This is a genomic window from Providencia sp. PROV236, assembly GCF_033676985.1.
Classification (GTDB): Bacteria; Pseudomonadota; Gammaproteobacteria; order Enterobacterales; family Enterobacteriaceae; genus Providencia; species Providencia manganoxydans.
In genome coordinates this window covers 1,959,621-2,190,306 of the sequence record NZ_CP096297.1, presented here as the reverse complement: position 1 = coordinate 2,190,306, position 230,686 = coordinate 1,959,621, and the positions used below count along the sequence as shown (strand labels likewise).

Genomic DNA, 230,686 nt, shown 5'->3' with positions numbered 1-230,686 from the left:
GATCATAAGAAGTTGTTTGCCCGCAGTTGTTTTCGCAACCACTCCCCATGAATAAATATCTTCTCTTGTTTGATACATCTCGACTGGATCGGTAGATTTTTCAGGTAATGCAACAATTGTGTCATCCTTAGCTAAAGCAACCAGCTCAAACGAAACATAATCCGCATTACGTCCTAATGGGAATTCTTTATCAACAAATAAACGTAGATCAAATACCTCAGTTTCTGGCGTTTGCATCACAATGGAATACAAATTAGGAATATGCTCAAGAATATCTCTGATTTCCTCTTTATAGCGATGGCTTGAAGAAGTGCTAACTAAAATATCTGCTGCCCATAGTGCACCTTTATAAAAATCAGTTGCGTTAATATCTGCCATGTATTCATCCTTTACGTTGCCTAGCGACTTTAAAATACCCCTAAGTACTATTCTCTACTGCTATAAAAAGTTAAACACAACTCTTTCCGGTAACGAAATTTTTAAGCTAAATTTTCCATAAAAAAATCAAAATATTTTCATTTTTATGATGTATTCCCAATTTAACTTATTAATCTTTCTTTACGTAACAATCATAACTTGAATTAAATAACCTAATATTGCGAAATAACAATAAAAAACGCCCATAGGGCAAACACATATGGGCGTTTTAGTTTGATTGATTAAAATTAATGCAGCATTTGACGGATCACATAGTGCAAGATACCACCATGACGGTAATATTCCATTTCCGTCGCTGTATCAATACGACAACGTGTCGCAATTTCTTGAACATGACCATCACCATAAGTGATTTTCACCACAATATGTTGTCCAGGTTCAATGGATTGTAGGTATTCAACGTCAATGCGTTCATCCCCTTTTAACTCTAGAGTTTTACGCGTGGTTCCCTGAGGGAACTCAAGAGGGATCACCCCCATACCGATTAAGTTTGAACGATGAATTCGCTCGTAAGACTCCGCAATAACGACACGGACGCCTAGCAAGTTAGTTCCTTTAGCAGCCCAGTCACGGCTGGAGCCAGAACCATATTCCTTACCTGCGATAATGGCTAAGGGACGTTTTTCCTCTTGATACAACATGGCTGCATCATAAATCGCCATTTGTTTACCACTTGGAATATGTTTTGTATAACCACCTTCAACACCCGGTACCATTTCGTTACGAATGCGAATATTAGCAAATGTTCCTCGCATCATAACCTCATGGTTACCACGGCGTGAACCATATGAGTTAAAGTCAGCCGCGGCAACACCATGCTCTTGTAAATAACGCCCAGCAGGACTATCCGCTTTGATATTACCAGCTGGAGAGATATGGTCAGTAGTCACTGAGTCGCCTAAAATCGCTAATATATTAGCGCCATGAATATCTTTAACCGCTTCTGGTGTAGCTTTCATACCTTCAAAGAAAGGTGGATGGCGAATATAGGTCGAATCCTCCTGCCAGTTATACGTTGCTGAACTTTCAACTGCTAAGGCCTGCCATGCTTCATCACCATCAAAAACCGCACTGTATTCTTTGCGGAACATATCCGTTTTAACTTTTTCAACAGCTTGAGCAATTTCAGCACTTGATGGCCAAATATCTTTCAGATAAACATCATTGCCTTGTGTATCCTTACCTAAAGGATCCGTTTTGACATTAATATTCATGTTACCTGCTAATGCATAAGCAACCACCAGCGGTGGTGAAGCCAGCCAGTTAGTTTTCACTAATGGATGGATACGGCCTTCAAAGTTACGGTTGCCTGATAATACTGCACCCACCGTTAAATCAGCTTGTTTGATCGCTTGTTCAATCGGTTCAGGCAAAGGACCTGAGTTACCAATACAGGTTGTACAGCCATAGCCGACTAGGTTAAATCCAAGCTGATCTAAATAAGGCGTAAGCCCTGCTAATGCTAAATAATCGGTAACAACCTTTGACCCCGGTGCTAATGATGATTTCACCCAAGGCTGGCGAGTGAGCCCCTTCTCTACAGCTTTTTTCGCTAATAGCCCTGCAGCCATAAGAACACTTGGGTTAGAGGTATTAGTACAAGACGTGATAGCGGCAATGACCACTGCGCCATCTTTCATTTCAAAGTTTTGCCCTTGATACTCAACAGCTAAATGAGCGGCTTTATCTTTTTTGTTCAGCTCTAACTCAATTGCTGCTTGGAATGCTTTTGGAACTTGGCTCAGTTCAACACGATCTTGTGGACGTTTAGGACCCGCCAAACTGGATTCAACTGTCGACATATCCAGTTCTAGTGTGCTGGTAAAGATAGGCTCATCACCTTTATGACGCCATAACCCCTGCTCTTTGCTATACGCTTCTACTAGGGCAATTTCTTGATCGCTACGCCCAGTTAATTTCATATAGCTCAGTGTCACTTCATCTACTGGGAAGAAACCACAGGTTGCCCCATATTCAGGGGACATATTAGCTATAGTTGCTCTGTCCGCGAGTGGTAAATCAGCGAGACCATCACCATAAAATTCAACAAACTTCCCAACCACACCATGCTTACGTAGCATTTGAGTTACGGTTAAAACTAAATCCGTCGCTGTGATACCTTCCGCTAATTTGCCTGTCAATTTAAAACCGACCACATCAGGGATCAACATAGAGATAGGCTGACCTAACATAGCAGCTTCAGCTTCAATGCCCCCAACACCCCAACCTAATACACCAAGACCATTAATCATGGTGGTGTGGGAGTCAGTACCTACTAAAGTGTCTGGATAAGCAAATAATTTGCCATCTATTTCTTCATACCATACGGCTTTACCAAGGTACTCTAAATTGACTTGGTGACAAATACCGGTTCCAGGTGGCACAACTCTAAAACGATTGAATGCTTTTTGCCCCCAACGTAGAAATAGGTAACGCTCATGGTTACGCTTCATTTCAATTTCGACGTTATCATCGAAGGCATTATTTGTTGCGAACTCGTCCACCATCACCGAGTGGTCGATAACCAAATCAACAGGTGATAATGGGTTAACTTGCTCAACATTACCCCCTAACGATTTAACCGCTTCTCGCATCGCTGCAAGGTCAACCACAGCGGGTACGCCAGTAAAATCCTGCATTAATACACGTGCTGGTCGATAAGCTATTTCTCTATTAGCATGCCCAGTTTTTTGCCAATCAATAATCGCTTGTAGATCGGCTTCGACCACTGATTTGCCATCGATATTTCGCAATAGATTTTCGAGCAGAACTTTAAGGGATTTGGGTAGTTTTGTAGGATCACCGAGTTGCTTAGTCGCAATCGGTAAACTGAAGTAATTATAGAGCTTGCTTCCCACACTGAGTGTTGCTGCACTCTGCGTTTTTAGACTCAACGACATAACTCCTCCTTGGTTTTTTATGATGATTATCGGTCATCTTATTTACCTAGCAAATGACATAAGATTTGTTAAGTACTTGTAATTATAGTTGCTATAATTATTTACTTTATGGATTTTGTGTCAAATCCATAAATTTATTGTACTTACTATCATAAAAAGAAGAGATATAAAGCGAAATGGTTAGTAATAAAGGTAGGTTTGATGGATCCTACTACGGATCCACCATTCAATGAAAAGGATCACTCAATTACACGATCGGTAATTTAATGTCCTTAAACATCTCTTCAATATCTTCATTATTACGAAGTGCAATCGCTTTATCGACAACATCTCGGGTTAAATGAGGCGCAAAACGCCAAATAAAATCATACATATAGCTACGTAAGAAGCTGGTTCGTTTAAAACCAATTTTCGTGGTGCTATAACTAAACTTATCGCGCATATCGATAACGACCAAATCGTTATCCAATTCAGGATTCACAGCCATACTGGCAATGATACCGATACCCAGCCCTAACCTAACATAAGTTTTAATCACATCGGCATCTGTTGCTGTAAAAATGATTTTGGGTTCAAGATCTGCTTTTTGGAATGCCACATCCAATTCAGAACGACCAGTAAAACCATGGGTATATGTTACGATTTGATACTGAGCGACATCTTCAATAGTCACATTTTTCTTTTCTGCTAATGGATGCCCTTTTTGCACCACTACACATCGATTCCAATGGTAGCAAGGCAGCATAATCAAATCGCTGTATAAATGTAATGCTTCAGTGGCTATCGCAAAATCACTATTTCCTTTGCACACTTCTTCCGCTATTTGGGTTGGTGATCCCTGTTGCATATGTAATGAAACGTGTGGGTAGCGCTCGATAAAGCCTTTGATCACCGGAGGTAATGCATAGCGAGCCTGTGTATGAGTCGTCGCAATATGTAATGTGCCTTTATCAGGATAAGTATGTTCGCCTGCTACAGAGCGGATGGCTTCAATTTTTGAGAGGACTTCTCGGGAAATACGGATCACTTCTTCACCAGCAGGCGTAACATGTGTTAGATGTTTACCACTACGGGCAAAAATTTGAATACCTAACTCATCTTCAAGCATTCTCACTTGTTTACTGATACCAGGCTGTGAGGTAAATAACCCTTCAGCGGTTGAAGAGACATTCAAGTCATGATTAACCACTTCAACAATATAACGTAATTGCTGTAATTTCATATTGCGATCCACCTCTACAGAGCAGCAAGAAATTTGCTATAGCTAAAAATTATTACTTATAATTAAAAGCTATATATAGTCGATTTGATATAACCAATATATCATCATTCCGTACAGAATGAATAGCCAGATGATAAAATTTCACCTAAGTTAATTTATTTTGAAATAATTTATACTTGGGATCAGTAAGAAAATGAAAAGATACAATTCACGTTTCACGATCTATGATTGAATAAGTGCAAGACGATTTGGCTAAAATGGAAATATAAAAGAGGATATTACATGCAGAAAAAAATATTGGCGCTGTTAATTAGCATGTCAACTATTGCTATGGTGCCTTCCCTCCATGCGAAAGAAATTTCTTACGGCGATCAAAAAATTGTATTGTCTGACAATATCGTTTCTGGAGATGATTTCTATCGCTATGTTAATCAGGATTGGATTAGTAAAGCCAAAATTCCAACGGGTATGCCACGGATCAACTCATTTGTTGAGCTATACCTGAATACAGAAAAACAACTACAAACCATTATCGATGAATTACAGAGCACACCAGAAAGCGCTCTCAATCATAACCAACGAAATATTCGCAATTTATATACTAGTTATTTAAATGAAGAGGCGATAGAAAAAACAGGTATCACACCGCTCAAAAGCGACCTTGACGCTATCAGTAGTGCAAAAAATCACAATGATATAAATAAGTTAATGGCTCAGCCTGCTTATACACCTTTTATCTCGTATTGGGTTGACCTTGATGCCAAACAACCTGATACCTACGTTTTATACCTAGGACAAGGAGGCCTCGGTTTACCAAATCGTAATTATTACCTCGACCAAACACCACAAATGGAAGAGATCCGCAAAAACTATATCGCCTATATAGCGACAATCTTAAAACTGTCAGGTGAAAAAGACGTAGAGAAAAAAGCACAACAAATTTTTGACTTAGAAAAATCAATGGCTGAAGTGCATTGGAGTCCAGAAGAACGCCGTGACACCATAAAGAACTATCACCCAATGACCTTAGATGAAATGAAAAAATTCACTAAAGGGTTTGAATGGGAGAGCTTTATTAATCAATGGCAACTTTCAAACAAACAGTTGAATAAAATTATTGTCGAAAATGATAGTGCGGTTGAACAACTGGCTAAAATTTATGCTGACACGCCTGTCTCAACGCTACAAGACTACTTACGTTTTCATTATTTGAGTAACCAAGCCGCTTATTTAAATCGTGACTATTCTGACGCTCGGTTTGATTTTTATTCACGTAAACTAAACGGCGTGGAAAAACAAAGAACCCGCAAAGAACGCGCTCTTGAAACCGTTAATCGTTTACAAGGCGAACCTATGGGGCAAATTTATGTTGAAAAATACTTTAATCCTGAATCCAAAGCAAAAATTACTGATTTGGTCAGTTACGTCAGAGGCACATTTAAGTCACGTTTAACCCAAAATGACTGGATGGATGAACCAACCCGTCAAGAGGCACTTAAAAAACTCGACCAATTTACAGTTAAGGTTGGTTATCCGGATAAATGGCATGATTTTAGCGATATTAATTTAACTTCAGATAATTTACTTGATAACTATAAGCAGGTGCTCAATTGGTTCTATCACGATGATATGAGCAAAATCGGCCAGCCAGTACGTCAATGGGAATGGGGAATGACCCCACAAACCATCAATGCTTATTTCAATCCAGTGCAAAATGAAATTGTATTCCCTGCGGCAATACTACAAGCGCCATTCTTTGATCCTAATGTTGACCCTGCCTACAACTATGGCGCAATTGGTGCCGTTATAGGCCACGAAATGGGTCATGGCTTTGATGACCAAGGCAGCCTATACGATGGTACCGGTCAATTACGAAATTGGTGGAGCGATACCGCTAAAGAACATTTTAAGCAAAAGACGGATAAGTTAGTCGCACAATACGATAGTTTCACTGTTGGTGACCAAAAAGTGAATGGTCAATTAACATTAGGTGAAAATATTGGCGATTTAGGCGGTCTAAATATCGCCCTAAGTGCTTATAAGCAATTTGTTAAAGAGAACTATCCAAATGGAGAAGCTCCCATTATTGATGGAACCACTGGGTTACAACGCTTCTTTATCTCTTGGGCAAGAACATGGCAAGAACTTGCAAATAAAGAATCTGAGCGTAATAAGATCCTCACAGATCCACACAGTCCGAATCAATTCCGCGCAAATGGTGTCGTCCGTAATATGGATGAGTGGTATCAATCCTTTGGTGTTGATAAAGACAATAAATTATACCTAGAACCAGAACAGCGTATTCGTATTTGGTAAACAAGCAACTATACTGTATATTTATACAGCCACCAGTAAAATCGATACCTAAATATTCTCACAAAATACATTATCGTTAGTTTTCAATAAATTAAAGGCTCCGAGTGATTGGAGCCTTTTGAGTATTCCATTCTTAAAAATGGGATACCATAGTTTCAATATTTCATTTGCTAAAAAAATTGTTAGTGCGTAACACTGATTTTAATATCATTTGCTGTCTTGAACCCGTAGCGACTCAGTGGTGATATCATCACGTCAGCAACATTGCCTGACACATCAATGATTTTTTTCTCGCCCAGTGTAATATAAAACTGTCCAATTGAATAAGATTACAACTATCTTTATTAACAATATTTTTTACTTAAGAGAAAGGCACTACGAATACTCTTATATTGATAAAACTGAGAGTTTCAATCTGCGCTTATACTATTTTCATTGTTTTTTAAAAAATATATTTTGAGATTTGTAAACTTTTGCTTTGGTTTTTTCTATTATTTATCAATAAATTACATGGGTTTACTTTCATAAAAAACAGGTATGATGACACATCGAGCCAAATTGGATAATCCAATATTAATGTTATTGATTGATTTTTTATAACTATAAAGAATTAATACACATCAGGTGAGCAAAAAATAAAACCTTTCAAGCTAAGAATTAAGAATAATGAATACAGTTAAATACGACATACAATATTTGAGTCTTCCCATTGTTAGGAAAGACCCATATATGCAACTAGTCAATAACACCACATGCCATTCGAGCACCGCCACCACCTAATGCCTCTGGGTGGTCTGAATAGTTATCACCCCCTACATGTACCATAATGGCATGCTTTTCTACTGCTTTAAGCTCCTTTAAACGTGGTGCCAGAACGGCATAATCTGCATTTCCTTTAGTATCCACAACTAAACCAGGCAGATCGCCTAAGTGGCCTGTTTTATCATAAGGCCCTTTATGTACACCTGTTTTTTCAGGATCTAAATGCCCACCAGCCTTTAATGCAGGAACCATTTTGCCCTCTTTTTCACCTGCATCACAGCTTGGGTTTTCATGAATATGGAATCCATGTATACCTGGTGCTAAACCTGTTAGTTTTGGCGTAAACAATAATCCATAGTCCGTTTCAGAGATCACAACTTCACCAATTGTTTTTCCTTCTCCTTGTGCTGTTGCTTCTTTCAATTCTACCGTTTTTTCTGCGCCATTGGCTGCAAATGCAGTTAGTAAGCCTGCTAGTAAACATATTTTGAGTTTCATTCAACCTCCGGTTGTGATGGTGTTATAGCTCTTACGTTTAATAATATGACAATACTGAATATCACTTATCAATGATAACTATAAATAGAATAGCAACTCCATTTTGGATTGCTTTGCGGTTTGCCACATAAAATAAAACTTAACTCAAATAATACGGTTTTTAAGATAGATCCATATGGCGAGATAAAACGAAAAACTGAGGCCAAAATTGAAATGAAAAACTGAGGCCAAAATTGAAATGAAAAAGGCGATAGAAAAACTATCGCCTTTATATTTGAAGAGACATTAAAAACACTTATTTGTCTTTAACTTCCCATTTACCATCAACGTAAAACGCACTCCAGCCGGTTGCTTTGCCATTTTTATCTGAAGAAACATATTGCTGTTTCGTTTTACGGCTAAAGCGAACCACCGTTGGGTTTCCTTCAGGATCTTTAGCAGGAGCATCAGCCAAATATGCTAATTTCTCTGGTAATCTCTCTCTGAAGCGCTGTAATTCTTCAACCAATGGCGCACGTGTTTCACGTGATTTCGGGAACGTATTGGCTGCAAGGAATACGCCAGCAGCACCATCACGCAAAACGAAATAAGCATCTGATTTTTCACATGGCAGTTCAGGCAATGGAACTGGATCTTCTTTTGGTGGGGCAACTTCACCATTTTTTAAGATCTTACGTGTGTTCTTACACTCTTCGTTGGTGCACCCCATATATGGACCAAAACGACCTGTTTTTAGGTGCATTTCAGAACCACATTTATCACACTCAACTACTGGGCCATCATACCCTTTAATGCGGAACTCACCCTCTTCGATTTCATAGCCTTCACAAGCGGGGTTGTTACCGCATACATGCAGTTTACGTTGGTTATCGACCACATAGCTATCCATCGCAGTGCCGCATTTTGGACAACGACGTTTCGCACGTAACGCATTGGTTTCTGCATCATCACCTTCAAGAATATTCAGAACTTCGTGTTCAGGAATAAGGTTGATGGTTTTCTTACAACGCTCTTTTGGTGGTAATGCATAACCTTCACAACCAAGGAATACCCCTGTCGATGCTGTGCGGATCCCCATATGACGTTCACAATCAGGACAAATGATGGATGTGATCACCATTGGGTTAGTACGCATGCCACCTTCTTCAGGCTCTTTTTCTGCAATATTAAGTTGCTTACTAAAGTCTGAGAAAAACTCATCCAGTACCGCTTTCCATTCAGCCTCATGGTTAGCAACATGGTCGAGCTGATTTTCCATGCGAGCAGTAAAATCGTAGTTCATTAGGTCATTGAAGTTCTCTTCCAGCCTATCAGTAACGATTTCACCCATTTTTTCAGCGTAGAAACGACGATTCTCAACTTTAACATAACCACGGTCTTGAATAGTCGAGATAATGGCCGCGTAAGTTGATGGGCGTCCAATACCCCGCTTTTCTAGCTCTTTAACCAGTGATGCTTCACTAAAACGCGCTGGCGGCTTAGTGAAATGTTGGCTTGGCAGCAATTCGACTAATGATAATTCAGAACCCACCTGAATTGGTGGTAATGTTTTGTCTTCGTCGTTTTTGCGTAATGCAGGCATGACACGCGTCCAACCATCAAAGCGTAAGGTACGGCCTTTGGCTTTAAGCTCGAAATCACCTGCTTTCACAGTCAATGTTGTTGAATCGTATTTTGCCGGCGTCATTTGGCAAGCAACAAATTGATTCCAAATCAACTGATACAATTTCTTCGCATCAGCTTCCATATCTTTCAGCGAGTCAGTTAATACATCAACACTTGAAGGACGGATGGCTTCGTGCGCTTCTTGCGAATTCTCTTTACTGCTATAGACAATGACATCTTTTGGTAGATATTTATTACCAAAATTGTCACTGATATAACCACGAACCATATTTAATGCATCTTGGCTCAAATTGGTTGAGTCTGTACGCATATAGGTGATATAACCCGCTTCATAAAGACGCTGAGCCATCATCATGGTTTTTTTCACACCAAAGCCAAGCCGAGTACTTGCCGCTTGTTGCAATGTTGATGTGATAAACGGTGCGCTAGGTTTGCTTGACGTTGGTCGGTCTTCACGGTCGACAACTTGAAAACGCGCTTTTTCTAACAGGCCTACCGCCGCTTCAGTTTCTGCTTTGGTAACGGGTTTAAAAGGCTTACCTAATCGATGAGTAACTTCCATTCGCAATGCCGCGATATCTTTATCAGCGAGATCGGCATGGAGCTCCCAATACTCTTCAGGCACAAACGCTTTAATTTCACGTTCACGCTCAACAATCAGACGCACAGCGACTGATTGCACACGACCCGCAGATAGACCACGAGCCACTTTTTTCCATAATAAAGGCGATACCATATAACCAACCACGCGATCCATAAAACGGCGTGCTTGTTGCGCATTAACCCGGTCAATATTTAGTTCACCTGGGCTTTCAAACGCTTGTTTAATCGCATTTTTAGTAATTTCATTAAACACGACACGACTAAAGCGGGAGTCATCCCCTCCAATCACTTCGCGTAAATGCCATGCAATAGCTTCCCCTTCGCGGTCAAGGTCCGTCGCAAGATAGACATGGTCTGCATCTGCCGCTAACGCTTGTAATTCAGAAACTACTTTTTCCTTACCGGGCAAAATTTGATAATTCGCCTTCCAACCATGGTAAGGATCAATCCCCATACGTTTTACTAACGCAGCTTGAGGATCTTTTTTAACCTTTTTGGTTTTGTCGGTAGATGAGCCTGTACTCTTTTGTGAGCCGGACCCGCTTTTCGGCAGATCACGAATGTGGCCAACGCTGCTTTTGACAACGTAGCCACTGCCAAGATACTTATTGATCGTTTTGGCTTTTGCCGGGGACTCCACGATAACAAGAGCTTTACCCATATTTACCTTTACCTAAATTTCTACGATGGCGCATTTCTACATTAAAATGCGCAAAATGAAAATCTCTTTTTTATATTGCGGCACAATTGCAATATATCAATATAATTTCTTTAAATTGTTTGCGTTTAAGCAAAAACTACAAAGCAAATCACGCTATGCTAAAAAGAACATAAAGTGTTCTAGCTGACTGATTTTAGCCGTATAATAACTAATTCATATCAACGAAAAGCACACACTCTACCTGATAAAATACGAGACGCAACCAATTATTTTCTTAAGGGAGCTAACTAATGCACGATGATATCCAATCTATAACACAAAACGAACTTCTTGAAAAAGCTAATGAGATCATAAAGAAACATGAAGACTACATTCATGGTATGTTTGTTGATACTGTAGAGCAACATCGCGGCACTTTAGTTTTTAAAGGTGAATTCTTTTTAGATGAAAATGGTATCCCAACCGCAAAAAGTACCGCAGCTTTCAATATGTACAAACATTTATCCCATTTGTTTTCAGAAAAATATCACCTTAAGTAATGGTACGTAATCAAAAAATTACCGGCAATCAGCCGGTAATTAATAATAGATATGAAATAGATAATTTGCGAGCAAACCAAGTCTCAATTTATTTACATAAACGGTTTTTGACCTCGCTGCCACCAACGCAATAGTAGTTTGTCTACATTTTCGGACACACTACTTGTAAAACGCTCTAGCATTTTTTTACTCTGCGTATAGCGAATACCGACAATTTCCTTTGTATCAATTGAAGCAATAATAATATCATCACTCACCCCAAGCTCATCAATTAAACCTTTATCTAATGCTTGAGTACCGTACCAATATTCACCTGTAGCAACTGAATCGATATCCAATGATGGACGATTTTGATGAACAAATTGCTTAAATAGATCATGGGTTTCATTGAGGTTTTCAACAAATTTTTTACGACCTTGTTCAGTATTTTCACCTAACATAGTTAATGTTCGTTTATATTCACCAGCAGTATGAAGCTCGACATCAACATCATGTTTTTTCAGTAAACGATGGATATTAGGTACCTGTGCTACCACACCAATTGATCCCAATATAGCAAACGGCGCTGCAACAATTTTTGTCGCAATACATGCCATCATGTACCCACCACTCGCAGCCACTTTATCAACAGCCACGGTTAATGGAATATTTTTCTCTTTTAAACGAGATAGCTGAGATGCCGCTAAACCATAACCATGTACCACACCACCTGGGCTTTCAAGGCGTAATAATACTTCGTCCTGCTGATCTGCAACGGCAAGTACAGCACTGATCTCTTCTCTTAAAGAGCTCACTTCACGTGCATCCATGCTCCCCTTAAAATCGAGGACATATAAACAAGGCTTTTTTACCGCCGTCTGGCCTGTTTTCGCCCCTGCTTTTTCATTTTTTTCTTTTGTTTTCTGCTGTTTTTTAAACGCTTTTAACCACGCTTTATGTTCAGCATCATTCATTTTAACTTGTTGCATTTGACGTTGACGTTCACGGTAGTTTTCACCTAAATCGGTGATTTTTAGTTCACCTCGGCTACCTTGACGACGCATTCCAACACCAAATACAAAAACGGCAAGCACAACAATCGCCACGACAATTGTGACAACTTTGGCTAAAAATAGTCCATACAGAGAGAAATACTCCACAAAATCATCCTTCTGATATTAAGCTTAATAAAAAATAATCTCATGATTGCCGCGAAACAACCAGTAAAATAACTCTGCTTTATCGTCATGTTACTTGAATTTTTACGTCAAATTGGCTAATCATCGTAATCATGCGATGATATCTCAACATGTTAACAAAAAAGATAGGAAAATTACCATGCTCCACTATCAACCCAAACAGGATCTCTTAAGTGGCAAAACCCTTCTCGTAACAGGAGCCGGTGATGGCATTGGCCGTGAAGCTGCATTAACCTATGCCCGATTTGGCGCATCGTTGATCCTCATCGGTAGAACGTTGCATAAACTTCAATCAGTCAGTCAAGAAATTGAACAGCTGACAGGTAAATCCGCAGATATCTATGTATTAGATTTGTTGACAGCTACCCATCAAGAGTACACCGAACTGGCACAAAGCATTGCCCAAAAACATGCTTACCTTGACGGTGTTTTACACAGCGCAGGTTTATTAGGTGTAGTTAGCCCTATTATTGAGCAGCCTGTAGTTGAATGGCATGAGGTTATGCAGGTCAACGTAAATGGCGCCTTTATGCTAACGCAAGTTTTGCTACCTCTATTACTCAAAGCCCCGAATGCCTCTTTAGTTTTCACCAGTTCAAGCGTAGGTAAACAAGGCCGTGCAGAATGGGGAGCTTATTCGGTTTCAAAATTTGCTACAGAAGGCTTAATGCAAATTCTATCTGAAGAGTATAAAAATAGTAGCTTGCGCGTTAACTGTATTAACCCAGGACGCACTCGTACTAGCATGCGAGCCAGCGCGGCTCCAAATGAAGATCCAATGACTATTAAAACTCCTGCCGATATTATGCCAATATATTTATATGTTATGAGTGATGATAGTCTACGAAAAACAGGGATCAGTTTTGATGCCCAACCTGCTCGTAACGTCAATATAACGGAGTAACCGTATGTCTCAAAGCCGACACGAACAACGCCAACAGCGCCTGAAAGAAAAAGTTGATGCTCGTATTGAATCCGCCCAAATAGAACGTGGTATTTTGCTGGTTTTTACAGGGAATGGAAAAGGTAAAACAACAGCAGCTTTCGGTACCGTTTGCCGAGCGGTCGGCCATGGGAAGAAAGCGGCGGTAGTTCAATTTATTAAAGGAAGTTGGGATAATGGTGAACGTGAGTTACTCGAACCCAATGGCGTCCCTTTTTATGTGATGGCAACAGGTTTCACATGGGAAACCCAAGACAAGGAGGCGGATACTTTAGCTTGCCTTGAAACATGGCAACATGCACGTCAACTATTGTCTGACCCATTAATCGATTTAGTGGTGCTCGATGAAATGACTTATATGGTCAGTTATAACTATCTACCATTAAGCGAAGTCATTGATGCCCTAGAACATCGCCCTGAAAACCAATCAGTTATTATTACAGGCCGAGGATGCCATCGTGACTTGCTAAGTTTAGCGGATACAGTGACAGAAATGCGCCCTGTAAAACATGCCTTTGATGCAGGAATTAAAGCACAGAAAGGTATTGATTGGTGAGTCTACTGGCTGGTGTACATATATACTCAAAATAATTCGAGAGGTAGATAGATGACGCGTAGCCGTAATCACTATGCCTTTAATGAAAAGCCCTGCAATGTGAATTATCGTGAGTATAAGTACATCAGCAATATTAATTAAGCATCAACGTACCCGCCCCAAAAATCGCCTGAGTCTGCTGCATAAACTCAGCATACTTGCGTTTTTCAAGCAATGAACGTTTATCACTCCCCATACGGCTATAAATCACCGCCATATTTGAAATATTATCGTGGTATTTATTGTAGTAAAATGCTTTTCTCTGTGGATCTAAAGAACGACGAAAGTTATTAATTAGACATACGACATCTAAAGCATACATTTGCAGTGTTTCATCAGAAAAATGAGGTGGAGAAAGCGGGTAATTGAAATCTACAGTGACCGATTGCACCTCATCATTAATCAGTTTCTTAATTATTAGTTGTGAAAGTAAAACATCTTCATTACGAATTAAATCGACCAACTCTTTATTAGTTAAACATTTAGTTTTTACTTTACTCACTGTCGTCGAGCCGGCGAGTATTTCGGAAACATATTCTCCTACTGCGATATCACAATTAAATACATTATTATCAATTATATAATCATTACTACTATTGATCCTACCCACCAACTCATAGCCATCAATAACTAAAGATTGTTTATTTAAATGATAAACAGCAGGGATCCCCTCAGTGCCATAAATAAAATCATACGCATAATAAAATTGTTGGGTAGGATTTAGAATACCGCCTTTATTACCTGGATAAACAATAAACTGAACCACTTTACCCGTCGCGGTCGTCATCGAGTGAAAACCCGGACTGAGAGAAATACTGCCAACCCCATTTTTGGGGATCACAATAGGCTGATAATCGATTAAAAATATGAAACTATCCGATGAGTCATTAGTAAAATAAAAACGCCCACTTTCAGGAGTTACTGTTTGGTTACTATCACAACCACTTAAACTTAATCCTAAACCCAATACCATGACAGCCGACATTAACCGAAATCCATTCATATAAAATAACACCCTGTTCTACTGCTACTAACAAATAAAATATCGTAAATACAGAATATTCTCAATTATGTATTTGTACTTTTGTGACAAATACATTATCAAAATTAATAAAAAAGGCTATGGATCACTCCATGGCCTTTCCAAAAAATAATGATAAATGATTTGTTAGATGCGGGTACGACGCTTAGCCGTTGGTCTTGATGACTGGCGTTTTGATGCAGGTCTAGCGGCAACTTGTGAGTGACGTTTAACCGCACGACGGATTTGATTGGCTTTAATACGTCGTTGATCGCGTTCAACCGCCACTTTAGATTCGGTTTCGGCCTCAAGTTCAACTAATTCTCTTAAATAGTTAGTTTGTTCAAGCCCTAATTCAGTCCAACCACCGCGAGGTAAACCTTTTGGTAAGTCAATATCACCGTATCTAACACGGATCAGGCGGCTAACTTGAACACCCACAGCTTCCCAGAGTCGACGAACTTCACGGTTACGGCCTTCAGTTAAGGTTACGTTATACCATTGATTCATTCCCTCACCGCCACGATATGAAACCGTTTTAAATGCCGCAGGGCCATCTTCTAGTTGAACACCTTGAGTTAACTGACGAATTTTTGCATCTGTGATTTCACCAAATACACGCACAGCATATTCACGTTCTACTTCACGGCTTGGATGCATCAAACGATTAGCTAATTCACCATCGGTAGTAAACAGTAACAATCCGCTAGTATTCACATCTAAGCGACCTACAGCAATCCAGCGTGCACCAACTAGCTTAGGTAAGCGAGTAAATACGGTTGGACGCCCTTCGGGATCATGACGAGTACATAGCTCTCCCTCAGGCTTGTAATATGCCATTACACGGCAAATCTCTTTTTCTGGCTCTTTAATGGTCAGAATACGGCCATCCATACGGATTTTAGTCGCAGATTTTACTTCAATGCGATCACCTAACGTCGCCATTTTACCATCAACACTGATGCGACCTTCTTTCAAAAAGGCTTCAATTTCACGACGGGAGCCATGCCCAGAGCGGGCAAGAATTTTTTGTAACTTCTCAGTTTTTTGCGGTTTAGCGCTCATATAACCCTCGAATGTCGCCTTCACAGGCGTCAATAATTTTTCGTGACCTATCACAAAAAATAATGAATAAGAAAACCTGCGCATTATACACAGGTTTTCAAGGATCCCCTATTAATAATCCTTTGGCTAAAAAAGCTTATTCAAACGGTGATGGATCACCTGTACCTACACGAACCACCACGGGTGCATCATTAGTTAAATCAATAACCGTGGTCGGCTTTTGGCCAATGTAGCCACCATGGATCACCAAATCGACCTGCTTACCCAGTAAATCACGAATTTCCTCAGGATCAGATTGAGTAAAATCATCCCCAGGCATAATTAGGCTGGTTGACATCAGAGGTTCCCCCACGGCTTCCAATAAATCACGTGCAATCGGGTTTGCAGGAACTCTTAAGCCTATCGTTTTACGTTTTTCATTCATTAAACGGCGTGGTACTTCTTTAGTCGCCTGAAGGATAAATGTATAGTTACCTGGTGTATTATTTTTGATTAAACGAAATGCACTATTATCAACATGTGCATAATTTGATAGCTCTGATAGATCACGGCACATCAACGTAAAATTGTGATTCGCATCCAGTTGACGAATACGACAAATGCGTTGTAATGCATCTTTATCTTCTAATCGGCAACCAATTGCATACCCAGAATCGGTTGGATAAACGATCACACCACCTTGATTTAAGATTTCAACGCTTTGGCTGATTAAGCGCGGTTGTGGATTATCCGGATGGATATAAAAAAACTGGCTCATACAGACCTCGGTTCTTTATTCTTGACAGCATCATCCGGTAAAAAACCTGAAAATGGCACTATCTACTCGCAAATAACAACGCATCAATAAAACTGACGCAGCTTCTTTCATTGGATGTATTCTACACCGCATTTACGATATATACTCTAAATAATTCAAGGTGCAACTAAGCGGCAAGTGAACGAGTCGCTGAGAACTCAGAGAATTATGTGGCAGCCATGAGTGAAGCTAAGCACCATAAATCAACCAAACGCATTCCAACTTGCAGCATGATGAATATCACCATGTGTTATCGCGTTTTTACCTCATCCCACAGCCCCCAAACTGCTTGTTCATCGTCAGGAAGCCATAAGTTACGGCCCAATTCAATCCAAGAGCATGGCCGATGAAAATCGGAACCCACAGAAGTCTTCAAATCGCTCACTCGTGCGAGTTCAGCGAGATATTGTTTTTCATTCGGTGCTTGTTGGCAATGAGAAACCTCCATCGCGTCCCCCTGACAATCTTTAAAATAAGCCACCAAACGTTTAAGCCATTTATTGGACAGTTGATATTTAGAGGGGTGTGCTAAAACCGCAATACCTCCAGAGCGATGGATAGCATCAACGGCATCTTCAATAGAGCACCACTTTGCAGGGACATACCCCATTTTACCTTTCGATAAATAACGCTTGAAAACATTATTGATATTTTTCTCTTTGCCAATTTTAACTAAATATTGCGCAAAGTGTGCTCGGGTTACTTGTCCACCAGCGGAAATTTGTGATGCATTCTCCCAAGCATCGGGAATACCAACTTTTTCTAGCCGACGCCCTATTTCAATTCCACGTTCTAAACGTAACGCAGATTGTTTTTCTAATAATTGCCTCATCACAGATGATGTTGTAGAAAAATTTAACCCAACAATATGAATTTCCATGTTTTCCCACATAGTGGAAATTTCAACACCATTAATCAATTCCAATGGACGTTGAGTTTGCAAAAGGTACTCACGAGCTTTGATAACGCCGTCACAGGTATCATGGTCAGTAATGGCAAGCACATTTACGCCCATTTCGATAGCCCTTTCAATCACTTCCGCAGGTGTCAGTTCACCATCTGAAGCATTGGTATGACAATGCAAATCATATCGTGTCATCAATGGGCTCGAAATTTGTGACATAAGGTAATCATCTCCTTTTCCAATTACGGAATATTTTTCCTGAATATAAATAACAAACTACTTGACACAATCAATGTGATCCAGTTTACTAGTACGCAAGACGGCAGCAATGCCGATATTAATTTGATTATCCAGAGAGGCACTGTATGGCTGTTATCAATCTATCAAATCGTTGGTGGCGTAACTTCCCAAATTGGGCGGAAGACGCACACGCATAGATTCGATATGCCTCAGCGCCAAACCCGCCCTAGTCTGCGGGTTTTTTTATGTCTAAAAATCGTTAAAAGGCAACAAAATGAATAAGCAAAACACAACATTAGCACATTTTAGTTTTCTGGATAGCCCAATTAACTATCAGCAAGACCCAACATTGCTGTTTAACCACCTTTGCCAAGAGGTTCCTGCGACCATGTTATTAGAATCCGCAGAAATCAATAGTAAAGCGAATTTACAGAGTTTGTTAATTGTCGCAAGTGCCCTACGTATTCGCGCGTTTGGTCAGCGTGTTGAAATTGAAGCATTAACCCCAAATGGTGAAAACTTACTGCCTATCATGGCTGAGCAATTAGCAGATAAAGCACTACGGTGTGAACTATCAGCTCAGCACCTGACAATTAACTTCGGTCAACCAAGTCATGAACTCGATGAAGATAGTCGTTTAAAAAGTGCTTCTTGCTTAGATGTTCTAAGGTTACTACCAACACTCGCACAAGCCAGTACTCAACAGCCCGAAAATTTATTTATTGGTGGATTATTTGCTTATGATTTAATCGCTAGTTTTGAATCTTTACCGGCGACAAAAACGATCAATCAGTGTCCTGACTACTGCTTCTTCGTAGCGGAACACTATTTAGTGATCGACCATCAAAATCAGGCTGCACGTCTGAAAAGCTGTTTTTTTACTGATAATGTGGAACAACAACAAACGATTAAACAACGACATGATGAAATCATTTCAGCATGTCGTCCTTTTTTATCGCCTCTAGCATTAGGGACCACTGAGACATTTGCCGTTCACACCAATAAAAGTGATGAGCAATATTGTGCGGTGGTTAACTCAATGAAAGAAGCCATCTATCGTGGTGATATTTTTCAAGTGGTTCCATCACGTAAATTTTCGGTGCCTTGTCCTTATCCACTTATTGCCTATCAAAAGCTCAAAGCACAAAACCCAAGCCCTTACATGTTTTTTATGCAAGATAATGATTTTTCACTGTTTGGTGCGTCACCAGAAAGTGCACTGAAATACAGCTCAAGCACTCGGAAAGTCGAAATATACCCAATTGCAGGTACACGTCCTCGCGGTCGTGATGCTTCAGGCGCTATCGATTTAGATCTTGATAGCCGCATAGAACTCTCCATGCGTACTGATCATAAAGAGCTGGCAGAGCATTTTATGTTAGTTGATTTAGCGCGTAACGATTTAGCGCGTATTTGTGAAGCAGGTAGCCGTTACGTTGCCAACTTAACTAAGGTTGACCGTTATTCATTTGTAATGCACTTGGTCTCACATGTTGTAGGGACTCTGCGCGCTGATTTGGATATTTTTCATGCTTATCAAGCTTGTATGAATATGGGAACCCTCACAGGTGCGCCGAAAGTGCGTGCCATGCAATTGATTGCAGAATATGAACAAGAGCGTCGAGGCTCCTATGGTGGCGCGGTTGGTTATTTCACAGGCAAAGGCGACTTCGATACTTGTATCGTGATCCGTTCCGCTTATGTCGAGAATGGCGTGGCTACCGTCCAAGCCGGTGGGGGCGTCGTACTTGATTCTTCACCTCAAGGAGAAGCCGATGAAACACGTAACAAAGCTCGCGCAGTGATCCGCGCAATTGCCCAAGCCCACCAAGCAGAGGAGTTATTCTAATGGCGAACATCTTATTACTCGACAATGTTGACTCTTTTACTTACAACCTCGTAGATCAATTACGCTCTGGTGGTCATCACGTGGTGATTTATCGTAATACCGTTAGTGCGGAGCATATTTTATCAGTTTTAAATCAAATGGAATCGCCGCTACTCGTGCTCTCACCGGGCCCTGGAAAACCAAGTGATGCAGGCTGTATGCCAGAAGTTTTACAACAAGTGATTGGTAAAATTCCTGTGATCGGTATCTGTTTAGGGCATCAAGCCATTATTGAGGCTTATGGGGGTCATGTTTCTGCCGCAGGCGAAATTCTTCATGGTAAATCATCCATGGCAACTCATGATCAACAAGCCATGTTTAGTGGTTTAGATAACCCAATACCTGTTGCTCGTTACCACTCTTTAGTCGGCAGCCAAGTTCCCGAGCAACTCACTATCTGTGCACAATCAAATGGTATGGTCATGGCGGTACGTAATGATCACGACCGTATTTGCGGTTTTCAATTCCACCCTGAGTCTATCTTAACCACTCAAGGGGCAGTGTTACTTGAAAAAACCGTAGCATGGGCGCTTTCGACCCCAATTAGCACAACAACATCATCGCGTTAACAGGGAAGAGAGAACCTAATTATGCAAACTATATTCGATAAATTATTTCGCGCTCAAACATTAACACAGCAAGAAAGCCAACAGTTATTCAATGCCATAATTCGTGGCGAATTAACAGAGGCACAATTAGCTGGTGTATTAGTCAGTATGAAAATGCGAGGTGAACAGCCGGAAGAAATTGCCGGTGCAGCATTAGCTTGCCTTGAAAATGCGCAGCCGTTCCCACGCCCTGAGTATCAATTCAGTGATATTGTCGGTACCGGTGGTGATGGTGCAAATAGCATTAATATTTCAACGGCAAGTGCTTTTGTTGCTGCACAAGCTGGGATCAAGGTTGCCAAACATGGTAACCGCAGCGTTTCTAGCCGTTCAGGCTCATCTGATTTATTAGCCTCTTTTGGTATTTCACTTGATTTAAGTGCTCAAAGTGCTCGTGATGCTCTTGATGAATTGGGGGTCTGCTTCTTATTTGCGCCACAGTATCACAGCGGTTTTCGTCATGCAGCCCCCGTACGTACTCAGTTAAAAACACGTACATTATTCAATGTGTTAGGTCCATTAATCAATCCGGCACGCCCACCAATTGCGTTGATTGGGGTGTATCAAGAATCGTTAGTAGAGCCCGTAGCAAAAACACTACAAATGCTTGGTTTTACTCGCGCTGCTGTGGTACACAGTGGAGGTATGGATGAAGTTTCTCTTCATGCTACAACACAGGTTGCTGAGTTAAACCAAGGTGTTCTTTCCTTCTATCAACTAAACGCAACTGATTTTGGTTTACAGACTTATCAGTTATCTGATTTAGAAGGTGGTACTCCTGATGAAAACCGAATTTTACTCACCAATTTGTTACAGGGTCACGGAAAGCCTGCACATGAAGCTGCGGTCGCAGCAAATGTTGCCATGCTAATGCGTATTAATGGCCATGAAGATTTAAAACAAAATAGCGAACACGCTCTGAATATTATTCGTAGTGGTAGCGCGTTTGACCGAGTCACTGCACTAGCTTCAAGGAACCAATAAAATGAAAGCGACTGTATTACAAAAAATTGTTGATGATAAACGCGCCTACCTTGTTGAGCGTAAAATCAAACAGCCACTAGAGAGCTTTATCGATACAATAACGCCATCAAGCCGCAGTTTTTATGAAGCACTGTCAGCAAAGCGCCCTGTTTTTATACTTGAATGTAAAAAAGCGTCACCTTCCAAAGGACTGATTAGAGCTGATTTTGATCCTGCTGTGATTGCAAGTATTTATGCGCCTTATGCATCCGCTATCTCAGTGTTAACCGATGAAAAATATTTCCAAGGCAATATGGAATACCTGACCATTGTCAGTAATACCGTTAAACAGCCCGTGTTATGCAAAGATTTTATTGTTGATGCGTACCAAATTTACCTAGCAAGACACTATCAAGCTGATGCAATTTTATTAATGCTATCAGTACTCGATGACCAAGAATATGTCGCCCTTGCTGAGGTTGCCCATCAATTAAATATGGGTGTATTGACTGAAGTCAGTAATGAAGAAGAGCTTGAACGTGCGATTCAACTTAAAGCACAAGTGGTAGGCATTAATAATCGTGATTTACGCGATCTGTCTATCGATTTAAATCGTACTCGCCAGCTCGCACCAAGGCTACCAACAGGCACTATCGTGATCAGTGAATCAGGCATTCACCGCCATCAACATATTCAATCATTGAGTGAATTTGCTAATGGATTTTTGATTGGTAGTGCATTAATGGAACAAGCTGACATCGGCAAAGCCTTACGTAACCTCGTAACTGGTGAGCACAAAGTGTGTGGATTAACCCGCGGACAAGATGCTAAAGCGGCACTGGCCGCAGGGGCAACTTATGGTGGGTTAATTTTTGCAGAAAGCTCCCCACGAAAAGTGACACTGTCACAAGCAAGGCAAATTATCCACGCCGTTCCACTTAAATATGTCGGTGTGTTTCGCGATCAATCTGCCGATTTTGTGGCTCATATGGTAGAGCAGCTTGCTTTATCAGCAGTACAGCTGCATGGCAATGAAGATGCAAACTACGTGCAAAAATTACGTGAAACTTTGCCTACGCATTGTGAAATTTGGAAAGCCGTTAATATGTCACACCCCGATTTTAGCCAATTCGATGAACAACCTATAGATCTTTTATTACTCGATAATGGCCGCGGTGGTAGTGGTAAAACTTTTGATTGGAACATGATCCCCACAAACAGTAAGTTTCGATTTATGGTCGCAGGTGGACTAAATGCAGAAAATTGTCGTCAAGCTGCCAAATTATTGTGTAATGGACTTGATTTCAATTCAGGCGTTGAAATCGAACCGGGTATTAAAAGCGAACAAAAAATTAATCAAGTATTCAGTTCACTCGCTTAATCGACAAGCACATTTAAAACTGAACATAATACGCATATAGAATAGAGATTAAGAGACAAATAAAATGAGTAAACTAGACCCCTACTTTGGTGAATTTGGCGGGCAATATGTCCCAGAAATTTTAATTCCAGCCCTGAATCAACTGGAAGAAGCGTTTATTGATGCACAGAATGACCCGACATTTCTAGCCGAATTTCATGATTTATTAAAAAACTATGCAGGTCGCCCTACCGCGTTAACCTTATGTCGTAACCTCACTGAGGGAACCAAAACTAAACTATATTTAAAACGCGAAGATCTGCTACACGGTGGCGCCCATAAAACCAACCAAGTATTAGGCCAAGCACTGTTAGCAAAACGCATGGGGAAAAATGAGATCATCGCTGAAACAGGCGCAGGACAACATGGTGTTGCAACCGCACTGGCATGTGCATTACTGAATATGAAATGCCGCATCTATATGGGGGCGAAAGATGTTGAACGCCAATCTCCTAACGTTTTCCGTATGAAGTTAATGGGTGCAGAAGTGATCCCTGTGCACAGTGGTTCTGCAACGCTAAAAGATGCTTGTAATGAAGCACTTAGGGACTGGTCTGGTAGCTATGAAAAAGCACACTACCTACTTGGCACTGCGGCGGGTCCTCATCCGTATCCAACCATTGTACGTGATTTCCAACGTATGATTGGTGATGAAGCCAAACAACAAATCTTAGAAAAAGAAGGCCGTTTACCTGATGCTGTAATCGCATGTATCGGCGGTGGCTCCAATGCCATTGGTCTGTTTGCTTCTTTTATCCCTGAAGAAGATGTCCGTCTTATTGGTGTTGAGCCAGCAGGCTTAGGAATTGAAAGCGGACAACATGGCGCACCATTGAAACATGGTCGCGTTGGTATCTATTTCGGCATGAAATCGCCAATGATGCAAACCCATGAAGGGCAAATCGAAGAGTCTTACTCCATCTCCGCAGGCCTTGATTTCCCATCCGTCGGGCCACAACATGCTCACTTAAATAGCATAGGTCGCGCTGATTATGTTTCTATTACTGATGATGAAGCATTGACTGCATTTAAGCTCTTATCACGCAAAGAGGGAATTATTCCTGCCCTTGAATCATCCCATGCCCTCGCCTATGCACTAAAAATGGCCGAGCAAGAGCCTAATAAAGAGCAATTGTTAATTGTTAACCTATCAGGTCGTGGTGATAAAGATATTTTTACCGTGCACGATATATTGAAAAGTAAGGGAGAGATCTAATGGAACGTTATACTAAGCTTTTTGAACGTTTAAATAGTGTTAATCAAGGTGCTTTCGTTCCATTCGTCACACTTGGTGATCCTGATGCTGAACTTTCACTAAAAATTATTGATGCATTAATCGCTGGTGGTGCTGATGCCTTAGAAATTGGCATTCCCTTCTCTGATCCTCTCGCTGATGGTCCAACGATCCAAAATGCTAATCTAAGAGCATTTAAAAGTGATATCACGCCAACACTATGCTTTGAATTACTAGCACGAGTGCGTCAAAAACACCCCAATATACCCATTGGGCTGCTGGTCTACGCAAATCTAGTTTTCAGTAATGGCATTGATAAATTTTATTCACGTTGCCAACAAGCTGGCGTCGATTCAGTTTTAGTTGCTGATGTGCCTATGCGTGAATCTAAGCCATTCCGTGAATCTGCTATGGCGCATGGTATTGCGCCAATATTTATCTGCCCGCCAAATGGTGATGATAAACTACTTAAAGAGATCGGTGAATATAGCCAAGGCTACACCTATTTGTTATCACGCGCGGGTGTGACAGGCACTGAGCAACGAGCGCAAATGCCTCTTACTAACCTCATCAACAAATTAAACCATTATCAAGCGGCTCCCGCACTGCAAGGCTTTGGAATTTCAGAACCAGCTCAAGTTGCTGAAGCCATTGCTAATGGTGCAGCGGGTGCAATCTCAGGCTCTGCGGTGGTTAAAATTATCGAAAACAACCTGCAACGTCCTGATACTATGCTGGCTGAGCTCACCCAGTTTGTGGCTAATATGAAGGTCGCCACTGTAAGATAATCTCAAACATAGCATTCTATTCGCCATACCTTTGTATGGCGAATTTACCCTCTCTCATCTCAATTAGACCATTTTAGTTGTATCTTTAAGTTGAATTTTCCCCTATTTCTACTGATACTAAAATTATCAGTGACAATCATTTACTTTATAGTGATTACTCGCTGAAAACTAAATAGCAGCTCTTGCTGAATAACATAACAACCAATAGTTTGTAGTTCGACACGTTAGGAGAGAAAGGATGAAATTATTAAAGTCTGTTGGCACACTACTTGTTGCCACTTTTATGGCATTCGCACTCGCTGCTTGTGCACCTACGTCTAAATCAGAAGGCACTGGTGGCTATATCGATGATACGGTCATTACAACTAAGGTTAAATCTGCTTTGCTTGCGGAGAAAGATTTAAAATCGACACAAATTAGTGTTGAGACATTTAAAGGTCGAGTGCAATTAAGTGGCTTCGTTGATTCTAAAGCCAGCGCAAATAAAGCAATCGAAGCGGCTCGAAATGTAAAAGGTGTTCAATCTGTTATTGACTCGATGAAAATACGTTAATATTTTCAATCCAAACTTAAAATATCAGTCCTATTCGGGCTGATATTTTATCACTCTTGTTAATAGTATTTTTTGTTTTATAAAATAAGATTTGTTATGAATATGTTTCCATATCGTTACGGTAATATTTTTAATTTATATTGAAAACTAATAAGATTAGAAATTAAATTCTTAACTGATTATACATTTTTATCGACTATTTCCATTATAACAAAAAACCCGAGAATACTTATTCCCGGGTTTCCTACTACCTAACATCCATTTAATATCAGATTGCGTCCTGCTAAATTCAATTAGAAGCGGTAACCGACACCAAACATAAATACGAATGGGTCAAGACGAGTATCCACTTTTTGTTGTTCACCGTTAAATTTAAATTTAACGTCTGTATCAATATCCATCCACCACAGAGAGGCGTTTAACATCCAGTTTTCAGTCAGCATATAGTCCATACCAGCTTGTGCTGCGAAGCCCCAAGAACTAGATAAATCAAGGTCACTCAAGCCTAGCTGTTTAGCACCTGAATTGAATTTTTCGTCAAAGAAGAACGTGTAGTTAATACCTGCGCCTAAATAAGGACGTAATTTGTCTTCTTTGCTACCAAAATAATATTGTGCCATTAATGTTGGTGGTAAATGATGAACTGTCGCAATATTACCTAGTTCACCTAAACTAACTTTATGCTCAAATGGCGTTGCAGCTAATAATTCCACACCGATATTATCGGTCACCATATAGCTGAATGTCAGACCTAATTGAGTATTATTATTCGCATTAAAATGGCCAAGCCCGCCTAATACATCGTCAGAGCCTGCATTAGGACGAACAGTTGCAGTACCTGCACGGAAAATAAAGTCGCCTTCTTGATGAGCAATTGAAGCAACTGGAGCTAATGTTGCAGCAGCTAAGACAAGCGCAGTGAGTTTTTTCATTATCAATCCCATTCCTGTGTTTTTTTATTTGGGTGAAATATACCCTTTAATTTTATTTAATGTTCAAATCAAGATCACATCTTTTAATAAAAGAAGCATAATCTGACTAGAGTGAATTTATTATTTCATTTGTAATTTTTTTAATTTTGATTTAAATCAATTTTTATTAGATATATATAAAAATAAAAAAATACTATCGTTATTTTTATATTATTCAGCCAATAAAGTTATATTTAAAATACACCTTTAGCCTGATTAAGAATTATTACTTAATTATTATTTGAGAAAATTTTGTGTTTTTCGCTTACTATTTACGACTAACACTAGGTCTTTTCTGAACTTTCTCTACCTATGAGGTTGATACTCAGTTACAATCAGCTAAAAATTTTACCCTTTGTAGATAGGAGCAGTTACATGTCCATTTCGGCCAACTCACTCATTAGTGATAGTATTAACTTTTTTAAGAATCAGTTGGGTGGCCTATCCACAATTGTATTGCTAGCAACCGTCGTCAGTGTCATCATTTATTCGATGATGATCCCAAGCGCTCAGATGATTTCAGTCTTAGTAGATGCACAAGCTCAATTTATTAAAGCAGGAAACTCAGGGCTACAAGATTGGGTTCAAGGGCTTTCTGAAGAAGAGAAAAGTAGCATCTTACGTGTCTCTTTTGGTCTGATCCTGTCGGTGACTTTCGGTAGCTTGATATTAATTTGCGGGGTTTTAGCCTATATTGCAGGGCTATCACGCGGGGAAGATATGACTGGCACCCAAGCTTTATTAGCCTCACTCCCTAAAGCACCCTCTATGTTTTTACTGTTAGTCGTATGCTCATTGCTAGTTCAACTAGGTACCACCATCATGGTGTTTCCCGGCATTGTATTAGCAATCGGTTTTTCTTTAGCACCTGCGATTTTGATCAGTGAAAATGTCAATCCATTCAATGCAATGGGTAAAAGCTGGAAAATGGCGTATGCAAATTGGCGGTTAGCCCTTCCTATGGTACTGATTTGGATGGCCTCACAAATGCTAGTTAGCCTACTAATGAGTAGTATGCAGATGAATCACATCGTCAGCAATGGCGTTTCATTCCTAATAAATAATATTATTGCAGCATTTGCTCTGATTTACTTCTATCGCCTTTATATGCTGATCACTCAAAAATAGTTGCAACATAAATCACCACTAAAAACTGCACCGTTTAGGTGCAGTTTTTCTACTCATCAACTCAAGATTCATCTGGCTCTACCTGAACACGCGTAGTCGGCACTTCTCGCTCGTCAATTTCCTTTTGCTGTATTTGCTGTTTACTTTGAATCAAGCGAATTGCAAAATAAATATCAGGTACTACCAATAGATCATCATCTGAACGATTAATCTTATTTTTTTCTAACCAGCGATTTATTGATGTTCGACGCCCTGCCAAAACTAATGTCACTCCTTTAGCTTTCAGTGCCGTAACAATATCATTCAATGCAGAAAAGACACTGACATCATTATGTGTAAAGCTAACCGCAGCATCCACAATGACCCATGCAGGCCTCTTGGGTTGATTATCAATATGTTTATTCAATCGCTCTTTAAAATAATTCACATTAAAATAAGTTAATGGCGAATTGAATCGATAAATTAGTACCCCTTCAACAGGCTGGATATCATTATCTTTTGACATTGAATGCAGCATACCTTGGTCGTCAACACCTAATAGTTGATCTGTCGGACGAAAAATCACTCTAATAAATTGCAATAAGCCTAACAAAACTGCTAAACCAACACCATTTATCAAACCTGAAATCAGCACCGCACCGAGTGTAAAAATACATAGCGTAAACGCTTCTTTGTTACGTTTACGCATTGAAAAAATACTACGAACACTGAGTAATGACCAGGTTGATACAATCAACACCATCCCTAAAGCAGGCATTGGAATATAACCAAGTAAATCAATTGAAAACAACAGAACCGCGAGAATAGCTAACGCAGCAACAATCGAGACTAATTGAGTTTTCCCTCCCATCATGTCGTTCACCGCAGTACGGCTACTGGCTGCACTCACGGCAAATCCTTGTGAAAATGCAGAGGCAATATTCGCCATGCCTAATGCTCGCAACTCTTGATCGGCATCGACGTTATAACCATTTTTGCTCGCAAAACTACGTGCCGTCATCATAAAACTCACAAAACTGATAACAGCTAAGTTTAAGGAAGGCGTGATCAAATCACGCATCAAAGCAGGGTCAAACTGCGGCATAGGGATAAAAGGAAGGCCACCACCTAAATCACCAACAATACTAATACCATACTTTTCAACATCAAAGACATAACTGACCAAGGTTGCAAAGAGCATCGCTATCAGTAATGATGGCCACATATTTCTCACTCTTTTGATCACAATGATGATAGCTAACGTACCAAGAGACATTAGTAAAGTAGGAATATGGGTATCTAATAGTGAGGTAGGAAAAGCGATCAATAGTTCAATAAAACCACTAGGTAGCGAAGTAATACCAAATATTTTACCTAACTGACCTAAAATAATGGTTAACGCGACCCCATTCAACAGGCCTTGTAAAATCGGTCGAGAAAGAAAATCAGCAAACGTTCCTAGCCTAAATCTCGCGGCAATTAAACACCACAACCCCGTCATAAAACTCATTACGATGATTAACTGCCAACGAATTGAATCATCGCCCAGAGCTAATGGGCTCACAGCGGCAGCGATAACGGCACAAGTTGCCGCATCAGGACCAATAATTAATTGCCTTGATGTACCAAATAATGCATAAATGATCATCGGTAAAATACAGGCATATAAGCCGATAATGGCATTAATTCCCATTAGTTCGGCGTAAGCAATAGCAACAGGCAATGCAACTGCTGCAACAGATAAACCCGCTTTAACATCAGGGCCAAAGTCCGCCATACGGTAGTTAAGTAACGACGCTAAACCGGGCATCCAGACAAACAGTCTTGCCTTTATCATTGTTGGAAAATTCTCTAGAAATTAATATGTTAAACTATCTCAGACATTATATATATCTGAAGTATCAAAGATTATCTATCTCTTAACTCAAATAAAAGTAAAATAGTGCAAATATGATTGGTAACAAGACGTGTTTATTGGTAAAAAGAAGCAAATTTTTAACAATTAGCGCGAAAATCGGTTAAACTATCCTATTATTTTTATGCGAGGCCGTGTATCCACCGTTATGAAACAACTTATTGATTTTATCCCTCTGGTGATTTTTTTCATTGTCTATAAAACTTATGACATTTTCTATGCCAGCGGCGCTTTACTTGTCACTACACCACTGGCTTTGCTCGCAACTTACTTGATTTATAAAAAGGTTGAAAAGGTTGCTAAAATTACCTGTTTAATTGTGATGGTTTTTGCTTCTTTAACCCTCATTTTTCACAGTGATGCCTTCATTAAATGGAAAGTCACCATTATTTATGCGCTCTTTGCTTTAGCACTGCTTATCAGCCAGTGGTTTACCAAAAAACCGTTGATTCAAAGAATGCTCGGTAGCAATCAAGAAATTAAGCTTCCAGATAGCCACTGGGCTAAGCTAAATAGCGCATGGGCCATTTTCTTTATTGTCTGTGCAGCACTTAACGTCTATATCGCTTTTTGGTTATCTCTAGATACGTGGATGAACTTTAAAGTATTCGGCTTAACAGCTGGAACGTTGATCTTTACTGTTTTAAGTGTGGTGTATATTTATAAAAATATGGCTAAAGAACACCCTCCTGAAGAAAATCAATAGCCACTCTTTTATCATCTTTCATAAAAAAACCTGCATTAGCAGGTTTTTTTATATCAGCGCCCTCTTCCCAACGCCTGATCAATTTTTTTATCCGTATTGTACTGTGATAATGCATATACCGACCAAATTGCAGCGGGAAGCCAACCAATCAAGGTAATTTGTAAAACAAGGCAGATAATCCCTGCGAATGGACGACCAATGGTAAAAAATTGCAGCCAAGGTAATAATATCGCGAGTATTAGTCTCATTTAATCTCCCAACTTCAGTGTTAGAAAACCTACAAACATTATAAATAGTTAACCAACAATATATACTCTCAATAATTCGAAGTGCAGCTAAGCAACCAATAAACACGTAGCCAAGTGCATGGAAAATAATCTAGATAGTACAAGTTAACACCGTCACTATATCGTAATAAAAAACGCTGTAACTTGAAGTACATGAGTATAGAGCGCAAGAAAAGCTTTTTATAGCACCTTTGAATATCTTTAGTCTATTTACCAATACTTTACTCTTCAGTTTACCATTATCACCATATTGAATTGGTGCTTTTCGCAGCGATAGAGCTAACCAATAATGATTCATCGTGACTGCCAGTGTCATTCTAGTTTATGATTAGCCCGAATTTGATAATGACTATTTAAAGAGCTTGTTATGCAATTACCTAATGGGGAATTAGTTTTACGTACTTTAGCCATGCCAGCTGACACTAACGCAAATGGTGATATTTTTGGTGGCTGGTTAATGTCTCAAATGGATATTGGCGGTGCAATTTTAGCAAAAGAAATTGCACTTGGCCGTGTTGTTACGGTTGCAGTAAATGGGATCAAATTTCAAAAGCCCGTTGCTGTTGGTGACGTGGTTTGCTGTTATGCACGTTGCTTAAAAACAGGGAAAAGCTCCATCACTATCAATATCGAAGTATGGGTCAAAAAAGTGGCTACAGAACCTGTCGGTCAACGCTATCGTGCAACTGATGCCGTATTTACGTATGTTGCAGTCACAGATGACAATACGGCGCGGGAGTTACCAAAAGATAAGCAACACTTTCAATTAGAAAGCACAGAATAATCATTACGTTAATAAAAATGCCCTGAAAGGGCATTTTTATTTATCATATCAAATAACTAATTAAATTAAACTTGACTGACAGTTCCATCAATTTTGAAATAAATTTCAGTGACATAACCTTTAGCTGGCAACTTTTCAAATGCCCAACGGTTCATGGCTCGTTTGACATCTCGTTCAAATAGCCCTTTAGGTGAAGCTTCAACAAACTCTATATTTGTCACTCGCCCATCTTCATCAATATCATAACGAACCTTAACATAACCATCTTTCCCTAAACGACGTGCACGTTCAGGATAGGCTGGCGCTTGTTTACGAAGTGCCTGAGGCCCTCGTTTGCTGGTTGATTGATTATTAGTCACACCTGTATTTTTTGCTGTCGTATTTGCTGTTGATTTTGGCGCTGCTGTCTTAAGATCAGATAATGGTTTTAAATCACTTTTCGCTAACTGTTTATTTACAGGCTTAGGATCGTGCTTGATTTCACGTTTTTCTTCTTTCTTAGGTTTAGGCTTTTTCTTAACTTCAGGCTTTTTCTCAAGCACAATCGCGGGTTTTACGACTGGCTCAGGTTCAACAATAGGTTCAGGCTCTGGTTCCGGTTCCGGCTCAACAACCGGTTCAGGTTCTGCTGAAACAGGCTCTACCGCAGGTTCATCTGCTTCAAAGGCTATCATGGCAACTGTCATAGGCTCTACAACAGGCGCCATTTTGGGCTGATTAAAAATCCATGCCATAGCCAATCCAGCATGAATAGCCAATGAAATGATGATGATAAGAGGCCAACGGATCCAACGCATAAGAATTTTCTACCCTAAGACAGTATACAAACCTAAAGAATATAGATGATAGTTTAAATGCAAATAGCAATCATATTCAATAAGGTTTGTCACTCAAAGTGAAAATTGTGAAATCAGACCTCAATGTCCCCACTCATTCCATTGTGTAAATAACAAAGAACGTCGCCTTTTATAGATATCAATTTTTCTTAATGAGTAGATGTGCATATTACGTCTCGAATGCCCTTCCAGCCAGCGACGGCGACGACGCAATGACTGTCTTAACATCCGCCAGCGACCCACTTCATGCCTACTGCGTTTCATTTTTTTATCCTTCTTTTACTCTGTTTAACCACCCACTAAATTTGGCAAAATATTATAGACCTTTACGAGTCAGAACCAAACAATATGGTGAGTTAATACTAAAATGCCCAATTGCTCTGATAGTGACTAAATAAAACTATCAGTAGAAGTAATTGTTTTTTCGTCATTAATCTATATGATTTAACGAAGCTTTTTATATGAAATTTTGCTAAATTCTATAAAGTTTAGTACCAATTTTAATTTGATATGGTCTATTTCTTTTTTTGACTGATTTTACACTCTCCTATTTGTGAGGCATGTAATCGATTATGGCAACAGTATATACGCTATTAAGCTGGTTATTGTTTTTCTTCTATTGGCTAATTATTGCTGCAATTACCGTTAGGATTTTGGTTAAACGGCGCCCTGTAACATCAGCAATGACATGGTTATTAATTATTTATATCCTGCCATTAGTAGGTATTATCGCCTACATCGCCTTTGGTGAGCTCCATCTCGGTAAGCGACGCGTCGATAAAGCCCAACAAATGTGGCCTTCTGTTGCCACTTGGTTAGAGAATTTGCGTCACTCTAAACATATTTTTACTTCAGAAAATAGCCCCGTCGCTGAGCCCTTGTTCCAATTATGTGAAAAACGCCAAGGCATTGCAGGGGTTAAAGGCAATCGCATCCAATTAATGACGACCTGTGAAGAGTCACTAAAATCCATTGTCAATGATATCAATAATGCCCAACACTCGATTGAGATGGTATTTTATATTTGGCAGCCAGGAGGGTTGGTCGATGGAGTGACTGAAGCACTATTCAATGCAGCGAAACGGGGTGTTAAATGCCGTATTATGGTCGATTCCGCTGGTAGCTGGCACTTCTTCCGTAGTGACTACCCAGATAAAATGCGTGCTGCGGGGATTGAGTTTGTCGAATCCTTAAAAGTTAATTTAATGCGCTTTTTCTTACGCCGTATGGATCTACGCCAACACCGTAAAATTATTGTTATTGATAACTATATTTCATATACCGGCAGTATGAACATGGTTGATCCACGCTACTTTAAACAAGATGCAGGTGTGGGTGAATGGGTTGATATCCTTGTACGTATGGAAGGCCCAGTAAGTACCACATTAGGGATTGTGTACGCATTTGACTGGGAAATGGAAACTGGCCAACGCATTTTACCACCACCACCAGATACCAACATAATGCCTTTTGAACAAGCAAACGGCCATACCACCCAAATGATCGCATCGGGTCCCGGCTTTCCCGATGAATTAATCCAACAGTCATTAATGACAGCGATTTTTTCTGCACGTAAACAGTTAATCATGACCACACCTTACTTCGTGCCGAGTGATGATTTATTACATGCAATCTGCACCGCTGCAATGCGTGGCGTTGATGTCAGTATTGTGATGCCTAGGCAAAATGACTCGTTCCTTGTTCGCTGGGCAAGTCGTTCATTCTATACTGAACTACTCGAAGCCGGCGTCAAAATTTATCAATTTGAAGATGGCTTACTCCATACCAAAAGTGTCCTAGTTGATGGCGAACTAAGCTTAGTTGGCTCGGTAAACTTAGATATGCGTAGCTTATGGCTGAACTTTGAAATCACTGTGGTGATTGATGATAAAAATTTTGGTAGTGACTTAACACTTGTGCAGTATGATTATATTGCACGTTCAACACGTCTTGAAATTGAAGAATGGGAACAACGCCCATTTTGGAATCGAGTGGTTGAACGTTTATGCTATTTCTTTAGCCCATTATTGTAATTTTAAATTTTAGGAACAGTCATGACTCAGCCACAATCTCTTAAACTTATCGATGAAGACGAAATCATTGAAATAGCCTATGACTTGTTCCTAGAAGGCGCTATGGAAAATTTAGAACCTGCTGATCAAGTGATTTTTGCTCTGCAATTTGAAGAGTGTGGCGCTGCTGAAATTGTGCCTCTGAGTCATCATTGGCAAGGTATTATTCAGCCTGAATTTAATTTAGAAAATTTTAGTGAAGTCGTTATTGGTCTAGCACAATCCGATGAGGATGACATTAATGACATTTTTGCTCGTGTTTTGATTAGCCGAGATACAATTCGCCCTTTTAACCATATTTTGTGGAAACGTTAAGTCGTTTTGGCCTCCCCTTAGCCTCGACAATAACTCACCATCATCGTGTTCTATATTCATCACAATGATATCAAAAAGGGCCTTACGGCCCTTGAGGTTGCTGACGAAGCGGGATAAAAGCGTGTTTTTTCCCGCTCCGTGTTATCAGCCGAAAATCAATGAATTGATTTTCCTCGTTTATTTCAGAACCCCTAACGACTGCCGCCAAACATGATATGTTTGTCAACAGTCTGAAGGGCCTTACGGCCCTTATCTCAATTTAAAGGGGATCAACTTTTAAACAAGACACCGCATGTTTAAAGCTACCTTCAAGTAATGGTTTAGTTTTAGCGCACCCTTCATCAGCCAGTGGACAACGAGTTCTGAATACACAACCTGACGGTGGATTAATGGGTGATGGTAATTCCCCTTCTAATAATTCAATAGTCTTGGTTTTTTCTTTATCAGGATCAGGGACTGGAACTGCTGACATCAGTGCCTTAGTATAAGGATGAAGTGGATTATTATAGACTTCATCATAAGTTCCTAATTCAACAGCATTTCCTAAATACATGACGAGTACACGATCTGAAATATGCTTTACGACTGCCAAATCATGAGCGATAAAAATCAGTGATAGCCCCATTTCTCTTTGCAGTTCTTGCAATAAGTTAACCACCTGCGCTTGGATTGACACATCCAATGCAGAGACGGGTTCATCGCAAATCACTAATTTAGGCTCAAGTATCAAGGCCCTTGCAATGCCAATTCGCTGACATTGTCCCCCTGAGAATTCATGGGGATAGCGATTGATTAAATTAGGCAATAAACCAACTCGCATCATCATTTTTTTAACTTTGTCAGTCACTTCTGACTGAGGCATTTTTGAATGATATGTTTTTAATGGCTCAGCAATAATATCGCCTATGGTCATTCTTGGATTCAGTGATGCCAAAGGATCTTGGAATATCATTTGAATATCACTACGAACATCTCGCCACTGTTTTTCAGTCTGTCCAAGTAAATCATGCCCTAGCCAACTGACTGTACCACCCGTTGATTTCACGAGGCCAATAATGGCGCGTGCAAATGTCGATTTACCACATCCCGATTCACCAACAACACCTAACGTTTCACCTTCATAAAGGCGCAGTGTTACCCCATCAACGGCTTTCAAACTCTTATCTGGCTGCCAAAACCATTGATTTTTATCTCGGATCGCAAAATGCACTTTTAATTCGTTAACTTCCAGTAAAACAGGACGATTTTCATGTTGTGTCATAGCAACTCCTCCACTGGTTTAAAGCAAGCTCTTAAACGGTTTGCTGAAAATGCGCTCAGTGCAGGCTCTTGTTCAACACATTGTGCGTTTGCATATTGGCAGCGCGGTGAAAATGGGCAACCTTTTGGTAAACGTAACAGGTTTGGTGGGTTTCCGGGGATCGTTGCTAGGCTTTCATCGTCACCATCTAAACGGGGAACCGCAGCAAGCAAACCTAATGAATATGGATGAGATGGTTGATAAAAAATATCACGTGCCGTGCCATATTCCATAGTCCGGCCTGCATACATCACCAAAACTTTATCACAGACCCCAGCGACAACACCAAGGTCATGCGTGATCAAAATAATTGCAGTGTTAAATTCTTGCTTCAGTTCATTCAGTAATGTCATGATCTGTGCTTGAACTGTGACATCCAATGCTGTGGTAGGTTCATCGGCGATCAGTAGTTTAGGTTGACACAAAAGTGCCATCGCAATCATGACTCGTTGGCGCATCCCCCCTGAAAATTCATGCGGATACATATTCATGCGTTTACGTGATTCGGGCATTTTAACTGCATCAAGCATCCGAACAGACTCTTCATACGCTTGTTGTTTTCCCATTCCTTTGTGAAGCATAAGCACTTCAGATAATTGCGTACCAATTTTTAAGTAAGGATTGAGTGAAGTCATTGGGTCTTGAAAAATGATTGAGATCTCTTCCGCCCGCATCTTATTTAATGCTTTCTCTTTTAAATTTAAAATTTCGCGACCATTAAAAATGGCTGAACCACCAATTTTACCATTACGAGCCAAAAGCCCCATTAATGCGAAAGCGGTTTGTGACTTACCGGAACCTGATTCACCTACAATGCCAAGTGTTTCACCTGCCCGTAATTCAAAGTTTAGCTTATTAACTGCCGTCACATTGCCATCAGGGGTGGTAAAAGTCACATCCAAATCTTTTACGCTCAATAGAGGGTTTGCTGATTTAATTTCTGACATAATAACTCCCTCTAGCGGTCTTTCGGATCGAGGGCATCACGTAAGCCATCACCGATAAAGTTAAAACAAAACAGTGTCACAACTAAAAATCCAGCTGGGATCAACAATAACCATGGCGTAACTTCCATAGAATTTGCACCATCACTTAATAAAGCCCCCCAACTACTCAAAGGCTCTTGCGTACCTAACCCTAAGAAACTCAAAAATGATTCAAACAAAATCATACTTGGTACTAACAACGAGGCATAGACCACCACAACCCCTAATACGTTTGGTACGATATGACGTAAAATAATATGACGAGTACTTACACCACACACTAACGCAGCTTCAATAAACTCTTTACGCTTTAAGCCAAGGGTTTGACCACGAACGATACGAGCCATATCTAACCAAGACACCATACCAATCGCAACAAAGATCAAGAGAATATTAGTACCAAAGAGAGTGACTAATAAAATAACGAAAAACATAAACGGAAATGAATTTAATATTTCCAGCAAACGCATCATGATGGAATCGACCTTCCCACCCACATATCCTGCAAGAGAGCCATATAACGTCCCAACAATTACAGCGACTAAGGCCGCAGCCACTCCAACCATTAGCGAGATCCGCCCACCAATCGCAACCCGAACGAGTAAATCACGTCCTGATGCGTCAGTTCCAAAATAGTGACCACTCGCCATATCTGGTGGCATTGACATCATTTCCCAATCAGTATCGTCGTATAAAAAAGGCGATAACATGGGGGCAAATATCACAAATAACGTAATTAAAAACAGAATACATAAGCTAAAAATTGCAGCTCGGTTATGCATAAATCGACGACGTGCATCTTGCCACAAGCTACGCCCTTCAATATCTAATTGCTCAGAAAGCTTTTCCAGAGCTTCACTATTCTTTTGGTTCAATAACATAGTGTCTTCTCCAGATTAATAGCGAATTTTAGGGTCGATAACGGCATATAACACATCAACAATCGCATTAAAGGCAATGGTTAATACCCCCACTAAAATGGTCAAGCTCAATACTAATGAATAATCACGATTCAGAGCCCCATTAACGAAGAGTTGCCCTATTCCTGGTAAACCAAATATTGTTTCAATCACCATTGACCCCGTAATGATCCCAACAAAAGCGGGCCCCATATAAGAGAGCACGGGGAGTAACGCAGGTTTCAACGCATGACGTAAAATAATGGTTTTTAATGGTAATCCCTTAGCCCGAGCTGTTCGAATAAAGTTCGAATGCATAATTTCAATCATTGAACCACGGGTAATACGTGAGATGCTCGCAATATAAGCAAGCGACAGGGCAACCATAGGTAAAATCATATGTTTGATGTTTCCACCATCCCAGCCACCACCGGGGAGCCACTTCAAATGAATAGCAAAAATTAGCACTAATAGCGGTGCCACTACAAAGCTTGGGATGACAACCCCCGTCATGGCGAATCCCATGACTGTAAAATCCCATTTACTATTTTGATTTAGGGCTGCAATAACCCCTGCTGATACACCAAAAAATACTGCCACAATGAATGCCGTTGCACCTAGTTTTGCCGATACTGGAAAGGCTTTCGCGACAAGGTCGTTAACGCTGTAATCTTTATATTTAAATGAAGGGCCAAAGTCGCCTTTTGATAACTGCACTAGGTAACTAAAATATTGTTTATACATTGGGTCATTTAAGTGGTATTTGGCTTCAATATTTGCCATTACCTCCGGTGGTAGTTTACGCTCCCCAGTAAATGGACTTCCTGGTGCTAACCGCATCATAAAAAATGAAATAGTAATAAGAATAAAAAGTGTCGGAATCGCTTCAAGTAAACGACGTAAAATAAATTTTAACATTGCCCTTTCCTACTTTGTTGCTTAGTCGGACCAATAATCATATTAGTGTCCGGCTCCGTAGAGCCGGACTGAGGTTGCTGACGAAGCGGGATAAAAGCGTGATTTTTCCCGCTTCGTGTTATCAGCCGAAAATCAATAAATTGATTTTCCTCGTTTATTTCAGAACCCCCTAACGACTGCCGCCAAACATGATAGTTTGTCAGTAGTCGTTATCCGGCTCCGTAGAGCCGGACTGTTATTAGTGCTTGATAATATAAAGGTCTTTAGTGTGTAGGTTATCTAATGGGTCTTTTCCGGTATAGCCACCTACATACGGTTTAACTAAACGTGTATTCACATAGTAGTAAAGTGGTACAACCGCTGAATCCTTATCAAGAATTTTCTCTGCTTGGCCATATAACTCAGCACGCTCTTCATCTGTCTGCACTTTTAGCGTCTGCTTCATCGCCGCATCAAAATCTTTATTTTTATAGTGAACAGTATTATTACTGCTGTTAGAAAGTAACATATTGAGGAAAGAAGAAGGTTCATTATAGTCAGCACACCAGCCTGCACGAGCAACATCATAAGCGCCTTGATGACGACTATCTAAAAATGTTTTCCACTCTTGGTTTTCTAATTTAACTTCTGCACCAATATTTTTCTTCCACATAGAAGATGCCGCAATAGCAATACGTTTATGCAGGTCAGATGTGTTATATAACAAATTAAACTTCAATGGATTAGATTTATTATAGCCAGCCTCTTCAAGCAACTGTTTAGCTTTTTCGTTACGTTGCTCTTGTGTCATATTTGCATACCAATCTGGCTTTTCAGTTTTCATGCCACTAGTAAATGGTGGTGTAAAACCGTAGGCAGGAATATCACCTTGCGCTTTCACCTTATAGGTGATCACATCTCTATCCATTGATAATTTTAGTGCTTCTCTGACACGTGGATCATTGAATGGTGGTTTTTCGTTATTTATTTCATAGTAATAAATACATAAATATGGGTTAACACGCAGCTCATTTGGCATATTTTGCTGCAACGTTTTAAACTGTTCGATAGGTAAGTTACTATAAGTCATATCGATTTCGCCGCTACGATAGCGATTAACATCGGTAACTTCAGATGAAATAGGTAAGAACGTAACCTGATCAATAATTGTATTTTGGTTATCCCAATAAGTAGGACTGCGCTCTAATACAATACGTTCGTTAACAGTCCAGTCTTTTAGTTTATAAGCACCATTACCAACAAAGTTTTGTGGTTGTGTCCACTTAGCACCATATTTTTCAATCACTTTTTTATTTACTGGCGACATTGAGGAGTGGATTAATAATTTAGGGATATAAGGAACGGCCTCGCTAAGTTCAAGCACTAGCGTATGGTCGTCTAATGCTTTAACTCCCAGCTCCGAAGGTTTTTTCTTACCGGTAATAATGTCATCAACATTATTGATATGTGCATATTGGAGGTAACTTGCATATGGAGAGGCAGTATCTGGATCAACTATACGTTGGAAACTATAGACAAAATCATGAGCGGTGACCGGATCACCATTTGACCACTTAGCATCATCACGAATTTTAAATGTCCACTCTTTGAAGTCTTTATTATCCCAACTCACTGCCGAGCCCGGTAAAATTTCTCCATTTGGCCCAACAATGGTTAACCCTTCAAACAGATCACGTGCCAGCGCAGATTCAGGAACCCCTTCGATTTTATGAGGGTCAAGAGATTGTGGCTCTGAGCCATTATTGCGCACCATGACTTGCTTTTCTGCAAGCTCAACACCTGCTGGAACGGTTGCTGCAAAACTGCTAGTGATCCCTGTTGCCATTAAGCCAGTAGCAACGCCTAATGCAACCATGGTTTTATGAATTTGTTTACTCATCTTATCCGTTACTCCCATACCATACTTAATTGTTATGTTGTTGATTGTGATGCTTACCAACTCGGTAAACTGTTTTTGTAATTATTTAATAAATATTAATTAGATTGATTTATATATAACCGCTTAACATCCATATAATCAAGAGGGTCTTTTCCTTTAAATCCTCCAACTGATGGATTAACTAAGCGAACACTGACTCGGTAATAAACAGGAATAATCGTTGAATCATGATCAAGCAGTGCTTCCGCTTGCTGATAAATTTGTTTCCGTGACTCATCATTCGGTGCAATCAATGCTTTCTCTAACAGGGAATCAAATTGTGCGCTTTTATAGAATGTGGTGTTATTACTACTATCTGAAAGCATCATATTTAAAAATGCAGAAGGTTCATTGTAATCCGCGCACCACGTCGCACGTGCCACATCATAATTTCCATCGTGGCGGCTTTGTAATGAGGTTTTCCACTCTTGATTTTGCAGTTCTACTTCTGCTCCAATGTTTTTCTTCCACATTGAAGCGGCTACGATCGCTTGCTGTTTATTTTGATCAGATGTGTTGTAAAGCAGTGAGAATTTAAGAGGATTAGCTTGGCTATAGCCTGCATCCGCAAGAAGCTCTTTAGCCTTCTGATAACGTTTTTCATCACTCCATGTCGCCCACTCTGGTGGCGAAAAATCTCCATTGTTAATAAATGTTGGAGTGAATCCATATGCGACGATTTGACCTTGCGCCATGATTTTATCGGTAATGGTTTTTCTATCTAACCCAAGTTTAAGTGCCTCACGTACCCTTGGATCAGTAAATGGTGGCTTGTTGTTATTAATTTCATAATAAAAAGTGCATAGATAAGGACGAACGTATAATTCATTTGGCCGTTCAGTTTGCATTTTTTTATAAATTACTGGTGGAATGGCTGAGTTACTAATATTGATTTCACCACTGCGATATCGATTAACATCACTGACTTCCGATGAAATGGCTAAAAAAATTGCTTCATCAATTTGAGTGTTTTGATTATCCCAATACTGTGGGTTACGCTTCAGAACAATGCGTTCATTAACTATCCATTTATCTAATAAATATGCACCGTTACCAATAAAATTATTAGGCTGAGTCCATTTATCACCATATTTCTCAATCGCTTTTTTATTGACCGGTTTCATTGGTGTATGGCTGAGCATATCAATAAAATAAGGAACTGGATGACTCAATGTGACTTGTAGATGTTTATCATCAAGTGCTTTGACACCAAGTGTCTCAATGGGCTTTTCGCCTTTTAAAATTTCTGCTGCATTTTCAATATAGGCACTTTGCAAGTAACTCGTATAGGGTGACCCCGTTTTAGGATCTGCTAATCGCTGCCAACTATAAACAAAATCTTGAGCTGTTACTGGTGTGCCATCACTCCATTTGACACCATCACGAAGTGTGAATATCCATGTTTTATAGTGATCATTTGACCAACTCTCAGCAACGCCAGGGGTTACTTTTCCATCAACATCCGTGTAAACCAACCCTTCAAGCAAATTCATAATAATGCTCGACTCTGGAGAGCCTTCGACTTTATGAGGATCCAGTGACGCCACCTCAGAGCCATTATTAATTGTAATAACTTGTTTAGTTTCTGATGCTACCGGTTTGCTGTAAGCCTGCATTGCAATAAAAAAAATAGGCAGTGAACACAAACTCTTTTTAAGAAAATTCATTATCACCCTCGACATTTATTGGTGTTGTTACAGCAAAATTCAACATCCGATTTATTATTTTACATTGTGGTAGGCGCCTAACTTAGGAGCATACCTTCCTCTTTTAAGATTAGTTTTGATAATTCAAAATTAGGGGTCATAATACGTTACAAGCCATTAACATCACATACGGACTTTAGCTCAATTAAAGCAAACAAAAAGTCTCACACCTCGTCAAGTAGTGGATTTATCTGTTATGGGCCAATTTAGTAAGCTAGTGTCTGTTTAAACATATCATTAACATTGCGTAAATTAAATAGCGTAAAAATTTACTCAGCTCACATTTCCTTACTTTTTATGCCTTCTTTGACAAAAAATGCGGCATATTATTATAATCAACCGCGATCATTAGCAGTACAAAATAACAGCATATTAATGCGCGCAACCTATTTTATTTTTGTGACTATTATCGGTTAAAACTATATTGCTAGTTTATTGATTTAATTTATAAGAAAAGAAATAAACTGATTTTTTTTAGTAGGTCGTGTTTAGTCGGAATACTATTACTAATATAGAATAGTTCTAATTAACCATCACCTAGGCGATAGTTAATTAGATTAAATTATTCATATTATGATGAGAGATGTTATAGCAGGCCGGGAAATATCGCTTTAACGCCTGTGACAATAAACTCAATTCCCAAGGACATCAAAAGTAATCCCATAATACGTGTCACAACGTTAATCCCTGTTTGCCCTAAATAACGGACGAGCAAAGATGCCGAACGGAACAATAGCCAACAACAAAATGCAAACACAATACTGGTTAGCGCTAATCCGACAAAATTCTGCCAACCATTCCAGCGTGATGACCAAACAATACAAGAACTGATAGCCCCTGGGCCCGCCATCAAAGGCAGTGCTAAAGGAACAACACCAATACTGTCTCGTACTGCTGTTTCTGTTTTTTCTTGTTTATTCTGTTTATCTTCACCAATTTTTCCACTGATCATTGACATGGCAATAGTCACAATCAATATCCCCCCAGCGATACGAAAGGAATCAATGGAAATGCCAAATAATTGGAGAATTGAGTCACCGATCAATAAAGATGTACATAAAATGATAGCCACTGAGGTATTTGCTATCGTATTTGTTTTATTACGCCCTGCACTGCTTTGGTAATTAGTCATACTAATAAACACAGGCAAGATCCCGACTGGGTTTACTAACGCAAATAAACCGATAAAAAACTTTATATAGCCTGATAAATCAAGTAATCCTGCACCCACACACTCACACCTTAATCAAGGATCTCATTTGAGAAGCAAAATACACACTCGCCATTCTTCAAAACACCACTTGGCGATGAATGACAACACTATCTATTCACGCTAATCGCCATATTTTAATAGCCATAAAGCTCTAGCACTAACCATTTAGTTGTGCCTCGAATTATTTTTAGTGCGACTATTATAGTTTATCATTAAATACAGGAAATACATTTCACTAGACACTATTTTACTTATTAAATCTGTTCACTTAAGCCAAATTTACTTTAAAAGTGTTTTTTATCTAAACGATTAATAAAATAGTTTAGTGTTAGGTCAATTTTAGATAATCAGGAATAAAAGCCAAATTTGGCTTGCTGAAAGGAGTCAGCTTTGGGTTTTTGTGATTTAGATCACATCAATAAACCTAAATAATGTTAATCTATTCTTAACTGATAGAGAGAGTTGATTTAAGGGAAATAAGTTTTTCGCATTGATTTTAAAGCTTTTTAAGCCAATAAGCGGATAAACAGAATAGAATAATAAATATAAACTATAATTATCTACTAAATTTTGTTGTGTTGTTTCGGATGCACTGCTCATTGGCTTAAAAAGTTTAACATTTATCAGGAGTAATCTCTATGTCAGTAACTAATGTTACCGAACTCAATGACCTCGTTGCTCGTGTCAAAAAAGCTCAGCGTGAATTTGCTAACTTCTCTCAGGAGCAAGTTGACCGTATTTTCCGCGCCGCAGCGCTTGCCGCAGCAGATGCTCGTATCCCTCTAGCCAAGCTTGCCGTTGAAGAATCAGGAATGGGTATTGTGGAAGATAAAGTGATTAAAAACCACTTTGCTTCAGAATATATCTACAATGCCTATAAAGATGAAAAAACCTGTGGTGTGCTTTCTGAAGACCCAACGTTTGGCACAATTACTATCGCTGAACCTATCGGTATTATCTGTGGTATTGTGCCAACAACCAACCCAACTTCAACCGCTATTTTTAAATCACTAATTAGTTTAAAAACGCGTAATGCGATCATTTTTTCCCCACACCCTCGCGCAAAAAATGCAACCAACAAAGCCGCTGAGATTGTATTAAAAGCAGCGATTGAAGCGGGTGCACCAAAAGATATTATTGGCTGGATTGATGCCCCTTCCGTTGAGTTATCCAATGCTCTTATGCATCACGATGACATTAATTTGATCTTGGCAACAGGTGGGCCTGGCATGGTAAAAGCTGCCTACAGTTCAGGTAAACCAGCAATTGGTGTTGGTGCAGGTAATACACCGGTTGTTATTGATGAAACGGCTGACATCAAACGTGCTGTCGCTTCAATTCTAATGTCAAAAACATTCGACAACGGTGTGATCTGTGCTTCTGAACAATCGGTCGTTGTGGTAGATGAAATTTATAACCAAGTACGCGAGCGTTTTTCTAGCCATGGTGGCTATATTCTGCAAGGCAAAGAGTTAAAAGCAGTTCAAGAAGTTATTTTGAAAAATGGCAGTCTCAATGCTGCTATTGTTGGGCAACCGGCATATAAAATTGCTGAAATGGCCGGAATTTCTGTACCTGAAACGACTAAGATCCTGATCGGTGAAGTCAAAGTTATCGACGACTCTGAGCCATTTGCTCATGAAAAACTGTCCCCGTTACTGGCGATGTATCGCGCTAAAAACTTTGAAGAAGCCGTAGAAAAAGCTGAACTGCTGGTTGAAATGGGTGGTATTGGTCATACCTCTTGTTTATATACAGATCAAGATAATCAGACAGCTCGCGTTAACTACTTCGGCGTGAAAATGAAAACAGCACGTATCTTAATCAATACCCCAGCTTCACAAGGTGGTATCGGTGATTTATATAACTTTAAATTAGCGCCTTCTCTCACATTAGGTTGTGGTTCTTGGGGTGGTAACTCAATCTCAGAAAACGTAGGACCAAAACATTTAATCAATACTAAGACTGTGGCGAAAAGAGCTGAAAATATGTTATGGCATAAACTTCCTAACTCCATTTATTTCCGCCGTGGTTGTCTTCCAATTGCACTTGAAGAAATTGCGACTGACGGTGCAAAACGTGCATTTATTGTCACGGATGGCTATTTATTCAATAATGGCTATGTTGATGAAGTCATCAACGTTCTAAAACAACACCATATAGAAACGGATGTGTTCTTTGAAGTTGAAGCAGATCCAACACTCAGCGTAGTGCGTAAAGGTGCCGCACAAATGAATGCCTTCAAACCTGATGTTATTATTGCATTAGGTGGTGGTTCACCTATGGACGCAGCAAAAATCATGTGGGTGATGTATGAGCACCCTGAAACCCACTTTGAAGAACTTGCACTCCGCTTTATGGATATTCGTAAACGTATCCATCGTTTCCCTAAAATGGGTGTGAAGGCTAAATTAGTCGCTATTACTACAACATCGGGTACGGGTTCTGAAGTGACGCCATTTGCTGTTGTGACAGATGATAAAACGGGCCAAAAATACCCATTAGCTGACTACGCACTAACCCCAAATATGGCGATTGTCGATGCTAACTTGGTGATGCATATGCCTAAATCATTGACTGCTTTTGGTGGTTTGGATGCGGTTACCCACGCTTTAGAAGCTTATGTTTCTGTTCTTGCAAACGAATATTCCGATGGGCAAGCATTGCAAGCACTCAATCTATTAAAAGAGTACTTACCAGCAAGTTACCATGAAGGCGCTAAAAACCCAGTAGCAAGGGAACGAGTTCATAACGCGGCAACAATTGCAGGTATTGCATTTGCTAACGCATTTTTAGGTGTATGCCACTCAATGGCGCATAAACTTGGTTCTGAGTTCCATATTCCACATGGTTTAGCAAACGCCCTATTGATTAGTAATGTTATCCGTTATAACGCTAACGATAATCCAACTAAACAAACAGCCTTTAGCCAATATGATCGCCCACAAGCTCGTCGTCGCTATGCAGAAGTTGCTGACCACCTAGGTTTGACTAAAGCCGGTGATCGCACTGATGTAAAAATTGAAAAATTATTAGCTTGGCTTGAAGAAATAAAAGCAGATTTAGGTATTCCTAAATCAATACGTGAAACGGGTGTACCTGAAGCGGATTTCTTAGCTCATGTCGATAAGCTTTCTGAAGACGCATTTGATGACCAATGTACTGGTGCTAACCCTCGCTACCCATTAATATCAGAGCTCAAACAACTGTTGTTAGATTCTTATTATGGCCGCGAGTTTAGCGAACAAACTATAGCAGCACTGGCTACAGCAAAAGCCGAGAAAAAAAGCACAAAGAAATAATTAAGTATGACTAGTCCTGATATAGGTTGACAACTTTTCAGGTATAAAATGCTCGATGAACCTCATCGGGCGTTTTATAGTTTAATGATAAATGAGGTCGCCTTTCATTATAAATCTGTATTGATTCTTCAACCAACCTCCTAGCCTGTTCTAAATTTCTCGGCTTTATTAACAAATATTCCATTTTTAATATCCCATTGACTCGCTCTGCTAATGCATTTTGATAACAGTCATAGCCATCCGTCATAGAACATTGAATATTATGTTTTTTATGGATTTCCTGATATTCCGACGAACAGTATTGTAAGCCTCGATCTGAATGATGGATCAAGGTCGTGGTTGAACTTCGTTTTTTTAATGCTTGTACAAATGATTTCTTGACGGCTTTTGTTTTCATATTGTCATCAAGATGATAACCCACTATTTTTCGCGAATAAGCATCGGTGATCAGACTTAAATAAGTATCTCCTTCGTGTGTGGATAAATACGTAATATCAGCAACCCACAGTTGCTCCGGTTGTGAAGGGATAAACCCTGATTTAATTAAATTTGGATGTCGATGAAATCGATGATGACTCAATGTTGTTCGATGATATGACCGCTTATTAGGCACTAATAAGCGATGTTCTCTCAACAAAGAAAATAATCGGTCACGACCAATAATTAATTGTTTTTGTTTCAAAAGAAAGTGTAATTTTCTCACCCCAAGCCTAGGGTGAACTGTTCGCTCAGATTTCACAGCACAAACAATAATTGCATCTAATTTTTTCCGCTTATCAGACGTATCTTGACGTTTGTAATAGGCTTGCCGAGTGATTTTCATAAAACGACAAGCTTTGGTTACGGTGAGTTTTTCAACCGTTTTTTCCTTAATAACTCGGCTTTGCGCTTTTTTGAGAGGCGAACTCCAAAATCCCTATCCATCACTTTGACAACCGCCTCAAAAAAATCAGCTTTGAGCTGCATCTCCTCAAGCTCTTTTTCAAGGGCTTTAATGCGTTGTTCAGGTGTTTGTTGCTCCGAGGTTTGGTTCATAGCAGCACCTTTATAAAGAGTATTGGGCGTACCTTCCGACCAATCTAATCTACCATGCTTACGTAACCAAACCAAAACAGTTGAACGCCCCTGTATGCCATATCGATATTGAGCTTGTTTATAGGTGAGCTCGCCTTTTTCTACTTGGTCAACAACCGCCAGTTTAAAGGCAAGAGAATAATCACGTTGAGTTCGTTTACCTATTGGTTTCATTACACTCTCCAATTTTAGATTGGAAAAGTGTCAACTTTATTTAGGACCGGTCAGTAATAATATAAAAGGCACTGATTAGCTCAGTGCCTTTTATTTTGGTTTAAAAAACACTTAATCCCATACGAATAATTGTTAAATAATTTAAGATTAATCATTCAACTCAATTAGTTAAAGTTAATTGGTTTTTTAGGTATCACACCCTCATTCATGAGTTTTGCTTGTTCAATTGCTTCTGTATGATGCTTACGGCAAACAGAGATATATTTTTCATTACCCCCTATATCAACCTGTGCACCTTCATACATAGGAATACCATCACTCCCAACTCTTAACACTTTATTTGCCTTACGGCCGCAATAACATACCGTTTTTAATTCAACTAATTTATCAGCCCAAGCTAATAAATATTGGCTACCAATAAACAATTCGCCCAAAAAGTCAGTTCTTAACCCATAACATAAAACCGGTATATCCAAGTTATCCACAATATCGCAGAGTTGCTCAACTTGCTGTTTCGTTAAAAATTGACACTCATCAATTAAAACACAATGTACTTTTTGTGTGCAATTCTCACTTTTAATGATCTCTGCCATATTTGTTATAGGCGAAAATAAAAGCGCTTCCGCAGATAAACCAATTCGCGATGAAACCTTACCCAGCGCAAAGCGATTATCGATTTCCGCCGTAAAGATCAACGTACGCATACCACGCTCATTATAGTTATAAGAAGATTGTAGCAAAGACGTCGATTTTCCTGCATTCATTGCTGAATAGTAAAAATATAGCTGAGCCATCAGCCTAGTTCCTCTAAATTAATAAACAGGATAATTTTACCATAAAACATGTTATTAGATTAACAATCATCATCAGTTGACACTTAAAATGATGAAAGTAATAACGCTGACCACTATAGAACAATAAGATTTTATACCGATACTCTGCTGCTTTCGCTCCTATAACGGGTGAAATAACCGATTATCTTTTACAAAATATAGCTTTATTACTTCAAACATATAGCTAATTAGCTGTATCAAAAAAAGAAAATTTACGTTTAGACTCTCTTATTTGATACTTTTCTGCTAATAACACCCTACTGTTTACCACTAGGCATACCGAATTAAACCCGTAAAATTGATGCTAATTGAATCTGTTTTTTTCATTAGTTTGGATATTGATAATACTGGTATATATATATCAGTTAAAAGTTAATATTTCTTTTGTAAAAAAATTGCTTTTGGTAAAGATAACTTTTAAACTAATAGTGTAAATTAGCTATTGCAGAAAATAAAATAGCATTCTATTATTAGTGTACACAGGCCAACAATTAAATTTGAGACCAGGAAAATGAGCGAATCTTTAAAAGCATTAAATAACATCCGTACTCTTCGAGCTCAAGCAAGAGAAATTGCTTTAGAATCACTAGAAGAAATGCTGGAAAAATTAACTGTCGTTGTTGAAGAACGTCGTGAAGAAGAAAGCCTAGTTCGTGCAGAACAAGAAGAACGTACCCGTAAACTGGAAAAAGTTCGTGAAATGATTCTGGAACAAGGCGTTGATCTAAACGAGCTGCTACAAACTATGGATTCAGGTAAAGGCACTGGCACTCGTGCTAAACGTGCTGCACGTCCTGCTAAATATAAATATGTTGATGAAAATGGCGAAACTAAAACTTGGACTGGTCAGGGTCGTACCCCAGCAGTTATCAAATTGGCCATTGAAGAACAAGGTAAATCTTTAGACGATTTCTTAATCTAAGAACCTTATACTTATTCATAAAACACCCTTATATAGGGTGTTTTTTTTATCCACCATTTTAGCCTAGCTATTACTCATTGAATAATTAATATTTCACTCATTAAATAGGTCTATGACCAAATATTTCATACTCGTCAACACGCGAAGATATTACTTTAGATGCCAATTCATCTATCATAATTTGTTTTTAATCTAATTAAAAAAAGTAAAGTTATGTAATTTCACATTAGGTTCTCAAGTGCCTGATTGCATAATTAATGTATGTTTTAGCTATAAAAAAACAACCTATTTCATAGATAAATATGTAAATAATATCAAGCTATAATTTACATTAGTCACTAAACAACATTTAAAGACACCCAAATGTTAAAAAAAAAGCCAACTTCAAAAGTCAGCTTTTATTAACTACCACAAGAAAAAATCACTTTACTTGGAATTAGTAGGCTTACTTAATTTTGTCGATAAATTAGCAATCCATTCAGAAAAATCCTTACCTAATGTATCGTGCTGTAAACCATATTCGACAAATGCTTTCATGTAGCCTAATTTGTTACCACAATCATGGCTCTTACCACGTAGGTGATAGGCTTCTACTGACTCATTATTTTCCATCATAATGGCAATAGCGTCTGTTAATTGAATTTCATCGCCAGCACCTGGTGCTGTTTTTGCTAATGCATCCCAAATTTTTTCAGATAATACATAACGACCAACAATAGAAAGATTTGATGGCGCTTCTTCTTTTTTAGGCTTTTCAACCATACGTAAGATAGGTTTACTCTCACCAGGTAATAATGTATCACCATTACAGTCAACAATACCGTAATTTGAAACGTCATCTTCTGGAACAGGTTCTACAAGTATTTGACTCGCCCCAGTCTCTTCAAAATGCTCAAGCATTTCACTCAAATTAAATTTTGTTAAATCGGTACTATAACGATCTAAAATAACATCAGGTAAAATTACCGCAAATGGCTCATTACCAACCAGAGGCTTTGCGCATAAAATAGCATGCCCTAACCCTTTAGCAATCCCTTGACGTGTTTGCATGATTGTTACATGGCTTGGACAAATAGATTGCACCTCATCCAGTAATTGACGTTTAACACGAGCTTCTAAGATTGCTTCGAGTTCAAAACTGGTATCAAAGTGGTTCTCAATTGAGTTTTTTGATGAGTGGGTCACTAAGACGATTTCATTAATCCCAGCCGCAATACACTCATTAACGACATACTGTATTAGTGGCTTATCCACCAGTGGTAGCATTTCTTTCGGAATAGCTTTAGTTGCAGGAAGCATACGCGTTCCTAAACCTGCAACAGGAATAACCGCTTTGCGTACCTTTTTATTTGCCATTTTAGTCATAACTCCAGAATTCTCCTAGGCACCTAATCCGTATATAGAGTAAACATTAATAAAGGTGCGTTTTTAGTGCGGGGAAGTATAGCAGGAATAATTTATCGATAAATAGTACAATGGCTTAATTAAGGCTATTAATGCAATTTAATGGGGTAAATTTAAACAAAACTTAAGTTTCAGGATTAAACATTAACTTAATGTTTTGATGTCCATTCCAAATACGGCATTGCCAAAAATTGCCTCGAACATCCAGATGATTTGAAGGCTGATGTTTCAATGTTCCAAGCGGTACACTACGGGATAAACTATATTGTGCATTTTCGGTCGCAACCTCCGCTTCCAAGCCTGCACTCGCTAATATAATCGCTTTATTCCGTGTATTAAAGTAGCCAAGCAAAATGGGAAATTGGCCACTAAAACCAGAATCTTCTAATAAATAATTTATCTGGTTAATAATTCTATCAATATTGGGTAATTTTTTATCTGGAAAATTAACGGCATTTTTTAGCAAATCATTAAACACGACACGGATCAAAAAAGCCGCCATAATCCCTTCTTGTGGTGAACGCTCTATATCAAGACAATAAAACCCAATCTGTGTCTCTGATATTGGTGCTAAATCAAGAAGTAAGCCGAAACGATTAACTTCATTCAACTGACGATAGTTGATTCGATAACCATTGATCACCTGATTAACTGGAGGTTGCAATTGTTTTAATACCGGTGTGATATCGTGATTATCTTCACCAACAAAAGATGAAATATCTTTGTTCTGGATATGACTCACAATGTCCGCATTGTGCTGTTCAGGGTAAAGATTAGCGTAGATAGTTCCCTTTAACTCATCTAAATTTTTAATAGGTTTAAGTAAGGCATCTTTTGCCCCCAACCTCAACATACGATCTAACTGTGTAAAGTCGGTAGTTGCAGAAATAACAATAACTGGGATCTCAATGTTTCTTGCCACCAATTCAGCCATAAAGGATTCACCATTCATAACGGGCATGTTGAGATCACACAAAATGACATCAGGTGTTAAGTGTTCTGTAATGAGTCGGTCTAACGCATTTTCACCATTATCCGCCACATAAACTTGCATTCCCTGTGCCTCTAAGTACCCTTCTAAGATTGAACGAAAAATTTTTTCATCTTCAACTATGAGTATCTTTTTATTTTTCATAAGTAACCTACTTCTTGCTGTAATCGGTTATTTGCTACCAATACTATTATTCATATGACAAAATCATTGTACTTTCATTTTTAAAGTATAGTTATTTTTATACCTTATATTTATTTTTATAGAGAAAAAGATGGATCATCATCAAGAAACCCCCTGTTTTTGTGGTAATCAAGTACCTTTCAGCCACTGCTGTCAACCTTATCTCGACAATCAAGCTATTCCTGAAACGCCTGAGCAGCTAATGCGTTCCCGTTATACCGCCTATGTAGTACATGATGCCGATTACCTTATTGCCACATGGCACCCTGAGTGTCACGCAAATGAATGGCGAAATGATATTCTACAAAGTTTTACTCAAACCAAATGGTTACCACTTCGTGTTATTAGTTCTTCTTATGCTAAAAATCCCGATGAAGGCTATGTGCAATTTTCAACTTGCTTTATTGATGAAAAAGCCGATCATAAGCAGCTTATTCATGAGCGTTCCCGTTTTCTTCGCATAGAAAAACGTTGGTATTACATAGATGGCATTACCCCTAAAACAAGCCGTAATGATCTATGTCCATGTGGTTCCGGCAATAAATTTAAAAAATGCTGTAACAATGATTAATGGTTATGTTTTACCCATGATAACGGAAATGCACAGTATATTGATTACCTATACATTGATATCATTCAAATCACTGTTTGATGCGCGCTATACTCTATAATTCAAGGTGTAACTACGCAGCCTGTGAATAAGCGTAGTCACCATACCTCAATGAAAAGTGCTGCAACTTGAAGTGTGACGAGTATCAGTATAGGCATTGTCAGTTAAGGATTAGACAGCCCCATGCAACAAAAAAATGTACAAAAAAAGATCCTTCGCACTATTTGCCCTGATGCGAAAGGACTTATCGCAAAAATCACCAATATTTGTTACAAACACCAATTGAATATCGTGCAAAATAATGAATTTGTTGATCATCGTACGGGTCGTTTTTTTATGAGAACCGAACTCGAAGGAATATTTAACGATGAAACTTTGCTTGCAGATCTTGATGATGCACTCCCAGCAGGCTCTAAACGTGAATTAAATTCATCAGGCCGCCGCCGTATCGTGATAATGGTAACCAAAGAAGCACATTGCTTAGGTGACCTTCTAATGAAAAGTACTTATGATGGCTTAGATGTCGAAATCGCTGCCGTTATCGGTAATCATGATACCCTCAAACATTTAGTCGAACAATTTGGCATTCCTTTTCATCATATTAGCCATGAAGGCCTGACACGCGAGCAGCATGATGAAAAAATGACAGCACAAATCGACCAGTATCAACCTGATTATGTTGTTCTTGCTAAATATATGCGTGTATTAACGCCTGCGTTTGTACAGCATTATCCAAACCAAATTATTAATATCCATCATTCATTTTTACCTGCTTTCATTGGTGCCCGTCCATACCACCAAGCATATGAACGGGGCGTTAAAATTATTGGTGCAACAGCGCACTTTGTTAATGACAATCTTGATGAAGGCCCAATTATTACGCAAAACGTCATTAATGTTGACCATACCTTTACTGCTGACGACATGATGCGAGCAGGCCGAGATGTAGAAAAAAATGTACTCAGTCATGCACTTTATTGGGTATTAGCTCAACGCGTTTTTGTTTACGGAAACCGGACTATTATCCTGTAACACAAATATCTGCTGTTTAACTATGCACTGAGCGCAAAAAAACAGCATTCAAACAAATTTTAAAAATTAATACTTTACAGGGGCGCCTCATTTGATATGATGCCGCCCGCTGTCAACGAACACAGCAATTCAAAATCTGGTGGGATACCCAAGCGGCCAAAGGGAGCAGACTGTAAATCTGCCGTCACAGACTTCGAAGGTTCGAATCCTTCTCCCACCACCATTCAAGATTGATTTCCTCCTAATGTATCAATAATATCCGTAAAACGATTCAACACACTTGAGTGCGATTTCGACTTATAGACAAAACAACAACTCTCATCGATGATCGAATTCAAGGGTATATAATTAAGTGATTTATCATTAAGATCATTTTCTGGGTAGTAGTCAATAATCCCAATAAAATCACCAATTTGTAGAAAATTTTGGCAGCTACCAATATTATCCATTTGCCTTATACTGGCTTTATTACCTTCCAATTCTGTCTTAGCAAGTAATTCACTCATTAAACTACTCTTATAAAATGCAGGATCGCACAACCATGTACAGTTTCTTAATAGTTCCATAATATTATTTTGGTACTTATCATATAATTCGCTACGACAATAAACACCTAATGATGCATTTTCTATTTTTCTTTGCAGTGAAAACCTTTCACTAATAACGGGTTGAGAACTTAATATTACCGTATTACCATCATAGTCGACTATTTCATCGACTTCCTCATAATTAAATCTCAATATATTAATTTGAACATTATTTTTATTAGCAGCCTGATAAAGATTAACTAAAAAGTTTTCCTTACCCCAGTCATAATAAATGTTAGCTTCATTGACAATATATCCTGTAAAATGTTTTTTAGTTATTTCCTTCTCCTGCAAGTAAAGATCGCGCAAATCATTATATAACTCTTGGCCATCTTTAGTTAAAGTCATGCCAAATTTTTCTCTTTTAAATAATCGCTTACCTAGGCTTGTTTCGAAGTCTTTAATCGACTTGGCAATGGGTGGCGTAGTGCGGTTCATCACCCTAGCAGCCTTACTCAATGAGCCATTTTCAACCACCGCCATAAATGCCTCTAATTTTCTTGAAAAGAACATATCTATGACCCCATTCTGTTTATTAAACATGCAGGATTCAACATTATTAACCATTAAAAACAATACGTTGAATAGCCCATTATTTGACATATCGATGAAAAATTTAATTTAACTTTTCATTGAATGAGTAACAATATTTCATAAAAGTATTTTTATATTTTCCAACATGGCAAAGCAATATATTATACTGTTTCATTTCATTATTTTTTATGGCTCGACTATTAAATCACATTAAATATAAATCACCAATTGGAAATCGATGAACATATTTTTCATTAATTGTATAACTAATAATCTTATTTAAATTTCGGAATAAAACATTAATATTATAATTAGAAATGTAAATATTCAGTTATGATAATTCAATCGCTGGTTAAATAGTTATTAAATAGTTACAGTCTAGCTATCATCTGTTAGAATCAACGAGTTCAGAAAAATCTATTAGGTGATAAAACATGAAATTTATCTCGTTCAATATTAATGGCCTACGTGCTCGTCCACATCAGTTGGCTGCTATCATTGATAAACATCAGCCAGAAGTGATTGGTCTTCAGGAAACCAAGGTTCATGATGACATGTTTCCTTACGATGAGGTGAGTAAACTCGGCTATCATGTCTTTTATCACGGTCAAAAAGCACACTATGGGGTTGCACTATTAACTAAAAATCAACCCGTTGCAGTTCGTAAAGGTTTTCCTACTGATGAAGAAGATGCCCAACGTCGAATTATTATGGCTGATATCGAAACCAGTAATGGTTTACTCACCGTCGTCAATGGCTACTTCCCTCAAGGTGAAAGCCGTGACCATCCAATAAAATTTCCAGCTAAACAAAAGTTTTATCAAGATCTACAAAACTACATAACCTCAACTCAAACACCTGATTCGCAACTACTGATCATGGGCGATATGAATATTAGCCCAAGTGATCTTGATATCGGTATTGGTGAGGTTAACCGTAAACGCTGGTTAAAAACGGGGAAATGTTCGTTTTTACCTGAGGAACGCGAGTGGATGGATAGGCTACTCAACTGGGGATTAGTCGATACCTATCGCACGATGAATCCAGAGGTTGATGATTGCTATTCATGGTTTGATTATCGTTCTAAAGGGTTTGATGATAACCGTGGCCTACGCATAGACTTGCTATTAGCCTCAGCGGCACTGTCGCAACATTGCATTGGCACAGGTATAGATTATGACATTCGTGGAATGGAAAAACCTTCAGATCACGCCCCTGTCTGGGCTGAATTTGATTTAACCAAAACTGCTCCCTAAATAAGTCGCAGGAACTCGATAGGAGGTTGCTTTCCTCCTATCATTTAAAATGTGACTATTGATTATTACTTGGCTGAGCCTTTTTCTTTGATTTGGCAGACTTTTTGTCGCCTTTGCTTTTCGTCACAGGGGGGAGTTCTCTAAAAGCACGCAGGTTAGTAAACTGGCGAGCTTGATGGATCAATTGAGTTAATGTCGCACTAAGTGGGTTCATAAAATCATCATAACGAGTTTGTTTTTCACTAATTTGCGTCAAAATCGATTCCCAATGTGCCGTCATATCCGGTAATGTTGCCATATCTGGTAGCACATGAATTAGTGCTCTACCGGCTGGTGATGAGTGAATATAACGTCCTTTTTTGAATAAAAACTGACGCTTAAACAATAAATCAATAATCCCTGCACGTGTCGCCTCAGTGCCTAATCCATCTGTTTCACGGAGTACTTTTTTTAAAGCTTTATCTTGAACAAATCTCGCGATACCCGTCATTGCTGATAACAATGTTGCATCTGTAAAAGGCCTTGGTGGCTGAGTTTGCTTTTCAATCACTTCACCTTTTTCACAAAGTAACTCATCACCTTTTGCAACAATAGGGAGCGGTGTACCATCATTTTCGGCATCACGTTCTTTATTGCCTAATACGACCCTCCAACCAGCTTCAGCTAAAAAACGTGCTTTAGCAATAAATTTACCCTTCTCGATTTCCAATTCAATAGTACATTTACGATAAACGGCATCCGACATAAATTGAATAATGTATTGACGAGCAACTAATTGATAAATATTCGCTTCATTTTCAGTAAGCTTTACTGAAACCGCTTTTGCCGTTGGAATTATCGCATGGTGTGCATCCACTTTTTTGTCATCCCAACAACGGTTCTTTTTATCTAATTCAGGTAGTTCAAATTGCGTTAAATCAGGTTGATGAACTGAAATCGCATTCAAAACAGAATGACGCCCAGCAAAATGTTCATCAGGTAAATAGCGGCTATCTGAACGCGGGTAAGTAATCAATTTATGGGTTTCATATAAACGCTGACAAATATCCAGCACTTCTTGAGCGCTTAAGCCATATTTTTTTGCCGCTTCAATTTGTAATGCTGAAAGAGAAAACGGCAAAGGTGCGATTTCAGATTCGCGTTTATCTTGATATTGCGTAACAAATGCAGGTTTCCCTGTAATACGTGATACCACATGTTCAGCCAGAGGGCGATGAAACAAACGCCCTTCTTCATCTTGATAATCAATACAGGAATCACTCGGCTGCCAAATCGCTACAAAACGCTCTTCTTGTGGCGTGATGATATGCGCTCGTACTTCAAAATAATCTTTTGGTACAAAATTTTCGATATCTTCATCACGGCGAACAACCAAACCTAATACTGGCGTTTGTACCCGACCAACTGAAAGAACGCCTTGGTAACCGCCTCGTTGTCCTAATAAGGTATAGGCACGAGTCATATTAATGCCATACAACCAATCGGCTCGCGCTCGCGCTAATGCTGAAACGCATAATGGGATAAATTCGCGGTTTTCACGTAAACGTTCGATCGCTCTTTCAACAGCTTGAGGGTTGAGATCATTAATTAAACAACGTTTAACTTGCTTTCTTTTTTCACCTTCAAGGTTTAAAAAATCGAGAACTTCATCTACCAATAATTGCCCTTCTCTATCAGGGTCCCCAGCGTGTACGATCTCTGTTGCCTGTTTGAGAAGGGTATCAATGGTTTTAAGTTGTTTAGTTACTGCGGAACGTGGTTTTAACAACCATTTTTCAGGGATAATAGGAAGATCCTGTAAATTCCAGCGTGCATATCGAGGTTCATAAGCATCAGGCTCCGCTTGCTCAAGCAAGTGCCCGATACACCATGTGACCATTTGGTCAGCACCACATTGGATAAAGCCATCCCCCCTTTTGTGAGGTTTAGGCAGCACATCCGCAATTGCCCGCGCAAGGCTAGGCTTTTCCGCAATAAACAAACGCATGAATTAATCTATCACTTCAATTAAAGGTACATTGTCCCGATGGGGTAATAATTTACCGATAGACTGTAACAAAACACCTTGCTGATGTGCAATGTCTTTAATTTTAGCTACTTCAGAAGGTTCTACTGCGATCAATAGCCCACCCGATGTCTGAGGATCACATAATAGCTTACGCTGAGCATCACTCATTGGCCCAATCAGGTGCCCATAACTATCAAAATTACGCTGAGTGCCGCCAGGAACACAACCAGTCTCGATATAGTGTTCTACATTCGCCAGTTTAGGAACTTGATTGAAATAGATTTCAGCGCGTACTTGAGAACCTTCGCAAATTTCACTCAAATGTCCCAATAAACCAAATCCAGTGACATCAGTCATCGCTGTCACACCCGCTAATGGTGCAATCACCGCACCTAATTTATTCAGCTGGCACATAGTTTCAGCGGCTAAATTCTGATGCTCTTGCGCCAATACACCTTTTTTCTCTGCGGTTGTGAGTACACCAATACCTAGCGGTTTAGTTAAAAATAATTCACAACCTGCTGTTGCTGCACTATTTTTTTTCACATATTCAGTATTAACAACACCCGTCACCGCTAGTCCAAAAATAGGTTCTGGCGCATCAATCGAGTGTCCACCTGCCAATGATATTCCAGCATCCGCACACGCTGCTCGTCCACCTTCTATCACCTCTCTGGCAACCTCAGGGGGTAATTTAGCAATTGGCCATCCTAAAATGGCGATAGCCATAATCGGTTTACCGCCCATCGCAAAAATATCACTGATCGCATTTGTTGCGGCAATACGCCCAAACTCATACGGTGAATCAACGATTGGCATAAAGAAATCTGTGGTACTAATGATACCGATACCGTTCCCTAGATCATAAACAGCAGCATCATCTTTAGTTTCATTGCCAACTAACAAATGTGGATCATGAAATTTAGCTTGTTCTGAATGCAAAATTTGCTCTAACACTTTTGGCGCAATTTTACAGCCACAACCAGCACCGTGACTGTATTGTGTTAATCTAATTTTTTCCATAACAATTGGCCTTATTAAAAGTGAGAAACGAAGTTTTGCATGTCTGGCATTTGCACTTTCGTTGGCGCTTTTAGTTCTGGAGTTCCTAAATAAAGGAAGCCCACAATATGATCGTTTGGTTCACATCCTAAACCCTCACGGACAATTTCATCTTCTGTCCATGAGCCTGAGCGCCAAATTCCACCAAACCCTTGTGCGACTGCTGCCATTTGCATGGCTTGTACAGTACAACCTGCCGCTACAATTTGCTCCCACTCTGGAACTTTAGGATGATTTTGTGTTTTTGCGATAACCGTTATAATTAGCGGCGCTCTAAACGGTGCATTACGTGCTTTTTCTTCAACTTCAGCCCCTAACTTGCCTTCCTTTGCTGCCTTCTCAAGTAACTGACTAAAGCGATTTAACCCTTCACCTTGCATAACCACAAAGTGCCAAGGACGCAATGCGCCATGATCAGGTGCACGCATACCCGCAGCCAAAATATTCTGCAATTCATCACCTTGTGGTGCGGGAGTTGTTAGCCGTGAAGCTGAACGACGGTTCAATAAAAGGGTTAAAGCATCCATATTCATCTCCGATTCAGAGTAAACTGATATGATAGTCATTCAAACAAGCAATCATTATCACTCTAATTTAATGATCACGTGCTAATAAAGTTTGCAGCGGAACCCAGTTTGTCATTCAGCTACCGGCCAACATCATGGGCTCTACTTGATTAATTGATTGAATTATATCATCTATATGTTTTGAAAAATATCATCACGATATTGTACAACGCTCTAAATCGCTTTGTTATGCATAAAAATATCATTCAATTGCAGACAACTGTTTTTATTTCATTAAGATATCAGTGCAAATTCGTGTGTTGGAGAAAATATGCGTCAAATATGGGAGATCATCGCCACTGTCTTTAAATTTAGCTGGCGAATACTAAATTTTATTCGGGAACTGGTATTCAATACCATTTTCTTAGTACTGTGCTTTTTAGTCATTGGTTCGATAGCATTATATCAATCCGAATCAAAACCTGATCCAAATTACTTTGGTGCACTTTATGTTGATTTACAAGGTGTTGTCGTTGATCAAGTTTCAACACCAGATCCCTTTGGTCGTATGAGCCGTGAACTGTTAGGCACGCCAAACAGTCGTATGCAAGAAAACGCCTTGTTCGATATTGTGGATACCATCCGCAACGCAGCAACCGATGATCGCATCACAGGTATGGTACTCCGCTTAGATAATCTTGTCGGCGCAGATCAACCTTCTCTTAATTTTATTGGTAAGGCAATTGCTGATTTCAAGAGCTCGGGAAAACCAATTTACGCCGTTGGTGATGGTTATACCCAGTCTCAATATTACTTAGCAAGCTATGCTGATCAGATTTTTATGGCGCCACAAGGAATGGTCGGTATCCAAGGTTTTTCTACTAATACACTTTATTACAAATCACTGTTAGAAAAACTGAAAGTAAGTAGCCATATTTTCCGTGTTGGTACCTACAAATCAGCGGTAGAACCACTGATGCGTGACAACATGTCCCCAGAAGCTCGAGAGGCAACCAAACAATGGCTAAACGCACTATGGGATAACTACCTTAATACACTCGCGCAAAATCGTAAAACTAATGTTCAAGGGATCTTCCCCGGTTCTGATACATTAATCAGTAAGCTTCGGGCCGCAGGTGGAGATAGCGCACAATACGCTTTAAACCAAAAATTGGTTGATAAAATTTATACCCGTGAACAAGCTGAAAATGTGCTTAAAAAGCAATTTGGTTGGAATAAAGATGATAAACATTTCAACTATATCAGCATTTATGATTACTCTGGAAAACTAACCAATATTGGCACAGAAACACCGGCAGGTAATATCGCTGTCATCGTTGTGCAAGGTGCGATAATGGATGGCCCTCAAGCACCGGGGATCGCAAGTGGCGATCTTATCAGCACACAAATTCGTGATGCTCGCCTTGATCCGAATATCAAAGCCATTATTTTACGCGTCAATAGCCCTGGTGGTAGCGTAACCGCTTCGGAATTAATTCGTAGTGAACTTGCTTCAGCTAAAGCGGCGGGTAAACCCGTTGTCGTTTCTATGGGAGGTATGGCTGCCTCTGGCGGTTATTGGGTTTCAACCCCTGCCGATTACATTATTGCTAGCCCAAGTACGATAACGGGTTCGATCGGTATTTTTGGTGTGATCAATACGTTTGAAAATGCCTTGGACTCTGTCGGTGTATACACTGATGGCGTTTCGACAACCTCTCTTGCAGATATTTCTGTGACAAAAGGAATTAGCTCTGAGTTTTCCGATATGATGCAAGTCACCATTGAAAATGGTTATAAAAACTTTATTAATTTAGTGGCTAAATCACGACATAAAACCCCCGAAGAGATTGATGCTATCGCTCAAGGCCGTGTTTGGATAGGCAGTGATGCGAAAAAAATTGGTTTAGTTGATCAGTTAGGCGATTTTGATGATGCGGTAAATAAAGCAGCTGAACTCGCTAAACTCGATTCTGTTGAGCTAGATTGGATGCAGCCTGAGTTGACCTTTATGGATCAACTAATTTTAGAGATTAGTAATAATGCACAGGCCGTTATGCCTGATATGTTACAAGTTTTTCTGCCGCCATCGGTTGCAACCGATATCCGCCAGCAAGCTCAGTTTTTCTTAAAAATGAATGATCCACAAAATCGATATGCGTTTTGTTTAAACTGCGCTGAAATTAACTAACCTTTCAACCCCTTTAGTTTAACTAAAGGGGTTCCAACGTTTTATCATCAGTCAATGCCACTTAAACAGTAGATAACCACAATTAAATCGTTCAAAATTGTTATAACATCAAATGAAGTCAGCATTAACAATCATCCATATGATTATTAACTGCTAATCCAGTACCGACTAAGCTAGGTAATGAAATGCAGAAGAAATCGATTTACGTTGTGTATACCGGAGGAACTATCGGTATGCGCCACTCCCCCCAAGGCTACATTCCTGTTTCAGGACACTTGCAAGCACAGCTAGCTAAAATGCCTGAATTCCACAGACCAGAAATGCCTGCATTTACGATTAGGGAACACCAGCCTTTAATTGACTCTTCTGATATTACCCCAGAAGATTGGCAAATTATCGCTGACGATATTAGTGCTAATTATGATAGCTATGATGGTTTTGTTATTTTGCATGGCACCGATACCATGGCTTATACCGCCTCAGCATTATCATTTATGTTAGAAAACTTACGTAAACCCGTTATTGTGACAGGGTCACAAATACCCTTAGAAGCATTACGTTCAGATGGGCAAACCAACTTACTAAATGCCTTATATTTAGCCGCTAATTATCCGATTAATGAAGTTGGCTTATTTTTTAATAATAAATTGTATCGGGGCAATCGTACTGTCAAAGCGCATGCAGATGGCTTCGATGCATTTACATCGCCTAACTGCTCTCCTTTAATGGAAGCTGGGATCCATATACGTACTTTTAATACATGCCCTGCACCTATTGGTATTGGTTCTTTGATCACTCATCGCATCACACCGCAACCCATTGGTGTTGTCATGCTTTACCCAGGCTTATCCATTGAGATTGTGCGTAATATTCTTCAACAACCTGTTAAAGCACTAATTTTACGTTCATATGGTGTAGGAAATGCGCCTCAGCAGCCTGAATTACTAAAAATCCTCCACGATGCAACAAACCGAGGTATTATTGTGGTAAATCTGACTCAGTGCATTTCGGGTCGTGTAAATATGGAAGGTTATGCGACAGGTCATGCCCTCGCTGAGGCAGGTGTCATTAGTGGGTTTGATATGACATTTGAAGCAGCATTGAGCAAATTACATTATTTACTTAGTCAAAATTATACACCGGCACATGTTCGGGAATTAATGCAAAATAATCTAAGAGGCGAACTCAGCTATGCCGATGAATAAGCAAAGCGAGGATTTGGTTAAATCCGCGTTACTTTTAGTAGACTTACAAAATGATTTCTGTACTGGTGGTGCACTTGCCGTTGCAGATAGTGACATTGTAATACAGACAGCAAACAAAGCCATAGAGCTTTGCCAAAAGCAAAATATTCCCATTATTGCCAGTCAAGATTGGCACCCTGCGAACCACCTCAGCTTTGCCAGTAATTCAGGCACTCAAGTGGGGGATATTGGTAAATTAAATGGAATTGCGCAAGTTTGGTGGCCAGATCACTGTGTACAAGGAGAGTATGGCGCTGAATTTCATCCTGAATTAAATCGAGACGCGATTGTTGAGGTATTTACGAAAGGTGAGAACCCACAAGTTGATAGCTATAGTGCGTTTTTTGATAATGATAAAATTAGCCAAACTCGGTTACATACTTGGCTACAACAGCAACAAATTACCCAGTTATTTATTATGGGAATAGCCACCGACTATTGCGTCAAATTTACAGTCATGGATGCACTAAAGTTAGGCTACAACGTCGATGTCCTGATTGATGGTTGCCGTGGTGTCAATCTATCAGCCATGGACAGTGAACTCGCTTTAGCTGAAATGTCACAAAAAGGCGCTACTTTACTGACGACGGATTCTTTGCAATAAATAAAACCACCCAAATACACATTGGGTGGTTAGCTTTATATACAAAGTTAACCTACTTTAAAACCTGGTTTCCCTTGCTGCGCTCGCCATTCTTTCACTTCTTGAACAACCCCTTCAGGGGTATCTGGCCTATTTTTATTTGGGTAATAAATCAAATCGGAGCCAGAGGGATGTTCACTAAGCCTTTTAAATTCAAGAAGAGTAGCGATATCCTCTTCTTCCGTTGTATTCTCAACATTAAATAATTTTCGGACAAAAATAATAAACTCTGCTTCTGTATAATCACTAATACTATTTTTCATTACCTTTATTATCCTTTTTTATGAATTCCAATATGTCTTTTTGGCGTTACAACCCGTAAATTATCTATACCATATACTTCTCCTCCCTGAGCTATCGGCTCTTCATGGTGTAACTCAAATTTGACTCGCCCGCCAACCTGTTCCTCTTCAACAGGAACTGGAGCTTTACCTTTTTTTATATTGCCCTTATTCGCATCACAAAACTGATCAAATAACTCAGGATCTTTCGACACCTCTTCCCAAAATGCTTTTCTAAACTTATCAAAGGTTTTAAATTTTTTCCCGCGTAGTTTTTCAGCGATCTGTTCTGGGATTGGAACACCATTACCTTTATTTGCATCTTCTAGCCACTGTTCGCCAACCGCCTCTCCATTTCCAGTAACTGTTCCTTCTTCTCTGCGCTTATTTTCCTTAGCAACTTTATCTTCTGCTGCCGCGGTTTTATCTTCCGCGTCTTTGACTTCAGCTTCCGCAAGCGCCAATATTTTTTCAGCATCATCAATAAGTTTTATTGAACGCAGAAAACGTTGGTGCAGCTCATCATACAGCTCAATCAGCTTATCACGTACAGCTAGCGCTACACGTCGTCCCCCTTCCGTGGGAGCTTCAATATTATTAACCTCTAAAACGTCTGCAACATAACGAGTAGCACCATGCTGCATTAAAAAAGCTAAATTTGTCGGCGAATCAATAATCGCATTGAGATGCAACAACACGCTGCCTCACGATAACTTGAACCTAATCCACTGATCCAATCATCAAAACGAATTTCTAACGGATGTCGCTGTGGATCGGTAAAAGCTAACGCTTCGGAGGTATTCTGTAATGCCTGTAATTGTCGTTGACGTAACCCTAAATTAGCTCTTGCCGAAGAGAGCTGGCTTTGTGCTGCTGCCAGCTCTCGTTCTGCGGCTTCGATGGGATGAGTGTCTAAAAACTCCTCATCGCGCCTTTTGGCTTCTTCAACTTCGAGCGCTAGTTGCTGAGATGTATTTTGTTTAGAGATGGAAAGATAAATTGGCGCATGCTCATCACCAAAATCAACGATATGGTGGGTCGTTTGCGCTACAGGGCTAGGTAATAGTGAAACAGGCAACGCACTTTCAATAATAGCAGGGGAGCTGGCTAATCCTCTAGGTTCCCTCATATCAACATAGACTTGCAATGGTGGTTGATTAGGAACAGCAGCAACAGAATAAACGCTCGTACGGCGAGTTCTTGTCGCTTTAACGACAGAAACTTTACGGTCGGTTTTAGTCAATGCAGTGACTTTCTGTTCTGTTACTGGATCAATAACAGGCTCAGCAATGACCTTTGCTGTAACTTCCTGTAATTGAGCTATTGAACTAATTGGAGTATCCGTCACAAGGCTTGCAGGAAGCGCTGTCACACTATAGGTTTTGTCCTGCAAATTTTGTCTAGCAACAATATCGGCTAACTGTCGCTGATGTTCTGCAAAATAAGGGTCAATATTGTCTGGCGCAACGGGGGTGGGATAAATTGCAGAAATCGTAAATCCTACAGCTCGAGCAGCTATTGGTGCTGAATTAATCACCTTTGCAACCAATTGAGCTAATGGTGTAGGTGTAGAACGAACGGCACTTACTGTGACACCCCATGTTCCTTCCACTACAGCAATGGTGACAGGGAGTAGAATAAGTGGGTTAATAATGGCTTGTTTTTCAGGTGTTTGGCTAAAATTTACAGAACGTGAGTGAGAGCTGCCACGACTCCCCCCCGAATCCCCTCGCCCTTCTGGACCTGTTCCTCTTCCATTGTTGTCATCACTATCGGGGCTTGCTGATACGCTCATGCTGTCATGAGAATCATTATTTGCCATAAAATATCCTTATTTATTAGCAAGATTAAAAGGACTGTTTATCGAAACAGCCCTTTTATGCTATCTTCATGGCAAAACCTGATAAATAATATTAATTATCAATAACTAAGGAGTTTTATTAGATTAAATTACAGGTGAAATGAATATAAATTAAGCCAAACACAGAACTTAAAAATGCGTTTAGTACCCTATATTCTATTGGTGATTAAAAACCATTGGGGAAGCTATTTGTAAGAAAGGAAATAAATTAAACAAGCTAAAAATCGGTTATTTAAACCGAAGTATTAGAATGAAAGCAGGTTCTCGTTATGGAGTATTATTGATATGGCTCGCCTCTTATTAGCTTTAAGAGGCGAGCCAATGAAATTAATCTTGATTTTGCGGTTTCAATGTCGCCAATATATCACCTTGAAACATGGATTTGAGCTCCTGCTTACTTTTCATCGTAATTTGCCCATCCGTACCAATTGTCATATGTTCTGGTGAATGATTATTCCTTGATTGCCACAGCATCACCATTTGTAGGCTATGCTCTTTCTGCTCAGGCGTTAATGCGACCCCATCGGGCCATTTACCCAACTCAACAGCGGTCACTAAGCGCTGATAAATTTCAGGGGTCATTACAGATAACAATTGTTCTAATTGCTCAGGCGCTAATTCAACGCTCACATCATACTCCTTCAATTGATACAGCTAGCGATATCCAGAAAGCTGAATCGATATTGCTATTGTTATTTTAAACTGTCAGCTAGCGTCAGCACCCTATCCACGGGTCTTTTCACCCGTTTGCTCATCGATGAAGCTTAACGATGCTGAATTAATGCAGTAACGCTGCCCTGTAGGTTGCGGACCATCTGGAAAAACATGCCCTAAATGCGCATTACAGTTTTGACAGCGCACTTCAATCCGATGCATACCATGAGAAAAATCTTCGATATATTTAATCGCTTCTTCGCTGACTGGCTGATAAAAGCTTGGCCAGCCACATCCTGCATCAAATTTTGTCTCAGAAAGAAATAATGGCGTGCCACAACATAGGCATTCATACACACCATCTTTACGGTTATGCAATAACGTTCCTGTAAAAGGTCGTTCAGTGCCCGCTTGTTGAGTCACATATTGCTGAATATCATTTAGCTCCGATAAATCAATCGGTTGCTTATCTTTATCTGTCATATAAAACCCAAATACTGAAAGATTAAGTGGTATTAAACTAATAATACACCAATTTAACGCAACAAAAAATTAACAACGAAATCAGTAAATCTATTCTAAACTAATTAACAGCGTGCTTTGTATATGGATTTGTGACCGGTTTCACATATATCACTGATAGCAGGTTCCTTTATCTGTGCACAATCCCGATAATACGTGCGGATGTATTTGCCTCTAAAGTGGCTGACAAGTAAGCAATTAGTGCGACTAGATTTGATTTTTTTCAATAATTGACACGATTCCGCTTGACGGCTGGCAAGGTTTTGGTAACTTTAACTACAACTTAATTCACGAATAAATAGCTGGTGGAAATACTATGACTATCAAAGTAGGTATTAATGGTTTTGGTCGTATTGGCCGTATCGTTTTCCGTGCTGCACAAGAGCGTTCTGATATCGAAATCGTTGCTATCAACGACCTGCTCGATGCAGACTATATGGCTTACATGCTGAAATATGACTCTACTCACGGTCGTTTCAACGGTACTGTTGAAGTTAAAGATGGTCACCTAGTTGTAAATGGCAAAAAAATTCGCGTTACTGCAGAAAAAGATCCTGCAAACCTGAAGTGGAACGAAGTTGGTGTTGACGTTGTTGCTGAAGCAACCGGTATCTTCTTAACTGATGAGACTGCACGTAAACACATTCAAGCAGGTGCGAAGAAAGTTGTTCTTACTGGCCCATCTAAAGACGACACTCCAATGTTCGTTATGGGTGTTAACCATAAGAGCTATGCAGGTCAAGAAATCGTTTCTAACGCTTCTTGTACAACTAACTGCTTGGCACCTCTGGCTAAAGTTATCAATGACAAGTTTGGTATCGTTGAAGGTCTGATGACGACTGTTCACGCAACAACTGCAACACAAAAAACAGTTGATGGTCCTTCTCACAAAGACTGGCGTGGTGGTCGTGGTGCTGCTCAAAACATCATCCCATCATCAACTGGTGCTGCTAAAGCAGTAGGTAAAGTTATTCCTGAACTGAATGGCAAACTGACTGGTATGTCTTTCCGTGTTCCGACTCCTAACGTTTCAGTCGTTGACTTAACTGTTCGTATGGAAAAACCAGCAACTTACGCACAAATCTGTGATGCTATCAAAGAAGCAGCAGCAGGCGAGCTAAAAGGCGTTCTGGGTTACACTGAAGATGACGTTGTATCTACTGATTTCAACGGTGAAAAACTGACTTCAGTATTCGATGCTAAAGCAGGTATCGCACTGAACGACAACTTTGTAAAACTGGTTTCTTGGTATGACAACGAAACTGGCTACTCAAACAAAGTTCTTGACCTGATCGCTCACATCTCTAAATAAGAGCTGTTAACGTTTTAGGGTAACTAGAGCCGCCAAAATTGGCGGCTCTTTTGTTTATTTTCTCTTAAAATTTATCATTATACAGTTATGTATCATGACTGTTCCTACAACTTCTGCTAACCTATTTGTACCCACAGTTCCTTTATCACAGGCAAATCATTATGCATGATAAACTCTTTGCTCTACCGGTTATTAAGCAGCTTTCAGCCTATATCAGTCAACGCCAATTAGGTGAACTTCCTTTAATTCTCATATCCCATCCTAAAGTACGTGGGGCCGTGAGTCTTCAAGGAGCACAATTAATTGACTGGCAGCCTCATGGGCAAAAACCCTGCCTTTGGCTAAGTAGCGAAAGCGCCTTCAAAACAGGTACAGCAATTCGTGGGGGCATTCCCATTTGTTGGCCTTGGTTTGGTCCTGTCGCGAGCCCTAGCCATGGTTTTGCACGTATTTTGCCATGGCAATTTACTGCACATAATGAGCATGAAGATGGTGTGATCCTTACCTTTACCCTCACCGATACGGAATATACGCGCAAACTTTGGCCACATGAATTCACGCTAATATTACGCATGAAACTCGGAGAGACCTGTGAAATTGAATTAGAAAGCTATGGTGATTTTGAAACAACCGCAGCAATGCATACTTACCTTAATATTGGTGATATTCAAAAAACAACAGTATATGGCTTAGGTGGCCATTACTTCGACAAAGTCGCTGATCGTGAAGTTTATGAGGACAAACCACTAAAAATTAATGCTCAAACTGATCGAATTTATTCAGAGCCAGAAGAATACAGCTTGATCCGCGATGATAGCTGGTCACGAACCATAGAAATTCATCACTATCATAATTCAGATGTCGTGTGCTGGAATCCATGGGCTGAGTTAACATGCAGTATGCAAGATATGCCAAATAATGGTTATAGGCAGATGATATGCGTGGAAACTGCTCGGATCAATAAACCCATGAAAAGCGAGAATCAAAACCCAGCACGACTTTCGCTAGTCATGATGTCACGAGACAATAAACCTCAAGAGTAATACCTAAAGAAAACCCCAAAAGCAGTTCCACTTTTGGGGTTTTTTATCTATCTCTATTTAGCAATTAGAATGTATACGTTATACCACTCCACACAATCGCAGAAACAGATTTATTAACCATTGGGCTATCTTTAACTTCGCTTGGTAAACGGTCAACACGACCCATAGCGAACGCACTCCAATTATCAGTAAATCGATAATTACCTGATAATTCTACATATGGTGTCCAGCTATCCCCCGGACGATAACGCTCTAAACCGCTATTACGAGATTCTTTTGAAGAAACACCATACTCATAACGATTTTGATTTTTACTATCCCACTTGATACCTACCCCTGGTACTAATGACCACTTGTCACCATGGAAACCATATAGGTATGCAACTTCAGCACGTAAACCATTACTGATGCCTAAGATATCGCCAGAAGCAACGGTTCTGATAGTACCCCAGTCAGCCTTATGCTTATAAGTAAAACCGCCCATCACAGTATCACGACGGCGATCCAATTGACGCATGTCACGATCGTCATTATCTTTAGGTTTAAAAAATTGCGGATAATAATAAGCGTCAATTGACAACTGATCAGCTTGGTCATTCCATAAGTAATAGCCAGCTGCTAACGTATGAAAGTAAAAATTCTCACTGTCATAGTTAACAATCGGAACTGGCGTGACATAATCTTTCGATTTAATACCTTTATATGGCGTCGACTGTGCCAAAACAGAACCACCAACTGACCATGTGCCAGCAACCGCAGCGGAAGATATTAAACCTAGAGCAACAGCAAGTGATGTTAATTTAATTGTCTTAGACATATAAAACCTGAAATATTAAGAAATTGATCATTAAAGTGCATCATACATTGATGCGGACCTTAGCCAAAATACTAGCACAGCCGATCACATTTTTAGCTAAATTTATAGCCGTGTCTAATAATTGTTTAATGAATTATTCACTCTTCATATAAGACAGGTACTCTTTTCGCTAAAGCACACATCAATTCATAGCCAATCGTTCCTGCGGCTTGGGCAACATCATCAATAGGTAAATTTTTCCCCCATAATTCAACTTCATCACCAATACTGACCTCTTGGCATTCACTCACATCAATAGTTAACATATCCATTGAAACCGCACCTAATAATGCACATCGCTGGCCATTCAACCAAACAGGAGTACCCGTTGGGGCATGACGAGGGTAACCATCTGCATAACCACAAGCCACTGTCGCTATTTTCATTGGTTGTGACGCGGTAAATTTGCTGCCATATCCAATCGATTCTCCCGCTGCAATATAATGCATACCAATAATTTGCGATCTGAGTGTCATGGTTGCCCGTAAATCTTTATCTGCGATATCTTGCCATTTGCCACTCGGTGATGCGCCATACAATATCACCCCTGAGCGTACCCAATCATAATGGGTTTTAGGATGCCACAATGTTGCACCTGAATTTGCAATACATACGGGATAATTATGATCAATAAACGGCTTAATCCGTTGATGTGGCAGGTCTGTACCTGTTGTCAGATCGGAATTGGCAAAATGGGTCATTAAAGTGACGCTGCTTACATTAGACATTGATGAGAGTCTTTTAACTGCATCAGCATACTTATCAGGTGAAAAACCTAAGCGATTCATTCCACTGTTTAATTTAGCGTACACTGAAATAGGTGCTGTAAACGTCGCATTTTCAATCGCATCCAATTGCCAATCACTATGAACCGAGGTGGTTAACTGGTATTGATCAACAACTTTTAGATCATCTTGCTGAAAAAATCCTTCTAACAACAGGATAGGCCCTGTCCACCCTTCTTCACGTAATAATATAGCTTCATGCAAATCAAGAATGGCAAACCCATCTGTTGACGATAATGCTTTCCATACATGTTTAATGCTGTGCCCATAAGCATCTGCTTTCATTACTGACCATATTTTAGACGCGCCTGCATGCCGACGGGTAACAGACAAATTATGCGTAAAATTTTGCAGGTGGATCACCGCACTAATTGGGCGTGGCATGTTTATTCCTTATTCTTCGTTATTTTAATTGCTCAACGTGCTGGTGATAACTGGCTACGAGGTGTTAATTTGGTATTAAAACCATCAATATATCTATGTACTGATAGGTCATCTGAAGATATGTCTGGAGTATTACCAGAGATCAGATCAGCCAATAACTTGCCAGAACCACATGCCATCGTCCAGCCTAATGTGCCATGCCCTGTGTTTAAATATAAATTTGTATATGCGGTAGACCCAACAATCGGGGGGCCATCAGGAGTCATAGGACGTAAACCGGTCCAAAATGTGGCTTGATCGATATCACCACCACCCTGATAAAGATCTTGCACGACCATTTTAAGGGTCTCACAGCGCTTTTTCAGTATATTTAGATTAAAGCCAACCACTTCAGCCATTCCACCAACTCGGATCCTATCATCAAACCGCGTCACTGCGATTTTATAAGTTTCATCAAGTATGGTTGAAGTTGGAGCCCTCTGAGCATCAATAATCGGCATAGTTAAAGAGTAACCTTTCAATGGGTAGACTGGGATCTTCACTAAATTAGCCAATAGCTCAGTCGAATATGACCCCATAGCAACCACATAGCGATCGGCTTGCATTATAACGCCATCACAACGAACACCACTGACCTTATTACCCTCAGTTAAAATTTGTTCAATATGGCTGCCGAATTGAAATTTAACCCCTGCGTTTTGCGCCAATTTTGCCAGTTTTTTAGTAAATTGTTGGCAATCCCCTGTTTCATCATTAGGCAAACGTAAGCCACCGGTTAATTTGTGCTTAACATACTCAAGTGCGGGTTCAGCCTTTGATAACTCATTCGCGGTTAATAATTCATAAGGAACACCTTCTTGCTTTAAAACAGCAATATCATTCGCTGCACTTTCAAACTGTTTTTCCGTTCTAAACAGTTGTAAGGTACCACCTTGGCGTCCTTCATAGCTGATACCGGTATCAGCACGCAGCTGCCTGATGCAATCACGGCTATATTCAGCAATACGTACCATACGACTTTTATTCATCGCATAATGTTGAATATCGCAGTTTTTGAGCATTTGCCACATCCAACGTAATTGGAATAAAGTCCCATCGGGCTTAATCGCTAAAGGTGCGTGCTTTTCGAACATCCATTTAACCGCTTTGAGGGGAATACCCGGTGCTCCCCATGGTGTTGCATAGCCAGGAGATATTTGCCCTGCATTACCGGCGCTGGTTTCTTCTGCAACATCCATTTGTCTGTCTAAAACGACCACTTCATGCCCTTCCTGAGCCAAATACCAAGCCGTAGTCACTCCAATAACACCTGCACCTAATACTAAAACTTTCATAATTCCCCCTGCTGCTTTAGCACGACCATTTTCACTTAGAATAATATTCTAGGATTTATTTTCCAATATGGTTAATTAACACTTTTAACATTTTAGATAATTACTTCAAAATTCATTACATTTACTTTACATGTTAGTTTTTTATTCCAAACAACCTAAACACCCTAAAAATAACAATGCATTGTAAAACAATTAGTTGAATGAAAATCAAATATAAAAACACTATAACACCATAAAAAAATAAGTTTTTTATCCTGTTTTACTAGTTTTTTATTTTATGAAAGTTTTATTAGTAGTATAAATTAGAAAAATAACACACTAGAATTTAACGCCACTAAAATGCAAAAATTAAGATTATATGTTCATTGGAGTTGCTATTAAGGAATAATCTATAAATAATTATTCACTTAAGCTACTCATTTAACCATAGGTACGTGCTGGCTTAGGAAGCATTGCTCTAGTTAAATATATTATTAGATAGAAAATCATTATTTATGATAAATATATTTTAAAAATTAGAATATAAATAACGGTTAGCTTTCATTATATTGATAAGAAAATAGCGAATTAAAGATAAATGAAGATGAAACAAAAAATAAAAAATACCCTCTCTCAAATTGTATTAGTCATAGCGACCTGTTTAGTTATACCGAATGGTTTTGCAGAACTTAATTGTAATTTATTTACAAATAAAACTGTAATAAAAGACGATAAGGTATGTATTAGTCAAAAAAAGTTACTCCAATGTCGCCTTGGGTGTATTCCCATTGATACTATAACTCGAATAGAAGCATTTAAGTGCTTTAAAACGCTTGATCTAGCTGCCATCAATGTAACAACGCCTACTGAATCTATCGATGTCATGTTAGAGGTCGCTATCCCAGTAGACTGTACTCTTAATATCAATAACTAAAATTTTTATTAACCTATAACGAATACAAGCTTAACTAAGAAATTAATATTCAAATAGCTTGGTATAATTAATTATAGAAAAGATAAGAACCAGATTTAATTATAACTACTGGTTCCTATTGTATAATACTAATTAACGAACGTGAGCAAGATCATTAGGCATATTGCCTTGCATGCTATGCCAAATAGTGCCACTTTCTTTACCGTAGTTTCTCACGCATTCCATAATACGGTCATAGGCTTGCTCTCGACATAAGTTAGCAAGTTGCTGATAGAAGTTTAGCGCCAAACGCCTCGCTTCTGGATTAGAGAAATAATAGCGGCCTACCCTCGTGTATAGCCCTTTAAGGCCATTAATGATTAACCCATAAATTGGATTACCAGAAGCGAAGGCTAACCCTCTAAAGATATTGTAATCTAAAGCGCTAAATGCATCGGCGTTATCATCAACTTTTTCACGCTCCGCCAATACCTCTAACGATTTTTCTGGATTTTGACGAAATGCAGTACGAATAAAGATCGCTGCAATGTTGGTACGAACGGCGAGTAAATTATCGATTAACTGTGGTACACGGTCATGATCCAACCTTGCTAAGGTCTCTAATATATTCAGACCGGATGTTTCCCAATAGTTATTAACCTTAGTAGGTTTACCATGCTGGATAGTTAACCACCCGTCACGCGCCAAACGCTGTAAAACCTCACGTAGCGTAGTACGAGTCACGCCAATTAGCTCCGAAAGTTCCCGTTCAGCAGGTAAAATCGACCCTGGAGGAAAGCGATTGTTCCAGATACTTTCAATAATATACTCTTCCGCAAAACCTGCCGGACTTTGAGCTTTTATAACCATATTTTTATTATTCCAAACGTTTTCAGACGGATTATAGGAGAAATCATACCAGATTGTCGTAAATTGAGATAGTTTGGTGCCGCATAAACAGTGAAATGAATCATAAAACCCTCATATAATTAACGTATTATCTATTAGTGATGAGACTTAATTTATGCGTCAGATAAGAGTAGTATGTGAATTTACTGTACAATACATCCAATAAGAGGATAACAACCCATAATGGATTTTAGTTTAAAAAGAGCTTTTCTGAGAAATTTTTTAGGGAACTCACCCGATTGGTATAAGCTTGCAATAATCACATTTCTAATCGTTAACCCGCTAATATTTTATTTTGTTAGCCCCTTTATCGCAGGGTGGTTACTGGTTATAGAATTTATTTTCACACTTGCCATGGCGCTCAAATGCTATCCACTGCAACCCGGCGGGTTGCTGGCGATTGAAGCCGTTATTATTGGCATGACAACACCAAAACAAATCTCTCATGAGATCAGTAACAATTTGGAAGTCATACTACTACTGATATTTATGGTAGCCGGTATCTATTTTATGAAGCAGCTCTTGCTGTTTGCCTTCACCAAACTGTTACTGAATATCCGTTCAAAACGTACACTCTCATTAGCCTTTTGCCTTGCTAGTGCATTTCTATCTGCTTTTTTAGATGCACTAACGGTCATTGCCGTCGTGATTAGTGTCTCTGTAGGGTTCTACTCAATTTATCATCAATATGCATCCAGCCAGCACAATAACACAGATTTATTAAATGATAGCTTTATTGATACGACTGAAAAAAAACAAACGCTAGAACAGTTCCGTGCCTTCCTACGTAGTTTAATGATGCACGCAGGGATCGGTACTGCTTTAGGTGGTGTGATGACCATGGTCGGTGAGCCACAAAACCTGATCATCGCTAAACACGTTGATTGGGATTTTATTACCTTCTTTGTTCGTATGGCACCTGTGACATTACCCGTATTTATCTGTGGTTTACTGGTCTGTTTTTCTGTCGAGAAGTTTAAGCTTTTTGGCTACGGAACTGAATTGCCACCAACGGTAAGACAGGTACTGACGGAGCATGACAGAAAAAATAGCGCCAAAAGGACACAAAAAGAAAAAGCACAACTGATTATTCAAGGACTCATCGGTCTTTGGCTCATCGTAGCCCTTGCCTTCCACCTTGCCGAAGTCGGAATTATCGGTTTATCTGTCATTATATTAGCGACTGCTTTTTGTGGTATTACAGAAGAGCATGCTCTAGGTAAGGCGTTTGAAGAGGCATTACCTTTCACTGCACTACTTACTGTATTTTTCTCTGTAGTGGCTGTGATTATTGATCAGCAGTTATTTACCCCCTTTATTCAGTTTGTTTTGCAGTCTTCTGAGTCTTCACAACTATCGCTTTTCTATTTATTTAATGGGCTACTTTCTGCCGTCTCGGATAATGTTTTCGTTGGTACGGTTTATATTACCGAAGCCATGAAAGCGGCTAGCGAAGGTTTGATCTCCCATAATCAATATGAGTTATTAGCGGTAGCAATAAATACTGGGACTAACCTTCCTTCTGTTGCAACACCAAATGGGCAAGCGGCTTTCCTCTTCTTGCTGACTTCTGCACTGTCACCACTCATACGTCTTTCCTATGGTCGCATGGTCTGGATGGCGTTGCCTTACACTATTGTGATGACAATTGTTGGGCTACTTGGTGTTGAGTTTTGGTTAGTTCCAACGACTCACTGGCTGGAAAGCCTAGGCTGGATCAGTTTACCTTAATCAATCCCTTTCTACAGAGCCGTTTTAAAAGGAAATTTGAACGGCTCTTTTACTTTCAAGCCACTAGTCGAATTTGTAATGTTAAGTAAAGCCTTATCTAAAATCACATAAATCTCTACTCACACCTTTTTTTGTTTCGCGGATGAGGGCAAAATGTGCTCACCATTAATTTAGGGAAGTAAAGTATGTTCAGATTCTTTAACTACTGTTCACAAGGACGAGGCGCATGGCTGTTAATGGCCCTTATTGCCTTTATGCTCGAATGTGCCGCTCTCTATTTTCAGCACATTATGAAACTGCAACCTTGTGTCATGTGTATTTATGAAAGGGTTGCACTGTTTGGAATTATGATAGCAGGTTTAGTCGGAGCAATTGCGCCGCGAAATGTTATTTTACGTTGGGTTGCTATCATTATTTGGATTTATGCCGCATGGCGAGGCTTAGAGCTTGCTTGGGAGCATACAATGTTGCAACTCTATCCATCACCTTTTGCCTCGTGTGACTTCTTTGTGAACTTTCCTGAGTGGCTGCCACTAAATGAATGGGCACCCGCGGTGTTTGAAGCAACGGGTGACTGTGCCGTTAAGCAGTGGGACTTTTTAGGACTTGATATGCCACAATGGTTAATTGGTGTATACGCTGTCTACCTTTTGGTCGCAATCGTGGTTGCAATAAGCCAGTTCTTCCCAGCTCGCTCCAAAATATAAGTTTAATATTGCAATACGCTAGATTATTTTAAATCTAGCTAGGTGATTACACTATCACTTAAAATATGACGAACATATAACAGAAAGCCCATCAATGATGGGCTTTCAGACTGTCGACAAACATATCATGTTTGGCGGCTGTCGTTAGGGGTTCTGAAATAAACGAGGAAAATCAATTCATTGATTTTCGGCTAATAACACGGAGCGGGAAAAACCACGTTTTTATCCCGCTTCGTCAGTAACCTCAATGATGGGCTTTTTAACTCGATTCAATAGTGACCAATTAAATACAGGCGCCACTGAGGATCACATCAGCTGCACAACGCTTACCGTTTGCGAATTGACAAACCGCAGTTTTTCCTCCATTTAATTCTAAATTTAACGCAGGAAGTCCACCAGCAGAAACACAAGCTTCTTGTGCTCCAGGCCCTAAATTAACCACTTGTTGAGCATATTCAGCAGCTGAATGATCGACCTGTGCCACTCGCGTTGATTCAGAACTACCGCAGCCAGCTAAAATAAGCGCCGCACCACCGATTAGCCCGCCGATAAATGTAGACTTAAGCAGACCACTGATTTTTTGACTCATCCTAATCTCCACTCATATTGGCTTCTGTTCCCTGAATCAGTGAGCACTGCTTTTCGAAAACAGATTGATGACTAAAACACCAATTATAATTAATAGCATACCAATAATTGCAGGTAAATCGACTTTCTGTTGATAAATAAATATTGCCGCGACTGAAACTAGCACAATACCTAATCCAGACCAGATCGCATAAGCAATGCCTAAAGGCATGACTTTAACCACCTGAGATAGTCCCCAAAAAGAAACCGCATAACCAATAATCACAATTAAGGAGGGCCAAAAACGACTAAAACCATCGGATGCCTTTAATGTGGTTGTCGCAATAACTTCTGCAATAATTGACATCAATAAAAAAGCTAGCCCTTTCATTGCCTACCCTTACTATTTGAAATAATTAAAATATTAGGAAATTTAGCACAGTTATTGTTAGCTGTAACGCATTCGCAATAAAAAACCCTGTGATAAAAATTTCTATCACAGGGTTCTCAAATCCAAAATATTACAGCTAATGGGTCACTGGTGATCCCTGTAATTTATCGCTAAATGAAACACTGTAGCGTTTAAAAATAAAGGCACACCATATTAGCGAGATCGCCCCAAATGCCGCGCCAACATAGCCAATATTGGTCATTCCCATATGAACAATGACTTGATTACCAAGTAAAGCACCACCACCGATACCAATATTAAAGATCCCTGAATAAATAGCCATGGCTAGGTCTGTTGCATCCGGAGCTAAATCAATGACTTTTACCTGCATCCCCAAGCCAACGCACATAATCGCTATTCCCCAAAAAATACTTAAAATAATTAATGGGCCAACATGGCTACTAATTGGCATCAGCAACAACAAACAAATCATCAAAATCGCTATTGCCATTGGTAAAAATGACAATGCATATTTACCACTATAACGGCTAAATATGACGCTTCCTACGATACCTGCCGCACCAAAAATAAGTAATAGTAACGTAGCAAAATTTTGACTCTGCAATGCAACTTCGCGCACAAATGGCTCAATATAGCTGTATGCAGCAAAATGAGCAGTCACAACCATTACCGTTAAGACAAACAGTCCTACCAGTGCTGGACGTTTAAATATCATTGGTAAGCTTTTCAACGATCCAGAATGTTCGCTTGGTAATTTAGGCAAAAAGCGAATTAATGCGATCATTGTGAGCAACGCAATAACGCCAATACATAAAAAAGTCACCCGCCAGCCAAGTAGTTGACCAATAACACGCCCTATAGGTAAACCTAAAACTGTCGCCAATGCGGTTCCTGTTGCTAATAAACCAAGTGCTTGCGCCTTCTTACCTGCGGGCGCGACACGGATCGCCAATGATGCCGTTATTGACCAAAAAACAGCATGGGAAAGTGCGATCCCAATCCTTGCGATGATCAATACATCAAAATTCCAAGCAAAACCTGACAGAATATGGCTAAGCACAAAGACAACAAATAATAATGTTAATAATTTGCGGCGCTCAATTTTTCCCGTTAATAACATTAAGGGAAGCGACATAATAGCAACAACCCAAGCATAGATAGTGATCATCAACCCAGTATGAGCCACCGTCATGTCAAAACTCGCTGCAATATCACTGAGTAATGCAACAGGAACAAACTCAGTTGTATTGAAAACAAATGCGGCAACGGCAAGTGCCACAACTCGCATCCAAGCTGTTTTTCTAGAAACCTGTGTCATTGCTTAAGCCTTTATTGATGTCAGCACAAAATCACCGCTTATCAGGAATGATCCACGTGAAAAATAAGTGTCAGATTTGTGCTGAATTAGACATTGCTTCGCTATAAGAAAAAATGAAGCAACCAAATTATGTGAATTGTATCACAATTTTTTCAGTCCTTTAAAGTCATTCAATATAAGATCATCAGCAAACCACGATTAAGTTTCTAATCATTCTGACTTTATCAATAATTTCATGAGCCGTTAAACCAATAGGGCCGATGCCTTGCTCAACTAAGCAATCAGCGGCTTTACCATGCATCCAAACCCCGCTACGGGCGGCTTCTTCAATCGGTATTCCCTGAGCTAGCAAGCTGCCCACAATACCTGATAAAACATCCCCACTACCCGCGGTGGCTAAACCACTATTCCCCGTCTGGTTGCACCATATTTGTTGTTCAGGACTTGAGATCACTGTATCGTGCCCTTTTAACACGATCCAACAACCATAGCGCTGACTCAATTGCTGTGCTGCAACACAGCGATCAGCTTGAATTTCTGCTACTGTTGTTTGTAATAATTTAGATGCTTCTTTAGGGTGAGGTGTTAAAACAACGTTTGGGGTCAATTTTTTTACTTGCGGCCATTGTGAAAGAATATTTAAACCATCAGCATCAATTAACACCGATTTATTTTGTTCAATTAATAGCAATACTTTACGCATTAATGATTGCGCATCTTCTGAAATACCTAATCCACAACCAATGACCCACGCAGTAGCAAGAGTATCATTAATTAAAGAGTTAGCATCCCGCAGCATTAATTCAGGGGCCATTTCTATCAAATGTAAATTAAGTGGGGATTGATTACACCCAATGATCACTTTGCCACAACCACTTTTTAATGCGGCTACTCCTGCAAGCACACCAGCACCAGTCATGCCTACACTACTACCAATAATGTTTAACGTTCCAAAAGTTCCTTTATGACTCAGTTCAGGCCTAGGTTGGACTAATGATGGAAATTGTTGAGCTAACCACTGTTTTTCTTGTGTCGTTAACATTATCGCCTCCTTCATTAAAATTTTTGCTCTCAATTGAGGATAAAGTAATACGGCATTCAATAATTTTTCTATGCTATACTCGTGAAACTTCAAGTTACAGCGTGTTGAACCACATTCATTCGCTATTTATCATATACTTATGTATGCTACCAGTGAGTCATTCACTTGTCGCCTAGCTACACTTCTAATTATTTAGAGTATATAATTCTGACAAGTCTATAAATTTTTAAAGGATATATTTAATGAAAACCCATTTTCCTACTCAGCCAGATGTTAATGAACTCGCCGCAGAAGTAACTTGTATAAAAAATTTACTTGCTCATATGCTAAAAGCAATCGGTCAAGCAGATGCAGGTAAAATTATCATTAAAATGGAACGTGAAATTGCATCGATGGAAGATGAAAAACAAGCAGAAACCTATCGTAATACCCTTGAGCAAATCAAAGCAGGTTATCGCCAATAGTTTATTTTAACGATAAGTGCTACTTAAGAGGCTTCGTTGCCCAATTACACTTAAAACTGCACAAATAACTAAATATCTTTTTTCGAAATAATCTATCTTAGATCTCGAGTTAAACCATTCTTTATTCATTTAGCTCCCCCTTCAGATCCCTATGAAGGGGGCTTTTTTTCTAAACTAGGCTTTCACTTTACCATCATAAATATCTTGGCAATGCTGAATATAGCTTTCTAATGTCTCACCTGATTGATTATTTTGCATTCTTTGTTCTTCAAAAGCCCAGACTTTAAAGTTCTGACCTAAATTCGCGCCTGACATCCCGACTTCTTTATACATGCGATGATATAGGCCCGTTGGTGACTGATAAATTTCAAATTTAAACGGCACTAAACGCGCTGGGTTCTCAACGGTTGCAAATTCATTACCAAAAACCAACGTTTTTATCAGTATATCCATGTCAAATCCTTATTGTTTATATAATTTAAATAGCTCGAGATATATCTAGGTGACTAATGCAAATATACATTGTTACTTTACCTTAACGAAAGGCCTGCGACTTGAAATATAATCAGCAGAAAAGCCTACGTTAGTTACGATATTCTACTTAGAGAATACACTATACTCTAAATAATTCGAGATGCAGATAGGCGATAAGTGAAGATAGTCAGGGAGTATAGATAAACACAGTGACTCGGTGAGCGTCGCGTAGTCCTCCCAGCATCTTGCAGTATAACGAGTAGATTTAATTTTATATTTAATTCATCTTAGCCATCAATTTTAAAATTTGAATTAAAAAACCCATGATGAAAACCAATTCATCATGGGCCTATTTTAAAATGCCTTATCAAGGGTTATTTTAAATACTCACCTGAGCGTAATGCTTCAATACGCTTATCCAGTGGAGGGTGAGATAAAAATAACTCATTAAATGCTTTACCACGGCCATTAATGCAAAATGCCATTAAACGCCCTTCTTCTTGCGGCTCATAGCTTGTCTTCAAACGTTGTAGAGCAGCTATCATTTTTTCTCTACCAACTAATTTAGCTGATCCTGCATCTGCATGGAATTCTCGATAGCGTGAGAACCACATAGTAATAATGCTCGCTAAAATGCCAAAGACAATTTCTAATACCATCGAGACAGCGAAGTAAACCATTGGGTTACCATTACTGCTTTCACTTTCATCGTCATTGCTAGACATAAAGCCTGACACAAATTGTGCAATGATACGTGAGATAAAGATCACGAAGGTGTTAACAACGCCTTGTAATAACGTCATAGTCACCATATCACCATTAGCAATATGGCTGATCTCATGAGCGATAACCGCTTCGGCTTCATCACGGCTCATGTTTTCCAATAAACCTGTACTCACCGCCACTAATGATGCGTCACGACGAGCACCTGTTGCAAACGCATTAATATCAGGTGCATGGTAGATAGCAACTTGTGGCATTTGAATACCAACTTGTTGTGCTTGACGGCTCACTGTGTCCACCAACCATTGCTCTGCTTGGTTACGTGGTGTTTCAATAACTTCACCACCCACTGATTTCAATGCCATCCATTTTGACATCAACAATGAGATGAAAGCACCACCAAAACCAAACAAGCCAGCCATGATCATCAGACCTTGGACACTATTCCCTTTAACACCGACTATGCTTAAAATTATCCCAAACACAAACATAACCGCTAAGTTTGTGAGTAAGAATAAGGCTATTCGCATCATATTTTTTGTTCCCTAGGTAAAAATAATTATCACGAAAAATTTACTGTTATAAATAAGGTTTTTTCATACTTTTTCAAGCTAATTAACACGAAAAAACCAAAAATTAACATAACTTTACACAGACTATGAAAAAGGCCAGCTTTTGCTGGCCCTTATCTTAATTTATTGTTTAAACAAATTATTTTTTATTAGACAATAAACTTGTTTCAGGATGTGCAAGATCAATTGCAATTTTAACTGTTTCGTCTAAATATGGATCTGGCCCTTCGTAATCTTTAGGTAAATCATCGATAGATTTCAATAATGGTTTACCTTCTTTTGCATTACGCTCATTTATACGTTTCAGCTTAGTTGCTTCCAGCTCATTGTCTTCTTTTAGACGCTGCGCATAATTTAGAGAAATAAGGTTTTTACTTGCCTTATTCGCTTTATAATGTGCGATGTCTTCATCAATATACTTAAATTCAGTATCTTGACTAATACGCGATAAGTGCTTAGTTTTCAGGTCAGACAAGTCTGCTGTCACATCACCATCTTTGTTGTAATTCGCAGGTGGAATACTATCCCATGGCAATGCATTATCTTCAAAGCTTTCTCCCGTTTCAGCAGGATCTTGCCCTGTTGGCATAACAATATCTGGCGTAACACCTTTACGTTGCGTACTACCACCATTGACACGATAGAATTTTTGGATCGTGTATTGCACAGAACCAAGCGCTGGCCAGTCAGGCTTTAACATTTGGTCATACACACGACTTAAGCTTCTATGTTGCTGAACGGTACCTTTACCAAAGGTAGGTTCGCCAACGATCAGCGCTCGACCATAATCCTGCATGGCAGCGGCAAAAATTTCAGATGCAGAAGCACTGAAGCGATCAACCAGAACCACTAATGGCCCTTTATAGTAAACCACATCATCATCATCAATATCTTGACGTACCTGACCATTATTATCGCGAACCTGAACAACTGGGCCTTTAGGGATAAATAGACCCGATAGAGATACAGCCTCAGTTAATGCTCCACCACCATTACCACGCAGATCAATAACTAGCGCAGAAACATTATCTTTTGCTATTTTTTGCAGCTGGGTCTTCACATCATTGGTCAAACCTACATAGAAACCAGGAATATCCAATACTGCAACTTTCTCTTTGCCGATTTCCTTAATCGTTAACTTAACGGCTCTATCTTCTAAGCGAATTTGTTCACGGACAATAGTCACGATGTGTGGCTTAGCCCCTTTAGTATCCGATAGGACTTCTAAGCGCACTTTACTGCCTTTTGGCCCTTTAATCAGTGCAACCACATCATCTAAGCGCCAGCCGACAACATCCACCATTGGTTTGCCTGTTTGGCCAACACCAATGATTTTATCACCAACTTTTAATTCTTTACTTTTTGCCGCAGGACCACCAGCAACTAATGAATTGATCACTGTATTTTCATCATCTTGCTGTAAAACGGCGCCAATTCCCTCTAATGACAAACTCATTTCAGAGTTAAACTGCTCTGTATTACGAGGTGAAAGGTAGCTAGTATGAGGATCAATTTCACGAGCAAATGAGTTCATGATCAACTGAAATACGTCTTCACTTTGCCCTTGCGTTAAACGTCTCAACGCAAAATTGTAGCGCTTAGTCAGTTTTTCCTTGATTTCTTTGTCATCTTTGCCCGATAGCTTTAAATTCAACCAATCATATCTGACTTTTTGATCCCAAAGCTTATCTAATTCTTGCTTATCTTTTGGCCAAGGCATTTTACTGCGATCGACCTCAATTGAGTCAGTCGCATCAAAATTCATTGGCTGATCTAAGCGCGCTAACGCATATTCAAAACGCTCAAAACGTCTTTTCTGCGACAGGTTATACAGGTCATAGAACTTATCGAGTTTACCTTCCTCTAACCATTCGCCAGCATTTGCTTTATCTTTCGCATAAGCATCAACGTCAGATTGAAGTAAAACATTATGGCCGTAATCCAACATATTGAGATAACGATCAAAAATTTTACCTGAAAAATCTTTATCCAAATCAAACTGACGATAGTGAGAGCGGGTAAACCTTGAAGTTACCCTTTCACTCACCGTACCATGCTGAGTATCCTGATTGAGTACAGGTAACTGAGCAGCAGTGACCGGAGCCACTGCTTGAGGATCCGCAATTGCACTACCAAAAGTGGCAACACTAACAACGAATGCAATTTTTAAAAGTTTGTTCATGCCCTGATTGACCTCCGTATCAGAACTTTAAATGTTCCGCGCGCACAATCATTGCCATTCCTGTTGGCAATTGAACTCTGACACCATCTTTCGCTATTTCCAGCACAGACGCGTCCATCAGGCTAGTACCAACTTTCACTTTCAACATCTGGCCGACTTGAAGTGCGTTAATATCAGTGACTGATTTCAGTTTTTGTTCTGGAGCAGCGGCACCGTTACGGCGCTGAGGCTTAGTCGAGGAGTTCTGCGGGCGTTCTTTATTTTCTGACTGGCGATGGCGTGGCGCATTTTCTTTTGCGGCTGCCGGATTGCGAGTAGGTTTATCACCTGCTTTCTTGGCTGCTGGGCGTTTTTGCGCTTTTTGCTCTGCACGTTGCGCTTGAACCCGAGCTTTTGCCTCAGTCAATTGTTGACGCGCATGGGTGATATGCTCCGCCTCTAATTCACCACAATCATTTCCATCTAAGTCAACGCGTTTTGCGCCTTCTTTAACACCGTAAAGATAGCGCCAGCTAGAGGTATACATGCGTAATGCAGAACGCAATTGCGTTTTACTAATGCCATCCTCTTCGGTTAAACGCCCTACGATATCTTGAAAAATTCCGACTTTTAACGGACGTGCTTCGCCTTCAGCGATAAAACAGCGTGGAAAACGCTCAGCTAAAAATGCGATAACTTCTTTACTACTATTCAACTTAGGTTGATTTTCCATGAAATTTCCTGATAACAACGATTTTGCCAACCAGCACGGGCATGAACAAGCCGACATTATAATAGCGTTGCAGACAATTGCCACGTTCCTATTAAGTTAACATACCAATATTTAGTGATAATTTGGCATCGAACACATTGCCAGATGTTGACACAACTGGTTTACAAGGTGTTTTAACCCTTTTTCATCATTTTCATCGAATTGATTGAAGTTTGGGCTATCGATATCCAGTACGCCTAAAACCTGACCATTTACTTCCAAAGGAAGCACAATTTCAGCGTTACTTGCCGTATCACAAGCGATATGACCAGGGAAAGCATGCACATCACCCACACGCTGTATTCTATTTTGGCTATATGCGGTACCGCAAACACCTTTGCCAAAAGGTATTCTGACACAAGCTATCTTTCCTTGAAAAGGACCAAGAACTAATTCTTGCCCATTTTTTAGGTAAAAACCAACCCAGTTAACACCCTCTAAACGCTCGTACAACAATGCGCTCGCGTTTGCCAAACTTGCGATTAAATCATACTCACCAGCAAGAAGTGCAGATAAATTATCTGAAAGTTCGTGGTAATACTTGTTTTTATCCATAAAATTTTCTTGTAATAATCAAATAACGCAATAAATTAAACATTTCGTGCAATATGTAGGTTAGCAAGTTGTCACTAAGTCGTAAATTTTTTTACACTAGATTACAAGCATGGCTAACAAATCAATGAGCAAATAATGGATCACATTAATCATAGTCAGATAATTTCGCAACACTGTTGCCATTGCAATCTTAAATTATCTATCCCACCTCACGATACGCAACAGGTCGTTATCTGCCCACGTTGCAATAGTCAACTTGATGATGGGCGTTCGTGGTCATTAAATCGCTTATTTATTCTCTCAATCACTTTACTTATGTTAGCACCGATTGCATTTTGGCAACCGCTAATTTCTATTCACTTACTTGGTACACAAATTAACGCTAATGTCATTGAAGGTATACAATTAATCAATCAACAAGGTGATCCTCTTACAGCAAGTATTGTCGCTTTTTGCGCGATTGTCGCCCCACTATTTTTACCTATTTTTATTATCTATTTGTATTTAGGGAAGCGCCTGCGGCTCAATTTACGCCCCATTCTCTTAGTACTAAGTCGTTTAAAAGAATGGGTAATGTTAGATGTTTATCTCATTGGTCTTGGCATTGCTGCTATCAAAATGCAGGACTATGCCACTGTTTTCTTAGGTCATGGATTCATTGCATTTATTACAATGACCTTTATTAGCCTACTCATACTTATTCATCTTAATGTTGAACAACTTTGGCGTCTATTTTACCCAAAACAGCCGCAATCTAACGGCCCAGAAGCGCTAACTTGCCAAGCATGCCATTACACCGGCTCGCCAAATTCACGTGGAGTGTGTCGGCGCTGTCACCGTCCATTACACTACCGAGAGCCTTATAGTTTACAAAAAACATGGGCAGCACTAATTGCGGCCATGATTTTACTTTTTCCTGCTAATTTAATGCCAATTTCGGTGGTTTACCTAAATGGTCAACGCATGGAAGATACTATTTATTCAGGCGTAGTATCATTAATTGACTCAGGTAATTGGCCAATTGCTATCATTGTATTTATTGCCAGTATATTAGTGCCATTTATTAAAATTGTTATCATGATCTTGCTACTGCTTTCTATCCAACGCCATAGCAAAACAGACCCCGTTCTGAGGATGAAGTTACTTAAGTTTGTCACTTGGATTGGTCGATGGTCGATGTTGGATCTCTTTGTCATTGCCTTGATGATGACACTTATCAATCGCGATCAACTGATGTCATTTACGATGGGCCCTGCCGCATTATTCTTCGGTGTCGCTGTTATTTTAACCATACTCGCTGTCGAGTGGCTTGATAGCCGTTTAATTTGGGATTCTTATGGAAAATCACAATCAACAAAATGAATCTGCTGAACAGGAACAAGAGGCGATATTACGTCAACGCGCACGTATTTCCCCTTTTTGGCTGTTACCACTTGTCGCAGTGTTTATTGCCGGTTGGTTACTATTCCAACACTGGCTAGAGCAAGGCACTGAAGTCACTATTGAATTTTCTTCAGCGCCTGGCGTTGTTGCAGGAAGGACCCCTATCCGCTATCAAGGAGTGGAAGTTGGTTTAGTTCAATCAGTCACGATTAGCCAAGACATGAAAAAAATTATTGTCAAGGCAAGTATTAATAAAGATATGCAACCCGCGCTGACTTCAGGAACAAAATTTTGGCTTGTCACACCAAAAGCAACGCTTGCTGGAGTTTCAGGTTTAGATGCCTTAGTCGGCGGTAACTATATTGGAATGCAGCCTAGTACTGGTGAGGAACAACACGACTTCATCGCTCAAGACTCTCCCCCTCAGCTACAGACCGAAGCTGGGGAATTATTAGTCTATCTCAATGCGAAAGATCTCGGTTCATTACACGAAAACTCACCAATTTATTATCGTAAAGTACCTGTGGGTTATATTTCTGACTATTCCATTTTACCAGATGATAAAGGAGTTTCGATTGCAGCAGTGGTCGAGAAACGCTATGCCAATTTAGTTCGTGAAAATAGTCAATTTTGGAATGTGTCTGGCTTTCAAGGTGGCTTTGACCTGAACTCAGGTGTCAATGTTAAAATGGAAAGCCTTTCTGCTGTTATTAATGGTGCGGTCGCATTTGATTCCCCACCTAATAGCCCTCCAGCACAAGAAGGCCAGCAGTTTGATTTAAAAGCCAATAAGCACGATGTTGAGGACTACGAACAACAAAACAGAGAAAACTTAAAAGTTTCTTTATGGTCACCAGAGACCTATGGTGTTAATGCTGGACAGCCCGTGATGTACCGAGGTATCAAGATCGGCGAAGTGTTACAGCGTCACCTACTTGATGATAAAGTGACCTTTGATGTGGCAATTTTGGATGAATATCGCCATTTGATCCGTGAAGACAGTAAATTTGTGGCTAATAGCCGAGTGGATGTACAACTTGGACTAACTGGCATTCAATTCCAAGGTGCCACACCACAAGAATGGCTAGATGGTGGGATCCACCTATTAGCGGGTAAAGGCAAAGAGGAATTACCTGAAAACTTCCCATTATATCGCAGTGATGATAACGCTAAAGCGGGTGTCACCGGCTCATCACCAACAACGACAATTACATTAAATACCAATACATTACCGGATATTCAAACTGGCTCTGTCGTACTTTACCGTCAATTTACTGTTGGTGAAATTGTCTCAATTAAACCAACCAAGGAAGGCTTTGCCGTTAATATTCATATTTCTAGCCAATACCGCCATTTATTAACTAAACAAAGTGTGTTCTGGGCTGAAGGTGGCGCCAAAGTACAACTTAATGGCAATGGTTTGACAGTTCAAGCTGCGCCACTCACCCGCGCAATTAGAGGCGCGATCAGTTTTGATAACCTCCAAACCTCAAATTTAGACAGCACAAGACAACATACCCTCTACCCTAATGAAACGGCAGCAAAAGCCATTGGGAGCGTAGTGACTTTAACTACCTACGATGCATCTAAGCTTTCTGAAGGTATGCCTATTCGTTATTTAGGTATTGATATTGGTCAAATTGATTCATTGAAGCTATCGCCGGATAATCGAGAAGTTAATGCACGAGCAATCCTTTACCCTGAATATGTTCACGCCTTTACCAAAAGTGGTAGCCGTTTTGCTGTTGTCACCCCTGAACTGTCCCCATCAGGATTTAATAATTTAGACTCCTTAATTCAACCTTATATTAATGCAGAGCCAGGACGAGGAAATAAAAGCCGTTACCAATTTGAATTACAAGCTGCCAATATCACTGATTCACGTTATTTAGATGGCTTAACTATCATTTTAGACGCCAGTGAAGTCGGTTCTATTCAAGTTGGCACACCGTTGCTATTCAGAGGTATGGAAATTGGCACTGTAACAGGTTTGTATTTGGGAGAGCTTTCCGATCGAGTTTATGTTGCCACTCGAATTGGCAAAGAATATCAATATCTCATTCGTGACAACACTCAATTTTGGTTATCGTCTGGCTATAATTTATCCTTTGGCCTTACTGGTGGCATGATTAAAAGTGGTACATTTAAACAGTTTGTACGCGGTGGCATATCACTTGCAACCCCACCAAGCGTGCCTCTTTCGCCAAAAGCTAAACCTGAACAGCATTTCATTCTAAAATTAGAGCCACCAAAAGACTGGTTGGATTGGGGTACATCTATCCCGAAACAATAATCACTAGAAAGGTGCGTATTTAAACAATATTGCACCTTCTATCTTTTTTCTTGAAAAAAAATTTTTGGAAATGAATTCCATTTATACTATGCTTAGTTTTGTTGAGTCGATAATACCTACTCCAAAACTACATTAGAGGTAACATTATGAGCATAGTTAATTTGAAAATATCTTCCTATGAAATCAATGATGCAATTATGGCTGATCATAAAAGCGATACCGTCAGTATTCCATGCGATTCTGATACAGAGTTCTGCATGCAATTGGATGGCTGGGATGAAAACACCAGTATCCCTGCGTTAATCAATGAGAAACCCGTTTTGTTATATCGCCAGCGCTATGACAAAGATAATCATCATTGGATAATGCGAGTGGCTTAATTGATGAAGCCGCTAAGTAATCAGCAGCATATAATAGGCAAAAAAAGAGGCCTGGTAGATTCCGATTACCGGGCCTTGGGAAATGGCTCTGGCAGAGCCGTGCGCTAAAAATTGCCATTGAGACGTAACAAAGTACAATTTAATACTAGCTTGCTAAACGTACTCTTACCATACTAATTATCAATTTTTTCACATATTATTAACACAATTTATTGCTTAATTTTCGAATATCGAGCTATTTGATTGATAGTTAAATTCTATTTCAACAATAAGTATAACCTTTCAAATTTAATCAATATAAAAATACAAAAAACTATAATTTATCGTTATTTTTACTGAGCTTCGAAATAATAAAAGGTGTCGCTAATCAGTCAGTAAATGAGTCGCTAGATGTATAGGAAATACGATGATTAGCATGAATGGATGAATAAATGAATGGGATATATTTAGACATAATCACCATACCTTAACAAAAACACTGTAATTTGAAGTATGGTGAGTATATGAGCTATGAATTTAGTGTATTGATATAAAAATAGCTATTAGGCTTTATCACAAAGCTTCTCAGCCGCTAATTTAATTGGTAATACCCGCTGTTCTACTGTTTTTTGCGTTTCTATTGGCGCAAGTAGAACATCAATTGGCTGCGCTTTGATCTCTTTTCTTTCCATCTGTTCCTGCGCAACTTGGTTTAATGGATATTGCATCAAAGTTGCAGGGTTAATCACAACTAAAGCACCATTATTGCGACACTCTAGCATGACTTCTTCTCGAGTAAATGGCCAATCATCACCAAACTGTTTTTTACTCACAGTTTCTAAAGGAGCAGCCACAGCACTAAAAGCTGAACTGGCCAATAACACAGAGCACAGAATTAATTTCAGTTTCATCCTTATACCTTGTTCAAAATCTTAAATGGGCTGATAGGTTGCAAAAACAGCAACGGCGAGTATTGCCATGCTGCCTAACAATAATTCAATCCAGCTATTAATAATCAAATACTGTAACCGCCCTTTTTGCTGGATCTTAGGCACTAATACATAGCGATTAACCAATGCCAATATCACCATACCAATAACTAATACAATTTTTAACCACAGCCATGATTGATATTCGGAGTTATTATAGGCAAATGGCCATTGTGGTAGTAATGTCATCGCACTAATCACCCCTGTGATTAAAACCATTGCTACTGCAATATGCCCTACGCGAGAGAAACGGATTAAACTCGCAAATATTTGTTTATCTAAGCCCGCCGCCAATTCTTTTTTATCTCGTAAAAATTGAATACAAATCAAGAAAGGCCATAACCCACCAAACCAATAGGCTGAGCTAATAAGATGAATAAATTGATTTAAGCGATGTAAATTACCGATTACCCCATCATGCATAGCAGCATGACCAATCAATGCGTGTAACCCCAATAGCACAATAGAAAGTATTAACAATGAATATAGTCTAATTTCTTGGCGAGAAATAAAAATCACCCCAAGTGTGATAATAGAGAAAATTAATTCCCAACGCCAAATTTGACCAAACGACGTTTGTAATACGTTGAGCCAAGTTTCAAGATCGACTGCATCTTGCCAGCCGTCTCCCATCAGCCCTGCTTGCGCTGACATCCAACAAAATGCGGTTACCGCAGTAATCACAGCACTGAATACAATACCGCGATTTAAAATCCGCTGAAGAACTTGGCTAAATGCGCCAGAGCTCAAGATCACCGCAAATATTGACATTCCACACATCAACATCGCGGCAATAAAATGAGAAAAACGTATAACGACGTAAAATGCCTCTAAAGACATAATTATTTCACAGTGAAACTGTATTCGCCCTTAGTTTTATGGCCATCTACAGAAACAACACTCCAATTAACATCGTATTTACCCGCGGCTAATTTACTTTCAATTGGCACAATGACCTTTGTATCGTTATTTGGGTCTAATTCAGGCTTACCTGTTTTAACTACGTTATCATTTGGCCCTGTTACCTTGACTTTTGCAAAGTTAACTTCGATACCTTCAGAAAAATTTAAAGTGATGGACTCTGGAGTTTGCTCTACTGCTGCACCTTCAGCAGGGAGCTGATCTTTAAGATGTGCATGAGCAAAAGCTTGTTGAAATGACATGCCTAAAAATAGAACAGCCACAGCACTGAGCTTGCGCCAAGATGATTTAATTTGGTGGATTGGCATAGTAACCCCTTAATTTGCAGGTGAATTTAGATTTATTGCCAACTATTATACGAAATAAATCTCATTTATCTGCTACAAAAAATCGATTTAGCTACTTAAGGTGTGACTAAAGACACAAAACGCAAAGAAAGGATCACATAAATCTTAACAACGACACCAGCTATGTATGGATCTATGCCTTATATAATACAGAGGAAAACTCAGTACTAAGTAGAAGAGATGCCCGATACATCATAAATTAAGTGACTAGTTCGAATGAACATAGTCACTATAACTTATGAAAGGTGCTGCAATTTTAAGCTGGGAGGAAGATGAATATTTTATATTAAACCTGAGTTGCCGCAGACATACTTTTTAAGTCTTTATCCAATAGGAATAGCGCTTTACCACTCTCACCTACCATATCTAATTTATCTAGGATGGATTTGAATAATTTTTCTTCTTCGTGTTGCTCAGCAACATACCATTGTAAGAAGTTAAATGTTGAATAATCCTGCGTTGTCATTGCTAAATGCGCTAATTTATTAATTTCCGCAGTAATTTCTTGTTCGTGTTTATAAGTTAAGGTGAAGACTTCAGCGATTGAATTAAATGCTACTGGTGGTGCTGCAATTTGGCCCAGTATTGGCAGTGCCCCGGTATCACTAAGATAATCAAACAAACGTTGCATGTGCTCCATTTCTTCCTGTGAATGTGCTTTTAAAAAAGCCGCAGCACCTTCGTAACCTTTATCACTACACCAAGCACTCATTTGTAAATATAAATTCGCAGAATAAAACTCAAGGTTTAACTGCTCATTTAATTTATTGATCATGTCAGTTGTTAGCATATTCTTTCCTTAGTCATCAAGAGTAATGTCCATTATTATGCATATTAAATAAATAATTAAAACCCTAAAACAATAATAAAACAAAAAAACCCAATTTACTGATAATTAATAACTTTTATTAAAACTAATAATAATCAATCTCATTATCTTTACTGGAATTTTTTCATTTCATGAAAAAGTAAATAACATTTATTCTCTTAATATTAAATTGCTATATTGTAAATTAAAGCCGTTTATTTTTTATTTATTTTTACTTATTCGATACTAACGTTAGGGCATAGATTATCGCTCATGCATAGTGATATGCTACTATACCAAAATACCTGTAAAGAATTTGAGAAGTAAGATGAACTATAACCTCGCACTGTTACCAAAAGATCAAATGGATAAAGTCAATGTCGACTTGCAAGCTTCAGGTGTGGCTTTTAAAGAACGCTATAATATTGCCGTCATAGCAGAGGTAGTCGAACGGGAACAACCTGAAAATCTTAGAGAATATTTCAGAGAGCGACTCGTATATTACCGCCAACTCTCTCAAAACTTTGCGCGACTTCCTTATGAACCAAGAAATCGTTAATCGATCTCCCAAAGGAGAAGCTAACTTCTCCTTTGGCTTAACAGATTCAGATTATTTCAGTGGATTATATGTAATTGTCGACTTTTCACAGTCAACCACCACATTATACTGTAGATCCTTTTTTGAACCCCTGACTGTCAATGGAACTTCATAACCAGTTGCTGTCTTAGTCACATCTTGGCTATTCACCCATGCCACTGCTTTTTTACCTACCAAGGCTTTTTCATCAGTCCAACGAGGTAAACGATTGTGCATAAAATCATTTTTAACTTGTGCCGCTATTTGTGGCTCAGACAACTTATCGCAGCTAATAAAAGGGGCTGCTTTACCTTCTTCTTGATTTGCACTAAATGCAACAGAACTGAATAACAGTACACAGCTACCTACAACACAACTTATTTTTTTTCCTGCTTTCATAATGCTTCCTCTGATCCCTATCAAAATATACTCTCCATAGTTTAAGTTGCAGCATTGTTGACTTACTCACTCGCACCAGTCACCGTATTTTTTATACTTCTAGCAACGCGTTCGCTTGTCGCCTAGCTGTCTCTCGAATTATTTAGAGTATTGTGGGTGGCAAATTAGAATAATCACCATGGTAAATTTTATACGCTATTTATCTACACTATCTAAAATAGACGAATATTTATAAACTGCCAAAATGATTTGACTTAACTAATATGTATCAGATTTTAGCGGAAATGTTAATAGGTTGTTTTAGCTATACTAATCGTCATCTTCTTCAAAACGTGCGTGGATCTGTTCTTTGTCTTTGTGCTTTTCACGAATTTCTTGCGCGACAAGGGCAATAGCTTCCCCACTACTCATGCCATCGGCAATAAGTTGATGGATGCGCTCAACCGCTTCCTGTTGCTCTTGGTGATTAAGTGCTGGCATACCTGAAAACATCGTTAAATCCTTTACAATAAAATTTAGCGCAATTTTAACAGCTATTGGCTTCTTAAGATAAGAATATATATTCTAAATAATTCGAGAGACAGCTAGGCGACAAGCGACGGGTCGTTAAGCGCATCGAAGAGGATATGGCTGGCGCAAGTAAGCGTAATCAAAATGCTGCAACTTGCAGTATGATGAGTATATGCTAATCTGAGCGACAGTCCTTATATGTCGATTATATCGATTTTTAGTTTAGCGTATCCAAATGGTTATCAATAAAATACAACTCCCTTATCATATTCACGCGGCAACTGATTATTTTACACCATTAGCTCATCAACCATGGGCAATGTTACTTCATTCAGGTAATTCAGAGCATTCTCATAACCGATATGACATTATTGTTGCTGATCCTATCGCAACCCTGATAACAAACGGTGACAAAACTACGATTACTCATCAGCAATTCGTTAATGTTTCTGAAGATGACCCTTTCACCTTATTACAAGAATCGATTGAACGTTTCACTCCTGAACATTGTTGTGATAGCGCTCTCCCCTTTACTGGTGGTGCACTAGGTATTTGGAGCTATGATTTAGGACGTCGTATAGAAAAACTCCCTCAAATAGCGAAGACTGACTTACAGTTTCCAGATATGGCAGTCGGTATTTACCTCTGGGCATTAATTGTTGATCACTTAGAACAGCGAGTAACGCTATTTAGCTACGATGATGTCAATGAACGTTTAAATTGGCTTAAATCGCAAAAAGCATCACGCAAAACAAAATTCACATTGACCAGCCCTTGGCACGCCAACATGTCTCAAGAGCAATATCAACAAAAAATTGGTCAAATACATGATTATTTACGCAGTGGTGATTGCTATCAGATAAACTTAGCACAACGCTTTCAAGCCAAATATAAAGGCAATGAATGGGATGCGTTCATGTTGCTTAATCAAGCCAACCGAGCACCATTTTCATCTTTTATACGGCTGCCTGAAAACGCAGTAATCAGTATTTCACCTGAACGTTTTATTCTATTGCAAGATGGCGAGATCCAAACTCGTCCAATAAAAGGTACCCTCCCTCGTTTAGAGGATCCTCAAGCAGATGCAGAACAAGCAGACAAATTAGCTAATTCACCAAAAGATCGCGCTGAGAATTTAATGATTGTTGACTTGCTTCGTAATGATATTGGGCGTGTTGCTGTACCAGGAACGGTCAAGGTCCCTGAACTATTTGCGGTTGAAGCATTTCCCGCCGTCCATCATTTAGTCAGTACCATTACCGCTACACTGGCTGCCCCTTATACCGCCACAGACTTATTAAGGGCGAGCTTCCCTGGAGGGTCAATTACTGGTGCACCTAAAATTCGTGCGATGCAAATTATTGAAGAATTAGAACCTCATCGCCGTCATGGATATTGTGGCGCGATAGGTTATATTAGTTTTTGTGGCAAAATGGATACTAATATCACAATTCGTACACTACTCACTGACAAAAAACAGATCTTTTGCTGGGCAGGCGGTGGTATTGTAGCGGATAGCCAAGCAGATAAAGAATATCAAGAAACATTTGATAAACTTAGTCTTATCTTACCTGTATTAGGAGAGTTACCACCGCATGACTGAATTAAGTGAATTTATTAATCGCTTTCAGTTAACACTCCCTATAACTCGCCAACCGCAACGGATGGCGAGTAAATCGGCTGCGGTTCTGCTTCCAATTATCAATAAATCAACACCTACGTTGTTACTGACTCAACGTTCACCTTTTTTACGTTCTCATGCAGGGCAAGTTGCTTTCCCTGGGGGAGCAAGTGATCCTGAAGATGGCTCTCTTATCACAACAGCACTGCGTGAAGCCTATGAAGAAGTCGCTATTCCACCTGAAAAAGTGCAAATACTCGGGCAATTAACACCTCAACAAAGCCTTGGCGGTTATGAAGTTACTCCCATTGTTGGCTTACTACCCGCAGGAATTGACTATCGTCCAAATCCAAGCGAAGTCGCGAGTGTCTTTGAAGTGCCTTTATTTGATGCCTTATCACTCAAGCAGCATAAATTCATTGATGTTAAACGTTCAGGGCGTTCTAACCGTATTTTCTTTTATTGGTATCAAGGTCACCTAGTTTGGGGACTAACCGCTGCCATTATTCATCAGCTAGCCCTCCAACTTAAATAATCATTTCGTGACGTAATCGAGCGCATTTTGTGCTATTTTTAATCAATAGGCCTTTTGTTGCTACCTTATTTTAAAAAATAATTTAAACTTACTGGTTAACACTACTAAATAACAGTAAAGTAGCGCCCTTTAAAATAAATCACTAAATATCTACTTTTTTTAAGGAGTCCTGCGTGATAAGCGTTTTCGACATGTTTAAAGTGGGCATAGGTCCTTCAAGCTCTCATACCGTCGGCCCAATGAAGGCGGGAAAAGAATTTGTCGATGATTTGGTAAACAAACAATTATTACCAAGCGTCACACGCATTGCTGTTGACGTTTATGGCTCTCTTTCACTCACTGGAAAAGGTCACCATACTGATATTGCTATCATTATGGGGCTTGCGGGTAATTTACCTGCAACCGTCGATATTGAATCGATCCCTGCTTTTATCGCCAATGTTGAGAAAACAGAAAAATTGTTGCTTGCCAATGGCACCCACACCGTGGATTTCCCACGCGAAGGTGGCATGAACTTTCGTCTAGACAACCTACCACTGCATGAAAATGGCATGACTATTCATGCATTCGCTGGTAATGATGAGATTTATACTAAAACTTACTACTCTATCGGTGGTGGTTTTATTGTTGATGAAGAACATTTTGGTCAGTCAATTCTTGACAGTAAACCCGTATCTTACCCATTCAAATCAGCAGAAGAATTGTTACTCAACTGCAAAAAATCAGGCTTATCTATCTCAAGTTTAATGATGAAAAATGAACTTGATCTTCACACCAAAGAAGAGATTGATGCCTACTTTGCTGATGTTTGGCAAACCATGCAGGCTTGTATTGAGCGGGGCTTAAACACTGAAGGCGTTCTACCAGGACCTCTACGTGTACCACGCCGCGCGCCGGCACTCAATCGCCTTGTCACATCTTCGAGTAAGCTGTCTAATGACCCAATGAATGTTGTTGACCTTATCAACATGTTTGCATTAGCCGTAAATGAAGAGAATGCAGCAGGTGGTCGTGTTGTAACTGCACCAACCAATGGGGCTTGTGGTATTGTTCCTGCGGTTCTTGCTTACTACAACCACTGTATTGAGCCTGTAACACCTGAACTCTATACACGCTACTTCCTCGCATCTGGTGCAATTGGTATTCTTTATAAAATGAATGCGTCAATTTCAGGTGCAGAAGTCGGTTGCCAAGGTGAAGTTGGTGTTGCGTGCTCAATGGCGGCGGCAGGTCTTGCTGAATTATTTGGGGCTAGTCCTGAACAAGTCTGTATTGCCGCAGAAATTGGTATGGAACATAATCTAGGACTTACCTGTGATCCTGTCGCTGGACAAGTTCAAGTGCCTTGTATAGAACGTAATGCGATCGCATCAGTTAAAGCTGTTAATGCAACACGTATGGCACTACGCCGTACGAGTGAGCCTCGCGTTTCTCTCGATAAAGTCATTGAAACCATGTATGAAACAGGTAAAGACATGAACGCTAAATATCGCGAAACATCTCGTGGTGGTTTAGCAATTAAAGTTCAGTGTGATTAATGTATCAATCATATAATTTATACTTTAGATAATTCGAGGTGTAGGTAAGCGATAATAGCATGAATCGCTAAAAGCCTAAAAAACTGTGACCTGCGCTGCAATTTAAAGTATGACGCCGTGAATTCATCATAATGAATGGATCCACGGCGTTTTATTTTGCTAATAATTTAATCATTATCATCTATAAAAAATAATAGTTGTTTGTTTTTTACTCACACTCAATCTCTTTTTGATAATTTAACGAAAATTTAATTAAATCGTTACTAAAATGACCTGATCATAAAATAATCTTTTTTCAGAACTTCCTACTGCTGAAACGAGTCACATTTTGCTTATTTTTTGGGCTTTTTTAGTTTAATATCAAATTAGTTGTTCTTCCTTTGTTACCGATAACAGAATTATAATCCAAATAAAGTTATTTATACAAAATATAAATTCACAATAATCAATATATTCAAAAAATACATGCATATTATTTGAAATAACGCGTATGTTTTTAATTTTCTGACACAAAACAAGTTTTTACATTAATGCAAAATGTTATGCTACCTCTACTGACTCTATTAGATAGTAAATTAACAGTTTGCTAACTGAAATAAATAGAGTGATTTTATTCAGCTAAAATTATCAGTATGGTTTTCTATTAGGAGGGCTAATTAAACTGATTCAATTTTGATCTAATGCGTTATTCCGTTCGATCTATAAAGAGGGAAATCAAGTGAGTATAGCTATTATGATTGGTACCCACGGTGTGGCAGCAGAGCAACTTCTGCGCACTACCGAAATGTTGATTGGCGAGCAGGAAAATGTCTCGTTTATCGACTTTGTACCGGGGGAAAATGCTGAGACCCTGTTTGATAAATACACCGCCAAACTAGCTGATTTAAGCACCACTGACGGCGTACTATTTTTGGTCGATACTTGGGGAGGTAGCCCATTTAATGCCGCTAGTCGTATCGTCAATGATCAAGATAATTACGAAATAGTCACTGGTGTTAACGTACCTATGCTAGTCGAAACGTTTATGTGCCGTGATGATAACCCTTCTATGGCAGAGTTAGTTTCTGTCGCCTTAGAAACTGGTCGTGGTGGTATTCGTGCACTGAAACTGAAAGAACCTGAATCAGCTCCTGTCGCTGCACCAACGCCAGCTCCACAACCTGCATCGGTACAAACTGTTACCGCAGGCCCTGGTGAGCATATGGTCATCGCACTTGCACGTATTGATGACCGATTGATCCATGGTCAAGTCGCCACTCGCTGGACAAAAGAAACCCGAGTAAAACGTATCATCGTTGTTAGCGATGAAGTCGCTAAAGATGAAGTTCGTTCTACACTACTTAAACAAGTTGCGCCTCCGGGGGTCAGTGCTCACGTTGTTGATGTTGCAAAATGTATTCGGGTTTATAACAACCCTAAATATGCAGGCGAACGTGTGATGTTGCTGTTTACTAACCCAACTGATGTGGAACGTCTTGTCGAAGCTGGTGTCGACATCAAGTCTGTCAACATCGGTGGTATGGCATTCCATGAAGGCAAAACACAAGTCACCAATGCAGTGTCAATTAACCAAAAAGATATTGATGCTTTTAATTATCTGAACAGTAAAAATATTGAACTGGAAGTGCGTAAGGTTTCCTCTGACAGTAAAGTTCAGATGATGGATTTAATTAAAAAATTAAAAAATTAGTTTTAGTTAGGCCGTTAATTTTATTGAATTTTAACCATTACTCGAAAACAGATTTACCAAACTCGTTTGGTTACAGGAGATTAAACAATGGAACTTACCGTTGTTCAAATAGTACTGGTTTTCATCGTTGCCTGTATCGCAGGTATGGGTTCTATCCTCGATGAATTCCAGTTCCATCGCCCGCTCGTTGCCTGTACGCTTATCGGTATCGTTTTGGGAGACATGAAAACGGGTATCATCATTGGTGGTACACTTGAAATGATCGCATTAGGTTGGATGAATATCGGTGCTGCGGTTGCGCCAGATGCCGCCCTCGCCTCGATTATTTCAACCATTCTGGTTATTGCTGGTGGTCAAAGCATTGGCGCAGGTATTGCCATTGCAATCCCTCTAGCAGCAGCAGGCCAAGTACTGACCATTATTGTACGTACTGTGACCGTTGCGTTCCAACATGCTGCGGACCGTGCTGCCACCAATGGAAACCTTGCTGCCATTAGCTGGATCCACGTTTCTGCATTAATCCTGCAAGCAATGCGTATTGCAATTCCTGCACTGATTGTCGCTCTCTCTGTGGGAACTTCAGAAGTCAAACAAATGTTAGACGCTATCCCACCAGTGGTGACTGATGGTCTGAACATTGCAGGTGGTATGATTGTTGTGGTCGGTTATGCAATGGTTATCAACATGATGCGCGCTGGCTACCTGATGCCATTCTTCTATTTAGGTTTTGTCACTGCGGCATTTACCAACTTCAACCTTGTTGCTCTCGGTGTTATCGGTGCGGTTATGGCTATCCTATATATCCAACTTAGCCCGAAATATAACAAATCCCAAGTGGTTGTCACTCAAGGGAATGGCAGTAACAACAACCTTGATAACGAATTAGACTAGGAGGATAGCATAATGGTTGATACAACAAGCCCAACAGCGAAAAAGTTGACTCAAAGTGATGTCCGCGCTGTCTTCTTACGTTCTAACCTTTTACAAGGCTCTTGGAACTTCGAACGCATGCAAGCTCTCGGTTTCTGTTATTCGATGGTACCGGTGATCCGTCGCCTCTATCCAGAAAATAATGACGACCGTAAACAAGCAATTAAACGTCACCTCGAATTCTTCAACACCCACCCGTATGTCGCTGCTCCTGTATTAGGGGTAACGATGGCAATGGAAGAACAACGTGCCAATGGTGCAGACATTGATGACGGAGCCATTAACGGCATCAAAGTTGGTCTCATGGGACCATTAGCCGGTGTTGGTGACCCGATTTTCTGGGGGACTGTACGCCCAGTATTTGCTGCTTTAGGTGCAGGTATTGCAATGACAGGTAGCCTACTTGGCCCTATTCTGTTCTTTGTATTATTTAACCTAGTTCGTTTATTAACACTCTACTATGGTGTTGCTTACGGTTATAAAAAAGGTGTCGATATTGTTCAAGATATCGGTGGTGGCTTCCTGCAAAAATTAACTGAAGGTGCATCAATACTTGGTCTGTTTGTCATGGGGGCCTTAGTGAATAAATGGACCCATGTTGATATACCAGTCATTGTATCGAGCATCGAAAATCCTGCCACAAAAGTGATGGAAATCAAAACGGTTCAAGATATTTTAAATGACTTGATGCCAGGTTTGGTGCCTTTATTGCTTACCTTTGCGTGTATGTGGTTGCTCCGTCGTAAAGTTAACCCACTGTGGATCATTATTGGCTTCTTTGGCCTTGGTATCCTTGGTGCGTGGTTAAATTTCTTAGCGCCATAATGAAGTATCATTAATTGAAATGGGAGGTTGCAGCCTCCCATTTTTACTTTTAAGCTCTCTAGCATTGTTTACTTAGCCAAGGGCACTCAAAATGACCTTAAATGATTCCATACTGGCCATTATTATCTTATTGATGCTGCTGTATGCAATTTATGATGAATTTATTCAACACTTACTCAAAGGAAAAACACTATTAAAAGTTAACCTCAAGCGCAAACACCGTGCTGATGCTATTATTTTTATTGTGTTAATTTGTATTGTCATTTATACCAACATTTCCCGCAACGGGAGTATGTTAACCACTTATTTATTGATGGTTACTATTTTGATGTCAGTTTATTTGGCTTTTATTCGAACACCAAAATTATTTTTTAAACAGAAAGGCTTTTATTTCGCCAATACATTTATATTATTCGATAGAATTAAAACAATGAATTTATCGGAAGATGGTATTTTAATTGTTGGCTTAGAGCATAAGAAAATCTACATTCAAGTATCACAACTTGATGATTTACAAAGAATATACGAATTCCTTATCAATCATAAATAATTGTTATATATATTCACATTAAGATTGAGGTTAATTAATGATTAAGTTAACCTCAATTTTTTAATTATTGAAAATGACAATTATTATCAACAAAAATTAATAGCCACAATAAATTAAGTGTTGTCTTTAAATTAATTTGTGATATCTTTCGAACCACGTCATTGGGGAGTAGCCTGTTCTGGAAATATATCCAGAATGTCCGTGTCAACATACTCGTTTGTAATTTAAACGTGGTACGGACGCCATCTTGGTTGGCAAGACCATAGACACATGAATAAGCCTTTTGGTTGGGGGTAATTCATGTGTATATGGATCTACCCAACCGAGGTTTATATTATGAGTTTCTACGCTACCCTAGTTTTAGCTCTCGCGCTTTCTATGGATGCATTTGCTGTCGCTATCTGCAAAGGTGCTGTCCTACACAAACCCCGTTTTAAAGAAATCCTCCGTACCGGTTTTATCTTTGGTTTTATCGAAGCATTAACTCCAATTATTGGTTGGGCCATTGGTATTTTAGCAAGCCAATACGTCATCCGTTGGGATCACTGGATTGCTTTCGCGCTACTGTTTGTTCTGGGTGCTCGTATGATTTGGCAAGGCATCAAAGCTAAAAAAGAAGATGAGTGCTGTGCCCCTGCATCACGTAATAGTTCAATGAGCCTAGTACTTTCAGCTATCGCCACCAGCCTTGATGCAATGGCAATCGGCCTTGGTTTGGCCTTTTTACAAGTTGATATCGTCCACACTGCGATGACGATTGGTTTAATGACCATGATCATGGCTACTATTGGTATGATGATCGGCCGTTATGTTGGCCCCCTACTTGGTAAAAAAGCGGAAATTATTGGTGGTGTGGTATTAATTGGTATTGGCTTCAATATTTTATTCGAACATCTCGAATTGTTTATTTATAGCGCCTAGATAATTTCTGATGGCTCCTGTATATATTGCAGGAGCCTATTTAAATATTATTTTTCCATTAATTTATAAACACGGATCATAAAGTCAGCAGTATAATTTTGGGTGTTAGACTGCTTTAATACTTGTTTAACCTCTTCACTCGCTCGCCATGCAAAAGGGGTCATTTGTAGTAATTCAAATGCTTCATGACCTGTTAATGACATTGAGTAATTTAAGTTTGTTTCATCTAATAATTTAAATTGAGGCAATGGCTCTTCTTTAATCGGATGCAACTTAACTTCGCTGTAAATTAATTGTTTTAGCTCTTGTAGATGCTTAGGTGCTGGCGTGACAGTTACTAAGATCCCATTGTTTTGTAAAACTCTAGCCAACTCTTCTGCTTTACATGGCGCATAGATACGTACAATTGCGCCAATGCTTTGTTCAGCAAAAGGTAATCGATGACTAGAGGCCACGCAGAAGTTAACTAATGGATAACGTTTTGCCGCATAACGAATAGCCACTTTTGAAACATCTAGACCATAAACAATGGGTGAAAAATCAGACGTTGTCAGCTGCCGCATAAAATAATCGGTGTAATAACCTTCCCCACAACCGATATCTAATAAAGTATTATTTTGTTTAGAAATATATTGCTTCAGCTTATCTGCAACCAATTGACGCATTAGATCATAGTGGCCTGCGTTTAAAAATTGCCGACGCGATTGCATCATTTCTGCACTATCACCCGGATCTTTCGAACGTTTATGCTGAACTGGCAGTAAATTAACATAACCTTCTTTCGCACAATCAAATTGATGGTTATTAGTGCATTTCCAACTTTGGTTGTGTTGTATTAAGGGATGAAAGCATAGAGGACATTGGTAGTTCATAAGTGATATATCTTAATAAATAACATTGAGTATACCATAGAGATGCAGTGCCACGGGCAATATATTTCCCCATGGCACTGATAGGTGTGACAAACTTTAGCTCAGGTGAGCGCTATGCTTTAGATGGCTCAGCTGATACTTTCTTTTCAAGCGTAGTATGTGCTTTTATTTTACTTGCTGAATGTACTTTACCACTTTTTTGGGTTTTCACTGTTGAAGCCGATTGCTCATTTTTTACTGTGCTTGCAGCTAATGCTGAACTAGAAATAGCTAATGACAATACAGTTACGATTGCTAAAAACTTTTTCATCTTAAGTGCCTTCAGGTTTATTTAAGCAAGGATGTTCTTGCAACACTAATAAATCACACTGGATGAATACTTCACAATAGGACAAGTTTAAAGTTGTATAGATTTTTTATAGGTTATTTGTGATGAGGTATTTATTCACTTTGTTGATAATCCATTTACCTTTGTAATAGGTGATATTAAATAAGCTCCCCTTTCATTTTCTTTTATTGACCATTTGTTATATTAGCGCGTTCATTTTTGTGACTAAAACACAATAATTTACTCAGCTATTTTTGCCATTCAAATAAAAAGCCTACCATTTATTACACTTGTGTGGCAGGCTTCATCTGATTGATTAATAAATTATTTTAATTTATTGTTAATTGCATTAAACATCAACGAGGCCTCAAGTGGCTGACCATCTTCCGCTGGATGTGCAACAGGCCATGTTGACCACTGAACAATCACTAATTGTTCTTTTGGATTTACCACGATAATTTGCCCAAAGATCCCTAATGCCCATAATGTATTATCACTATCCAGACCTTGCTTAGGCTCTACATTGTGCATTTTTTGCGGAACACGATTATTCCACCATTCAAAACCGTATATTCCCTCTGGATAACTTGGGTTAACTGAGTCTTTTGCTTGTACCCAGTTTTTGGATTCAGTAAGCCAATTGGACGGTAGCATTTGTTTGCCATCCGCTAACACACCATTTTCTGCAAAAAACAGTCCAAACTTCCCCCAGTCTTCAAGGGTTGCATTAAAACCATGAGCCCCTGTGTTATGTTTCCCCAGTTCATAGCTTTGCCACACACCATCACTTGTCATGCCATATGGCTGCCAAATTTTATTCTGCAAATATTGAGCAAGCGAGACTCCCGTTGCTTTTTCTAAAGTATCGCCCAGCAACCATGCTCCACCTGAGTTATATCGCCATACCTCTCCTGGTTTAGCATAAGATTGACGCTTTGGATCGATTACTAATTTTTGCACACATGCATAGATCTGAGGGTTAGCTTCACATTCAGTCATCTTAGCAAAATCTGAATTCGGATTTTCATAGTCTTCTCCCCATTCAACACCTGATGTATGCTGCAATAATTGTTTTATTGTTACATTTTCCCATACAGTACCTTGAACACTAGGATTATATTTGACAATAGCATCATCTAGTGAAGAAATTTTGCCTTCTTGTAATGCAATTCCAACCAGTGTCGAAACGATAGATTTTCCTACTGAACGAGAAGTCCAAAGTGTTTCCGCTGTATTTTCTTTTCCATAATATTCAAATGCGACTTTTCCTTTTTTAATCACCATTAATGCAACAACATTGTTGCGTTTAATATAGTCTTCTAATCGGTATGTCATACCTTTTATTTGATAAGTTACATCTTCTAAATTTTCAATTTCCCTAACCAATGATTTGGGATTATTAGCATGAAAAACATCACCTGGATAAGAGCGATAGTCATTGCGAAAACCTAATAAACGCTCTTGCTGATCCCAAGTCAGCATATTTCTGACATCAGGGTATGAGCTATCGATAGGCTGCGGGCATTTAGTCAACTCAGGTACATTGCATTCATTGTTAATTTGATTGGCATAACCCGTTATTGAGGTAAAAATGAGTGTCGAAAGCAAACATAAATTTGTTGTATATTTTTTCATGGATTGACCTTTTGTGATGATAACAACCTGCTATTTTTATTATTCAATAACCATATTAGCGTCAGTTTTGAATATCACTATCGACCAAAAAGATGAGTTATTCACTCACTCAACTATTTTTACTATCAAAAGATCTGTTTTATTGTCTATACTTTAGGATATACATTGTTTTTAACACTATAAGCTGAGCGTTTTTGGTTTATTCGCAATCAAACTATTCGTAAAGGTTGCCAATAAAGCTTTGACACAAATGTGACGCAGCATCGCTCACAGAACATATACCTGAAAGCTATCGCTACCGGTTTCTTAAAGCTAAAAGAAAAGAGCATAGATGCTATTTTTACATTGCCTGAATATATGGAGTACGGTGCTGCTGGTTTAATTATAGTTGGAATTAAAAAAGAGGCTCTACGCCGAAATATTAAAACAATTAACGTTAGAATCAGCAGCTATTGCCGAAAATTTTTATCAAAAATACGGTGTTATATCACAAGGTTCAGGTAACTATTATTCAGCATTAGTAGCTGCTTATTTACCTTCAATTAATATGACTATATCCCTATAATTAAAATTAATTAGGCTTTGTATTTTAATCATGAAATTAATACATATTAGTTAGCTATAAACTATAACTAACCATTTGAATTGTAAATTTGTTTTCTTTCTGATTTGATATTAATCACCTCCAATTAAAAAGAGTTAAAATAATGAAAGTAAGGCTTGCTGTCATATCAGAAGCAGAAAGACTTTGGTTTATAAGAAATCAAGCAATTCGTGTTGGTTGCCACGAAAGTTATGCTCAAGAGATTATTAAAGCGTGGACTCCAGATAAAATGCCGGATTTTTACCGTGAGAATATAATTGAACATCCTTTTTTTGTTGCGGTAGATGACGATGACATCCCAATTGCTACTGGTTTATTTGATACCAAAAGAAATACTTTTGATACTATTTTCACTTTACCTGAATATTTTAAATCTGGTTCTGGTAGCTTGATCGTAAATGCACTCAAACAAGAAGCTAAAAGGCGTAATGTTAAACAATTAATGCTAAAATCTGCACTTAATGCTGAAACATTTTACCATCGACATGGTTTCGTCTCGATAGGGCCTGTTAACCATTATTCAGTTCTTGTTGGTAAAGATATTCCTTGTATAGGTATGGTGTTATCACTATAACTTGAGCATAAAAACCGTTCAGTCTCTCGTATACTGAACGGCAACATTTAATTAAAAATGATCAAACTCAGGGATTGGTTTACGACCATGTGACGCTAAAAAGTCCAATACACGACGAGGCGAAACATTTAAAATTTGCTCTTCAGGAAAATCAATCGACTTTAACATTTCAATCACTTTATCAAAATTACCTAAGTAACCTGCGTAATGAGAGTCAGAGCCAAGAGAAACCCAGCCCCCTGCTTTTTTAACTGCTTTCGCAATTGCTAAACAATTCGCCTCACTTCCAACTCTAGAGTGCAAAAATGACGAATTATTCATTTCCAATGCGACATTACTTTCTTTTGCAGCTTGGGCTACCGCTTCGATATCAATTGGATATTTTGGATTTCCCGGATGAGTGATAATTTGCACTTTACCGCTACGGATAGTCGCAATCATGGCTTCTGTGTTATCAGCTAGACTTTGTGGTGCTAACACTGGCTCATGAAATCCAGCTAAAATAATATCTAACTGACGATCCATTTTATCATTGCAATCAATTTCCCCTTGTTTGTTCTTAATATTGGCTTCAATGCCATACAGCAACCCCACTCCATTAACCATACGCGGTAAGACTGGCATATTTGCAAAATGCCACTGATGAGGAGCATCTTCCATATCAGGGCCATGATCTGTAATCGCAAATAGCTTCATCCCCTTATTAGCCGCTTCCAAAAAATAGTCACTAAACGTACTGTAGGCATGGGTGCTGGCAATAGTATGTGCATGCAAATCAACTAAATACATAGAATAACCCTTATAATTATATTGATAATCTTCGTGCTCTAAAACGATGTTGTGATTATTCAAACTAACATAATAACTATAGTGATTCGATGGTTATCTGTGCTTACTTTTTCATTTACCATTAAAATAGGATATAAAAATAAAGTCCATATTTGGTTACATTAAGTGCTTTTTTAATAAACAAAGTCCCTTTTTAGTGACATAATAACTAGATATTTGACATTCAATCTATAAGGTTCCAAAATAGTTACATTAAGTTCGATTTTTGCTTTTAAAGTTATCATTGAGGAGCTTTAAATGAACACTAAACTCAGCGCAATTGCAATTGCAGAAGAACTTGGAGAACGGCTAAAACAAGCTAGATTAAATCAAAACCTCACTCAGTCAGAAGTTGCCGAGTTTGCTGGAATAGCACGTAAAACAGTCATCAATGCTGAAAAAGGCAAAGCCCAACTTGATATTTTTGTCGCCATCATGCAAGCCTTGAGTTTAACTGAACAGCTTGATTTATTTCTTCCTAAGCAACCAATATCGCCTCTACAACTGGCTAAATTACAAGGGAAAAAGCGCCAACGCGCATCAAAACAGCATAGAGAAAATGAAGAGGAGGCAATTGAATGGTAATGGAAGTCATTAATGTTAACTATCAAAACCACATAATCGGTGCAATCAGCTTTGATTCTGATAAAGGATTTGGCGCTTTTGAATATGAACCAAACTTTATTAAACAAGGCATTGAGCTTTCACCACTAAAAATGCCTTTATCTAACCAAATATTTCATTTCCCTGAATTAGAGTATAATACTTTTAAAGGGCTGCCTGGGTTGATTGCCGATTCACTTCCTGATGATTTTGGTAATGCAGTATTAAACGCTTGGGTCGCAAACAGAGGATTATCACCACAAGACATTACCCCATTACAAAGACTGCAATATACAGGTAAACGTGGAATGGGTGCTCTTGAATATTCACCTGCTACTAAAATGCGGCGCCTAAATGCATCACAGCAAGTTGAAATCCAATCGTTAGTCGCCATAGCTCAAGAAATTTTAGATTTACGAGAACATTTTTCCGTGGAACTTGATCGTGATGGCCAAGGGTCACGTGAAGCAATGCTATCACTGCTTTCGGTCGGTATGAGCGCTGGAGGCGCTCGCCCTAAAGCCGTATTAGCATTTAACGATGATTTGACTCAAGTGAGGTCGGGACAAGCCAGTGTTCCTGAAGGCTTTATTCATTACCTAATGAAATTTGATGGAGTAAGTGAGCACAACAAAAACCAAGAAACATTCGGTGACCCAATGGGTTATGGCGCAATGGAATTTGTCTACCATTTAATGGCTGTAAATTGTGATATTGATATGATGCCTTGTCAGTTATTGCATGAGGGACCAAGACGGCATTTCATTACCCAACGTTTTGATCGTATCGGTAATAAAAAAATTCATATTCAAACACTCAATGGATTAGCTCACGTTGATTATAAAAAACCAGGCTCATTTTCTTATGCAGAGCTGTTTGGTATCGCTCGCCAATTAAGATTATCTGCACAAGATGCGTTACAAATTTTACGTCGGATGACTTTCAATATTATCGCGCGAAATCACGATGATCACTCAAAGAATTTTGCGTTTATGTTACAGGCTGATAAATGGACTTTAGCCCCTGCTTACGATCTTGCCTATAGCTACAAACCGGGCAGCAAATGGGTAAATAGTCACTGGATGAGCCTAAACGGCAAGCGAGATAATTTTACTAGAGAAGATTTTTATAGCCTAGAAAAACTCAGTCCTCTTTTTACTAAAAAGAAAATTAATCAAGTTATCGATGAAACAATAGAGAGTGTTTCAAAATGGCCAGAGCTAGCCAAAGAATGGGATGTCCCTAAAACACTAGTTGAAGAGATAAAGGGGAATTTGAGGTTACATATATAAATAAAATTAAAACTTAATCACCATTTATATAAATATATTAACTTTGTAATTAAGCTAATAAAATAAGCCTTATGAAAAATATCATATTGAGCTATAAAAACGAGGAAAGTTTGTCACCGACCTCTATTCTTCTCAAATGATTGATACTTTTGAGCAACTGCTATATCCGTGTAATCACCATCTACGGAATTTTCTATACTTTGCCCATCTAAACCACGAATATCAATTATAGACTCCCCCCAAAGATTTCGATCTCTAGTACTATCTATAAACTGAAATAAATAGTTATCCAAAAAACCTCTTGATGGAGATTCAATTTCAGCGCTTAAAGCTCTTAAATAATCCGTTTTATTAGTTCTATGCCAATCAATCGAGAAACCTGCTCGATGACAGAGCTCATTGTGAACAATTAACATAGTACGCCCATTTCCATCAAGAAATGGATGCCCATAAGCAAAAAAGCCCATAACCTCACCAGGACGCTGACGCATAAACTCTGCATTCTGTCCGATACGCAAGCCCTGCTCAATAGCTAATCGTGCGTGATTGGGATGACAAAACATCGTACCAGCTTTAGATACCGCACAATTAGGCGCGGTAATTGCACGATCTTGACCTGCCCACGGATAGAATGCTTCGAATAATATCCGATGAACGCCCAAGAAATCTTCATAGTGTAAGACTTCTTTTCCCGCTAAGTAAGATAATGCTTCATCTAAAGCAGCACGAAACATTGTGTGTTCAAGTTGACGAACAATTTTGGGGTCTTTTTCACCATAATGGTTACGTAAATAACCGACTTGCTCAAAATCATTAAACGGGTCAAACACTTTGTTTTTGCTCCCGCAGGTAATTGACTGACAACATCGCAACTTCTTGCTTGGTGATTTTACCCGCTCGTTTTAGAGCTACAAGAAGATCTTCTACGGTATCATGTACCACTTCATCACCCGCTAAGCGAGTTACAGCATCAGCCCACTGATCCATCGCATTGAAGCAATAGGATACGTTGTAATAGCGAGCAAGCTCTACTACATAACGAGCAACTCCTTTAGTAGGAGGTGTCTTTGCCAATTTGAATACTGTATTTTTAATAGCAGACTTACAGCTATAGCTACGAAAACAAATAGTCTTCCCATTGATGATAAGCTTGCGCTTAACTCTAGGTGCATCGACTACAACAATAATTTCACCTTGTGTGGCATTTACTTTCTCGAAGCACAAGTCTTTTTGGCGAAGCTGGAAGCCTAATTTGTCGGCTGCTTCACGAATGATAACATCAAGACTACCTTGCGCTTTTACATCATTCCCCATCCTTTTGGCTTTAGCGTAAATTCCTTGAGAAAGGCGAAGAAGTTCACCATTATTCATTAACACATTTAATGCGTGAGTAACTTGGGTCTTGCTTCCCAATGGAGCCAGATCAGAACGAGTCAGTACAACTCCACGACGGTGTTGAATCGACTGACGCATACGAGTTTCGAGCTTCATATAAACATCTCCCCAGTAAACTACTATTAAATTGTAACAAGAAAACGTATTTTTTTCAATTTTCTTATTTATTTACAGTCAATTACATAACATTCAAACACTTACTACCGACATCTATTGTTATACATTATTGCAAATCATCGAACAGATATAATCAACTGTTTTAGTTGCTAATTTGTATAATTTCCCCCCAAAAAGGCTAGCATAACATAACGTGAATGGCGTTCTACTAGGGCGGCAATATAAGAATTTTTGGAATTTTGAATTAGCTCCTTCCGACCAGCATCCAAAAAAAAGCCCATTTTTACATGGGCTTAGATAGTTATTTTGCTAGTCACTGCTAGCTAATTCTTATTGCGGGATTATTCCCACTCAATTGTCGCTGGTGGTTTACCGCTAATATCATACACCACCCTTGAAATGCCATTGACCTCATTGATAATGCGGTTTGAAACACGGCCGAGGAAGTCATACGGTAAATGCGCCCAATGAGCAGTCATAAAGTCGATAGTTTCTACTGCACGTAAAGAAACCACCCAATCATATTTACGGCCATCACCCATCACGCCAACTGAACGAACAGGAAGGAATACCGTGAATGCTTGGCTAACTTTATGGTAAAGATCTGCTTTATGCAGTTCTTCAATAAAAATTGCATCCGCACGGCGTAGGAGATCGCAGTACTCTTTCTTCACTTCGCCAAGAACACGAACACCAAGGCCCGGACCTGGGAATGGATGGCGATATAACATGTCGTATGGCAGGCCAAGTTCAAGACCAATTTTACGCACTTCGTCTTTGAACAGCTCTTTCAATGGTTCAACAAGACCCAGTTTCATGTCTTCTGGTAAGCCGCCTACGTTATGGTGAGATTTAATAACGTGTGCTTTACCTGTTGCTGATGCGGCAGATTCAATGATGTCTGGGTAAATTGTACCTTGTGCCAGCCACTTAACTTGAGTTTGTTTTGATGCTTCCTCATCGAATACATCAATAAACACGTGACCAATCGCCTTACGTTTTGCTTCGGGATCATTAATACCCGCTAATGCATTCAAAAAGCGATCTTCTGCTTTAACGTGGATAATGTTCAGGTCGAATTTGCCAGCAAACATTTCCATTACTTGGTCGGCTTCGTTTAAACGTAGTAAGCCGTTATCAACAAATACACAGGTTAAACGTTTACCAATTGCACGGTTTAATAGTAATGCAGTCACTGAGGAATCTACACCACCTGACAGTGCCAATATAACGTGATCATCACCGATTTGTTCTTTTAGACGAGCTACGGTGTCATCGATAATGGCAGCTGGCGTCCATAGCGCTTCACAATGGCAAATTTCTTGCACAAAGCGTTTTAGAATATTCAGGCCTTGATAAGTATGAGTTACTTCAGGATGGAATTGCACACCATAGAATTTTTTCTCTTCATTTGCCATGATAGCGAACGGGCAGCTTGGCGTACTGGCAATAGTTTTAAAGTCAGCTGGAATTGCTGTCACTTTATCACCATGGCTCATCCAAACATCCAGTACTGGAGTACCATTTTCGCTTAAAGAGTCTTGAATGTCACGGAACAGATCACATGGCTCAGTCACTTCAACTTTGGCATAACCAAATTCGCGCTCGCCAGAAACTTCAACTGCACCACCTAGCTGCATTGACATGGTTTGCATGCCATAGCAGATACCTAAAACGGGTACACCTGCTTTAAAGACATATTCAGGTGCACGTGGGCTATCATTTTCAGTCGTGCTTTCTGGGCCACCTGAAAGAATAATACCATTTGGATTGAATTCACGAATTTGCTCTTCTGAAACGTCCCACGCCCAGAGTTCACAATAAACGCCAATTTCACGAATACGGCGGGCAATCAGCTGTGAGTACTGTGAGCCGAAATCAAGAATAAGAATGCGATGCTTATGGATATTTGTTGTCATTTGAGGAGAATTCCAAAAATTCAAGTCAAAAATAGAAAATCGGTGGCGCTGTAATTAAGGACAGAGCCACCCTGAAATATGTGCTGTTATTGCCCCAGACGGTAATTTGGGGATTCTTTAGTAATGGTTACATCGTGTACGTGGCTTTCTTGGATACCCGCACCACTGATGCGAACAAACTCGGCTTTAGTACGCAGGGCATCAATAGTAGCACACCCCGTCAGTCCCATACAGGAACGCAAACCACCCATTTGTTGGTGAATAATATCTTTTAAGCGACCTTTATAAGCCACACGACCTTCAATTCCTTCAGGAACGAGTTTGTCCGCTGCGTTATCCGTTTGGAAGTAACGATCTGAAGAACCTTTCGACATTGCCCCTAATGACCCCATACCACGGTATGCTTTATAAGTACGGCCTTGGAACAAAATAGTTTCGCCCGGAGATTCTTCGGTACCTGCAAACATTGAACCGACCATCACACAAGCAGCACCTGCCGCGATCGCTTTCGAAATATCACCAGAGAAACGGATACCACCATCAGCAATAACAGGGATACCAGTGCCTTCTAATACTTCTACAGCATCGGCAATAGCGGTAATTTGCGGTACACCCACACCTGTTACGATACGTGTTGTACAAATAGAGCCAGGACCGATACCCACTTTAACTGCGCTAACCCCTGCTTCAGCCAACGCTTTCGCGCCTTCAGCTGTTGCAACGTTACCACCGATAATTTGTAAGTCAGGGTATTTTTGACGTGTTTCACGAATGCGCTGTAGCACGCCTTCTGAGTGACCATGTGATGAGTCGATCAATAAGACATCAACGCCTGCGGCAACAAGTGCATCAACACGCTCTTCATTACCAGCACCAGCACCAACAGCCGCACCAACACGCAAACGACCTTGTTCGTCTTTACATGCATTAGGTTTACGTTCTGCTTTTTGGAAGTCTTTAACTGTGATCATTCCTAGAAGGTGGAAGTTATCATCGATAACTAAGGCTTTTTCAACACGTTTTTCATGCATTTTTTGCAGAACGACTTCACGTGCTTCACCTTCTTTCACGGTGACTAAACGCTCTTTAGGCGTCATCACTGCGGTAACAGGTTGGTCTAAATCGGTAACAAAGCGAACATCACGGCCAGTGATAATCCCAACTAAAGAGTTATCAGCAGCAACGACAGGATAGCCAGCAAAGCCATTGCGCTCTGCCATTTCTTGAACTTCACGAATGGTAGTGTCTGGCGTCACAGTAACAGGATCAGTCACCACACCACTTTCGTGTTTTTTCACACGACGAACTTCTTCAGCTTGGCGCTCAATAGGCATATTTTTGTGAATAAAACCAAGACCGCCCTCTTGAGCTAATGCAATAGCAAGATCAGATTCGGTCACAGTATCCATCGCAGCGGAGAGCATAGGAATATTCAGGCGGATAGTTGCAGTCAGTTGAGTAGACAGATCGGCCGTGTTTGGTAATACGGTTGAGTGTGCAGGAACGAGCAATACGTCGTCGAAAGTTAGAGCTTCTTTTTTAATGCGTAACATAGGCAATATCTCACCAGGCAGCGTTATGGAAAGGTATAAAATATTGCCGCGGCATTATACACACCGAAACCGATTGCCTCCAGCCTTTTTTTGAAAAAAAACTTGATAACTGCTCTGACTAGGTTAGTATCAATCAATTAAGTCATTGTTTTAGAATTTGATCTAGCTCACATGTCAATACAAGAAAATAGTGGAATTTATTCTGTCAGCAAACTTAATCAAGCGGTTCGTGAACTTCTAGACCGCCAAATGGGTCGAGTTTGGTTAACAGCCGAAATCTCAAACTTTTCACAACCTAGCTCAGGTCATTGGTATCTCACCTTAAAAGATGACAAAGCTCAGGTTCGTGCGGCTATGTTCCGCGGGCAAAATACACGTGTTACTTTTCGTCCACAAAATGGTCAGCAAGTATTAGTACGCGCCACTGTCACCCTGTATGAACCACGTGGTGACTATCAAATCATCATTGAAAGTATGCAACCTGCTGGTGAAGGATTATTACAACAACGGTTTGAGTTGTTGAAACAATCCCTCGGCGCTGAAGGGTTATTTGATGCCATACACAAGCAAACCTTGCCATCACCGGCAAAACGTATCGGGGTGATCACTTCAGCAACCGGCGCAGCATTACATGATATTTTGCATATTCTGCGCCGCCGTGACCCTTCATTACCCGTGGTTATTTATCCTACCGCGGTACAAGGAGAACAAGCGCCTGCTCAAATCGCTAGAGCCATTGCAATCGCTAACTTGCGTAGTGAATGTGATGTGCTGATTGTTGGCCGCGGCGGGGGATCATTAGAGGATTTATGGGCATTCAATGAGGAAATTGTTGCCAGAGCCATCTTTGCCAGCCAAATCCCGATTGTCAGTGCTGTTGGTCATGAGACCGATGTCACCATTGCCGATTTTGTTGCTGATGTGCGTGCACCAACACCTTCCGCCGCTGCTGAATTAGTCAGTCGTAATCAACTGGAATTGATCCGCCAGTTGCAATCATCACAGCAACACCTAGAAATGGCGATGGATTATTATCTTGCTGGTCAACAGCAACGTTTTAGTCGTTTACAACACCGCTTACAGCAGCAGCATCCCCAATTACGTTTGGCAAGGCAACAACATCAACTCAGTCTACTGAGCCAAAAACTTAATCAAGCTATGACTAGGCGAATGCAAAATGCTCAAATGCGTTATGAACAGCTACAGCGCCGCTTGTCACAACAGGATTTACGCCCACAATTACAAAGGCAGCAACGTTCATTACAGCAAACACAATATTATTTGCAAAATAGGGTTTCTGAGCTATTAAATAGCTATAAACAACGTTTTGCGGTTGCGTGTTCAAAAATGGAAACGGTGAGTCCGTTAGCCACTTTAGCGCGTGGGTTTAGCATTAGTGAAACGACCGATGGCACCGTATTGAAAAAAACTTCGCAAGTTAAATTAGGACAAAAACTAAAAACACGACTCAATGATGGTTGGGTTGAAAGTGAAGTGACTGAGGTAACAAAGTTAAAAACCAAACGCGCCCCACGCTCTGTCAGTAAATAAAGTTCAAAATAAGGGATGCCCAAATTGACATCCCTCAAACTGCCGTCAAACATATCATGTTTGGTAGCAGTCACTTGAAAAATAGCTTGTATCTACTTAAAAGCGTACTACTCCTCCCACCATATAAGAGCGGCCTCTAGCCGTAGCATTACTTTTGCTACGTTCTTCCATTATTGCCGTTGAATTAGCACGATTTAACGCATCTGAGTACGCTTTATTAGTCACATTATTAATATTGAACATTAAAGTCACATTTTTATTGATTTCATAATCAGCATACAAATCAATAATTGTTGGTTGTTTTTCATATTTATCTTTCAGTGCATCACCATTATTATCAACTAATGATTCAACACCGATACGCTTTGCGGGCCCTGTAATAGTAATTGTGGAACCTAATGTTAATTTTTCATCGAGTAGCCGCACACCGCTATCCAATGTTAGATAGTAATCAGGCAATTCACTGAAGTCACCCGCACTAAAATCAGCAACACTGGCTATCGAATTAGGTTGGTCGCCCGTTTCTTTGGTATAAGATAATGTTGAATAAAATACACCTGCATCATAATTTGCCTGTAATTCATAGCCACTTAAATTAACATTTCTTGGATCATTCATGTAAATATAACTTTTCTGCATAAAATCTGGGAATTCCTTATCCCAAACATCATCATTCATTAAACACCATTCAAATTCAGCTTCGGTTCTCGGACGGCAGAGCAAATAAGGTTTACTGGTAATATAATCTTTTACTTTAGTGTGGAACCAAAGCGCTTTTAAATTAAATTGGTCGCCTTGAACGATAAGATCAGGCCTAATACTGTTAAATCCTATTTGCCATGTTTGTGCTTTTTCGCCCTTTAAAAACGGGTTCATCGAGTTACCGCCATTTTGCGAATAAAATACCTCCTGCGAATTAGGTGCTCGCATAGAGTGCGCATAACTCACAAAAGGTTGAAACTCAGGAATTATTTCAGCAGAAAGTAAAATACCTGGGTTAAAGCCGCCTTCTCGTAAATTAATGGAAGCATCCCCTTGAGGAAAGCATTTCACATCATAATCACAAGCAGGCTTAAAACCTTTTAATTGGTAGTGTGTGTAGTTCAAATCAAACGTTGCTGTGTAAATATCATATCTAGCATTAAACTGCGTATACATACTGGCAAGATCTAATGTGCCACTTGGAGAAAATGGATTATAAATTAATGTGTCTGCATCAACGGCACTAGAGACTTCTCTTTGATATTTATTTTTTATAAGTTTTGAGCCAATTTTCCATTCATAGTCCATTTCTCCATATGAAAAGCGGCTGGTATTACTTAGGTTTATGCCGTCTGCAATATTTTTCGACTCCCCTTGTCTTAATGCCCAACCGAGTGAGTCACCTTCAAATTTTTGATTACTCTTACCATGATTAACAATAATCTCAGTATCAATAAGTTCATTCAGTGGTGTGTATTTATATTTAATATAATAATCTTCACTGTCTATTTTACGGCGAGTTAATTTATTTTGATAAAAACGCCCACTGAACTCTAATTCATGACTATCATTAGGTTTATATTTTAGTTTAGTTAATTGTGACTGAGGTTTTTGTTTAAATGTATTATCTGTTGCAAAGTCATCACTATCATAGCCAGCACCATTTTTATAATTTGCAGGAATATTATGACCACTCATCGCAATTAAACCACCGAAATAGCCTTTATCCTCATTAATGGCTGTTTTACCCGCCACCGCTACCATTCCGTTATAACCTAGCCCATTATCCCCCCAACGAGCTTTACTTCTTAATCCATATGAGCTTCCTGCAAAAATAACATCTTCAATCCCTATTGTGCGAAAATTAGCACTCCCAGCAAGGGCATTGACGCTATTTCCCCCATTTAATTGCCCCTTTTCAACTTCAACTTCGACAATAAAATTAGGATCAATCAGGGCACCAAAATCATTATTAGGTTGTTGCCCATGAGTATAGTTACTCGGCGATATGCCATAATAGGTCTGTGTAATACCGTCTACCATCATATTCACACGACCAAAACCACTTAAACCGCGAATATTGACGTTTACCGTACCTTGGCTAGCATCCATTTGAGTGTAAGTGCCGGGCATGGTACGAATAATTTTATCCAATCCCTCCAGTTTATTTTCCGTTCCCACTGCACTAAAGGCGCCGGGTTTTTCTAATGCCTTAACCAAAGGCGTTTGTTTGTGTGCAGCAGAGACGTTTAATTTACTAAATTGTATTGTGTCATCACTATTTTTTTGCTGTGAAGTGTCAGCCAAAGCAAGACCATGAAGCCCAGTCATTAAAAAGCTGGCTCCTAATAATTTTAATTTACGATCCATTTAACCATTCCTGTAAACGCAATAATAAAAATATACGCTCACATGCTTCAAATAAGATATATATTGTCAAAACAATTTAAAGCGTAGCTAGCGACAAATAGATAAGTCGCTAAAATCCTTTATAAATAGGTGGGTCATGTATTCAATCCGGTGATTAACCTGTAATATAGGGTAATTTATCGGAGAATATTCATGGCTAAAGTCGATGTAAGGTGCCCATTTTGTCAACAAACGCCCCCAGTGAAAAAACATGGATTAGGTAGCACTGGTCATCAACGTTATCGTTGCCAAGATTGCTGCCGAAGCTTCCAACTCGATTATAAATATCGTGCTTGCCAACCCGGAACTAAAGATAAAATTATCGACCTCACGATGAATAATGCCGGTATTCGTGATACTGCTAGGGCCCTTCATATCAGCATTAATGCGGTTGTTCGTACTTTAAAAAACTCTCGCCTAGACAGGTAACCTCTTTACCTCTTGATAATCTGCACATTGAACTCCTTTGCGAGGTCGATGAACAGTGGTCTTTTGTGACTAATAAGAAGCAACAACGCTGGCTTTGGTATGCGTGGGAGCCCCGCCTAAAACGGATTATTGCTCATACGTTTGGTCGTCGAAACAAAAGGACTCTTCGCCAGTTACTGGCTTTACTGTCTAGGTTTAATGTCGCTTTTTGGTGCACGGATAAGTTCAGTGCTTATGAGATATTGCCCAAGCAGAAACATGTAGCAAGTAAGTTTTATACGCAACGAATAGAAAGAGAGAATTTGAATCTGAGAAACCGCTTGAAGCGCCTTAACCGTAAGACGTTAGGTTACTCGAAGTCACCTGAAATGCATGACAAAATTATCGGGACATTCATTGAACGTGAACACTATCTATTATGATGATCTCTATATTGAATACACGACCAATAGGTGACTAGTATAAATAGGAGTAATCACCAAACTTTATATGGAAGGCGCTACAATTTAAAGTATGACAAGTACAACTCAAATTATTTGTATAGCGATTAGGTCATGATATATAAACCATGACCTAATCTCTGCTTTTATTAGTATATTAACTCTTTACTTTTTTAATTGTGGGAAATAGTGTTTTTTATCTTCCAACATTAAAATAAAACTATAATCAAGGGCAATATCATCCAAGGCATTATAACGACCTGATTTTCCCCCATGCCCTGCATTCATATTCGTTTCTAGCAATAGTAGTGAATCACCTTGTTTATTATCGCGTAATTTTGCTACCCACTTAGCAGGTTCCCAATACTGCACTTGAGAATCATGCAAACCTGTCGTTACTAACATGTGAGGATAGCGCTGATTTTTAACATTATCGTATGGGCTATACGCCTTAATACGCCAATAATCCTCTGCATTTTCTGGATTACCCCATTCATCATACTCACCCGTGGTTAGCGGTATTGATGGATCCAGCATCGTTGTCACCACATCGACAAAGGGCACTGATGCCACGACCCCTTCATAAAGCTCAGGTGCGATATTAACCACGGTTCCCATTAATAGGCCACCAGCACTGCCCCCCATGGCGTAAACATGCCCTGATTGACCATAACCTTGGTTAATTAAAGCTTTCGTGACATCAACAAAATCAGTAAATGAGTTCATTTTATTGACAGTTTTGCCCTGCAAATACCATTTCTTGCCCAATTCACCGCCACCACGGATATGTGCGATTGCATAGACAAAACCTCTATCTAGCAATGATAAACGCGAAGAACTAAACGAAGGATCAATACTATACCCATACGCACCATACCCATAGACTAACAATGGATTTTTACCTTGTTTAAAGAGATCCTTACGATAAACCAAGGAAACAGGCACTTTGGTACCATCTTGAGCCGTGATCCACAATCGTTCGCTCTGATATTGAGACTTATCAAAATCTTTTACTTCTTGCTGCTTCAATAATTGCTTTTCTTGCGTCTGCATATCTATTTCATATACAGAAGACGGCGTTGTCATTGATGAATAGCCATAGCGTAATTTGTTCGTATCAGGATCGGGGTTATTATCAATCCACGCCATATAAGCAGGATCATCAAAGCTAACATAATTCTCTTCTTTGTTTTCCCAGTTAATTTGGCGAATATTGACTAAACCATTTTGCCGCTCTTCTAATACTAACCATTGGTTAAATAACTCAAAGCCTTCTAAATCAACATTATCGCGCGGAGCAATCAAGGTTTCCCATTTATCGCCAGTGGCATCGCTAACATACAGCCCAAATAGAGGGTTTTGATGATTTGAACGTATATAAAATTTCCCTCGGAAATGATCAGGGTAGTATTCCACACCTGTTTTACGCGCTTGAAATACTTTCGCGTCTTCATTAGGTTTGTTTGCATCAAGCAAGCGATACTCTGACGTTTCTGTGCTTGTGATACCAATCAAAATATAATCTTTGGAAGTTGATTTCGAGATACTGACATAATAAGTATCATCACCTTCTTCATACACTTTAGTATCTTGCTTTTGCGGGGTACCAACCTGATGACGAAAAACTTGGTATGGCAATAATGTTTGTAAATCTTTATTGACGTAAAACAGCGTATTACTGTCATTCGCCCAAACTATATTCCCGGATGTGTTGGTTAACTCATGATTTTTCCATTCTTGATTATCTAACGAACGGAAAGAGACCTCATAGTTATTACGCCCTTCTTTATCTTCTGCAATAGCGACCATTTTATTATCAGGTGAAACCGTCAGTGCACCTAAGCGATAGTATTCAACACCTTCTGCGCGTTGATTACCATCTACCAATAGTTGCCATTCCTCTTCACTATTTACAGGGCGACGTTCATAAATGGGATAGTTTTTACCCGCTTCAAAACGGCTGCGATAAGTGTAACCATTATAATTATAAGGTACTGATTCATCGTCTTGTTTCATCCGAGACAATAATTCATCGTAAATCTGTTTTTTAAGTGGCTCACCCAATGACAGTTGTTGTTTGCTATATGCATTTTCTTTTTCAAGATAATCGATAATTTCTGGCGATTTTCTTTGGTCATCTCTTAACCAATAATAGTTATCAACACGGGTATCGCCATGTGTTGTCATTGTATATGGTTGTTTTTTTGCCTTTGGTGCTGACATTTGTTCCTCCGCAAGGCTACTACCTATATGTAGTCCGATAAATGTTATCAGACAAAATTTAGTGATCGGCATAGTCGCTGGCAATACCTTTAATCGAAAAATCATTCTGTTACCTTGATGAGTAGTTAATTTCCAAGCGTAAAATCGATCGGCATACGTACAGTGACTTTGCCATTTCGGATCATTTGTGAAGGAGGGACTGGCAAAGGCTGTGCTCTAAAAATGACCTTTTCAGCCTCCCTATCCAGAGAGCGAGTTCCTGACGCTTTAACAAGTGAACTTTTGATGACATACCCTTGGGCATCCACATCAAATATGATGACAGGAATGCCTGTCCGATTGCGCCGACGTGCGTCATCGGGGTAACGTTTATATTTATTTAACTTTCCAAGCACCAGTGCCTGCCATTGCTTTTCTGCATCAAGCATAGCCTGTGAATGACTGTTCAAGTTAGCAGCAACTCGGTCTGTCGTTTTGAGTGCAGCGGCATCACTTGTAACAGGCGCGACACTTGAACGTGAGTTATCGCTTTCAACAACTTCGACTGGCTTTTTTGGCTGCTCTCTCCTCTCTTTTTTAGGAAGAGGCTGAGATCTTTGCTTCTCTGTTTTAGTCACCAATAACTCAGCTTGTTCATTGGTTGGCAAGGATGGAAGTTCAGATTCTTCTGGTGTGGCTTGTTGCGCTTTACTCGCGACAGAAACCTCTTGGATTTGCCCAATATTCACTTCAGTGACTTGTTTAGCTTCTGCCTCCATTGAAAGCTCCATCACAACAGATGGAGGTGGCGTGAAGTCATCCCATGATTGTTGAGCATCATTGTGTAAAAACAGACAAACAATCACAAGATGTAATGCAATTGCAATAATAACAGCACCACCCATTTTTGTGTTTTGGTAGTACCCAAATGTCATTGTACTCATTTTGATCTTATATGCTGTGCAAAAACTCAAATGATAATCAATTACACTTGTAAATGAAAACTATTTTACTAAAAATTGATTCAACCATCACAATTACATTACTAATGATTATCAATAGATTAATTATTGCTCACATCAATAGAACTTGGAGTATACCAAACATAGTCTGCATGCAGATTATCAATCTCATTGCCTTTTTCAGAAATGATTAACACTTTAAATTCCGCTTCAGGGGCTAAATCCTGTATATGTAAAGGTACACCAATTGCACGTGTCGCATGATACCCACCCGCAAACAACATCGCTGGAGTTGGAGCTTGTAATAATGACTTAGCCATCCGGCGGTCACGCATTTGCTGGATCACGGTCATTTTTGCAACTTGTTCAGGGGTTAATTTCCCATCATGTGATGTTTGAATTGTTTGGCTAATCAACTCTTGTACGATAGGTTGAGTCGAGTAAACACCATTCAATACAGGTGGATTCTTATACGCTTGATTAATTTCTTCAGTATTTAAATTGGCGGAAAGCAATGGATAAGGCGCTTTCAGCAAAGATTTAGTGAGTTCCCCATATTGCTCCCACGGCCAGCCTTTTTGCCAGTGCAACGCTGATTGCAGTTTTTCATCGCGAATATAAGGATCCCCTTGCATTTGTGCTTTGACCTCACTGACACTTGCTTGCTGGTCAGGTTTAATCATTTCGAGTAACACAGAACCTTGCGGACGCATTTTATGCATCTCTTGTGCAAGCCATTGCTCAATTTGATGATGGTATAGATTGTCATGCTTTTCACCCACAATCACGCGAGGCGATTGCGATAGACGTTCAATAAGTTGCTGAGGAGTGATGGATTGGCCAGACTGTAAATCAACAATTTGTCCTTGTTCCGTTAATTGACTATCGAGTAATAGCGGTTTTTGTTCAATCTGCTGTGCACAACCTGCAATAAACAATAATGACACTGCAATAATTGCGGCTTTTAATCTTAAATTTACTGATATCATCATCTTTTCCATCTATAGTCGCCATACTTCAAGTTGCAGCCCTTCGTTAAAGTATCAGTGAATACACTCATACCTGTCACATAGCTACTCCTCGAATTATTTAGAGTTTATTATATTCAAGATGATTCAAAATACAGATAATGAGAATTATTTTCAATTAAAAAAGCCTCAGAAAGCGTGAGTTTCCGAGGCTATTTATCCTTAAATAAAATTACAGGGGATGAGTTTGAGCTTCAACGACGGCTAAGGCGACCATGTTGACAATACGACGTACTGACGCAATCGCAGTCAAAATATGGACTGGTTTTGCAACCCCCATTAATACTGGACCTACTGTCACCCCATCAGAACTCGTCACTCGCAGTAAGTTATAGCTAATGCGTGCCGCTTCCATATTTGGCATAATCAGTAAGTTTGCTGATCCTTTCAGTGGGCTATCAGGCATAACATCTTTACGTATTGATTCAATTAATGCCGCATCCGCATGCATTTCACCATCAATTTCAAGATGTGGTGCTCGTGCCTTGATTAAGGCTAGCGCATCACGCATTTTTTGGGCAGAAGCACACTCTGATGATCCAAAACTAGAACGTGATAACAAAGCCACTTTAGGTTCAATACCAAAGCGACGCACAGTATCCGCCGCCATTAACGTGATATCGGCAAGCTCTTCTGGAGTCGGATCTTCGTTAACATAAGTATCGGCAACAAAAGTATTCCCTGTAGGCAGTAACAACGCGTTCATTGCGCCGGCGGTGTTAACCCCTTCACGGAAGCCAAATAAATTTTTGACTACTTCATAGTGTTCGCTGTAGCTACCAATAGTACCGCAAATCATACCATCAGCCTCACCACGCAATACCATGATGCCACCAATTAGCGTTGGGTTGCCAATCACTGCACGACGAGCCATTTCTTGCGAAACCCCACGACGTTTCATGATTTGATAATACTCTTGCCAATACTCTTTGAAGCGTGGGTCATTTTCATTGTTGACCACTTCAAAATCTTTACCTAGCTCAATGTGTAAACCGAGCTTTTGAATACGCATTTCAATGACGCTTGGACGTCCCACAAGAATTGGGAATGCTAGCCCTAATGAAACCAGTTCTTGAGTTGCATGTAGCACACGCTCTTCTTCACCTTCGGCTAACACAATACGCTTTTTATCAGTTTTAGCTTGAGAGAAGATAGGCTTCATAAACAGGTTGGTTTTGTAAACAAACTGATTTAGCTGTTCAATATAAGCATCAAAGTCTTTAATTGGACGTGTAGCGACACCTGAGTCCATCGCGGCCTTCGCAACTGCTGGCGCAATTTTCACAATCAAGCGAGGATCAAATGGCTTAGGAATAATATATTCAGGACCAAAGAACAAATCTTGGTTGCCATAAGCAGAAGCGACCTCTTCGCTTTGTTCTGCTAGAGCCAAATCGGCAATCGCGTAAACACAAGCCAATTTCATCTCTTCGTTAATGGTGGTAGCCCCCACATCCAATGCACCACGGAAGATGAACGGGAAACACAATACGTTGTTGACTTGATTTGGATAATCGGAACGCCCTGTACAGATAATCGCATCTGGGCGCACTTCTTTCGCCAATGGCGGTAAAATTTCAGGTTCAGGGTTAGCTAGGGCTAAAATTAATGGATCTTTCGCCATCGTTTTAACCATGTCTTGTGTCAATACGCCAGGACCTGAACAACCAAGGAAAATATCAGCATTTGGGATCGCGTCACCTAAAGTTCTTGTGCCATTATCTTCAATCGCATACGCCGCTTTAGTTGCATCCATTTTGTCATCACGGCCTTTATAAATAACCCCTTTCGAGTCACATACCGTGATGTTCTCATGTTTCAAACCTAATGCCACTAGAAGGTTCATACAGGCAATGGAGGCCGCACCTGCGCCAGATACCACTAGGCGTACATTACCAATCTCTTTTTTTACAATACGTAGGCCGTTGATTACCGCCGCTGTACAAATAATCGCGGTTCCGTGCTGATCGTCATGAAACACTGGGATATTCATGCGTTCACGCAGTTTTTGCTCAATATAGAAACATTCAGGCGCTTTGATATCTTCTAGGTTAATACCACCAAAAGTAGGCTCCAAAGAAGCAATGATATCAACAAGTTTATCTGGGTCAGTTTCATCGACTTCGATGTCAAACACATCAACGCCAGAAAACTTCTTAAACAACACCCCTTTCCCTTCCATAACCGGTTTACCCGCTAAGGCACCGATGTTACCTAATCCCAAAACGGCAGTTCCGTTTGAGATCACACCAACAAGATTTCCTTTTGCTGTATAGCGATAAGCTTTTAGTGGCTCCGCAGCAATTTCTAAGCATGGAACTGCAACCCCTGGTGAGTATGCAAGCGCCAAATCGCGTTGGGTGGTTAATGGTTTTGTTGGTGTGACAGTTATTTTTCCTGGATGAGGAAACTCATGAAAATCAAGAGCACTTTGTTTTAATATATCATCCATCATCAAGTCCTTTCAAAATTAGGTAGGGTATAAGCAGTAACAGTATAAACATATCAAGCAAGTAAATCATGATCTTGCCGACAATTTCCAGAAAATTCTTTGAGTTACATGGTCAAGAGATAAATCTAACCTAACTCAGTAAGCACAAACACGCTTAATGGGTTAATTTTATAATTATAAATGTAGATATAATTACTTTTGATAATTTTAATTTAATCAAAAGCAAGTTATTATTTTTAGGATTTAACGCGATTCTTTTATCTATTTCTTTTATTTTAATATTAGTTATTAATACAGAAAAAATTATTAATAATATAAAAGATAGCGATGAATTCACTATCTATATACTCGAAAAATTAAAGATACCGCTAAGCGATAAATGAATAAATTGCTAGCAATATAAAAAAACGCTGTCACTGTCGTGAGTGAGTCTAATCACCAATGCTAAAACATAAAGTATGACGAATATAAAGGAAAAGCTATTATGTCCCCTCAAACAGTCATGATCATTGATGAACACCCTCTTTTCCGCTATGGGCTACGACATCTTATGGGTTCAGATGAGCTCTTTGTTATTGCCGCTGAGAGCGGTAACGCCTCTGATGCCCTCAATATCGCTGACAAGCTGCAACCTGACATGATCCTTATCGATACGAACCTTTACGGCACAAAGACCTTTGAAACCATTAGGTTACTACGCAAGCGCTGCATTAAATCATATTTACTTGTTTTATCTTTTTCATCTACTAAAACAGATATTTATAATGCCATTGATGCAGGTGCACAAGGGTATTTACTCAAAAATAGTGAGCTTGATATGCTCATAAATAGCATGCGCAAAGCAGCTGAAGGGCACCATGTTTTTAGCGAAAAGGTTTATCAATGCTTAATTAATCGCCATCAAACTTATGATCCATTATCGTCTCTCACTAGACGAGAAAGTGAAATACTGCATGAAATGGCAACGGGTTTAAAAAACAAAGAAATTTCTAAATTACTTTTTATTTCGGAAGAAACAGTCAAGGTGCATATTCGTAACATGCTAAAAAAATTAAATGTACGTTCACGATTAGAAGCAAGTTTAATCTATATGCGTTCAAAGTAATATTATTAATAAGATAAAAATAAGCATGCTAATAAATTAATCCTTGTAGCGAAGAAATCGCTATCCTTTATATTTTCTTGATAAGTAAAATCATCAATAAAGATATATACTCTAAATAATTCGAGTTGCAGGTAGGCGACAAGTGAAGATAGACGGGGAGTATAGATGAACTATGTGATTCGGCTAGCTGAGTGCAGTCAACAACCCTGCATCTTGAAGTATGACGAGTATAGTTGTCACCGTATAATACAAATATTGTTTATATACCTCCCTTAATAATACGATAATAACTTAAGTTAACGTTATTTTAATCATTAGATTAAATTTTACCTACTGCATAGACAATAGATAGAAAGGGTAGATCATGATTGAATTTTAACGCATTATGTATGACTAACCGTTAGTCAGTAAAGGAAAACTCCATGTCAAACACCGCATCAACACCTTACATTATGTATGGCATTAAAAATTGTGACACCATTAAAAAGGCACGTCGCTATTTGGAAGAAAATAACATTAGTTATCAATTCCATGACTATCGTGTTGATGGTATTGATGATGCATTATTATCAACATTTATCGCCCACCTTGGTTGGGAAGTCCTTGTCAATAAAAGAGGAACAACATGGCGTAAACTGAGCGATGAACAAAAAAATGCGGTTATTGATGATAACAGCGCCAAAAAAGTATTACTGGCTGAGCCCGCAATGATCAAACGCCCTATCCTTGTTTCTGCTGATAAGCGTTACCTTATCGGTTTCTCCGCTGATGAATATCAACAATTTACTCAATAAGTCGGAGCCTAACGATGGATTGCCCTGTAATACAACTAGCCCAAGATCTGATTGCTCGTCCTTCAATTAGCCCCGATGATCAAGGTTGTCAGGCACTAATCATTGAACGCCTAAAAAAGATTGGCTTTACCATTGAAGAAATGCCTTATGGCGATACACTTAATTTTTGGGCTCACCGCGGCCACTCAGGAGAAACGTTAGCATTTGCCGGTCATACCGATGTGGTTCCTGCTGGCGATCCCGCTAAATGGAAAACGCCACCTTTCACCCCAACAATTATTAACCAACATCTATACGGCCGTGGTGCAGCTGATATGAAAGGCTCCATCGCCGCAATGGTGGTTGCCGCAGAGCGTTTTGTTGCCAAACACCCTAGCCACACCGGTCGCCTTGCTTTTTTAATAACCTCTGATGAAGAAGCAAAGGCCACAAATGGTACAGTTAAAGTGGTTGAAGCACTTATGCAACGTAATGAGCGGCTGGACTATTGCTTGGTTGGAGAACCATCTAGCCAGTCTCAGCTAGGTGATATGGTGAAAAATGGCCGCCGTGGTTCAATTACCGCTAATTTGACCATTTTAGGTACACAGGGGCACGTTGCTTACCCTCATCTCGCCGATAACCCTGTACATCGAGCCACCGCGTTTCTACAAGAGTTGGTCTCAACGCAATGGGATGAAGGCAATGAATTTTTCCCTGCCACCAGTATGCAAATTGCGAATATTCAAGCAGGAACTGGGGCTAATAATGTCATACCGGGTGAGTTTTTTATTCAGTTTAACTTTCGCTTTAGTACAGAACTCACCGATACGATGATCCGCGAGCGAGTTAAAAGCATGCTCGAACGTCATCAATTAAAATATGAGTTAGTTTGGTCTCTTTCAGGACAACCTTTTTTAACGCGTACAGGGAAACTGGTTGATGCAACCGTTCAAGCCATTAGTGAGTTAACCAACCGTAATACAGAGCTTTCCACCAGCGGTGGAACATCTGATGGTCGTTTTATCGCTCAAATGGGGGCTCAAGTCATTGAACTAGGCCCTCTCAATGCTACCATTCATAAGGTTGATGAATGCGTTAGTGTCGATGACTTACAGCAGCTGGCACGGATTTATGAACGAATTATGGAGCTCCTATTACTATGATTTCAATAGAGATGCTAACGGGCCGATCAACCGATCATCTCGTCACTTTAGGCGGTAATCACCGCCTACAATTTAATGCGACTAAGGCTTTCTTAGCTATGCAGCAAGCGGCTGCTAAAGCGGGTTTCAAGCTACAATCAGCCAGTGCTTTTCGTGATTTTTCACGTCAGCAGCTCATCTGGAATGAAAAATTTGTTGGTAAACGTCCGGTTCTTGATAAACAAAGCCAACCTCTCGATATCGCGTTATTAACCGAAGGTGAATTGTGCGAAGCGATCTTGCATTGGTCTGCGCTGCCGGGCGCCAGCCGCCATCATTGGGGAACTGAAATTGATGTTTATGACCCATTACGGCTACCAGCAGATCAATCATTGCAATTAGAGCCTTGGGAATACGAGGATGGTGGTTATTTTGCTGAGCTAAATCAGTGGTTAACCGACAATATGGCGACTTATGATTTTTATCGCCCTTTTACGGCTAAAGATGCAGGGGTTGCTTATGAACCGTGGCATATCAGCTATTGGCCCTTATCCCATGAAGCAGAACAGCTACTTACCCCCAATGTGATCGCATCAGTTCTGCAACAGGAAGAAATTTTGGGTAAAACATGGTTATTAGACAATATTGAATATGTGTTTAATCGCTATATTAAAGTGCCTGAATAACACTTAAAGCGCCAATAAAGGCGCTTTAAACCGTTGGTTTGTCGACTACGGGTAAGCGATACATAAAAATCAATAACCAGCACAACAGAGCAAACAATCCCAATTTTAACCACCAAAAACTGACCACCCAAATTGAAATAGTAAACGTCACTAAGATGACGATGATCGCTTTCGGTTTCGCGCCTTTAGGTAGTCCTTTATATGTCTGCCAATGGCGAATATAACTACCAAACCATGAGCGATACAGTAACCAGTGATGAAAACGTGGAGACGAACGAGAAAAACACCAAGCTGCTAATAGTAAAAATGGTGTTGTTGGTAATACAGGCAGTACCACACCTAAACAGGCTAATATTACAGCAGTCCAACCCATTAGAATTAAAAATCCCTTTTTTATATTCAAAATGGCTCTCCCCTTCACTTTAAAATATGTTTAAATCATGAAATATACGATTGGCAATAAATCTATACTCTAAATCATCCGAGGCGCGGCTAGGCGATAAGCGAAGATAGATGGGGAGCATAAATAAACTCTGTGACCCAGCTAGCTAAGCGTATCACTATACCTCAACGAACAGCGCTGCAACTTGAAGTATGACGAGTATACAACATTAATACACATGGGAAATAACATATGCATTGGCTAGCAGACTATTGGTGGGTGATCATTCTGATTTTAGTCGGCGTCATCTGGAACTCGATCAAAGACATGATGAAAGTCGATCATAAAAAGTTCCTTGATAATAAACCAGATATCCCCCCTCATAAAGATAATAACCACCTTTGGGATGAGGACGACGACTGGCCAAAAGACCAGAAAAAATAATCCTTTTTCTACCCATCATAGTTCAAGATACCACGTTGTTACTTGCATCAGTCACCGTCTTATCTAAGCTGCCAATGACTCGTTGAATTGGCACCTAACAACGCTTCGAGTTATTTAGGGTATCGCGACAGTCATAACAAGCTCAGGGCGTTGATGTAGGATCACATCTCTAACTTCTGCTCTCGCTTGCTTCAACCACGCTTTTTGCCCCATAAGGCCCCATTGTTGGCAAATTTCATTTATAGAATAACTTGCATGGAAATGTAGTGATAACAGCGGCAACGACTCTTTATATTCAAGGAGTAAACGCTGTATTGCCGCACAACTCGCAGCTAAAGGTCGGTGATAGTAGGCAAATCCAACTAATTCAAGCCAATCCGCTTCCATCAGCTGTTGCTGCTCACTTATCGTTAAATTAAAAGTATCAAGATCATTACGCCAAAAAATATCTCTGGATAAATAATTTGTTGCTTTATCACATAACGCCTTAGCTGATAAAGATAGTGGTAAAATCGCCATCGCCGTATAGCAACCGCTACTTGCCTCTAAATGACTTCCTATACGTATTAATTGATAACCTGCACACTGCCAAAAACACAGTAATTCGGGGGCGAGCCCAAAGCTCACCGACAAAAAATCAGCGCCTTGGTTGATAGCGGTGAGTCTTTGTTGCTCAAGGAGTTGCAAACCTATTTTTTGCCTGCGATAACTGGCTTCAACTGCGATCCGCATCACTCGCTGTGAAAACATTTCGGCTGCTTCTGGAAAATAGCTATGTGCCGCCAGCGACTGGACGACTAAATTACCTCTAGGTCGACGAATACCCGCCCATATTTGCCAACTTAACTCACTTTCTAGCCCCCCTTCCTCCACCATCCATAGGGCACCAATAAGATCTGTCTCTGATTTGACTATTTTAAATTGCTGACGACTTGCATCAAGCAAACGACGTAAATCAAGCGGTGATGTTCGATAGTGAGCACTGGTCAATAACCCATAGAAACGCTGTAATTGCCTAGGTTGGCTAATAAGTTGCTGTTGAGTTACAGAGCCAATTTGCCATAATAACGAGCGTTTTTCGCGACTTTGAGGTTCTTCCAGTAACAGAGCCTGATTTATCCATGATTCAAGCGGATCATTGATCGCCCAGCGAATGGGCTCATTTAATTCAAGTGCCGTAAAATTCTTTAATTGCGCACAAAATTTGTTGATAAAACCACGCCCCGTTCCCTCATAGCCATCAACCGTTGTGGTCAATAAAACACGCGGAAAATACTCAATTAACTGACGCAAAATATAATTCGGTATTGCCGCAGCTTCATCAATAACTAGCCAATCTGCACTTATCTCTCCACCGCTATTGCAGTAGTGAAGTAATTCATCAGGCGACCAAAACACCAAGGAGTTTCCCGCATATTGTTCGAGTGTTTGTGTTGCTGCTCTTGATGGTGCGCAACACCAACATTCGCCTTGCCAACCACGGATCAACATGCCTGCAAGGGTTGATTTCCCTCTTCCTCGCGATGCAATTACCCCCCAAACCCCTAGATCGGCTGATAATAGCTGTTCTAGTGCGTGTTGCTGTGCAGGTGTCGCTTGACCTGATGGTGGTTGCCAAGGTGAATCATCTTGCAATAAACAAAAATGAGGCTCATCACCTTGTTGCCAAATTAAAACCTCAGACTGTAGATTAATTGTCCGCTGTAAGTGATGAACAAAATTAGGGGTCGCAATCATACCTCCCTGTTCATTCCAACGTAAACTGTCATTATCCGGCGTAGCCGCCCATTGATTTTGTGGAGGCGTACACAGAACCAATAGACTGCCCGCTTTCAAGGTACCTGCTAATATTGCTAAGGCTTCACAATGCAACCCCTCTCTTGCATCAAAAATAGCATGCAAGAATTCTTGGCCTAACAAAGTGTGTGCTTGGCTCCCAGCGAGGCCCTGACTGATTGAGGGGGAGATAGTTATCCAATCACCTAATATGGATGATCGAATATCATTTAACTTGTCATCAATCCACTGCGTTTCCCCAGATAGGACGAATAAGCGTCGATGCCCAATGGTATTCAGCTGTACACAAATTTCAGAAAGTGAGTGAGTCATACTAAGGTTAAGATTTACCAATTAATAATGACAAGATCCCTGCGGCAATCAATGGCCCCACAGGTACCCCTCGAAACAGTGCGACACCAATCACTGTACCAACCAATAAACCAGCGACTGTCGAAGGTTGATGTGACATTAACGTTACGCCACGGCTTCCCAACCAAGAAACCAATATGCCAATGACAATAGCCAAGATCGATTTCCAATTTAAGAATGATCCAAACACATCGTGGGCGGAGATTTTACCACTGGCGATCGGCGCCATGACCCCGATTGTCAGTATTAAAACACCAATTGTCAGCCCATATTTCTCAACCCAAGGAAAAAAATTGTTCAATGGCGTGATACGTACAACCAATAAAAATAACATGGCTAATGTTACCGTCATGTTATGACTAATGATCCCAAGGCCAGCTAAAACCAATAAAATAATCAAAGTTGGGTCAACTTGACTCATACAATATTCCCTGTGATACAAACAACAATGAATAAAAAGACGATTAATGTTATTCACTCACAATACAAGAAGCAAACCTAACCTGCTATTTATTGATACTTTCATTTATACCGCTCTTTAAAATTGGTTTTGAGCGGAAAACGTATTACAGCTATTTATATCACCTGTATCAAAACCTTTTTTAAACCAGTAATAGCGTTGTTGTGAAGTACCATGTGTAAAACTATCAGGGATCACGCGGCCTTGGCTCTGTTGCTGTAACCTGTCATCACCAATTGCTTGTGCGGCATTAAGAGCCGATTGCAGATCACCATCGCCCAAGATACCCTCTTTATCCATATTGTGTCCCCATACCCCCGCAAAACAGTCCGCTTGAAGTTCTAATTTCACTGACAATTTATTGGCTTCTTTCTCACTGATACCCTGTTGTAACTTTCTCACTTGCTGCTCGATGCCTAATAGATGTTGTACATGATGACCAATTTCATGTGCAACAACATAACCTTGAGCGAATTCACCACCAGCACCGAGTTTTGTTTTCATATCATTGTAAAATGAAAGGTCAATATAGACTTTACTATCTGCTGGGCAATAAAACGGCCCCATAAACGCTTGGCCTTGGCCACACGCTGTCGATGTACCGTTACGATAAATAACCAATTTAGGCTGTTGATATTGCTTACCTATTTGCTTAAATTCTGCTTGCCATACATCTTCTGTTGAAGCCAACATCACTGAGGTAAAATCGGCTAATTGTTCTTCTTGCGGGCTGGCTGCGCTTCGTTGTGTTTGTTGAGAGGTGGTATTTCCTATTGGTTCACCTGTCACTAATCCAGTAAGATCAACACCATAATAACCCGCCACCACAATTACAATTAAGATCACGATGCCACTTTTCCCCCGTAAAGGAATACGCATCCCACCGCCAGTTCCCCGAAAGCCTGTTGATGAATTTTGGGATCTTCTATCTTCAATGTTGTCGCTTCGACGACGGTTTTGCCAACGCATAGTCACCTCTCTTATAAACAGATATAGGGTTAAATTGCAGTTTAAACCTAAAATCGGGGTTATTGATTTAATTATTTTTATTTATATACGCCATAATCATTGATAACAACTGCCTATTTTCGTCTACCTTTGAATAAAACTAACTATTTTACAGCTAATGATTTAGTCCCTAACAAAAATTAAACGCAATTTTATGTGTATATGCAAAAGAAAACACTTCGTTACTGATATCTCGTTGATTGTTGCTTACAATAATCGGATCTAAATATAAAATAATCATAACTTATGATTTTCCAGCATTTTGGCAGATGAATAAAACATGCCATATTTATATTATATATAGTTTAGGGCTATTCACATGAATACACACCAACTGTCAGGCTCCTCCAATATACGTTATTTAGCTCTGCGCTTACGTCCCGAAGAAGATGTCATACCTGCTCTACGTCAGTTTATTACATCAAATAATTTAAAGGCCGCCTTCATTGCCGGATGTGTCGGAAGTTTAACTAACGTTAATTTACGATTTGCAGGACGTGATGAAACAAAACAATTTATTGGCAAATATGAAATAGTTTCATTAATTGGCACATTAGATGCCGAAGGCGAGCACCTTCATTTAGCAATATCTGATGATAATGGTGATATGAAAGGCGGTCATATGATGCCTGGATGTACCGTTAGAACGACTTTAGAGTTAATTATTGGTGAATTAGAAGATCTCACCTTTACCCGTGCAAACTGTGAATTATCTGGATATGAAGAGTTAGTCGTCTCAGCACGTCTTACTCAGTAAATTCAATATTCTTTATCCCTAAGGATCCAATTTTTCATGTCAAAATCCCCTATTCTTTCTAGCCGTACCTTGGTACTGATCGTTTTTTCTATTGCTATTAATATGATCGGTGGTCAAATTAGCTCAATGATTAAACTTCCCATATTTTTAGATTCTATCGGCACACTTATTTGCGCGTTACTTGCAGGCCCTTGGATCGCCGTATTAACGGGTTTATTAACCAATTTACTGTGGGGATTATTAAGTGGCCCTATCGCCGCAGCCTTCGCCCCTGTTGCCATGATGATAGGCTTAAGCGCGGGTCTATTAGCTCATGTTGGGGGCTTTCGCACGTTACCTCGTGTCATTCTTTCCGGGGTTGTCATCACCTTAGCATTGATGTTAGTTGCAGTGCCGATCCGCACCTATTTATTTGCTGGTACAACAGGCAGCGGTGCTGACTTTTTTGTTGCTTACTTCCATGCTGTCGGTGAAAACTTATTGGAATCGGTGGCGATTACGGTACTCGGCGCCAATATTACAGACAAGATATTTTCGGCCATTGTCGCTTGGCTGTTAGTCCGCCAATTGCCTCTACGTGCCCAGCAAAATTTTCCGCATATGGCGAGAGTACGGTGAATATGCACCCATTTACCTCGCTAACGTTATGGGTTTGGTTCAGTTTTACCGTGGTATTATTACCCCTTGGCTGGCCATTGCTCGTGATGAATGCATTGGTACTGATATTATTACTGATTTGGAAAGCCGCTCGCCACCGTTGGCGTTTTGTTGTATGGGTAATGCTACCCATGGCATGTGGATTATGGCTGATCCATAGCGGTTGGCTGAGTTATTGGATCACAGGAGCATTCCCTGCGATCACTCAACAAGAAAAAGCCTTGACCCTATGGTTAAGGCTATTAGCGATCGCCAGCAGTGCTCAGATATGGTTACAATACGTTCCTACCGAAAACTTTATTAGAGCCCTCTTTGCTAGCCGCTTACCGCCTAGTTTCTCCTATTTGTTATCAGGGCCACTATTATTTATTGAGCAACTACAAAGGCAATTAGCCAGTATCAAAGAAGCGCAACTGGCTAGAGGTGTACCTCTTGATGGTCACATTTGGCAGAAACTAGTTTCTTTACCTGCTGTGCTACTGCCATTAGTTACCCAAACACTCAATGATTTAGCCATTCGTGGCGCTGCGTTAGACATGCGTAGTTTTCGCCTTATTCGTCAACGTACTACACTGAATGCGCCTAAAGATAGTTATTTGCAAACTATCACTCGCTACTCGTTGTTAATCATCATGTTAGTTGAAGGAGGGATCCGGTGGTGGTGGTAAATTTACAGCAACTCTCTTTTACACCGAAAACAGCAAACACATCGATACTGGGCCCCATCGATATTCAATTAACAGAGGGCGAATGGCTGGGTATTTTCGGTGGTAATGGCAGTGGTAAAAGTACATTAGCTCAATTACTTTGTGGTTGGTTGCCAGAGTTAATGAGTGGTGAACTAACAGGCACTGGAGACGTGTTTTCTCTACCGCTTACCGAAGGGAATTTAGTCACTCTTAGTACACAACGACAACTGATCCAACAATCACCACAGCTGCAACTCTCTGGCTGCACCTTTAGCGTTGAACAGGAAATTGCCTTTGGACCTGAAAATCAAGGAATACCTGAAGAACAAATTTATCAACGAGTTGATGAAGCAATAGCGCTCACGCACTGTGAAACATTGCGTCATCGTCACCCAAGCACGCTATCCGGTGGCGAGGCTCAACGTGTTGTTATCGCTAGTGCCCTCGCCATGCAACCTAAATTATTATTACTCGATGAAGCATTTAGCCGTTTAACGCCAAAAGCAACCCACTCACTGTTGATTAACTTAAAGAATTACACACACAAAACCGGCTGTAGTGTGATCCTATTTGAGCGCCATTTGCTACCTGCATTTGGCTTTTGCCAACAAGTCATGCTACTTGATGCAGGAAAAACTATCGCCAGTATCGATCGACAGCGCGTTTTTGCCGCAGCACAGTCAACTGTTAACATGCCTGATGCATGGCGCGCCCTTGGCTACCTCATCAATCAACATGGTTGGAATATTAATATCCCAAACAATGACGATGAGTTATTACATGTTTTAAAGGACAAGTATGTTGCGATTTGAAAATCTGTACTTTCGCTGGCCGAATACGATTCAAGATACCCTAACACAACTCTCTATCAAGATTACTGCTGGCGAGCAGGTTGCACTAGTGGGTGATAATGGCGCAGGAAAATCAACATTGTTGCGTTTGGCTGCGGGTTTATTACAACCAAGACAAGGGCAAATACAGCTGAATGGAGATTTGATCTCGAAACTCAGTGCGACACAGCGGGCAACTCAAATTGGCATTTTATTTCAAGAAGTTGAAAAGCAAGTTTTTCATAGCAGTGTTAAGCAAGAAATTGCTTTTGGACTAAAACGGCTAAAAATATCCAAACAAGAAATGAATCAGCGCATCGCAGACGCTTTAGAAATATGTCATTTAGAAGATGTTGCAGATCATCACCCTTTAGATCTCAATGCAGGTCAAAAGCGTATGGTGGCTGTTGCATGCCTGAGTGCTGTACGCCCGAAAATATTACTCCTAGATGAGCCAAGTCGTGATTTTGATACGCTTTGGTTAACTCGATTTGAAAATTGGCTCGCAGTACAAAAAGATATTGGCTGTGCCGTTTTAGCCATCAGTCATGATCTTGATTTTGTAGCGCGTAATTTTCAACGTGTGCTTCATTTATCCGCTGGTAAATTAATCGCCGATGGCTCCCCTGAAAAAATATTATGTCACACCGATTTACAGCCTGATTCGCTACTGCCTGCGCCAACACTCTATTCATTAAGTCATGCATTAAATATACAATTAGAGAATACACCTGAACATTGGGCAAACAATTTTGCTCGTTTAAACCAACGAGATCAAAGATAGATTTAACGCTGTTTTTATGATCTAATCGCATAACCAATATAGATCACTGAGTCACTTAACATGCGTGTTATCTATCAAGCTTGTATCATAATGACTACGCTATTCTTTATCGCTGGTTGTGCAACCAAGCCAGATCTCAATGCTATTACAATCGATATGAATCAACAGCAAGTTATCGAGTTGATGGGGCCTCCCACTGATTTAGCAACACAGCAAACTACCACCTACTCGATGTATACCCAAAAACCTCAAACTCTACTCCATTTTGTATTTTTGAATAATCAATTGATTGAATATGGGCAGGAAAATCGTCAACTGGGTCATGCATTACCTTCCGCTTCTACTCAATTAGAATTGTGGTTGTCAGAGCAAAATAAAGCCGTTAACCCATCGGCAATAGCGGGTTGTAAAATGCTAGATCAGCGTATAAATTGTGGCGCTGAATAATAAAAAAACAGCCCTAATTAGGGCTGTTAACACATTAATTAATGTAAAAATTAATCCAGTTTCACACCAATACGGCGAGCAACTTCTTCATAAGCTTCGATTAAACCGCCAAGGCTTTGACGAAAACGGTCTTTATCCATTTTATTGAGTGTTTCTTTATCCCACAGGCGGCTACCATCCGGAGAGAACTCATCACCCAAAACAACTTTCCCGTTAAACAAACCGAATTCCAGTTTGAAATCGACTAAGATCAGCCCTGCATCTGCAAAAATTTTTGATAATACGTCATTAGCTTTATAACTTAACCGTTTCATTTCTGCTAAGTTTTCTTGATTAACCCAGCCAAACGTTTCACAGTAAGAGTCATTGACCATTGGGTCATGCTTAGCGTCATCTTTTAGGAATAAATCAAATAATGGTGGGTTTAATACCATGCCTTCTTCAACACCAAGGCGTTTAACCAAAGAGCCTGCGGCACGATTACGTATAACGCACTCTACTGGCACCATCTCCAATTTTTTGACTAACGCTTCAGTGTCTGACAGTAAAGCTTCCATTTGCGTTGGTATGCCAGCTTCTTCCAGCTTACTCATAATAAAATGATTAAACTTATTGTTTACCATCCCTTTACGGTCAAACTGCTCGATGCGCTCCCCATCGAGTGCTGATGTATCATTACGGAATTCCAGAATCAAACGGTCAGGATCCTCTGTGGTATAGACCGTTTTAGCCTTACCACGATACAACTCAGCTTTCTTTTGCATCTTACACACTCCAGAGATGTGATTATTCAATTAAGGTATCAACGCTTGCGCAGATCCAGATAAGTAACAGTAGAATGTCGCAATTCATTGTTAATTTTCTGTTCTGTTTATACCTGTCATCTTGTAGGTTGCAATCATGTTGACTGCACTGACTTGCACCAACCACATAATTACCTACACCGCTAGCCATTCATTCACTTGCCGGCATTAGTTTGTATATAGAGCTATAATTCATTAAAGCATCATTATCTAGCCTACCGAATAATGATAATAAAATTCACCTACAGACGCAAACGATTACTTAGGCGTAAATACTGGTTTTTTGTCCATTTGGCGAGGGGGTGAAACTTAAAGAACAGAAAGGAAAGAAAGCGCGATAAACGCAATAGAAAAGCCGTAACCCAACACATGAGTTACGGCTTAAGAGATAAATTATTTATTGCCGACTTTACTAAAAGCCGCTTTTAATGCAGCAACCATTTCATCATTTTGTTTTTGAGTTAATGGTACACCTTTAGTATTGATAAACTGTAAGCTGCTGCGGTTGTTTAAATCACCGACTTGAACTTTGTAGTCATCTTCTGGAACAGAAGGATCATCAACACCTAAGTTCTGCCATTCGGAGCTGCTTAACCCTTTATAAGTTACCATCACTGAACCTGTTGAACGGCTGCGGTCACCAACCTTCATACCCACATTTTCTAAGGTATGAGGTAAACGTTCCCAAACAGCATCAAACGGTGCACGAACGATAACCACAGGTAAGCCAGTGGCATCACTACCAGACTGAACATCAATAATGCCATAAGCACTTTGGATACTATTTTTATTTGACGTATCACGCAGCGCGTATAGGCTATCAGTCAATTCATTGAGCAATAATTTATTGTAACGCTGGATTTCAGCTTGGTCAGTGATAGTCTCTGCCCCTTGACGCAAGCCTAAATTAGTCACAGTTAATGCAATCTGCCCACCTTGTGGCTGTACAGTCACTTTATGGCGGCTTTCTAGCGGTACATCTTCATCAGCACGTTCCCATTTCACCCAATCGGTTTCAATAGAATGTGAGCCATCATCTTTCGATGTCACTGGGATACCACGTTGCTCTAAAATTAACGTAACTTGTGACCATAACGCGCTATTTTCAGGTGTATTATCAAGCAACAAACGACTTGCTTCAGCACTATCTTCAGTACGTGAGCCCGCTAACTGCGAAATCGACAATACTGGAGGACGAATATCCAGTGCTTTACCCACCGGTCCCGTTGAGGTGACTTTAGGGAGCTCATATTCGCCATTTTGCAATGGTAACGTCATTCCCTGTGGTACATTTAACACTTTCAATGGCGCGGCATCGAGATATTCCTCGTTACCACTGACCTGACGTTTATAGCGCTGATCGCTGGAGCAGGCTGCCAGTAACACCACAAGTGACAGGCCAGCAACCTTCATAACCTTCGATTTTTGCAATAATGTTGCCATTAAAATTCCCTAAATTTTACAGTAACCCAGCGAGTTTCAGTGCCGCTTCCACTTTCTGTTGGCCTGACTCAGTTAACGGTGTCATTGGTAACCGCAACGTATCGTCAGCAATCAAACCAAGGCGGTGGCAGCCCCATTTCGCTGGAATTGGATTAGGCTCAACAAATAACTGATGATGCAAACCCATCAGGATTTTGTTTAATTCACGAGCCTCAGTATATTTGCCCGCAAGCGCTAAGTCACACATTTTTACCATTTGTGCGGCCGCAACGTTAGCCGTAACAGAAATAACGCCCTGACCACCCAATTGCATGAAGTCCAATGCGGTTGCATCATCACCTGTGAGCAGAACAAAATTGTCATCAACCAGTTCTTTGATTTGATGAACCCTTGCTAAGTTCCCTGTTGCCTCTTTAATTGACACAATATTCGCCAATTTTGCTAAACGTCCCACCGTTTCAGGCAATAAATCACACCCTGTGCGTGATGGTACATTATAGAGGATTTGAGGCAAGCTCGTGTTCTCTGAAATAGCTTTAAAGTGTTGATACAATCCTTCTTGTGAAGGCTTATTATAATAAGGTGTGACTGTCAGGCAAGCAACAACGCCTGAATTTTCAAACTCTTCAGTCAGAGAGATAGCTTCCGCGGTCGCATTCGCCCCTGCTCCTGCAATGATCGGAATACGCCCATCAGCCAGTTCCAATGTCGCATTAACCACATCCACATGTTCTTTATGTGTTAGTGTTGCTGATTCGCCAGTCGTCCCAACAGACACAATCGCAGAAGTACCACTTTCAACATGGTAATCCACCAATTTTTTCAAGCTTTGTTTATCCAAACGCCCTTTTGAATCCATTGGTGTAATGACTGCAACAATACTGCCAGTTAAAAACTCTTTATAGTTTGTGTTTGAATGAGACATAGCTATACCCCCTAAATAGTTTAGACTCCATGGTACGTTTTCATTTCAAAGAAGAAAACCACCCAAACGCAGGTTTTTAATGAATTTTGTTAATACCGCTCTGAATAACTTAAACAGAAGTAATAATTCTCGATCATTCCTCGCAAGAGTGAATCTGCCCTCTTGGCAGATTGTTATTTTTATGGTTTCCTTACCATCATCAACCTGTCGATTTTGCTCCTTAAATTATTGAGTAAAAAGCGACCTGAGAATAAAAAATATGAAGGAAACGACTTTGCCTAAGACCGAACAGCAATTTCTTGTTATTACCGCGCTGGGAACCGATCGTCCGGGCATTGTGAATACAATTACACGCCTTGTGAGCGAATGTGATTGCAATATCGAAGACAGCCGCTTAGCGATGTTCGGTAAAGAGTTCACCTTTATTATGATGCTTTCAGGGAGTTGGAATGCAATTGCACAAATAGAGGCCACTCTGCCATTAAAAGGGGCTGAACTAGAGTTGTTAATTGTGATGAAGCGAACACAAAGCGTAGAAACCACCGACTACCCGTCAACGGTAACAGTGAATGTCGTGGTCGATGATGCACCTCGCATCGTAGAACAATTTACAAATTTGTTTACCACTCAACAATGTAATATTGCGGAGTTAGTATCAAAAACACAGCCTGCAAGTCATGATGCGCCGGCTCAGCTTGAAATTCAAATTACAGCACATCATCCATTGGATGATAATGGCTTAATTATAAAAAATAAATTTCAACAACTATGTACAATGCTCAATGCTAAAGGCAACATAAGCATTGTTAATAATCCCAAAATGCAGAGTTAACGGAGATATATGTAATGAACCCATTGAAAGCCGGTGATAAGGCGCCTCAATTTAGCCTTCCTGACCAAGATGGTGAAATCATCAATCTTTCAGATTATCAGGGTCAACGCGTATTAGTTTACTTCTACCCTAAAGCCATGACGCCTGGATGTACTGTTCAGGCATGTGGATTGCGTGATGAAATGGATACACTTAAGCAAAAAGGTGTTGAAGTTTTAGGCATTAGCACCGATAAACCCGAAAAATTGTCTCGTTTCGCTGAAAAAGAAATGCTCAACTTCACGCTATTATCAGATGAAGATCACCAAGTGTGTGAACAATTTGGTGTTTGGGGTGAAAAACAATTCATGGGTAAAACCTATGACGGTATCCACCGCATTAGCTTCCTTGTTGATGCAAATGGAACTATCGAACATGTATTCGACAATTTCAAAACCAGTAATCACCATGAAATTGTTCTTGAATACTTAAACGCAAACGCTTAATAGCGACTGATGAGAAACTTTCCTCATCTAAAATAGCGTACAAAGCGGGAAGTTTATTTCCCGCTTTATCTTATTGGTTAACCTATTATTCTTGTTTTGGTTGGCTCTCTAATGTTTCTTCTGGCCACGCATTGATCACGGCTTTAATCAGCGTTGCGAGGGGGATAGCAAAAAACACGCCCCAAAAACCCCATAATCCACCAAAAATGACTACAGATAAAATAATCACCAATGGATGCAAGTTTACAGCTTCAGAGAATAATAACGGCACAATTAAGTTACTGTCTAAGCCCTGAATAATAAGATAAACCACAATCAGAGACCAAAAATCACTTCCTATACCCCATTGAAATAAAGCTACAAGCACAACAGGGATCGTAACAACCACCGCGCCAATATAAGGGATCAAAACGGATACCCCCACCAGCACAGACAATAACACCGAGTAACGTAAATCAAAATAGGCAAAACCTGCATAAGTACAAATACCGACAATCACCATTTCAGTGGCTTTACCACGTAAATAGTTAGTAATTTGTTGGTTCATTTCAACCCAGACTTTACCGACCAACAAACGATTTCTTGGTAGCACTTTTTGTACACTATTAATGATTTTTTGTTTATCTTTCATTAAGAAAAACATCATTAATGGTACTAAAACAACATAAATTGCCAAGGTAAATACCCCTATCAAGGAAGCAACTGACATTTTAACCACTGATTCAGCCATTCCTGATAAGCGACTCCGTAAGTTATCAGCCATCATATCAATGATACCGGCATCAACTAATGCAGGGTAACGCTCTGGTAATGTTTGAGCAAACTCGTTAAACCGATTGACCATATTCGGTAAATCGCCAACAAGATTTATTCCTTGTTGCCATGCCGTTGGTGCAATAATTAAAATAACCATGGCACTAATTCCAGCAAACAAGGTCAAAATAATACTAACAGCCACGACACGTGAGCAGCCTAATCGTTCAAGAAAATGCGTTGGCCATTCAAGTATATAAGCAAGTGCTAATGCCACTAATAAAGGAGCTAAAATGCTGCTGAAGAAAAATAGGATCGCAAAGCCGACAATCAACAGTGTGAATAGTGCAACAGCCTGTGGGTCAGCAAAACGGCGCCGATACCATTGTAATAACATTTCCAGCATTAGTTAGCTCCTTGGAAATTGATGCATTAAAGACAGTTCCTAAATTAGCGAAAATTATACCAATTAACAGACATTACGGTAGCATTTGCTATCATAGATTGATCTCAAAATTCATCGTTGTACGGGATGCCATTGTTTCATGAATAAAAAACTGAAAAATCCACTTATGGTTTTATTGATAGCTGCATGTGTCAACGGCGCTGTATTACCCGCCTTCAGTGCAGTTGAAGATACTCTCCCCGACATCGGCACAACTGCTGGTGGGACATTAAGCATCAATCAGGAAATTATTATGGGTGATGCTATCACCCGACAAATTCGCGCCAGTACACCCTTGATTTATGACCCTCTTCTTAACCAGTACATTAATAAACTGGGTATGCGGTTGGTTAAGAATGCCGATTCGGTTAAAACCCCCTTCAAGTTCTATTTGGTGAATAACCCTAATATTAACGCCTATGCCTACTTTGGTGGTAATGTAGTACTGCATTCGGCACTGTTTCGTTATAGCCAAAACGAAAGCCAATTAGCGTCAGTTATGGCGCATGAAATCTCACACGTTACCCAGCGTCATCTAGCACGTATGATGGAAGACCAAAAAAGCACAACGCCATTAGCGATTGCTGGCACGATTGGTTCATTATTATTGGTAATGGCAAACCCCCAAGCAGGATTTGCCGCTTTAACGGGTACTTTTGCTGGCATGCAACAAGGCATGATCAGTTTCACCCAAGCCAATGAGCAAGAGGCGGATCGTATCGGTTTACAGACTCTCAGACGCTCTGGTTTTGACCCTCACGCAATGGCTGACTTTATGCAAGTGATGTCAGATCAAACTCGTTATATGTCAAAACCCCCTGAAATTTTGCTAACTCACCCATTGCCTGACAGCCGTTTGGCAGATGCACGTAACCGTTCCAATCAGTATCCCAAATTAAAGGTGCCTTCTTCCGAAGATTTTATGTTAGCTCGTGTACGCATTTTATCTATGTATACTTCAGGCCAACAATATGCTTTAGATCAGATCATAGAAAATTATAGTAAGGGCACCGCCCAAGAGCGTATGGCTGCAGAATATGGGCGTGCTTTGAAATTATCTCAAGATAAAAAGTATGCTGAAGCCACTAAAATTGTCAGTAGCTTGCTAGAAAAACAACCTGATAATCCATGGTTTATCGATAGCATGACAGATTTGGATATTGAACAGCGTCGTGCAGGCCAAGCCGTTACTCGCTTACAAAATGCATTGAAAAAATCGCCAAATAATCCAGTGCTACAAATCAATTTAGCAAATGCTTTAATCAACAATAAGCAGCTTGCTGAAGCAACTTCATTGCTAAATAGGTATACCTTTAATTACCCCGATGATCCTAATGGTTGGGATTTATTAGCCGAAGCATCGGCTAAACAAGGTAAGCGTACAGAAGAGCTTGCCGCCTATGCCGAAGGTATGGCGTTACGGGGTAACTATGATAATGCCGTTAATTATCTTACCGAGGCTAGTAGAAAGAGTCGCTTAGGTAGCTATGAACAACAACGCTATGATGCACGTATCGATGAATTAAGAAAATTACAATTAAGAGACAGTAAAGCTAAACCGTAAGGGATCATAACGATGACGAACACGATCAAAATCTATCATAACCCTCGTTGTTCTAAGAGCCGCGAAACTCTGGCGCTATTAGAATCTAAAGGGATCACACCCACGATTGTTGAATACCTAAAAACACCACCAAGCATCGCTGACTTGAAACAGCTCTTAAAATCATTAGGTTTCACTGATGCGCGCCAATTAATGCGCACCAAAGAAGATCTGTATAAAGAACTCAATCTAAAGGATGAGTCTTTAACGCAAGAACAACTTTTGCATGCCATGCATGAAAATCCTAAGTTAATTGAACGCCCTATCGTGGTAAACGGCAAAAAAGTCAAACTAGGACGTCCACCAGAACAAGTATTAGACATATTATAATATCCCACCACCTCACTTTAATTATGGAGTGAGGTGGACTATTTATTCATTCTAATTGTTCTATAACTGAAGAATATCTTTTACGAAGGGAATAGTCAGTTTACGTTGCGCAACAATTGATGCGTGATCCAGTCGATTTAAAATATCAAACAACGTCCCCATTTTTCTATCTAAGCGTTTTAAAACAAACCGGCACACATCTTCAGGTAATTCAAAACCACGTATTCGCGCGCGCAATTGCAGCGCACAAATTTTGTCTTCATCACTCAATGGATGTAATTTATAAATTTGCCCCCAATCGAGCCGAGATGCGAGATCAGGCAGCGAGAGGTCAATTTGTCTTGGTGGTCGATCACCGGTTATTAATAAACAGGTTCTGCCAATTTCTAAAATACGATTATATAGGTTAAAAATCGCCATTTCCCATTCAGGATCACCGGCAATACACTGAATGTTATCAATGCACACTAATGATAAATGTTCCATGCCATCAAGCACTTCAGGGACAAAGTAGGCTCGCTTATCGAGTGGAACGTAACCAACTGCAATATCCTGCTCGGATAGCTCAGCACAAGCCGCATGCAATAGGTGACTTTTACCGCCCCCCTCACGAGACCAATAATAAATATAACTACCGTGTGGCTGATGGATAGCGAGCTTGATCGCAGAAAGCAACGCTTCATTTTCCCCTGCATAAAAGCTGGCAAACGTTTCGTCATCCGGTAGATATAGTGGTAGTGAAAGCTGCGATGGTGTGTTCAGAAGCACCTCTGGCTGTACAAAACAATTAACGCTGATAAGTTTACCATAAATTGCAAAGATAGATGAACAGCAAGAAATCTGATTGCCGATGCTTTCATCACATCGGCAACTGTTTCGCACTTTTATTTCTTCGAATGCGTATCGACTTCTTCGAGATCTGAAGTCACAAACTGTTTTTCAGGACGAATAAAAGTAATAAAGCGGAATAATAATGCCATCGCGATACCAACAATCGTTGCTAATGCCATACCTTTTAGTTCTGCCTGACCAATACTAATCACAGCGCCACTAACACCAATGATCAAAATCACTGAAGTCAAAATCAAATTTTGAGGCTTGTTATAGTCAACTTTAGAGTCGATTAATACACGAATACCCGATGCACCAATTACGCCATAAAGTAATAGCGATACCCCACCCATCACAGGAGTTGGCACTAATTGAATCGCTGCGGCTAGTTTACCTACACAGGATAGGAGAATAGCAATGATAGCCGCACCACCAATTACCCAAGTACTGTAAACTTTAGTGATTGCCATAACCCCAATATTTTCGCCATAAGTCGTATTTGGTGTTGAGCCGAAGAAACCTGAAATGACGGTAGAAAAACCATTCGCAAACATTGAACGGTGTAAGCCTGGGTTTTTCATCAAATCACGTTCAACGATATTTGCAGTCACAACTAAGTGGCCAACATGCTCTGCAATCACGACTAACGCCGCAGGCAAGATAGTTAAAATAGCAAACCATTCAAAACGTGGGGTATAAAAGGTTGGAACAGCAAACCATGGCGCTTCAATAACAGGGGTAAAATCGACGATCCCCATAAAATAAGATAAGGCATAACCTGCTAAAAAACCGATTAAAATAGGAATAATAGACAGAAAACCCCGAAATACTACTGCACATAAAATCGTGATTGAAAGCGTGGTGATCGAAATAATTAACGTGTTTGTATCAACCGGCGCTCCTTCTTTTGGTAATAAACCGGCCATGCTAGCCGCAGTTTGTGCCAATTCGAGACCAATCACCGCGACGATCGCCCCCATTGCAGCAGGGGGAAACATAACGTTAATCCACCCTCTTCCTGCAACTTTAACAATCAGAGCCACCAAACAAAATAACACCCCGCAAATAATAAAACCGCCAAGAGCCAATTCATAGCCGAGTGGCAGTAATATCATTACTGGAGAAATAAAGGCGAAACTGGATCCTAAATATGCAGGAATTTTTCCTTTACAGATAAATAAATAAAGCAGCGTACCAATACCGTTAAACAATAAGATTGTGGCTGGGTTCACCCCAAATAATATCGGTACAATAACGGTTGCACCAAACATGGCGAATAAATGTTGAAAACTTAACGGTATAGTTTGTAGCAACGGTGGTCTTTCTTCAACGCTGATCGCACGGCGTGTCATTTCTTTTCATCCCCTTTATACTCGTCACCCTTCTAGACGCAGAGTTATTGGTTATCTGCATCTTGAATTCGTTAAAGTATAGTGTTTTTTTATTAAAAAAAAGCCGACTTCTAAAGTCGGCTAATTATTTATTTAGTACCAAATATCTTATCGCCAGCATCACCTAGCCCTGGAACGATATACCCGTTTTCATTTAAATATTCATCAATAGACGCGGTATATAATTCAACATCTGGGTGAGCCGCTTCTAATGCAGCAATACCTTCAGGAGCAGCAACCAAAACTAATACTTTGATTGATTTACAACCTGCGTTTTTTAGCAGATCGATAGTTGCGATCATAGAGCCCCCTGTTGCCAACATAGGGTCAACAACCAGTGCCATACGCTCATCAATATTTGAAACTAATTTTTGGAAATAAGAAACGGGTTTAAATGTTTCTTCATCACGGTAAACACCCACTACGCTAATACGCGCACTTGGAACGCTTTCCAGAACACCATTCATCATGCCAATACCTGCACGCAGAATAGGAACGACGGTGATTTTTTTCCCTTTAATTTGCTCTATTTCTACAGGACCACACCAACCTTCTATCGTCACTTTCTCAGTTTCTAGGTCAGCAGTTGCTTCATAAGTCAGTAGGCTACCAACCTCTGAGGCCAGTTCACGAAAGCGCTTAGTGCTTATATCATGATCTCGCATCAGGCCGAGTTTATGTTTAACGAGAGGGTGTTTTACCTCAACGATCTTCATGGAATTCTCCTACTATTTTAGACGCCAGCGCACAAAAAAATCGCGGGATTATAACTCTTTTTACCCGAGATGCCACTAGGTTCAGTTTGATTGATGTCAAAACAATCAGAAATAGCTCATTTTTATGTTAGACCTAATTCCTGAATAAAGCTATCGCAAACGTTTGCTTAGCCTGTTAGAATAATCTGCATTGCAGTTTATTTTTCTACAACACAATTGCCTTGGGGGCCGTAGTGACTGATAAAACCTCTCTCAGCTATAAAGATGCCGGTGTTGACATTGATGCAGGTAACGCATTGGTTGAACGTATTAAAGGTGTGGTCAAAGAGACTCGCCGACCAGAAGTTATGGGAGGACTGGGGGGGTTTGGTGCACTATGTTCCCTACCACAAAAATACCGTGAACCCGTTCTAGTTTCCGGTACTGACGGTGTAGGAACCAAATTACGCCTTGCAATGGATTTAAAACGTCACGACTCTATTGGTATCGACTTAGTGGCTATGTGCGTCAATGACCTAATCGTCCAAGGCGCTGAACCTCTGTTTTTCTTAGACTATTACGCAACAGGCAAACTGGATGTTGATACCGCTGCAAGCGTGATCACCGGTATTGCTGAAGGTTGTAAACAATCAGGGTGTGCATTAGTTGGCGGTGAAACCGCAGAAATGCCGGGTATGTATCACGGTGAAGACTATGATGTTGCAGGTTTTTGCGTTGGTGTCGTCGAACGATCTGAGATCATCGATGGTAGCAAAGTTAGCGCAGGAGATGCCCTGATCGCATTAGCTTCAAGCGGCCCGCACTCAAACGGCTATTCACTGGTTCGTAAAATCCTTGAAGTCAGCAAAACCAATCCAGAAGCCACTCAGCTTGAAGGGAAATCATTAGCTGACCATCTATTGGCTCCAACACGTATTTATGTCAAAAATGTGCTAGAGCTGATTGAGAAATGTGATATTCATGCTATTGCCCATATTACAGGTGGTGGTTTTTGGGAAAATATTCCTCGCGTATTACCAGAAAATACTCAGGCACAAATTGATGAAAGCAGCTGGCAGTGGCCAGCAGTATTTGACTGGCTGCAAACCGCAGGTAGCGTCAGCCGTCATGAAATGTACCGCACTTTTAACTGTGGTGTTGGTATTATCATCGCCCTGCCACAAAGCGAAGTTGAAGCGGCATTAACCCTACTGAACCAATTAGGCGAAAAAGCATGGCAAATCGGTGTTATTGCTGAGCAACCTAATGGTGAAGAGCAGGTTGTTATCCGCTAATGAAGAAAATTGTTGTCCTTATATCAGGCAGTGGCAGTAATTTACAGTCACTGATTGATGCAACAGCCAATGGTCTTCAGGCACAAATTGTCGCCGTGATCAGCAACCAACCCGATGCCTACGGGTTGGTTCGTGCACAACAGGCCAAGATCCCAGCCCTATCATTGAGCGCAAAAGAATTTGCTGATCGCGAACAATATGACGCAGCTCTCATGGCAATGATCGATAACTACCACCCTGATTTAGTGGTGTTAGCGGGTTTCATGCGCATTTTAACTGCCGACCTAGTCAAACACTACTCAGGTAAAATGCTCAATATCCACCCTTCTCTATTGCCTAAATACCCGGGGTTACATACCCACCGTAAAGCAATGGAAAACGGCGATAGTGAACATGGAACTTCGGTACATTTTGTTACCGAAGAGCTGGATGGCGGACCGGTTATTTTACAAGCGAAAGTACCTATTTTTGCTGATGATACGGAAGAAGATGTTGTCGAACGCGTTAAAGCACAAGAACACAATATCTATCCAATGGTCGTACAATGGTTTGTTGATGGGCGCTTAGTAATGGCTGATAACCACGCTTATTTAGATGGTAGATGCTTGCCGATGCATGGCTATGCTAATGACTAACCATTAATAAATTATTTAAAATCTATTTTATTAAGGGCAGATAATTTCTGCCCTTTTTGTTGGGCTGTTTATCAAATTTAGTTATTTGAACTCCCTCTAATTCATCTATTTTTCAATAAATAGTTTATTCGTATTAAAATGCATACTATCTAGAATGGTGCTCACTATCACTGTCAATCATGCAGCGGGGATTTCGGGACAGATAACCCAAGGTTATAATACCTAGGATGTTATATTTGTATCATAAAAATGTTCAGTACTAGAAAATACAGTTATTTAGCTAGCTATTTTTATGATACTTTTTAATAAGTTGTTACTGGTATGAGCTATTACCATAATATAAGCATATAAGGATAGTTTTGATGAAAAAGAAGGTTGTCACGAGCCTTGGTATATTACTTGTCATCGTAGGTGGAGTATTCTGGTCGTTATTATATGAAGAACAGTTACCAGAACCCTCTCAAGAGTCATTAAATTATATAACATCAGAATTAGATGGCCTTAATTTGGAAGAGTCAATTGAAAAGATCAGAAAAGATAAAAAAAGCTTTGATTTATTTTCTAAAATGGGGAGGGCTGATGATTTATATAGTGAGAGAACTCAAATCCCACAATCAGAAGAATATTATAAAAAAAATTATAGTATTCTGAGTCCAGCAGAGTACCAACAGGCTTTTGAGAATATGATAAACTCGCTATCATTCAATCAGGACTTATTTTACAATTCTTCATTTATTAATCTAATTGTAGATGAAATGCCATCAAAGCAGCAACCAGTAATAAACATAAAAAAAATCACTTATATGGATGGTAGTGAAGAAATTAGAGATGGAAAACAAACAAAAGCATTACGTCTTGATAATAATAAGACCGTCAAAAATATAACAGCAGAAGTGACATATAGCTATATTACTGAGCTAGGTACATATCATCTTTCAACTGATACCCCAAAAATTACACAGCCAAACTTTACTTTGAAGCTGGCTAAAAAAGATAAAAACTTTCTGAGTTACACTTTAGATGGTGATCTAAATATAGCAGGAGAAGATATTGCAGATAAAAATGGAAATATTTTATCTGCATCTGCCTGTGTAAAAGGCGGTGTAGATTTCGCCAATAAAATGAGCCGTTATATAGATGGTATAGTAAAAGCATCAGAAAGCCATAATAAAAATAAAGATGAATTAATACATCGAGTTGCTGCATATTACGAACGTTTTGAACAAGAAACAGACGCACCTATGACATATCGGGTGGCTTGTTTGTTCCATGGTACACCAGCGACTGTAACCATTCACGAAGTAAAAAGTACAGAAAAAGAAAAACGTAACATTGTTATTGCACCGAAATATCTTAAGTTATACTCCGTAGTTAAAGATCTAAAAACAGAAATATTTTATATTATTGACCAGAATGGTAACGAAGTTTTAAACAATGGGAATGCTAAACCTTATATCCTGAACGCAAATTACTTTTTTACCAAAACGATAGAAACTAGAACGAATGATGACGGTGATGAATATGAAGTCTCTCATTACCAGTTATATCAGTTAGATGTAAAAAATAAAAAAGCAAATCGAGTAACAGAAATGAATAGTATTTTTAGCCTATCTGATGATGCATTTGTTATCGCTAAAGATAATGGGATTCTATTATTTAATACTGAAAATGAAAAACCTATCTTATTCTCAGGAGAAAATTTGAGAATCAATATACTTGATTTTCCTGACGAACAATCAAGTTTTTTCTATTATAAGGATAAACAGGGGTATCATATCATTAATGATAAAGGTACACAGCTCCTCCCAGCAGCAGAGTATAAAATAAAGAATGGTGGTAATAATACCATTCTTTTTGGCCCTAGTTTTTTTATTGAAGATAAAATGGATACATTCGATAAAAAATTTTATTTTCTTAATTCTGAAGGTGATATTTTTCTAACACTGTTTGGCTACGATAAAGTAGAAGAATTCAGCGATGATATGACCCACGTTGAACGTAATAAACTGCATGGCTTTATTGATGCTACAGGTTATGAAGTAATCCCGTTACATTATGAAAATGCGCGTAATTTTGATAACGGCTATGCCCTAGTAAAAAAAAGATAATCACTGGGGTGTGATTAATAAACAAGGTGACATCATCATTCCGTTTAAATACAGTAGCCATAATTCACTTTCTTCAACAAATGGCCTCGTGTCATATCATATTGATGGTAAAGATTACACTATGGAGGAGTTACTTAAAGAGAACGCTGTAAAAACTGAAAAATACGGTAATAATGAATAGCTGAAGAGAATATTAAGTATTCAACCGGTTAATAGTGCAGCCAGCTGAGCTTTTTTTGTAGCTCAGCATGGCAATTATTTCAATCAAATATCGATTTCAAAGGAAATGATAAAAGATACTCTTAATTATTTTGATTTTAATGAATAATCATCAATTATCAATGCTAAAATTAAACTCAGTGGTACTATGCTTCATATTGCAATGCAACTCTTAGTTTAGTTTGATTAATTTTCTATGCTAGAAAAAATAGTAATAAATAGCCACCATTTAATTTATTTCAGCTCATTATCTTCTGCAAGCTCATTATCAATCACATATTAAATTTAATATGACTCTGCCATGAAAAAATTAAGTAATTACCTAGGTTAAATTGCTTATTATCAAAAATGATGCTGATGAGAGTACATGCAACGCTGGTATAAGCTAACGAAATTAGCAGCAAACGATTATTTGAATGTTCAAGCCAAAGGTGATGCCATGAAAAAATTAACGATTGCTCTTATAATAAGTTGTTCAACAATAATGCAACCTGTTTTTAGCGCTCAAGCCACCCAAAGAGCCATTAGCTATCTAACCTCTTGGGGGATCCCATCACTGGCAGAGGTAGAAATAGCACGCTCTAATGTTGATACCTTGATATTATCTTTTGGGCAATGGGATGCGCAAGGAAATATTCAGGTCTCTGACGGTATGACCACGCCAAGTTTTGATAGCTATTGGATCAGCTCATCTTATTTAACGTGGACACAATTCAAATTTGACAATCCAAATAAAAAAGTGATGGTTGCCTTTGGTGGACAAACCTATGAAGGTATTTGGGAGAAAATTAACACCGCAGCAAGTCGTGAATTGGTTGCTACTGGTTTAGTCAAACTCTTAAATCAAACGTTTCCTGTATACAAAAAAGTTAATGGCCTATATCAACAAGTCGGCACTATTCAATTGGATGGAATCGATTTTGACTTTGAAAAAGCCGCACGTTTAACAGCAGATGAAAATGCGAATTTATTAGCACTCGCTCAACTGGTACGTCAAAAGCTAGGAAGTGCGTCAAGCACAAAATTATTAAGTTTAACCACCTATCATGTAGGTGCCGATCCTGTTGAATGTGCAGATGCGACGGTAACTCAAGGGTGTTCCTATGTGGAAACTGCTCGCTCAAGCCATCATGGTGAAGTATTACCGATCCTAAGTGCTGGAAAAAATACGTTCGACTTTTTTAACGTTATGGCTTACGACGCGGGTCAGAATTTTAAATATGATGTCGCTATGAGCAATTACGCACAAGCTGTCGCAGACCCATCGAAAGTTATACTCGGAACCACCATAAATAGTCAGTGGGGGCCAACGGGAAGTTTTGTTGAAACTCAGGCAAATAATATCGCTCGCGCTAAATGGCAAGCGAGCAATAATTATGGTGGGTTCTTCGTTTGGACTTTGGGGTCAAATAACCAAGGTATCACGTTTGCCGCTCAGGTTGATTATATTAACGCGATGATCACCGCCGCTAAGGGCGCTAATTAACTGGTTATCGACTTTCAAAACAATAAAGCCGTTCAATATATAATTAATAGAAATTAATTATCTTTTCTCGCGATAAAAAAGGTATCAATAATGATAAGGAATGTTTGGTATCGTCATAAACCCCTGTATCATTTATGAGCAAACCAATAATCCTATTTATACATTCGGGTTGGCAAACACAATAGATATCGTTCAATTAAAATATTCAACATCCGTTTTAACAGCGATAACATTGATACCCTGTGTTTGCCTCCCGTATTTTTTATTGCTCAATATTGTTTATAAAACAATCGTATCATGACAATTTTAGTTATGATAAATGACGCCTTATACTTCGGTTCTTATCCTGCCTGTTTGCCACAAAATGGATTAATCTTCACCACTTGGCGTCACTCTCTGCGTTGTGTCATTATTTTATCGTAAATAAGTGGTATCCTTATCTTACCTATAAAGATAGGAATTAAATTCACTGCGTTTATTTATCTTCAGGCTCTGCCATAATAAACGTGTACTTACTCTGAATAATTCTAGGTGCAGCTAGACGGCAAATGAACTTAGTCAACAAGGCTGCAACTTAAAATATGACGAGTATATAACTAACATTGAGGTGTTCTATGACGACCGGGCAAGTTCATCCGTTTAGGTTGCGCCCACTTGAACGTGAAGATTTAGCTTTTATCCATCAGCTTGATAATAACGCCAGTGTAATGCGCTACTGGTTTGAAGAGCCTTATGAGGCCTTTGTTGAGTTGAGTGATCTTTACGATAAGCATATTCACGACCAATCTGAACGGCGCTTTATTGTCGAAAATGATAGTGAAAAAGTCGGGCTAGTGGAGTTGGTTGAAATTGATTATGTTCACCGTCGTTCTGAATTCCAAATTATCATTGCCCCCCGCCATCAAGGCCATGGTTATGCAACTCGTGCAGCTAAGCTGGCGATGGATTATGCGTTCTCCGTGCTTAATTTATATAAACTTTACCTAATTGTAGATAAAGAAAATATCAAAGCGATCCATATTTATAATAAACTAGGCTTTCACACGGAAGGCGAACTGATCGACGAATTTTTCGTCAATGGCCGCTACCATACTGCTATCCGTATGTGTGTTTTTCAACACCAATATTTTGCCAGCAAAGCGCTGTCAGAAAATCCAGAGAGTGTTGTTAGCCCACATGCCACGATCAAGCAGCAAGTTTAGTTAAAGGTAGAGTACTTATACTTAAATTGATCTATCCGCACACAATGGAGTAACGATGTCCCAAGAACGTCTATACCACGAAAAAGAGTTAAGCTGGCTGGCTTTTAACGAACGAGTTCTACAAGAAGCAGCGGATAAGCGAAATCCTCTTATTGAACGTATGCGTTTTTTGGGCATTTACTCTAATAACCTAGATGAATTCTATAAAGTGCGTTTTGCCGATGTAAAACGGCGTATTTTAATCAATGAAGAACGCGGTTCAGCGAGCGGTTCTCGCCACTTGTTAAAACGTATTCAAAACAAAGTTGCTAAACAAGAGCAAGAATTCGATATTCTGTATAATGACTTGCTGTTAGAAATGGCACGTAACCAAATATTTTTAATAAATGAGCGTCAAATATCACCACGCCAACAAATTTGGTTACGCCAATATTTTCGCCAACATTTGCGTCAGCATATTACGCCTATCCTAATCAATCCAGATACCAATTTGGTTGAATTTTTAAAAGATGACTACACCTATCTGGCTGTTGAGATAATCAATAGTGGCAATGTGCAATATGCATTATTAGAAATCCCTTCAGATAAAGTGCCACGTTTTGTTAATTTGCCACCTGAAATGCCAAAACGCCGCAAATCAATGGTTCTGATTGATAATATTTTGCGTTATACCCTTGATGAAATCTTCAAAGGCTTCTTTGATTACGATGAATTAAACGCCTATTCCATGAAAATGACCCGTGATGCGGAATACGATATCGCCACAGAAATGGAGTCAAGCTTACTTGAAATCATGTCATCAACACTGAAACAACGTTTAACGGCGGAGCCGGTTCGCTTTGTTTATCAACGTGATATGCCTGATGAGATGGTTGCAGTACTGCGAGAAAAACTGGGGTTATCCAATGATGACTCGGTAATTGCCGGTGGACGCTACCATAACTTTAAAGATTTTATTAATTTCCCTAATGAAGGAAATAAAAACCTATTAAATAAACCATTGCCTCGCTTACGTCACCGTTGGTTTGACAATTTCCGCAATGGTTTTGATGCGATCCGGGAACGTGACGTATTGCTATATTATCCATATTACACTTTTGAGCACACCTTAGAATTACTAAGGCAAGCGTCTTTTGACCCAAATGTTTTATCAATCAAAATTAATATTTATCGTGTTGCTAAAGACTCGCGGATTATCGATTCAGTGATTCATGCCGCGCATAATGGTAAAAAAGTCACGGTCGTCGTGGAGTTACAAGCGCGTTTTGATGAAGAGGCTAATATTCATTGGGCTAAGCGGCTAACCGAAGCCGGCGTACACGTCATTTTTTCTGCCCCCGGCCTAAAAATCCACGCTAAGCTATTTATTATTTCTCGTATGGAAGAAGGACAAATAGTCCGTTACGCACATATCGGTACAGGTAACTTTAACGAAAAAACAGCACGCCTATATACGGATTACTCATTACTGACAGCGAACGAACAAATCACCAATGAAGTGCGCCGCGTATTCAGCTTTATTGAAAACCCTTACCGACCTGTTACCTTTGAAAACTTAATGGTTTCCCCACAAAACACGCGTCTTCGACTCAACGAACTGATAGACCAAGAAATTGCGAATGCACAAGCCGGTTTACCAAGCGGCATTACTTTAAAAATAAACAATCTTGTTGATAAAGAGCTCACTGATAAATTATATGATGCTTCTAACGCAGGAGTAAAAATTCGTTTACTTATTCGTGGTATGTGTTCATTAGTTGCAGGCCAACCTGGCTACAGTGAAAACATTCAAGTCACGAGTATCGTTGATCGCTTTTTAGAACATGATCGTGTTTATGTGTTTACTAACGCGGGTGATGACAAAGTGTTTATTTCTTCAGCTGATTGGATGACCCGCAATATTGATTATCGAATTGAAGTTGCCGTTCGCTTGGTTGACAACCGTCTAAAACAACGGGTTTTAGATATTCTAGAGTTACAATTTAACGATACGGTAAAAGCGCGTTATGTTGACAAAGATCTCAGCAATCATTATGTTCCCCGCGGCAATAAACGTAAAATTCGGGCACAGCTAGCTGTTTATGACTATTTAAAATCACTGGAAACGCCTGAGACAAGGTCCTAATCTATGCCATTAACTCATACATCAACGCCTCGACCTCAAGAAATTGCGGCTATCGACCTTGGCTCTAATAGCTTTCATATGGTTATTGCCCGTATCGTAAACGGTGCACTGCAAGTCTTAACGCGTTTAAAACAACGTGTTCACCTCGCAGATGGTTTAAGTGATAGTAACGAATTAAGCGAAGAAGCAATGGAGCGCGGCTTAGCTTGCCTTGCCCTATTCGCTGAACGCCTACAAGGCTTCACCGAAGAAAACGTCTGCATCGTTGGCACCCACTCATTACGGGTTGCAACCAATGTGGAAGAATTTTTAAAACGCGCAAAAAAAATCATTCCTTACCCAATCGAAATCATTTCAGGCCAAGAAGAAGCACGTTTGATTTTTATGGGGGTCGAACATACTCAGCCAGAAAAAGGCCGTAAACTGGTGATCGATATTGGTGGAGGCTCCACGGAATTGGTAATTGGTGAAAAATTTGAGCCTTTACTGATCGATAGCCGCCGTATGGGTTGTGTTAGCTTCGCACGTAACTACTTCCCCAATGAAACGATTAATGCAGAAAATTTCAATCGAGCCTATCTTACAGCCTGTTTAAAACTTGAACAAACCGCCACAAAATTTAAGCACTTGCACTGGGATGTGGCAATGGGCGCGTCCGGTACTATCAAAGCAGCGCATGCCGTGATTGTTGAAATGGGAGAGCGTGATGGCATCATTACCCGTGAGCGACTCGAAAAAATCAAACAAATGGCGCTGAAATATAAAACGTTTTCTGCTGTTGATATTCCTGGTTTGTCGACTGAACGTAAGCAGGTATTTGTTCCTGGTTTGGCTATTTTATGTGCTGTTTTTGATTCTCTCAATATCAAAGAGTTACGTCTTTCTGATGGGGCATTACGTGAAGGCGTTTTATATGAAATGGAAGGTCGTTTCCGCCATCAAGATATCCGCCAGCGAACAGCACTGAGTCTTGCTGAGCACTATAATATCGATAGAGAGCAAGCAAAGCGGGTTCTGAAAACGATGGAAGAGCTCTATCACCAGTGGGGGCAGCAAAACCCTAAGTTAGTTAACCCACAACTTGAATCTATTTTGATTTGGGCGGTAATGCTACATGAAGTGGGATTACATATTAATCAAAGTGGCTTACATCGTCATTCTGCTTACATCTTGCAAAATACCAATTTACCCGGTTTCAATCAGGAGCAACAACTGTTGCTGGCTACTTTAGTACGTAATCATCGTCGAGTGATCAAATTTGATGATATCCCTAAATTTAATTTGTATAAAAGAAAACAATTTATGCCGTTGATCCAAATTCTACGGCTCTCAATTTTGTTAAATAATCAGCGACAATCAACAACCACACCTTCATCACTACGTTTAGAAACCGATGAAGGTCACTGGACATTATACCTTCCGGCACAATATTTATCTCAAAACACCCTGATGCAACTCGATCTCGAAAAAGAGAGTGCTTATTGGGAAGATGTCCCCGGTTGGAAATTAGATATTCGTGAAGAGCCAAACTAGCTAGGGTACTCATAATTTGGTAACCAATATACGTATTTAGTCAGTTTTAGATACTCAAAATAATTCAAGGGCAGCTAGACGACAAGCGAACCAATTGCTAGCATCATCAGAAACGATGTAACTAATGCAAGTGAACGCAGTCAGCAGCGCTGCAACTTGGAGTATGACGAGCACAGTACTTTGTCTTGATTGTTGATATTTATTTGGGTTAATCACCAATCAATGGCAAAATAGTGTGGTTTCTTCGCAAAATGGTACTTACCGTACCCGTCATTGCTTTAAGGATTAAAATGTCACAACCTGCTTTCTCAATTGATGCGGCACCAACAGTAAATCCGCATTCTCAAAAACTGGCGTATATTCGCCAGCAGATCCTGACGCTATTCATGGATGACGAAGAGTTCGTCCAAACCCTTGTCGAACACGACCAACACGTTAGTCTGAGTGATAAAGCACTTAGTGAAAAAATCAATACAGTCAAAGAGTTATTGATTGATTTACACGCAGCTGATATCGCCGACATCTTAGAAATGTTACCGTATGATGAACGTCTTGCTTTATGGCGTTTAGTCGATAACAGTGAACGTGGTGAAGTGCTGGTTGAAGCTTCAGTCGCTGTCTGGGATAGCCTGATCAAGGATATGTCTGACCGTGAATTACTCCGCGCTGTTGCTAATTTGCATGTCGATGAACAAGCGTATATTGCAGAGCATTTACCCCAAGATACTATGCGTAGGTTACTGACCTATTTAGATCCTAGTTTACGCAGCCGTATTCGTGAAGTTCTGCAATATGCAAAAGACAGTGTCGGTCAGATGATGGATTTTGAATTCGTTACTGTCCGCCCTAATGTCACGCTAAAAACGGTTCAACGTTACTTACGCCAACGCGGCAAAATTCCTGAAGCTACTGATAAAATTTTCGTTGTTGATAACAAAAATTTTCTACAAGGTGAATTGCCTCTCACTACAATTTTAACCCAGTCACCTGAACGCATTGTTGCCGATGTCATGAAAACAGATACCGTCACCTTCCTGCCTGATGAAAAAGGAGAAGATGCGGCAAGTGCCTTCGAACGTTATGACTTAATTTCAGCAGCTGTTGTTGATAGTAACGGCTTATTGATGGGTCGTTTAACCGTTGAAGATATCGTTGATAACTTAAACGAAGAAAATGACAACAGTATCCGTCGAATGGGGGGGTTGAGCCCTGAGGAAGACGTGTTTGCACCTGTTGGGCAAGCAGTTAAAACTCGTTGGACATGGCTCGCTATTAACCTGTGTACGGCTTTCGTCGCATCACGTGTCATTGGGGTGTTTGAAGACACTATTTCCCAATTAGTTGCTCTAGCAACACTCATGCCTATCGTTGCGGGTATTGGTGGTAACACAGGAAACCAAACCATCACCATGATCGTCCGGGCGATTGCATTGCACCAAATCCAAACCGGCAGCTTCTCTTTTCTCATGCTAAGAGAGCTTGGGGTGGCCTTTATCAACGGGGTCGTTTGGGGGGGCATAATGGGTATTGTCACCTACTTCCTCTACGGCGATATTGCCATGGGTGCTGTCATGACATTAGCCATGATCTTAAACTTACTAATGGCAGCAATTATGGGTGTTCTGATCCCACTTATCATGCTTAAATGTGGTAAAGACCCAGCGATTGGCTCTAGCGTTATGATCACCGCAATCACTGATACAGGCGGTTTCTTTATCTTCTTAGGTCTTGCAACGCTATTTTTGGTTTAATCACTATTTGGCATACTCAGCAACAATTGGCTGAGTATGCCTTCTAATATTGCAAAATTCCCTTCTTTTTCCCCCATGATCTAGCCACAGCCTCTTTCATATCAACGACCAGTAGGGCTAATTTAATATTATTAATATGCTTAATCCTTAGTTTATGAACTAAATATATTAATCAAAAAATAATAAAATTAATATTTTGTTACTTTATTGATGCATTAACCAGCAAACTTAAATTAATAAAATATATTTTTCCCTTTAATTTTTTCTAAAAAATATACGATCTTCTGCAAAAAATCATTTATTAACATCATATAATGTTATTGTTTTACTCTCCAGATAATATAATCACACAAAGCAATACAACTGGAATATTAATCTTGTTTTGAGAGTTGAGGTTTACAGAATATGGAATTTTCTGCTATAAATTAGGTATGCATTAAGAATACAGCGTATTAACTAGGTTCCTCCATCCAACGTTTTATACCTCTTATCTGCACACCTAATATTATTTACTGTCGTAACACAGTAAATTTAGCTGTAATTCCGAAATGAAAAATAAAAAATATGTTCGGTATTTAAAAAGGATCATCTTATGACATCGCAAACAACCAGCCAGCCCTCGGCAAGGCCATTGAGGAAAGAAGATTATAAAACATTAGGGTTGTCATCTTTAGGTGGAACTCTTGAATTTTATGATTTTGTCATTTTTGTATTTTACGCAAAAATTATTTCTCAGCTATTTTTCCCGGGAGATAATGAATTTTTGGCGCTAATGGCAACACTTGGATTGTTTGCTGCGGGTTACTTAGCTCGCCCTCTTGGCGGCATTATTATGGCTCACTTTGGTGATAAAATTGGTCGCAAGAAAATGTTTACACTCAGTATTTTCTTAATGGCTTTCCCAACTTTTGTCATCGGTTTTTTACCTACCTATGCCACTATTGGTGCCGCAGCCCCATTATTGTTACTGTTAATGAGGATCATGCAAGGTGCGGCTATTGGTGGTGAAATGCCTGGTGCTTGGGTATTTATTGCCGAACATACACCAAAACAGCGTTATGGTCTCGGTGTAGGTACCCTAACCTCAGGCATTACGGGTGGTATTTTGTTAGGCTCTATCGTTGCAATTATTATTGAGCGTAGTTATACCACAGCAGAAGTTCATGATTTTGCATGGCGTATTCCATTCATACTTGGTGGTATTTTTGGCTTTATTTCTGTTTACTTACGCCGTTTTTTAGAAGAAACACCAATATTTAAAGAGCTTGCAGCGAAAAAAGCCTTAGCGCAAGAGCTACCCGTTAAAACAGTCATCAAGTCACACAAACAAGCTTGTTTAATCACTGCGGCACTGACTTGGTCTCTTTCAACAGCGATTGTTGTCACTATTTTGATGACACCTGATGTTGTTCTCAAAGGTATTTATAACATTGATCGCAATGTCGCTTTACAAGCTAACTGTGCTGCAACATTAACCTTAACTTTAGGCTGTATTTTCTGGGGTTGGTTAGGCGATAAAATGGGAACTCGCGTTTCGATGACATTGTCATGGGGCGGGCTAGCCGTAACCGCACTGTATTTTTACTCAACATTGTCAACGGATATCGCTGCCGCTACATTGACTTTTAATTATGGGTTAATGGGCTTTTTCGTCGGTGCCATTGCGACTACACCAATAATTAGTACTCGCACCTTCCCACCGGAAATCCGTTATTCAGGTTTATCATTTGCTTATAATGTGGCTTATGCGATCTTTGGCGGTTTAACACCAATTTTAACGGGTGCATGGTTACAGCAATCACATATGGCCCCTGCTTATTATGTCGCTGGTGTATCTTTATTAGCCGTTGCGGTTGCATTTATTCCATTGGCATGGAAGGGTTGGACAGTAAATTCAACGCAAGATAACGCGGCTGTCAACAGCCTAAAAGCTAGCACAACACGTTAATTTGCTATAATTCTTTAGTATAAACAGGTATAAACCCGTAGTGATTAATTGCTGCGGGTTTTGTTATACAATTTTTCCCTAGTATTCTGTCTTTTCTGCACATTAGTTGACGTTTTTTTCATATTTCCTTCATTTTTACGTGTAACCCCCACGCTAAACTATTAACATACCGCAAATGACTAATTTTTAACTATATAGCCGATATTCTATGCCGTTATATAGCCATCAAAATGTGATGATTTTTTTACTCGACGTTGAGCTAAGCGAAAATTTAAATGAATAAACAAAAACGCCATACCACACTAACCCGTTCTGCCATTTTCATTGCCGTGATTATTGCTGCTGGCGCTGGGTGGTATTTTTACTCTCAGCACAATCAAGCCAATACCACGCCAAATAAGGCCAATAGTAAACCATCGGCTCGTCCAAACCGTGTTCTTGCTCCAGTTCAATTCGCTAATGCACAAGAAAAAATCGTACCACGTTACTTATCAGGCTTAGGGACCGTACAAGCCGCCAATATGGTCACCGTCACTAGCAGAGTGGAAGGACAGTTAATGTCCTTGCATTTTGTTGAAGGCCAGCAAGTCAAAGCTGGCGATTTATTGGCTGAAATTGATCCGCGTCCTTTTGAAGTGCAACTCGCACAGGCAGAAGGACAACTAGCGAAAGATAAAGCAACTTTGGCGAATGCACGCTTAGATCTCAATCGTTACCAAAAATTAGCAGGCACTAAAGTGATTTCGCAACAAGAGCTTGATAACCAAAAATCTTTGGTTCTGCAATCTGAAGGCAGCATTAAAGCCGATCAAGCTGCTGTAGATAGCGCTAAGTTGCAACTGACTTATAGTAAAATCACCGCCCCTATTTCAGGCCGTGTAGGCTTAAAACAAGTTGATGTAGGTAATTTTATTTCGGCAGGTACAACCACCCCCATTGTCGTGATCACCCAAACTCAACCTGCTGATGTGCTATTTGCGCTCCCTGAAGGTGATATCCCTGCGATACAAAAAGCACAGTCATCAGGCCAGCCTGTCATCGTCGAAGCGTGGGATAGAAATAATATTGCGATGATCAGTGAAGGTTATCTGTTAAGCACTGATAACCAAATTGATGCAGCAACAGGAACATTAAAAATGAAAGCTCGCTTCACTAATGATGCCCAGAGCTTATTTCCTAACCAATTCGTTAATATTAAAATGCAGATAGAGACTTTGCAAAATGCGGTTGTGATCCCCACAGCAGCACTGCAAATGGGTAATGAAGGCCATTATGTTTGGGTTTTGAGTGACGATAACCGTGTTAGTAAGCAATCTGTCACCGTCGGTATGCAAGACAGTAAGCAAGTCGTCATTGAAAGTGGCCTTGCAGCTGATACTAAAGTCATTACTGATGGTGTCGACCGTTTAACTGATGGAACAAGCGTTGAAGTGGTTAATAGTGACAACGTCACTAAACCCGTTGAGCCTCAGAAAAATAGCGCGGAGAAAGCCTAATGCAACCTGGGATCCAAAAAGGTGGCGGCCCTTCTCGCTTATTTATTTTACGTCCTGTTGCGACAACGTTATTTATGGTGGCGATCCTATTAGCTGGGATCATTGGCTATCGTTTTCTACCCGTTTCCGCGTTACCTGAAGTTGATTACCCAACCATTCAAGTCATCACACTCTACCCTGGCGCCAGCCCAGAAGTCATGACATCAGCCGTGACGGCTCCATTAGAAACACAATTTGGCCAAATGTCTGGTTTAAAACAGATGTCGTCACAAAGCTCTGGCGGTGCTTCCGTGATCACATTAATGTTTCAACTGACATTGCCATTAGAGGTTGCAGAACAAGAAGTACAAGCTGCGATTAACTCGGCTTCGAGTTTATTACCTTCTGACTTACCGTACCCACCGATTTATAACAAAGTTAACCCAGCGGATCCCCCTGTCTTAACACTTGCAGTCACCTCTGATGCAATACCACTGACACAAGTGCAAGACATGATTGAAAATCGCATCGCGCAAAAAATTTCGCAAGTGAATGGTGTTGGTCTTGTTACCCTCGCTGGTGGCCAGCGCCCTGCTGTACGGGTGAGTTTAAATCCTCAAGCTATGGCAGCAAAAGGATTAGACAGCGAAACTATTCGTACCGCAATTAATAACGCAAACGTCAATTCGGCTAAAGGTAGCTTTGATGGCCCAACACGTGCTGTAACGCTTTCCGCGAATGACCAAATGAAATCTTTGGATGATTATCGCCACCTAATTGTCGCCTATCAAAATGGCGCACCGGTACGGCTCGGTGATATTGCAACCATCCAGCAAGCGGCTGAGAACGCTTATTTAGGGGCGTGGGCAAATACACAGCAAGCGATTGTCATTAATGTTCAGCGTCAACCTGGCGCTAATGTTATTGAAACAACCGATACTATTCGTAATTTACTCCCTGAATTGATTGAGACGTTACCAAAGTCAGTTGATGTTAAGATTTTAACGGATAGAACTAGCACCATTCGCGCATCTGTTAGTGATGTTCAATTTGAACTAATGCTCGCTATCGCATTAGTTGTGATGGTGATTTATCTATTCCTACGTAATGGAATAGCAACGTTGATCCCCGGTATTGCCGTGCCACTTTCTCTGGTTGGTACGTTTGCCGTGATGTATTTTTGCGGTTTTTCCGTTAATAACCTAACCTTAATGGCTCTCACTATTGCGACGGGTTTTGTGGTCGATGACGCTATTGTCGTTATTGAAAATATCTCCCGTTACCTTGAGCAAGGCGATAAACCGATTGTTGCAGCATTAAAAGGTGCGGGAGAAATTGGCTTTACGATTATTTCACTGACCTTCTCATTAGTTGCTGTATTGATACCGTTATTGTTCATGGGGGACATTGTTGGGCGGTTATTTAGAGAATTTGCAATCACCCTTGCGGTGGCTATTCTCATTTCAGCTGTCGTTTCATTAACGCTCACTCCCATGATGTGCGCTCGTTTACTGAAACCTGAATCAGAGCATAAACACAATCGTTTTGAGCTAGCTTGTGAGCGCTTCTTTGATGGTATGATTGCATGGTATGCCATTTGGTTAAAACGTGTCCTCAATCACCGTTGGTTAACACTTTCGGTTGCTATCGGTACCCTTGTTTTAACTGTATTACTATACCTGTGGATCCCTAAAGGTTTCTTTCCATTACAAGACAATGGCATTATTCAAGGTACGATTGAAAGCCGTCAATCCATCTCTTTCTCGGCAATGTCGCAAAAACAGCAAGAAGTGGCTGAGAAATTACTCTCTGATCCTGCAGTCGATAATATTACTACCTATGTTGGAATCGATGGTACTAATCCAACCCTTAATAATGGGCGCATCCAAATTACCTTAAAACCGCTAGATGAGCGCCCTGACCGTGTAAGTACGATTATCCCTCGCTTACAAGAAATTGCAGATAGCGTATCGGGTGTCACACTGTATTTACAACCCATGCAAGATCTGACGATTGATACCCAATTAGCACGAACGCAATACCAATTTACACTGCAAGCAGGCTCTCTAGAAGAGTTGAGTCTGTGGGTACCAAAACTATTAACTGAATTGAACAAACAGCCTGAGCTGGTTGATGTCAGCAGCGATTGGCAAGACCAAGGCTTAGTGGCTTATGTCAATGTTGATAGAGACACTGCGAGCCGCTTCGGTATCTCGATGTCAGCCATTGATAATGCATTATATAATGCATTTGGCCAGCGCATGATCTCGACTATTTACACCCAATCGAATCAATATCGCGTCATTATTGAGCACAATACCCAAACTCGTAATGGTATAGACGCCTTAAATGACGTTCGCCTCAAGGGTACGGATGGTGCAATCGTGCCTTTAAGTACTTTAGTCAATATCCAAGAAGGTTATGGGCCGCTAGCAATCAACCATCTTGACCAATTCCCAGCGGCAACCTTCTCTTTTAACCTAGCAGACGGGGCATCCTTAGAATCAGCGGTCAATGCAGTCAAAAATGCCGAAACACAAATTGAAATGCCAAGATCGATTACCACTCAATTCCAAGGGGCAACTTTAGCATTTGAGGCTGCATTGAGCAGTACGGTTTGGCTGATCGCCGCTGCAATTGTCGCCATGTATATTGTACTAGGTATTTTATATGAGAGTTTTATTCATCCAATTACTATCCTCTCAACCCTACCTACAGCGGGTGTTGGTGCGCTATTAGCTTTAATGATGGCAGGTAGTGAGCTAGACGTGATCGCTGTCATTGGTATTATTTTGCTGATAGGAATAGTGAAAAAGAATGCGATTATGATGATTGACTTCGCATTAGCAGCCGAACGCGAACAAGGTATGTCACCGCGAGAAGCAATTTATCAAGCTTGTTTACTCCGTTTCCGACCTATTTTAATGACCACTATGGCCGCTTTATTAGGTGCATTACCTTTAATGTTAAGTTCAGGGGTCGGTGCCGAGCTACGCCAACCATTAGGGATTTGTATGGTTGGAGGGTTGATCATGAGCCAAATACTCACTTTGTTTACCACCCCAGTGATTTACCTGTTATTTGATAGCTTAGCAAGTAATATCAAGGCTCACCGACAAAACCGTAAGCAACAGGTGTCATAATGAAGCGCTTTTTCGCCTTATTTATCAGTCGTCCCGTTGCCACAACCTTAATTAGTGTTGCTATCTCGCTATGTGGTGCACTCAGTTTTATGTTCTTACCTGTGGCACCATTGCCACAGGTTGATTACCCTGTGATAAACGTGACAGCGTCACTATCCGGCGCATCACCTGAAACGATGGCTTCTTCAGTTGCAACTCCTCTTGAGCGCTCATTAGGTAGCATCGCAGGGATCAGTGAAATGACCTCCAGTAGCTCTCTAGGGCGCACCACAATCACCCTTGAATTCAACCTTGATAAAGATATTAATAATGCAGCCCGTGAAGTACAGGCTGCTATCAACGCAGCCCAAAGTTTGCTACCTAGCGGTATGCAAAGTAAGCCTCGTTACTACAAATCAAACCCTTCCGATGCCCCCATCATGATTTTAACCTTAACCTCAAAAACCATGAGTACCGGTGAAATTTATGATATTGCCTCAACACGTTTATCACAGCGTATTGCACAAATCGAAGGCGTCAGTGAAGTGTCTGTTGGTGGTGGTTCATTACCTGCCGTGCGGGTCGAACTCAACCCTACCGCCCTATTTAATCAAGGCGTTTCCCTTGATAAAGTTCGTTCTGCCATTAATAGTGCTAACGTGCGTCAGCCTCAAGGATACATCAATGATGATGATAGACGTTGGCAGGTGCAAACCAATGATGAACTGAAAAAAGCGGCCGATTACCGTCCTATTATTGTTCACTATCAAAACGGCAATGCTGTTAAATTAAGCGATGTTGCCAATGTTAAAGACTCGGTACAAGATGTCCGTACCGCAGGTATGTCTGGCGGTGAACCCGCTATTTTGATAGTGATCCGCCGAGAGGCTGGTGCAAATATTATTGAAACCGTCAATCGTATTCGTGCTGAGTTACCTGAATTTCAAGATATGATCCCCGCGGCAATTGATTTAAAAGTTGCTCAAGATAGAACCCCAACCATTCGTGCATCGTTAGTCGAAGTTGAACGCGCATTAATCATTGCTATCGCGTTGGTGATCTTAGTCGTTTTACTGTTTTTGCGTTCAGGTCGAGCAACATTAATACCCGCCATTGCCGTTCCTGTCTCATTGATTGGCACATTTACGGCTATGTACCTGTGTGGCTTCAGCCTCAATAACTTATCACTCATGGCTCTGACCGTTGCCACTGGATTTGTGGTTGATGATGCCATCGTAGTCCTAGAGAACATTTCACGGCATATCGAAAATGGTAGTCGGCCATTTATTGCCGCCGTCAGAGGCGTCAGTGAAGTTGGCTTTACCGTCGTTTCCATGAGTGTTTCTTTAGTGGCTGTATTTATCCCATTACTATTAATGGAAGGGTTAGTTGGCCGCTTGTTCCGCGAGTTTGCCATCACCCTAGCCACAGCAATTAGTATCTCGCTAATTATTTCGTTAACACTCACACCAATGATGTGTGCCTATTTGCTAAAAAAACGTGATATCAAAAAGACCGATAAACAAGGTATTACAGCGCGTTGCTTATTACGCGCACAACAAAGCTATGGTCTCATATTAAATTGGGTGTTATCGCATAAACGAAGTGTGTTAGCGATCTTATTCGCGACTATTGGTTTAAATATCTATCTATATATCGCGATCCCAAAAACGTTCTTCCCTGAACAAGATACAGGCCGTTTACTGGGTTTTGTTCGTGCGGATCAAAGCATTTCATTTCAAGCAATGAAAGAAAAGATGACCCGTTTTATGCAAGAGGTAAATGCAGATCCTGCGGTTGATAGCGTGACAGGTTTTACAGGTGGTAGCCGCGTCAATAGTGGTTCAATGTTTATTTCATTAAAGCCTTTGGATGAACGCAAAGAAAGTGCGAATGCAGTCATTAACCGATTGCGTATTAAATTAGCCAAAGAACCCGGCGCTAACCTATTTATGATGCCAGTACAAGATATTCGAGTAGGAGGTCGACAATCCAATGCCAGCTACCAGTACTCTCTGCTTGCTGATGAACTAAATACGCTACGTGAATGGGAGCCTGCTATACGTAAAGCCATTGCCGATCTGCCACAAGTGACTGATGTGAACTCAGATAAAGAAGATAAAGGCGCTGAGATGGCGATCACCTATGACAGAGATTTGATGGCACAGCTGGGCATAGACGTACGTGAGGCGAATGATTTGCTCAATAATGCGTTTGGCCAGCGCCAAATTTCAACTATCTATGAGGCGATGAACCAATATAAAGTCGTGATGGAAGTTGCGCCTGAATATACACAAGATGTCAGCGCCTTGGATAAAATGTTTGTTATCAACAAGACTGGTGAGGCTATTCCACTATCTTACTTTGCCCGTTGGCAGCCTGCCAATGCGCCATTAAGTGTTAACCATCAAGGTTTATCCGCTTCATCAACCATTGCTTTCAACTTAGCAGAAGGTTACACCCTTGATCAAGCGATGTCCGCTATCGAGAAAACCATGACTGCGCTAGGTGTCCCCTCCAATATTCGCGGTTCATTTGCAGGTACCGCCCAAGTGTTCCAAGACACATTAAAATCACAGCTATTCCTAATTTTTGCTGCAATCATCACCGTGTATTTGGTACTGGGTATCCTTTATGAAAGCTATATTCATCCACTGACCATTTTATCCACTTTACCTTCTGCTGGCGTCGGTGCATTACTCGCCTTAGAATTGTTTAATACACCGTTCAGTTTGATTGCGCTTATTGGGATCATGCTGTTAATTGGTATCGTCAAGAAAAACGCCATCATCATGGTAGATTTCGCTATCCATGCACAGCGTAACCAAGGTTTAACCGCACGAGAAGCTATCTTCCGCGCCAGTATGTTACGTTTTAGGCCGATTTTAATGACAACATTGGCTGCGATTTTTGGTGCTCTTCCTCTTGCTTTAGGCAGTGGAGATGGTGCTGAGTTACGTCAACCTCTTGGTATCACTATTGTTGGTGGGTTAGTGATGAGCCAATTATTAACGTTATTTACTACACCTGTAGTTTATTTGTGTTTTGATCAACTCAGACAGCGTTTTTCGAAACAACAGCGTGATCCTAAGCACGCCAAGGCGTAAATGATGAAATTTAGATTTAGCAGCGTCAGCACCCGATTATTTCTGGCTATTTTTGCCACTTGTCTACTGCTAGTGGTCATTATGCACCAAGGTGTTCGCTTAAGCTTTCAACATGGGTTTATTGACTATATTAAAGAGAATGATCAACAACGTGCCGAATTGATCGCTGATGCCCTTGCTGAACAATATGATGAGACAGGTAGCTGGCGTTTCTTGATCCGTAATGAGCGAGTGTTTTTTAATATATTACGCAGTATTGAACACCACCAGCGCTCACTGCCGCCATCCAAACCTAAAGGTTGGCGCTCCTATTTTTGGGTATATGACAACGAAAACCGGCTGATATTAGGTCGTAATGTTCCGTTACCTAATGACATTCTCCGCCAGCCCGTTGTCACTTCAGATGGCAAAACAGTGGGATGGGTGATTGCCAGTTATGGCGATGGGATCAGCAATGAGATAGACCGCCGTTTCGATGAACAACAGATGATGACCAGTTGGTTAATTGCTGGTTTATCATTAATTGTCGCGTTAATCGCCACAATTTTATTAGCTCGTGGTTTTTTAAAACCCATAAAAAGATTGTTGGATGGGACCAACCAATTAGCGAATGGCGATTTCTCCACCCGCGTTACTGAGGTCGGTCGCGATGAGCTCGGTCAACTCGCCAAAGATTTTAACCATCTCGCATCAACACTCGAAAAAAATGAACATATGCGTCGTGATTACATGGCAGATATTTCGCATGAATTACGTACCCCACTCTCGGTATTGCAAGGTGAACTTGAGGCCGTACAAGATGGCGTACGCCAAGCAACGCCTGAGACTATCAGCTCTTTACTCGCGGAAACCCATACGTTAATTAAGTTAGTTAACGACTTACATCAATTATCTTTATCCGATAGAGGATCACTCGTCTATCGCCTTCAATCAGCGGATATTATTCCCTTGATTGATATGGTCATCGGTCAAGTACGTTGGCGTTTGGAAGAGAAGCAGATCACAGTGGAAACACATTTGCCAAATCAACAAATTATCAATATCGACCCTGATCGCATTTTGCAATTACTTTATAATTTAATGGAAAATAGCCTACGCTATACCGACGCGAACGGAAAAATCATCATTCGAGCCGTTATTGAACATAATCAATTTTCACTATATTGGGAAGACAGTGCTCCCGGCCTAACTAGCGAACAATGTAGCCATCTTTTTGAGCGATTTTATCGCGCAGAGGGATCGCGCAGTCGCGCTAGTGGCGGTTCTGGCCTCGGTTTAGCAATTTGCTATAATATTATTGAAGCACACAAAGGTAGCATACAAGCCAGCGCTTCCCCATTAGGTGGAGTATGTATTGCTATCCATTTACCGTTGAAACAAAAGGAAAATGAACAGTGACAGTGTTAGAGCCTTCAAGTGCGAATGTACTGGTTGTTGAAGACGAACCGAAACTCGGTCAACTACTTTATGACTACCTTCAAGCTGCTGGATACCAACCTTCACTATTACAACGGGGTAATGAAGTAATTGATTATGTTAAACAGCACCAGCCAGATATCATTCTACTCGACCTCATGTTACCTGGCATGGATGGGTTAACCATCTGTCGCGAGTTACGTAAATTTTGTGAAATCCCGATTATTATGGTCACCGCCAAAACCGAAGAGATCGACCGCTTACTTGGTTTAGAAATCGGCGCTGATGATTATATCTGTAAACCTTTTAGTCCTAGAGAAGTGGTGGCTCGGGTAAAAACCATTTTACGTCGCTGCCAACATACAACGACACCCGATAAACAGAAAACCCAGTTAATTATTGATGAAAGCGCATTCCAAGTCCGTTATGGTGATCAACTACTTGAGTTAACACCCGCTGAGTTTCGACTGGTTAAGTTTTTATCAGATAATTCGGGAACCGTGTTCTCACGCGATCAACTGCTCGATATTTTGTACGATGATCACCGAATTGTCACGGATAGAACCATTGATAGTCATGTCAAAAACCTACGCCGAAAACTGGAATCACTTGATAATGAAAAAACCTTTATTCGTTCTATTTATGGTTTAGGTTATCGATGGGATGAAGTCTAAACTGATGACTCAATGTCAGTACATTTTGTAGGGAATACTTTAATTTTCTTGCAAACAGCGCTAAAATCGCCTCCCTTAAAAAGGCTTCCTCATAAGAAGGAAGTACTGACTTGACATCAGACTGAGAACAAATATGTTTACTCCAGAATTATTATCACCAGCCGGTTCTTTAAAGAACATGCGTTATGCATTCGCATATGGCGCAGATGCCGTTTATGCAGGGCAACCGCGTTATAGCCTCCGTGTACGTAATAACGAATTCAACCATGAAAACCTAGCCAAAGGGATCCAAGAAGCCCATGATCTTGGCAAAAAATTCTATGTTGTCGTTAATATTGCGCCACACAATGCAAAGCTGAAAACCTTTATTCGTGATTTAACCCCTGTTATTGAAATGGGACCTGACGCACTGATTATGTCCGATCCGGGGCTGATCATGATGGTACGCGAAGCATTTCCTAAAATGGATATTCACTTATCGGTACAAGCAAACGCAGTTAACTGGGCATCGGTAAAATTCTGGAAACAGATGGGACTTACTCGGGTTATTTTATCTCGTGAGCTTTCTCTCGAAGAGATCGCTGAAATCCGTAAACAAGTTCCAGATATCGAACTCGAAGTGTTTGTCCACGGTGCGCTTTGCATGGCTTACTCAGGCCGCTGCTTACTGTCTGGTTACATCAATAAACGTGACCCTAACCAAGGCACTTGTACCAATGCTTGTCGTTGGGAATACAAAGTCGAAGAAGGTAAACAAGATGATGTGGGCAATATCGTTCATGTACATGAACCGATCCCTGTCAAAAATGTTGCACCAACCCTAGGTGAAGGCGCACCGACTGATAAAGTCTTTATGATTGAAGAAGCCAAGCGTCCGGGCGAATATATGACCGCCTTCGAAGACGAACATGGTACTTATATTATGAACTCTAAAGATTTACGTGCGATTGAACATGTAGAAAATCTGACTCAAATGGGAGTTCATTCATTAAAAATTGAAGGTCGTACTAAATCCTTTTATTACTGCGCACGCACTGCACAAGTATACCGCCGTGCAATTGATGACGCCGTCGCAGGTAAGCCGTTTGATCCGACATTACTGTCAACCTTAGAGGGCTTAGCACATCGTGGTTACACTGAAGGTTTTTTACGTCGTCATACTCACGATGCTTACCAAACCTATGAATATGGCTATTCTGTCTCTGAAACCCAGCAGTTCGTCGGTGAATTTACCGGTAAGCGTATTAATGGCCTTGCAGAAGTGGATGTTAAAAATAAATTTAGCCTAGGTGATAGCTTAGAATTGATGACTCCTGCGGGAAATATTGTCTTTACCCTTGATGCATTACAAAACCGTAAAGGCGAAGCTATTGACGTTGCGCCGGGTAATGGCCATATCGTTTATTTACCTGTGCCTGATGATGTTGATGTGAATTTTGGTTTGTTGATTCGTAATTTACCGGGTACAACTACCCGCTCTCCACACCAATCAGAAACGACAACTCATGCTTAATTAGCGATTAGTGCGCTAGTCACCGTTAATGCTAGAAATCATTAATTTAATTAATTGAATTTCTAGCATTTTTTATCTTTCACAATGAAATTATCCGCAACAAAAACCACTATAACAATTGATAATCATTCTCAAAAATCGCATTGAGCCGTTAAAATGTATTTAATATCCATTTTTATGCAATAGATCACAACAATTAGCTATTCAATATCGTATAGTCACTCTCGAAAATGAAGAACTAGAAAGTCATAAAGTAAGACTAGGAACCACCTCCTTGGCTGGCTCAATCTCCCTTGAGCTAGCCATTTCTTTTTTGCACTCCACAAAATATATCATCAACATAATCGCTCAATGTGACTATTTATTAATTCTTGATTGAGACTATACTTTTATATTCTAAATGAACTCGAAGTACAGCTAGAGGAAAAACGCTGTAATTTGAAGTATAACGAGTACAACCGTATTTTCTTCTTTCAAGGAATATCATGCCTACTCATAAACAACATAGCGCCCTCATTATTCTTAATAGTAAACAATCAGCCAATCCAGAACTCAAAAAAGCGGTTTACCAACTACGTGAAGAAGGCCATAACATTTTGGTACGCATTCCTTGGGAAGTCAGTGAGCTGCCAATGTACCTTAATGAAGCTGTCAACCAAGGAATAGAGACTATCATCGCCGGTGGTGGCGATGGCACAATAAATGCGGTAGCCAGTGCATTAATGCAGCTACCTGAAACACAGCGCCCCGCCATCGGTGTCCTTCCATTAGGCACTGCTAATGATTTTGCAAACAGTGCCAATATCCCAATGGATATACACGCCGCCTTGTCATTAGCAGTAAAAGGTAAATCATTTGCGATAGATATTGCTAGGGTTAACCATCAATCGTTTTTTATGAATATGGCAACAGGCGGCTTTGGGACACGTATCACGACAGAAACCCCTGAAGCATTAAAATCTGCTCTCGGCGGCGCAGCCTATGTCATTAACGGCTTACTACGACCTGATACACTCAAAACAGATACCTGTAAAATTGAAACAGAACACTTTAGCTGGGAAGGCGAAACCTTAGTCGTCGCAGTCGGTAATGGAAAACAAGCAGGTGGCGGGCAATTATTAACCCCTGATGCTCTGATCAACGATGGTCAATTGAATTTATTGGTTGTACCTGCTCGTGATGTGATCCCTGCCCTACTCACCAATTTGTTCTCCAGTGAGAAAAATCAGCATTTAATTGAAAAAACAAGTTGTTGGGTAAAAATTTCTTCACCGCATAAAATGGTGTTTAATTTAGATGGCGAGCCCCTTTCGGGTGAAACATTCACCTTTGAATTACTACCTGAAGCGATCCACTGCCGATTACCGCCTCAATGTGGCTTGTTATCTTAAATTTAATGATTAACATCCCTTAGACTTTGTTAAATGGAGGAAGTCATGACTGATATTGCCAAGCTGTTAGGTTCCGAAGCATCCACTCTTTTAGACCACCGTTGCCAAACCATTCCTCGTGAAAATATTTACTTGCCGGGTTCTGACTTTGTTGACCGTGTTATGATCGACAATAATCGTCCCAATAGTGTTCTTCGCTCAATGCAAACTCTGTTTAATCATGGGCGCTTAGCAGGTACAGGCTATCTTTCTATCCTTCCTGTAGACCAAGGCGTAGAGCATTCTGCGGCGGCATCATTTGCGGCAAACCCTCTCTATTTCGATCCAAAAAACATTGTTGAATTAGCGATTGAAGCAGGCTGTAACTGTGTTGCTTCGACTTATGGTGTACTGGCTTCCGTTTCACGCCGTTATGCACATAAAATTCCATTTTTAGTTAAGCTAAATCATAATGAAACGCTAAGCTACCCTGCTCAATATGATCAAACATTGTATGCCAGCGTCGAACAAGCCTTTGAAATGGGTGCCGTTGCCGTTGGAGCGACAATCTATTTCGGTTCAATTGAATCACGCCGCCAAATTGAAGAAATTTCTGCGGCATTTGAACGCGCACATGAACTCGGTATGGTAACCGTGTTATGGGCCTATTTACGTAATCCTGCATTTAAAAAAGACGGTGTGGACTATCATTCAAGTGCGGACTTAACTGGTCAAGCCAACCATATCGCAGCAACCATTGGTGCTGATATTGTAAAACAGAAAATGGCTGAAAATAACGGGGGTTATAAAGCCATTGGGTTTGGTCATACTGATGAACGCGTCTACACTAAACTGACCACAGATAACCCTATCGATCTCGTTCGCTATCAATTAGCAAATTGCTATATGGGGCGTGCTGGGTTGATTAACTCAGGTGGAGCCGCAGGACAAAATGATTTAAGTGAATCGGTACGTACCGCTGTTATCAATAAACGTGCAGGTGGTATGGGTCTGATCTTAGGTCGTAAAGCATTTAAAAAGTCGATGCAAGAAGGTGTGGCACTGATTAATGCCGTACAAGATGTTTACCTCAGCAAAGAAGTTACTATCGCTTAATTAATACTTAAAAGGCCCTCAAACACAAAGGGCCTTTTAATGACTTACCACCATGCATGAAAATGGTGCACAGGGCCAATACCTGAGCCGACTTCTAAACTATCCGCCTGTTCTAATGCTGCCTGTAAATAAGCTTTTGCTTCAGGTATAGTCGCTGACCAGTCAGTAAAACGAGGCCTTAATGCAGCAAGCGCTGCTGATAAGGTACATCCTGTCCCATGAGTGTGCCGCGTATTAACTCTTGGGGAGGTAAAACGCCATTCTCCATTAGGGGTAATTAGCCAATCAGGGCTCTGTGCGTCACTTAGATGCCCGCCTTTCATTAATACGGCCTTACACCCCATTTTAAGTAGCCGCTGACCTTGGTTTAACATTTCATTCTCTGTCTTAGCTACAGGCTCATCAAGTAAGGCCGCTGCTTCAGGTAAATTAGGTGTGATCAACGATACTAGTGGTAGTAACTCATGTCTCATTGCATCTACCGCATCTGGAAGTAATAGTGGATCACCACTTTTAGCAACCATAACGGTATCTAATACTACATGGGGAATACTATATTGCTTAAGGGCATCGACGACGACAGAAATCACTTCTTGATTAAATAGCATACCTATTTTTGCACTATCAATGCGGATGTCACTTAGCACTGATTCAAGTTGCGCAGCCACAAAACTACCGGGGAGTTTATGTACCGATTGCACACCGCGAGTATTTTGCGCAACCAATGCTGTCATAACACTGGTACCATAGGCACCGAGCGCAGAAAATGTTTTCAAATCGGCTTGGATCCCCGCACCACCAGATGGGTCGGTTCCTGCAATGGTTAACGCATTGATTCTCATGAAATGTCACTCCTAAAGCACAGAGTAAGGAGTGGTCATATTGGAAGGGTTATTATTGACGCTTCCGACTTCCCTACGCTGGCATTATCCAGATCAGGTAATACGGGTGCTTCTCAGTCTTTATCGACGCCCCGAGCCAAAACTACTTGATTAGTATCGCACTTTTTCTCATAACAAACTACTGCCGTTATCTCTTAATCGCCATAGCACAGCCAAAAAATGCAATATCTTGTATACAAATACCAATACAATTAAGACGAACACCACTATTAGATAAACTAAATTAGTGCTGTTATATCACATCTAGGTAATCTAAAATAATTAGTAAGCATAACGTTTTGTGAGAAATAATATTCATTCTCACTATTAATATTTCAACCTATAACATAAGACGTGCATTAACCTGAATCGGATTTACAATGAGAGTTAACAAAAAATTGCAGCTAGCTGTAGGAGCCTCCTTTTTGATTGCTTCTTCTGTCTGCGCCGCTTCATCAACCTCAACAGAACAGCCATCTGAGGGGCTATGGGATAAATTTACCCGAAATGTCAGTACCACATGGGATTCAGATCAATATGAGCTGTATCTCCCAGTATTAACCTGGCATAACCGCTTTACTTACGATAAAGAAAAAACTGATAGCTATAATGAAAATCCATGGGGCTTTGGGCTTGGTAAGTATCGCTACGATGAAGATAATGATTGGCATGCACTATACGCCATGGCATTTATGGACTCACATAATAAAGTGGAGCCAATTGTCGGCTATGGTTTCCAAAAGATGTGGGTACCCGGTGAATTAGATGGTTTTAGAATGGGTGCAGGTTTCACATTAAGTGTTACCGCAAGGGATGATTATTATTATATTCCGATCCCAGTACCGCTACCGCTGGTTTCTGTCGAGTATGACAAGCTATCGTTGCAGGCAACCTATATACCAGGAACTTATAATAACGGTAACGTGTTATTTGCATGGCTGCGTTGGCAGTGGTAACTGCTTAACTTTATTTGCTAAATAAAAATGGCCGATGACGATTATCGCATCGGCCGTTTTATTGATTGTTACTGTGTTAATTGCGTTTTCTTATCCGCATTTTCTTGTTTTTTCGCACCTGAAAACTGATAGCCAACCCACAGAACAGCAATCCATACTGGCATAATTAGCACAGATATTCTTAAACCATCCATCATTAAGATAATAATTAATATCAACGCTAAAAACGCTAAACATAAGTAGTTGCCGAATGGATACCAGATACTTTTAAATTTAGTTTCAATCCCTTGTCTGTTCATCTCTGCTCTAAATTTTAAGTTAGAGATACAGATCATGATCCAGTTAAGCACCAACGTGGTCACAACCAATGTCATCAGTAACTCAAATGCTTTACCTTCCATGATAAAGTTAATCAAAATACCGCCAGATGTTGCGATCCCTGACACAATTAATGCCATGACCGGTACGCCACCTTTGTTGATTTTGGCAAGAAATTTCGGGGCATTTTGTTGTTGAGCTAAACCGAATAACATACGGCTAGTACAGTATGCAGCACTGTTATAGACAGAAAGCGCGGCAATCAAAATAATGACGTTTAACGCATTCGCCACTAACATGTCACCTAATTCATGGAAAATCAGGACAAATGGACTCGTTTTGCCATCTAAGTTAACCCATGGATAAAGTGCCAACAGTACGGTCAATGAGCCAATGTAGAAAATAAGGATACGATAAACAACTTGGTTGATCGCTTTTGGGATGCTTTTTTCAGGCTCTTCTGCTTCTGCTGCGGTGATCCCAACCAATTCTAATCCACCAAAAGAGAACATAATAATCGCCAATGCCATTAAGAGCCCAATAAAATCATTGGCAAAAAAGCCACCATGCTCCCATAAATTGGTGATACTCGCTTGTGGTCCACCTTTGCCACTAAACAGCAAATAACAGCCAAATATAATCATGGCAATAACCGCGATCACTTTGATGAGAGCAAACCAAAATTCTGTTTCACCATAAGAGCGAACGTTGACTAAGTTAACTGCATTAACCGCAATAAAAAATACCGCAGCGGAAACCCAAATAGGCAATTCAGGCCACCAGCGGCGCATATATTCACCTGCGGCGGTGAGTTCGGTCATTCCAACAAGAATGAACATAAACCAATAGTTCCAACCTGATAGAAAACCAGCGAAACCACCCCAGTACTTAAATGCAAAATGACTAAATGAACCGGCAACAGGCTCTTGAACAATCATTTCACCCAGCTGACGCATAATTAAAAAGGCAATAAACCCACATAATGCATACCCTAACAATACCGAAGGGCCTGCCATCTTTATAGTTGTTGCGATACCGAGAAACAGCCCTGTACCAACTGCTCCTCCTAAAGCAATCAACTGGATATGCCTATTCTTTAACCCACGCTTTAGCGTCTGCTGCTCTTGCGCCATAACTTTACCCTTATCATCCTATTACTTGCTTGTTATCTCTATTTATTGAGTTAAGCATACAAGTTTATTTGAATTTTGTTATTAACAACACCACTTAAAGATGTTCCCTGCTGGATCAGCAAACCTATCTGATTAAAAGTTGATAGTTTGTGATAAAAAACAGAAGTAGCACAGTATGGCGTATTAGAGGGTAAAATCAAAACGGTAATAAGTCAGTTATTTGACATATTCCAAATATAAAGTTTTCACCACCTTGATCACACAACCTATCCATCGCTAATAGATATAAAAAAACACAAGCTATCACAGCAAAAATAGCGATGACCAATTTGTATTTCAACCAATTTCTCCTTCAATACAAAAAATATTTATATATATTTTTCAAACAATTACACAGCATCCAAAGATAAAGAACATCATCCTAGTAACTAATGTATAACTTTTTAATATTTAATTTTACAGTAACCATTATTTGGAAATTTGAGGAAAATACGTGATTCATAGCAATTTTTGTATTTATGCTCACTTTTCACACTAATTAATAAAAAAACTGCCTAACTGGCTTTTTTTTCATCGATTTACAGCTAATACCGCACAACCAGCCTTTGTCATGTTCAAACGAAGTTGTGTATACTTCAGCTACTCCATTTTAATACATAAGCTGTTAACGCTGATTTTCTCAGCATATTACGATTATGTTTTTCTAATTGGGGTCTGAGTTACTACAGGCTCATGGTGAGTTTCCCAGTTCCAGTAGTACGCTCATGTTTTGGGTTCGGATAGCAGATGTTTTACTACTGTTCTTAGTAGCAAAATTGAGGAATAATGCTTTAACTCATCGAGTTAACTAAAATATTGCTGTTTTGAACAAAATTTCACATGCACAAGTCAACAACTTCAGTAATTAATTGAGATGCCACAAGATAATCATTTAGCACTTGTCTATGCTCTAAGTAAATGGATTGAGGAACACTTAGGTCGAGTTATCCATTTAGAAGAACTTGCTGCCTATTCAGGCTATTCGTTATGGCATATGCAAAAAATTTTTAAAGAAGTGACTGGAATTTCGTTGGGTAAATACATCCGTCAACGTCGTCTTGCGGGCGCGGTTAACCTGCTTAGAAACAGCGAACAATCCATTTTTGATATCGCGCTGGACTTTGGGTTTGGTTCCCAATCACATTTCACCTATATGTTCCGAAAAGAATATGGGATAACCCCGTTCGATTTTCGGCAAAATGGGGATATTGATTTAGACGTCAAAGAACCTTTGCATTTGAGCCATACTCATGATTAAAGTTATCTACTTGAATTATCTAGCTAAGTAATACTTTTCATATTTAGATAATTTACATTTAATGTAAATGGAGTAAGGTACTTCAGTAAAACATCATTAACCGGAGGCGTTGATGTCAATTAAACTGGTAGCAATTGATTTAGATGGTACTCTACTCAACTCTCAGCACCAAATCACCCCAGCAGTCAAAGATGCGGTTATACAAGCCAAAAGCAACGGTATTCACGTAGTACTTGCTTCAGGTAGACCATTTTCAGGGATCTTTCCCTATCTCCAGCAACTTGGCCTCGACAATGCATCAGATTATTGCATTAGCAATAACGGTAGTGTCATTCACCAAGCCAATGATGGAACACATTTAGTTGAAAATCTGTTAGATTTTGCTGACTACCAATATTTCGAATCTTTGGCAAACGAAGTTGGTGTGCATATGCATGTGCTCGCACAAAATACGATGTTTACTGCAAACCGCCATATCAGCCATTACACTGTGCATGATGCTTATCTAACCAATACCCCTCTGGTCTATTGCCCTGCAAATGAAATGGATCCTAGCCTAAAGTTCACTAAGTTTATGATGATTGACCAGCCAGAAAAGCTCAGTGTTGGTATCAGTTATATTCCTGAAGATACTTTTGAAAGCTATTCATTGATGAAAACCAGCCCTTATTTTCTAGAGATCTCCAGTAAAACAGCAAGCAAAGGCGCTGCTTTACAAGTGATTTGTGAAAAGTTAGCCATCACACCGGACAAAGTCATGAGTATTGGCGATCAAAATAATGATTTACAAATGCTTCAGTATGCCAAGATCCCTGTCGCGATGGGCAATGCAATTGATAATGTCCGCAATATTGCAAAATTTGTCACAGCAACGAACAATGAAGATGGTGTAGCCGTCGCATTAAATAAATTTATAAACCAACAATAATACCATAGGCAGTGTCACTCACTGCCATTTAATAAGATATTGAAATAAATCGCTAATCACTAGCACTAAGCCCCCCTATTTATCTACCTCCTAAAGTCAAATGACTGATCGAAGTCTGACGCTCCCCTCTAAATTTGATACTATCTGCGCCTTTAAAAATACTGTAATAAAAAAATATTCATTGCAAAACAAACATTACAAGCAGGTAGTAACATGTTTTCGACTAAAGATATGATAATTCTTGGGATGATGGTCTTTGCACTCTTTCTTGGTGCAGGTAATATCATTTTCCCTCCTATGGCTGGCTACCAATCAGGAACAGATTGGTTTAGCACATCACTCGGTTTTATTATTACTGGCGTTATTCTGCCTTTTATTACACTAGTGACTGTTGCTGTAAAAGGCCGTGGGGAAAGGCTTTCCGTTGATCTACCTAAATGGGTTGCTGTTATTTTTTGGGTCGCGCTATATTTGATTGTCGGTTCAACATTTGCCATGCCTAGGGTCACCAACACCGCATTTGAAATGGGATTCATTCCTTTAGGTTTTGTGGAAAAAAATATAGCCTCTCATTTAACGTTTGCATTAATTTTTAATATTTGCTCGCTATTTTTCATGCTCAAACAAGGCACCATGATCAGTGCCATCGGTAAATTTATGACACCTGCACTGCTAGTCTTATTAGTTGTTGTTGGTGTCGCTGTAGTGGTTGAGCCTCTGTCTGCGATTAATGCACCAGTGAAACAATATGCAGATTATGCCTTCTTCGGTGGAGTCATTGATGGTTATCAAACCATGGATGTTTTATCCGCCATGGCATTTGGCGGGATTGTCGCTAGAGCTTTAGCCTCTAAAAATATTACTCAGCCTCGCACAGTTGCATTTATTACCATAAAAGCTGGTTTAATTTCAGTTAGTCTATTGGCAGCGCTCTATATTTGCTTATTCTATCTTGGCGCAACAAGTGATCTCGTCGCCAATACGGCAACCAATGGCGGACAAATTTTCTCACGTTATGTTGATGCACTATTTGGTTCTGTGGGAACGTGGATCATGTGTGGGATTGTGTTGTTAGCCAGTATGACAACGTTAGTCGGTGTGACCAGTGCTTGTGCCGATTACTTTGCAACATTCCATCATCGCTTAGGTTATCGTTTTTGGGTTATATTTTTCACGCTGCTAACCACGATTGTTTCGACCTTCGGGCTAGACACCCTATTACGCGTCACCATCCCAGCGCTCCTGATGATATATCCTTCATCTGTTACAATCGTATTCCTCCAATTTGCTCGTCGCTATATGGCTGCTCCGCGGATTTCTTACGGTATCACGATCGCCGTCATTGTTTTTATGAGTCTATTGGATACGTTAAACTATTTGAAATTACTCAGTGATAATATGAAGAATTTCCTTCTTACTCATCTCCCTCTCTTTGAGCAAGGTATGGGCTGGTTAATACCGGGTATTATTGCTTGTATCATCTCACTGTTAATTGGAAAAATGTGCTCAGGTAAAACAGCGCAATTGAACAATGAAACAGTATAAATAACCTTAATGGCGCTCTTTACTGGTATTGAGCGCCACACGCCTCGTCGCTAGAAAGCAAATAATTGATCCTAACGTTACCATTAACACACCTTGCCAAAAACCAAGTGTTAGCGCGGTACTCAAGAGTATTGAAGAAAATGCCGTTGAAATCACGGGGGTAAAATAGGATAAGGTACCTAAAAATGCCACATTTCCTCTGATCACTGCCAGTGTCCATAACGCATTAGCCCCACCTGTTGCCAACGCAGCAACCAACAATAAACCGACACTCGCAAATGAAAAATCAAAAGATTTTGCGGGTTGCAAAGCAAACAAAAGCTACAAGCCTATTGATGTGACGATAAAAAATAGCACCATGCCATTATGGCCGCCAGAGATACGTTTGGTGACATTACTGTAAAATGCCCAAAAAATGGCACCCACAAAAGCCAATAAATAGCTTAAAGGGTTTCTTTTGATATTCGTTAAGATGGCCTCTACTGAAATGGGTTTATCGCCTGAAATAACCCAAACCAAGCCGACAAAAGCCAACGCTAAACCAACACCAAGCAGCCAAGTAAATTTTTGTCGATTAAAGAATACGGCTAGTGCAATAGTAAAACTTGGCCATAGATAATTTACCATACCCAATTCTATTGCTTGCTGACGGTCATCCGCTAACCCTAACGCTAATACAAAACAGATTTCATAACTGACAAATAAGAGTGTTCCCCAAAAAAGATAACGTTTAGGGTAAATATGGATTTTAGGTAATCCCATAAATAGAATTAGGATAATGGTACCAAAACTATAGATAAGCGCAGCACCACCAACAGCACCAAAGCTTTCGCTTGCACTACGAATTAAACCGACAATAGTGCTCCACAATAATATTGAGATCACACCGTAAAATGTTGCTGTATGCTCACCTAATTTCATTTTTTACTCAGTTTCAAGGTTATCTCACCATTTATTGATAAAAACCTTAAAGCTCAAACTGTTAGAAAGCAAGTATTATTAATAGTGTTTATAGAATGACAATTTTATTAGGGAAGATCTTAGTAAAAAGGCCACCTCATTTGGTGACCTCAAATTGTTGATGATGTGGGATAAAAACGTATTTTCCCTGCTACGTATTATCAGCCGAAAATCAATTTTTATGATTCTTGAATCGCTTTTTTAGATACCCATTGCTTGAGTTGCTCTTTTTCCCAAATTCCTTCTTCTACTTGGATCTTCAATTCAGGATGCTGCTCAATATCAAAGGTCGGTATTTTTCCTGCTTTTCGTTGCAAGTTATAGTCTTTAGCCAATTTAAACGCGATACCAGAGAGTAATAGGATCGCAATGAGGTTGGTAATTGCCATTAGCCCCATCGATAAATCAGCCATCTTCCAGATTAATGGCATTTCAGCTAATGCCCCAAACATCACCATTCCGAGAGCTGCTAAACGCAAGAGAAATAAGCTTGTAGTATGATTATTTTCAAGAAAGATCATATTACTTTCAGCATAGGCATAATTAGCAATGATCGAAGTGAAGGCAAAAAAGAATATCGCCACAGCAACAAATGTTGCCCCCCACCCACCAACAACTGATGACAAAGCCAGTTGAGTTAGCTCAATGCCATTCACTTTTTCCGTTGGGTTATCCAACACACCAGAAGAGAGTATAATGATTGCAGTAGCGCTACAAATGACAATAGTATCCATAAAAACACCCAACATTTGTACATAGCCTTGTGAGGCCGGATGCGGTGGATAAGGTGCAGCTGAAGCGGCAGCATTTGGTGCAGATCCCATCCCCGCTTCGTTAGAAAATAAGCCCCGCTGGATCCCCTGCGTCATCGCTTGTCCGATGCCATAACCAATAGCGCCACCAGCAGCCTCTTGCAACCCAAATGCATTACGAATGATCAGTGTAAAAATCTCAGGCAAACGTTCGACATGATGCCCGACAACCCAAAACGCCAATATTAAATAAGCTAGCGCCATAACTGGTACAACTAATTCAGCAACCTTTGCAATTGATTTTAATCCGCCGAAAATAACAATACCGCTCATGATCACAAGAGCAATACCCACATAGAGAGGATTAAAATCAAATGCTACAGCAGTAGCCTGTGCGATTGAGTTTGCCTGCACCGCATTGAATACTAAGCCAAATGCAATAATAAGGAATATCGAAAACAAAACCCCCATCCAACGCAGATTTAGTCCTTTTTGCATATAATAGGCGGGCCCACCACGATAATTACCTTGGTCGTCTTTCGTTTTATAAAGTTGCGCTAGTGTTGATTCAACAAAGGAAGTTGCCATACCGAGTAAAGCAACAACCCACATCCAAAAAATTGCCCCTGGTCCACCAGCGGTAATCGCAATAGCGACCCCCGTTAGGTTTCCGGTTCCCACTCTTGCCGCTAAGCTAGTACATAAAGCTTGGAAGGAAGAGATACCTGCTTTATTTGTTTGATTACTATTTTTTAAGATACCAAACATATGACTAAAATGACGGATTTGAATAAAACCTGTACGAAAAGTAAAATAGATGCCTGCACCAAGTAACAAGTAAATGAGTAGTGAGCCCCAGACTACATTGTTTAGATAGTTGATAAATTCGACCAAACTGTTCCCCTTATTTTATAATATACAAATAAAGATCATTGTTTCACCAATGATAGTTTTCACTATGTTTCGCCTGAAATAACACAGGGATGATTATAGAAACTCATCTTTTATAGGAAGCGTAATTAAATACAAAACAAAGAATCTTAAAACTATATTTTTTTATCTTTTATGTAAAACATTTTTTTAGTTTTAGATAATTACTATCAATTTTTTTATTAAAAAAACTAATATGCTCTCATAATTGGGATAAAAAATAACCATTAATATTAATGGATTATATATTTATCATCTAAGAAGACAAATTATTAATCACTTGATTACATTAAAATGTTGTAAGTAGAATTTGATATTCATACACGAGATTAATTTCTATATGATACCTAAAGTAAATAGCGTTACTTTCATTATTAAGCTTAAGCACTCTACTAATAAAATTGATAGACTAGCGGCTTACATATTTTAAATGTATTAACTGATAAATTAACATTACTCACTTATACATTTTTACTGTGTTTAAAACATACAAATCGATTATTTTTTCACCTCATCAAAAAATGACTATTGAAAAATAAGCATTGCTTCTATTTATACATCACAATAAACTTTACAACTAAATTGTGATCCTACTGAAGGTTAAAAAATGAAAATCACCATTAAAATCTCTGATGATACTGTATCCCAAAAATCCTATGATGCATTCACTGCTGAGCTAAGAGCAAGAGTCCTAGAAGTATACCCTGGTAGCGATTTATATATTATTCATGATTCAGGTGCCACCACATTTGAAACCAGTGGATTTCATGACGACAAAGAAGCACATGTCGTGTTGCATGAGCTGGTTGAAGATGTTTTAAAACATGGTCACTGGTCAAAATAATCCACACTAGCCACCCATGAAAATGTATCAACAATCATCTTATTGATTGAAAGATAACAAACTTATCTAATATGTGATCGGTTATTAATCAAATACTGGTCACATTTTATCTCTTTTATCTTGCCAATTTTTGACTGACCTTATTTCTGATCAAGATCAGCCTTAGCATAATTAATTAGCATTTTGCTGCCAAAACAGCTTTACCTTCCACCGTTATATGATAAATTATATAACGTAATTTTCATTTACATTGCTTTGCTATTTATGGCAGCCAGTATTTTTACTGGCTCTTTTTTGTTTCAAAATGCGAAATATGGCTTAAAACCTCATCTTTTCAGGCAATTCTGCTATAGTCTCACTTCAATACACGATAAAGTTAATACTCATTTAGTGTAAAACTAGAGGTACTGTCATGAAACGTCTTTTACTTGCTGTATGCTTTGCACCTGTTATCGCAATGGGTGCTAATGAACCACTAAACATTAGCCAAACTGCTATTGATTATTGTGATATCACTGGAAAAGCACTGAATGATGCTTATGATTCAGATAAAAGCAGCAATGAATTAACATCCAGCGCTCTAAGCCAACTGAAGAGCAAACAAGTTGATCTCGCGAAATTAGAGATAAATGAAGCTGATTTGCAAAAGAATTTAGATGTTGCCATCAAAGCAGTTCGTGATAGCAAAGGTAAATTTAAAAACCACGATGAATTTACCAAATCGCTAAATGATTCAATCTCAGCCTGTAAGATCCAAACTGAGCTATTATTGAATAAAACAAAATAGCGCGACTTTAACAAATGATGCCCAGACTAATGGCTGGGCAGCATAATGCATTATGATTTTTCTTCTTGGCATATTTTGATGATTGATGCCTCGATTTCTGGTGTATCGCTCAATAATAATTGATTATGACCTGAGAACTTACCATCACGTACATCAACGCTAGCAACAAAAGGCAAAATCGTGCCAGACTCCCCTACTTGGTAAGAGCCGCACACACGAACCCCCTCCCCATCTTTATACTGATTACGTTTGACCACGGCGACATTTTTGAAAAAGATTTTCTGTTGCGATGATGACAATTTTTGCTCAACAAGCTGCTGAGCCATTTTTTGGATATCAGTATCATTGATAGTGATTGTGTATTGGTATGCAAAACCTGCTGCCACAATCAATAAAATAATCAATAACTTAGTCTTTACACGTTTCAAGTCATAATCCTTATCTGTGCGTTTAGCTACTAAGTGTAATTATAACGGTATTTTTTAAAATTAAGTGAACAAAATGAGTCAAATGTTTCCCTCAAAGCACCCTATCATAATGACAGCTATAGTTTTTTCGATATTATTTTATTTACATAGGTATCTAATAACCAAATTAAATCAGATATTATTTAATAAATAAAAATGCATTAATTAATGTATGATATTTTAATCAAAATGAATTAAATATTAACAATAAAGCACATTAACACTTAAATAAATCTTAAAATTAACTTTAATTCAAAATTTGAAACAAATATTTTTCATTGTGATGAAATAGTGAGTACTTCATGGCTAAATCATGTTTTATTCTTTTATTTGAGTAAATAGAATTGAAATAATAAATAAAACAGCCACAATAATAATTAGTAGATAGTCAATAGGAGAATAATTATGAAATATCTAAAGCCTCTATTTATTGCGGCAAGTGTTTTCGCTGTGAGTTTTTCTTCTTTCGCATATCATGGTAACAACAATTGTGATGGAACTTGGCATCGAGGAGGTTACCAAAACAATGCCCAGTCCTATGATAATCGACCTTGTAATGACAGCCGCCATTATAATGCTTCAGGTCGCCACTACGGTATGCATAATGGCGCTATGCAATATTCAACTTCTTTGCAAACAGCCCAGCCAGATGAAGCACTGAAAAAAATCGCACTTGATGCACCAAAAGCTGAAAGTGGTAAACAGTATGTTGTCCACGTTTCGGTTGTTGAAATAACGGGTAATAATACTCTACCTCAAAATCAATAACTCATTCAGGGCAGCCAACCTGCCCTATTTTATGATTAGCTACGTGCTATTTTAAAAACCTATCGGTTGGTAACCCTGCCACTCCGGTTTAAAATGCTCGCCATTTGGCTGTTCTATTAAATGAATATAATAATCACTAACTTGATGTAGTAACACACAATCATCAACATCTTTTAAATTATCTTTATGCTGCTGCTGGCTATCAACCAATAATGTATCGATCGCTTTTTGTTTTGCTTCTGCTGGCGTATTTGCAACAAATAAATCGAATTCATGCAATTCAGCTAACTTTGAAGGTTTATAGCCTCCAACATTCACAAAATATAATTTTTGCTGATGAGCTGCAGGCTCTTTGCTTAATTCAATTCGATACCCATCTACCCAATTGATGATTGCATAACCATCGATATGAATTTTATCTTTATCTCCAAACCAAGCTTCTCGCAATGCAGGCCATGCATCTGTTGGCTGATGTACCACCACAAATTGGATATCATGTACTTCAATATTGGATTTGCCAGCATTACCACCCACATAAAACATATATAACTTCATTTGTTTTTTCCAATTTATTATTTAATTTCGATATATAATTTATTATATAACCATGTGAATTAAAAGCACAATCTATGCACTGTTTTAGTCACATCTGTAATGAAATTTTTATCTTGTAGTTCAATGCAATAGATAAAAATTTAGCTTTATTTTCCTTTTAAAAATATCAAAAAAATCATTAAATGAATATAAATTCACTTTTAATAAATAAATATTTACATTATTATCATTTTTAATCTACTTAGCTCTCAGGGAAAACTATGGATCGTCGTACATTTATAAAAACAAGCTCAATGATTATGAGTGGCCTAGCTGCAAGCAATTTACTTAATCAAGCCATCGCAGAAACAAAAACAGCGATGATTATTGATGAAAAACACCCGTTACTACTCAACTTTAATGAAAATTCACTCGGTATGTCCCCCAAAGCACGGCAAGCCGTTATTGCTGCATTGCCGAGTTCCTTTCGCTACCCAGATAGTGCACGTGCTGAACTCATCAACCATATCGGTGACCACTATAACTTGACAGAACAACATGTTACTTTAGGAAATGGTTCTTCAGAAACCATTCAAGCTGCTATTGCTATGTTGGCTGCACAAGCTCGCAAACAAAATCAAAATATTCAATTAGTCACACCAGATCCCACTTTTAACTACGCTGAGCTCTACTCAATTCCTCTAAATATCAAGATCAGCAAAGTCCCTTTAAAAGAGGATTTTTCTTTCGATTTACACAAGATGGAACAGTTGGCTGACCAATTCGATGGACTATCCATCATTTATATTTGTAACCCTAATAACCCAACAGCAATGATCACCCCTTCCAGTAAGCTCAATCAATGGATGACAAAGGCGTCTGATAAACAATTTTTTATTGTTGATGAAGCCTACGCTGAGTTTGTCGAAGACCCTCAATTCACCAGTGCAATAGAACAAGTAAAACAAGGGCAAAAGAACCTTCTTGTTACTCGCACTTTCTCAAAAATTTTTGCATTAGCTGGCTTACGTGTTGGTTACGGTATTGGAGCTCCGGAAGTCGTAGCTGCAATTGATCAGTTTCTTCCTTTAGATAATACCAATACCGCAGGAGCGGTTGCAGCTCTGGCCTCATTACAAGATAAGCCTTTCATTGCATATAGCTTGAAATCAAATAATGTTTCAAGAAATATCGTGAAATCTGCGCTCAATGAGTTAAATATTGCTTATGCACCATCACAGGCGAATTTCATCTTCCATAAGGTGAAAGGTGACGTGAAAACCTACCAAAAAAGAATGGCAGAAGCGCATATTATGGTTGGAAGAGAATTCCCTCCTGCATTGGGTTGGAGCCGTCTTACATTAGGAACACCTGAAGAAATGGAACAATTTGTTGTGGTATTAAAGCGTTTCCGTGAGAAGGGTTGGATCTAAAAATAACTATCTCCCCTTGTGGCTTTGCACAAGGGGTCAACTTGTATCCCCTCTAGAATAGAGGGTATCGCAAATCATAAAAAGTAAAATATCAAAAAGGCCCTTTAAAAATAAAAAATGCACCAGCAAAAATCAAAATAAAGCCAATAATATGATTAATAGTTATACTTTCCCCTAAATAGAGCACAGAAAATATGACAAATACGCAAAGCGTGATAACTTCTTGCATCGTTTTCAATTCTGCGGCGCTATAGTATTGATGACCAAGGCGATTAGCGGGAACAGCAAAGCAGTACTCAACGAAAGCAATTAACCAACTAAAGAAGATAACACTGTACAACGGTTTATCTGTAAATTTTAAATGGCCGTACCACGCAAACATCATAAAAACATTCGAAATAACTAACAGTATAATAGGATAAGATTTAGCAAGCATTTTGATATACATAGTGGTCAATCGTTTCGCTATTATGGCGATAAAAAAAGTAAAATTCACCACAATTCACGCTTTCTTTTCTTGATAAAATCTTGCTTTAGTTTTATCTCTCTCAGGCTTGGCGAATATTATCGTATCTAGGGAGGTTACATGACGTTTCAGTATCGTTTAATGAAAATGACCGATTGTGAAGAAGTCACACATCTACTACAGCGCAATGCACAATCACAAGGCGGGGGATTATTAGGTGAATTTCCACTAAATAAAGTTGAAAGTATGTTTGCTAATTCGTTGCGCGTTATTATCGCTTATGAACGCAACCATATTGTTGGTGTTGTTTTCAGCTTTGATGTAAAAAGTAGCGCTCTTCCCCCGTTAGCACAATATATTACTCAGCAATTTAAAACGGAAATAAATAATAGCTGGTTTTATGGGCCCGTTTGTATCGATGCGGCCTATCGAGGAAAAAACATGCTTAAACCGCTATATGATGCAATTTGCGCTCAGCAAACGGGTAGTCCAGTTGCTTTTATTAACATAGATAATATCCGCTCTCTAAAAGCACATCAAAAATTAGGTATGCAAGAAATCGCTGAGTTTAGCTTTGCTGGCACCGGTTATTACTTAGTAAAAGGATAGTATTGTAATTTACCCTACGCCATATGTACCAGATAGTACATTTTTCTTTTATTTTATTGTCTATTGAGTTACATTAAATAAATAATGTATTAATGAGTACTAATTTATGACGGATTTTTTAACTGCAAATCAAAAAGCATGGGATAAGCAAGCTCAACAGCAGCAAGCTTGGTCAATTCCTGTTGATGCTGACACTATTACAAAAGCCAAACAAGGTGAATGGCAAATACACCTAACCCCTTCTCCATTAGATAAACAATGGTTGGGGGATGTTAAAGGGAAAAAAATCTTATGCCTTGCCTCAGCGGGTGGACAACAAGCCCCTATATTGGCAGCTGCGGGGGCAGATGTAACTGTTTTTGACCTTTCAGAGCAACAATTGGCACAAGATCAACAAGTTGCTATTCGTGATAACCTAAGATTGGAAACCATACAGGGGGATATGCGTGATCTGCATATATTCGCAGACACTAGCTTTGACCTGATTTTCCATCCAATTTCAAACCTTTATATACCCGATGTCACCCCTGTATGGCGTGAATGTTATCGAATATTGAAAAAAAATGGCAGACTACTTTCGAGTTTTTTCAACCCCATTGTTTTTGTTGGTGACAGAGACCCAAAATTCAGTGAACAAGGTTTAATCAAACCAGCCTACAAAATGCCTTTTTCTGAATTAGAAAATCTCACTGAACAACAAATTATGCTGAAGCATCAAAATCAAGAAGCGTTTGTTTTTGGTCATTCACTCACAGATTTAATTGGTGGACAAATAAATGTAGGCTTTAATATCGCAGGTTTCCTTGAAGACTGGCAACCTAACCCACGTTTTATTATCGATAACTACTTACCGACTTTTTTAGCTACATTAGCCATTAAGGTCGCATAAATAATAAATTAAGGTGAATTATATTTAAAACTCTACACTAAATAATTCGAGTGGCAGATAGGCAACGAATGAAGAGAGTCGCGGTGAGCATAGATAAATTATATGACTCGGCAAGCTGTATGTCGTCAACACCTGTGCAGTTCGAAGTATGATGAGTACAATCTTAACTTTTTAAATTTATTCTTGGCAATATCGAGACCAAACAACCTCAAATTGCTCCACTGGAATAATATCATCAACCTCTTCGACAAAAGGAATTGATACCATGGTTTTACCCACTGAACTCTTATGATATCTCACAATAAAACGTTTAAAACCATAGGGGAGTTCATTTTTAAAACCATAAACCTCACCACAGTAATATCCCGTTTCTTCGCCATTATCCGATTGACTTAATACATGGTAATTAACATTCCGATACTCTGCTGCGGTTGGGTAAGCAAGAAAATCCTCAACTGAGTTCTCTATTTTCTTTTTAGTATCTATCTCTGATACTTTAGCCATATTTGTCATTATGCCAGCAATATAGGCACCACCAACAATAAGTAACAGCACAAGGCTTCTTAGTAGCATATTTCCCACGGTAATATTGATAAAATCCACACTAACACATTATAGTTAAATTGTAACAAAATGCGACAAGAAAAATAGTCATTTACTGATATGCCATACAGAGATTGGTTAACGATTTATTTTCGTCCCAATTACGTCATTATAAAATAACTAAACCTATTGATATAATTGCCAAAAGTAGATCAGTATTGCCGCTGCTAAAACCCAATTCACAGTAGCAATACTTAAACACAACCATGCCGATACTTTGGTTGCCAGAAAATATACGGTAATTAAATACAACAGATAAGGAATTAATGACCACAGACCAAATAATGCGGTTTTACGTAATGCTAAAGCACCTTGTTCTTGAATAACAATCACATGAGCAATCAACGCAAATGTTGGGAATAAAGGGATCAGACCGGCAATATAAAAAAGCTTACTCTTTGATAAGATAGCAATCACCAAAACGGCCACAGCACCTAACAAACACTTTAAAAAGAGAGTAATCATAGTTGTCTCAAGTTTCTCATCAGAATCAATATATTCTTACCCTTAAAAAGACTCAGACTATCAGCACGCTAGTTTTATCTCAATAACCTACGTTTTAAATCAATTCACGCTAAAAAACAAATAATTACCATTAATACGACAAATGAATCATTAGCATTAATTTAGATTAATATTGATTTGAACATAAAGTATACGTCGTAGCTGCCGATATCATTGATTAGTCCCTACGCCTGACTTCTGTATGACTGTTATAAGGTATATACCAACTATCTGATTTAGCTAGTTATTACCTTATATCTAATAAGTGGTTTACTTATGCATGTTATAAACATGTTACCGACAGTATGAAAGGAAATAATAAATGATGTCCGATATATCACAAAAATTTAAATTATCGCTTTTCCGGTCTTCGGGTCTTAAAACAACAACTCTAGTTTGGCTTTTATCTGGATTATTGATTGTATTATTACTCTCTTCATGCTGGTTATTCTTTAGTTACCTCAAAAACTACCAAACAACCCTTGGTAAACTGGATGCCATATACCAAGAACAATCAGCTTTGAACGAAACATGGCAATCACTATTACAGGCACGTAATACCTTAAATCGTGCCAGTTCTCGGCATTTGCTAGTCATTAATAAAATGCAAACTGCAAATACTGACATAGATAGTTTGATTAAACAGTTCCACGAAAAAATTGATTGGGCTGATTTGCAATGGAAAAATTTCGCTCAACTATCACAAAATAAAAGTGAATTATTATTTAGTGAGTTAGCTCAAAGCTATACCGAGTTACAAGCAGCATTAATGGAACTTTCAAGTTTTTTGGTGCAAGGAAAGACCTACGATTTTCTGAATCAACCTACTCAAAAATTTCAAGATACCTTCGAACTGAATCTTAACTACTATCACCAACAATTAAACCAAAGCTATCATCAAATTTCTGCTGCTAGCGAACAGTTATATAAACAAAGCATTATCGGTATTATTGCGGTTATTATTACTCTTACCTTTATTACTCTGTTAGTTCGCTTTATTTTACAATATTTATTTGTACGACCTTTAAATCAGGTTATCGATGGCATCGAAAAAGTAAGCCAAGGTATTCTTTATCATCATTTTGATAATAAAGGGCTAGCAGAAATTAAATCACTCAAACAGCATGTTTCTAATATGCAAAATAAGCTAATCGAGATCGTTCAAAATATTTACTCCAATACACACAACATCAAAAATGAATTAAACGACATTACTCAAATGAATCAAGACCTGTCAATTCGCGCAGATCAGCAAGCCGCTGCGATTGTAGAAACAGCAGCGAGTATCGAAGAATTAGATTCTTCTTTCAAACTTAATAGTGCTCATACCCACGAATCTTGCCAACTAATGGTTGAAACAGGAGTTACCATTGATAAAAGTAATGAACTGATCTCAGATGTTGTCGAGAATATGGATGATATCGTTGATTTTTCAAAAGAAATTAGCAAAATCACCTCTACTATAGACAATATTGCTTTTCAGACAAATTTATTGGCGTTGAATGCTGCCGTGGAGGCGGCACGTGTTGGTGAACACGGCAAAGGATTTGCTGTTGTCGCCAATGAGGTTCGTGAGCTTTCTATGAGTTGCAACCAAGCCTCTAAAGAAATTAAAACGCTAATCGATAACTCGAATGAGAAAATACACCATTGTTTTCAACTCGCAGCTGATGCTAATGACAATATGGTCGTGTATTCAATATAGAGATCATCATAATAGATAGTGTTCACGTTCAATGAATGTCCCGATAATTTTGTCATGCATTTCAGGTGACTTCGAGTAACCTAACGTCTTACGGTTAAGGCGCTTCAAGCGGTTTCTCAGATTCAAATTCTCTCTTTCTATTCGTTGCGTATAAAACTTACTTGCTACATGTTTCTGCTTGGGCAATATCTCATAAGCACTGAACTTATCCGTGCACCAAAAAGCGACATTAAACCTAGACAGTAAAGCCAGTAACTGGCGAAGAGTCCTTTTGTTTCGACGACCAAACGTATGAGCAATAATCCGTTTTAGGCGGGGCTCCCACGCATACCAAAGCCAGCGTTGTTGCTTCTTATTAGTCACAAAAGACCACTGTTCATCGACCTCGCAAAGGAGTTCAATGTGCAGATTATCAAGAGGTAAAGAGGTTACCTGTCTAGGCGAGAGTTTTTTAAAGTACGAACAACCGCATTAATGCTGATATGAAGGGCCCTAGCAGTATCACGAATACCGGCATTATTCATCGTGAGGTCGATAATTTTATCTTTAGTTCCGGGTTGGCAAGCACGATATTTATAATCGAGTTGGAAGCTTCGGCAGCAATCTTGGCAACGATAACGTTGATGACCAGTGCTACCTAATCCATGTTTTTTCACTGGGGGCGTTTGTTGACAAAATGGGCACCTTACATCGACTTTAGCCATGAATATTCTCCGATAAATTACCCTATATTACAGGTTAATCACCGGATTGAATACATGACCCATGAATCACTAGGAGCGTACATAAGTACGTGACTGGTGCGAATGAACGTAGTCAACAAAATTGCAACTTGAAGTATGACGAGTATAGAAGGCTATAAATATATAGCCTTAACTTTTACCTACAATGAATATTCAAATTCGGGAGCCGAGATCTTCATCTGCTTTTTTGCCATTAATCATACGCGTTAGCTCTTCACAGCGAACAATTTTATTGTTTGAAAGATGGAAACAAGCAAAAACTTCGAATTCACTGATTTCTCCATTTTTCTTTTTAGCACAAGCAATATGCTGGGTATGTACACACCCATCACCTTCAGCAATCGATTTTATTGTAATAGAAATGCTCTCAACAGCATTCTTTAATGCATTAAGATGCGCTACAAACTCTGTATAATCAATTTTTTTTCCATCAACAATTTGAATATAATCGGGTGAGAAATATTGTTCAATAGCGCTAAGATTACCTATATCATTCCCTAATACACTAACTAATGCTCGCTGAACTAATGTCAAATTACTCATTAGATTTTCCTCTTATTAATTATCTCTTTTACTGGATATCTTACTATTTGACCAATATTTCAAGTGCCTAATAAAAACATTGCATAAAACAACAATAAATTCTATTTATGGCTATTTTGTGATTATTTGTATAAATAAAAGTACAATTAGCAGTCAAAAAAACATTGAGTGACCACGTGTACAACACCATCCCCTAAATAGTTACTTATTTCCTATTTGTTTCATAGGGTTACTTCTTAAATCAAATAGCTTAACTTATGTAATGAAAAAATTTCCTATAACACATAAACTTCGGTCAATAGGCTAATTGATGGTTTTATTGAATCATTAACAGGCGAATTATGCACTACAAAATCAATAAACTCTTTTATTTCACTCTCACTATTTTCAGCTTTTATATGAAATTTTGAAATTATTTTTGAAAAACCAAGCTCGGCTTTTTCATTTATCCCTAGTAATCTATCACCATCAAATTCACCAATCATATCCACTTTTACATCCTTTAGAACAATCCCTTTTTGTACAGCAAAAAATTTCGTTACAAGACACTGACAGGCACCTATAGCAGCAAGTAATGATTCGACTGGGGTCATTCCTGAATCAGTACCTCCCATGATTGAAGGCGCATCAAGGTAATAAGAAAAATTACGAGCTTTGCATATAATTTTAAAATCATCCGTTGAGGTAATATTTACATTAAAATCTCTCTTAGCCATATCTTTACCTTCGTGTTATTATATTTACTTAACTAATTAATATAAAACCAAAAAAATCTTATATTAAAGCGTTAATATCGTATATTCCTATGTATTTCATTAAAATTTAACTTACCATCAGTCAATAGGTAGCTCATAATAATCCATCATTACTATGAGGAAAAACCAGATGAGGATCTTAACTTATCACTAAAATAGATTGTACATTTAAATATTATTCTAAATAGCATCAATAAACCTCCTCTCACTAATAAAAAAATAAAAACCATTGCTGGTTAGCATGAATTTTATTTACGATTAATAAGAAAAGGTTTCATCCTAGCCTTAATAAAAATCTACATTATATATTTACGTCCTGCCAATCGTTGGTCATGGTGGCGTATTGAATAAATTAAATTACAATATAGTGAGGTTATTATGAGCTCCGATAATACTACCAGTTCACAAGTCATAGATGACGCATCTCTCATGCCCGATATATCGAATAAAAAAATTTTAGTTGGCTATTGGCATAATTGGGCTGCTGGTACTAACGATGGCTATCAACAAGGTTCTTCCGCGGCTATGAACCTGACCGATATTCCAACGGAGTATAACGTCGTCGTAGTTGCCTTTATGAAAGGAGCAGGCATCCCTACTTTCAAGCCTTACACGCTAACTGATACCGAATTTCGGCGTCAAGTCGGAGTTCTAAATAGCCAAGGGCGTGCTGTACTCATTTCTTTGGGAGGCGCTGATGCACATATAGAACTGAAGACAGGTGATGAAAATAATTTAGCGAATGAGATTATTCGTTTAGTTGATACTTATGGCTTTGATGGCTTAGATATTGATTTAGAACAAGCTGCTATCAACGCTGTTAATAATAAAACCGTTTTACCTGCTGCCTTGAAAATTGTGAAAGCACATTATAAAACCGAAGGTAAAAATTTTATCATTAGTATGGCACCTGAATTCCCTCATTTAGGCCTCAACGGTGCTTACTCAGATTATATTACTGCACTTGAAGGCTATTATGATTTTATTGCACCTCAATATTATAATCAGGGTGGTGATGGCATATGGGTAGATGATACCGGAAATGGCAGTGGTGCTTGGATAGCTCAAAATAATGATTCTGTGAAAGAAAATTTTCTTTATTTTCTGACTGAAAGCTTAGTTACAGGTACTCGTAACTTTATAAAGATCCCCCCTTCTAAATTTGTTATTGGATTACCCGCTAACAAAGATGCCGCTGGCAGTGGCTATGTTGTCGATAAACAAGCTGTTTATAATGCTTTCTCTCGTCTCGATGCTAAAGGTTTATCGATTAAAGGCCTGATGACATGGTCGGTAAATTGGGACAACGGCAAAAATGTCAGTGGTGTAGCTTATAATTGGGAATTTAAAACTCGTTATGCAGACTTACTATCAGGGGACATGTCTTAGCCTCTTATATTCAACCAAAACAGATTGTTAGTTTTATTATTTCAATATTTATAACAAATAACGGGCGCTTAAAAAGCGCCTGTTATAAATTACAGATGTTTGATGATTGCATCACCGAATTCGCTACATTTCATCAGACGTTTAAAGGCAAAAGTTACAGTCTTACCCTCGATTAAATTCATTTCAAATAAGTATATCAATACGGTACAATAAGCTAATTTCTATACAGAGCGTGCACATGAAACAAAAGATCGAGCCTGAGTCAAATAATATTACCCAACCATATTGGCCCACCTTGAAGCTCATGTTGAGCTCTCTTATTGTTTTTAATTTCTACTTAAATTTAGCCGATAAAAACAAAGTCTCGCTTCTTATTAGTATTTTCGACTTAACATTAATTCCTATGTTTGTATTCATAGTTGCATTCGTTACCAAGAATACGACGTGGAAGTCTTTGAGGCTTAGTTTACTTTCATCCCTTATAATTTACGTAACATTTCAAACCATTGATGCAATTCCATTATATTTTTCAGGGGAATTAAGTTTAAAAATTTATCTCCTTGAGCCTCAAAATGGAGTATGGTTTTTTTTAGCCACCCCAATTTGGCAAGCCTTTTTTTTATTATTATCACCAAAATTAAAATCTAATAGTTTCGCTTTATTTTGTATTTTAGTCGTATCATTGATTTCTGCTTATTTAGCAAGCAACTATCTAATGAAGCTATCAAGCTTTTTTTCTATTATTTTATATTTTCCATTCTTTATAATTGCCTATTTTATTAATGATGAAAATATAGCTTCGCTTAGAAAAAACTCTTATTTTACAATTTTAATCATTACAGTTTTAGCCATAGCCGCACTCTATTATGAAAATGACATCAATAGATTAGTTATAACTATGACTAATATTGATTCGCCATCATCTTTTTTTATTATTTATATTTTAAAGTTCTTTATAAGTATAGCTTTAGGTTCTAGCATTATATATTTCGCTTTATCAACGGATAAATATGCAAAAGTATCAAATAACGCTTTAGGTGTGTATTTGATCCATCCTATTATTTGTTTTATTTTTTTACAAGTTTTCGCTTATTTTCATGTGGAATATAGCCTATTAATAATAATATTATTAACGCTATCAACTATTAGCATCGCACTTTTATTAGCTTTTAGTCCAACCATCCACTGGTTTATTGAACCTAAGTTAAATTTTAACAAATTAACGCAATAGGACTGTTTGAGGATCGCTCTCTTTTCATTTGAGATCCACTGTATTAGTACCAATATCACTTAACCAATGACAATATCATGGCAGTAATGAAACATGTTGAGTGTAATTTACAGGGGTATAACTCACCCTACGCCTTGCATACATCAATGTCTGCTAGTGCTGTTAAACGTGCTTCACGAATAGCACGGCTACGATTAATTTTGTCGGCGTCTTCCAGCTGTTCAAAGTTTTTTCCCAATAGCGATAAAAGCCACGAATCAACACCTAAGCTGATTTCACCAACGGGATCCGATTGACCATCGAGTGAACTGTCTAGCGTGGTTTTAGAAACATTCGTTTTTGATGACGATGATGCTGGATTGATTTTTCTATTGTTCAAGTGAGCCAAGCCACACGCTTTCTTTCCATCATCGCGAGAAAATAGCGGCTTACCCTTTTCTGTTTCACCTGAAGGAACAAGCTGACCTGCCTTAACATATTTTGATACTAGCGCTTTGCTAACAGAAAACTCTCTAGCCACTTCGGCCTATATTAATAATTTTTTACTCATTATTATTTACCCAAAACAAAAAGTTCACGGTTGCGGCATCAAGAAAAAAGTTTACAGAAAAGTTCACAATGTTGACTCGTGAACAAATTCAAAAGTATCAATATATTTAAAATCAAATAGATAACTAAAAAATCCTCAGAAAAAAGTTAATTCGAGATTTTTTACATATCTGTCTAAATATTGCGAGTCGCAAGCCCCCCGCGATTGCTTTAGCTCGTCACAGTACCTTGACAGGGGGAGCGGTAAGGATCGGTATAGGGTGGGAATAAATATTGGGATCATAAAAAAGCCACTATAAATTATTAGTGGCTAATAAGATATGATGATTATCGCTTGCTACTGAAAGACTCTAGCTTCCATATCATTTTTAAATAGCATAATAAGATAATAACTGAATAGCCAAACATCATCCAATTAGCAATCGTATCTTCACTCTGTTTTGTTGTTAAGTAAATACCATATGCACCAACAATATAACAATAAACGATTAAAAATCGTCGTATATATATTAGTGTGCTAGTTGGTCTAAAGATTGATGAGTACTGGTTTTTAACTTTAAAATAAACAATAATCCCAAATATAGTTAGGACAAAATAAATCGCATATGGGATCACTGAAGAGGCTCTCCACTTGTGCTGTATTTTTGTTCATTGCCTTTATCATCTGTACATTTGTAATATACTGAATTTTCGCTGTCGCCTGCAACAACAATATAAAGCTGACAGTCTTCAACAATATCTTTAACGTTAGATACTTTCTCTGGTTCAGTAACAACCATAATGACATCGTTTGATTTTTTATCTAGAAAAAATGCTTTCTCAATGTCATCTTTTACTTTAAATAAGTTTATTGTGTCACTTACTAATTCAATACTTAGTAACTTTTTTTTCATTTGCCTATAAGCTTTTTCTAGATCTTGTTGAGCGTGTTTTTTTAGAAAAAGTGGTTTCTCTACTTCACCAAACTCATTCAATTTCGGCACTAATTTTAATTTCGCACGAATAGATATTCCCACATCAACAAGATCATAAACTAAATTTCCAACTTCTTGACTAAAACCGAGCGCTTTAGCTGTTGCTTTATAGCCTTCTCGCAATGGCCCTTGCACGTCACTATGACCTTCATAAAGACCAAGAGCACCTTCATAAATCCCATTTGCACCATGAGCGATTAGTGGTGCGCCAATAAAACACCCTAGACCAGTCGAACACAGTGCGCCACCAGCCCAAATCATACCTACCCCACCAAAAATTGAGAGCCCGTTAATAATCCAATCTTTAGATTGTTCAAGCAAACTTTTCTCTTCTTTTTTCAGTTCTGCTGAGCCTTGCTCATAGCTTTTTTGTCCTGATTCAACCTGATTAACAATCATGTAAGCAAACGCTTCAATTTGGCTTCTAAAGGCATCTTTAATATCAGGGTAGTACAAATGCTTCTCGCATAACTCATCAGCGCAATCAATTAAGTGCTGAGCATCAATATGGATCCGGTTATCTTTTTCTTTTTGTTCAGCATAAGCTGGTTGGCTTGAAACATAACTGTTACTTGACTGTGCTGTTTGTTGTCGCTGATATTGATTTTCCGATGACACAGGGCTAAATGCTCTGCTCATTGCGGGTTTCTCACCAGCAATAACGACATTTGAGCCATATGAACAACCACATTGAACGATAGAACCATCAACCGCTTGAGGCTTGCCGTGATTCATAAAAGCAGTTTGGCCTGTAACAACCACACCTGTTTGTTTGCACTTAGGGCAAGTTGTGGTCTGATCCCCAACTCGCAATGCGGCTTTCTGATTTTGTCCGCATGTAACGCGGTCAATACTTGAAATACAGGTGGCTCCCGTTGTGGTTTTATCACCATCAAGCGCCATAGCTTTGCCAAAAATAACCGCTCTCATTTCGATTACATCCTTGTTTATATAAGTAAATTATTAGGGCAACATTTTTAAACACTTAAACTAAATTAACAAAACGTTAATAACACAAATTTGTGTTAGTTTGAGCTCCATCACAGAAACAAGCAATTACTCACTGAAAACAAGTATATTAGATAGTTAATTTTAGAATCATACCACTACAAAAATATGCATTTATGCTAACTTCTCACTTAATTGAATATGCATTTTTGCATACAATGGTTCCAAGTTAACAAATGGAGGAGCGGTGAAGCAGAGTGAATTTTTAAAGTGGCTAAGAGCACAGAGTGTAAAGACAGAAAATGGAAAAAGCATTTAAAACTCTACTATAACGGACGAATTAGCCACCTCCTAAGCTTTAAGATGGGTGCTGCAACAACTTTCCTCCAAATCATCGATCAATTCAAAAGCATCATCTATTTCTTTGATATTTAAAGATACATTTTGATACCTGTATTCCTTTCGCTTAAATTGAGCAAAGAAAATAGGATTATCATTTGTACTTCTTGCAGCATCCAGAGCAACCATAGTGACTTCTTGGCAGTATGGCTCTCTTCTAGCTATCTCTGCTAATTTAAATAAATAAGGTTTATATTTACTCCATTTCTCATCTAAACTTTGTACGTCAATAGCATATTCATCAATAGGGGAAATTGAATATTTATACCTTTGTTTTGTAGGATATAAATCTTCTATTAGTTGATACGTCAACTCATATGAATTGGCTTTCAATTGCATTTGGAAATATTTAATACCTCTTCCTTGAAGGGTTTCCATAATCAACTGTATATTTTTCTTTTTCATTCGCAAACCAAAATAAATAGACCTTACAGCTCTGAAATCATAATACTGTTTACCTTCATTTGGTGTGATAATTCTAATTTCTTGCTCATAGTTCCACCTCTTAGATTTTACACTTGTTAATTTTTGAATAACTTTATTTTTCGCATCCGATGTAAATATATCGTCAACATTTATTATCGGTGGTGTATTCTGGTATATAACATCAAAAATAGAATATTGAGCACCTCCAAATTCACACAATTTATTTAAATCATATTCAATACAAAAGCCATTATGGCTATTAGCATAATGCGCCCATAATAATTCATCAGTAACAATTTTACTCAAAGAATAAATTCCAGCCTTATCTTTAATAGCAATTAAATCTCTAAATGCCTCTTTTACTAAATCAAGTGAAACTAAGGAGGTTTGTTTTGTATTACCAAGCACATTATTTAAAGCATCTAATTGATCAAAAATTTGATCTGTTAATACTAGACCTTCACATGGATCATTTAGGTCCTCATAAGTAGGAGACCAAAAATAATCCTGTTCTAATGAAGATAAGTCCCTTGAAAATACCTTATCATCCCCACCTCTATACTTAAATACTCTCATACCAAATTCCCCTAGGGCGATATTATTATGTTATAAATTATCAGTAGATAATATAGGCTATTTTGATAATTCGTTTTGATAACTTTTTGATAACCGTTTCAAATGCGACAATAAAAAACGGGAACTATTAAGTTCCCGCTATTAATTACACAATATAATTAATTACATAATAATAAATTACATGTGTTTGATGATTGCGTCACCGAACTCACTGCATTTCAGCAGTTTAGCGCCATCCATCAGACGTTCGAAGTCATACGTTACAGTCTTCGCTTCGATTGCGCCTTCCATACCTTTAACGATTAGGTCAGCTGCTTCAGTCCAACCCATATGGCGCAACATCATTTCAGCAGACAGAATGATTGAACCTGGGTTTACTTTATCTTGACCTGCATATTTTGGTGCAGTTCCGTGAGTTGCTTCGAATAGTGCGCACTCTGAACCAATATTCGCACCTGGTGCGATACCAATACCACCAACTTGTGCCGCTAGTGCATCAGAAATATAGTCACCATTTAGATTCATACACGCGATAACATCATACTCCGCTGGGCGCAGTAAGATTTGTTGTAAGAATGCATCGGCAATAACATCTTTAACAATAATATCTTTGCCAGTTTTTGGATTCTTAATTTTAACCCATGGGCCGCCATCTAGTAGTTCACCACCAAACTCTTCTAGAGCAAGCTGATAGCCCCAATCTTTGAAAGCACCTTCAGTAAACTTCATAATGTTACCTTTGTGAACCAGAGTTACTGAATCACGGCCATTATCGATAGCATACTCAATTGCTGCGCGAACCAAACGTTTTGTCCCTTCTTCTGAGCAAGGTTTAATACCAATACCGCAGTTTTCTGGGAAACGAATTTTGGTAACACCCATTTCATTTTTTAAGAAATTGATGACTTTGTCTGCTTCAGTACTGCCCGCTTTCCACTCGATTCCTGCATAGATATCTTCAGAGTTTTCACGGAAGATCACCATATCAGTCAGCTCAGGTTGTTTAACTGGGCTTGGTGTACCTTTGTAGTAACGAACAGGACGTAAACAGATGTAGAGATCAAGTTGTTGACGCAGTGCAACGTTCAAAGAACGAATACCACCACCAACTGGGGTTGTCAGAGGGCCTTTAATTGAAACACGGTAATCACGGATTAAATCGAGAGTTTCTTGCGGTAACCAAACATCTTTACCATAAATTTGAGTAGATTTTTCGCCGGTATAGATTTCCATCCAGGAAATTTTGCGCTCGCCGTTATAGGCTTTTTTAACTGCCGCATCAACCACTTTCAGCATTGCTGGTGTTACGTCAACACCAATCCCATCACCTTCGATATACGGAATAACAGGGTTGTTCGGAACATTCAGTTTGCCTTTGGCATCAATGGTAATCTTAGCGCCTTCTGCCGGAACTACTACTTTGCTTTCCATTAACCTCTCCTTTCACTTGCGCATTTGCTTGTTAATTTTTTGTAAGAGACCTGTCAATACTACTTCAATCTTTCTCTAACGCCAATGGTTAGTCGCTCTAGGTTTAATGTCGATCGCATTAAACGTACTAATCAAATGCCATCACGTCGAGTGCATTCAAAATAATAAACCTTAAAATCAGTTAGTTAAGATTAAAACTCTGTCGTACTCCATATAAAACAGTGATCAGCAAAAAATCCTCATGATTGAAAAATCAAAAAATTTCGCAAAACTATTCGTAGTTTAGCTGGAAAAATATTCTTAAAAATTCGATTTGCTCACATAAACATTGTTAATTACTTAATTTATAATATAAATTATATCCACTTTATGAAAATAAAGTACTTAATGTTCTTAATGTTTTTTATTCATTTAGTAACTATCAGCTTTAGCCTATTTTTAAATTAGATAATTAATATATAAGATTACTAGAATTTCACTTTGTTAACTTAACCGTGATTAAAATCATTATTATTAAAGAAATAAACACAATGCGTATAGTATATTTAATACTGTTAATAAAATAATCAGATATACATTACTTCCACCTAACTGTGACAAAAATATCAATCTAGAACCAACTAATTCAAGAAGATGTCATATAATGTGACATGGTGTTGAATTAATCATTTTATGGGGCTTAACAATCGACTTAAGCTCCGTAATATCACCGATATCCTACCCTACCCTTGAATAAAAGACATATGTCAATTTAATTAAAATTCAACTACACTATAACAACTAGGTTATTTTGCTTTGTGCATTTACTCTTACCTAGCCATCAAATTTGGAATTCAAGCTAATTACTTAAAATGAGTACTCATGTCGATAGCCAAGCGTAAAACTAAGCCACTAGCAAACAAAAAAGCAACGTCAAAGTTTGGTGCTAAATTGCCCTCAAACCGTGCTCGACAACCATTATCACCTCTCGTACGTAAAGTGATCTTATTCAATAAACCTTTTGACGTTTTACCGCAGTTTACCGATGAGCAAGGCCGAGACACCCTAAAAAAATATATTCCAATTGCTGATGTTTATGCTGCTGGCCGGTTAGATCGTGATAGCGAAGGGTTACTCATCTTGACCAATGATGGCAAATTACAAGCACGTTTGACTCAACCCCAAAAAAACACCAATAAAATCTACTATGCCCAAGTAGAAGGTATCCCCGATGAAGCCTCTCTAGCCAAATTTCGTCACGGGCTGATACTCAATGATGGCCCTACTCTCCCTGCGGGTGTCGAACTGGTTGAAGAGCCGGATTGGTTATGGCCACGAACTCCGCCGATACGCGAACGAAAAAATATTCCAACCCATTGGCTAAAGATCACATTAAAGGAGGGGAGAAACCGTCAAGTTAGGCGCATGACTGCTAATATAGGTTTTCCCACGTTACGATTGATTCGTTATCAGGTTGGTGAATATACACTCAACGATTTAGCTCCCGGAAAATGGAAGGAGATCACTCTTGTTTAGACCTCACGTGACTGTTGCAACAATTGTGCACGCCAAAGATAAGTTTTTAGTCGTAGAAGAATGGGTCAATGGTAAGCCTACATGGAATCAACCTGCTGGTCATTTAGAAGCAGATGAAAGCCTGCTTGCCGCAGCTGAACGTGAATTGTTCGAAGAAACAGGGATCCGAGGCAAACCTGAAAAGCTGATTAAAATACACCAATGGATAGCACCCGATAAAACGCCATTTATTCGCTTTTTATTCTCTTTAGAACTGCCAGAGATTTGTGAGACACACCCACAAGACAGTGATATCAGCGGCTGCCACTGGGTTACCGCACAAGATATTTTAAGTAGTGATTGCTTACGCTCGCCTCTCGTTGCACAAAGTATCCATACTTTCCTTGAAGGTGTGACTTACCCATTAGAGGTACTCAATGCCTTTGGTGAGCACTATCAGTAATGCTATATGTGCTATATGTAAAGTAAGCTGATATACGGCACTCATCAGGTCACTGGATGATTTAACAACAAGCCCCATAATATTCCCCGCTAGTGCTGGCGTAATAAGGACACAACATGGTAAAGTATGGGGCTTAATTTTTCCGCAGTGAGAGTATTCCATGTCAGATAACAGCCAAAAAAAAGTCATCGTCGGTATGTCCGGTGGTGTTGACTCCTCCGTTTCAGCTTATTTGCTCCAGCAGCAAGGGTATCAGGTTGTTGGTCTGTTCATGAAAAACTGGGAAGAAGATGACGATGAAGAATATTGCTCTGCGGCAACAGATTTAGCTGATGCACAAGCCGTTTGCGATAAATTAGGTATTGAACTTCATACTATCAATTTTGCGGCTGAATATTGGGATAATGTGTTTGAACACTTTTTATCTGAATATAAAGCAGGCCGTACACCAAACCCTGATATTCTTTGTAATAAAGAAATTAAATTTAAAGCCTTTCTTGAGTTTGCCGCTGAAGATCTTGGTGCTGATTACATCGCAACAGGCCACTATGTTCGTCGTCGTGATGTTGATGGCAAAAGCCAATTACTTCGTGGACTAGATGGCAATAAAGATCAAAGCTATTTTCTTTATACACTCAGCTATGAACAAATTGCCAAAAGTTTATTCCCTGTCGGTGAACTCGAAAAACCAGAAGTTCGACGCATTGCCGAAGAAATCGGCTTAGTCACTGCCAAGAAAAAAGACTCAACTGGCATTTGCTTTATTGGTGAACGTAAATTCCGTGATTTCCTTGGCCGCTATCTACCTGCACAGCCCGGCCCTATTGTTACTGTTGAAGGTGAAACCATCGGTCAACACGAAGGTTTGATGTATCACACATTAGGGCAACGTAAAGGTCTTGGGATTGGCGGTACAAAAGACGGATCGGATGACCCTTGGTATGTCGTCGATAAAGATGTCGAAAAAAATCAACTTATTGTTGCACAAGGGCATGAACATCCTCGTTTAATGTCAACAGGTTTGATAGCTCAGCAATTGGATTGGGTAGATAGACAACCTCTCGTACAATCTATGCGTTGTGTCGTCAAAACACGCTATCGCCAAGCTGACATTCCATGTACTGTCACCCCGCTTGATAATGGTAAAATTGAAGTCATTTTTGATTACCCAGTTGCCGCGGTGACGCCTGGGCAATCCGCAGTCTTTTACCTTGATGAAGTTTGCCTTGGCGGCGGCATCATTGAATCTCGTATTCAGGAGTAATTGTGGCTAAAAATTATCGCGATATCACTCTTGCGCTCGCAGGCATCTGCCAAGCAAGTTATATGGTACAACAACTTGCTCAAGAAGGTATTTGCAATGACCATGACGCTGAAGTCATGGTCAGCAGTTTAACCAATATGAATCCCTCTTCAACGCTTGATGTCTATGGCAATAACCCTGCTAATCTTAAAACAGGGCTTGGCGCACTACTCGGCATGCTATCAGGCGGTAATAATGGCGGTGGTCTATCCGCTGAAATGACACGATATATGCTAAGCATTATGGTGTTAGAACGTCGATTGAATAAACAACAACAGGCAATGGATCAGCTAGGACAGCGCATCGATCAATTTGAGCGCCAAGCCAGCTATTTTGAACCTATGTCTGAAGGTGTATTTAATGCGCTAGCAGGGATTTATGTCGATGTCGTTAGCCCGCTAGGTCCTCGTATTCAAGTAACGGGTTCTCCTGATATTTTAAAGAACTCACTGGTACAGGCAAAAGTTAGAACTCTCTTGCTATCTGGTATTCGCAGTGCGGTCCTATGGCAGCAAGTGGGTGGAAGCCGTTTACAATTAATGTTTTCTCGAAGCCGTCTGAGTAATCAGGCGAAAGAAATTCTGTCTCACCTTTAAAATCTGGAGTTGCTACCAATGGAATTATCCTCACTGACCGCTGTATCCCCGATTGACGGCCGTTACGGTGATAAAGTCAGCGCATTACGCACTATTTTTAGTGAGTTCGGCTTGCTGAAATTTCGCGTACAGGTTGAAGTTCGCTGGCTACAAAAACTGGCGGCAACCGCTCAAATCAAAGAAGTTCCATCATTTGACGCTGACGCAAACGCTTACCTTGATGAAATTGTGGCAAACTTCTGTGAAAAAGACGCGATGCGTATCAAAGAAATTGAGCGCACAACCAATCATGACGTTAAAGCTGTTGAGTATTTTTTAAAAGAAAAAGTAGCCCAAGTTCCAGCCTTACATGCCGTCTCTGAATTTATCCATTTCGCCTGTACTTCTGAAGATATCAATAACCTTTCCCATGCCCTGATGTTGAAAACAGCGCGAGAAGAAGTGTTATTGCCACAATGGCGTCAAATGATCGATAAAGTGACAACAATGGCTCACGAGTATCGTTCACTGCCACTGCTTTCACGCACTCACGGTCAACCAGCAACGCCATCAACCATTGGTAAAGAATTTGCTAACGTTGCTTACCGTATGGAGCGCCAATATCGCCAGTTAGAACAAATTGAGATTTTAGGTAAAATTAATGGTGCTGTAGGTAACTACAATGCACATATTGCAGCATACCCAGAAGTTAACTGGCATGAATTCAGTGAAACATTCGTGACTTCATTAGGTATCACTTGGAACCCGTTCACAACACAAATTGAACCGCATGACTACATTGCTGAACTGTTCGATTGTGTTGCACGCTTCAACACTATCTTATTAGATTTTGACCGTGATATTTGGGGCTATGTTGCACTCAATCACTTCAAACAAAAAACGATTGCAGGTGAAATTGGTTCTTCAACCATGCCTCATAAAGTCAACCCTATTGATTTTGAAAACTCAGAAGGTAACTTGGGTCTTGCCAATGCTGTACTTGCCCATTTAGCCAGTAAACTACCAGTCTCTCGTTGGCAGCGTGACCTTACTGATTCAACAGTACTGCGTAACCTTGGTGTCGGTCTTGGCTATTCATTGATCGCCTATCAATCAACGCTAAAAGGTTTGAACAAATTAGAAGTGAATGAACAGCATCTATTGGATGAGTTAGATCAAAACTGGGAAGTTCTTGCTGAGCCAATTCAAACGGTGATGCGTCGTTATGGTATTGAAAAGCCATACGAAAAGCTGAAGGAGTTAACCCGAGGTAAACGTGTCACTGCTGAAGGAATGAAACAGTTTATCGATGGGCTTGAGCTACCAGAGGACGAAAAAGTACGTTTGAAAGCGATGACACCGGCAAATTATATTGGTTACGCGGTATCTTTTATTGATGAATTAAAATAACTGACATCGTATACACTTAATATAATTCAAGCTGTAGTTAGGCTAACTGCTCACTAAAAGCATAGACATAGCCAGAAGCATAAATAGTTATGTGGCTGATGCAAGAGCTGACGCAGCACACTTAAACCAAGGTGTGCTGCAATTTGACGTATCGCAGGTAGACAATTTCTACCGGCCACCTTCTCTTTTAGCGTATCTATTTTTCTTTTGTTTGCCCTAGGTTTACTTAATCTCTTGTTATGAAGCACTTATCTTTTTACCATAGTGGTACCTAATGCGACTGCTCTACAATTATAGGGTGATCTTTTCTTCTTAATGTGAGGTTTTAGATGCGTATTCTTATCGTTGAAGACAATGCCCTGCTGCGTCACCATTTAACTGTCCAGCTTAAAGAACTGGGTCATCAAGTGGATTCAGCTGAAGATGCTAAAGAAGCTGATTACTTTCTACGTGAAAGCTGCCCTGATATTGCAATGGTTGATCTTGGTTTGCCTGATGAAGATGGTTTATCGATGATCCAGCGCTGGCGTAGTGCTCAAGTGAATATCCCTATTTTAGTGTTGACTGCACGTGAAAGCTGGCAAGAAAAAGTTCAAGTCCTTAATAGCGGCGCTGATGATTATGTGACAAAGCCATTCCACCTTGAAGAGTTAGTTGCTCGTATGCAAGCCTTAATGCGTAGAAATAGCGGACTGGCTTCTCAGGTACTCGAACTTGATGGCTTTGTCATTGACCTATCAAGGAAAGAATTTACTGTCAATGGTGAACCCGTCAAACTCACTGCGTTTGAATATACCATCGTAGAAACCTTGCTACGGAATAATAGCAAAGTGGTGAGTAAAGACTCGTTAATGCGCCAGCTGTACCCTGACGCTGAATTACGTGAAAGTCACACTATTGATGTCTTAATGGGGCGTTTACGCAAAAAAATACAGCAGTTTCACGCTAAAGATGTCATAGTTACGGTTCGTGGACAAGGTTATCGTTTTGATGTGAACGGCTAATTATGTGGCTAAAAAAATTTAAGTTTAAGCCTTTATCACTGAGGGCGCGCTTCTTGTGTGCCACCTCAGCGGTGATCCTAGCTTTAACGTTATCTTATGGTATCGTTGCAATATTAGGTTATTTAATTAGTTTCGATAAAACGACTTATACGCTCCTGCGTAGCCAGAGCAACCTTATCTACAGCCTAGCTCAATGGCAAAATGATAAAATTGCTATTCGTGTGCCCCCTAATTTCACACTCAATAATCCTTCTTTAATCATTATTTATAATGAAAATGGCCAAGTTCTCTGGCGACAACGTGAAGTCCCTGCGGTTGAAAACCTGATCCGCCGCGATTGGCTAAAAAAAGAAGGGTTATACGAAATTGATACTGATATCGGCGAAACGCGTCAATTATTGCAGGACAATCCTGAGTTCAATAGCAAGCTAGATGATATGAATAATGATGATGAGCCACTAACGCACTCAGTATCAGTCAATCAATATGAACGTTCAGAAAACCTTCCTCCACTCACTATCGTGGTCGTGGATACGCTACCACAAGATCTGCAAAAAACCGGTTTAGTTTGGGAATGGTTTGGTTATGTGTTACTTGCAAACCTAATATTAGTGATCCCTTTGCTCTGGCTCGCTGCTTATTGGAGTTTGAGGCCGATTAAATCGCTAGTTTCGCAAATCAGTAGCCTTGAGAAAGGCGAACGTGAGATGATGGATGAAAACCCCCCTTATGAATTACGAGGGTTAGTTCGCAATTTAAATAATTTGCTCACTAATGAACGTAAGCGCTATAGTAAATATCGCACCACACTTTCTGACTTAACGCACAGTTTAAAAACCCCACTCGCTGTCCTACAGTCAACGCTACGTTCTCTTCGTACAGGCAAACAAATGACGATTGAGCAAGCCGAGCCTATCATGCTTGAGCAGATAGGTCGTATTTCTCAGCAGGTTGGCTATTATTTGCATCGGGCTTCCGCTCAAGGTGACAAAAACCTGATGCTACGTGAAATTTCGTCAGTTCCCTCTTTGTTAGATAGCCTAGCCAGTGCACTACATAAAGTGTATCAGCACAAAGGGGTTTCTATTACCGTTGATATCTCACCTGAAGTCACTTGGCTAGGCCAGCCCAATGATTTTATGGAAGTAATGGGCAATATTATGGAAAATGCCTGTAAATATTGCCTTGAGTTTGTTGAAGTCAAAGCTATTGTGGGTAACGATAGCCTAACGATCACCGTGGATGATGATGGCCCCGGCGTCCCCGAAAATCAGCGTAATCTTATATTTGTCCGAGGGCAACGTGTCGATACATTGAGGCCAGGGCAAGGCCTTGGATTATCTATTGCAGTAGAAATTATTGACCAATACGACGGAGAGATCAATATCAGTGATAGCTCACTCGGAGGTGCTAAAGTTGAGGTCATTTTCCGTAGGCAAAGCATTCATCAAGACAGTTAATCTGTGATCATAAGTCTGGTTTATCGCCTGCTCTAGCCTGAAATTCAGGTATACTATGTCAATAATATAACAACTCAGGACAATAAGATGGACTATAAACTGAATCTTGACTGGCAGAGTTTTCTGGACAGTCATTGGCAGAAACGCCCTTTACTCATCAAAAATGGTTTTACACGTTTTATTGATCCTATCTCGCCGGATGAACTTGCGGGACTGGCAATGGAAGATGAAGTCGATAGCCGCCTTGTCAGCCATAAAGACGGCTTATGGCAAGTAGCGCATGGCCCATTCGAAAGCTACGACCACTTAGGAGAAGAAAACTGGTCTGTGTTGGTACAGGCTGTTGACCATTGGCATCATCCAAGTGCTGCATTAATGAAACCTTTTCGAGTGTTATCTGACTGGCGAATGGATGACTTAATGATCTCCTATTCGGTACCGGGCGGTGGTGTAGGTCCTCATTTAGACCAATATGACGTCTTTATTATTCAAGGTGAAGGCCGTCGTCGTTGGCGTGTTGGTGAAAAAGTCCCGATGAAGCAACATTGCCCTCATCCTGATCTGCTTCAAGTTCAACCTTTTGATGCGATTATTGATGAAGAAATGGAGCCCGGCGATATTCTTTATATTCCACCGGGGTTCCCACACGAAGGTTATGCGATTGAGCCATCACTCAACTACTCAGTTGGCTTCCGTGCGCCTAATACCCGCGAGTTAATGAGCAGCTTTGCTGATTATCTGATTTCAAATGATCTTGGTAGCTATCGTTATAGTGATCCTGACTTATCATTTAGAGACAATCCAGCTGAAATATTGCAAGGCGAACAAATAAAATTGCGTGAGATGATGGAGTCTCTGATCAGTGATCCTGAATTGTTCCGCAAATGGTTTGGCGAATTTATCTCACAATCACGTCATGAGTTAGACTTAGCTCCTCCTGAGCCACCTTATGAACAAGATGAAGTGTATAACTTACTCAAAGAACAGCAAGAAACACTGTACAAACTCAATGGGTTAAGAGCACTGCGTGTTGGTGATCAATTTTTTATCAATGGTGAATGTTTAGAAACCATCTGCTATGAAGCTGCTGATAGCTTATGCCGTTATGATTCAGTGGATGCTCAACGATTAGGTGATGCTATTGATGATGTCAACTTTATTGCGTTAATCACGGCATTGATTAATAGTGGTTATTGGTATTTTGACGATTAGTTGATCAGTTTATCCTCTAAATAATTTAAGATGCTGCTAAGCGACAACTAAATGAGTCGCTTAGCAGCATAGAAAGGCTGCAACTGGCTCAAATGAGGCAACGGCTCATTACCTCAGCCCCTGCAACTTGCAATATAACGAATAGCTCCCTCGCTTATTGTTTTATCCTCTAAGGATAATCACTCATTATTTTTTGCATTTTCTGCTGTTAACTCAGCAATACGCATGATCACACTAACCGCCTGTTCCATTCCCTCTAATGTTATAAACTCATGTTTACTATGAAAATTATAACCACCAGTGAAAATATTTGGGCACGGTAATCCACGGTAAGATAATTGTGCACCATCTGTACCACCACGTATTGGTTTAACGATGGGTTCAATACCACACTCTTTCATTGCCTGATGAGCGATTTTAATCACATGTGGGTGCTTCATCACCTCTTTATGCATATTGTAATAAGTATCATCAATTGTCAGTTCGATATAACAACTAGGGTGTAAGCCTTGTCCTACTTTTTCTGCAATACGAATGATATTTTTCTTACGAGCCTCAAACCGTTGGCTGTCGAAATCGCGAATAATGTAATTCATTTCCGCTTTTTCCACTGTACCTTTCATGGAATTAAGATGATAAAAGCCTTCGTAGCCGTCAGTGTGCTCAGGTGTTTCATCTTTAGGTAATTCTGCATGAATACGGTTCGCCAACGCTAATGCGTTCACCATCACACCTTTAGCTGTTCCCGGATGCACATTGTTACCCACAATTTTTATGGCCACATTGGCTGCATTGAAGTTTTCGTACTCTAATTCTCCAACACCACCACCATCAACAGTGTATGCCCAACGTGCATCAAATATATTCAAGTCGACATAACGTGCACCCCGCCCGATTTCTTCATCTGGGGTAAAAGCCAGACAAAGTTTACCATGAGGGATTTTGTTAGCTTTTAGACGTACAAATGCAGTAATGATCTCCGCAATACCGGCTTTATCATCAGCACCCAGTAATGTTTTACCATCGGTCATGATCAGTGTTTTACCAATCATTTCATGTAACACGGGAAACATCACTGGTGATAGCACTTCATCACCAATACCTAATGCAATATCACCACCACGATAATTTTCTAAAATTTGAGGGGCAACATTTTTACCTGAAAAATCAGGAGAAGTATCAAGATGAGAAATGAAACCTATCGTTGGTACATCCCAATCAACATTGGAAGGTATACATGCGGTGACACAGCCTTGCTCTGAAAGCGCGACATCATCGAAACCTAATTCCTTCAATTCTTTCACCAAGGCTCTAGCAAACTTCAATTGCCCTGTACTACTTGGTATTACTTTTGCGTTTAGTTTTGATTGTGTATCAAAAGCTGTATAGTCAAAGAACCGTTCTAAGAGTTTGTCCATACATCATCCCCTTAATATTAATGTCCCTATTATGAGAAAGAATGTATGAACAATTGTTGTTTCAAATCAGCTTTGAGGCTAATCACTGAGTATTTTGCGACTTATTAATGCATCAAACTCTCTCAATGCTTGAATTTTCTTTATTAATAAGATTAATTGACCTCAGATACCCATCGTGCTTGTTTAACATCAACGGCGTTAGGAATGAGCCCTATTTTTGTGAATATATCCGCAATTTTTTGTTGTCCTACCAATGTCTCATCATCCATACGCTTAAATCCATACTGTGCACGTTGTAATGCTTTTAACCATATCGCTTTATCTAGACCCGTTGATACCGCTAATATTTCCGCTGTTTCTTGTGGATGCGTATTCGCCCATTCACTTTGCTTGACGAGCTGCTCAATGATGACTTCTGCATACTTAGGGCTTTTTTCAGCGAAATGACGGCTAGCGAGGAAGAATGTGTAATGAGGAACTAAATTTTCACCGTTAACAATTTGGTGTACCGGCAAATTAGTTTCCACTTCTGCCAAAAAAGGATCCCAAATCGCCCATGCATCGACAACCCCTTTTTCAAAGGCTGCTCTCGCATCTGACGGTGGTAAATAAACAGGGGTAATATCCCTATAGTTAAGCCCTGCATGTTGTAATGCAGCCACCAGCAAATAATTCACATCAGAGCCTTTATTTAATGCAACTCGCTTCCCTTTTAAATCATTGATCGATTTTATTGATGAATCATTAGGTACGATTATTGCTTCTGATTTTGGATTAGCAGGGGAATGACCTAAGTAAACAAAATCAGCTTGTGCCGCTTGAGCAAATATTGGTGGCGCATCCCCTGTCGCCGCTAAATCAATACTCCCAACGTTCAATCCTTCCAACATTTGTGGACCAGCAGGAAACTCAATCCAACGAATATTGACATCATGTTTTTTAAATTCGTTTTCTAATGTGCCTCGATATTTTAATAATGCAAAAATATTCGCCTTTTGATAGCCAATATTAATCGTTTTTACTTCCCCAAAAGAAAAACTGGAGTAGATGGAAACCACTAATAATGAGGCAAATAACATTAGTTTTTTCACAATAAAGCTCCTAATAAAATAAGTTAGCTCAAATAGTTTCTAGCCGTCATACTTCAGGCGCAGTTCTTGGACTAAGAAATAAAATGTCATCTTGTGTGCTTATTCATGGGTCATTTAAATGTGCAGCAAATCACTTACTATCTAGCTAGCGCTTACCTGCTTTGGCCTTAAATCATTTGCGATCGTTTCGCCAAATGGCCCAGTATTGAAACCTGATCTCGGCAATGAGACCCCTTTTTGTTCTCCCAATAAAGGCATGACTAACTCTGCAAAACGATGTGCTTCCTCTAAATGTGGGTAGCCCGAAAAAATAAACTTGCTAATGCCTAATGCCTGATATTCTCTGATCCGCTCTGCAACTTGTTCAGGAGAACCCACTAAAGCGGTCCCTGCGCCACCACGAACTAAACCAATACCTGCCCACAAATTAGGCGCAATAAATAAATTATCTTTAGAGCCATTATGAAGTGCTTGCATGCGAGCCTGACCCGCAGAATCCATACGAGCAAAAATGGACTGAGCTTGGGCAATTGTTTCATCATCAAGATGCGAAATCAGTTTATTCGCTGCATCGATCGCTTCTTGTTCGGTTTCACGAACAATGACATGTAAACGAATACCAAACTCCAAGTGATTTCCCCTTTCATCAGCAAGTTGCTGTACGGCTGCAATTTTTTCAGCCACATCAGCAACGGGCTCTCCCCACGTCAAATAGGCATCTATGTGCTTGGCTGCAACCGTTAAAGCAGCAGGAGATGAACCGCCAAAATACAGGGGTGGTCCAAATGGTTGTACTGGCGGAAACAGTAATCCTGCATTTTCAACATGAATATGTTTTCCCTGATAATTTACCTGCTGTTCGCCACGGATCAGGCGTTTGTATACTTCTAAAAATTCCTCTGTGACTTCATAGCGTTCTGAATGTTCGAGGAATATTCCATCACCTTTGTTTTCTGTTGGATCACCACCAGTGACAACATTCACTAATAACCGCCCATCAGATAGCCTATCCAAGGTAGATGCCATTCGAGCAGCAAGTGATGGGGGTTGCAGCCCTGGCCTAACTGCCACTAAAAAGCGTAATTGCTTAGTTACCGAAACTAATGCTGCTGCTATTAACCATGAGTCTTCACAGCTTTTTCCTGTTGGGATCAAAACACCATGAAAACCTAGACTGTCCGCCGCAATAGCAATTTGCTGTAAATAAGGCAATGTTACTGAACGTCCACCTTTTTGCGTCCCTAAATAGCGCCCTTCTCCATGCGTTGGTAAAAACCAAAATAACTGTAAATCTTGCTGTTTTGTCATATAGATTCCTATTTATTCAATAATTACCGGAGCTTGAACGTCATAATGTTCAAATTCAGTGAGTGCATTCAATACTTTCGCTTCGAGCGCGCCCAAACGAGGGTTAGTCAAGGCTCTGGGATACTCTTCATTAACCTGTAAATCGAAATACACCCCGCCATCCTTTAACATCAACACCCGTTCAGAGGTAAATACCGCCTCGTGCACATCATGTGTCACAAGCACAATAGTAAATTGGTGCTGTTGCCATAACTTAATAATCAGTTGCTGCATTTCGATGCGAGTCAATGCATCAAGTGCTCCTAACGGCTCATCGAGTAATAACAAGCGTGGCTGGTGGATCAGGGCTCTTGCTAATGCGACTCGCTGTTTCTGCCCCCCTGATAACGTGGCTGGCCATTCGTTGGCTTTATCAGCTAACCCGACCGCATCCAAAGCCTCTAACGCCTGATTAGTCCACTTTCCTGTTAATCCTAGCCCAACGTTATCAATGACTTTTTTCCATGGCAGTAATCGTGGCTCTTGAAACATCATGCGTGTATTACGGTAAAAATCGCTTAGCGATAGCTTTTCAGCTGTGATTTCCCCTGATGTTGGTAAATCGAGATTAGCAATTAACCGTAATAAGGAACTTTTGCCACAACCACTGTGCCCAACAATGGTGACAAACTGCCCTGAAGGAATAGTCAGGCTAAGTGATTTGAGTACTTCATTTGACCCAAACCGATGAGTGAGACGATTAATATTTACAGTGATCCCTGCATTTACGTCAGTTGTCATGATGCAGTGACCTCTTTTTTCTGCCAAGCGGGATGCCAACGCAGTAGGACAACCTCTAATAAATAAGTTAGCCAATCTGCCGTTTTACCGAGTAAGGCATAGACAATAATGGTGAATACCACGATATCGGTTCTCAGGAACTCGCGCGCATTCATGGCTAAATAACCAATCCCTGCATTTGCAGAAATTGTTTCAGCGACAATCAGTGTCAACCACATCAACCCAAGTGAGAAACGAATACCGACTAATATTGATGGTAATGCACCAGGAAAAATAACGTGATGAAATAGTTGGTACCCACTTAATCCGTAACTTCTCGCCATTTCAATCAAACCGCGATCAAGATGTTTTATGCCATGTAATGTATTTAGATAGATAGGAAAAAAAGTCCCTAATGCAACAAGAAATATTTTTGCTCGCTCATCAATACCAAACCATAAAATAACCAGCGGGATAAGTGCCAAATGTGGAATATTGCGGATCATCTGTATTGAGCTATCTAATAAGGTTTCACCCAAACGCGATAATCCTGTAATCAACCCTAAAATAAGCCCTATTGTTCCGCCTATTATAAAACCTATCGAGGCACGCAAAGTACTGACAGCCATATTTGTCCATAACTCACCACTTTTTATTAATCCCCAACCTGCATGCATTACCTGCAAGGGTTCTGGTAATATCCGATTTGATAGCCAACCTGTACTCACAGAAAATTGCCAAATTACCAGTAAACCGAGTGGTACTAACCAACTCAAAATTATATTACGTTGATAATTCATTTTTATCCTCTCAATTCAATAATCGAGTGTGGCTTAGCTTTTATTGTAAAGTTTTCAACTTGAATTTTATTTTTATACAGTGATTGATAAAAATTATGTAAGTTATTATTTATACGTTCGATAACTTCATTAGAAAATATATATTTCTTATTAATCTCTGAATAGTGAGACTGATTATCACTGATATATATACCACTAATAATTTCCTCTGTTTTTAGCGTCACTAATAAAGGTTTCAGCGCATAATCTAAAGCTAATCGGTGACATTCACTACCACCAGACATAATAGGTAATACGGTTTTATTGGCAAATGCACCTTGTGGCAATAAATCAATCACCGATTTTAATACACCACTGTAAGATGATTGATAAACGGGTGAAGCAATAATAATACCATCTGCTTGTTTAACTCTTTGAATAAATGCTTGTATCTGAGAGTGCTGATATTCTGCTTTCACTAATACATTTGCATCGAATTCACTCACACTCACCCGATAGATTTCCCAATCATATTGACTTAACCATTGCTGTGCATAATCGAGTAAGGCAGATGAACGCGATCGCAACGTTGGGCTACCTGAAATAATCAGAATTTTCATATCAATCTCGCTATAAATAACTAATCATCATTAATATTTAGCGAGTTAGCCAATGAGAAAGAAATAATTATTTGTTATTAGCCAGACACTAATTTGTATAAGAATTTTTTCCTCTATAATAGAACAAAATATAAAACCTTTTAAACCAAAGAGATTAATATTAATCTATAAAGGAAAAACTTTTAATATAGCACTAACATTCATTAAATTTATATTAAAGTAAATACTCTCTATTTTATTAGTCATTTGTTTAATTTATTACTCATTGCTTTTTTAACCATAAATGAGTTTACACTAATGACATTTTATCTGTATTGGTGTGTACAAGTCGGCAACTTAACGTATGAACAGCATGCCACTAAAAATCAACAGGTTATAGCTTCTATTCAGGTATACTGCCGCTTCAATTAATTCAACGTAAAATAATTAAAATAGCAGAGAAAAATAATGGCAAAGAACTTTTTAGTTTATGGCGTTAGTAAAGGGCTCGGTAAGGCTCTGGTAGAAGGCATACCGAGTAAACAAGATACTCTCTATGGGGTATCACGCTCATGCCCTCCATTTGTTAGTGATCGTTTTCACTGGATCCAAACTGATTTGTCCGAAGCAAGCTCCGCAGAAGTGGTTAAACGGAGCTTGCAAGACGTGCCCATCGATTGCTTGATCTACAACGTTGGCATCTGGGAAAAACATGCGTTTAGCGACGAATATCACTTTGAAACGACAACAGATACTGAAATATTGACGATGATCCAAACCAATATCAGTGCTTGTATATTGCATCTAAAAGCGATGCTACCGAATCTGCGTCGAGGAACCAATAGTAAAATCATTTTAATCGGCTCGACGTGGGGGCTAGATAACCATAATGGCCATGAAGTTGCATTTTCTGCCTCTAAATATGCTTTACGCGGTATTGCGCAATCACTTCGAGAGACTTTACGTCAAGATCAAATAGGTATTTCAGTGCTGAACTTAGGTTATTTAGCCACTGAATACCCATTATCTGTGCCTGTAGATGAGGTTATTTCACATACAGAAGGTTCGTTGATCCCACTACAAGATGTATTAAATGCGGTCAAATTTATTTTAAGTACCAGCCATGCAAGCTGTGTCAAAGAGATCACCATGCCCGCAATGCTGGATAAAAATGTGTAATATACTCGTCATACTTCAAGATGCAGGGTTGTTGACTGCATCTCAAATAATTTAGAGTATAACCCACATCTAATGGCTATCACTCGTCATACTCAGCTCGGTAATTAAGTGGTTGATATAATCAACCACGACTTTACTGGCGAGGCCATAGTGTTTTTCATCAAACTCACTTTCTACCTGACTCGGCTCTAAGTTTAATTCAACCGTATGAGCACCGTTGAGTTTCGCCTCATGCACAAAACCTGCCGCAGGATAAACGTGTCCAGAGGTTCCAATCGCAATAAAAATCGTGGCGCCTTCTATCGCCTGATAAATTTGATCCATACCGATTGGCATTTCACCAAACCAAACAATATGTGGTCTTAGCGGCTGAGGAAATTGACAACAATGACAGCGTTCCGTTACTGATAAGTCACCTTTCCATTCCACAACCTGATTAGACCAACTACAGCGTACTTTTAATAGTTCACCATGCATATGAATAATACGCTTACTACCCGCTCGTTCGTGTAAGTTATCTATATTTTGAGTGACAAGTAAGAAATTATCTCCCAACAAGTCTTCTAATTGTGCTAAGGCATAATGTGCAGAGTTAGGCTTAATACTGTCTTGCTGTAGCTGACGACGGCGCTCATTGTAAAAGCTTTGCACTAATTGAGGATCTCGAGCAAACCCCTCTGGTGTTGCAACATCTTCAACACGGTGTTCTTCCCATAAACCATCAGTGGAACGAAATGTTTTGATCCCTGATTCTGCGGAAATTCCAGCTCCTGTTAATACAACCACTTTCACATTTTTCATATTAAACATTCTATTTTCACTGTAAAAAGAACGGTTGCGAAATCTTTGACGGCGTAATGTTTTAATTTTTTTAAATTTCTTTAATCTATGACGAAATCGCAACATCGATACACTTCCTTTATGCCAAAAACCTTTTAAAAATACCTGCTTATACTCCAAACAATTCAAGATGCAGCTAGGCGATAAATGAATAAGTCGCTGAGAGCTGAGATAGCTATGTGACGAGTGCAAATAGATGTCGTCAACAACGCTGCAACCTGAAGTATGATGAATATATAACGCTAATTGGAATGTTAACATAACACAACCAATAACATTAAAATTTGTGAGGAAGTAGACTTAACAAATATTTCACACAACTCCGACAAAAATATACTCTTAATTATCGAAGTTCGAATAAAGACAAGCTAAAATAGCACTAACCCACACTGTCTGATTAATACATCTAAAAGGTTTGTATGGAAAAATTCTTTGAAAGAGCCATGTATGCATCACGTTGGTTACTTGCTCCTATCTATTTTGGCCTTTCTTTAACGTTACTTGCCCTGTCAATCAAGTTCTTCCAAGAGCTTTGGCATGTGCTCCCCAATATTTTTTCGATCCCAGAAGCAGATTTGATACTGATTTTATTGTCACTGATAGATATGGCACTCGTCGGTGGCTTACTCGTCATGGTGATGTTCTCAGGCTATGAAAACTTTGTTTCTCAGCTTAATATCCCCGATAGCAGCGAAAAGTTAGGTTGGTTAGGTAAAATGGATGCAACATCGTTAAAAAATAAAGTTGCAGCGTCTATCGTCGCCATTTCGTCAATCCATCTATTGAAAATATTCATGAATTCACAAAATGTCCCTGACAATAAATTAATGTGGTATGTGATCATTCACTTAACCTTTGTTTTGTCAGCATTTGTGATGGGTTATTTAGATCAATCTATCATGAAAAAAACCAAATAATCATACTCGCTTGGTCGCGAAATTGACGTAACCAAGCGAGGTTAACGCACTTAAACACCTACATTACCCCCTCTTTTAAGCGAAAATGCTCCCTAAATAATTCAAGGTACAATGAGGCCAAAGCGCTAGGAACATTGACGACACTCCGACCGGTGTGGATAAACCTAGCCAACATGCCATAAATAGCCGCTAATTCACTGAGCACTAGGATAAGCCATGAGTAATCATTTCGTTGGCAAATATGAAGCAGAAATCAAATTTAAGTTATTAAACCATCAGCAATTTTTGCAACAGATTATGGCTGATGGTGCAGAAATCTTTACTGAAAATAATACTGAGACAGACTATTTTTTTGATAATCCAAACACCCCTCTAGCTCAGCAAGGTATCAGTATGTCAGTTCGTGAAATGTCGCCATCAGGGATCAAACTCTGGATAGTCAAAGGCCCTGCGACATCTGAGTGTAAAGCCATTGATATTGACGATTGCAATCATGTTAAGAGCATGCTTACCACTTTAGGTTATCAATGTCATCTCACCACAACGAAAACACGCAGTATTTACTTTCTAGGTGAAGCGCATATTACTATTGACCATTTAGCGGATATTGGTTGGTTTGCTGAATTCGCCATCATGACTGATGAAAAATCGCAATTACCTGAATTGAAGCAGCAAATGATGTTGCTCGCCAGACAATATGGTTTTACTGAAACATTAATTGAAAGGCGCAGCTATAAGCAAATCCACCAAGCTCATCAGAATGCAAAATAAAAGAAAGAGGCTGAGTGGGTTTTAGCCGCTCAGCCAATGATAGATTATTGACCGCTTAAAATACGTGCTGGATCTAACTTACTGGCACGACGCGCCGGATACCAGCTAGCAATTAGACTCAATATAACAGTAGTGAGCAGAACATAAACCACATCTAATGGATGTAATTGCGACGGTAGAAAATCAATAAAATAAACATCACCCGATAAAATAGGATGACCAATTACATATTCCAGCCCTTTGAGCATGGTGGTTAAATTGAGTGAAACAACCACTCCAAGTACTGCTCCAATTAATGACCCCACCAAACCGCTCAACAAACCATACCAGAGAAAAATCGCACGAATTTGCCGATCTTTTGCGCCCAAAGTACGCAATACCGCAATATCGTTACTTTTATCTTTCACGGCCATCACTAATGTCGAAACAATATTAAAACAAGCGACACCGATGACGAGGATCATGGCGAGATACATGATACTGCGAACCATTTGAATATCGCTATACATGTAGCCATAATCACCAATCCAACTTTTCACGACCACATGATGCATCGTTTTCAGGCCTGCATCATACACCACCTTATCGGCTTCAAAGGGATTATCGGCTTTGATTTCAAATCCTGTAATGCCATCACCATAATCTAAATATTGCTGTGCATCGGCAAGCGGGATCAGCGCCAATTGATGATCTAATAAGCCACTTAGGCGGAAAATACCCGTTACTTGAACACGGATCCGCTTGGGTTGCTGTATTTTCATACTCGGGTCGGTATTTGGGATCATGATAGTAACCCAATCCCCCACTTTCACATTTAATGAATTTGCGACCCCTTGGCCTAAGATAATTGATTGTTTACCTGCTTTAAAATCCTTCCATGCATCATCAAGCACAAATTTAGGTAATGCACTCACATCCGATTCGGTTTCAGGAGAAACCCCCATCACTTGAATCGCTTTAAGATTTGCACCACGCTCCAGTAAGCCAGTAAAACCAACATAAGGGCTAACAGCTTTCACCCCAGGGGTATTACTAATCACCTTCTCTGCATACTGCCAGTCTTGATAAGGTGCTTTCACTGCATATATTTGCCCATGAGGAACCACTGATAACACGCGGTTTTCTAGCTCACGTTCAAAACCATTCATTGCACTTAAGCCGATAATCAATACCGCAACACCCAGTACAATACCCAATGTCGATACGATAGAAACCAGTGAAACCATACCTGTACGGCGGCGTCCTCGGCTAAAACGTATCGCGGTCAGTAGAGTTAAAGGCAATCCTGACATTACACTGCCCCTAGTGTGATATCTGACTGTAAGTGGCCATCTCGCATTTCAAGTTGCCGTGACAAGCGATGCGCTAATTTCATGTCATGAGTGACCACAAGAAATGCCGTGCCTTGGGTCTTATTCAATTCGCCTAACAACTCAAAAATGGCATCTGCATTGCGCAAATCAAGGTTACCTGTTGGTTCATCAGCCATTACCAACGCAGGTTCATTCACCAGTGCACGTGCAATCGCCACACGCTGACGTTCACCACCAGAAAGTTCTGAAGGACGATGACCTGAACGATGTGCTAGCCCAACCGCATCCAACATTTTAGTTGCTCGATTAAATGCATCCGTTTTATTGATACCACCAATCAGCAATGGCATAGCGACATTTTCCAGAGCGGTAAAATCAGGCAGCAAATGGTGAAATTGATAAATAAAACCGAGATCTTTATTACGAATAGCGGCACGCTGATCAGATGATAAACGGTTGATATGTTGACCACGGAAGATTACTTCGCCCTCAGAAGGGGTATCAAGCCCTCCTAACAAATGAAGTAAAGTACTTTTGCCGGAGCCTGAACTTCCGACAATGGCCATCATTTCACCTTCATTAATCGAAAAGCAGACATCGTTTAACACTTGCGTCGATAACGCCCCTTCTTGATAGACCTTACTCAAATGTTCACAGACAAGAAGTGGTTGTTTATTCATAACGTAATGCCTCAGCAGGTTGCACAGCCGCAGCACGCCAAGAAGGATACAGCGTTGCCAGCAGCGAAATTAGCATTGCGGATATCGCAATAATCAAAATACCTGAAAAATCAAGTTGAATAGGCAATTGAACCCCTTTTGGTAATAATCCGAATAGCGGCATCAAAAAGTTCAATTGACTGGATAGCAAGATACCGAGCAATGCACCAACCAGTGAGCCAATCACCCCAGCCCCCGCACCTTGGATCATAAAGATCGCTAAAATACGCCCTCGTTTAAGACCTAAAGTCTTTAAAATGGCGACTTCAGCTTGTTTTTCCATAACTAGCAGTGATAACGAAGTGATGATGTTAAAAGCGGCAACGGCAATAATCAGACTTAATAATAGCCCCATCATGTTTTTTTCCATTTTAACGGCTTGGAAAAATTCCCCTTTACGCTCACGCCAATCAGTCCACACCAAACCTTCAGGTAATGTTTGTTGGCTTAAAACATCGACTTTCAAAGGTTGATCTAAAAACAACCGCCAGCCAGTGATATCCCCTTGTGGATAGCGCATCATTCTTGCGGCATCATTTTGTGCCACAATCAATTCACTTGAATCCGCTTCACCATTAGTCTGGAACAACCCTGCAACGGTAAATAACCGCTGACTAGGAATGCGTCCCATCGGGGTCAACTGACTAACACCCGGTATGATTAGGCGTACTTCATCACCGCGTTTTAATCCTAAATTTTCAGCGAGTTTTTGGCCTAAAAAAACACGATATTGACCCGCCACCAAATCTGCACGCTGGCCATTAACCAAGTTGTCCAAAAGTGGTGATCGCTCATCTGAGGTAATACCCACCATCATACCTACGCCAACATTCGAACGGCTTTGCAGCACAACATCTGATTGCACTATTGGGGCGATATGATTAACCCCTTCGAGATGCTGAAGATCTGTAACGGGGTATTTTTTGGGATCGATATGCCCTGACGCCGACGTTAAAACCGCCTGCGGCATATAAGCAAGTATGCTATCTTGTAGCGAACGTTCGAATCCATTCATGACAGAGGTCACAGTGATCAATGCTGCAACCCCTAACGTGATACCTATCGCTGATAAACTGGATACAAAACGGCCGAATTTATCGGCTGCTCGTCCACGCATATAACGTAGACCTATAAATATTGAGACAGATTGAGACATGAAAACTGTAACGCCCCTGTTGCCAAAGCGAAGTGTTCAGGGATAATAAAGGGTACGAATGATGAATGGAACCACCCGGCCCCGGTTTTGTGGTTTTTTTTCTTATTGGCATGGCCTGTTTGTCTTACTTTCAGACAATTTACGGGGTAAAACAGGTTATTGACCATACTGATCCATTGAGAAACCGAATATTTTTATGTCTTCAAAATATCGTTACGAACTCCCTACTCGCGGTGGTGATGTCCGCCATTTAGGATGCTTGATTGGGGCTGCGGGCGCACTTGAGTGTGCACAGATGATGGAACGTCATCAAGGTCCTGTGGTGTTAGTCACAAGGGATATGCAAAATACCTTACGACTACGCGATGAAATCCAACAGTTTACCAAACTGCCAATCGAAACGCTTTCTGACTGGGAAACCTTACCTTATGACAATTTTTCCCCTCATCAAGAAATTATTTCACAGCGTTTGTCTACCTTATATCGCTTACCAAGTATGCAAAAAGGGGTTTTGATCTTACCGGTCAATACCTTGATGCAAAAAGTTTGTCCCGCAGCGTTTCTCACCGGCCATGCGCTGGTCATGGCAAAAGGCGATAAACTTTCTCGCGATAATTTACGTGATGAACTCGACAAAGCGGGTTATCGCCATGTTGAACAAGTCTTAGAACACGGTGAATACGCTACACGAGGCGCATTATTAGATTTATTCCCAATGGGCAGTTCATTACCCTACCGTATTGACTTCTTTGATGATGAAATTGATAGTTTGCGGACCTTCGATGTCGACAGCCAAAGAACCCTTGAGGAAGTGGTTAGTATTAATTTACTCCCTGCACATGAATTCCCTACTGACAAAGACGCCATTGAACGCTTTCGTAGCCAATGGCGCGAACGTTTTGAAGTCAGACGTGATCCTGAACACATTTATCAACAAGTCAGTAAAAAGACCTTACCTACGGGGATCGAATATTGGCAACCGTTATTTTTTAGCCAACCATTACCTTCATTGTTCGAATATTTACCAGAAAATACGTTATTTATCTCGCAACAATACCAAGAAGCCGCGGAACGCTTTCAAATAGATACACAACAACGCTTTGAGAGCCGTGGTGTCGATCCTATGCGACCATTGTTACCCCCTGCTGAGTTATGGCTAACGGTTGAACAACTTAATCAAGCCCTCAAAAAATGGCCGCGTGTACAATTATCGACTGAGACATTGGCGGATAAAGCGGCCAATACCAACTTAGATTATCAGCCATTACCCGATATCAGCACTCAAGGGCAAAGCAAGCAACCGCTTGAAAAACTGCGCCAATTTATTGAGCATTTCGAAGGTACAGTGATTTTCTCCGTTGAGAGTGAAGGACGTCGTGAAACGGTGACTGAATTGCTCGGCCGTTTAAAAATTCGGCCTGATATTATTAATGATTACTTTAATACTACAGACAATCGTTTTGCTATCATGGTTGGAGCCGCTGAGCATGGTTTTATTCAGCCACATAAAGCGTTAATTTGTGAAAGCGATTTATTGGGTGAACGTGTTGTCCGTCGCCGCAGTGACCATCGCCGTACTATCAATACAGATACGCTGATCCGTAACCTTGCAGAACTGCGCCCCGGTCAACCGGTCGTCCATATCGAACACGGTGTTGGTCGTTATCAGGGTCTTACAACCCTCGAAGCAGGTGGCATCAAAGCTGAGTATTTAATATTAACTTACGCAGGGAATGACAAACTGT

207 protein-coding genes, 1 tRNA gene, 3 pseudogenes, 2 riboswitches and 1 other annotated feature (2 of these 214 only partly in view) are annotated in these 230,686 nt (G+C 39.6%); of the genes and pseudogenes, 106 read left to right on the top strand and 105 right to left on the bottom strand.

Features of this window, described 5'->3' with window-relative positions:
* The 3 genes from M1E96_RS09715 to cysB all read right to left on the bottom strand — a co-directional run.
* Nucleotides 1-378, bottom strand: the 5' portion of a protein-coding gene (locus M1E96_RS09715) for a hypothetical protein (RefSeq protein ID WP_070928106.1). Its footprint begins 78 nt before the window's first position; only the first 378 of its 456 coding nucleotides appear in the window; the start codon lies at nucleotides 376-378; the stop codon falls past the left edge of the window.
* A gap of 287 nt (nucleotides 379-665) precedes the next feature.
* On the bottom strand, nucleotides 666-3,338 hold the full coding sequence (gene acnA, locus M1E96_RS09710) for an aconitate hydratase AcnA (RefSeq protein WP_272580112.1): 2,673 nt from the start codon (nucleotides 3,336-3,338) through the stop codon (nucleotides 666-668).
* A 247-nt stretch (nucleotides 3,339-3,585) separates the two neighbouring features.
* Nucleotides 3,586-4,560, bottom strand: coding sequence for an HTH-type transcriptional regulator CysB (gene cysB / locus M1E96_RS09705; RefSeq protein WP_070928108.1), 975 nt, complete (start codon nucleotides 4,558-4,560; stop codon nucleotides 3,586-3,588).
* A gap of 282 nt (nucleotides 4,561-4,842) precedes the next feature.
* Between cysB and M1E96_RS09700 the strand changes: the two genes are divergently transcribed.
* Nucleotides 4,843-6,876, top strand: a complete 2,034-nt coding sequence (locus M1E96_RS09700) for a M13 family metallopeptidase (RefSeq protein ID WP_337979340.1) — start codon at nucleotides 4,843-4,845, stop codon at nucleotides 6,874-6,876.
* Between the two features lie 735 nt (nucleotides 6,877-7,611).
* On the opposite strand, the gene sodC is transcribed toward M1E96_RS09700, so the two are convergent.
* Complete coding sequence (sodC, locus tag M1E96_RS09695) at nucleotides 7,612-8,136, bottom strand: superoxide dismutase family protein (RefSeq protein WP_070928112.1); 525 nt, start codon at nucleotides 8,134-8,136, stop codon at nucleotides 7,612-7,614.
* 295 nt (nucleotides 8,137-8,431) lie between these two features.
* Nucleotides 8,432-11,026: a type I DNA topoisomerase gene (gene topA, locus M1E96_RS09690; RefSeq protein WP_140179542.1), complete on the bottom strand. Its 2,595-nt coding sequence runs from the start codon at nucleotides 11,024-11,026 to the stop codon at nucleotides 8,432-8,434.
* Nucleotides 11,027-11,316: 290 nt separating this feature from the next.
* Between topA and M1E96_RS09685 the strand changes: the two genes are divergently transcribed.
* A complete protein-coding gene (locus M1E96_RS09685; protein ID WP_070928116.1) occupies nucleotides 11,317-11,565 on the top strand; it encodes a DUF2498 family protein in 249 nt (82 codons plus the stop codon).
* Nucleotides 11,566-11,657: 92 nt separating this feature from the next.
* Here the strand turns inward: M1E96_RS09685 and sohB are convergent, their stop codons facing one another.
* Nucleotides 11,658-12,704: a protease SohB gene (gene sohB / locus M1E96_RS09680; protein ID WP_070928118.1), complete on the bottom strand. Its 1,047-nt coding sequence runs from the start codon at nucleotides 12,702-12,704 to the stop codon at nucleotides 11,658-11,660.
* 178 nt (nucleotides 12,705-12,882) lie between these two features.
* Here sohB and M1E96_RS09675 point away from each other — a divergent pair, with 178 nt between their 5' ends.
* Nucleotides 12,883-13,647, top strand: a complete 765-nt coding sequence (locus M1E96_RS09675; protein ID WP_272580110.1) for a YciK family oxidoreductase — start codon at nucleotides 12,883-12,885, stop codon at nucleotides 13,645-13,647.
* A 4-nt stretch (nucleotides 13,648-13,651) separates the two neighbouring features.
* Nucleotides 13,652-14,242 (top strand): cob(I)yrinic acid a,c-diamide adenosyltransferase, encoded by a 591-nt coding sequence (gene cobO, locus M1E96_RS09670; protein ID WP_272580109.1) that lies wholly within the window; start codon nucleotides 13,652-13,654, stop codon nucleotides 14,240-14,242.
* Between the two features lie 133 nt (nucleotides 14,243-14,375).
* On the opposite strand, the gene M1E96_RS09665 is transcribed toward cobO, so the two are convergent.
* The 4 genes from M1E96_RS09665 to M1E96_RS09650 form a co-directional block, all read right to left on the bottom strand.
* Nucleotides 14,376-15,284 (bottom strand): hypothetical protein, encoded by a 909-nt coding sequence (locus M1E96_RS09665; RefSeq protein WP_369096554.1) that lies wholly within the window; start codon nucleotides 15,282-15,284, stop codon nucleotides 14,376-14,378.
* A 165-nt stretch (nucleotides 15,285-15,449) separates the two neighbouring features.
* The gene (gene rluB, locus M1E96_RS09660; RefSeq protein ID WP_272580107.1) at nucleotides 15,450-16,367 is read right to left on the bottom strand and encodes a 23S rRNA pseudouridine(2605) synthase RluB; all 918 of its coding nucleotides are present in this window, start codon (nucleotides 16,365-16,367) and stop codon (nucleotides 15,450-15,452) included.
* 136 nt (nucleotides 16,368-16,503) lie between these two features.
* Nucleotides 16,504-17,124 carry an L-threonylcarbamoyladenylate synthase gene (locus tag M1E96_RS09655; RefSeq protein ID WP_070928126.1) on the bottom strand — a complete coding sequence of 207 codons (621 nt, stop codon included), beginning with the start codon at nucleotides 17,122-17,124 and terminating at the stop codon, nucleotides 16,504-16,506.
* A gap of 289 nt (nucleotides 17,125-17,413) precedes the next feature.
* Nucleotides 17,414-18,286, bottom strand: a complete 873-nt coding sequence (locus tag M1E96_RS09650) for a PHP domain-containing protein (RefSeq protein WP_272580106.1) — start codon at nucleotides 18,284-18,286, stop codon at nucleotides 17,414-17,416.
* Nucleotides 18,287-18,453: 167 nt separating this feature from the next.
* Nucleotides 18,454-18,554: a sequence feature (Trp leader region), on the top strand.
* 27 nt (nucleotides 18,555-18,581) lie between these two features.
* Between M1E96_RS09650 and M1E96_RS09645 the strand changes: the two genes are divergently transcribed.
* From M1E96_RS09645 to M1E96_RS09615, 7 genes are all read left to right on the top strand, one after another.
* Nucleotides 18,582-20,156, top strand: a complete 1,575-nt coding sequence (locus tag M1E96_RS09645) for an anthranilate synthase component 1 (RefSeq protein ID WP_070928130.1) — start codon at nucleotides 18,582-18,584, stop codon at nucleotides 20,154-20,156.
* A complete protein-coding gene (locus M1E96_RS09640; RefSeq protein WP_070928132.1) occupies nucleotides 20,156-20,764 on the top strand; it encodes a gamma-glutamyl-gamma-aminobutyrate hydrolase family protein in 609 nt (202 codons plus the stop codon). The genes M1E96_RS09645 and M1E96_RS09640 overlap by 1 nt, the downstream gene beginning before the upstream one ends.
* A 21-nt stretch (nucleotides 20,765-20,785) precedes the next feature.
* Nucleotides 20,786-21,787, top strand: a complete 1,002-nt coding sequence (gene trpD, locus M1E96_RS09635) for an anthranilate phosphoribosyltransferase (RefSeq protein WP_070928134.1) — start codon at nucleotides 20,786-20,788, stop codon at nucleotides 21,785-21,787.
* 1 nt (nucleotide 21,788) lies between these two features.
* On the top strand, nucleotides 21,789-23,147 hold the full coding sequence (gene trpCF, locus M1E96_RS09630; protein ID WP_272580105.1) for a bifunctional indole-3-glycerol-phosphate synthase TrpC/phosphoribosylanthranilate isomerase TrpF: 1,359 nt from the start codon (nucleotides 21,789-21,791) through the stop codon (nucleotides 23,145-23,147).
* A 64-nt stretch (nucleotides 23,148-23,211) separates the two neighbouring features.
* Nucleotides 23,212-24,402 carry a tryptophan synthase subunit beta gene (gene trpB, locus M1E96_RS09625; RefSeq protein ID WP_070928138.1) on the top strand — a complete coding sequence of 397 codons (1,191 nt, stop codon included), beginning with the start codon at nucleotides 23,212-23,214 and terminating at the stop codon, nucleotides 24,400-24,402.
* A complete protein-coding gene (gene trpA, locus M1E96_RS09620; protein WP_272580104.1) occupies nucleotides 24,402-25,208 on the top strand; it encodes a tryptophan synthase subunit alpha in 807 nt (268 codons plus the stop codon). The genes trpB and trpA overlap by 1 nt, the downstream gene beginning before the upstream one ends.
* Before the next feature lie 238 nt (nucleotides 25,209-25,446).
* Nucleotides 25,447-25,761: a BON domain-containing protein gene (locus M1E96_RS09615; RefSeq protein ID WP_272580103.1), complete on the top strand. Its 315-nt coding sequence runs from the start codon at nucleotides 25,447-25,449 to the stop codon at nucleotides 25,759-25,761.
* 293 nt (nucleotides 25,762-26,054) lie between these two features.
* On the opposite strand, the gene ompW is transcribed toward M1E96_RS09615, so the two are convergent.
* Nucleotides 26,055-26,693 (bottom strand): outer membrane protein OmpW, encoded by a 639-nt coding sequence (ompW, locus tag M1E96_RS09610; RefSeq protein ID WP_070928144.1) that lies wholly within the window; start codon nucleotides 26,691-26,693, stop codon nucleotides 26,055-26,057.
* A gap of 414 nt (nucleotides 26,694-27,107) precedes the next feature.
* Between ompW and M1E96_RS09605 the strand changes: the two genes are divergently transcribed.
* On the top strand, nucleotides 27,108-27,860 hold the full coding sequence (locus M1E96_RS09605) for a YciC family protein (RefSeq protein WP_070928146.1): 753 nt from the start codon (nucleotides 27,108-27,110) through the stop codon (nucleotides 27,858-27,860).
* 61 nt (nucleotides 27,861-27,921) lie between these two features.
* On the opposite strand, the gene M1E96_RS09600 is transcribed toward M1E96_RS09605, so the two are convergent.
* A complete protein-coding gene (locus M1E96_RS09600; RefSeq protein WP_272580102.1) occupies nucleotides 27,922-29,676 on the bottom strand; it encodes a SulP family inorganic anion transporter in 1,755 nt (584 codons plus the stop codon).
* Between the two features lie 226 nt (nucleotides 29,677-29,902).
* Here M1E96_RS09600 and M1E96_RS09595 point away from each other — a divergent pair, with 226 nt between their 5' ends.
* Entirely contained in the window at nucleotides 29,903-30,460 is a 558-nt protein-coding gene (locus M1E96_RS09595; RefSeq protein WP_070928465.1) for a septation protein A, read from the top strand.
* Nucleotides 30,461-30,513: 53 nt separating this feature from the next.
* Here M1E96_RS09595 and M1E96_RS09590 read toward each other — a convergent pair whose 3' ends face one another.
* A complete protein-coding gene (locus M1E96_RS09590) occupies nucleotides 30,514-30,708 on the bottom strand; it encodes a YqaE/Pmp3 family membrane protein (protein ID WP_070928148.1) in 195 nt (64 codons plus the stop codon).
* A gap of 406 nt (nucleotides 30,709-31,114) precedes the next feature.
* Between M1E96_RS09590 and yciA the strand changes: the two genes are divergently transcribed.
* Nucleotides 31,115-31,531: an acyl-CoA thioester hydrolase YciA gene (yciA, locus tag M1E96_RS09585; protein ID WP_070928150.1), complete on the top strand. Its 417-nt coding sequence runs from the start codon at nucleotides 31,115-31,117 to the stop codon at nucleotides 31,529-31,531.
* A gap of 65 nt (nucleotides 31,532-31,596) precedes the next feature.
* On the opposite strand, the gene M1E96_RS09580 is transcribed toward yciA, so the two are convergent.
* The gene (locus M1E96_RS09580) at nucleotides 31,597-32,328 is read right to left on the bottom strand and encodes a TonB family protein (RefSeq protein ID WP_272580101.1); all 732 of its coding nucleotides are present in this window, start codon (nucleotides 32,326-32,328) and stop codon (nucleotides 31,597-31,599) included.
* Between the two features lie 120 nt (nucleotides 32,329-32,448).
* A complete protein-coding gene (locus tag M1E96_RS09575) occupies nucleotides 32,449-32,631 on the bottom strand; it encodes a YciY family protein (protein ID WP_081335948.1) in 183 nt (60 codons plus the stop codon).
* A 308-nt stretch (nucleotides 32,632-32,939) separates the two neighbouring features.
* Between M1E96_RS09575 and cls the strand changes: the two genes are divergently transcribed.
* Nucleotides 32,940-34,400 (top strand): cardiolipin synthase, encoded by a 1,461-nt coding sequence (gene cls, locus M1E96_RS09570; protein WP_272580100.1) that lies wholly within the window; start codon nucleotides 32,940-32,942, stop codon nucleotides 34,398-34,400.
* A 21-nt stretch (nucleotides 34,401-34,421) separates the two neighbouring features.
* A complete protein-coding gene (locus tag M1E96_RS09565) occupies nucleotides 34,422-34,754 on the top strand; it encodes an HI1450 family dsDNA-mimic protein (protein WP_140179528.1) in 333 nt (110 codons plus the stop codon).
* A 259-nt stretch (nucleotides 34,755-35,013) separates the two neighbouring features.
* On the opposite strand, the gene oppF is transcribed toward M1E96_RS09565, so the two are convergent.
* The 7 genes from oppF to M1E96_RS09530 all read right to left on the bottom strand — a co-directional run bounded on the left by oppF (nucleotide 35,014) and on the right by M1E96_RS09530 (nucleotide 43,712).
* Entirely contained in the window at nucleotides 35,014-36,015 is a 1,002-nt protein-coding gene (gene oppF / locus M1E96_RS09560; protein ID WP_272580099.1) for a murein tripeptide/oligopeptide ABC transporter ATP binding protein OppF, read from the bottom strand.
* Nucleotides 36,012-37,001: an ABC transporter ATP-binding protein gene (locus M1E96_RS09555; RefSeq protein WP_070928159.1), complete on the bottom strand. Its 990-nt coding sequence runs from the start codon at nucleotides 36,999-37,001 to the stop codon at nucleotides 36,012-36,014. The genes oppF and M1E96_RS09555 overlap by 4 nt, the downstream gene beginning before the upstream one ends.
* An 11-nt stretch (nucleotides 37,002-37,012) precedes the next feature.
* Nucleotides 37,013-37,921, bottom strand: a complete 909-nt coding sequence (gene oppC / locus M1E96_RS09550) for an oligopeptide ABC transporter permease OppC (protein WP_070928161.1) — start codon at nucleotides 37,919-37,921, stop codon at nucleotides 37,013-37,015.
* A gap of 15 nt (nucleotides 37,922-37,936) precedes the next feature.
* On the bottom strand, nucleotides 37,937-38,857 hold the full coding sequence (gene oppB / locus M1E96_RS09545) for an oligopeptide ABC transporter permease OppB (protein ID WP_070928163.1): 921 nt from the start codon (nucleotides 38,855-38,857) through the stop codon (nucleotides 37,937-37,939).
* Nucleotides 38,858-39,095: 238 nt separating this feature from the next.
* Nucleotides 39,096-40,736: an oligopeptide ABC transporter substrate-binding protein OppA gene (oppA, locus tag M1E96_RS09540; RefSeq protein ID WP_070928167.1), complete on the bottom strand. Its 1,641-nt coding sequence runs from the start codon at nucleotides 40,734-40,736 to the stop codon at nucleotides 39,096-39,098.
* 95 nt (nucleotides 40,737-40,831) lie between these two features.
* Nucleotides 40,832-42,391, bottom strand: a complete 1,560-nt coding sequence (locus M1E96_RS09535) for an ABC transporter substrate-binding protein (RefSeq protein WP_272580118.1) — start codon at nucleotides 42,389-42,391, stop codon at nucleotides 40,832-40,834.
* A 676-nt stretch (nucleotides 42,392-43,067) separates the two neighbouring features.
* The gene (locus tag M1E96_RS09530; RefSeq protein ID WP_070928169.1) at nucleotides 43,068-43,712 is read right to left on the bottom strand and encodes a YchE family NAAT transporter; all 645 of its coding nucleotides are present in this window, start codon (nucleotides 43,710-43,712) and stop codon (nucleotides 43,068-43,070) included.
* Between the two features lie 620 nt (nucleotides 43,713-44,332).
* On the opposite strand from M1E96_RS09530, the gene adhE reads away from it, so the two are divergent.
* Nucleotides 44,333-46,996, top strand: coding sequence for a bifunctional acetaldehyde-CoA/alcohol dehydrogenase (adhE, locus tag M1E96_RS09525; protein ID WP_319066137.1), 2,664 nt, complete (start codon nucleotides 44,333-44,335; stop codon nucleotides 46,994-46,996).
* Nucleotides 46,997-47,033: 37 nt separating this feature from the next.
* On the opposite strand, the gene M1E96_RS09520 is transcribed toward adhE, so the two are convergent.
* Nucleotides 47,034-48,244, bottom strand: a protein-coding gene (locus M1E96_RS09520; protein ID WP_319069321.1) for an IS3 family transposase whose coding sequence is annotated in 2 segments (ribosomal slippage) — nucleotides 47,034-47,896 and nucleotides 47,896-48,244 — 1,212 coding nt in all. Because the reading frame shifts where the segments join, the coding sequence is not laid out codon by codon here.
* A 164-nt stretch (nucleotides 48,245-48,408) separates the two neighbouring features.
* The gene (locus M1E96_RS09515) at nucleotides 48,409-49,038 is read right to left on the bottom strand and encodes a thymidine kinase (RefSeq protein ID WP_070928175.1); all 630 of its coding nucleotides are present in this window, start codon (nucleotides 49,036-49,038) and stop codon (nucleotides 48,409-48,411) included.
* Nucleotides 49,039-49,588: 550 nt separating this feature from the next.
* Here M1E96_RS09515 and hns point away from each other — a divergent pair.
* Complete coding sequence (gene hns / locus M1E96_RS09510) at nucleotides 49,589-49,999, top strand: histone-like nucleoid-structuring protein H-NS (RefSeq protein WP_070928177.1); 411 nt, start codon at nucleotides 49,589-49,591, stop codon at nucleotides 49,997-49,999.
* A 426-nt stretch (nucleotides 50,000-50,425) separates the two neighbouring features.
* On the opposite strand, the gene galU is transcribed toward hns, so the two are convergent.
* Nucleotides 50,426-51,364, bottom strand: coding sequence for a UTP--glucose-1-phosphate uridylyltransferase GalU (gene galU / locus M1E96_RS09505; RefSeq protein WP_070928179.1), 939 nt, complete (start codon nucleotides 51,362-51,364; stop codon nucleotides 50,426-50,428).
* A 163-nt stretch (nucleotides 51,365-51,527) separates the two neighbouring features.
* On the bottom strand, nucleotides 51,528-52,538 hold the full coding sequence (rssB, locus tag M1E96_RS09500) for a two-component system response regulator RssB (RefSeq protein WP_272580097.1): 1,011 nt from the start codon (nucleotides 52,536-52,538) through the stop codon (nucleotides 51,528-51,530).
* 130 nt (nucleotides 52,539-52,668) lie between these two features.
* Here rssB and M1E96_RS09495 point away from each other — a divergent pair, with 130 nt between their 5' ends.
* The 3 genes from M1E96_RS09495 (at nucleotide 52,669) to M1E96_RS09485 (ending at nucleotide 54,442) form a co-directional block, all read left to right on the top strand.
* Nucleotides 52,669-53,148, top strand: a complete 480-nt coding sequence (locus M1E96_RS09495; protein ID WP_272580096.1) for a YchJ family protein — start codon at nucleotides 52,669-52,671, stop codon at nucleotides 53,146-53,148.
* A gap of 222 nt (nucleotides 53,149-53,370) precedes the next feature.
* Nucleotides 53,371-54,219 carry a formyltetrahydrofolate deformylase gene (gene purU, locus M1E96_RS09490; RefSeq protein WP_070928185.1) on the top strand — a complete coding sequence of 283 codons (849 nt, stop codon included), beginning with the start codon at nucleotides 53,371-53,373 and terminating at the stop codon, nucleotides 54,217-54,219.
* A 138-nt stretch (nucleotides 54,220-54,357) separates the two neighbouring features.
* Nucleotides 54,358-54,442 (top strand) — tRNA-Tyr (locus tag M1E96_RS09485).
* 1 nt (nucleotide 54,443) lies between these two features.
* On the opposite strand, the gene M1E96_RS09480 is transcribed toward M1E96_RS09485, so the two are convergent.
* Nucleotides 54,444-55,319: a LysR family transcriptional regulator gene (locus M1E96_RS09480; protein ID WP_070928469.1), complete on the bottom strand. Its 876-nt coding sequence runs from the start codon at nucleotides 55,317-55,319 to the stop codon at nucleotides 54,444-54,446.
* Between the two features lie 455 nt (nucleotides 55,320-55,774).
* Between M1E96_RS09480 and xthA the strand changes: the two genes are divergently transcribed.
* Nucleotides 55,775-56,596, top strand: coding sequence for an exodeoxyribonuclease III (gene xthA, locus M1E96_RS09475; RefSeq protein ID WP_319066406.1), 822 nt, complete (start codon nucleotides 55,775-55,777; stop codon nucleotides 56,594-56,596).
* A 55-nt stretch (nucleotides 56,597-56,651) separates the two neighbouring features.
* Here xthA and M1E96_RS09470 read toward each other — a convergent pair whose 3' ends face one another.
* The 3 genes from M1E96_RS09470 to M1E96_RS09460 are packed head-to-tail and all read right to left on the bottom strand — an operon-like array spanning nucleotide 56,652 to nucleotide 60,193.
* Nucleotides 56,652-58,583 carry a DNA topoisomerase III gene (locus M1E96_RS09470; protein WP_272580095.1) on the bottom strand — a complete coding sequence of 644 codons (1,932 nt, stop codon included), beginning with the start codon at nucleotides 58,581-58,583 and terminating at the stop codon, nucleotides 56,652-56,654.
* 3 nt (nucleotides 58,584-58,586) lie between these two features.
* Nucleotides 58,587-59,627, bottom strand: coding sequence for a selenide, water dikinase SelD (gene selD, locus M1E96_RS09465; RefSeq protein ID WP_272580094.1), 1,041 nt, complete (start codon nucleotides 59,625-59,627; stop codon nucleotides 58,587-58,589).
* Nucleotides 59,628-59,641: 14 nt separating this feature from the next.
* On the bottom strand, nucleotides 59,642-60,193 hold the full coding sequence (locus tag M1E96_RS09460; protein ID WP_070928192.1) for an NAD(P)H nitroreductase: 552 nt from the start codon (nucleotides 60,191-60,193) through the stop codon (nucleotides 59,642-59,644).
* A gap of 310 nt (nucleotides 60,194-60,503) precedes the next feature.
* Between M1E96_RS09460 and sppA the strand changes: the two genes are divergently transcribed.
* The 3 genes from sppA (at nucleotide 60,504) to pncA (ending at nucleotide 64,211) form a co-directional block, all read left to right on the top strand.
* Nucleotides 60,504-62,363 carry a signal peptide peptidase SppA gene (gene sppA / locus M1E96_RS09455; RefSeq protein ID WP_319066407.1) on the top strand — a complete coding sequence of 620 codons (1,860 nt, stop codon included), beginning with the start codon at nucleotides 60,504-60,506 and terminating at the stop codon, nucleotides 62,361-62,363.
* Nucleotides 62,364-62,548: 185 nt separating this feature from the next.
* Entirely contained in the window at nucleotides 62,549-63,568 is a 1,020-nt protein-coding gene (gene ansA, locus M1E96_RS09450) for an asparaginase (protein ID WP_070928196.1), read from the top strand.
* Entirely contained in the window at nucleotides 63,555-64,211 is a 657-nt protein-coding gene (gene pncA, locus M1E96_RS09445) for a bifunctional nicotinamidase/pyrazinamidase (protein WP_070928199.1), read from the top strand. Before ansA ends, pncA begins: the two co-directional genes overlap by 14 nt.
* Before the next feature lie 47 nt (nucleotides 64,212-64,258).
* On the opposite strand, the gene M1E96_RS09440 is transcribed toward pncA, so the two are convergent.
* The 5 genes from M1E96_RS09440 to msrB all read right to left on the bottom strand — a co-directional run bounded on the left by M1E96_RS09440 (nucleotide 64,259) and on the right by msrB (nucleotide 67,529).
* Nucleotides 64,259-64,513 carry a bacteriocin immunity protein gene (locus M1E96_RS09440; RefSeq protein ID WP_272580092.1) on the bottom strand — a complete coding sequence of 85 codons (255 nt, stop codon included), beginning with the start codon at nucleotides 64,511-64,513 and terminating at the stop codon, nucleotides 64,259-64,261.
* A gap of 8 nt (nucleotides 64,514-64,521) precedes the next feature.
* Complete coding sequence (locus tag M1E96_RS09435) at nucleotides 64,522-65,175, bottom strand: HNH endonuclease (RefSeq protein ID WP_272580091.1); 654 nt, start codon at nucleotides 65,173-65,175, stop codon at nucleotides 64,522-64,524.
* 8 nt (nucleotides 65,176-65,183) lie between these two features.
* Nucleotides 65,184-66,353 carry a colicin-like bacteriocin tRNase domain-containing protein gene (locus tag M1E96_RS09430; RefSeq protein WP_272580090.1) on the bottom strand — a complete coding sequence of 390 codons (1,170 nt, stop codon included), beginning with the start codon at nucleotides 66,351-66,353 and terminating at the stop codon, nucleotides 65,184-65,186.
* Nucleotides 66,354-66,719: 366 nt separating this feature from the next.
* On the bottom strand, nucleotides 66,720-67,022 hold the full coding sequence (locus tag M1E96_RS09425) for a YeaC family protein (RefSeq protein ID WP_070928202.1): 303 nt from the start codon (nucleotides 67,020-67,022) through the stop codon (nucleotides 66,720-66,722).
* A gap of 93 nt (nucleotides 67,023-67,115) precedes the next feature.
* Nucleotides 67,116-67,529: a peptide-methionine (R)-S-oxide reductase MsrB gene (gene msrB / locus M1E96_RS09420; RefSeq protein WP_070928204.1), complete on the bottom strand. Its 414-nt coding sequence runs from the start codon at nucleotides 67,527-67,529 to the stop codon at nucleotides 67,116-67,118.
* A 355-nt stretch (nucleotides 67,530-67,884) separates the two neighbouring features.
* On the opposite strand from msrB, the gene gapA reads away from it, so the two are divergent.
* Nucleotides 67,885-68,880 (top strand): glyceraldehyde-3-phosphate dehydrogenase, encoded by a 996-nt coding sequence (gene gapA / locus M1E96_RS09415; RefSeq protein ID WP_070928208.1) that lies wholly within the window; start codon nucleotides 67,885-67,887, stop codon nucleotides 68,878-68,880.
* A 161-nt stretch (nucleotides 68,881-69,041) separates the two neighbouring features.
* On the top strand, nucleotides 69,042-69,923 hold the full coding sequence (locus tag M1E96_RS09410; protein WP_272580089.1) for a D-hexose-6-phosphate mutarotase: 882 nt from the start codon (nucleotides 69,042-69,044) through the stop codon (nucleotides 69,921-69,923).
* 64 nt (nucleotides 69,924-69,987) lie between these two features.
* Here M1E96_RS09410 and M1E96_RS09405 read toward each other — a convergent pair whose 3' ends face one another.
* The 3 genes from M1E96_RS09405 to M1E96_RS09395 all read right to left on the bottom strand — a co-directional run bounded on the left by M1E96_RS09405 (nucleotide 69,988) and on the right by M1E96_RS09395 (nucleotide 73,324).
* The gene (locus M1E96_RS09405; protein ID WP_070928212.1) at nucleotides 69,988-70,740 is read right to left on the bottom strand and encodes a MipA/OmpV family protein; all 753 of its coding nucleotides are present in this window, start codon (nucleotides 70,738-70,740) and stop codon (nucleotides 69,988-69,990) included.
* Nucleotides 70,741-70,877: 137 nt separating this feature from the next.
* Nucleotides 70,878-71,948, bottom strand: coding sequence for an alanine racemase (alr, locus tag M1E96_RS09400; RefSeq protein ID WP_272580088.1), 1,071 nt, complete (start codon nucleotides 71,946-71,948; stop codon nucleotides 70,878-70,880).
* 32 nt (nucleotides 71,949-71,980) lie between these two features.
* Nucleotides 71,981-73,324 carry a D-amino acid dehydrogenase gene (locus M1E96_RS09395; protein ID WP_369427519.1) on the bottom strand — a complete coding sequence of 448 codons (1,344 nt, stop codon included), beginning with the start codon at nucleotides 73,322-73,324 and terminating at the stop codon, nucleotides 71,981-71,983.
* 541 nt (nucleotides 73,325-73,865) lie between these two features.
* Between M1E96_RS09395 and M1E96_RS09390 the strand changes: the two genes are divergently transcribed.
* Nucleotides 73,866-74,195: a hypothetical protein gene (locus M1E96_RS09390; RefSeq protein WP_319066410.1), complete on the top strand. Its 330-nt coding sequence runs from the start codon at nucleotides 73,866-73,868 to the stop codon at nucleotides 74,193-74,195.
* A 132-nt stretch (nucleotides 74,196-74,327) separates the two neighbouring features.
* Here M1E96_RS09390 and fadR read toward each other — a convergent pair whose 3' ends face one another.
* Entirely contained in the window at nucleotides 74,328-75,044 is a 717-nt protein-coding gene (gene fadR, locus M1E96_RS09385; RefSeq protein WP_070928218.1) for a fatty acid metabolism transcriptional regulator FadR, read from the bottom strand.
* Nucleotides 75,045-75,266: 222 nt separating this feature from the next.
* Between fadR and nhaB the strand changes: the two genes are divergently transcribed.
* Both nhaB and dsbB read left to right on the top strand, forming a co-directional pair.
* Nucleotides 75,267-76,814, top strand: a complete 1,548-nt coding sequence (gene nhaB, locus M1E96_RS09380) for a sodium/proton antiporter NhaB (RefSeq protein WP_140179493.1) — start codon at nucleotides 75,267-75,269, stop codon at nucleotides 76,812-76,814.
* Nucleotides 76,815-76,999: 185 nt separating this feature from the next.
* On the top strand, nucleotides 77,000-77,521 hold the full coding sequence (dsbB, locus tag M1E96_RS09375; RefSeq protein WP_319066413.1) for a disulfide bond formation protein DsbB: 522 nt from the start codon (nucleotides 77,000-77,002) through the stop codon (nucleotides 77,519-77,521).
* Nucleotides 77,522-77,804: 283 nt separating this feature from the next.
* Here the strand turns inward: dsbB and M1E96_RS09370 are convergent, their stop codons facing one another.
* From M1E96_RS09370 to M1E96_RS09355, 4 genes are all read right to left on the bottom strand, one after another.
* Nucleotides 77,805-78,110 carry a DUF333 domain-containing protein gene (locus M1E96_RS09370; RefSeq protein ID WP_272580085.1) on the bottom strand — a complete coding sequence of 102 codons (306 nt, stop codon included), beginning with the start codon at nucleotides 78,108-78,110 and terminating at the stop codon, nucleotides 77,805-77,807.
* A gap of 36 nt (nucleotides 78,111-78,146) precedes the next feature.
* Nucleotides 78,147-78,479, bottom strand: coding sequence for an SMR family transporter (locus M1E96_RS09365; RefSeq protein ID WP_272580084.1), 333 nt, complete (start codon nucleotides 78,477-78,479; stop codon nucleotides 78,147-78,149).
* A gap of 136 nt (nucleotides 78,480-78,615) precedes the next feature.
* The gene (locus M1E96_RS09360; protein WP_319066416.1) at nucleotides 78,616-79,818 is read right to left on the bottom strand and encodes a sugar transporter; all 1,203 of its coding nucleotides are present in this window, start codon (nucleotides 79,816-79,818) and stop codon (nucleotides 78,616-78,618) included.
* A gap of 184 nt (nucleotides 79,819-80,002) precedes the next feature.
* Nucleotides 80,003-80,860: an NAD(P)H-hydrate dehydratase gene (locus M1E96_RS09355; protein ID WP_272580082.1), complete on the bottom strand. Its 858-nt coding sequence runs from the start codon at nucleotides 80,858-80,860 to the stop codon at nucleotides 80,003-80,005.
* A gap of 242 nt (nucleotides 80,861-81,102) precedes the next feature.
* Here M1E96_RS09355 and M1E96_RS09350 point away from each other — a divergent pair, with 242 nt between their 5' ends.
* Nucleotides 81,103-81,324, top strand: coding sequence for a DUF2594 family protein (locus M1E96_RS09350; RefSeq protein ID WP_070928234.1), 222 nt, complete (start codon nucleotides 81,103-81,105; stop codon nucleotides 81,322-81,324).
* A gap of 174 nt (nucleotides 81,325-81,498) precedes the next feature.
* Here the strand turns inward: M1E96_RS09350 and M1E96_RS09345 are convergent, their stop codons facing one another.
* From M1E96_RS09345 to M1E96_RS09325, 5 genes are all read right to left on the bottom strand, one after another.
* A complete protein-coding gene (locus M1E96_RS09345) occupies nucleotides 81,499-81,777 on the bottom strand; it encodes a hypothetical protein (protein ID WP_070928236.1) in 279 nt (92 codons plus the stop codon).
* Nucleotides 81,778-82,172: 395 nt separating this feature from the next.
* The gene (htpX, locus tag M1E96_RS09340) at nucleotides 82,173-83,054 is read right to left on the bottom strand and encodes a protease HtpX (RefSeq protein ID WP_140179482.1); all 882 of its coding nucleotides are present in this window, start codon (nucleotides 83,052-83,054) and stop codon (nucleotides 82,173-82,175) included.
* 178 nt (nucleotides 83,055-83,232) lie between these two features.
* Complete coding sequence (gene prc, locus M1E96_RS09335) at nucleotides 83,233-85,275, bottom strand: carboxy terminal-processing peptidase (protein WP_140179480.1); 2,043 nt, start codon at nucleotides 85,273-85,275, stop codon at nucleotides 83,233-83,235.
* 19 nt (nucleotides 85,276-85,294) lie between these two features.
* Nucleotides 85,295-85,987: an RNA chaperone ProQ gene (proQ, locus tag M1E96_RS09330; protein ID WP_070928238.1), complete on the bottom strand. Its 693-nt coding sequence runs from the start codon at nucleotides 85,985-85,987 to the stop codon at nucleotides 85,295-85,297.
* Between the two features lie 111 nt (nucleotides 85,988-86,098).
* The gene (locus tag M1E96_RS09325; protein WP_070928240.1) at nucleotides 86,099-86,581 is read right to left on the bottom strand and encodes a GAF domain-containing protein; all 483 of its coding nucleotides are present in this window, start codon (nucleotides 86,579-86,581) and stop codon (nucleotides 86,099-86,101) included.
* A 135-nt stretch (nucleotides 86,582-86,716) separates the two neighbouring features.
* On the opposite strand from M1E96_RS09325, the gene yebS reads away from it, so the two are divergent.
* The 3 genes from yebS (at nucleotide 86,717) to M1E96_RS09310 (ending at nucleotide 90,637) form a co-directional block, all read left to right on the top strand.
* The gene (gene yebS, locus M1E96_RS09320) at nucleotides 86,717-87,943 is read left to right on the top strand and encodes a membrane integrity lipid transport subunit YebS (protein WP_070928245.1); all 1,227 of its coding nucleotides are present in this window, start codon (nucleotides 86,717-86,719) and stop codon (nucleotides 87,941-87,943) included.
* Nucleotides 87,918-90,257: a PqiB family protein gene (locus M1E96_RS09315; RefSeq protein ID WP_070928249.1), complete on the top strand. Its 2,340-nt coding sequence runs from the start codon at nucleotides 87,918-87,920 to the stop codon at nucleotides 90,255-90,257. The genes yebS and M1E96_RS09315 overlap by 26 nt, the downstream gene beginning before the upstream one ends.
* A gap of 146 nt (nucleotides 90,258-90,403) precedes the next feature.
* Nucleotides 90,404-90,637, top strand: a complete 234-nt coding sequence (locus M1E96_RS09310; RefSeq protein WP_070928251.1) for a DUF1480 family protein — start codon at nucleotides 90,404-90,406, stop codon at nucleotides 90,635-90,637.
* 542 nt (nucleotides 90,638-91,179) lie between these two features.
* On the opposite strand, the gene M1E96_RS09305 is transcribed toward M1E96_RS09310, so the two are convergent.
* The 4 genes from M1E96_RS09305 to ftnA all read right to left on the bottom strand — a co-directional run bounded on the left by M1E96_RS09305 (nucleotide 91,180) and on the right by ftnA (nucleotide 93,663).
* Complete coding sequence (locus M1E96_RS09305) at nucleotides 91,180-91,527, bottom strand: DUF2511 domain-containing protein (protein ID WP_070928253.1); 348 nt, start codon at nucleotides 91,525-91,527, stop codon at nucleotides 91,180-91,182.
* Nucleotides 91,528-91,548: 21 nt separating this feature from the next.
* Nucleotides 91,549-92,445: a copper homeostasis membrane protein CopD gene (gene copD / locus M1E96_RS09300; RefSeq protein WP_070928255.1), complete on the bottom strand. Its 897-nt coding sequence runs from the start codon at nucleotides 92,443-92,445 to the stop codon at nucleotides 91,549-91,551.
* A 2-nt stretch (nucleotides 92,446-92,447) separates the two neighbouring features.
* On the bottom strand, nucleotides 92,448-92,834 hold the full coding sequence (copC, locus tag M1E96_RS09295; protein ID WP_070928257.1) for a copper homeostasis periplasmic binding protein CopC: 387 nt from the start codon (nucleotides 92,832-92,834) through the stop codon (nucleotides 92,448-92,450).
* A gap of 325 nt (nucleotides 92,835-93,159) precedes the next feature.
* Nucleotides 93,160-93,663 carry a non-heme ferritin gene (gene ftnA, locus M1E96_RS09290; RefSeq protein WP_272580081.1) on the bottom strand — a complete coding sequence of 168 codons (504 nt, stop codon included), beginning with the start codon at nucleotides 93,661-93,663 and terminating at the stop codon, nucleotides 93,160-93,162.
* A gap of 346 nt (nucleotides 93,664-94,009) precedes the next feature.
* Between ftnA and M1E96_RS09285 the strand changes: the two genes are divergently transcribed.
* Nucleotides 94,010-94,240 carry a DNA polymerase III subunit theta gene (locus M1E96_RS09285; protein WP_070928262.1) on the top strand — a complete coding sequence of 77 codons (231 nt, stop codon included), beginning with the start codon at nucleotides 94,010-94,012 and terminating at the stop codon, nucleotides 94,238-94,240.
* A 51-nt stretch (nucleotides 94,241-94,291) separates the two neighbouring features.
* On the opposite strand, the gene yebF is transcribed toward M1E96_RS09285, so the two are convergent.
* On the bottom strand, nucleotides 94,292-94,657 hold the full coding sequence (yebF, locus tag M1E96_RS09280; protein ID WP_070928264.1) for a protein YebF: 366 nt from the start codon (nucleotides 94,655-94,657) through the stop codon (nucleotides 94,292-94,294).
* A gap of 309 nt (nucleotides 94,658-94,966) precedes the next feature.
* Nucleotides 94,967-95,149, bottom strand: a complete 183-nt coding sequence (locus M1E96_RS09275; protein ID WP_070928266.1) for a YoaH family protein — start codon at nucleotides 95,147-95,149, stop codon at nucleotides 94,967-94,969.
* A gap of 253 nt (nucleotides 95,150-95,402) precedes the next feature.
* On the opposite strand from M1E96_RS09275, the gene pabB reads away from it, so the two are divergent.
* The 8 genes from pabB (at nucleotide 95,403) to mntP (ending at nucleotide 103,777) form a co-directional block, all read left to right on the top strand.
* Nucleotides 95,403-96,770 (top strand): aminodeoxychorismate synthase component 1, encoded by a 1,368-nt coding sequence (gene pabB / locus M1E96_RS09270; protein WP_140187265.1) that lies wholly within the window; start codon nucleotides 95,403-95,405, stop codon nucleotides 96,768-96,770.
* Nucleotides 96,763-97,323: a CoA pyrophosphatase gene (locus M1E96_RS09265; protein WP_070928270.1), complete on the top strand. Its 561-nt coding sequence runs from the start codon at nucleotides 96,763-96,765 to the stop codon at nucleotides 97,321-97,323. The genes pabB and M1E96_RS09265 overlap by 8 nt, the downstream gene beginning before the upstream one ends.
* A 173-nt stretch (nucleotides 97,324-97,496) precedes the next feature.
* Entirely contained in the window at nucleotides 97,497-98,861 is a 1,365-nt protein-coding gene (locus M1E96_RS09260) for an L-serine ammonia-lyase (protein ID WP_070928272.1), read from the top strand.
* Between the two features lie 718 nt (nucleotides 98,862-99,579).
* The gene (gene manX / locus M1E96_RS09255) at nucleotides 99,580-100,551 is read left to right on the top strand and encodes a PTS mannose transporter subunit IIAB (RefSeq protein WP_272580079.1); all 972 of its coding nucleotides are present in this window, start codon (nucleotides 99,580-99,582) and stop codon (nucleotides 100,549-100,551) included.
* Between the two features lie 87 nt (nucleotides 100,552-100,638).
* Complete coding sequence (locus M1E96_RS09250; protein WP_070928275.1) at nucleotides 100,639-101,442, top strand: PTS mannose/fructose/sorbose transporter subunit IIC; 804 nt, start codon at nucleotides 100,639-100,641, stop codon at nucleotides 101,440-101,442.
* A 12-nt stretch (nucleotides 101,443-101,454) separates the two neighbouring features.
* Nucleotides 101,455-102,306 (top strand): PTS mannose transporter subunit IID, encoded by an 852-nt coding sequence (locus tag M1E96_RS09245; RefSeq protein ID WP_070928277.1) that lies wholly within the window; start codon nucleotides 101,455-101,457, stop codon nucleotides 102,304-102,306.
* Nucleotides 102,307-102,397: 91 nt separating this feature from the next.
* Entirely contained in the window at nucleotides 102,398-102,856 is a 459-nt protein-coding gene (locus M1E96_RS09240; RefSeq protein ID WP_070928279.1) for a DUF986 family protein, read from the top strand.
* 151 nt (nucleotides 102,857-103,007) lie between these two features.
* Nucleotides 103,008-103,151: riboswitch (yybP-ykoY riboswitch) on the top strand.
* Nucleotides 103,152-103,192: 41 nt separating this feature from the next.
* Nucleotides 103,193-103,777 (top strand): manganese efflux pump MntP, encoded by a 585-nt coding sequence (mntP, locus tag M1E96_RS09235; protein ID WP_139158673.1) that lies wholly within the window; start codon nucleotides 103,193-103,195, stop codon nucleotides 103,775-103,777.
* A gap of 47 nt (nucleotides 103,778-103,824) precedes the next feature.
* On the opposite strand, the gene rlmA is transcribed toward mntP, so the two are convergent.
* The 3 genes from rlmA to M1E96_RS09220 all read right to left on the bottom strand — a co-directional run bounded on the left by rlmA (nucleotide 103,825) and on the right by M1E96_RS09220 (nucleotide 106,612).
* On the bottom strand, nucleotides 103,825-104,649 hold the full coding sequence (rlmA, locus tag M1E96_RS09230; RefSeq protein WP_070928283.1) for a 23S rRNA (guanine(745)-N(1))-methyltransferase: 825 nt from the start codon (nucleotides 104,647-104,649) through the stop codon (nucleotides 103,825-103,827).
* Between the two features lie 112 nt (nucleotides 104,650-104,761).
* The gene (locus M1E96_RS09225) at nucleotides 104,762-104,959 is read right to left on the bottom strand and encodes a hypothetical protein (RefSeq protein WP_081335949.1); all 198 of its coding nucleotides are present in this window, start codon (nucleotides 104,957-104,959) and stop codon (nucleotides 104,762-104,764) included.
* 342 nt (nucleotides 104,960-105,301) lie between these two features.
* Complete coding sequence (locus M1E96_RS09220) at nucleotides 105,302-106,612, bottom strand: serine hydrolase (RefSeq protein ID WP_140179464.1); 1,311 nt, start codon at nucleotides 106,610-106,612, stop codon at nucleotides 105,302-105,304.
* 707 nt (nucleotides 106,613-107,319) lie between these two features.
* Between M1E96_RS09220 and M1E96_RS09215 the strand changes: the two genes are divergently transcribed.
* Nucleotides 107,320-107,790, top strand: a complete 471-nt coding sequence (locus M1E96_RS09215; RefSeq protein ID WP_140187271.1) for a GNAT family N-acetyltransferase — start codon at nucleotides 107,320-107,322, stop codon at nucleotides 107,788-107,790.
* Nucleotides 107,791-107,841: 51 nt separating this feature from the next.
* Here M1E96_RS09215 and M1E96_RS09210 read toward each other — a convergent pair whose 3' ends face one another.
* On the bottom strand, nucleotides 107,842-108,579 hold the full coding sequence (locus M1E96_RS09210; protein WP_070928290.1) for a phosphatase: 738 nt from the start codon (nucleotides 108,577-108,579) through the stop codon (nucleotides 107,842-107,844).
* Nucleotides 108,580-108,876: 297 nt separating this feature from the next.
* Here M1E96_RS09210 and M1E96_RS09205 point away from each other — a divergent pair, with 297 nt between their 5' ends.
* A complete protein-coding gene (locus M1E96_RS09205) occupies nucleotides 108,877-109,203 on the top strand; it encodes a helix-turn-helix transcriptional regulator (protein ID WP_070928292.1) in 327 nt (108 codons plus the stop codon).
* On the top strand, nucleotides 109,197-110,513 hold the full coding sequence (locus M1E96_RS09200) for a type II toxin-antitoxin system HipA family toxin (protein WP_272580076.1): 1,317 nt from the start codon (nucleotides 109,197-109,199) through the stop codon (nucleotides 110,511-110,513). The genes M1E96_RS09205 and M1E96_RS09200 overlap by 7 nt, the downstream gene beginning before the upstream one ends.
* A 113-nt stretch (nucleotides 110,514-110,626) precedes the next feature.
* Here M1E96_RS09200 and M1E96_RS09195 read toward each other — a convergent pair whose 3' ends face one another.
* The 4 genes from M1E96_RS09195 to guaB all read right to left on the bottom strand — a co-directional run bounded on the left by M1E96_RS09195 (nucleotide 110,627) and on the right by guaB (nucleotide 115,497).
* Nucleotides 110,627-111,343 (bottom strand): Fic family protein, encoded by a 717-nt coding sequence (locus M1E96_RS09195; protein ID WP_349485312.1) that lies wholly within the window; start codon nucleotides 111,341-111,343, stop codon nucleotides 110,627-110,629.
* Complete coding sequence (locus M1E96_RS09190; protein WP_272580075.1) at nucleotides 111,336-112,004, bottom strand: hypothetical protein; 669 nt, start codon at nucleotides 112,002-112,004, stop codon at nucleotides 111,336-111,338. The genes M1E96_RS09195 and M1E96_RS09190 overlap by 8 nt, the downstream gene beginning before the upstream one ends.
* 362 nt (nucleotides 112,005-112,366) lie before the next feature.
* Entirely contained in the window at nucleotides 112,367-113,944 is a 1,578-nt protein-coding gene (gene guaA, locus M1E96_RS09185) for a glutamine-hydrolyzing GMP synthase (RefSeq protein ID WP_070928302.1), read from the bottom strand.
* Nucleotides 113,945-114,030: 86 nt separating this feature from the next.
* Entirely contained in the window at nucleotides 114,031-115,497 is a 1,467-nt protein-coding gene (gene guaB / locus M1E96_RS09180) for an IMP dehydrogenase (protein WP_369427509.1), read from the bottom strand.
* Between the two features lie 171 nt (nucleotides 115,498-115,668).
* Here guaB and xseA point away from each other — a divergent pair, with 171 nt between their 5' ends.
* Nucleotides 115,669-117,048, top strand: a complete 1,380-nt coding sequence (gene xseA, locus M1E96_RS09175; RefSeq protein ID WP_272580074.1) for an exodeoxyribonuclease VII large subunit — start codon at nucleotides 115,669-115,671, stop codon at nucleotides 117,046-117,048.
* Nucleotides 117,049-117,144: 96 nt separating this feature from the next.
* On the opposite strand, the gene M1E96_RS09170 is transcribed toward xseA, so the two are convergent.
* Nucleotides 117,145-119,400: a TonB-dependent receptor gene (locus M1E96_RS09170; RefSeq protein WP_272580073.1), complete on the bottom strand. Its 2,256-nt coding sequence runs from the start codon at nucleotides 119,398-119,400 to the stop codon at nucleotides 117,145-117,147.
* Between the two features lie 192 nt (nucleotides 119,401-119,592).
* Between M1E96_RS09170 and M1E96_RS09165 the strand changes: the two genes are divergently transcribed.
* A protein-coding gene (locus tag M1E96_RS09165; protein ID WP_104872948.1) for an IS1 family transposase occupies nucleotides 119,593-120,290 on the top strand; the annotation gives its coding sequence in 2 pieces (ribosomal slippage) (nucleotides 119,593-119,842 and nucleotides 119,842-120,290; 699 coding nt in all).
* Nucleotides 120,291-120,473: 183 nt separating this feature from the next.
* Here M1E96_RS09165 and M1E96_RS09160 read toward each other — a convergent pair.
* The 4 genes from M1E96_RS09160 to maeB form a co-directional block, all read right to left on the bottom strand.
* Nucleotides 120,474-122,531, bottom strand: a complete 2,058-nt coding sequence (locus tag M1E96_RS09160) for a S9 family peptidase (protein ID WP_369427508.1) — start codon at nucleotides 122,529-122,531, stop codon at nucleotides 120,474-120,476.
* 125 nt (nucleotides 122,532-122,656) lie between these two features.
* A complete protein-coding gene (locus tag M1E96_RS09155; RefSeq protein ID WP_369427507.1) occupies nucleotides 122,657-123,454 on the bottom strand; it encodes an energy transducer TonB in 798 nt (265 codons plus the stop codon).
* Nucleotides 123,455-123,573: 119 nt separating this feature from the next.
* Entirely contained in the window at nucleotides 123,574-124,473 is a 900-nt protein-coding gene (locus M1E96_RS09150; protein ID WP_272580070.1) for a ChaN family lipoprotein, read from the bottom strand.
* 199 nt (nucleotides 124,474-124,672) lie between these two features.
* Nucleotides 124,673-126,952 carry an NADP-dependent oxaloacetate-decarboxylating malate dehydrogenase gene (gene maeB / locus M1E96_RS09145; protein WP_140179354.1) on the bottom strand — a complete coding sequence of 760 codons (2,280 nt, stop codon included), beginning with the start codon at nucleotides 126,950-126,952 and terminating at the stop codon, nucleotides 124,673-124,675.
* Nucleotides 126,953-127,436: 484 nt separating this feature from the next.
* On the opposite strand from maeB, the gene M1E96_RS09140 reads away from it, so the two are divergent.
* The 4 genes from M1E96_RS09140 to M1E96_RS09125 all read left to right on the top strand — a co-directional run bounded on the left by M1E96_RS09140 (nucleotide 127,437) and on the right by M1E96_RS09125 (nucleotide 130,661).
* The gene (locus M1E96_RS09140; RefSeq protein ID WP_070928316.1) at nucleotides 127,437-128,057 is read left to right on the top strand and encodes a LuxR C-terminal-related transcriptional regulator; all 621 of its coding nucleotides are present in this window, start codon (nucleotides 127,437-127,439) and stop codon (nucleotides 128,055-128,057) included.
* A gap of 422 nt (nucleotides 128,058-128,479) precedes the next feature.
* On the top strand, nucleotides 128,480-128,851 hold the full coding sequence (locus M1E96_RS09135; RefSeq protein ID WP_070928318.1) for an ArsC family reductase: 372 nt from the start codon (nucleotides 128,480-128,482) through the stop codon (nucleotides 128,849-128,851).
* Nucleotides 128,852-128,865: 14 nt separating this feature from the next.
* The gene (dapE, locus tag M1E96_RS09130; protein WP_272580069.1) at nucleotides 128,866-129,996 is read left to right on the top strand and encodes a succinyl-diaminopimelate desuccinylase; all 1,131 of its coding nucleotides are present in this window, start codon (nucleotides 128,866-128,868) and stop codon (nucleotides 129,994-129,996) included.
* Entirely contained in the window at nucleotides 129,993-130,661 is a 669-nt protein-coding gene (locus M1E96_RS09125; protein ID WP_272580068.1) for a M15 family metallopeptidase, read from the top strand. The genes dapE and M1E96_RS09125 overlap by 4 nt, the downstream gene beginning before the upstream one ends.
* A gap of 25 nt (nucleotides 130,662-130,686) precedes the next feature.
* Here the strand turns inward: M1E96_RS09125 and M1E96_RS09120 are convergent, their stop codons facing one another.
* On the bottom strand, nucleotides 130,687-131,058 hold the full coding sequence (locus tag M1E96_RS09120) for a DUF454 family protein (RefSeq protein ID WP_070928473.1): 372 nt from the start codon (nucleotides 131,056-131,058) through the stop codon (nucleotides 130,687-130,689).
* Between the two features lie 237 nt (nucleotides 131,059-131,295).
* Between M1E96_RS09120 and M1E96_RS09115 the strand changes: the two genes are divergently transcribed.
* The gene (locus M1E96_RS09115; RefSeq protein WP_070928323.1) at nucleotides 131,296-131,487 is read left to right on the top strand and encodes a YpfN family protein; all 192 of its coding nucleotides are present in this window, start codon (nucleotides 131,296-131,298) and stop codon (nucleotides 131,485-131,487) included.
* Nucleotides 131,488-131,601: 114 nt separating this feature from the next.
* On the opposite strand, the gene M1E96_RS09110 is transcribed toward M1E96_RS09115, so the two are convergent.
* From M1E96_RS09110 to M1E96_RS09100, 3 genes are all read right to left on the bottom strand, one after another.
* A complete protein-coding gene (locus tag M1E96_RS09110; RefSeq protein ID WP_369427506.1) occupies nucleotides 131,602-133,596 on the bottom strand; it encodes a tRNA(Met) cytidine acetyltransferase TmcA in 1,995 nt (664 codons plus the stop codon).
* 7 nt (nucleotides 133,597-133,603) lie between these two features.
* Complete coding sequence (locus M1E96_RS09105) at nucleotides 133,604-134,056, bottom strand: DUF441 domain-containing protein (RefSeq protein WP_369113638.1); 453 nt, start codon at nucleotides 134,054-134,056, stop codon at nucleotides 133,604-133,606.
* A 117-nt stretch (nucleotides 134,057-134,173) separates the two neighbouring features.
* Entirely contained in the window at nucleotides 134,174-135,064 is an 891-nt protein-coding gene (locus tag M1E96_RS09100; protein WP_070928331.1) for a neutral zinc metallopeptidase, read from the bottom strand.
* A gap of 358 nt (nucleotides 135,065-135,422) precedes the next feature.
* On the opposite strand from M1E96_RS09100, the gene M1E96_RS09095 reads away from it, so the two are divergent.
* The 6 genes from M1E96_RS09095 (at nucleotide 135,423) to M1E96_RS09070 (ending at nucleotide 139,267) form a co-directional block, all read left to right on the top strand.
* Nucleotides 135,423-135,860: a PPC domain-containing DNA-binding protein gene (locus M1E96_RS09095; RefSeq protein WP_070928333.1), complete on the top strand. Its 438-nt coding sequence runs from the start codon at nucleotides 135,423-135,425 to the stop codon at nucleotides 135,858-135,860.
* A 36-nt stretch (nucleotides 135,861-135,896) separates the two neighbouring features.
* A complete protein-coding gene (locus M1E96_RS09090; protein WP_070928336.1) occupies nucleotides 135,897-136,478 on the top strand; it encodes an ECF transporter S component in 582 nt (193 codons plus the stop codon).
* A gap of 2 nt (nucleotides 136,479-136,480) precedes the next feature.
* A complete protein-coding gene (locus M1E96_RS09085) occupies nucleotides 136,481-137,185 on the top strand; it encodes an energy-coupling factor transporter transmembrane component T (protein ID WP_272580117.1) in 705 nt (234 codons plus the stop codon).
* Complete coding sequence (locus tag M1E96_RS09080) at nucleotides 137,173-138,018, top strand: energy-coupling factor ABC transporter ATP-binding protein (RefSeq protein WP_369427505.1); 846 nt, start codon at nucleotides 137,173-137,175, stop codon at nucleotides 138,016-138,018. Before M1E96_RS09085 ends, M1E96_RS09080 begins: the two co-directional genes overlap by 13 nt.
* Complete coding sequence (locus M1E96_RS09075; protein ID WP_369427504.1) at nucleotides 138,005-138,820, top strand: energy-coupling factor ABC transporter ATP-binding protein; 816 nt, start codon at nucleotides 138,005-138,007, stop codon at nucleotides 138,818-138,820. The genes M1E96_RS09080 and M1E96_RS09075 overlap by 14 nt, the downstream gene beginning before the upstream one ends.
* Before the next feature lie 90 nt (nucleotides 138,821-138,910).
* Nucleotides 138,911-139,267, top strand: a complete 357-nt coding sequence (locus M1E96_RS09070; protein WP_369427503.1) for a hypothetical protein — start codon at nucleotides 138,911-138,913, stop codon at nucleotides 139,265-139,267.
* A gap of 50 nt (nucleotides 139,268-139,317) precedes the next feature.
* Here the strand turns inward: M1E96_RS09070 and purC are convergent, their stop codons facing one another.
* From purC to dapA, 3 genes are all read right to left on the bottom strand, one after another.
* The gene (gene purC / locus M1E96_RS09065) at nucleotides 139,318-140,031 is read right to left on the bottom strand and encodes a phosphoribosylaminoimidazolesuccinocarboxamide synthase (RefSeq protein WP_369427502.1); all 714 of its coding nucleotides are present in this window, start codon (nucleotides 140,029-140,031) and stop codon (nucleotides 139,318-139,320) included.
* A 432-nt stretch (nucleotides 140,032-140,463) separates the two neighbouring features.
* Nucleotides 140,464-141,513 (bottom strand): outer membrane protein assembly factor BamC, encoded by a 1,050-nt coding sequence (bamC, locus tag M1E96_RS09060; RefSeq protein WP_070928346.1) that lies wholly within the window; start codon nucleotides 141,511-141,513, stop codon nucleotides 140,464-140,466.
* A gap of 16 nt (nucleotides 141,514-141,529) precedes the next feature.
* Complete coding sequence (dapA, locus tag M1E96_RS09055) at nucleotides 141,530-142,438, bottom strand: 4-hydroxy-tetrahydrodipicolinate synthase (RefSeq protein ID WP_070928349.1); 909 nt, start codon at nucleotides 142,436-142,438, stop codon at nucleotides 141,530-141,532.
* 274 nt (nucleotides 142,439-142,712) lie between these two features.
* Between dapA and M1E96_RS09050 the strand changes: the two genes are divergently transcribed.
* Nucleotides 142,713-143,270: a glycine cleavage system transcriptional repressor gene (locus M1E96_RS09050; RefSeq protein ID WP_070928351.1), complete on the top strand. Its 558-nt coding sequence runs from the start codon at nucleotides 142,713-142,715 to the stop codon at nucleotides 143,268-143,270.
* 14 nt (nucleotides 143,271-143,284) lie between these two features.
* On the top strand, nucleotides 143,285-143,755 hold the full coding sequence (gene bcp, locus M1E96_RS09045; protein WP_070928354.1) for a thioredoxin-dependent thiol peroxidase: 471 nt from the start codon (nucleotides 143,285-143,287) through the stop codon (nucleotides 143,753-143,755).
* Between the two features lie 85 nt (nucleotides 143,756-143,840).
* Here the strand turns inward: bcp and M1E96_RS09040 are convergent, their stop codons facing one another.
* Nucleotides 143,841-144,914, bottom strand: coding sequence for an AI-2E family transporter (locus tag M1E96_RS09040; protein WP_272580065.1), 1,074 nt, complete (start codon nucleotides 144,912-144,914; stop codon nucleotides 143,841-143,843).
* Between the two features lie 139 nt (nucleotides 144,915-145,053).
* Between M1E96_RS09040 and M1E96_RS09035 the strand changes: the two genes are divergently transcribed.
* Nucleotides 145,054-146,517, top strand: a complete 1,464-nt coding sequence (locus tag M1E96_RS09035; RefSeq protein WP_070928358.1) for a M48 family metallopeptidase — start codon at nucleotides 145,054-145,056, stop codon at nucleotides 146,515-146,517.
* A gap of 12 nt (nucleotides 146,518-146,529) precedes the next feature.
* Nucleotides 146,530-146,886 (top strand): arsenate reductase (glutaredoxin), encoded by a 357-nt coding sequence (gene arsC / locus M1E96_RS09030; protein WP_272580064.1) that lies wholly within the window; start codon nucleotides 146,530-146,532, stop codon nucleotides 146,884-146,886.
* A gap of 60 nt (nucleotides 146,887-146,946) precedes the next feature.
* On the opposite strand, the gene hda is transcribed toward arsC, so the two are convergent.
* The 3 genes from hda to upp form a co-directional block, all read right to left on the bottom strand.
* Nucleotides 146,947-147,654 carry a DnaA inactivator Hda gene (hda, locus tag M1E96_RS09025; RefSeq protein ID WP_217495499.1) on the bottom strand — a complete coding sequence of 236 codons (708 nt, stop codon included), beginning with the start codon at nucleotides 147,652-147,654 and terminating at the stop codon, nucleotides 146,947-146,949.
* Nucleotides 147,655-147,770: 116 nt separating this feature from the next.
* The gene (gene uraA / locus M1E96_RS09020) at nucleotides 147,771-149,069 is read right to left on the bottom strand and encodes a uracil permease (protein WP_272580063.1); all 1,299 of its coding nucleotides are present in this window, start codon (nucleotides 149,067-149,069) and stop codon (nucleotides 147,771-147,773) included.
* Nucleotides 149,070-149,197: 128 nt separating this feature from the next.
* Nucleotides 149,198-149,824 (bottom strand): uracil phosphoribosyltransferase, encoded by a 627-nt coding sequence (gene upp, locus M1E96_RS09015; RefSeq protein ID WP_070928363.1) that lies wholly within the window; start codon nucleotides 149,822-149,824, stop codon nucleotides 149,198-149,200.
* A 233-nt stretch (nucleotides 149,825-150,057) separates the two neighbouring features.
* Between upp and purM the strand changes: the two genes are divergently transcribed.
* From purM to fbaB, 18 genes and pseudogenes are all read left to right on the top strand, one after another.
* Entirely contained in the window at nucleotides 150,058-151,098 is a 1,041-nt protein-coding gene (purM, locus tag M1E96_RS09010; RefSeq protein ID WP_140179338.1) for a phosphoribosylformylglycinamidine cyclo-ligase, read from the top strand.
* Nucleotides 151,098-151,733, top strand: a complete 636-nt coding sequence (purN, locus tag M1E96_RS09005; protein WP_272580062.1) for a phosphoribosylglycinamide formyltransferase — start codon at nucleotides 151,098-151,100, stop codon at nucleotides 151,731-151,733. The genes purM and purN overlap by 1 nt, the downstream gene beginning before the upstream one ends.
* Nucleotides 151,734-152,095: 362 nt before the next feature.
* Nucleotides 152,096-153,841, top strand: a complete 1,746-nt coding sequence (locus M1E96_RS09000; protein ID WP_369427501.1) for a WG repeat-containing protein — start codon at nucleotides 152,096-152,098, stop codon at nucleotides 153,839-153,841.
* A 4-nt stretch (nucleotides 153,842-153,845) separates the two neighbouring features.
* Nucleotides 153,846-154,022 (top strand): annotated as a pseudogene (locus M1E96_RS08995) (WG repeat-containing protein); the annotation flags it as partial.
* 405 nt (nucleotides 154,023-154,427) lie between these two features.
* A complete protein-coding gene (locus M1E96_RS08990) occupies nucleotides 154,428-155,546 on the top strand; it encodes a glycosyl hydrolase family 18 protein (RefSeq protein WP_369427500.1) in 1,119 nt (372 codons plus the stop codon).
* A 614-nt stretch (nucleotides 155,547-156,160) separates the two neighbouring features.
* Nucleotides 156,161-156,748: a spermidine N1-acetyltransferase gene (gene speG, locus M1E96_RS08985; protein ID WP_070928376.1), complete on the top strand. Its 588-nt coding sequence runs from the start codon at nucleotides 156,161-156,163 to the stop codon at nucleotides 156,746-156,748.
* Between the two features lie 55 nt (nucleotides 156,749-156,803).
* Nucleotides 156,804-158,873, top strand: coding sequence for a polyphosphate kinase 1 (gene ppk1, locus M1E96_RS08980; protein ID WP_140182719.1), 2,070 nt, complete (start codon nucleotides 156,804-156,806; stop codon nucleotides 158,871-158,873).
* A 3-nt stretch (nucleotides 158,874-158,876) separates the two neighbouring features.
* Nucleotides 158,877-160,406: an exopolyphosphatase gene (gene ppx, locus M1E96_RS08975; RefSeq protein ID WP_070928378.1), complete on the top strand. Its 1,530-nt coding sequence runs from the start codon at nucleotides 158,877-158,879 to the stop codon at nucleotides 160,404-160,406.
* A gap of 290 nt (nucleotides 160,407-160,696) precedes the next feature.
* Nucleotides 160,697-162,157, top strand: a complete 1,461-nt coding sequence (gene mgtE / locus M1E96_RS08970; protein ID WP_070928380.1) for a magnesium transporter — start codon at nucleotides 160,697-160,699, stop codon at nucleotides 162,155-162,157.
* A 592-nt stretch (nucleotides 162,158-162,749) separates the two neighbouring features.
* Nucleotides 162,750-164,105 carry an MFS transporter gene (locus M1E96_RS08965; RefSeq protein WP_070928382.1) on the top strand — a complete coding sequence of 452 codons (1,356 nt, stop codon included), beginning with the start codon at nucleotides 162,750-162,752 and terminating at the stop codon, nucleotides 164,103-164,105.
* Between the two features lie 275 nt (nucleotides 164,106-164,380).
* A complete protein-coding gene (locus M1E96_RS08960) occupies nucleotides 164,381-165,601 on the top strand; it encodes an MdtA/MuxA family multidrug efflux RND transporter periplasmic adaptor subunit (RefSeq protein ID WP_070928384.1) in 1,221 nt (406 codons plus the stop codon).
* Complete coding sequence (locus M1E96_RS08955; RefSeq protein ID WP_140182715.1) at nucleotides 165,601-168,723, top strand: MdtB/MuxB family multidrug efflux RND transporter permease subunit; 3,123 nt, start codon at nucleotides 165,601-165,603, stop codon at nucleotides 168,721-168,723. The genes M1E96_RS08960 and M1E96_RS08955 overlap by 1 nt, the downstream gene beginning before the upstream one ends.
* Nucleotides 168,723-171,809 (top strand): multidrug efflux RND transporter permease subunit MdtC, encoded by a 3,087-nt coding sequence (gene mdtC, locus M1E96_RS08950; protein WP_272580058.1) that lies wholly within the window; start codon nucleotides 168,723-168,725, stop codon nucleotides 171,807-171,809. The genes M1E96_RS08955 and mdtC overlap by 1 nt, the downstream gene beginning before the upstream one ends.
* A gap of 3 nt (nucleotides 171,810-171,812) precedes the next feature.
* Nucleotides 171,813-173,207: a two-component system sensor histidine kinase BaeS gene (baeS, locus tag M1E96_RS08945; protein ID WP_272580115.1), complete on the top strand. Its 1,395-nt coding sequence runs from the start codon at nucleotides 171,813-171,815 to the stop codon at nucleotides 173,205-173,207.
* Complete coding sequence (gene baeR / locus M1E96_RS08940) at nucleotides 173,204-173,899, top strand: two-component system response regulator BaeR (RefSeq protein WP_070928390.1); 696 nt, start codon at nucleotides 173,204-173,206, stop codon at nucleotides 173,897-173,899. Before baeS ends, baeR begins: the two co-directional genes overlap by 4 nt.
* Before the next feature lie 133 nt (nucleotides 173,900-174,032).
* Nucleotides 174,033-175,412: a tRNA 5-hydroxyuridine modification protein YegQ gene (gene yegQ, locus M1E96_RS08935; RefSeq protein WP_272580057.1), complete on the top strand. Its 1,380-nt coding sequence runs from the start codon at nucleotides 174,033-174,035 to the stop codon at nucleotides 175,410-175,412.
* Between the two features lie 485 nt (nucleotides 175,413-175,897).
* Nucleotides 175,898-176,803, top strand: a complete 906-nt coding sequence (yegS, locus tag M1E96_RS08930) for a lipid kinase YegS (RefSeq protein WP_272580056.1) — start codon at nucleotides 175,898-175,900, stop codon at nucleotides 176,801-176,803.
* Between the two features lie 45 nt (nucleotides 176,804-176,848).
* Nucleotides 176,849-177,898, top strand: a complete 1,050-nt coding sequence (gene fbaB, locus M1E96_RS08925) for a class I fructose-bisphosphate aldolase (RefSeq protein ID WP_140182707.1) — start codon at nucleotides 176,849-176,851, stop codon at nucleotides 177,896-177,898.
* A 44-nt stretch (nucleotides 177,899-177,942) separates the two neighbouring features.
* On the opposite strand, the gene thiD is transcribed toward fbaB, so the two are convergent.
* Nucleotides 177,943-178,740 carry a bifunctional hydroxymethylpyrimidine kinase/phosphomethylpyrimidine kinase gene (gene thiD, locus M1E96_RS08920; RefSeq protein ID WP_272580055.1) on the bottom strand — a complete coding sequence of 266 codons (798 nt, stop codon included), beginning with the start codon at nucleotides 178,738-178,740 and terminating at the stop codon, nucleotides 177,943-177,945.
* Nucleotides 178,741-178,793: 53 nt separating this feature from the next.
* Nucleotides 178,794-178,884, bottom strand: a riboswitch (TPP riboswitch).
* A gap of 275 nt (nucleotides 178,885-179,159) precedes the next feature.
* Between thiD and pagP the strand changes: the two genes are divergently transcribed.
* Nucleotides 179,160-179,735: a lipid IV(A) palmitoyltransferase PagP gene (gene pagP, locus M1E96_RS08915; protein WP_070928401.1), complete on the top strand. Its 576-nt coding sequence runs from the start codon at nucleotides 179,160-179,162 to the stop codon at nucleotides 179,733-179,735.
* A gap of 68 nt (nucleotides 179,736-179,803) precedes the next feature.
* On the opposite strand, the gene M1E96_RS08910 is transcribed toward pagP, so the two are convergent.
* Both M1E96_RS08910 and mgrB read right to left on the bottom strand, forming a co-directional pair.
* Nucleotides 179,804-181,186 carry an amino acid permease gene (locus tag M1E96_RS08910; protein WP_140182703.1) on the bottom strand — a complete coding sequence of 461 codons (1,383 nt, stop codon included), beginning with the start codon at nucleotides 181,184-181,186 and terminating at the stop codon, nucleotides 179,804-179,806.
* A 196-nt stretch (nucleotides 181,187-181,382) separates the two neighbouring features.
* Complete coding sequence (gene mgrB, locus M1E96_RS08905) at nucleotides 181,383-181,493, bottom strand: PhoP/PhoQ regulator MgrB (protein WP_257644845.1); 111 nt, start codon at nucleotides 181,491-181,493, stop codon at nucleotides 181,383-181,385.
* Between the two features lie 606 nt (nucleotides 181,494-182,099).
* Here mgrB and M1E96_RS08900 point away from each other — a divergent pair.
* The 3 genes from M1E96_RS08900 to brnQ all read left to right on the top strand — a co-directional run bounded on the left by M1E96_RS08900 (nucleotide 182,100) and on the right by brnQ (nucleotide 184,956).
* Nucleotides 182,100-182,483: a helix-turn-helix domain-containing protein gene (locus M1E96_RS08900; RefSeq protein WP_070928406.1), complete on the top strand. Its 384-nt coding sequence runs from the start codon at nucleotides 182,100-182,102 to the stop codon at nucleotides 182,481-182,483.
* A gap of 112 nt (nucleotides 182,484-182,595) precedes the next feature.
* Nucleotides 182,596-183,411, top strand: a complete 816-nt coding sequence (gene yidA, locus M1E96_RS08895) for a sugar-phosphatase (RefSeq protein WP_070928408.1) — start codon at nucleotides 182,596-182,598, stop codon at nucleotides 183,409-183,411.
* A gap of 213 nt (nucleotides 183,412-183,624) precedes the next feature.
* Nucleotides 183,625-184,956 (top strand): branched-chain amino acid transport system II carrier protein, encoded by a 1,332-nt coding sequence (gene brnQ, locus M1E96_RS08890; RefSeq protein WP_272580054.1) that lies wholly within the window; start codon nucleotides 183,625-183,627, stop codon nucleotides 184,954-184,956.
* A gap of 6 nt (nucleotides 184,957-184,962) precedes the next feature.
* Here the strand turns inward: brnQ and yddG are convergent.
* Together yddG and M1E96_RS08880 are read right to left on the bottom strand one after the other, a co-directional pair.
* Nucleotides 184,963-185,877 (bottom strand): annotated as a pseudogene (gene yddG / locus M1E96_RS08885) (aromatic amino acid DMT transporter YddG).
* Between the two features lie 218 nt (nucleotides 185,878-186,095).
* Nucleotides 186,096-187,562 (bottom strand): sodium:alanine symporter family protein, encoded by a 1,467-nt coding sequence (locus M1E96_RS08880; protein WP_140182698.1) that lies wholly within the window; start codon nucleotides 187,560-187,562, stop codon nucleotides 186,096-186,098.
* 643 nt (nucleotides 187,563-188,205) lie between these two features.
* Between M1E96_RS08880 and M1E96_RS08875 the strand changes: the two genes are divergently transcribed.
* Both M1E96_RS08875 and M1E96_RS08870 read left to right on the top strand, forming a co-directional pair.
* Entirely contained in the window at nucleotides 188,206-188,442 is a 237-nt protein-coding gene (locus M1E96_RS08875; protein WP_070928414.1) for a DinI-like family protein, read from the top strand.
* A gap of 412 nt (nucleotides 188,443-188,854) precedes the next feature.
* Nucleotides 188,855-189,229: a hypothetical protein gene (locus M1E96_RS08870; RefSeq protein ID WP_070928416.1), complete on the top strand. Its 375-nt coding sequence runs from the start codon at nucleotides 188,855-188,857 to the stop codon at nucleotides 189,227-189,229.
* A 50-nt stretch (nucleotides 189,230-189,279) separates the two neighbouring features.
* Here the strand turns inward: M1E96_RS08870 and M1E96_RS08865 are convergent, their stop codons facing one another.
* Nucleotides 189,280-189,657: a hypothetical protein gene (locus tag M1E96_RS08865; RefSeq protein WP_272580052.1), complete on the bottom strand. Its 378-nt coding sequence runs from the start codon at nucleotides 189,655-189,657 to the stop codon at nucleotides 189,280-189,282.
* A 444-nt stretch (nucleotides 189,658-190,101) separates the two neighbouring features.
* Between M1E96_RS08865 and M1E96_RS08860 the strand changes: the two genes are divergently transcribed.
* Entirely contained in the window at nucleotides 190,102-190,464 is a 363-nt protein-coding gene (locus M1E96_RS08860) for a hypothetical protein (RefSeq protein WP_070928420.1), read from the top strand.
* A gap of 51 nt (nucleotides 190,465-190,515) precedes the next feature.
* On the opposite strand, the gene M1E96_RS08855 is transcribed toward M1E96_RS08860, so the two are convergent.
* Nucleotides 190,516-191,019, bottom strand: coding sequence for a DUF1543 domain-containing protein (locus tag M1E96_RS08855; RefSeq protein ID WP_272580051.1), 504 nt, complete (start codon nucleotides 191,017-191,019; stop codon nucleotides 190,516-190,518).
* Nucleotides 191,020-191,279: 260 nt separating this feature from the next.
* Here M1E96_RS08855 and M1E96_RS08850 point away from each other — a divergent pair, with 260 nt between their 5' ends.
* Nucleotides 191,280-192,431, top strand: coding sequence for a histidinol-phosphate transaminase (locus M1E96_RS08850; protein WP_070928425.1), 1,152 nt, complete (start codon nucleotides 191,280-191,282; stop codon nucleotides 192,429-192,431).
* Nucleotides 192,432-192,522: 91 nt separating this feature from the next.
* Here the strand turns inward: M1E96_RS08850 and M1E96_RS08845 are convergent, their stop codons facing one another.
* On the bottom strand, nucleotides 192,523-192,867 hold the full coding sequence (locus M1E96_RS08845) for a DMT family protein (RefSeq protein WP_070928479.1): 345 nt from the start codon (nucleotides 192,865-192,867) through the stop codon (nucleotides 192,523-192,525).
* Nucleotides 192,868-193,017: 150 nt separating this feature from the next.
* Here M1E96_RS08845 and M1E96_RS08840 point away from each other — a divergent pair, with 150 nt between their 5' ends.
* Nucleotides 193,018-193,506 carry an N-acetyltransferase gene (locus tag M1E96_RS08840; RefSeq protein ID WP_272580050.1) on the top strand — a complete coding sequence of 163 codons (489 nt, stop codon included), beginning with the start codon at nucleotides 193,018-193,020 and terminating at the stop codon, nucleotides 193,504-193,506.
* A gap of 106 nt (nucleotides 193,507-193,612) precedes the next feature.
* On the top strand, nucleotides 193,613-194,395 hold the full coding sequence (locus M1E96_RS08835) for a class I SAM-dependent methyltransferase (RefSeq protein WP_272580049.1): 783 nt from the start codon (nucleotides 193,613-193,615) through the stop codon (nucleotides 194,393-194,395).
* Between the two features lie 177 nt (nucleotides 194,396-194,572).
* On the opposite strand, the gene M1E96_RS08830 is transcribed toward M1E96_RS08835, so the two are convergent.
* A complete protein-coding gene (locus tag M1E96_RS08830; protein WP_319066484.1) occupies nucleotides 194,573-194,998 on the bottom strand; it encodes a hypothetical protein in 426 nt (141 codons plus the stop codon).
* Nucleotides 194,999-195,124: 126 nt separating this feature from the next.
* On the bottom strand, nucleotides 195,125-195,463 hold the full coding sequence (locus M1E96_RS08825; RefSeq protein WP_272580048.1) for a GlpM family protein: 339 nt from the start codon (nucleotides 195,461-195,463) through the stop codon (nucleotides 195,125-195,127).
* Between the two features lie 361 nt (nucleotides 195,464-195,824).
* Here M1E96_RS08825 and M1E96_RS08820 point away from each other — a divergent pair, with 361 nt between their 5' ends.
* Nucleotides 195,825-197,207 (top strand): methyl-accepting chemotaxis protein, encoded by a 1,383-nt coding sequence (locus M1E96_RS08820; protein WP_369427499.1) that lies wholly within the window; start codon nucleotides 195,825-195,827, stop codon nucleotides 197,205-197,207.
* 6 nt (nucleotides 197,208-197,213) lie between these two features.
* On the opposite strand, the gene M1E96_RS08815 is transcribed toward M1E96_RS08820, so the two are convergent.
* The 3 genes from M1E96_RS08815 to M1E96_RS08805 all read right to left on the bottom strand — a co-directional run bounded on the left by M1E96_RS08815 (nucleotide 197,214) and on the right by M1E96_RS08805 (nucleotide 199,209).
* Nucleotides 197,214-197,911 (bottom strand): IS1 family transposase gene (locus M1E96_RS08815; RefSeq protein WP_104872948.1). Its coding sequence is split into 2 segments (ribosomal slippage): nucleotides 197,214-197,662 and nucleotides 197,662-197,911, totalling 699 coding nucleotides; the frame shifts between segments, so codons are not numbered across the junction.
* Nucleotides 197,912-198,103: 192 nt separating this feature from the next.
* Nucleotides 198,104-198,493: a nuclear transport factor 2 family protein gene (locus tag M1E96_RS08810; RefSeq protein ID WP_272580044.1), complete on the bottom strand. Its 390-nt coding sequence runs from the start codon at nucleotides 198,491-198,493 to the stop codon at nucleotides 198,104-198,106.
* 275 nt (nucleotides 198,494-198,768) lie between these two features.
* Nucleotides 198,769-199,209, bottom strand: coding sequence for an OsmC family protein (locus M1E96_RS08805; RefSeq protein WP_369427498.1), 441 nt, complete (start codon nucleotides 199,207-199,209; stop codon nucleotides 198,769-198,771).
* Nucleotides 199,210-199,626: 417 nt separating this feature from the next.
* Here M1E96_RS08805 and M1E96_RS08800 point away from each other — a divergent pair.
* Together M1E96_RS08800 and M1E96_RS08795 are read left to right on the top strand one after the other, a co-directional pair.
* Nucleotides 199,627-200,634: pseudogene (locus tag M1E96_RS08800) on the top strand (chitinase); the annotation flags it as partial.
* 241 nt (nucleotides 200,635-200,875) lie between these two features.
* Entirely contained in the window at nucleotides 200,876-201,868 is a 993-nt protein-coding gene (locus M1E96_RS08795) for an acetyltransferase (RefSeq protein ID WP_369427497.1), read from the top strand.
* A gap of 127 nt (nucleotides 201,869-201,995) precedes the next feature.
* On the opposite strand, the gene M1E96_RS08790 is transcribed toward M1E96_RS08795, so the two are convergent.
* The 4 genes from M1E96_RS08790 to icd all read right to left on the bottom strand — a co-directional run bounded on the left by M1E96_RS08790 (nucleotide 201,996) and on the right by icd (nucleotide 207,171).
* A complete protein-coding gene (locus tag M1E96_RS08790; protein ID WP_349492630.1) occupies nucleotides 201,996-202,388 on the bottom strand; it encodes a hypothetical protein in 393 nt (130 codons plus the stop codon).
* A 640-nt stretch (nucleotides 202,389-203,028) separates the two neighbouring features.
* Entirely contained in the window at nucleotides 203,029-204,321 is a 1,293-nt protein-coding gene (locus M1E96_RS08785; protein ID WP_369427496.1) for a DUF4225 domain-containing protein, read from the bottom strand.
* Nucleotides 204,322-204,690: 369 nt separating this feature from the next.
* Nucleotides 204,691-205,740, bottom strand: coding sequence for a DUF2971 domain-containing protein (locus M1E96_RS08780; RefSeq protein WP_369427495.1), 1,050 nt, complete (start codon nucleotides 205,738-205,740; stop codon nucleotides 204,691-204,693).
* 177 nt (nucleotides 205,741-205,917) lie between these two features.
* On the bottom strand, nucleotides 205,918-207,171 hold the full coding sequence (gene icd / locus M1E96_RS08775; RefSeq protein ID WP_070927078.1) for an NADP-dependent isocitrate dehydrogenase: 1,254 nt from the start codon (nucleotides 207,169-207,171) through the stop codon (nucleotides 205,918-205,920).
* Between the two features lie 861 nt (nucleotides 207,172-208,032).
* On the opposite strand from icd, the gene rluE reads away from it, so the two are divergent.
* From rluE to M1E96_RS08735, 8 genes are all read left to right on the top strand, one after another.
* Nucleotides 208,033-208,686, top strand: a complete 654-nt coding sequence (rluE, locus tag M1E96_RS08770) for a 23S rRNA pseudouridine(2457) synthase RluE (RefSeq protein WP_070927081.1) — start codon at nucleotides 208,033-208,035, stop codon at nucleotides 208,684-208,686.
* The gene (locus M1E96_RS08765) at nucleotides 208,679-209,128 is read left to right on the top strand and encodes an NUDIX domain-containing protein (protein ID WP_070927082.1); all 450 of its coding nucleotides are present in this window, start codon (nucleotides 208,679-208,681) and stop codon (nucleotides 209,126-209,128) included. The genes rluE and M1E96_RS08765 overlap by 8 nt, the downstream gene beginning before the upstream one ends.
* A gap of 160 nt (nucleotides 209,129-209,288) precedes the next feature.
* Complete coding sequence (gene mnmA, locus M1E96_RS08760; RefSeq protein ID WP_070927085.1) at nucleotides 209,289-210,392, top strand: tRNA 2-thiouridine(34) synthase MnmA; 1,104 nt, start codon at nucleotides 209,289-209,291, stop codon at nucleotides 210,390-210,392.
* A gap of 2 nt (nucleotides 210,393-210,394) precedes the next feature.
* Nucleotides 210,395-211,027 (top strand): high frequency lysogenization protein HflD, encoded by a 633-nt coding sequence (gene hflD / locus M1E96_RS08755; protein ID WP_070927087.1) that lies wholly within the window; start codon nucleotides 210,395-210,397, stop codon nucleotides 211,025-211,027.
* Between the two features lie 18 nt (nucleotides 211,028-211,045).
* Nucleotides 211,046-212,416: an adenylosuccinate lyase gene (gene purB / locus M1E96_RS08750; RefSeq protein ID WP_070927089.1), complete on the top strand. Its 1,371-nt coding sequence runs from the start codon at nucleotides 211,046-211,048 to the stop codon at nucleotides 212,414-212,416.
* Between the two features lie 329 nt (nucleotides 212,417-212,745).
* A complete protein-coding gene (gene phoP, locus M1E96_RS08745; protein ID WP_070927091.1) occupies nucleotides 212,746-213,420 on the top strand; it encodes a two-component system response regulator PhoP in 675 nt (224 codons plus the stop codon).
* A 2-nt stretch (nucleotides 213,421-213,422) separates the two neighbouring features.
* Complete coding sequence (gene phoQ / locus M1E96_RS08740) at nucleotides 213,423-214,880, top strand: two-component system sensor histidine kinase PhoQ (protein WP_272580039.1); 1,458 nt, start codon at nucleotides 213,423-213,425, stop codon at nucleotides 214,878-214,880.
* 87 nt (nucleotides 214,881-214,967) lie between these two features.
* Nucleotides 214,968-216,092: a cupin domain-containing protein gene (locus tag M1E96_RS08735; RefSeq protein ID WP_140178383.1), complete on the top strand. Its 1,125-nt coding sequence runs from the start codon at nucleotides 214,968-214,970 to the stop codon at nucleotides 216,090-216,092.
* Nucleotides 216,093-216,271: 179 nt separating this feature from the next.
* Here M1E96_RS08735 and pepT read toward each other — a convergent pair whose 3' ends face one another.
* The 6 genes from pepT to ssuE form a co-directional block, all read right to left on the bottom strand.
* On the bottom strand, nucleotides 216,272-217,510 hold the full coding sequence (gene pepT / locus M1E96_RS08730) for a peptidase T (protein WP_272580038.1): 1,239 nt from the start codon (nucleotides 217,508-217,510) through the stop codon (nucleotides 216,272-216,274).
* Nucleotides 217,511-217,662: 152 nt separating this feature from the next.
* Nucleotides 217,663-218,589 carry a sulfonate ABC transporter substrate-binding protein gene (locus M1E96_RS08725; protein ID WP_272580114.1) on the bottom strand — a complete coding sequence of 309 codons (927 nt, stop codon included), beginning with the start codon at nucleotides 218,587-218,589 and terminating at the stop codon, nucleotides 217,663-217,665.
* A 153-nt stretch (nucleotides 218,590-218,742) separates the two neighbouring features.
* Nucleotides 218,743-219,909, bottom strand: a complete 1,167-nt coding sequence (gene ssuD, locus M1E96_RS08720) for an FMNH2-dependent alkanesulfonate monooxygenase (RefSeq protein WP_319066493.1) — start codon at nucleotides 219,907-219,909, stop codon at nucleotides 218,743-218,745.
* 12 nt (nucleotides 219,910-219,921) lie between these two features.
* Nucleotides 219,922-220,692 carry an ATP-binding cassette domain-containing protein gene (locus M1E96_RS08715; RefSeq protein WP_337979963.1) on the bottom strand — a complete coding sequence of 257 codons (771 nt, stop codon included), beginning with the start codon at nucleotides 220,690-220,692 and terminating at the stop codon, nucleotides 219,922-219,924.
* Entirely contained in the window at nucleotides 220,686-221,468 is a 783-nt protein-coding gene (gene ssuC, locus M1E96_RS08710; RefSeq protein WP_319066497.1) for an aliphatic sulfonate ABC transporter permease SsuC, read from the bottom strand. Before ssuC ends, M1E96_RS08715 begins: the two co-directional genes overlap by 7 nt.
* Before the next feature lie 2 nt (nucleotides 221,469-221,470).
* Nucleotides 221,471-222,067: an NADPH-dependent FMN reductase gene (gene ssuE / locus M1E96_RS08705; RefSeq protein WP_319066499.1), complete on the bottom strand. Its 597-nt coding sequence runs from the start codon at nucleotides 222,065-222,067 to the stop codon at nucleotides 221,471-221,473.
* Between the two features lie 447 nt (nucleotides 222,068-222,514).
* On the opposite strand from ssuE, the gene M1E96_RS08700 reads away from it, so the two are divergent.
* Nucleotides 222,515-223,225 (top strand): SDR family oxidoreductase, encoded by a 711-nt coding sequence (locus M1E96_RS08700; protein ID WP_272580035.1) that lies wholly within the window; start codon nucleotides 222,515-222,517, stop codon nucleotides 223,223-223,225.
* Between the two features lie 69 nt (nucleotides 223,226-223,294).
* Here the strand turns inward: M1E96_RS08700 and cobB are convergent, their stop codons facing one another.
* The gene (cobB, locus tag M1E96_RS08695; protein ID WP_140186042.1) at nucleotides 223,295-224,128 is read right to left on the bottom strand and encodes a Sir2 family NAD+-dependent deacetylase; all 834 of its coding nucleotides are present in this window, start codon (nucleotides 224,126-224,128) and stop codon (nucleotides 223,295-223,297) included.
* A 356-nt stretch (nucleotides 224,129-224,484) separates the two neighbouring features.
* Here cobB and M1E96_RS08690 point away from each other — a divergent pair, with 356 nt between their 5' ends.
* Both M1E96_RS08690 and M1E96_RS08685 read left to right on the top strand, forming a co-directional pair.
* Nucleotides 224,485-224,982 carry a TIGR00645 family protein gene (locus M1E96_RS08690; RefSeq protein ID WP_070927107.1) on the top strand — a complete coding sequence of 166 codons (498 nt, stop codon included), beginning with the start codon at nucleotides 224,485-224,487 and terminating at the stop codon, nucleotides 224,980-224,982.
* Nucleotides 224,983-225,198: 216 nt separating this feature from the next.
* A complete protein-coding gene (locus M1E96_RS08685) occupies nucleotides 225,199-225,753 on the top strand; it encodes a class IV adenylate cyclase (RefSeq protein WP_272580034.1) in 555 nt (184 codons plus the stop codon).
* Between the two features lie 44 nt (nucleotides 225,754-225,797).
* Here the strand turns inward: M1E96_RS08685 and lolE are convergent, their stop codons facing one another.
* Genes lolE through lolC form a run of 3 tightly spaced genes read right to left on the bottom strand, consistent with a single transcriptional unit; the run spans nucleotide 225,798 to nucleotide 228,941 of the window.
* Nucleotides 225,798-227,045, bottom strand: coding sequence for a lipoprotein-releasing ABC transporter permease subunit LolE (gene lolE, locus M1E96_RS08680; RefSeq protein WP_369427494.1), 1,248 nt, complete (start codon nucleotides 227,043-227,045; stop codon nucleotides 225,798-225,800).
* Entirely contained in the window at nucleotides 227,045-227,746 is a 702-nt protein-coding gene (gene lolD, locus M1E96_RS08675) for a lipoprotein-releasing ABC transporter ATP-binding protein LolD (protein WP_070927110.1), read from the bottom strand. The genes lolE and lolD overlap by 1 nt, the downstream gene beginning before the upstream one ends.
* On the bottom strand, nucleotides 227,739-228,941 hold the full coding sequence (gene lolC, locus M1E96_RS08670; RefSeq protein WP_369427493.1) for a lipoprotein-releasing ABC transporter permease subunit LolC: 1,203 nt from the start codon (nucleotides 228,939-228,941) through the stop codon (nucleotides 227,739-227,741). The genes lolD and lolC overlap by 8 nt, the downstream gene beginning before the upstream one ends.
* A 196-nt stretch (nucleotides 228,942-229,137) precedes the next feature.
* Here lolC and mfd point away from each other — a divergent pair, with 196 nt between their 5' ends.
* Nucleotides 229,138-230,686 carry the beginning of a transcription-repair coupling factor gene (gene mfd / locus M1E96_RS08665; protein WP_319066503.1) on the top strand. 1,889 nt of this gene lie beyond the right edge of the window, so only the first 1,549 of its 3,438 coding nucleotides appear in the window; it begins with the start codon at nucleotides 229,138-229,140; its stop codon lies beyond the right edge, outside the window.

Coding starts and splice junctions, on each gene's coding strand:
- acnA (WP_272580112.1), bottom strand. CDS start 3,338: ATGTCGTTGAGTCTAAAAACGCAGAGTGCAGCAACACTCAGTGTGGGA.
- cysB (WP_070928108.1), bottom strand. CDS start 4,560: ATGAAATTACAGCAATTACGTTATATTGTTGAAGTGGTTAATCATGAC.
- M1E96_RS09700 (WP_337979340.1), top strand. CDS start 4,843: ATGCAGAAAAAAATATTGGCGCTGTTAATTAGCATGTCAACTATTGCT.
- sodC (WP_070928112.1), bottom strand. CDS start 8,136: ATGAAACTCAAAATATGTTTACTAGCAGGCTTACTAACTGCATTTGCA.
- topA (WP_140179542.1), bottom strand. CDS start 11,026: ATGGGTAAAGCTCTTGTTATCGTGGAGTCCCCGGCAAAAGCCAAAACG.
- M1E96_RS09685 (WP_070928116.1), top strand. CDS start 11,317: ATGCACGATGATATCCAATCTATAACACAAAACGAACTTCTTGAAAAA.
- M1E96_RS09675 (WP_272580110.1), top strand. CDS start 12,883: ATGCTCCACTATCAACCCAAACAGGATCTCTTAAGTGGCAAAACCCTT.
- cobO (WP_272580109.1), top strand. CDS start 13,652: ATGTCTCAAAGCCGACACGAACAACGCCAACAGCGCCTGAAAGAAAAA.
- M1E96_RS09665 (WP_369096554.1), bottom strand. CDS start 15,284: ATGAATGGATTTCGGTTAATGTCGGCTGTCATGGTATTGGGTTTAGGA.
- rluB (WP_272580107.1), bottom strand. CDS start 16,367: ATGAGCGCTAAACCGCAAAAAACTGAGAAGTTACAAAAAATTCTTGCC.
- M1E96_RS09655 (WP_070928126.1), bottom strand. CDS start 17,124: ATGAGCCAGTTTTTTTATATCCATCCGGATAATCCACAACCGCGCTTA.
- M1E96_RS09650 (WP_272580106.1), bottom strand. CDS start 18,286: ATGTCACAAATTTCGAGCCCATTGATGACACGATATGATTTGCATTGT.
- M1E96_RS09645 (WP_070928130.1), top strand. CDS start 18,582: ATGAATAAGCAAAACACAACATTAGCACATTTTAGTTTTCTGGATAGC.
- M1E96_RS09640 (WP_070928132.1), top strand. CDS start 20,156: ATGGCGAACATCTTATTACTCGACAATGTTGACTCTTTTACTTACAAC.
- trpD (WP_070928134.1), top strand. CDS start 20,786: ATGCAAACTATATTCGATAAATTATTTCGCGCTCAAACATTAACACAG.
- trpCF (WP_272580105.1), top strand. CDS start 21,789: ATGAAAGCGACTGTATTACAAAAAATTGTTGATGATAAACGCGCCTAC.
- trpB (WP_070928138.1), top strand. CDS start 23,212: ATGAGTAAACTAGACCCCTACTTTGGTGAATTTGGCGGGCAATATGTC.
- trpA (WP_272580104.1), top strand. CDS start 24,402: ATGGAACGTTATACTAAGCTTTTTGAACGTTTAAATAGTGTTAATCAA.
- M1E96_RS09615 (WP_272580103.1), top strand. CDS start 25,447: ATGAAATTATTAAAGTCTGTTGGCACACTACTTGTTGCCACTTTTATG.
- ompW (WP_070928144.1), bottom strand. CDS start 26,693: ATGAAAAAACTCACTGCGCTTGTCTTAGCTGCTGCAACATTAGCTCCA.
- M1E96_RS09605 (WP_070928146.1), top strand. CDS start 27,108: ATGTCCATTTCGGCCAACTCACTCATTAGTGATAGTATTAACTTTTTT.
- M1E96_RS09600 (WP_272580102.1), bottom strand. CDS start 29,676: ATGATAAAGGCAAGACTGTTTGTCTGGATGCCCGGTTTAGCGTCGTTA.
- M1E96_RS09595 (WP_070928465.1), top strand. CDS start 29,903: ATGAAACAACTTATTGATTTTATCCCTCTGGTGATTTTTTTCATTGTC.
- M1E96_RS09590 (WP_070928148.1), bottom strand. CDS start 30,708: ATGAGACTAATACTCGCGATATTATTACCTTGGCTGCAATTTTTTACC.
- yciA (WP_070928150.1), top strand. CDS start 31,115: ATGCAATTACCTAATGGGGAATTAGTTTTACGTACTTTAGCCATGCCA.
- M1E96_RS09580 (WP_272580101.1), bottom strand. CDS start 32,328: ATGCGTTGGATCCGTTGGCCTCTTATCATCATCATTTCATTGGCTATT.
- M1E96_RS09575 (WP_081335948.1), bottom strand. CDS start 32,631: ATGAAACGCAGTAGGCATGAAGTGGGTCGCTGGCGGATGTTAAGACAG.
- cls (WP_272580100.1), top strand. CDS start 32,940: ATGGCAACAGTATATACGCTATTAAGCTGGTTATTGTTTTTCTTCTAT.
- M1E96_RS09565 (WP_140179528.1), top strand. CDS start 34,422: ATGACTCAGCCACAATCTCTTAAACTTATCGATGAAGACGAAATCATT.
- oppF (WP_272580099.1), bottom strand. CDS start 36,015: ATGACACAACATGAAAATCGTCCTGTTTTACTGGAAGTTAACGAATTA.
- M1E96_RS09555 (WP_070928159.1), bottom strand. CDS start 37,001: ATGTCAGAAATTAAATCAGCAAACCCTCTATTGAGCGTAAAAGATTTG.
- oppC (WP_070928161.1), bottom strand. CDS start 37,921: ATGTTATTGAACCAAAAGAATAGTGAAGCTCTGGAAAAGCTTTCTGAG.
- oppB (WP_070928163.1), bottom strand. CDS start 38,857: ATGTTAAAATTTATTTTACGTCGTTTACTTGAAGCGATTCCGACACTT.
- oppA (WP_070928167.1), bottom strand. CDS start 40,736: ATGAGTAAACAAATTCATAAAACCATGGTTGCATTAGGCGTTGCTACT.
- M1E96_RS09535 (WP_272580118.1), bottom strand. CDS start 42,391: ATGCAGGCTTACAGCAAACCGGTAGCATCAGAAACTAAACAAGTTATT.
- adhE (WP_319066137.1), top strand. CDS start 44,333: ATGTCAGTAACTAATGTTACCGAACTCAATGACCTCGTTGCTCGTGTC.
- M1E96_RS09515 (WP_070928175.1), bottom strand. CDS start 49,038: ATGGCTCAGCTATATTTTTACTATTCAGCAATGAATGCAGGAAAATCG.
- hns (WP_070928177.1), top strand. CDS start 49,589: ATGAGCGAATCTTTAAAAGCATTAAATAACATCCGTACTCTTCGAGCT.
- galU (WP_070928179.1), bottom strand. CDS start 51,364: ATGACTAAAATGGCAAATAAAAAGGTACGCAAAGCGGTTATTCCTGTT.
- rssB (WP_272580097.1), bottom strand. CDS start 52,538: ATGAAAAATAAAAAGATACTCATAGTTGAAGATGAAAAAATTTTTCGT.
- M1E96_RS09495 (WP_272580096.1), top strand. CDS start 52,669: ATGGATCATCATCAAGAAACCCCCTGTTTTTGTGGTAATCAAGTACCT.
- purU (WP_070928185.1), top strand. CDS start 53,371: ATGCAACAAAAAAATGTACAAAAAAAGATCCTTCGCACTATTTGCCCT.
- M1E96_RS09480 (WP_070928469.1), bottom strand. CDS start 55,319: ATGTTCTTTTCAAGAAAATTAGAGGCATTTATGGCGGTGGTTGAAAAT.
- xthA (WP_319066406.1), top strand. CDS start 55,775: ATGAAATTTATCTCGTTCAATATTAATGGCCTACGTGCTCGTCCACAT.
- M1E96_RS09470 (WP_272580095.1), bottom strand. CDS start 58,583: ATGCGTTTGTTTATTGCGGAAAAGCCTAGCCTTGCGCGGGCAATTGCG.
- selD (WP_272580094.1), bottom strand. CDS start 59,627: ATGGAAAAAATTAGATTAACACAATACAGTCACGGTGCTGGTTGTGGC.
- M1E96_RS09460 (WP_070928192.1), bottom strand. CDS start 60,193: ATGGATGCTTTAACCCTTTTATTGAACCGTCGTTCAGCTTCACGGCTA.
- sppA (WP_319066407.1), top strand. CDS start 60,504: ATGCGTCAAATATGGGAGATCATCGCCACTGTCTTTAAATTTAGCTGG.
- ansA (WP_070928196.1), top strand. CDS start 62,549: ATGCAGAAGAAATCGATTTACGTTGTGTATACCGGAGGAACTATCGGT.
- pncA (WP_070928199.1), top strand. CDS start 63,555: ATGCCGATGAATAAGCAAAGCGAGGATTTGGTTAAATCCGCGTTACTT.
- M1E96_RS09440 (WP_272580092.1), bottom strand. CDS start 64,513: ATGAAAAATAGTATTAGTGATTATACAGAAGCAGAGTTTATTATTTTT.
- M1E96_RS09435 (WP_272580091.1), bottom strand. CDS start 65,175: ATGCAGCATGGTGCTACTCGTTATGTTGCAGACGTTTTAGAGGTTAAT.
- M1E96_RS09430 (WP_272580090.1), bottom strand. CDS start 66,353: ATGGCAAATAATGATTCTCATGACAGCATGAGCGTATCAGCAAGCCCC.
- msrB (WP_070928204.1), bottom strand. CDS start 67,529: ATGACAGATAAAGATAAGCAACCGATTGATTTATCGGAGCTAAATGAT.
- gapA (WP_070928208.1), top strand. CDS start 67,885: ATGACTATCAAAGTAGGTATTAATGGTTTTGGTCGTATTGGCCGTATC.
- M1E96_RS09410 (WP_272580089.1), top strand. CDS start 69,042: ATGCATGATAAACTCTTTGCTCTACCGGTTATTAAGCAGCTTTCAGCC.
- M1E96_RS09405 (WP_070928212.1), bottom strand. CDS start 70,740: ATGTCTAAGACAATTAAATTAACATCACTTGCTGTTGCTCTAGGTTTA.
- alr (WP_272580088.1), bottom strand. CDS start 71,948: ATGCCACGCCCAATTAGTGCGGTGATCCACCTGCAAAATTTTACGCAT.
- M1E96_RS09390 (WP_319066410.1), top strand. CDS start 73,866: ATGAAACAAAAAATAAAAAATACCCTCTCTCAAATTGTATTAGTCATA.
- fadR (WP_070928218.1), bottom strand. CDS start 75,044: ATGGTTATAAAAGCTCAAAGTCCGGCAGGTTTTGCGGAAGAGTATATT.
- nhaB (WP_140179493.1), top strand. CDS start 75,267: ATGGATTTTAGTTTAAAAAGAGCTTTTCTGAGAAATTTTTTAGGGAAC.
- dsbB (WP_319066413.1), top strand. CDS start 77,000: ATGTTCAGATTCTTTAACTACTGTTCACAAGGACGAGGCGCATGGCTG.
- M1E96_RS09370 (WP_272580085.1), bottom strand. CDS start 78,110: ATGAGTCAAAAAATCAGTGGTCTGCTTAAGTCTACATTTATCGGCGGG.
- M1E96_RS09365 (WP_272580084.1), bottom strand. CDS start 78,479: ATGAAAGGGCTAGCTTTTTTATTGATGTCAATTATTGCAGAAGTTATT.
- M1E96_RS09360 (WP_319066416.1), bottom strand. CDS start 79,818: ATGACACAGGTTTCTAGAAAAACAGCTTGGATGCGAGTTGTGGCACTT.
- M1E96_RS09355 (WP_272580082.1), bottom strand. CDS start 80,860: ATGTTAACGACACAAGAAAAACAGTGGTTAGCTCAACAATTTCCATCA.
- M1E96_RS09350 (WP_070928234.1), top strand. CDS start 81,103: ATGAAAACCCATTTTCCTACTCAGCCAGATGTTAATGAACTCGCCGCA.
- M1E96_RS09345 (WP_070928236.1), bottom strand. CDS start 81,777: ATGGATATACTGATAAAAACGTTGGTTTTTGGTAATGAATTTGCAACC.
- htpX (WP_140179482.1), bottom strand. CDS start 83,054: ATGATGCGAATAGCCTTATTCTTACTCACAAACTTAGCGGTTATGTTT.
- prc (WP_140179480.1), bottom strand. CDS start 85,275: ATGAACAAACTTTTAAAAATTGCATTCGTTGTTAGTGTTGCCACTTTT.
- proQ (WP_070928238.1), bottom strand. CDS start 85,987: ATGGAAAATCAACCTAAGTTGAATAGTAGTAAAGAAGTTATCGCATTT.
- M1E96_RS09325 (WP_070928240.1), bottom strand. CDS start 86,581: ATGGATAAAAACAAGTATTACCACGAACTTTCAGATAATTTATCTGCA.
- yebS (WP_070928245.1), top strand. CDS start 86,717: ATGGATCACATTAATCATAGTCAGATAATTTCGCAACACTGTTGCCAT.
- M1E96_RS09315 (WP_070928249.1), top strand. CDS start 87,918: ATGGAAAATCACAATCAACAAAATGAATCTGCTGAACAGGAACAAGAG.
- M1E96_RS09310 (WP_070928251.1), top strand. CDS start 90,404: ATGAGCATAGTTAATTTGAAAATATCTTCCTATGAAATCAATGATGCA.
- M1E96_RS09305 (WP_070928253.1), bottom strand. CDS start 91,527: ATGAAACTGAAATTAATTCTGTGCTCTGTGTTATTGGCCAGTTCAGCT.
- copD (WP_070928255.1), bottom strand. CDS start 92,445: ATGTCTTTAGAGGCATTTTACGTCGTTATACGTTTTTCTCATTTTATT.
- copC (WP_070928257.1), bottom strand. CDS start 92,834: ATGCCAATCCACCAAATTAAATCATCTTGGCGCAAGCTCAGTGCTGTG.
- ftnA (WP_272580081.1), bottom strand. CDS start 93,663: ATGCTAACAACTGACATGATCAATAAATTAAATGAGCAGTTAAACCTT.
- M1E96_RS09285 (WP_070928262.1), top strand. CDS start 94,010: ATGAACTATAACCTCGCACTGTTACCAAAAGATCAAATGGATAAAGTC.
- yebF (WP_070928264.1), bottom strand. CDS start 94,657: ATGAAAGCAGGAAAAAAAATAAGTTGTGTTGTAGGTAGCTGTGTACTG.
- M1E96_RS09275 (WP_070928266.1), bottom strand. CDS start 95,149: ATGTTTTCAGGTATGCCAGCACTTAATCACCAAGAGCAACAGGAAGCG.
- pabB (WP_140187265.1), top strand. CDS start 95,403: ATGGTTATCAATAAAATACAACTCCCTTATCATATTCACGCGGCAACT.
- M1E96_RS09265 (WP_070928270.1), top strand. CDS start 96,763: ATGACTGAATTAAGTGAATTTATTAATCGCTTTCAGTTAACACTCCCT.
- M1E96_RS09250 (WP_070928275.1), top strand. CDS start 100,639: ATGGAACTTACCGTTGTTCAAATAGTACTGGTTTTCATCGTTGCCTGT.
- M1E96_RS09245 (WP_070928277.1), top strand. CDS start 101,455: ATGGTTGATACAACAAGCCCAACAGCGAAAAAGTTGACTCAAAGTGAT.
- M1E96_RS09240 (WP_070928279.1), top strand. CDS start 102,398: ATGACCTTAAATGATTCCATACTGGCCATTATTATCTTATTGATGCTG.
- mntP (WP_139158673.1), top strand. CDS start 103,193: ATGAGTTTCTACGCTACCCTAGTTTTAGCTCTCGCGCTTTCTATGGAT.
- rlmA (WP_070928283.1), bottom strand. CDS start 104,649: ATGAACTACCAATGTCCTCTATGCTTTCATCCCTTAATACAACACAAC.
- M1E96_RS09225 (WP_081335949.1), bottom strand. CDS start 104,959: ATGAAAAAGTTTTTAGCAATCGTAACTGTATTGTCATTAGCTATTTCT.
- M1E96_RS09220 (WP_140179464.1), bottom strand. CDS start 106,612: ATGAAAAAATATACAACAAATTTATGTTTGCTTTCGACACTCATTTTT.
- M1E96_RS09215 (WP_140187271.1), top strand. CDS start 107,320: ATGAAAGTAAGGCTTGCTGTCATATCAGAAGCAGAAAGACTTTGGTTT.
- M1E96_RS09210 (WP_070928290.1), bottom strand. CDS start 108,579: ATGTATTTAGTTGATTTGCATGCACATACTATTGCCAGCACCCATGCC.
- M1E96_RS09205 (WP_070928292.1), top strand. CDS start 108,877: ATGAACACTAAACTCAGCGCAATTGCAATTGCAGAAGAACTTGGAGAA.
- M1E96_RS09200 (WP_272580076.1), top strand. CDS start 109,197: ATGGTAATGGAAGTCATTAATGTTAACTATCAAAACCACATAATCGGT.
- M1E96_RS09190 (WP_272580075.1), bottom strand. CDS start 112,004: ATGAAGCTCGAAACTCGTATGCGTCAGTCGATTCAACACCGTCGTGGA.
- guaA (WP_070928302.1), bottom strand. CDS start 113,944: ATGACAACAAATATCCATAAGCATCGCATTCTTATTCTTGATTTCGGC.
- guaB (WP_369427509.1), bottom strand. CDS start 115,497: ATGTTACGCATTAAAAAAGAAGCTCTAACTTTCGACGACGTATTGCTC.
- xseA (WP_272580074.1), top strand. CDS start 115,669: ATGTCAATACAAGAAAATAGTGGAATTTATTCTGTCAGCAAACTTAAT.
- M1E96_RS09170 (WP_272580073.1), bottom strand. CDS start 119,400: ATGGATCGTAAATTAAAATTATTAGGAGCCAGCTTTTTAATGACTGGG.
- M1E96_RS09160 (WP_369427508.1), bottom strand. CDS start 122,531: ATGTCAGCACCAAAGGCAAAAAAACAACCATATACAATGACAACACAT.
- M1E96_RS09155 (WP_369427507.1), bottom strand. CDS start 123,454: ATGAGTACAATGACATTTGGGTACTACCAAAACACAAAAATGGGTGGT.
- M1E96_RS09150 (WP_272580070.1), bottom strand. CDS start 124,473: ATGGAAAAGATGATGATATCAGTAAATTTAAGATTAAAAGCCGCAATT.
- maeB (WP_140179354.1), bottom strand. CDS start 126,952: ATGGATGATATATTAAAACAAAGTGCTCTTGATTTTCATGAGTTTCCT.
- M1E96_RS09140 (WP_070928316.1), top strand. CDS start 127,437: ATGTCCCCTCAAACAGTCATGATCATTGATGAACACCCTCTTTTCCGC.
- M1E96_RS09135 (WP_070928318.1), top strand. CDS start 128,480: ATGTCAAACACCGCATCAACACCTTACATTATGTATGGCATTAAAAAT.
- dapE (WP_272580069.1), top strand. CDS start 128,866: ATGGATTGCCCTGTAATACAACTAGCCCAAGATCTGATTGCTCGTCCT.
- M1E96_RS09125 (WP_272580068.1), top strand. CDS start 129,993: ATGATTTCAATAGAGATGCTAACGGGCCGATCAACCGATCATCTCGTC.
- M1E96_RS09115 (WP_070928323.1), top strand. CDS start 131,296: ATGCATTGGCTAGCAGACTATTGGTGGGTGATCATTCTGATTTTAGTC.
- M1E96_RS09110 (WP_369427506.1), bottom strand. CDS start 133,596: ATGACTCACTCACTTTCTGAAATTTGTGTACAGCTGAATACCATTGGG.
- M1E96_RS09105 (WP_369113638.1), bottom strand. CDS start 134,056: ATGAGTCAAGTTGACCCAACTTTGATTATTTTATTGGTTTTAGCTGGC.
- M1E96_RS09100 (WP_070928331.1), bottom strand. CDS start 135,064: ATGCGTTGGCAAAACCGTCGTCGAAGCGACAACATTGAAGATAGAAGA.
- M1E96_RS09095 (WP_070928333.1), top strand. CDS start 135,423: ATGAATACACACCAACTGTCAGGCTCCTCCAATATACGTTATTTAGCT.
- M1E96_RS09090 (WP_070928336.1), top strand. CDS start 135,897: ATGTCAAAATCCCCTATTCTTTCTAGCCGTACCTTGGTACTGATCGTT.
- M1E96_RS09085 (WP_272580117.1), top strand. CDS start 136,481: ATGCACCCATTTACCTCGCTAACGTTATGGGTTTGGTTCAGTTTTACC.
- M1E96_RS09075 (WP_369427504.1), top strand. CDS start 138,005: ATGTTGCGATTTGAAAATCTGTACTTTCGCTGGCCGAATACGATTCAA.
- M1E96_RS09070 (WP_369427503.1), top strand. CDS start 138,911: ATGACTACGCTATTCTTTATCGCTGGTTGTGCAACCAAGCCAGATCTC.
- purC (WP_369427502.1), bottom strand. CDS start 140,031: ATGCAAAAGAAAGCTGAGTTGTATCGTGGTAAGGCTAAAACGGTCTAT.
- bamC (WP_070928346.1), bottom strand. CDS start 141,513: ATGGCAACATTATTGCAAAAATCGAAGGTTATGAAGGTTGCTGGCCTG.
- dapA (WP_070928349.1), bottom strand. CDS start 142,438: ATGTCTCATTCAAACACAAACTATAAAGAGTTTTTAACTGGCAGTATT.
- bcp (WP_070928354.1), top strand. CDS start 143,285: ATGAACCCATTGAAAGCCGGTGATAAGGCGCCTCAATTTAGCCTTCCT.
- M1E96_RS09040 (WP_272580065.1), bottom strand. CDS start 144,914: ATGCTGGAAATGTTATTACAATGGTATCGGCGCCGTTTTGCTGACCCA.
- M1E96_RS09035 (WP_070928358.1), top strand. CDS start 145,054: ATGAATAAAAAACTGAAAAATCCACTTATGGTTTTATTGATAGCTGCA.
- arsC (WP_272580064.1), top strand. CDS start 146,530: ATGACGAACACGATCAAAATCTATCATAACCCTCGTTGTTCTAAGAGC.
- uraA (WP_272580063.1), bottom strand. CDS start 149,069: ATGACACGCCGTGCGATCAGCGTTGAAGAAAGACCACCGTTGCTACAA.
- upp (WP_070928363.1), bottom strand. CDS start 149,824: ATGAAGATCGTTGAGGTAAAACACCCTCTCGTTAAACATAAACTCGGC.
- purN (WP_272580062.1), top strand. CDS start 151,098: ATGAAGAAAATTGTTGTCCTTATATCAGGCAGTGGCAGTAATTTACAG.
- M1E96_RS09000 (WP_369427501.1), top strand. CDS start 152,096: ATGAAAAAGAAGGTTGTCACGAGCCTTGGTATATTACTTGTCATCGTA.
- M1E96_RS08990 (WP_369427500.1), top strand. CDS start 154,428: ATGCAACGCTGGTATAAGCTAACGAAATTAGCAGCAAACGATTATTTG.
- speG (WP_070928376.1), top strand. CDS start 156,161: ATGACGACCGGGCAAGTTCATCCGTTTAGGTTGCGCCCACTTGAACGT.
- ppk1 (WP_140182719.1), top strand. CDS start 156,804: ATGTCCCAAGAACGTCTATACCACGAAAAAGAGTTAAGCTGGCTGGCT.
- ppx (WP_070928378.1), top strand. CDS start 158,877: ATGCCATTAACTCATACATCAACGCCTCGACCTCAAGAAATTGCGGCT.
- mgtE (WP_070928380.1), top strand. CDS start 160,697: ATGTCACAACCTGCTTTCTCAATTGATGCGGCACCAACAGTAAATCCG.
- M1E96_RS08965 (WP_070928382.1), top strand. CDS start 162,750: ATGACATCGCAAACAACCAGCCAGCCCTCGGCAAGGCCATTGAGGAAA.
- M1E96_RS08960 (WP_070928384.1), top strand. CDS start 164,381: ATGAATAAACAAAAACGCCATACCACACTAACCCGTTCTGCCATTTTC.
- M1E96_RS08955 (WP_140182715.1), top strand. CDS start 165,601: ATGCAACCTGGGATCCAAAAAGGTGGCGGCCCTTCTCGCTTATTTATT.
- mdtC (WP_272580058.1), top strand. CDS start 168,723: ATGAAGCGCTTTTTCGCCTTATTTATCAGTCGTCCCGTTGCCACAACC.
- baeS (WP_272580115.1), top strand. CDS start 171,813: ATGAAATTTAGATTTAGCAGCGTCAGCACCCGATTATTTCTGGCTATT.
- yegQ (WP_272580057.1), top strand. CDS start 174,033: ATGTTTACTCCAGAATTATTATCACCAGCCGGTTCTTTAAAGAACATG.
- yegS (WP_272580056.1), top strand. CDS start 175,898: ATGCCTACTCATAAACAACATAGCGCCCTCATTATTCTTAATAGTAAA.
- fbaB (WP_140182707.1), top strand. CDS start 176,849: ATGACTGATATTGCCAAGCTGTTAGGTTCCGAAGCATCCACTCTTTTA.
- thiD (WP_272580055.1), bottom strand. CDS start 178,740: ATGAGAATCAATGCGTTAACCATTGCAGGAACCGACCCATCTGGTGGT.
- pagP (WP_070928401.1), top strand. CDS start 179,160: ATGAGAGTTAACAAAAAATTGCAGCTAGCTGTAGGAGCCTCCTTTTTG.
- M1E96_RS08910 (WP_140182703.1), bottom strand. CDS start 181,186: ATGGCGCAAGAGCAGCAGACGCTAAAGCGTGGGTTAAAGAATAGGCAT.
- M1E96_RS08900 (WP_070928406.1), top strand. CDS start 182,100: ATGCCACAAGATAATCATTTAGCACTTGTCTATGCTCTAAGTAAATGG.
- yidA (WP_070928408.1), top strand. CDS start 182,596: ATGTCAATTAAACTGGTAGCAATTGATTTAGATGGTACTCTACTCAAC.
- brnQ (WP_272580054.1), top strand. CDS start 183,625: ATGTTTTCGACTAAAGATATGATAATTCTTGGGATGATGGTCTTTGCA.
- M1E96_RS08875 (WP_070928414.1), top strand. CDS start 188,206: ATGAAAATCACCATTAAAATCTCTGATGATACTGTATCCCAAAAATCC.
- M1E96_RS08870 (WP_070928416.1), top strand. CDS start 188,855: ATGAAACGTCTTTTACTTGCTGTATGCTTTGCACCTGTTATCGCAATG.
- M1E96_RS08860 (WP_070928420.1), top strand. CDS start 190,102: ATGAAATATCTAAAGCCTCTATTTATTGCGGCAAGTGTTTTCGCTGTG.
- M1E96_RS08855 (WP_272580051.1), bottom strand. CDS start 191,019: ATGAAGTTATATATGTTTTATGTGGGTGGTAATGCTGGCAAATCCAAT.
- M1E96_RS08850 (WP_070928425.1), top strand. CDS start 191,280: ATGGATCGTCGTACATTTATAAAAACAAGCTCAATGATTATGAGTGGC.
- M1E96_RS08845 (WP_070928479.1), bottom strand. CDS start 192,867: ATGCTTGCTAAATCTTATCCTATTATACTGTTAGTTATTTCGAATGTT.
- M1E96_RS08840 (WP_272580050.1), top strand. CDS start 193,018: ATGACGTTTCAGTATCGTTTAATGAAAATGACCGATTGTGAAGAAGTC.
- M1E96_RS08835 (WP_272580049.1), top strand. CDS start 193,613: ATGACGGATTTTTTAACTGCAAATCAAAAAGCATGGGATAAGCAAGCT.
- M1E96_RS08825 (WP_272580048.1), bottom strand. CDS start 195,463: ATGATTACTCTCTTTTTAAAGTGTTTGTTAGGTGCTGTGGCCGTTTTG.
- M1E96_RS08820 (WP_369427499.1), top strand. CDS start 195,825: ATGATGTCCGATATATCACAAAAATTTAAATTATCGCTTTTCCGGTCT.
- M1E96_RS08810 (WP_272580044.1), bottom strand. CDS start 198,493: ATGAGTAATTTGACATTAGTTCAGCGAGCATTAGTTAGTGTATTAGGG.
- M1E96_RS08805 (WP_369427498.1), bottom strand. CDS start 199,209: ATGGCTAAGAGAGATTTTAATGTAAATATTACCTCAACGGATGATTTT.
- M1E96_RS08795 (WP_369427497.1), top strand. CDS start 200,876: ATGAAACAAAAGATCGAGCCTGAGTCAAATAATATTACCCAACCATAT.
- M1E96_RS08785 (WP_369427496.1), bottom strand. CDS start 204,321: ATGAGAGCGGTTATTTTTGGCAAAGCTATGGCGCTTGATGGTGATAAA.
- M1E96_RS08780 (WP_369427495.1), bottom strand. CDS start 205,740: ATGAGAGTATTTAAGTATAGAGGTGGGGATGATAAGGTATTTTCAAGG.
- icd (WP_070927078.1), bottom strand. CDS start 207,171: ATGGAAAGCAAAGTAGTAGTTCCGGCAGAAGGCGCTAAGATTACCATT.
- rluE (WP_070927081.1), top strand. CDS start 208,033: ATGTCGATAGCCAAGCGTAAAACTAAGCCACTAGCAAACAAAAAAGCA.
- mnmA (WP_070927085.1), top strand. CDS start 209,289: ATGTCAGATAACAGCCAAAAAAAAGTCATCGTCGGTATGTCCGGTGGT.
- purB (WP_070927089.1), top strand. CDS start 211,046: ATGGAATTATCCTCACTGACCGCTGTATCCCCGATTGACGGCCGTTAC.
- phoP (WP_070927091.1), top strand. CDS start 212,746: ATGCGTATTCTTATCGTTGAAGACAATGCCCTGCTGCGTCACCATTTA.
- phoQ (WP_272580039.1), top strand. CDS start 213,423: ATGTGGCTAAAAAAATTTAAGTTTAAGCCTTTATCACTGAGGGCGCGC.
- M1E96_RS08735 (WP_140178383.1), top strand. CDS start 214,968: ATGGACTATAAACTGAATCTTGACTGGCAGAGTTTTCTGGACAGTCAT.
- pepT (WP_272580038.1), bottom strand. CDS start 217,510: ATGGACAAACTCTTAGAACGGTTCTTTGACTATACAGCTTTTGATACA.
- M1E96_RS08725 (WP_272580114.1), bottom strand. CDS start 218,589: ATGTTATTTGCCTCATTATTAGTGGTTTCCATCTACTCCAGTTTTTCT.
- ssuD (WP_319066493.1), bottom strand. CDS start 219,909: ATGACAAAACAGCAAGATTTACAGTTATTTTGGTTTTTACCAACGCAT.
- ssuC (WP_319066497.1), bottom strand. CDS start 221,468: ATGAATTATCAACGTAATATAATTTTGAGTTGGTTAGTACCACTCGGT.
- ssuE (WP_319066499.1), bottom strand. CDS start 222,067: ATGAAAATTCTGATTATTTCAGGTAGCCCAACGTTGCGATCGCGTTCA.
- M1E96_RS08700 (WP_272580035.1), top strand. CDS start 222,515: ATGGCAAAGAACTTTTTAGTTTATGGCGTTAGTAAAGGGCTCGGTAAG.
- M1E96_RS08690 (WP_070927107.1), top strand. CDS start 224,485: ATGGAAAAATTCTTTGAAAGAGCCATGTATGCATCACGTTGGTTACTT.
- M1E96_RS08685 (WP_272580034.1), top strand. CDS start 225,199: ATGAGTAATCATTTCGTTGGCAAATATGAAGCAGAAATCAAATTTAAG.
- lolE (WP_369427494.1), bottom strand. CDS start 227,045: ATGTCAGGATTGCCTTTAACTCTACTGACCGCGATACGTTTTAGCCGA.
- lolD (WP_070927110.1), bottom strand. CDS start 227,746: ATGAATAAACAACCACTTCTTGTCTGTGAACATTTGAGTAAGGTCTAT.
- lolC (WP_369427493.1), bottom strand. CDS start 228,941: ATGTCTCAATCTGTCTCAATATTTATAGGTCTACGTTATATGCGTGGA.